Annotated in this window: 181 protein-coding genes, 1 rRNA gene, 2 pseudogenes, 1 CRISPR repeat array and 1 riboswitch (2 of these 186 cut by a window edge); of the genes and pseudogenes, 32 read left to right on the top strand and 152 right to left on the bottom strand. The window is 37.2% G+C overall.

Annotated elements, in window-relative coordinates; translation table 11 throughout:
• From IGI65_RS04015 to pth, 14 genes are all read right to left on the bottom strand, one after another.
• Positions 1-1,381, bottom strand: a 16S ribosomal RNA gene (locus tag IGI65_RS04015); it reaches 178 nt to the left of the window's first position.
• A 590-nt stretch (positions 1,382-1,971) separates the two neighbouring features.
• On the bottom strand, positions 1,972-3,471 hold the full coding sequence (gene lysS / locus IGI65_RS04010) for a lysine--tRNA ligase (protein WP_438773308.1): 1,500 nt from the start codon (positions 3,469-3,471) through the stop codon (positions 1,972-1,974).
• A gap of 162 nt (positions 3,472-3,633) precedes the next feature.
• Complete coding sequence (gene dusB / locus IGI65_RS04005; protein ID WP_438773307.1) at positions 3,634-4,647, bottom strand: tRNA dihydrouridine synthase DusB; 1,014 nt, start codon at positions 4,645-4,647, stop codon at positions 3,634-3,636.
• Complete coding sequence (hslO, locus tag IGI65_RS04000; RefSeq protein WP_438773306.1) at positions 4,647-5,528, bottom strand: Hsp33 family molecular chaperone HslO; 882 nt, start codon at positions 5,526-5,528, stop codon at positions 4,647-4,649. Before hslO ends, dusB begins: the two co-directional genes overlap by 1 nt.
• Before the next feature lie 226 nt (positions 5,529-5,754).
• A complete protein-coding gene (locus tag IGI65_RS03995) occupies positions 5,755-6,252 on the bottom strand; it encodes an LURP-one-related/scramblase family protein (protein ID WP_071865162.1) in 498 nt (165 codons plus the stop codon).
• Between the two features lie 110 nt (positions 6,253-6,362).
• Complete coding sequence (gene ftsH, locus IGI65_RS03990; protein ID WP_438773305.1) at positions 6,363-8,489, bottom strand: ATP-dependent zinc metalloprotease FtsH; 2,127 nt, start codon at positions 8,487-8,489, stop codon at positions 6,363-6,365.
• A gap of 155 nt (positions 8,490-8,644) precedes the next feature.
• A complete protein-coding gene (hpt, locus tag IGI65_RS03985; RefSeq protein WP_071865164.1) occupies positions 8,645-9,190 on the bottom strand; it encodes a hypoxanthine phosphoribosyltransferase in 546 nt (181 codons plus the stop codon).
• 34 nt (positions 9,191-9,224) lie between these two features.
• Positions 9,225-10,601 carry a tRNA lysidine(34) synthetase TilS gene (gene tilS, locus IGI65_RS03980; RefSeq protein ID WP_438773304.1) on the bottom strand — a complete coding sequence of 459 codons (1,377 nt, stop codon included), beginning with the start codon at positions 10,599-10,601 and terminating at the stop codon, positions 9,225-9,227.
• 180 nt (positions 10,602-10,781) lie between these two features.
• The gene (locus IGI65_RS03975; protein WP_071865166.1) at positions 10,782-11,231 is read right to left on the bottom strand and encodes a S1 domain-containing RNA-binding protein; all 450 of its coding nucleotides are present in this window, start codon (positions 11,229-11,231) and stop codon (positions 10,782-10,784) included.
• Between the two features lie 43 nt (positions 11,232-11,274).
• A complete protein-coding gene (locus IGI65_RS03970; protein ID WP_438773303.1) occupies positions 11,275-11,736 on the bottom strand; it encodes an FtsB family cell division protein in 462 nt (153 codons plus the stop codon).
• 78 nt (positions 11,737-11,814) lie between these two features.
• On the bottom strand, positions 11,815-12,078 hold the full coding sequence (locus tag IGI65_RS03965) for an RNA-binding S4 domain-containing protein (protein WP_095006029.1): 264 nt from the start codon (positions 12,076-12,078) through the stop codon (positions 11,815-11,817).
• A gap of 37 nt (positions 12,079-12,115) precedes the next feature.
• Positions 12,116-13,717 carry a putative polysaccharide biosynthesis protein gene (locus IGI65_RS03960; protein WP_438773301.1) on the bottom strand — a complete coding sequence of 534 codons (1,602 nt, stop codon included), beginning with the start codon at positions 13,715-13,717 and terminating at the stop codon, positions 12,116-12,118.
• Between the two features lie 112 nt (positions 13,718-13,829).
• Entirely contained in the window at positions 13,830-17,357 is a 3,528-nt protein-coding gene (mfd, locus tag IGI65_RS03955; protein ID WP_438773300.1) for a transcription-repair coupling factor, read from the bottom strand.
• A 246-nt stretch (positions 17,358-17,603) separates the two neighbouring features.
• A complete protein-coding gene (gene pth, locus IGI65_RS03950; RefSeq protein ID WP_438773299.1) occupies positions 17,604-18,176 on the bottom strand; it encodes an aminoacyl-tRNA hydrolase in 573 nt (190 codons plus the stop codon).
• 399 nt (positions 18,177-18,575) lie between these two features.
• Between pth and IGI65_RS03945 the strand changes: the two genes are divergently transcribed.
• The gene (locus IGI65_RS03945) at positions 18,576-19,565 is read left to right on the top strand and encodes an L-lactate dehydrogenase (protein WP_071865172.1); all 990 of its coding nucleotides are present in this window, start codon (positions 18,576-18,578) and stop codon (positions 19,563-19,565) included.
• A gap of 260 nt (positions 19,566-19,825) precedes the next feature.
• Positions 19,826-21,226 carry a L,D-transpeptidase family protein gene (locus IGI65_RS03940; RefSeq protein ID WP_412256814.1) on the top strand — a complete coding sequence of 467 codons (1,401 nt, stop codon included), beginning with the start codon at positions 19,826-19,828 and terminating at the stop codon, positions 21,224-21,226.
• Positions 21,227-21,349: 123 nt separating this feature from the next.
• On the opposite strand, the gene IGI65_RS03935 is transcribed toward IGI65_RS03940, so the two are convergent.
• From IGI65_RS03935 to IGI65_RS03925, 3 genes are all read right to left on the bottom strand, one after another.
• On the bottom strand, positions 21,350-22,033 hold the full coding sequence (locus IGI65_RS03935) for a YoaK family protein (RefSeq protein WP_438773298.1): 684 nt from the start codon (positions 22,031-22,033) through the stop codon (positions 21,350-21,352).
• Positions 22,034-22,035: 2 nt separating this feature from the next.
• Positions 22,036-22,761, bottom strand: coding sequence for a YebC/PmpR family DNA-binding transcriptional regulator (locus IGI65_RS03930; protein WP_071865175.1), 726 nt, complete (start codon positions 22,759-22,761; stop codon positions 22,036-22,038).
• 305 nt (positions 22,762-23,066) lie between these two features.
• Positions 23,067-23,570: a VanZ family protein gene (locus tag IGI65_RS03925; protein WP_438773297.1), complete on the bottom strand. Its 504-nt coding sequence runs from the start codon at positions 23,568-23,570 to the stop codon at positions 23,067-23,069.
• 196 nt (positions 23,571-23,766) lie between these two features.
• Between IGI65_RS03925 and IGI65_RS03920 the strand changes: the two genes are divergently transcribed.
• Positions 23,767-25,572, top strand: a complete 1,806-nt coding sequence (locus IGI65_RS03920) for a M3 family oligoendopeptidase (protein WP_438773296.1) — start codon at positions 23,767-23,769, stop codon at positions 25,570-25,572.
• Between the two features lie 93 nt (positions 25,573-25,665).
• Here IGI65_RS03920 and IGI65_RS03915 read toward each other — a convergent pair whose 3' ends face one another.
• The 12 genes from IGI65_RS03915 to IGI65_RS03860 all read right to left on the bottom strand — a co-directional run bounded on the left by IGI65_RS03915 (position 25,666) and on the right by IGI65_RS03860 (position 40,564).
• Positions 25,666-26,178: a QueT transporter family protein gene (locus tag IGI65_RS03915; RefSeq protein ID WP_071865178.1), complete on the bottom strand. Its 513-nt coding sequence runs from the start codon at positions 26,176-26,178 to the stop codon at positions 25,666-25,668.
• Between the two features lie 154 nt (positions 26,179-26,332).
• Positions 26,333-27,088 (bottom strand): 3-oxoacyl-ACP reductase, encoded by a 756-nt coding sequence (locus tag IGI65_RS03910; RefSeq protein WP_438773295.1) that lies wholly within the window; start codon positions 27,086-27,088, stop codon positions 26,333-26,335.
• Positions 27,085-27,306, bottom strand: a complete 222-nt coding sequence (locus IGI65_RS03905) for a DUF2829 domain-containing protein (RefSeq protein ID WP_071865180.1) — start codon at positions 27,304-27,306, stop codon at positions 27,085-27,087. The genes IGI65_RS03910 and IGI65_RS03905 overlap by 4 nt, the downstream gene beginning before the upstream one ends.
• Before the next feature lie 582 nt (positions 27,307-27,888).
• A complete protein-coding gene (locus IGI65_RS03900) occupies positions 27,889-29,286 on the bottom strand; it encodes a C40 family peptidase (RefSeq protein ID WP_438773294.1) in 1,398 nt (465 codons plus the stop codon).
• A gap of 360 nt (positions 29,287-29,646) precedes the next feature.
• Positions 29,647-30,156, bottom strand: coding sequence for a rod shape-determining protein MreD (gene mreD, locus IGI65_RS03895; protein ID WP_438773293.1), 510 nt, complete (start codon positions 30,154-30,156; stop codon positions 29,647-29,649).
• Complete coding sequence (gene mreC, locus IGI65_RS03890; protein ID WP_071865183.1) at positions 30,156-31,016, bottom strand: rod shape-determining protein MreC; 861 nt, start codon at positions 31,014-31,016, stop codon at positions 30,156-30,158. The genes mreD and mreC overlap by 1 nt, the downstream gene beginning before the upstream one ends.
• 282 nt (positions 31,017-31,298) lie before the next feature.
• On the bottom strand, positions 31,299-31,940 hold the full coding sequence (locus IGI65_RS03885; RefSeq protein WP_438773292.1) for a thiamine diphosphokinase: 642 nt from the start codon (positions 31,938-31,940) through the stop codon (positions 31,299-31,301).
• Positions 31,937-32,590: a ribulose-phosphate 3-epimerase gene (rpe, locus tag IGI65_RS03880; protein ID WP_071865185.1), complete on the bottom strand. Its 654-nt coding sequence runs from the start codon at positions 32,588-32,590 to the stop codon at positions 31,937-31,939. The genes IGI65_RS03885 and rpe overlap by 4 nt, the downstream gene beginning before the upstream one ends.
• Positions 32,591-32,624: 34 nt before the next feature.
• Positions 32,625-33,548, bottom strand: coding sequence for a ribosome small subunit-dependent GTPase A (gene rsgA / locus IGI65_RS03875; protein WP_412256797.1), 924 nt, complete (start codon positions 33,546-33,548; stop codon positions 32,625-32,627).
• A gap of 144 nt (positions 33,549-33,692) precedes the next feature.
• Entirely contained in the window at positions 33,693-34,856 is a 1,164-nt protein-coding gene (locus IGI65_RS03870) for a class C sortase (protein ID WP_438773291.1), read from the bottom strand.
• Positions 34,837-36,093, bottom strand: coding sequence for a class C sortase (locus IGI65_RS03865; protein ID WP_438773290.1), 1,257 nt, complete (start codon positions 36,091-36,093; stop codon positions 34,837-34,839). The genes IGI65_RS03870 and IGI65_RS03865 overlap by 20 nt, the downstream gene beginning before the upstream one ends.
• Before the next feature lie 58 nt (positions 36,094-36,151).
• Positions 36,152-40,564, bottom strand: coding sequence for a SpaA isopeptide-forming pilin-related protein (locus tag IGI65_RS03860; RefSeq protein WP_438773289.1), 4,413 nt, complete (start codon positions 40,562-40,564; stop codon positions 36,152-36,154).
• A gap of 590 nt (positions 40,565-41,154) precedes the next feature.
• Here IGI65_RS03860 and IGI65_RS03855 point away from each other — a divergent pair.
• On the top strand, positions 41,155-42,717 hold the full coding sequence (locus IGI65_RS03855; RefSeq protein ID WP_438773288.1) for a helix-turn-helix domain-containing protein: 1,563 nt from the start codon (positions 41,155-41,157) through the stop codon (positions 42,715-42,717).
• A gap of 55 nt (positions 42,718-42,772) precedes the next feature.
• On the opposite strand, the gene IGI65_RS03850 is transcribed toward IGI65_RS03855, so the two are convergent.
• The 15 genes from IGI65_RS03850 to IGI65_RS03780 form a co-directional block, all read right to left on the bottom strand.
• On the bottom strand, positions 42,773-43,993 hold the full coding sequence (locus tag IGI65_RS03850; RefSeq protein WP_438773287.1) for a pilin N-terminal domain-containing protein: 1,221 nt from the start codon (positions 43,991-43,993) through the stop codon (positions 42,773-42,775).
• A gap of 212 nt (positions 43,994-44,205) precedes the next feature.
• Positions 44,206-44,403, bottom strand: a complete 198-nt coding sequence (locus IGI65_RS03845) for a hypothetical protein (protein ID WP_438773286.1) — start codon at positions 44,401-44,403, stop codon at positions 44,206-44,208.
• A 38-nt stretch (positions 44,404-44,441) separates the two neighbouring features.
• The gene (gene pknB / locus IGI65_RS03840; protein ID WP_438773285.1) at positions 44,442-46,373 is read right to left on the bottom strand and encodes a Stk1 family PASTA domain-containing Ser/Thr kinase; all 1,932 of its coding nucleotides are present in this window, start codon (positions 46,371-46,373) and stop codon (positions 44,442-44,444) included.
• Positions 46,366-47,109: a Stp1/IreP family PP2C-type Ser/Thr phosphatase gene (locus IGI65_RS03835; protein WP_071865191.1), complete on the bottom strand. Its 744-nt coding sequence runs from the start codon at positions 47,107-47,109 to the stop codon at positions 46,366-46,368. Before IGI65_RS03835 ends, pknB begins: the two co-directional genes overlap by 8 nt.
• 9 nt (positions 47,110-47,118) lie before the next feature.
• Positions 47,119-48,483 carry a 16S rRNA (cytosine(967)-C(5))-methyltransferase RsmB gene (gene rsmB, locus IGI65_RS03830; protein WP_412256786.1) on the bottom strand — a complete coding sequence of 455 codons (1,365 nt, stop codon included), beginning with the start codon at positions 48,481-48,483 and terminating at the stop codon, positions 47,119-47,121.
• A complete protein-coding gene (gene fmt, locus IGI65_RS03825; RefSeq protein WP_438773284.1) occupies positions 48,476-49,420 on the bottom strand; it encodes a methionyl-tRNA formyltransferase in 945 nt (314 codons plus the stop codon). Before fmt ends, rsmB begins: the two co-directional genes overlap by 8 nt.
• Positions 49,413-49,904, bottom strand: a complete 492-nt coding sequence (gene def / locus IGI65_RS03820) for a peptide deformylase (protein ID WP_071865193.1) — start codon at positions 49,902-49,904, stop codon at positions 49,413-49,415. The genes fmt and def overlap by 8 nt, the downstream gene beginning before the upstream one ends.
• A gap of 72 nt (positions 49,905-49,976) precedes the next feature.
• Positions 49,977-52,382, bottom strand: a complete 2,406-nt coding sequence (gene priA, locus IGI65_RS03815; protein WP_438773283.1) for a primosomal protein N' — start codon at positions 52,380-52,382, stop codon at positions 49,977-49,979.
• 195 nt (positions 52,383-52,577) lie between these two features.
• Complete coding sequence (rpoZ, locus tag IGI65_RS03810; RefSeq protein ID WP_071865195.1) at positions 52,578-52,883, bottom strand: DNA-directed RNA polymerase subunit omega; 306 nt, start codon at positions 52,881-52,883, stop codon at positions 52,578-52,580.
• Positions 52,884-52,888: 5 nt separating this feature from the next.
• Positions 52,889-53,503: a guanylate kinase gene (gene gmk, locus IGI65_RS03805; protein WP_071865196.1), complete on the bottom strand. Its 615-nt coding sequence runs from the start codon at positions 53,501-53,503 to the stop codon at positions 52,889-52,891.
• Between the two features lie 139 nt (positions 53,504-53,642).
• Positions 53,643-53,924, bottom strand: a complete 282-nt coding sequence (locus IGI65_RS03800) for a hypothetical protein (protein WP_071865197.1) — start codon at positions 53,922-53,924, stop codon at positions 53,643-53,645.
• Positions 53,925-53,962: 38 nt separating this feature from the next.
• Positions 53,963-54,847, bottom strand: a complete 885-nt coding sequence (locus tag IGI65_RS03795) for a YicC/YloC family endoribonuclease (protein WP_438773282.1) — start codon at positions 54,845-54,847, stop codon at positions 53,963-53,965.
• 8 nt (positions 54,848-54,855) lie between these two features.
• Positions 54,856-55,077 (bottom strand): YdbC family protein, encoded by a 222-nt coding sequence (locus IGI65_RS03790; protein ID WP_412256778.1) that lies wholly within the window; start codon positions 55,075-55,077, stop codon positions 54,856-54,858.
• Positions 55,078-55,165: 88 nt separating this feature from the next.
• Entirely contained in the window at positions 55,166-56,839 is a 1,674-nt protein-coding gene (locus IGI65_RS03785; RefSeq protein ID WP_438773281.1) for a patatin-like phospholipase family protein, read from the bottom strand.
• Positions 56,840-57,010: 171 nt separating this feature from the next.
• A complete protein-coding gene (locus IGI65_RS03780; RefSeq protein ID WP_071865201.1) occupies positions 57,011-57,724 on the bottom strand; it encodes a class A sortase in 714 nt (237 codons plus the stop codon).
• Positions 57,725-58,060: 336 nt separating this feature from the next.
• Here IGI65_RS03780 and IGI65_RS03775 point away from each other — a divergent pair, with 336 nt between their 5' ends.
• Positions 58,061-58,840, top strand: coding sequence for a hypothetical protein (locus IGI65_RS03775; protein WP_438773280.1), 780 nt, complete (start codon positions 58,061-58,063; stop codon positions 58,838-58,840).
• A 149-nt stretch (positions 58,841-58,989) separates the two neighbouring features.
• Here IGI65_RS03775 and thiT read toward each other — a convergent pair whose 3' ends face one another.
• The 33 genes and pseudogenes from thiT to ispE form a co-directional block, all read right to left on the bottom strand.
• On the bottom strand, positions 58,990-59,592 hold the full coding sequence (thiT, locus tag IGI65_RS03770; RefSeq protein ID WP_095006057.1) for an energy-coupled thiamine transporter ThiT: 603 nt from the start codon (positions 59,590-59,592) through the stop codon (positions 58,990-58,992).
• Positions 59,593-59,682: 90 nt separating this feature from the next.
• Positions 59,683-59,782, bottom strand: a riboswitch (TPP riboswitch).
• 275 nt (positions 59,783-60,057) lie between these two features.
• Positions 60,058-60,521 (bottom strand): annotated as a pseudogene (locus IGI65_RS03765) (IS30 family transposase); the annotation flags it as partial.
• A gap of 266 nt (positions 60,522-60,787) precedes the next feature.
• Positions 60,788-61,108 (bottom strand): hypothetical protein, encoded by a 321-nt coding sequence (locus IGI65_RS03760; protein ID WP_438773279.1) that lies wholly within the window; start codon positions 61,106-61,108, stop codon positions 60,788-60,790.
• A gap of 78 nt (positions 61,109-61,186) precedes the next feature.
• The gene (locus IGI65_RS03755; protein ID WP_438773278.1) at positions 61,187-62,014 is read right to left on the bottom strand and encodes a hypothetical protein; all 828 of its coding nucleotides are present in this window, start codon (positions 62,012-62,014) and stop codon (positions 61,187-61,189) included.
• A gap of 514 nt (positions 62,015-62,528) precedes the next feature.
• Positions 62,529-63,506, bottom strand: a complete 978-nt coding sequence (locus IGI65_RS03750; RefSeq protein WP_438773277.1) for a ribose-phosphate diphosphokinase — start codon at positions 63,504-63,506, stop codon at positions 62,529-62,531.
• Positions 63,507-63,754: 248 nt separating this feature from the next.
• Positions 63,755-65,128 (bottom strand): bifunctional UDP-N-acetylglucosamine diphosphorylase/glucosamine-1-phosphate N-acetyltransferase GlmU, encoded by a 1,374-nt coding sequence (gene glmU / locus IGI65_RS03745; RefSeq protein ID WP_412256768.1) that lies wholly within the window; start codon positions 65,126-65,128, stop codon positions 63,755-63,757.
• Positions 65,129-65,544: 416 nt separating this feature from the next.
• Positions 65,545-66,549, bottom strand: coding sequence for an SIS domain-containing protein (locus IGI65_RS03740; protein ID WP_438773276.1), 1,005 nt, complete (start codon positions 66,547-66,549; stop codon positions 65,545-65,547).
• A 23-nt stretch (positions 66,550-66,572) separates the two neighbouring features.
• Positions 66,573-67,622 (bottom strand): SIS domain-containing protein, encoded by a 1,050-nt coding sequence (locus IGI65_RS03735; RefSeq protein WP_438773275.1) that lies wholly within the window; start codon positions 67,620-67,622, stop codon positions 66,573-66,575.
• Positions 67,623-67,634: 12 nt separating this feature from the next.
• Positions 67,635-68,456 (bottom strand): PTS system mannose/fructose/sorbose family transporter subunit IID, encoded by an 822-nt coding sequence (locus tag IGI65_RS03730; protein ID WP_016173090.1) that lies wholly within the window; start codon positions 68,454-68,456, stop codon positions 67,635-67,637.
• Complete coding sequence (locus IGI65_RS03725) at positions 68,440-69,231, bottom strand: PTS mannose/fructose/sorbose/N-acetylgalactosamine transporter subunit IIC (protein ID WP_071865210.1); 792 nt, start codon at positions 69,229-69,231, stop codon at positions 68,440-68,442. The genes IGI65_RS03730 and IGI65_RS03725 overlap by 17 nt, the downstream gene beginning before the upstream one ends.
• An 18-nt stretch (positions 69,232-69,249) precedes the next feature.
• Positions 69,250-69,720, bottom strand: a complete 471-nt coding sequence (locus tag IGI65_RS03720) for a PTS sugar transporter subunit IIB (RefSeq protein ID WP_071865211.1) — start codon at positions 69,718-69,720, stop codon at positions 69,250-69,252.
• A 16-nt stretch (positions 69,721-69,736) separates the two neighbouring features.
• The gene (locus IGI65_RS03715) at positions 69,737-70,156 is read right to left on the bottom strand and encodes a PTS sugar transporter subunit IIA (protein WP_071865212.1); all 420 of its coding nucleotides are present in this window, start codon (positions 70,154-70,156) and stop codon (positions 69,737-69,739) included.
• Between the two features lie 74 nt (positions 70,157-70,230).
• Positions 70,231-72,999 carry a sigma 54-interacting transcriptional regulator gene (locus IGI65_RS03710; RefSeq protein WP_438773274.1) on the bottom strand — a complete coding sequence of 923 codons (2,769 nt, stop codon included), beginning with the start codon at positions 72,997-72,999 and terminating at the stop codon, positions 70,231-70,233.
• Positions 73,000-73,146: 147 nt separating this feature from the next.
• Entirely contained in the window at positions 73,147-74,022 is an 876-nt protein-coding gene (locus tag IGI65_RS03705; protein ID WP_438773273.1) for an alpha/beta fold hydrolase, read from the bottom strand.
• A 391-nt stretch (positions 74,023-74,413) separates the two neighbouring features.
• The gene (purR, locus tag IGI65_RS03700) at positions 74,414-75,232 is read right to left on the bottom strand and encodes a pur operon repressor (RefSeq protein ID WP_016173096.1); all 819 of its coding nucleotides are present in this window, start codon (positions 75,230-75,232) and stop codon (positions 74,414-74,416) included.
• Positions 75,233-75,486: 254 nt separating this feature from the next.
• Positions 75,487-76,326 (bottom strand): metal ABC transporter permease, encoded by an 840-nt coding sequence (locus IGI65_RS03695; RefSeq protein WP_071865763.1) that lies wholly within the window; start codon positions 76,324-76,326, stop codon positions 75,487-75,489.
• A gap of 69 nt (positions 76,327-76,395) precedes the next feature.
• A complete protein-coding gene (locus tag IGI65_RS03690) occupies positions 76,396-77,076 on the bottom strand; it encodes a metal ABC transporter ATP-binding protein (protein ID WP_071865764.1) in 681 nt (226 codons plus the stop codon).
• A 50-nt stretch (positions 77,077-77,126) separates the two neighbouring features.
• Complete coding sequence (locus IGI65_RS03685) at positions 77,127-78,080, bottom strand: metal ABC transporter substrate-binding protein (protein WP_438773272.1); 954 nt, start codon at positions 78,078-78,080, stop codon at positions 77,127-77,129.
• A 327-nt stretch (positions 78,081-78,407) separates the two neighbouring features.
• The gene (locus tag IGI65_RS03680; protein WP_095006063.1) at positions 78,408-78,782 is read right to left on the bottom strand and encodes a rhodanese-like domain-containing protein; all 375 of its coding nucleotides are present in this window, start codon (positions 78,780-78,782) and stop codon (positions 78,408-78,410) included.
• The gene (locus tag IGI65_RS03675; protein WP_071865767.1) at positions 78,779-79,312 is read right to left on the bottom strand and encodes a MarR family winged helix-turn-helix transcriptional regulator; all 534 of its coding nucleotides are present in this window, start codon (positions 79,310-79,312) and stop codon (positions 78,779-78,781) included. The genes IGI65_RS03680 and IGI65_RS03675 overlap by 4 nt, the downstream gene beginning before the upstream one ends.
• A gap of 271 nt (positions 79,313-79,583) precedes the next feature.
• Positions 79,584-80,297 carry a DUF2087 domain-containing protein gene (locus IGI65_RS03670; protein WP_438773271.1) on the bottom strand — a complete coding sequence of 238 codons (714 nt, stop codon included), beginning with the start codon at positions 80,295-80,297 and terminating at the stop codon, positions 79,584-79,586.
• Between the two features lie 191 nt (positions 80,298-80,488).
• Positions 80,489-81,811, bottom strand: a complete 1,323-nt coding sequence (locus IGI65_RS03665) for a TPM domain-containing protein (protein WP_438773269.1) — start codon at positions 81,809-81,811, stop codon at positions 80,489-80,491.
• Between the two features lie 14 nt (positions 81,812-81,825).
• Entirely contained in the window at positions 81,826-82,398 is a 573-nt protein-coding gene (locus IGI65_RS03660) for a LemA family protein (RefSeq protein ID WP_438773268.1), read from the bottom strand.
• A 268-nt stretch (positions 82,399-82,666) separates the two neighbouring features.
• Positions 82,667-84,084: a CRISPR direct-repeat array (repeat unit 30 nt; unit sequence ATTTACATTCCACTATTTTTAGATTTGTAC).
• Between the two features lie 191 nt (positions 84,085-84,275).
• Entirely contained in the window at positions 84,276-84,557 is a 282-nt protein-coding gene (gene cas2, locus IGI65_RS03655; RefSeq protein WP_095006066.1) for a CRISPR-associated endonuclease Cas2, read from the bottom strand.
• Positions 84,558-84,561: 4 nt separating this feature from the next.
• Positions 84,562-85,551: a type I-B CRISPR-associated endonuclease Cas1b gene (cas1b, locus tag IGI65_RS03650; RefSeq protein ID WP_438773267.1), complete on the bottom strand. Its 990-nt coding sequence runs from the start codon at positions 85,549-85,551 to the stop codon at positions 84,562-84,564.
• Between the two features lie 11 nt (positions 85,552-85,562).
• Positions 85,563-86,051, bottom strand: coding sequence for a CRISPR-associated protein Cas4 (gene cas4 / locus IGI65_RS03645; RefSeq protein ID WP_071864451.1), 489 nt, complete (start codon positions 86,049-86,051; stop codon positions 85,563-85,565).
• Between the two features lie 10 nt (positions 86,052-86,061).
• On the bottom strand, positions 86,062-88,332 hold the full coding sequence (gene cas3 / locus IGI65_RS03640; RefSeq protein ID WP_438773266.1) for a CRISPR-associated helicase Cas3': 2,271 nt from the start codon (positions 88,330-88,332) through the stop codon (positions 86,062-86,064).
• Entirely contained in the window at positions 88,332-89,096 is a 765-nt protein-coding gene (gene cas5 / locus IGI65_RS03635) for a CRISPR-associated protein Cas5 (RefSeq protein ID WP_438773265.1), read from the bottom strand. The genes cas3 and cas5 overlap by 1 nt, the downstream gene beginning before the upstream one ends.
• The gene (cas7i, locus tag IGI65_RS03630; protein ID WP_095006070.1) at positions 89,083-89,970 is read right to left on the bottom strand and encodes a type I-B CRISPR-associated protein Cas7/Cst2/DevR; all 888 of its coding nucleotides are present in this window, start codon (positions 89,968-89,970) and stop codon (positions 89,083-89,085) included. The genes cas5 and cas7i overlap by 14 nt, the downstream gene beginning before the upstream one ends.
• Entirely contained in the window at positions 89,963-91,120 is a 1,158-nt protein-coding gene (gene cas8a1 / locus IGI65_RS03625; RefSeq protein WP_438773264.1) for a type I-B CRISPR-associated protein Cas8b1/Cst1, read from the bottom strand. Before cas8a1 ends, cas7i begins: the two co-directional genes overlap by 8 nt.
• 32 nt (positions 91,121-91,152) lie before the next feature.
• Positions 91,153-91,641, bottom strand: a complete 489-nt coding sequence (locus IGI65_RS03620; RefSeq protein ID WP_438773263.1) for a hypothetical protein — start codon at positions 91,639-91,641, stop codon at positions 91,153-91,155.
• Positions 91,634-92,395, bottom strand: a complete 762-nt coding sequence (cas6, locus tag IGI65_RS03615; RefSeq protein WP_438773262.1) for a CRISPR-associated endoribonuclease Cas6 — start codon at positions 92,393-92,395, stop codon at positions 91,634-91,636. Before cas6 ends, IGI65_RS03620 begins: the two co-directional genes overlap by 8 nt.
• A 245-nt stretch (positions 92,396-92,640) precedes the next feature.
• Positions 92,641-93,492, bottom strand: coding sequence for a 4-(cytidine 5'-diphospho)-2-C-methyl-D-erythritol kinase (ispE, locus tag IGI65_RS03610; protein WP_071864445.1), 852 nt, complete (start codon positions 93,490-93,492; stop codon positions 92,641-92,643).
• Positions 93,493-93,718: 226 nt separating this feature from the next.
• Here ispE and IGI65_RS03605 point away from each other — a divergent pair, with 226 nt between their 5' ends.
• The gene (locus IGI65_RS03605; protein ID WP_071864444.1) at positions 93,719-94,126 is read left to right on the top strand and encodes an Hsp20/alpha crystallin family protein; all 408 of its coding nucleotides are present in this window, start codon (positions 93,719-93,721) and stop codon (positions 94,124-94,126) included.
• A 140-nt stretch (positions 94,127-94,266) separates the two neighbouring features.
• The gene (locus IGI65_RS03600) at positions 94,267-95,601 is read left to right on the top strand and encodes a dihydrolipoyl dehydrogenase family protein (RefSeq protein ID WP_438773261.1); all 1,335 of its coding nucleotides are present in this window, start codon (positions 94,267-94,269) and stop codon (positions 95,599-95,601) included.
• A gap of 251 nt (positions 95,602-95,852) precedes the next feature.
• On the opposite strand, the gene IGI65_RS03595 is transcribed toward IGI65_RS03600, so the two are convergent.
• The 9 genes from IGI65_RS03595 to treP form a co-directional block, all read right to left on the bottom strand.
• Positions 95,853-96,380 carry a histidine phosphatase family protein gene (locus IGI65_RS03595; protein ID WP_438773260.1) on the bottom strand — a complete coding sequence of 176 codons (528 nt, stop codon included), beginning with the start codon at positions 96,378-96,380 and terminating at the stop codon, positions 95,853-95,855.
• On the bottom strand, positions 96,377-96,904 hold the full coding sequence (locus IGI65_RS03590) for a hypothetical protein (RefSeq protein ID WP_438773259.1): 528 nt from the start codon (positions 96,902-96,904) through the stop codon (positions 96,377-96,379). Before IGI65_RS03590 ends, IGI65_RS03595 begins: the two co-directional genes overlap by 4 nt.
• 59 nt (positions 96,905-96,963) lie before the next feature.
• Positions 96,964-98,109 (bottom strand): galactonate dehydratase, encoded by a 1,146-nt coding sequence (gene dgoD / locus IGI65_RS03585; RefSeq protein ID WP_438773258.1) that lies wholly within the window; start codon positions 98,107-98,109, stop codon positions 96,964-96,966.
• A 75-nt stretch (positions 98,110-98,184) separates the two neighbouring features.
• Positions 98,185-99,549 carry a PTS galactitol transporter subunit IIC gene (locus IGI65_RS03580; RefSeq protein ID WP_095006078.1) on the bottom strand — a complete coding sequence of 455 codons (1,365 nt, stop codon included), beginning with the start codon at positions 99,547-99,549 and terminating at the stop codon, positions 98,185-98,187.
• A 28-nt stretch (positions 99,550-99,577) separates the two neighbouring features.
• Positions 99,578-99,859, bottom strand: coding sequence for a PTS sugar transporter subunit IIB (locus IGI65_RS03575; protein ID WP_095006079.1), 282 nt, complete (start codon positions 99,857-99,859; stop codon positions 99,578-99,580).
• A gap of 25 nt (positions 99,860-99,884) precedes the next feature.
• On the bottom strand, positions 99,885-100,343 hold the full coding sequence (locus IGI65_RS03570; protein WP_095006080.1) for a PTS sugar transporter subunit IIA: 459 nt from the start codon (positions 100,341-100,343) through the stop codon (positions 99,885-99,887).
• A 33-nt stretch (positions 100,344-100,376) separates the two neighbouring features.
• Entirely contained in the window at positions 100,377-100,997 is a 621-nt protein-coding gene (locus tag IGI65_RS03565; protein WP_438773257.1) for a bifunctional 4-hydroxy-2-oxoglutarate aldolase/2-dehydro-3-deoxy-phosphogluconate aldolase, read from the bottom strand.
• A gap of 18 nt (positions 100,998-101,015) precedes the next feature.
• On the bottom strand, positions 101,016-103,055 hold the full coding sequence (locus IGI65_RS03560) for a PTS sugar transporter subunit IIA (protein WP_438773256.1): 2,040 nt from the start codon (positions 103,053-103,055) through the stop codon (positions 101,016-101,018).
• A gap of 247 nt (positions 103,056-103,302) precedes the next feature.
• A complete protein-coding gene (gene treP / locus IGI65_RS03555; protein ID WP_438773255.1) occupies positions 103,303-105,306 on the bottom strand; it encodes a PTS system trehalose-specific EIIBC component in 2,004 nt (667 codons plus the stop codon).
• Positions 105,307-105,613: 307 nt separating this feature from the next.
• Here treP and IGI65_RS03550 point away from each other — a divergent pair, with 307 nt between their 5' ends.
• From IGI65_RS03550 to treR, 3 genes are all read left to right on the top strand, one after another.
• Positions 105,614-108,244, top strand: a complete 2,631-nt coding sequence (locus IGI65_RS03550) for a glycoside hydrolase family 65 protein (RefSeq protein ID WP_438773254.1) — start codon at positions 105,614-105,616, stop codon at positions 108,242-108,244.
• Positions 108,245-108,319: 75 nt separating this feature from the next.
• Positions 108,320-108,970, top strand: coding sequence for a beta-phosphoglucomutase (pgmB, locus tag IGI65_RS03545; protein WP_438773253.1), 651 nt, complete (start codon positions 108,320-108,322; stop codon positions 108,968-108,970).
• Positions 108,971-109,090: 120 nt separating this feature from the next.
• The gene (gene treR, locus IGI65_RS03540) at positions 109,091-109,807 is read left to right on the top strand and encodes a trehalose operon repressor (protein ID WP_071864439.1); all 717 of its coding nucleotides are present in this window, start codon (positions 109,091-109,093) and stop codon (positions 109,805-109,807) included.
• A gap of 96 nt (positions 109,808-109,903) precedes the next feature.
• Here treR and mprF read toward each other — a convergent pair.
• A pseudogene (mprF, locus tag IGI65_RS03535) lies at positions 109,904-112,471 on the bottom strand (bifunctional lysylphosphatidylglycerol flippase/synthetase MprF).
• A gap of 279 nt (positions 112,472-112,750) precedes the next feature.
• On the opposite strand from mprF, the gene IGI65_RS03530 reads away from it, so the two are divergent.
• On the top strand, positions 112,751-114,025 hold the full coding sequence (locus tag IGI65_RS03530; RefSeq protein ID WP_438774408.1) for a CapA family protein: 1,275 nt from the start codon (positions 112,751-112,753) through the stop codon (positions 114,023-114,025).
• A gap of 150 nt (positions 114,026-114,175) precedes the next feature.
• Here the strand turns inward: IGI65_RS03530 and rny are convergent, their stop codons facing one another.
• The 3 genes from rny to IGI65_RS03515 form a co-directional block, all read right to left on the bottom strand.
• Complete coding sequence (gene rny / locus IGI65_RS03525) at positions 114,176-115,726, bottom strand: ribonuclease Y (protein WP_438774407.1); 1,551 nt, start codon at positions 115,724-115,726, stop codon at positions 114,176-114,178.
• Between the two features lie 504 nt (positions 115,727-116,230).
• A complete protein-coding gene (locus tag IGI65_RS03520; protein ID WP_438773252.1) occupies positions 116,231-118,900 on the bottom strand; it encodes an alpha-mannosidase in 2,670 nt (889 codons plus the stop codon).
• Positions 118,901-118,951: 51 nt separating this feature from the next.
• A complete protein-coding gene (locus tag IGI65_RS03515; protein WP_095006102.1) occupies positions 118,952-120,241 on the bottom strand; it encodes a glycoside hydrolase family 125 protein in 1,290 nt (429 codons plus the stop codon).
• A gap of 162 nt (positions 120,242-120,403) precedes the next feature.
• Between IGI65_RS03515 and IGI65_RS03510 the strand changes: the two genes are divergently transcribed.
• The gene (locus IGI65_RS03510; RefSeq protein WP_438773251.1) at positions 120,404-121,438 is read left to right on the top strand and encodes a GntR family transcriptional regulator; all 1,035 of its coding nucleotides are present in this window, start codon (positions 120,404-120,406) and stop codon (positions 121,436-121,438) included.
• Positions 121,435-123,579, top strand: a complete 2,145-nt coding sequence (locus tag IGI65_RS03505) for a GH92 family glycosyl hydrolase (protein ID WP_438773250.1) — start codon at positions 121,435-121,437, stop codon at positions 123,577-123,579. The genes IGI65_RS03510 and IGI65_RS03505 overlap by 4 nt, the downstream gene beginning before the upstream one ends.
• Positions 123,580-124,504: 925 nt before the next feature.
• On the opposite strand, the gene IGI65_RS03500 is transcribed toward IGI65_RS03505, so the two are convergent.
• The gene (locus IGI65_RS03500) at positions 124,505-124,912 is read right to left on the bottom strand and encodes a GNAT family N-acetyltransferase (protein WP_071864419.1); all 408 of its coding nucleotides are present in this window, start codon (positions 124,910-124,912) and stop codon (positions 124,505-124,507) included.
• Positions 124,913-125,188: 276 nt separating this feature from the next.
• On the opposite strand from IGI65_RS03500, the gene IGI65_RS03495 reads away from it, so the two are divergent.
• Positions 125,189-126,043, top strand: a complete 855-nt coding sequence (locus IGI65_RS03495) for a helix-turn-helix domain-containing protein (protein ID WP_438773248.1) — start codon at positions 125,189-125,191, stop codon at positions 126,041-126,043.
• 281 nt (positions 126,044-126,324) lie between these two features.
• Here the strand turns inward: IGI65_RS03495 and IGI65_RS03490 are convergent, their stop codons facing one another.
• The 8 genes from IGI65_RS03490 to IGI65_RS03455 all read right to left on the bottom strand — a co-directional run bounded on the left by IGI65_RS03490 (position 126,325) and on the right by IGI65_RS03455 (position 136,103).
• Positions 126,325-127,182, bottom strand: a complete 858-nt coding sequence (locus tag IGI65_RS03490) for an ROK family protein (RefSeq protein ID WP_071864417.1) — start codon at positions 127,180-127,182, stop codon at positions 126,325-126,327.
• A 95-nt stretch (positions 127,183-127,277) separates the two neighbouring features.
• Positions 127,278-128,675: a glycoside hydrolase family 1 protein gene (locus tag IGI65_RS03485; protein WP_438773247.1), complete on the bottom strand. Its 1,398-nt coding sequence runs from the start codon at positions 128,673-128,675 to the stop codon at positions 127,278-127,280.
• A gap of 39 nt (positions 128,676-128,714) precedes the next feature.
• On the bottom strand, positions 128,715-130,199 hold the full coding sequence (locus tag IGI65_RS03480) for a response regulator transcription factor (RefSeq protein ID WP_438773246.1): 1,485 nt from the start codon (positions 130,197-130,199) through the stop codon (positions 128,715-128,717).
• Positions 130,192-131,919 carry a histidine kinase gene (locus IGI65_RS03475; protein WP_438773245.1) on the bottom strand — a complete coding sequence of 576 codons (1,728 nt, stop codon included), beginning with the start codon at positions 131,917-131,919 and terminating at the stop codon, positions 130,192-130,194. Before IGI65_RS03475 ends, IGI65_RS03480 begins: the two co-directional genes overlap by 8 nt.
• Positions 131,912-132,526 carry a YesL family protein gene (locus IGI65_RS03470; protein WP_438773244.1) on the bottom strand — a complete coding sequence of 205 codons (615 nt, stop codon included), beginning with the start codon at positions 132,524-132,526 and terminating at the stop codon, positions 131,912-131,914. The genes IGI65_RS03475 and IGI65_RS03470 overlap by 8 nt, the downstream gene beginning before the upstream one ends.
• A gap of 204 nt (positions 132,527-132,730) precedes the next feature.
• Positions 132,731-134,200 (bottom strand): ABC transporter substrate-binding protein, encoded by a 1,470-nt coding sequence (locus tag IGI65_RS03465; RefSeq protein WP_071864412.1) that lies wholly within the window; start codon positions 134,198-134,200, stop codon positions 132,731-132,733.
• 18 nt (positions 134,201-134,218) lie between these two features.
• Positions 134,219-135,145, bottom strand: a complete 927-nt coding sequence (locus IGI65_RS03460; protein ID WP_071864411.1) for a carbohydrate ABC transporter permease — start codon at positions 135,143-135,145, stop codon at positions 134,219-134,221.
• A gap of 13 nt (positions 135,146-135,158) precedes the next feature.
• A complete protein-coding gene (locus tag IGI65_RS03455) occupies positions 135,159-136,103 on the bottom strand; it encodes an ABC transporter permease (RefSeq protein ID WP_071864410.1) in 945 nt (314 codons plus the stop codon).
• Between the two features lie 341 nt (positions 136,104-136,444).
• Between IGI65_RS03455 and IGI65_RS03450 the strand changes: the two genes are divergently transcribed.
• Complete coding sequence (locus tag IGI65_RS03450; RefSeq protein ID WP_438773243.1) at positions 136,445-138,031, top strand: C39 family peptidase; 1,587 nt, start codon at positions 136,445-136,447, stop codon at positions 138,029-138,031.
• A 147-nt stretch (positions 138,032-138,178) separates the two neighbouring features.
• Here IGI65_RS03450 and recA read toward each other — a convergent pair whose 3' ends face one another.
• From recA to yfmF, 7 genes are all read right to left on the bottom strand, one after another.
• Complete coding sequence (gene recA / locus IGI65_RS03445) at positions 138,179-139,216, bottom strand: recombinase RecA (RefSeq protein ID WP_071864408.1); 1,038 nt, start codon at positions 139,214-139,216, stop codon at positions 138,179-138,181.
• Between the two features lie 205 nt (positions 139,217-139,421).
• The gene (locus tag IGI65_RS03440; protein ID WP_438773242.1) at positions 139,422-140,663 is read right to left on the bottom strand and encodes a competence/damage-inducible protein A; all 1,242 of its coding nucleotides are present in this window, start codon (positions 140,661-140,663) and stop codon (positions 139,422-139,424) included.
• 135 nt (positions 140,664-140,798) lie between these two features.
• Positions 140,799-141,377 carry a CDP-diacylglycerol--glycerol-3-phosphate 3-phosphatidyltransferase gene (pgsA, locus tag IGI65_RS03435; protein ID WP_412256701.1) on the bottom strand — a complete coding sequence of 193 codons (579 nt, stop codon included), beginning with the start codon at positions 141,375-141,377 and terminating at the stop codon, positions 140,799-140,801.
• A 32-nt stretch (positions 141,378-141,409) separates the two neighbouring features.
• Positions 141,410-142,327 carry a helix-turn-helix domain-containing protein gene (locus IGI65_RS03430; RefSeq protein WP_071864405.1) on the bottom strand — a complete coding sequence of 306 codons (918 nt, stop codon included), beginning with the start codon at positions 142,325-142,327 and terminating at the stop codon, positions 141,410-141,412.
• A gap of 20 nt (positions 142,328-142,347) precedes the next feature.
• On the bottom strand, positions 142,348-143,073 hold the full coding sequence (gene ymfI, locus IGI65_RS03425; protein WP_071864404.1) for an elongation factor P 5-aminopentanone reductase: 726 nt from the start codon (positions 143,071-143,073) through the stop codon (positions 142,348-142,350).
• A gap of 2 nt (positions 143,074-143,075) precedes the next feature.
• On the bottom strand, positions 143,076-144,374 hold the full coding sequence (gene yfmH / locus IGI65_RS03420; RefSeq protein ID WP_412256842.1) for an EF-P 5-aminopentanol modification-associated protein YfmH: 1,299 nt from the start codon (positions 144,372-144,374) through the stop codon (positions 143,076-143,078).
• Positions 144,371-145,633 (bottom strand): EF-P 5-aminopentanol modification-associated protein YfmF, encoded by a 1,263-nt coding sequence (yfmF, locus tag IGI65_RS03415; RefSeq protein ID WP_438773241.1) that lies wholly within the window; start codon positions 145,631-145,633, stop codon positions 144,371-144,373. Before yfmF ends, yfmH begins: the two co-directional genes overlap by 4 nt.
• Before the next feature lie 334 nt (positions 145,634-145,967).
• Between yfmF and mscL the strand changes: the two genes are divergently transcribed.
• Entirely contained in the window at positions 145,968-146,417 is a 450-nt protein-coding gene (mscL, locus tag IGI65_RS03410) for a large conductance mechanosensitive channel protein MscL (RefSeq protein ID WP_438773240.1), read from the top strand.
• Positions 146,418-146,577: 160 nt separating this feature from the next.
• Here the strand turns inward: mscL and IGI65_RS03405 are convergent, their stop codons facing one another.
• From IGI65_RS03405 to IGI65_RS03345, 13 genes are all read right to left on the bottom strand, one after another.
• Positions 146,578-147,024: a GNAT family N-acetyltransferase gene (locus IGI65_RS03405; protein ID WP_438773239.1), complete on the bottom strand. Its 447-nt coding sequence runs from the start codon at positions 147,022-147,024 to the stop codon at positions 146,578-146,580.
• Positions 147,025-147,183: 159 nt separating this feature from the next.
• Positions 147,184-147,486, bottom strand: a complete 303-nt coding sequence (locus tag IGI65_RS03400; RefSeq protein WP_180708219.1) for a Veg family protein — start codon at positions 147,484-147,486, stop codon at positions 147,184-147,186.
• Between the two features lie 75 nt (positions 147,487-147,561).
• Positions 147,562-148,137, bottom strand: a complete 576-nt coding sequence (locus IGI65_RS03395; protein WP_438773238.1) for a sigma-70 family RNA polymerase sigma factor — start codon at positions 148,135-148,137, stop codon at positions 147,562-147,564.
• A gap of 97 nt (positions 148,138-148,234) precedes the next feature.
• Positions 148,235-148,762, bottom strand: coding sequence for an NYN domain-containing protein (locus tag IGI65_RS03390; protein WP_438773237.1), 528 nt, complete (start codon positions 148,760-148,762; stop codon positions 148,235-148,237).
• 1 nt (position 148,763) lies between these two features.
• Positions 148,764-149,669: a 23S rRNA (guanosine(2251)-2'-O)-methyltransferase RlmB gene (gene rlmB, locus IGI65_RS03385; RefSeq protein ID WP_438773236.1), complete on the bottom strand. Its 906-nt coding sequence runs from the start codon at positions 149,667-149,669 to the stop codon at positions 148,764-148,766.
• On the bottom strand, positions 149,659-150,057 hold the full coding sequence (locus IGI65_RS03380; protein ID WP_071864397.1) for a Mini-ribonuclease 3: 399 nt from the start codon (positions 150,055-150,057) through the stop codon (positions 149,659-149,661). The genes rlmB and IGI65_RS03380 overlap by 11 nt, the downstream gene beginning before the upstream one ends.
• On the bottom strand, positions 150,054-151,466 hold the full coding sequence (gene cysS / locus IGI65_RS03375) for a cysteine--tRNA ligase (protein ID WP_412256686.1): 1,413 nt from the start codon (positions 151,464-151,466) through the stop codon (positions 150,054-150,056). The genes IGI65_RS03380 and cysS overlap by 4 nt, the downstream gene beginning before the upstream one ends.
• Positions 151,463-151,993 carry a serine O-acetyltransferase EpsC gene (gene epsC / locus IGI65_RS03370; RefSeq protein ID WP_071864395.1) on the bottom strand — a complete coding sequence of 177 codons (531 nt, stop codon included), beginning with the start codon at positions 151,991-151,993 and terminating at the stop codon, positions 151,463-151,465. The genes cysS and epsC overlap by 4 nt, the downstream gene beginning before the upstream one ends.
• A 345-nt stretch (positions 151,994-152,338) precedes the next feature.
• Positions 152,339-153,796 (bottom strand): glutamate--tRNA ligase, encoded by a 1,458-nt coding sequence (gene gltX / locus IGI65_RS03365; RefSeq protein ID WP_095006118.1) that lies wholly within the window; start codon positions 153,794-153,796, stop codon positions 152,339-152,341.
• Entirely contained in the window at positions 153,793-154,293 is a 501-nt protein-coding gene (gene ispF, locus IGI65_RS03360; RefSeq protein WP_438773235.1) for a 2-C-methyl-D-erythritol 2,4-cyclodiphosphate synthase, read from the bottom strand. Before ispF ends, gltX begins: the two co-directional genes overlap by 4 nt.
• Entirely contained in the window at positions 154,286-155,524 is a 1,239-nt protein-coding gene (locus IGI65_RS03355) for a PIN/TRAM domain-containing protein (RefSeq protein ID WP_438773234.1), read from the bottom strand. The genes ispF and IGI65_RS03355 overlap by 8 nt, the downstream gene beginning before the upstream one ends.
• A 129-nt stretch (positions 155,525-155,653) precedes the next feature.
• Positions 155,654-157,024 carry a DNA repair protein RadA gene (gene radA / locus IGI65_RS03350; RefSeq protein WP_438773233.1) on the bottom strand — a complete coding sequence of 457 codons (1,371 nt, stop codon included), beginning with the start codon at positions 157,022-157,024 and terminating at the stop codon, positions 155,654-155,656.
• Between the two features lie 63 nt (positions 157,025-157,087).
• Positions 157,088-157,597, bottom strand: coding sequence for a dUTP diphosphatase (locus IGI65_RS03345; protein WP_071864390.1), 510 nt, complete (start codon positions 157,595-157,597; stop codon positions 157,088-157,090).
• A 545-nt stretch (positions 157,598-158,142) separates the two neighbouring features.
• Here IGI65_RS03345 and proB point away from each other — a divergent pair.
• Both proB and IGI65_RS03335 read left to right on the top strand, forming a co-directional pair.
• Entirely contained in the window at positions 158,143-158,949 is an 807-nt protein-coding gene (proB, locus tag IGI65_RS03340; protein WP_438773232.1) for a glutamate 5-kinase, read from the top strand.
• 253 nt (positions 158,950-159,202) lie between these two features.
• Positions 159,203-160,477: a glutamate-5-semialdehyde dehydrogenase gene (locus tag IGI65_RS03335; RefSeq protein ID WP_438773231.1), complete on the top strand. Its 1,275-nt coding sequence runs from the start codon at positions 159,203-159,205 to the stop codon at positions 160,475-160,477.
• Positions 160,478-160,806: 329 nt separating this feature from the next.
• Here the strand turns inward: IGI65_RS03335 and IGI65_RS03330 are convergent, their stop codons facing one another.
• Positions 160,807-161,097 (bottom strand): hypothetical protein, encoded by a 291-nt coding sequence (locus IGI65_RS03330; RefSeq protein WP_438773230.1) that lies wholly within the window; start codon positions 161,095-161,097, stop codon positions 160,807-160,809.
• Between the two features lie 256 nt (positions 161,098-161,353).
• Here IGI65_RS03330 and IGI65_RS03325 point away from each other — a divergent pair, with 256 nt between their 5' ends.
• Complete coding sequence (locus IGI65_RS03325; protein ID WP_438773229.1) at positions 161,354-161,659, top strand: hypothetical protein; 306 nt, start codon at positions 161,354-161,356, stop codon at positions 161,657-161,659.
• Between the two features lie 18 nt (positions 161,660-161,677).
• Here the strand turns inward: IGI65_RS03325 and IGI65_RS03320 are convergent, their stop codons facing one another.
• Positions 161,678-162,883, bottom strand: a complete 1,206-nt coding sequence (locus tag IGI65_RS03320) for an MFS transporter (protein ID WP_438773228.1) — start codon at positions 162,881-162,883, stop codon at positions 161,678-161,680.
• Positions 162,884-163,360: 477 nt separating this feature from the next.
• On the opposite strand from IGI65_RS03320, the gene IGI65_RS03315 reads away from it, so the two are divergent.
• Complete coding sequence (locus tag IGI65_RS03315) at positions 163,361-164,803, top strand: helix-turn-helix domain-containing protein (RefSeq protein WP_438773227.1); 1,443 nt, start codon at positions 163,361-163,363, stop codon at positions 164,801-164,803.
• Here IGI65_RS03315 and IGI65_RS03310 read toward each other — a convergent pair whose 3' ends face one another.
• Positions 164,804-167,347 (bottom strand): HAD-IC family P-type ATPase, encoded by a 2,544-nt coding sequence (locus tag IGI65_RS03310; protein WP_438773226.1) that lies wholly within the window; start codon positions 167,345-167,347, stop codon positions 164,804-164,806.
• 235 nt (positions 167,348-167,582) lie between these two features.
• Between IGI65_RS03310 and IGI65_RS03305 the strand changes: the two genes are divergently transcribed.
• Positions 167,583-167,738, top strand: coding sequence for a hypothetical protein (locus IGI65_RS03305; protein ID WP_016173167.1), 156 nt, complete (start codon positions 167,583-167,585; stop codon positions 167,736-167,738).
• A gap of 335 nt (positions 167,739-168,073) precedes the next feature.
• Here IGI65_RS03305 and IGI65_RS03300 read toward each other — a convergent pair whose 3' ends face one another.
• Complete coding sequence (locus IGI65_RS03300; protein WP_438773225.1) at positions 168,074-168,481, bottom strand: DUF4809 family protein; 408 nt, start codon at positions 168,479-168,481, stop codon at positions 168,074-168,076.
• 216 nt (positions 168,482-168,697) lie between these two features.
• Between IGI65_RS03300 and IGI65_RS03295 the strand changes: the two genes are divergently transcribed.
• Positions 168,698-169,660, top strand: a complete 963-nt coding sequence (locus IGI65_RS03295; protein WP_438774406.1) for a 2-hydroxyacid dehydrogenase family protein — start codon at positions 168,698-168,700, stop codon at positions 169,658-169,660.
• 134 nt (positions 169,661-169,794) lie between these two features.
• On the opposite strand, the gene IGI65_RS03290 is transcribed toward IGI65_RS03295, so the two are convergent.
• The 4 genes from IGI65_RS03290 to IGI65_RS03275 all read right to left on the bottom strand — a co-directional run bounded on the left by IGI65_RS03290 (position 169,795) and on the right by IGI65_RS03275 (position 174,268).
• A complete protein-coding gene (locus IGI65_RS03290) occupies positions 169,795-170,988 on the bottom strand; it encodes a MalY/PatB family protein (RefSeq protein WP_438773224.1) in 1,194 nt (397 codons plus the stop codon).
• Positions 170,985-172,586 carry a maltose/glucose-specific PTS transporter subunit IIBC gene (gene malX / locus IGI65_RS03285; RefSeq protein ID WP_438773223.1) on the bottom strand — a complete coding sequence of 534 codons (1,602 nt, stop codon included), beginning with the start codon at positions 172,584-172,586 and terminating at the stop codon, positions 170,985-170,987. The genes IGI65_RS03290 and malX overlap by 4 nt, the downstream gene beginning before the upstream one ends.
• Before the next feature lie 287 nt (positions 172,587-172,873).
• Positions 172,874-173,704, bottom strand: coding sequence for a PRD domain-containing protein (locus IGI65_RS03280; RefSeq protein WP_438773222.1), 831 nt, complete (start codon positions 173,702-173,704; stop codon positions 172,874-172,876).
• Positions 173,705-173,788: 84 nt separating this feature from the next.
• Positions 173,789-174,268: a PTS sugar transporter subunit IIA gene (locus IGI65_RS03275; protein WP_438773221.1), complete on the bottom strand. Its 480-nt coding sequence runs from the start codon at positions 174,266-174,268 to the stop codon at positions 173,789-173,791.
• A gap of 363 nt (positions 174,269-174,631) precedes the next feature.
• On the opposite strand from IGI65_RS03275, the gene IGI65_RS03270 reads away from it, so the two are divergent.
• Together IGI65_RS03270 and IGI65_RS03265 are read left to right on the top strand one after the other, a co-directional pair.
• The gene (locus IGI65_RS03270; RefSeq protein WP_438773220.1) at positions 174,632-175,657 is read left to right on the top strand and encodes a YibE/F family protein; all 1,026 of its coding nucleotides are present in this window, start codon (positions 174,632-174,634) and stop codon (positions 175,655-175,657) included.
• Positions 175,654-176,400 carry a YibE/F family protein gene (locus IGI65_RS03265; RefSeq protein WP_438773219.1) on the top strand — a complete coding sequence of 249 codons (747 nt, stop codon included), beginning with the start codon at positions 175,654-175,656 and terminating at the stop codon, positions 176,398-176,400. The genes IGI65_RS03270 and IGI65_RS03265 overlap by 4 nt, the downstream gene beginning before the upstream one ends.
• Before the next feature lie 216 nt (positions 176,401-176,616).
• Here the strand turns inward: IGI65_RS03265 and IGI65_RS03260 are convergent, their stop codons facing one another.
• The gene (locus tag IGI65_RS03260) at positions 176,617-177,045 is read right to left on the bottom strand and encodes a GNAT family N-acetyltransferase (RefSeq protein ID WP_438773218.1); all 429 of its coding nucleotides are present in this window, start codon (positions 177,043-177,045) and stop codon (positions 176,617-176,619) included.
• A gap of 301 nt (positions 177,046-177,346) precedes the next feature.
• Here IGI65_RS03260 and IGI65_RS03255 point away from each other — a divergent pair, with 301 nt between their 5' ends.
• On the top strand, positions 177,347-177,553 hold the full coding sequence (locus tag IGI65_RS03255) for a hypothetical protein (RefSeq protein WP_095006149.1): 207 nt from the start codon (positions 177,347-177,349) through the stop codon (positions 177,551-177,553).
• 89 nt (positions 177,554-177,642) lie between these two features.
• Here the strand turns inward: IGI65_RS03255 and IGI65_RS03250 are convergent, their stop codons facing one another.
• Entirely contained in the window at positions 177,643-178,464 is an 822-nt protein-coding gene (locus tag IGI65_RS03250) for a ZIP family metal transporter (protein WP_071864373.1), read from the bottom strand.
• Positions 178,465-178,542: 78 nt separating this feature from the next.
• The gene (locus IGI65_RS03245; protein WP_438773217.1) at positions 178,543-179,064 is read right to left on the bottom strand and encodes an HdeD family acid-resistance protein; all 522 of its coding nucleotides are present in this window, start codon (positions 179,062-179,064) and stop codon (positions 178,543-178,545) included.
• Positions 179,065-179,636: 572 nt separating this feature from the next.
• On the opposite strand from IGI65_RS03245, the gene IGI65_RS03240 reads away from it, so the two are divergent.
• Complete coding sequence (locus IGI65_RS03240; RefSeq protein ID WP_412256645.1) at positions 179,637-181,259, top strand: ABC-F family ATP-binding cassette domain-containing protein; 1,623 nt, start codon at positions 179,637-179,639, stop codon at positions 181,257-181,259.
• Between the two features lie 152 nt (positions 181,260-181,411).
• Here IGI65_RS03240 and IGI65_RS03235 read toward each other — a convergent pair whose 3' ends face one another.
• Entirely contained in the window at positions 181,412-182,929 is a 1,518-nt protein-coding gene (locus tag IGI65_RS03235; protein ID WP_438773216.1) for a metal ABC transporter solute-binding protein, Zn/Mn family, read from the bottom strand.
• Between the two features lie 301 nt (positions 182,930-183,230).
• Between IGI65_RS03235 and IGI65_RS03230 the strand changes: the two genes are divergently transcribed.
• Positions 183,231-183,527, top strand: coding sequence for a bacteriocin immunity protein (locus tag IGI65_RS03230; RefSeq protein ID WP_438773215.1), 297 nt, complete (start codon positions 183,231-183,233; stop codon positions 183,525-183,527).
• Between the two features lie 436 nt (positions 183,528-183,963).
• On the opposite strand, the gene ade is transcribed toward IGI65_RS03230, so the two are convergent.
• The 17 genes from ade to IGI65_RS03145 all read right to left on the bottom strand — a co-directional run bounded on the left by ade (position 183,964) and on the right by IGI65_RS03145 (position 204,598).
• Positions 183,964-185,700, bottom strand: coding sequence for an adenine deaminase (gene ade, locus IGI65_RS03225; protein ID WP_438773214.1), 1,737 nt, complete (start codon positions 185,698-185,700; stop codon positions 183,964-183,966).
• 85 nt (positions 185,701-185,785) lie between these two features.
• Positions 185,786-186,427: a DUF998 domain-containing protein gene (locus IGI65_RS03220; protein WP_438773213.1), complete on the bottom strand. Its 642-nt coding sequence runs from the start codon at positions 186,425-186,427 to the stop codon at positions 185,786-185,788.
• A 367-nt stretch (positions 186,428-186,794) separates the two neighbouring features.
• Complete coding sequence (locus IGI65_RS03215) at positions 186,795-187,511, bottom strand: MIP/aquaporin family protein (protein ID WP_071864361.1); 717 nt, start codon at positions 187,509-187,511, stop codon at positions 186,795-186,797.
• A complete protein-coding gene (gene glpO / locus IGI65_RS03210; protein WP_438773212.1) occupies positions 187,511-189,349 on the bottom strand; it encodes a type 1 glycerol-3-phosphate oxidase in 1,839 nt (612 codons plus the stop codon). The genes IGI65_RS03215 and glpO overlap by 1 nt, the downstream gene beginning before the upstream one ends.
• A gap of 18 nt (positions 189,350-189,367) precedes the next feature.
• Positions 189,368-190,867 (bottom strand): glycerol kinase GlpK, encoded by a 1,500-nt coding sequence (glpK, locus tag IGI65_RS03205; protein ID WP_095006164.1) that lies wholly within the window; start codon positions 190,865-190,867, stop codon positions 189,368-189,370.
• Between the two features lie 328 nt (positions 190,868-191,195).
• Entirely contained in the window at positions 191,196-192,659 is a 1,464-nt protein-coding gene (locus IGI65_RS03200) for a helix-turn-helix domain-containing protein (RefSeq protein WP_438773211.1), read from the bottom strand.
• Between the two features lie 4 nt (positions 192,660-192,663).
• Positions 192,664-193,950, bottom strand: coding sequence for an FAD-dependent oxidoreductase (locus tag IGI65_RS03195; protein WP_438773210.1), 1,287 nt, complete (start codon positions 193,948-193,950; stop codon positions 192,664-192,666).
• A gap of 102 nt (positions 193,951-194,052) precedes the next feature.
• The gene (locus IGI65_RS03190; RefSeq protein WP_438773209.1) at positions 194,053-194,931 is read right to left on the bottom strand and encodes a DegV family protein; all 879 of its coding nucleotides are present in this window, start codon (positions 194,929-194,931) and stop codon (positions 194,053-194,055) included.
• Positions 194,932-195,200: 269 nt separating this feature from the next.
• Positions 195,201-196,589 (bottom strand): dihydrolipoyl dehydrogenase family protein, encoded by a 1,389-nt coding sequence (locus tag IGI65_RS03185; protein ID WP_438773208.1) that lies wholly within the window; start codon positions 196,587-196,589, stop codon positions 195,201-195,203.
• Between the two features lie 19 nt (positions 196,590-196,608).
• Positions 196,609-197,550 carry an ABC transporter ATP-binding protein gene (locus IGI65_RS03180; protein WP_071864354.1) on the bottom strand — a complete coding sequence of 314 codons (942 nt, stop codon included), beginning with the start codon at positions 197,548-197,550 and terminating at the stop codon, positions 196,609-196,611.
• Positions 197,547-199,079, bottom strand: coding sequence for an ABC transporter permease/substrate-binding protein (locus IGI65_RS03175; RefSeq protein WP_438773207.1), 1,533 nt, complete (start codon positions 199,077-199,079; stop codon positions 197,547-197,549). The genes IGI65_RS03180 and IGI65_RS03175 overlap by 4 nt, the downstream gene beginning before the upstream one ends.
• Positions 199,080-199,304: 225 nt before the next feature.
• On the bottom strand, positions 199,305-200,834 hold the full coding sequence (locus tag IGI65_RS03170; RefSeq protein ID WP_438773206.1) for an FGGY family carbohydrate kinase: 1,530 nt from the start codon (positions 200,832-200,834) through the stop codon (positions 199,305-199,307).
• A complete protein-coding gene (locus IGI65_RS03165) occupies positions 200,827-202,227 on the bottom strand; it encodes a PTS galactitol transporter subunit IIC (protein WP_438773205.1) in 1,401 nt (466 codons plus the stop codon). Before IGI65_RS03165 ends, IGI65_RS03170 begins: the two co-directional genes overlap by 8 nt.
• Before the next feature lie 4 nt (positions 202,228-202,231).
• Positions 202,232-202,522, bottom strand: a complete 291-nt coding sequence (locus IGI65_RS03160) for a PTS sugar transporter subunit IIB (RefSeq protein WP_071864350.1) — start codon at positions 202,520-202,522, stop codon at positions 202,232-202,234.
• A 17-nt stretch (positions 202,523-202,539) separates the two neighbouring features.
• Positions 202,540-203,004, bottom strand: coding sequence for a PTS sugar transporter subunit IIA (locus tag IGI65_RS03155; RefSeq protein WP_071864349.1), 465 nt, complete (start codon positions 203,002-203,004; stop codon positions 202,540-202,542).
• The gene (locus IGI65_RS03150; RefSeq protein WP_438773204.1) at positions 203,001-203,849 is read right to left on the bottom strand and encodes a class II aldolase; all 849 of its coding nucleotides are present in this window, start codon (positions 203,847-203,849) and stop codon (positions 203,001-203,003) included. The genes IGI65_RS03155 and IGI65_RS03150 overlap by 4 nt, the downstream gene beginning before the upstream one ends.
• A complete protein-coding gene (locus IGI65_RS03145; protein WP_249024149.1) occupies positions 203,849-204,598 on the bottom strand; it encodes a GntR family transcriptional regulator in 750 nt (249 codons plus the stop codon). The genes IGI65_RS03150 and IGI65_RS03145 overlap by 1 nt, the downstream gene beginning before the upstream one ends.
• A gap of 393 nt (positions 204,599-204,991) precedes the next feature.
• On the opposite strand from IGI65_RS03145, the gene IGI65_RS03140 reads away from it, so the two are divergent.
• Positions 204,992-206,032 carry a DHH family phosphoesterase gene (locus IGI65_RS03140; protein WP_438773203.1) on the top strand — a complete coding sequence of 347 codons (1,041 nt, stop codon included), beginning with the start codon at positions 204,992-204,994 and terminating at the stop codon, positions 206,030-206,032.
• Between the two features lie 511 nt (positions 206,033-206,543).
• Here IGI65_RS03140 and IGI65_RS03135 read toward each other — a convergent pair.
• Positions 206,544-207,329 carry a sulfite exporter TauE/SafE family protein gene (locus tag IGI65_RS03135; protein WP_438773202.1) on the bottom strand — a complete coding sequence of 262 codons (786 nt, stop codon included), beginning with the start codon at positions 207,327-207,329 and terminating at the stop codon, positions 206,544-206,546.
• A 471-nt stretch (positions 207,330-207,800) separates the two neighbouring features.
• A complete protein-coding gene (locus tag IGI65_RS03130) occupies positions 207,801-211,289 on the bottom strand; it encodes a Spy0128 family protein (RefSeq protein ID WP_438773201.1) in 3,489 nt (1,162 codons plus the stop codon).
• A gap of 611 nt (positions 211,290-211,900) precedes the next feature.
• Here IGI65_RS03130 and IGI65_RS03125 point away from each other — a divergent pair.
• Together IGI65_RS03125 and IGI65_RS03120 are read left to right on the top strand one after the other, a co-directional pair.
• The gene (locus tag IGI65_RS03125; protein WP_438773200.1) at positions 211,901-212,635 is read left to right on the top strand and encodes a LytR/AlgR family response regulator transcription factor; all 735 of its coding nucleotides are present in this window, start codon (positions 211,901-211,903) and stop codon (positions 212,633-212,635) included.
• A gap of 526 nt (positions 212,636-213,161) precedes the next feature.
• The gene (locus tag IGI65_RS03120; protein ID WP_438773199.1) at positions 213,162-213,917 is read left to right on the top strand and encodes a sensor histidine kinase; all 756 of its coding nucleotides are present in this window, start codon (positions 213,162-213,164) and stop codon (positions 213,915-213,917) included.
• Between the two features lie 215 nt (positions 213,918-214,132).
• On the opposite strand, the gene IGI65_RS03115 is transcribed toward IGI65_RS03120, so the two are convergent.
• Together IGI65_RS03115 and IGI65_RS03110 are read right to left on the bottom strand one after the other, a co-directional pair.
• Complete coding sequence (locus IGI65_RS03115) at positions 214,133-215,425, bottom strand: adenylosuccinate synthase (protein ID WP_071865278.1); 1,293 nt, start codon at positions 215,423-215,425, stop codon at positions 214,133-214,135.
• Positions 215,426-215,472: 47 nt separating this feature from the next.
• Positions 215,473-215,958: a hypothetical protein gene (locus tag IGI65_RS03110; protein WP_438773198.1), complete on the bottom strand. Its 486-nt coding sequence runs from the start codon at positions 215,956-215,958 to the stop codon at positions 215,473-215,475.
• A gap of 383 nt (positions 215,959-216,341) precedes the next feature.
• Between IGI65_RS03110 and IGI65_RS03105 the strand changes: the two genes are divergently transcribed.
• Together IGI65_RS03105 and IGI65_RS03100 are read left to right on the top strand one after the other, a co-directional pair.
• A complete protein-coding gene (locus IGI65_RS03105; RefSeq protein ID WP_016173204.1) occupies positions 216,342-216,668 on the top strand; it encodes a PadR family transcriptional regulator in 327 nt (108 codons plus the stop codon).
• A 204-nt stretch (positions 216,669-216,872) separates the two neighbouring features.
• On the top strand, positions 216,873-217,008 hold the beginning of the coding sequence (locus tag IGI65_RS03100) for a permease prefix domain 1-containing protein (RefSeq protein ID WP_095006905.1). 983 nt of this gene lie beyond the right edge of the window; 136 of the gene's 1,119 nt are visible here — the first part of the coding sequence; its start codon is at positions 216,873-216,875; the stop codon falls past the right edge of the window.

Here is a 217,008-nt window from a genome sequence, read left to right as displayed (position 1 = left end):
GTGCTGATCCGCGATTACTAGCGATTCCGGCTTCATGTAGGCGAGTTGCAGCCTACAATCCGAACTGAGAGAAGCTTTAAGAGATTAGCTTAGCCTCGCGACTTCGCAACTCGTTGTACTTCCCATTGTAGCACGTGTGTAGCCCAGGTCATAAGGGGCATGATGATTTGACGTCATCCCCACCTTCCTCCGGTTTGTCACCGGCAGTCTCGCTAGAGTGCCCAACTAAATGATGGCAACTAACAATAAGGGTTGCGCTCGTTGCGGGACTTAACCCAACATCTCACGACACGAGCTGACGACAACCATGCACCACCTGTCACTTTGCCCCCGAAGGGGAAGCTCTATCTCTAGAGTGGTCAAAGGATGTCAAGACCTGGTAAGGTTCTTCGCGTTGCTTCGAATTAAACCACATGCTCCACCGCTTGTGCGGGCCCCCGTCAATTCCTTTGAGTTTCAACCTTGCGGTCGTACTCCCCAGGCGGAGTGCTTAATGCGTTTGCTGCAGCACTGAAGGGCGGAAACCCTCCAACACTTAGCACTCATCGTTTACGGCGTGGACTACCAGGGTATCTAATCCTGTTTGCTCCCCACGCTTTCGAGCCTCAGCGTCAGTTACAGACCAGAGAGCCGCCTTCGCCACTGGTGTTCCTCCATATATCTACGCATTTCACCGCTACACATGGAATTCCACTCTCCTCTTCTGCACTCAAGTCTCCCAGTTTCCAATGACCCTCCCCGGTTGAGCCGGGGGCTTTCACATCAGACTTAAGAAACCGCCTGCGCTCGCTTTACGCCCAATAAATCCGGACAACGCTTGCCACCTACGTATTACCGCGGCTGCTGGCACGTAGTTAGCCGTGGCTTTCTGGTTAGATACCGTCAAGGGATGAACTTTTTACTCTCATCCTTGTTCTTCTCTAACAACAGAGTTTTACGATCCGAAAACCTTCTTCACTCACGCGGCGTTGCTCGGTCAGACTTTCGTCCATTGCCGAAGATTCCCTACTGCTGCCTCCCGTAGGAGTCTGGGCCGTGTCTCAGTCCCAGTGTGGCCGATCACCCTCTCAGGTCGGCTATGCATCGTGGCCTTGGTGAGCCGTTACCTCACCAACTAGCTAATGCACCGCGGGTCCATCCTCAAGTGACGCAAAAGCGCCTTTCAAATAATAAACATGTGTTTACTATTGTTATGCGGTATTAGCACCTGTTTCCAAGTGTTATCCCCCGCTTGAGGGCAGGTTACCCACGTGTTACTCACCCGTTCGCCACTCCTCTTTTTCCGGTGGAGCAAGCTCCGGTGGAAAAAGAAGCGTTCGACTTGCATGTATTAGGCACGCCGCCAGCGTTCGTCCTGAGCCAGGATCAAACTCTCATAAAAAGTGTTTGAACAGTCATCAGACTGTTAAGCTCAATAAAATTAACTTTGCTAGCTATTGCTTGCATGTTGTTTGCTTCTATAATAGAAGCGCCCTACACATTGGTTCGTTTGCTTGCTTTGTTCAGTTTTCAAAGGTCTACATCGCTGCTTTTTTAAATGTTTCAGCAACTCTTATATCTTATCAGTTGACGTTTTATTTGTCAACTGTTTTTTTCAAAAAGTTTTAAAAACTTTTTGAAATGATATTTCATAAAAGTGCTGTTCACTAAGCAACTTCGTTAGTTTACCAGTCGTTTTGGCGCCTGTCAACAAGTTTTTTTGTTTTTTTCAAAACTTTTTTTCTTGTTGCGTTTAAATTTTTACGTCGCTAACGGACAAGTAATAATATACCAACTAAATCTTATCAGGTCAACGATTTTATTGATATTTTTTTACTTTTTTTCATATCCGATTAATGCATAGACGCACTAGCAAAATCATTCGGCAATAAAGCTTTTTCAGTTTTATTATCTTGCTATTTTTCCATTTCATAAGCAAAAAAATAGATGTAGAAAAACCAATATTTATCGGCTTTTCTACATCTAGACTTTTTAACGCATCGTTGGGAATAATAAAACGTCACGAATTGATTGCGCATCGGTTAAAAGCATCACCAAACGGTCAATACCGATACCTAAACCACCAGTTGGCGGCATACCGTATTCTAAAGCTTCTAAGAAGTCTTCGTCTACACCATGCGCCTCATCATCGCCAGCTTCTCGTTGTTTTTCTTGATCTTCAAAACGAGCTCGTTGATCGATTGGGTCGTTTAATTCAGTAAAGGCATTCGCAAATTCACGACCGACAATAAATAACTCAAAACGGTCAGTAAAACGTCCATCTTCTGGATTTTTCTTCGCTAGTGGGGATACTTCAACTGGATGACCATAAATGAACGTTGGTTGAATTAAAGTATCTTCGACAAATGTTTCAAAGAATTCATTAATAATATGGCCAACTTCCATTGCATCTGTAATCTCCACATTATGTTCTTTTGCTAAAGCACGGGCATCTTCTAGTGACATTTCTTGCCAGAAATCTACACCAGTTTGTTCCTTAATAGCATCTAGCATATGCATCCGTTTGAATTCAGTATCCAAATCAATAGTTTGACCATCATAGCTAATTTTGCCTGTACCTAAAACTTTTTGGGCAGCGTTACGAATGATGCCTTCTGTTAAATCCATAACATCGCGATAATCTGTATATGCCGTATAAACTTCAATCATCGTAAATTCTGGGTTATGGGTTGTATCGATCCCTTCATTACGGAAGACACGACCGATTTCATATACTTTCTCCATACCACCAACAATTAAACGTTTCAAGTGTAATTCTAAAGCAATTCGTAGATATAAATCCATATCTAATGCGTTATGGTGCGTAATAAATGGACGTGCAGCAGCACCACCAGCTTGATTGTGTAAAACAGGCGTTTCCACTTCTAAATAGCCTAAACCATCTAAATAGCGGCGAATTTCACTGATAATTTGGCTTCGTTTGGTAAAACGTTCAAAACTTTCGCGATTTGAAACTAAATCCAAATAACGTTGACGGTAACGTTGTTCAACATTGGTTAGACCATGATATTTGTCTGGTAAAGGACGCAATGCTTTTGATAACAAAATAAATTCACGCGCTTTAATAGAAACTTCACCAGTGTTAGTTTTCATGATTTGACCTACAACACCATAAAAGTCACCTAAATCAGCATGTTTAAATAATTCATAGGCCTCTTCACCGACTTCATCTTTACGTACATAAATTTGCACTTGGCCTTCGCGGTCTTGTAAATGGGCAAAACCAGCTTTACCTTTGCCTCGTTTAGTCATCATTCGACCTGCTACACTAGCAGATAAATTCATTTCGCTTAGTTCTTCTTTAGTCCGTTGATCAAACATTTCATGTAGTTCTGCGGAATTATGAGTGCGTTCGAAACGTTTTCCGAAAGGATCGATTCCATCGGCTTGCAGTGCTTCCATCTTCTGGCGACGCACCAGCATTTGATCGTTCAATTCTTCTTGGGTTTGTTGCTGTTGTTCCTCAGTCACGCGTTTTCCTCCTTGATTTTTAGTTGAAGTAGCTATTAATAAACATCGCTATGAAACTTCGATTCTGCTAGCTACTATAACTCTCTAGTCTATTCTTCCTTATAATGCCAATGAAACCAAAAAAAAGCAAGCCGAAAATCAGTTTCGGCTTGAAAAAAAGCTTTAATCCTGTGCGTTTGCCACCAGATTTTGCTCTTTTGTTTTTGCAATAAAATCGTCCAAAATTGTTACAATCGTTGCCTGGTCTTCAGCTTGGTTAATGGCGACTTTGGTTTTAGCCGCTCGTGAAATACCTTTTAAGTAATAGGCAGCATGTTGGCGAAACTCTCTAGCTGCCACCATTTCACCTTTTAAATCAACTAAACGTTGCAGATGAACTTTGGCTGTTTCAATTTTTTCAACCGGTGTGGGCTCATCGATTAATTCTCCAGTTGCTAAATAGCGTTCAGTTCGGTGAATCATCCAGGGATTACCTAAAGCCGCTCTACCAATCATCACACCGTCTGCACCGACTTCATCTAGCATTCGTTTTGCATCTTGCGGTGTTTTCACATCACCATTTCCCATAAATGGAATGCTGATATTTTTCTTCACTTCTTTTAAAATATCCCAGTTGGCTTTACCTTCGTACATTTGCACGCGCGTACGCCCATGCATCGCAATGGCAGCTGCCCCACCAGCTTCTGCCGCTTTAGCATTTTCCACTGCAAAAACGTGTTCATCATCCCAACCAATTCGCATCTTAACTGTAACAGGGATATCTACTGCACTTGTGACAGCAGATACCATTTCATGCACTTTATTAGGATCTAACAGCCACTTGGCTCCAGCTTCTGCTTTAATGACCTTATTTACTGGACAGCCCATATTAATATCAATAATATCTGCCGTGGTGTTTGCTGCGACAAATTGGGCAGCTTCAACTAACGAATCTTTATTGCCACCAAAAATTTGTACACTTAAAGGATGCTCGTTTTCATCAATATAAAGCATCTCCAATGTTTTCTTATTGCGAAAATGAATACCTTGATCACTAATCATCTCACAAACAACTAAACCAGCACCAAATTCTTTAACGGTAACCCGAAAAGCTGCATTGGTAATGCCTGCCATTGGCGCTACCACCACACGGTTAGGAATTTTGATATTTCCAATTTGCCACGTTTGATCTTGCATTATTTTGTTGCCTCCTGCATTAAAGCAGTTAAATCCGCTTCTGTATATTCGTATTTATTGCCACAAAAAGCACAGACTGCTTCTGCACCGTGATCTTCTTTAATCATCGCTTCAATTTCAGCTGGCCCTAACGCAATAATTGCTTCAGCAAACTTATCTTTTGAGCAATCACATTTAAATTGGACGGGTTTTTCTTCTAAAATCATTAAATCAGTATCCGGCAATAATGTATCCAAAATTTCTTCTGGCTTTTTACCAGCGTCTAATAAATCAGAAACTTTAGGCATATTGGCCAAATTCGTTTCAATTGCGGTCACAATTTCTTCGGTTGCCCCTGGCATCATTTGTAACATAAAGCCGCCAGCAGTTTTAATGCTATCATCAGTATCTACTAATACACTTAATCCCACCGCTGAAGGAATTTGTTCTGAAACTGCTAAATAATAAGTGAAATCCTCACCTAATTCACCAGAAACAATGGGGGTTTGTCCAGAAAATGGTTCTTTTAAACCTAAGTCTTTAATAACTGTGAACATTCCGTTTGTGCCGACTGCTCCGCGGACATCAATTTTACCTGCCCCATTTAAAGGTAAACTCAAATGTGGGTTTTTGATGTAACCTTTAACATCCCCATGACCATTACTATCAACAATAATCGCCCCGGCCGGACCGTCGCCTTCTACTTTGACGGTTAATTTATCATCACCTTTTAAAGTGGCCCCAAGCAACAAGCTCCCCACCAACGTTCGGCCTAATGCCGCAGAAGATGTATTCCAAGTATCGTGTCGTTTTTGCGCTTCTGTTACTGTTTGGGTAGCATCCACTGCGTAAGCCCGCACTAAACCACCATACGCTAATGCCTTAATTAAATAATCACTCATGATTTTGCTCCTTTTATCGTTTCATATTCGCAACAAGTTAAAGATAATCTCTCACTTAGATCAGCCAACAATGGCTAACATTGCATTCATTTTTGAATCATACAAGGAAGTTTCATTTTTTTCAACTTTCTGTGGTTGAATTAATAAAAAAGTATGAAAACTCAAATAAAAAAAGAGACCACAACAAATCTAATTTTGTCATAGTCCCTTTATTTATTTTAGCTTATTAAGTAGAAGCTGATGCGGCCGTAGCATCATCGTCTGCTTTCACGCAATCAATCGCTACTACTAGGGCAATGATCATTTTTTCATAACGCTCATCTTGAATCGTAACCTCATAAGTATCTCCAAAAGAAACCCAACGTTTATGAATCTCCGCAATTTGCAGGCCGTCTTTTACCACCTCAAAATCCATATCCCACCAGTTTCCTTGTACACTAATACCTTCTACTTCAATGTGATAGCGGGCTTTAAACAAGGTCAATTCTTTTTTGATGACAATATCAGAGTAACCGTCAATTGTAACGGTAAATTGGGGCAAAAGTGCTAATATTTTTTTAGTAATCTCACCAATAATTTGATCATTTCGATCATAAATCGTAAATTGCTTAGGAATCTTCAAAAAGCTGCCTTGAACGTGATAAATCATTTCTTGATTTGCATCGGTCACGTTAAATTTTTCGCCGATGCTAAAAACTTTTTGCTTAATATAAAGCTTACGCATAACAACATCTCCTTTTCAAAGTTTTTAGACTAAAGGGTTTTAATAGCCAAAATTAGGATGAAAAAAGACGCAATAGCCAAAAACTATCACGTCTTATTTTTTAATAAAGATTACGCATCTTTATCTGTTTCATCTTTTTCTTCTTTTAATTCATCCTGCACTTCTTTTGTTTCTTCTTCAGGATGAAGTTTTGTTTCTTTAGCCTCAGCATCAAAGTAATCTTTCGCTTCTTTGAAATCTTGTTTTTCTTCTGCTTGTTTTTGTGCATCTTTTTCTTCTAAAGCACGTTTTGCTTCTTCGAAAGTTTGCGCTTTTTCAGAAGGATATTCTTCTGTTTCAGTTCCTTCTGGCATTTTACCTTCTTCAAACAATGATTTAATCGCTTTAGCATCTAGTGTTTCATATTCTAATAATTTTTCAGCAATCAATTTATGTTGCGCCCGGTGTGCTTCAATAATTTCACGGGCTTTTTGATGTGCTTCGTTTAAAATTCGACGTACTTCTTGGTCGATTTCATAAGCCACTTGTTCAGAGTAGGCTTTGGTTTGACCATAGTCACGACCAACAAAGACTTGATGGTTTCCTTCATATTGAACAGGACCTAATTTATCACTCATACCATATTCAGTTACCATACTACGAGCAAGACCAGTTGCTTGTTCAAAGTCATTGGAAGCTCCGGTAGATTTCACGCCGAAGATGATTTCTTCTGCTGTTCGTCCCCCTAAAAGGCCAACAATTTGTTCAAACATATCGTCTTTTGTCATTAGCATTTGATCTTCTTTTGGTAAAGCGATCATGTAACCACCAGCGCGACCACGTGGGATAATCGTTACTTTATGAACGATACGCGCACGAGATAGCACTAAGCCTACAATTGTATGCCCAGCTTCATGGTAAGCCACCATTTCTCTTTCACGTTTGCTGATGACTTTGTCTTTTTTGGCAGGTCCAGCAATGACGCGGTCTTCTGCTTCATCGACATCGGAAGCATCAATTTTTTTCTTGTTACGACGAGCTGCCACTAAAGCTGCTTCATTTAATACATTTTCCAAATCAGCACCAGCAAAACCTGGTGTTTGTTGGGCCACAACTTTTAAGTCTACATCGTCAGCTAACGGTTTGTTCCGTGCGTGAACCCGTAAAATGGCTTCACGACCTTTGACGTCAGGACGACCAACTAAAATTTGACGGTCAAAACGACCTGGACGTAATAACGCTGGATCTAAGACATCAGAACGGTTAGTTGCAGCAATAACGATAACACCTTCATTGCCATCAAAACCATCCATTTCAACTAACAATTGGTTTAAGGTTTGTTCACGTTCATCGTGACCGCCCCCCATACCTGCGCCACGTTGACGACCGACAGCATCGATTTCATCAATAAAGATAATCGCAGGTGCATTTTTCTTGGCAGTTTCAAACAAGTCACGTACGCGTGATGCCCCAACACCGACGAACATTTCAACAAAGTCAGAACCAGAAATAGAATAAAACGGTACGCCCGCTTCACCAGCTACGGCTTTAGCAAGTAATGTTTTACCAGTTCCGGGAGGTCCTTCTAATAATACCCCTGCTGGAATTCTAGCGCCTAGTTCCACAAAACGGCGTGGATCTTTTAGAAATTCAACGACTTCAACTAATTCTTGTTTTTCTTCTTCGGCACCGGCTACGTCAGAAAAACGCACACGGTTAGCTTTTTTATCTGCTTCTTTGGCTTTTGATTTACCAAAGTTCATGACACGGCCGCCACCGCCGCCTTGTTGTCCCATCATCATATAAAAGAAGAAAATGATGATTACAAGAGGCAAGAAGGTCATTAATAATGAAATCCAAAGACCACTATTGGACTCTTCTTTGATTACTGTTTTCACGTCTTCTTGATCCGCTAAGGCAGTAACTTCTTTTAGTGTATTGTCGTTAGGTAAAATCGTTGTGGCAAAGTGTGTTGATTCACTACTTGTTTCGCCCCAAACTGTTAACCCACTGTTGTTTTCTACTTTTTGTTTGTCTTTGTATTCCCCGGTAATCTTATACACTCCATTAACCGGTTGTACACTAAACGACTTCACTTTACCGTCTGCTAGTTGTTGACGGAAAGTAGAGTACTCGATATCTGGCGACTGTTGGCTATTATTTCCAAATAAGAAATAAACCACCGTAATCATGGCCAAAAGCACGAGTACATAGTATAAGGTATTTTTTAACATACCATTATTACCTTTTTTGTTCATGCTTGCCCTCCTTAATTAATTGAAAGCTTTTTTACGATAAAACGTTATTTCAAAACAACGATTAACCAATAAAAAAAGGTCTTTCAAATACTTTTTGTGTGATTTTTATCAATCCTGACCATTTTATTGTATCACAAGTCATTTCAATTAGCGGATTAATTTGATTCATAAACGCTAGGTTTTAAAACGCCTACATAAGGCAAGTTGCGATACTGCTCCATGTAGTCTAAACCATAGCCGACGACAAATTCATTTGGCACGTCAAAGCCAACATAATCCGCTTCAATATCGACTACGCGGCCTTCTGGTTTGTCTAACAAGGTTACAATTTTAACTGAGTTGGCTTTGCGGTATTTAAACAAATCCACCAAGTAAGCTAAAGTACGACCGCTGTCGATAATATCTTCGACAATTAAAAGGTCACGCCCTTCAACATTTGTATCCAAGTCTTTTAAAATTTTGACTTCCCCAGAAGATACGGTTGCATTTCCATAACTTGAAACATCCATAAAATCTAATTCCAAATAGCAATCCATTTCACGACAAATATCTGCCATAAAATTAATTGAACCTTTTAAAACGCCAATCACAAGTGGATTTTTATCCTGATATTCCATAGCGAGTTGTTCCCCTAGCTCTTTGCAGCGGGCGTTGATTTCTTCTCGTGTTACAAGCACTTTTTCAATATCTTTTGCTAACATATCGGTCTCCTTATTTACTATCACCAAAGATAGATTATTGGTATTTATAAAGCAGTCTGTAGTGTATTTTATCAGTTTCTACAGCAATACTCAAATAAGAAAAAGCAATTGGCAATACTGCCAAAACGTGATTGTTCACATCGGTTATAACCCAGGTTTTCTCGCGGATATCATTTGGGACTTTTTTATCAATTAAAATCCGACTAACCTTTTTGCGTAAACTTTTAGTCAGTTGGATCCGATCCCCATCAACTCGTTTTCTGATAATCACCTTATTGGGGAAGTTTAATGCCAAAGGTTGACTGATTTCTGACCAAAGTTTGACTTTTTCGGGAAGATTGACTTTTTCTGTTATTGGCACAATGGCTAGCCACTCATTTTCCGATAAAAAACCACTCTCACCTACTTTAAAATGAAAAGTTTTAGCGCTATGATTGCTAATTTTTTTACCAATCGTCAGTTTTTCATACATTTTTACGACACGCCAGCCAGCCGCTATATCTAATTGCCACTGGGCTTTGTCTTCTCCTAGTAGTTTTACAATTTTTTGTAAATTGTCTTCACTAATGGATACATCATATTCCCGTTTGATTTTTTGAGCTAAATATTGCAACGTAAAATAGCGCTCTCTTTTTGGTAAGATCAAAAACTCTTTAACAGTAAAACTTATCGTCGCTTCTTGTTCGGTTAGATATTCAGAACACCACTTGCGCGCCTTTTCTTCAATTATCTCTTCAGCCCAAATTAACTGTTGTGAAAGTTGTTGGAAATGAGCTAAGATTTGATGATTTTCACTTTTCAACAAAGGCACCACTTGTTGGCGGAGTCGATTACGTTGGACATCTAAATAGTAGTTACTTTCATCTTCAAAATAAGGCAAGTTTTCTAAGCTAGCATAACTATAAATTTCTTCTTTACTAAAAGATAATAGTGGACGAATTAATTTTCCTCCAGCAAAAGCCTGACGCATTTTAATTCCCATTGCGTTTTTTAATTGACCATCACGAATCATCTTCATCAACATTGTCTCCAATTGATCATCCGCATGGTGGGCTGTCATCAGTGTATCAAAATAATAATCTTGCATCAGTTCTTCAAAAAAAGCATAGCGAAAAGTCCGGGCTGCCTCTTCAACGCCCGCATGGGGAACATCTTCCCATTTGCGTTCATAAAAAGTAATCGCATGTTCTTGGCAATACTGAGCCAAATCTTGCGCTTCTTTAGTTGAACTTGGCCTTAGTTGATGATCGATATGGGCCACCCCAATGAAAAAATCATATTTTATACGCATCTTTTCCATCAGCCGCAAAAGAACAAAAGAATCCGCCCCACCAGAAACCGCCAATAAAATTCTACTGCCTTGTTGCCAAAAGCTGTTCTTATTGCCTAGCTGTTCAAATTCTCTTTCCATCTTTGACTCCTTTATACTTACAAAATTCTCCCTTTAAATAAACCCCACTAAAAAGTGTCTATTTGCTAAATAAAGAAAGACTTTTCATTCTTGTCAAAAAGCAATTACAAAAAAATAAAACGATAAATAAAATAAGAAAAGCTGCACAGCCAGATTGGCGGTACAGCTTTTAACTAAAAATTAACTGCGACGGCCGCCACGACCACCACGTTTGCCTTCTGTGTTACGTCGTAGTGAAGATAGGCGATCATCACTATCTTTTAAAAACGAACTCATTAATGAATCGAAGTCTTCTTTTTTATTGGCGTTTGCACTTGGCCCTTTAGAAAATGGCTTCTTAGGAGCTGGACGACGATTTGGTTCTTTTTTGAATTCTTTTTTCTCTGTTTGTGGTTTATCTAAAGCTTTCCGAATGGATAAACCAATCTTGCCGTCATCCCCCACAGATGTTACCAACACCGTTACTTCATCACCGACTTTTAAGACATCATTAATATCTTTTACAAAGCCATCTGATACTTCACTGATATGCACCAAACCAGTTTTACGGTTGCCCAAATCAATAAAAGCACCAAAATTGGTAATCCCCGACACTTTTCCTTGCAGCTTAGCTCCTACTTCGATTGACATAAAAGAATTGTTCCTCCTAGTTTAAACCTGAAATTTATATTTACTACTCTTCAGCAGTAGATGACCCATTAGTACGATCGATGGCTTTTTCCACTTTGGCGTCGTCTTGCTCGTTTGTATTTTGATTTTGGCCGGCAATTGGATAAACTTTCTCACCATCTTTTGAGTAGTAAAAACGGCTACGGGCAAGTTTTGCTACGTAGTCTTCATCTTTTAATAATGCCACCTCTTTTTTTAGTTGTGAAACATTATCTGAGACGACTTTATTATCAGCTACAGCCTCTTGTTTAATTTCTTCTAACTTCACCAGTCGTTGATGATCTGAAAAAAGTTGAAAGCCTACAAAAATAAAAATTAAGCAAGTAATTGTTAAAAGCAACGTTAACCGACGACGTTTAAAAACCACTTGACGATGTTGTTCTTGATATTTAGCGATTTGTTTTTTGACATACTCGTTATCAAGCTGTTCAACATTTTTATCGCGGCCATTTATCACGTCTGTCACGTCCCTTCTCATACCTTAGCAAAATGGATAATCCAAAATTAATTATAGCAACTTAAACTAGGCTTGTCTAATGAATTTCTAGACATTTTCAATTCTTGTTTCGCTTATAATTTCATACATTTGTGCAGCATCTTCTTTTTTAGTTGATTCGTGTAATTCCAAAACTTTAATTTCTAAAGTTTTATTACCAAAACCAATTTTTAAAACATCGCCAACTTTTACCGTACTAGAAGATTTTGCTAACTTGCCATTTACTTGAATACGGCCCTTATCTGCAACTTCTTTAGCGACAGAACGCCGTTTAATGATCCGTGAAATTTTTAAAAATTTGTCTAAACGCATAACTTTTCCTCATCTTCTTTCCACAAAATTTTTTCGTTTATTTTTTTAATTGTAATAATTTTTTACCAAAAGGCAGTAAAAGCCACTCTCTTAAGGTGAAAAGATCAAATTTTATCGCAGCTTTTAGAAAAGCAAAACCGCCCACCACAACTGCCAGTAACGTGACAAAAAGCGCGCCAAAACGCGTATTAAAGCCACCTAAGAAAGCTACACCCAAGTAAAAGAGCATCACTGCCCCACTCATAACCAATAGACACTTACAAATAATTTTAATAAATGCCCGTTCTTTCCAAAATAGATTAATCTTTTGATTTTCTGCTTTAATTAAACGCCACAACGTCGCCACCAAGCCCAAAAGAGTACCTAAACTTGCGCCTAAAGTGCCCATTGAAGCTGTTAAAATAATGGTCGTGCCCAATTTGACGACTAAACCTAAAACAGCAGCTTTTAAAGCCGGACGGAAATGATTTTGACTTTGAGCGACAGCTTGATAGGCTTGAATTACGGCCATTAAAAAGACCGAAAAAACAAAAACTTGTAAGACGTCATTTCCCGCTTGATCTTTAAATAATGCATAGTTTAAAGAAGGCATCACCAGCGCTAACCCAAATGAGGCAGCCAGAGAAATACTTGTCGTTAGACGCAAATAGATTTTAGCTGAATTTTGAAAGAGGCGCTCGTTACGTGCTACTAAATATTTGGTTAATGCTGGTAAGAACGTTGAACTTAAGGCAGCCGCCACCACTAAGCCTAATTGTACCATGGGTTGCCCTCTATCATAAACACCCTTAGAAACTTGAGCTGCTTGTGTGTTAAGCCCAAACGTTTGTAACTCATTTGCAATCACAAAAGAGTCAATTAATTGAAATAAAATTAAAAAGCCCGTATAAATCGACAACAAGCCGCCTTCAATAACAAAACGGCGCAGTAATTTTTTGTCCACTTTACCAAAGTGAAAATCTTTTAATAGGTTCAAACTGACTCCACTGATTTTCTTTTGGTAATAAACTAACAGTATCACGGCACCCAATCCGCCTGCGACAGCGCCACTCATTGCGACAGTTCCCGTTTCATACACATCTAAAAACCCGGCTTGAAACAACAAGGCTGCAGCAATGATTACACCGACACGCACAAACTGTTCTGCCACTTGTGAAACGGCACTTGGTACCATTTGAAGTTGACCTTGGAAATTACCCCGATAAAAGGCTAAAAAAGGCATTAGTAAAAAAGTAAAGGAGACTACCCGAATTAAAGGTGCCAAAAGATTATTACCCATAAGAGCGGCAATAATCTCTGCGCCAAAAAAGGTCACACCCCATAAAATCACACCACAATAAAAGACAACCGGAATTAATTTTTGAATCGCTGTTTTCTGTAGCTTTATGCTGTTAATTTCCGCGATATATTTGGAGATAAACTGAGGTAAACCTGATAACGCTAACGTCATGGCTAAGCCGTAAATTGGATAGACTTGTTGGTATACATAAAAGCCTTGATCGCCCACTAAATTTTGTAACGGTACGCGATAAATCGCACTTAAAACTTTGGCGATAAAAGAAGCGACAGTTAGTACAAAAGCCCCTTGCATCATTTTTTGCATTTGATTTTTATTATCCTTTGTACTTTCTGTCTTCATCTTTTCACCTCTTTAGCTTGACGTTTTTTTATAGTGTGCCTGACTTTTTCTTAAAAAAACATAAAAATTCAATTTCTTTAGCGAAAATAAAGCAATTTTAAACTTTACTAATTTATTTTTCGACAATCGCTTGTTTATATTTTTCTTCTCGTAACGCTTTGATGAATTCTTGAATTTCGTGGAGCCAGATTGCCTGAGTCATTTTAGGACCAATCGTTAAGGTAATAGTCATTTTTTCTTGATTAACCGCCATAGCAGCTTTCATTTTAGTGGCAGACAATGCTTCAAATAATTGTTCTACAGTATAAGTTTTGGTTCCAACTTTACTCAATGTAACTTTTATTTGTTGGCCGATTTTACGAATACTGTCCAATAAAGCACGATCGCCATCCATTTTAATTTGCCCAATGGTCAATAAGTGGGCAACTTCATCGGGATATTCACCAAAACGATCCAGTAAATCATCTTGTAATTCATCCAGTTGTTCTTCATTTTCTAATTCACGAATACGTTTATACACTTCAATTTTTTGCCGTTCATCGGTGATGTAAGTTCCTGGCAAGTAGGCATCAATCCCTAAATCAATCTCCACTGATGTCTTCTCACTTTGAATATTTTTGCCTTGTTTGCGCGCTACTGCTTCTTCTAACATTTGCGAATACATGTCAAAACCAACCGCATCAATAAAGCCATGTTGTTGCGCCCCTAGTAGATTTCCTGCCCCGCGAATCGATAAATCTCGCATAGCAATCTTAAAACCTGAGCCAAGTTCGGTAAAATCTTTAATCGCTTGTAGTCGTTTTTCACTGACTTCATTTAAAATCTTTTGCGGTTCATACATAAAATAAGCATACGCTACGCGATTACTCCGACCCACACGTCCCCGCAATTGATATAAAGTCGATAACCCCATGTAATCCGCATTTTCGACAAACAGCGTATTTACATTAGGAATATCTACACCTGTTTCAATAATGGTGGTGGTGACTAAAATATCGTATTGTCCTTCAATAAAGTCTAACAAAGTGTTTTCCAATTGAATTTCAGTCATTTGCCCATGGGCATAACCAATTCGTGCTTCTGGAACGAGGACTTGTAATTCATCCACCTTTTTCTCAATCGTCTCCACCCGATTATACAAATAAAAAACTTGCCCATCCCGGGCTAATTCCCGCTGAATTGCTTCTCGAATAGCACCGGGATTTTTTTCCATCACATAAGTTTGAATTGGATAACGATTTTCCGGTGGGGTTTCAATGACAGATAAATCTCGTACTCCCAACATGGACATGTGTAACGTTCTAGGAATTGGGGTTGCCGTCAAGGTTAAAACGTCTACTTGTGAGCGCAATTGTTTTAAGCGCTCTTTATGTTTTACGCCAAAACGTTGCTCTTCATCAATCACTAATAAACCCAAATCAGAAAATTTCACGTCTTGTGATAATAAACGATGCGTTCCCACCACAATATCCACTTGTCCGGTGCGTATTTGTTCTAATGTTTCCGCTTGTTGTTTTTTAGTTCGAAAACGGCTAAGTAAGCCAATATTAACCGGAAATCCTTCAAATCTATCTAACATCGTTTCATAATGCTGTTGCGCCAAAATCGTAGTTGGCACTAAAAACGCAACTTGCTTACTTTCTTTAATTGACTTAAACGCGGCGCGTAACGCCACTTCTGTTTTGCCAAAACCAACATCTCCGACTAACAGGCGATCCATCGGCTTTGGTTTTTCCATATCCCGTTTGATTTCAGCCGCACTTCTTAGCTGATCATCTGTTTCAGTATAAGGAAAAGCATCTTCAAATTGTTTTTGATATGCGTCATCTGGCCCAAAAGCAAATCCCTTTTCTGACTCTCGTTTGGCATATAGTGCAATTAAATCATCCGCGATATCTTCAATTTTACCGGAAACTTTCCGTTTAGTTTTACTCCATTCACTGCCACCTAATTTATTAATTTTTGGCGTTTTTGATTCAGAAGCCACATATTTTTGAATTAGATTTAATTGCGTGACTGGGATAAATAATTTGTCATCATTTTGGTATAAAATCGTGATGTAATCTTGGTGAACGCCATCCACTTCTAGCGTTTCCATGCCAATGTATTTACCAATCCCGTGATTAGCGTGAACGACATAGTCCCCTGGTTTTAATTCGTTGTAACTTTTTAGACGTTCCGCGTTAGTAATAGTTTGGCGCCGAGCCCTTTTACGTTTTACTTTTTGAAAAATTTCTTTTTCTGTTACCACGACTAAGTGATCTTGCGGCATTTCAAATCCGCTTTGTAAGCTGCCAACGACAATTTGGCTGCGACCGGTAATCAATTTATCAGCTTTAGTGACTGGCGCATAAATCTCATGGTCACGAAAATTATGATCTAATTTTTTGGCCCGTTCATCATCTGCCACTAAAAAAAGGACGGTCTGTTGTTGTTTTTCCCACCGATCCAATTCGGCCTTTAACAAGCCCATCTGACTGAAAAATTGTTGCATCGGGCGATATTGAAAATTCCAAATTGCGCCAAAACGCAAATTGCCCATCCCCTTTTGAAATAAGGCAAAAAAGCTGGTGGTAAACAGTTCTTTTTGGAAAAATTGATGCACATCAATGCCGAATTTTTGTTCACTAAAAACCCGCAACTCGCTGATTTTTTGAACTTGCCACTCGCCTTCTTCTCGTTCGATCTCGCGATTAGTTTCCATAATACGCGGATAATCATCCACCATTAATAGCGTATCTTTATTAAAGTAATCCACAATCGTTGTTGGTGTGTCATAAATTAAATCGAGATAGAAATTGACATTTTCCCCCGGTTCGCCTTTTAGCCATTCATTTTGTAATTGACCAAAATACTCGCTTAAAAATTCTTGGTCTGTTTTTTCCTTGGTAACTGCCAAGCGTTTTTCTAAGACCGTTTGCAAATTTTTGGCACCATTTGCTAATTCTTCTGGGGTAAAAACCAACTCACTGGTCGGACTAATAGCAACTTTTTTGACATTTCCTAATGAACGTTGGGTCTCCACGTCAAAATAGCGCATGGAATCAATTTCAACATCAAATAGTTCCATCCGCACCGGATATTCTGCATTTAAAGGATAAATATCAACAATACTGCCACGAATACTAAACTCACCAGGTTTTGCAATCATACTTTCTCTTTGATAGCCCATTAAAACTAACTGCGCTGGCAGTTGGGCCAAATCCAGTTCGTCGCCGATTTGCCAATGTAGTTGGTAGTCTTTCCAAGTCTTAGGCGTAGGTAAATATTTACGTAATGCCGCAACTGGCATAACATAAATTCCCAGTTCATTTTGTGAAATCGCATTTAGCGTTTGGACGCGTTCTGCTTTGGCTTCTGGCGAGGCAAAGGCCATTTCTGCTGACAATACTTCATCAACTGGAAAAGCAAAGACCGCTTCTGTCAAATTACGTAAATCTTCGACTAACTGATTGGTATAATATAAATTCGGTGTTACAACTAAAATCGACTTTTGCAATTTTTTAAAAGTACTAACAAGCGCTAAAGTTTTAGCCGATCCAGAAAGACCTGTTAACAACTGGCGTTTGCTATTTTTTTCTAACTGTTCTTGCCATTGATCGATTTGGGCTACTTTATCAAACAAACCCAGCAAATCCATTTTTTTGCCTCCTTAAGCAGTTTTAACTAATCATCTTATAAGCAGGACCAGACAAATTAACTTTCATTTTTTTGATTGAAGTTATTGTCATCCTCAGCTAGATCAGTTTAAAACTCGTTTTTTTACTCCACATTAAAAGATCGCTTATCACAGCCACAAGACCCTATCCTTATTACTTCTGCACTACTCTATTTGGCTTTAGGTTACTTGGAACATCTTATCGCGAGGGAGCAAATCTTTTTAAACTTATTTAGCTGAATTAAATTTATTCATCGTGTTAATAAAATCATCGGTTTTTAAATAGTCTTCTAATGCAGCGACAGCTTGGTCAATACTTGTTTCAATTAAAGGTAAGTCAGTTTGTGAAAAAGGACTTAGTACATGATTAACAACTGTCATATTTTGTGACGGTCTACCAATGCCAATTTTAATTCTATCAAAAATTTGGCTTCCTTTTAAATGTGAAATAATGCTCTTAATACCATTATGACCTCCGGCTCCTCCTTTTTGGCGCAAGCGAATTTTTCCCACCGCTAAATCCAAATCATCATAAACTACAACTAATTCTGCTGGTAAGACCCCCAAATAAGTCATTAGTGGTCCTACTGCTCGACCAGAGTCATTCATAAAAGTTTGGGGTTTTAACAAAATAATTTTTTCGCCCCCAACAAAAAACTCCCCTTGTTCTGCTTCAAAACTATTCCGCTTAAACGTTACATTGTATTTTTCCGCCAAACGATCCACAGTCATAAAACCGACGTTGTGTTTTGTTTTTGCATATTTCCCCCCGGGATTTCCCAGGCCTACAATCATCTTCATTTTTATTCCTCACTTTACTTTTACGAGTAAAACACGCCAAAAGGCCAGGCGATAACTTATCCCCTAGTCTCACTTAGCGTTTAAATTGCAATAATCAAACTGCAAATCATTTCGTTAATACTACATTAATTAAAAAGTTTTTATTACTGTACTGTTTTAGTATTATAACACAAACCTAAAAATTCACTAAAAGATGCAAGCGCTCTTTAGCTTTTTTTAGAGATATTTCGTTTAAAACCCTTTGCTCAAATTAAAACAAACTTTTTATTTAATGTAAGTGCTCACAAAAAGAAACAGGCAAAAAAACTGTATTATATCGAGCTAAAATGGATGACAAACGCAAGATGAAATGATAGGATTGCTTGTGAAGGAAATAATCTGAGAAGGGATGAAACAAACATGACAGAAAAAAGTGCTTTATTGAAAGACCACCAAAAAGTTATCTTAGTAGGTGACGGTGCTGTTGGTTCTAGTTATGCTTTTGCACTTGTAACTCAAAATATCGCCCAAGAAGTTGGGATTGTCGATATTAACGTCAAAAAAACTGAAGGCGATGCATTGGATTTAACTGATGCCCTAGCTTGGACTTCTCCTAAGAAAATTTATTCAGCTACTTACGCAGACGCACACGATGCCGATTTAGTTGTAATTACTGCTGGTGCACCTCAAAAACCAGGTGAAACTCGCTTAGATTTAGTTCATAAAAACTTAAAAATTAACCGCGATGTTGTTACTCAAATCGTCGCTTCAGGCTTTAACGGTATCTTCTTAGTTGCCGCTAACCCGGTTGATATCTTAACTTACTCAACATGGAAATTCTCAGGTTTTCCAAAAGAACGCGTAATCGGTTCTGGTACTTCACTAGACTCTGCTCGTTTCCGTCAAAAAATTGCGGAATTGGTTCATGTTGACGCACGTAACGTTCACGCTTACATCTTAGGTGAACATGGTGACTCTGAATTTCCAGTTTGGTCTCATGCCAACGTTGCCGGCTTACAAATTTACGAATGGATCAAAAATAATCCAGATGTCGATGAGGAAGCAATGGTTAACTTATTCTTTAGTGTTCGTGATGCTGCTTATACTATTATCGATAAAAAAGGTGCAACCTTCTATGGTATCGCAACAGCCTTAGCTCGTATCACTCGCGCAATCTTAGATGACGAAAATGCCGTCTTCCCATTATCTGTTTACTTAGAAGGACAATATGGCTTAAACGACATTTATATCGGTGCTCCAGCTGTTATTAACGCCCAAGGGATTCAACAAGTAATTGAAATTCCATTAACTGATTCTGAACAAGATCGTATGAACGCTTCTGCTGCTCAATTGAAAAATATTGTCGATGAAGCTTTCAAAAAATTAGAAGAAGAAGATGCAGCTAAATAATTTCTAATAAAAATATATTTTATCTTTTGCCTGACGACAAAAATATCGTCAGGCTTTTTTTAGCTTAATTTCAACACTTCCTCACTTTTCATTTAAAGATCTTTATTTATTTCATTAAAGGTAGACTTAATAAAAAATATATTTCTAAATTTTTTATTGTCTTTTAAGCATAATCTTCGCTTTTTTCACAATCTATGCTATGATATTCTCGATATAAATTATACATTTATTATAAAATAAACGCTTTAAGGAGATATCTGATGACTAGAGCTTCTCGCCACAAAAAACATACTAAAGTGATTCTTGCTATTTTTTTAGCCTTGCTCGTTATTGCCGGCGGTGCTTATGCCGTGCGTAGCTTCCATTATAGCGATCACTTCTTACCCAATACTAAAATTAATGAAACAGATATTGCCAATCTGACTGTCAAACAGGCCAATGAAAAACTAAAAGGCGCTGCCGATGAACAGACTTTTGACATTCAAGACAATGGCCAAAATTGGCAATCCATCAAAAAAGTGGATCTCGGCTTAAAAACAGATTACACCAAAGATTTAGAAAAAATCAAAGAGGCCCAAAACCGTTGGAAATGGGGCGTAGCTTACGTTTTTGCCGATAGTGATGACAAATTAGATGGAATCGCAGTCGACCAGACACAACTAGATAGCGCCATAAAAACAATAGAGACCCAATTAAATGATTTAAATAAAAATCGGACAAAAACCAAAGATGCCACTTTAACAAAAGGCGCAGACGGCTTTACCATTACTCCGGAAGTAGAAGGTAATTCCATTAATGTTGCAGCGGTGGTAGCAGATATCAAAAAATCAGTCAGCAGCAATAAAGACAATCTTGAGTTGACCGATTACACCGAAAAACCAAAAGTTACCGCTAATGATACGAATTTACAAGATGAACTTAACGCACTAAATAAAGTGGCCCAAGTTCAAGCAAACTACTCCATTAACGGCACAGATTTTCAAATTCCGACTGAAACAATTATGGACTGGTTAGAATATAAAGACGGAAAAGTTACTTTAAATAAAGAAAAAGTTACCAATTATGTCACTGATCTTGGTAAGCAATACAATACAAGTAGTAATCCTACAACTTTCAAAAGTACGCGACGTGGTGATGTCACTGTGCCAGATGGTACTTTAAGTTGGACTATTCAAACCGATCAAGAAGTCGCTGCTTTAACTGAACAACTAATGAAAGGCGAAGACTTCACCCGTTCACCAATTGTTCAAGGTAGTGCAACAGCTGATAAACCACTTGTGGGCAATACGTATATCGAAGTCGATTTAGAAAATCAACATATGTGGTATTACAAAGACGGTGCAGTAGCACTAGAAACAGATATTGTTTCTGGTAAACCAAAATCACCTACCCCAGCTGGTGTTTTTTATGTTTGGGATAAAGCCCGCGATGAAACATTACGGGGTAAAAATGATGATGGCACCAAATATGCGAGCCCAGTTGATTACTGGATGCCAATTGATTGGACCGGTGTTGGGATTCACGATTCTGATTGGCAACCTGCCTATGGTGGCGACCTTTGGAAAACCCGTGGTTCCCACGGTTGTATCAACACACCACCTGATGTTATGGCAAAACTTTACAATATGGTGGAAACTGGGACACCTGTCCTTGTCTTCTAGTTATAAAAAAACCTCTTCTATTTTAAGAAGAGGTTTTTTAATTAAGAAAAACAAAATGACAACTTTACATTATAAGCGACAAACTAAGCCCACTTTAGAAACGGTTTCTAAAGTGGGCTTAGTTTATTCCTGATGATAAATCGTCAGACCCAATACACCAAATAATAATAGTGCAACGAGCCAGATAGCTTTGCCTGCAAAAAAAGTAGCAGAAAGGGTGCTTAAAATTGCTCCCAGACAAAAAGAAAAAATAATCGTAGCAGTATATTTGATTTTAAAACTGGCCGTCGGATCTTTTTTGAAAAGATATTGGTAAAGGTAATCCGCTATCGAACGCAAATTTCCTGTTGTCATGGTTGTGGCGTAAGGTAAACCTGCCAAACGACGATAAGTCGCAAATTGAATCGCCGCAAAAAATGACAACGCAGCGTTAATAAATAAATTATGAGCAGAGTCTGAAAAAACACCGACACAAAATATCCCCACAGCTTCAATTGCCACCGCAACATTTTGCCAAACGAGGCGCTTATGGGCAAAACGAAATTTCAAGATATTAGTAAAAAAGATCCCCAGTAAAAACATGGCAATGGGAAGGACATAACGTAAAATACGGCTAAAATTACCTTGTGCTAAATTTAGGCCTAGCAAAATTACATTTCCTGATTGCATACTTGCAAAAACTTCTCCGTGAAATAAATACGTATAGGCATCTAAAAAACCGCCTGCCATCGCCAACATTACCCCGACCGGTAAACTTTCATGAATCGCAATGCGATCGTCTAGAAGTTTAAATTTTGGCAACTGCATCTTTAATTTTCCAAACTGGTAAAGACTTCTGAAACATCGTCATCGTCTTCTAATTTCTCAACTAATTGTTCTAATTTGGCTTTTTGTTCATCGTTTAAAACAATCGTCGTCTGAGGTACCATGGTCAATTCAGCTTGCGCTAGAGTGAAACCGTCTTTTTCTAATTGATCGCGCACAGTTGTAAAATCTTCTGGTGCAGTATAAATTTCAAATACTTCTGGTGAGGAAATCAAATCTTCTGCCCCTGCTTCTAATACATCTTCAAACATCGTCTCTTCACTAACTGCTAAACCTTCACGTTCAATGGCAATGTAGCCTTTGCGATCAAATAAATAATTTACTGAACCCGTTTCACCTAAATTGCCACCATTGCGGGTAAAGGCAACCCGAACATTGGTCGCTGTACGATTTCTGTTATCCGTTAAAGCATGTACTAATATAGCTACACCACCAGGACCATATCCTTCATAAGTTACTTCGTCATAATTGGCTTCATCAGCAGAACTGGTCGCTTTTTTTATCGCCCGTTCGACGTTATCATTAGGCATATTAGCAGCTTTAGCCTTATCTACTGCTAAGCGCAAAGCAGGATTCAGCGCTACTTCACCACCACCGGCTTTTGCTGCCATATAAATTTCTCGTGATAATTTTTGGAAAATCTTGCCCCGTTTTGCATCTTGGGCATTTTTTCTACCTTGAATATTATTCCATTTACTATGTCCAGACATTCTTATTCCTCCTTATCCATCTTGACCTAACTTACTAGGCTCACCTCTTTATTGTAGTCTTTTCCTTTTAATTTTCAAATTCAAACCCACTGTAAGCAATAAACAAACTTTCCAAAGCAAAATTATGGCTCAAAATTTTACGAAACTTCAGCTTATTTCAAAATCAGTTGTTTCTTTAACACTGTTTGTAAAAAAGAAGAAGTTGCGACAGAAGCGATTAGCTTCAAGAAAGAAGCCGTTTCTGTCATACCTTTTATTCGTAAAAAAAGGTATGACAAGACTTTTTGCCACACCTTTTGTCTGATTTAACTTAAACGTTTTTTCGTCAATAATAGGTAACCTAAAATAATAAGTGCTGCTGTAAAAGCTCCAGTCATATCTAAGATGACATCTTGAAAAAGTGGCGTTCTATCTCCTGTCAACATTTGATGAAATTCATCTAAAGCCGCATACCCTGTCGCGCTTAAAACGCCAAAAAAACTCCCCCACCAAAAATTTTTCTGTTTATAATATAGCGCTAGCGTAAAACTGCCGCCCAAAATAAAATACGTAATAAAGTGCGCTCCTTTACGAATAAAAAATTCCACAAAAGAAAAGTAGCCTTTAGCGGCAATACTGACCTCACTACCGGCATAGTTAAAAGCAATATTGTGTAAACTTTTTTTCAATGGTTCATTTTTCAATAATTTTTCTAACAGCCCCACTTGCGATTGTTGCTGATAGGTCTGAGAAGAGCTGATAAATAAAACAGCCATGGTCGCTAAACCAATCAAAAGATATAAATACGGATTTTTAAAATTGCGCTTCATTTGACTTACCTCCAGTTCAATTTTTTATTTTACCATAGATTCTAAAGCATAAGCGCATTCTGCTTTACTCTCTTTATTTCCAATTTTAGAAGCATAAGGACGTTAAAATTGTAAAATTCAAAGCTCTCAGAAGGTTCTGAATACTTTTAGTGTGCTATACTAAAAAAGATAAAATGAATAGAAAGAAGTGTTGTCAATGTACGCATTAACCTGGGATTTAGACAGTATTTTCCCTGGCGGTAGCCAATCAAAAGAACTTACTGCGCGGATGGATCTTTTGGCAGAACAATTAAACGAGTACCAAACCAAAGTTAAAAACTTTGCTGTGAAAGATGATGCAGTGGCAGAAAACCTAACGAATCTCTTAAATTTACGAGAAAAAATCGCCAACGGTTTTTCACAATGTAGTTCGTTTTTAAACGCTTTGATGTCTGCTGATGTTACCGATGTGGATGCCAAAATCCGTTACAGCAAATTAACAACTTTGTCTCCAATTTTTCAATTAAGTGAAACCATTTTAGCTAAAAAATTCACCGAAATTGATGATGAAAACTGGGCATCACTTTTAGAAAAAGACACTTTAAAAACGGTCGCTTTTCGTTTAAGCGAAATTCGTCGCGACGGTAACGAATTATTATCAGAAGAAGCAGAAAACATTATTAACACCTTATCTTTAGACGGCTTAAATGCGTGGAGTCAACACTATGACACCTTAGTTGCTACTATTGAAATTCCATTTTCTGATGAAAATGGGAAATTGCAACAATTATCTGCCGGACAAGCATTCAATAAAATGATGGGAGATCCTAATCCTGAGGTGCGGGCAACATTATTTGCCACTTGGGAAAAGGTCTGGGGTGAAAAAGCCGAATTATTTGGCGATACTTTAAATCACTTAGATGGTTTCCGTTTATCTACCTATAAATTACACGGCGTAACTGATTATTTAAAACAACCTTTGGAATATAACCGCATGTCAAAAGCGACTTTAGATGCAATGTGGTCTACGATTCAAAAAAATAAACAACCAATCGTCGACTTTTTAACACGTAAAGCGCAATTATTCGGCAAAGAAAAAATGGAATGGCAAGATCAAGATGCACCAATTATTTTAGATGGTATGAAAGAACGTACTTTCACCTATGACGAAGCTGCGGCTTTCATCTTGGAAAATTTCCGCAAATTTAGTCCTAAAATGGCAGATTTTGCCCAAATGGCATTTGAAAAAAGTTGGATTGAAGCAGAAGATCGCCCTGGTAAACGTCCTGGTGGTTACTGTACTGAATTACCTGAAACACAAGAATCACGTATTTTCATGACATACAGTAACTCCATTAACGAAGTTGCTACTTTAGCCCACGAACTAGGTCATGCTTTTCATAGCAGTGTTTTATGGGACATTCCTCGTCTAAACCAAGATTACGCGATGAATGTTGCTGAAACTGCCAGCACTTTTGCAGAATTAATCGTGGCTGATGCTACATTAAAAGGTGCCACTTCAAAAGCAGAAAAAATCAATTTATTAGATGCTAAAATGCAAAACGCGATTGCAATGTTTATGAACATTCACGCTCGTTTTATTTTTGAAAATGATTTTTACACTGCTCGTCAACAAGGGCTAGTCGCACCAGAAAAAATTACCGAAATGATGACTGCTGCCCAAAAAGAAGCCTACGCCGACGGTCTAGCAACATATCACCCTCATTTTTGGGCTGCAAAATTGCACTTCTTTATTGATGATGTGCCATTTTATAATTTTCCTTATACTTTTGGTTATTTATTCAGCATGGGAATTTACGCTCAAGCAATGAAAAGCGATGGTAATTTTGAAGATCAATACATTGCATTATTGCGAGATACAGCAGCCATGACCACCGAAGAATTGGCGCAAAAACATTTAAACGTCGATTTAACCAAACCAGACTTTTGGCAAGCAGGAATTGATATGGTCTTACATGATATTGCTGACTTTATGGACTTAACTAAAGAATATGTAGAATAATGATGATTACTTTTCTTTTACACACGCCTTTTTGGGCGTGTGTTTTTTTCCATCAAAAAAGCAGACCTTCAATCAAGTCTGCTAAAATAGTAATTATTTCGTTAAATCGATTTTTTGACCTACTTGATACAGGATAATACCGCCAATTGCCATCGATAAGAATTCACCGACAGCAATATATCCCCAATTAAGCCAAAATGGCATTTGATATAAAATCGTCAGTTGACCTGCAACTGTAAACATGGAAAAAGCAAATAAAAGCGTCGTGATGGCTATTTTCACCCTCATGTCAGTAAAACGCGCAGATACTTTGCGACAAATAAGCAACACGAAAAACGTGCAGACACTCCCGACAACAACATCGATGATCCCGTTTGGCGAGGCAATATTGGCAATGGCGCATCCAATGGTCACCGACCATACATAGCGTTTATTGTATAAAGCCAAAAAGTTGAACATTTCAGCTACGCGTAACTGCACTTGTCCAAAACTAAAGGGAGCTAAAAAAACCGTAATGACCACATACAATGCTGCGACCATCGCCATTTTAGCAATTTCATCTGTTGTCCAGTGAACTGAACGTATTTTTTTAATTTGATTATCCATTTTTTCTCTCCTTTACAAGGTATAAGACCTTGGTAATAAGCTGCACCCAAAGGATTGAAGTGGTGCAGTGGGAAATCTTCCCTGACTCTAACTATAGCAAATACTCCCCGTAATGCAATACTAATTTTAGCAGGAGTTAACTGCCAATAAATTTTTATTTCAATAACCAACCGCCATCAATTGGTACGATATTCCCTTGTAAATAACGCGCTTTAGCACTAGCTAAAAATAAGGTCAAATCAGCAACTTCTTCGGGTTGGGCCCAGCGTTTTACGGGCGTTTCGTTGGCTACCCAAGTTGCCATTTTACCATCACCGGCAAAGTCTGCAGCATTCATCGGTGTTTGAATCGCCCCTGGCGCAATCCCGACAACGTGCACATTTTCAGCATAATCTAAGGCAAGTTGTTTTGTAAAACCTGCAATCGCATGTTTACTGCTGGTATAACTAATTCCGCCTCCACCTGCAATTAAACTTGCAATTGAACACATATTAATAACAGTCCCTTTAGTCTCAATTAAAGTTGGCAAAACAGCTTTGGTAATATAGTAAATACTGTTTAAGTTAGTTGCAAAAATTTCTTGCCATAATGCATCATCCGTTTCAAGTAAAGGTTTATAAGCATCCAATTTACCCGCAGTATTTAATAAAATATCAATTTTACCAAAATTATCTAAACATTTTTCTACGGCTTTTAAACAGTCAGCTTTTTGGGCGACATCTCCTACAAAACCAATAAAATGACTGCCAAACTTCGTGAATTGACTAGAAAAATCAGACTGGATATCTATACCAAACACCTGAGCGCCAGTCTGCAAAAATGCTTGTGCCTGCGCGCGACCAATACCAGAAGCTGCTCCTGTCACAAAAACCACTTGATCTACAAATTCACTTTGACTGTAGTCTGTCATTTTACAATTGCCCAATCATTAGCCAAAATATCACATACAGTCGGTGCAAAACTTGAAAAACCTTCGTCTGCTGTTTTAATCAAAAAATAAGGTGTCACAGGTGCTCCATCATAAGTCTGCTCTTCCACCAAAGTCACGTATAGCTCAAAACCACTCCAGCCTTTGCGAATAATTTTTTCACCTTTTTTTAAATGCGGTAAAATTTCTTCAAATGTCATAATCCATCTCTCCGTATCTTAATCTTTTGAACTTTTCCGTAAATGATAATACAGCAAAATACGCGGGTTTACTCCTTCAAGCAACCACTATAACGCTTAAAGCTATTTCATAAGCGAATAAATAATTGTCTTGCAATAGATCAAACCTACTGTAAAAGTTCGTGTCAAATTTTCCCTTTTTACTTTAGCACGCTTTATACCACTTTACTACTAGAAAAGCAAAACAAACGTGAGTAACTCTCAAGTAATAAGATGGAATTTTAATAAATTGCTTTCCAAATTTCTTCAAATTTCAGCTTATTACCGTAGAGAGTTCGTTTGTGTGCTAGATCACAGAAAAGCTAAAGGCCGTGGGTAAATCTTTGGAAAAATCTCAGAAATTTGATTTCTGGTGCTCTTTACCAGAAACTAATTTTTGAATTTTTCCCGAAGAGTTGCTGCCTGTGCTAGATCACAGAAAAGCAAAATGAACTCGCCCAGCTCTCAAGCAATAAGACGAAATCTTGTTAAATTGTTTCTCAAGCTAAAAACCGATAAAAAAACACGACCTTCAAAATGAAGATCGTGTCAAAATCTTATGGATTACATCCGTACTGCAAATTGTGGTGCGTAGTTAGAAACAGAGCTGATTGAAACTGATTGACCAGGTTGTGGTGCGTGAATATAACTGCCGCCACCCATAGCAAGCGCTACGTGATATGAACTACCTGGTGAACCCCAGAAGTATAAGTCACCAGCTTGCGCTTGGCTCACTGGAATAATAGTCCCTGCTTTTTCCTGTGGTACAGTCCAACCACCGATTTCACGTCCTGCTGCATGTTTGTATACGTACCAAACAAAACCTGAACAGTCAAAGCCAGATGGTGATTTTCCACCCCATACATAAGGAACACCAATAAATTGCTGTGCGTAACCTACAACACCGCCACCTGAAGGCGCTGGGATATTTGGTTTTGGAATTTCTGGTTTTGGTGTTTCAGAAGAAGAAGAACCGTTACCACTATTCCCGCTATTACCAGTAGATGAACCTGTATTGTTACTATTACCGGCATTTGATGAACCAGAATTACCATTATTGTTTGTGTTATTTGATGAGCTTGAACCTGAACCTGAGTTACCAGTCGCGCTACTTGAAGAACCTGTTGAACTTGAAGTTTGACCAGATTCATTGGCTACAGGCGCTTGAGTTGATGAACTTGAGTCCGTTGCAGTTTCAGAGACAGCATCTTGGGCTGCTTGTTCTTGTGCTTGTTGACGTGCAGCTTCCGCTTGTCTTTCTTGTTGGCGAATACGTGCTTGTTCTGCTTCTGCTTCTTGTTTTTCTTTTTCTAAACTAGCTTTTTGACCTTCAGCAGTATTTTGTTGTAAAGCAAGATCTGCTTTCATTGCATTTAAATCTGCTTGTTTTCCTTGAACTTCTGCTTTTTGGCTTTCAAGTTCAACTTGATTGGCTTGAATTTGCGCTAATTTTTTGTCGTTTTCAGCTTTTTTGTCTTCAACGGCTTTTTTATCCGCTTTTTGTTGTTTTACTAAATCGTTATTGGCTTTGACAATTGTTGTCATGGCTTGAACCCGGCCAATTGCATCTGTTAATGAATCTGATTCCACAACAGCATCGATAAAGTTTGTACTTTGTCCGTTCACTTGTACGTCACGGGCTTGTTTTTTGATTGCATCTTCGCGTTTTGCAATCCGTTCTTTTAATGTTGCAATTTCTTTTTGCAATTTTTGAGTTGCTTTATTTAATTTTACTTGATCTTTTACTAAGCTTTCAGCTTTTGTTGTAATGGCAGCAACTTCGCTTTCAAGTGCATCGATTTGCGCTTGAGCACTAGCTTGTTGACCTTTCAAGTCATTGATTACTTTATCTTGATTTTCAATTTTTTGATCGATAGTATCTGCCGCGGCTACGCTGGGAGCTGCAACTGCTGTAAGTGTTAATGAGCAAACTAATAATGCTGATAACAAACTCTTCTTCACTCTTCATTCCTCCGACTGGCTAACTTTGAATTTTTTCTAAACTATTCGGGAATTTTTTTAGACCTTTCCCGACGACATGAAAATTGTAACACAGCGATATGACATTCAGATAAATGAAATGTTACAAGTTTGTTTCAAATGGACTTTTTTGTATGACAAATTCGTTCGTAGAAAAAGGTAAAAGATCAGCTGGGCTTTCAAGCACTAAGCAAAATTTCAATTAATTATCTTTTCATTTCTTATGACTTAACTTAACTAGCATCGAAAGTTCATTCGTCTTGCTATAAACTAAGACCTCAATCCGCTCACTGTACTGCTTATAAAAAACAATTTATCAGTTACAAAAAAGCCTTCAAGAAACTATTTGATAACAAATAATTTCTTGAAGGGAAAAATAAAGATAATGAATAAAAGCATATTAATTAATAACGTTGGCCCTAAAAAACGACTGATAAAAAATGTATCACTCACATCAGCTAATTTAAAGAGCATTTGAATACCCAAGGTTACCAGTTCAAAAAAAGTCACAAAGATAATCATGCCAAAAAACATGGTAAAAACGTTGCGATATAACGTATCTGCCAAGGCGTACATCAGCCAAACACTCAATGGTAACGCGACTGTATAAATGCCTAAAACCCCAACATAATACATATCAAATAACAAACCTAAAACTATTGCCGTAATCACCATATAGCGTTTGGATAACACCATACAGCCACATAAGACTCCTAGTAAAAGCAAATGGGCATTGGCGATATAATAATTACGACTCCAATTTTCCAATAAGCGCGTAACCTGACCATCTAGTAACATTAGGATAAAAAACGTTGGCGCAGCGTAGTACTTTACTGTATCTTTTGTAAGCATTACTCGCTATCACCTGCCGCTCTTTTCACCACAGTAACAACAGACATATCATACATATCAGCATAAGGTTTCACATAAACTTGTTTATCTAAGCCATAATCATCAGATTTTGATTCAACCACGGTTCCTACTGGTAAATCTGCTGGTGAATTCCCCCCTAAACCTGAAGTTTGTACAACATCGCCTGCTTTTAATTTTTTCTCACCTGTCAATTGGTTCACGATTAAAGTGCCCGTTTTTTCATCGTAATTGCGCAATAGGCCGAAAGTTTCCCCTTCTTTACCCGAGATGCGCACTGGAAAATGATCGGAGTTTTGGTTGGCAGAAGTTAGCAATTCAACTTTAGCAGAAGTTAAATTAACTTCGATAACGCGACCAACTAAACCTTTTTGTGACAATACCGCCATATTGATTTTCAATCCATCTTTGGAGCCCTTATCAATGACTAACATATCTTGCCATGCATCCGGCGAGCGGGTAATCACATTGGCCGATACTTTTTCAAAGTCTGTTAATGTTTCGTTTAACTTTAGTTCTGCTTGTAATTTTTTAATTTCCCGTTCTTGATTTTTGGTCTTTTGGGCCAATTCATCATAAGAATCAATTTTATTTTTTAAGCGTTCATTTTCGCTATAAGTCACAAATAAATTTTGGACATTGCTAAACGTATTTTCAACAAATTTCACCGGTGCACTAATGACACGATCAACAATCGAAACACTGTCATTGGCAACAGATTGCGCTAAATTTGTTTTTTGATTATTTGCGCGTCTTGCCGCTGTAATGCTTATGACAGAGACTACGACAATGACTAAAATCAAGGTAATGATAATATTTTTATTTGGATTAAATTTCTTCACAAGTACACCCCTCAAGAAAAAAGCCGGCACGATTTTATCGTGCGACTGATAGTAATGATTTTACCACTAAAATCTTTTAAACAAAAGGCAGGGGGTGACTCTTAAGATATTTTTTGTAAAATCTTTTGCTTTTAGACAATTTATCGTTTTGGCTGTAATTTTTTGCAAATTTCAACTGATTGTCATAAAGCGCTAATTTGAAAAAGAAATTGCTACATCCGTCTTACTCTGTCCTAACTTACCCACATTTTCCCAACAAAAAAATCGGTTAAAAAAACCGATTTAATCGCGACTTTGGATGACTGCAACGACACCGCTAGTAAACTCTATTTCCGCTATATCCCCAACAAACTCATTACTAGCATAAGAAGTTGGTTGCAAGACATCTACTTGTTGTAAAGTATATTTACTTTTAGTTAAGGTCAACTGGGAAACTGGCGTTAAACAGCAATAAGCTAAATACTTCATCCCAGAAATCTTCTTTATTATATGTTTTCCTGCTGGTAAATAACTCAAATGATTTTGATAATCACAAAGGGTAATCTGTTGCATAAAAGGAGCAAAACGCGGTTCTACTCCTAGCCAGATATTTGCTAGTAAGTGGTCCAAGCGACCGCCAGTCGCTCCAATCAAAGTAATTTGCGCCTCAGGATATTGGGTAAAGATAGAATGCAGTGCCAGTTGCGTATCCGTATCATCTTTTTCTGCCGCTGCTGTCACTACCGTTTCGGCTTTTTGAAAGACGATTTTTTTTTCCTCAGACGTTAAAGAGTCAAAATCTCCTACTGCCAACGTGAGTTGTTTTTTTTGCTGCACTAAAAAGAGAGCGCCGCGGTCAATTCCGACGTAAAGATCAAAGGATTCTGACATAATCGCTTGAGGCCACAGCTTTTTTTTTCCTCCGGCTACGAGTAAAACTTTCATTGGGTTAAAGCTTCTTTCAAGGTCGCAATGCGATCTTCTGGATCAGGCGCATTGTAAATATAAGAGCCTGCTACAAAAACATCCGCACCAGCAGCTTGACAGATTTTTGCCGTCTCGGGCACGATACCGCCATCTACTTCAATCTCATAATGGTAGCCAAACTCTTCTTTTAGCGCTTTTAATTCTTTGACTTTTTCAACTGCTTCAGGGATAAATGCTTGACCACCAAAGCCAGGATTGACAGTCATTACTAAAACTAAATCTGCCATTTGTAAAACATGCTGAATCGCTGCAACTGGTGTGCCAGGATTAATAGTGACACCGGCTTTAACGTTGGCATTTTTAATCATCTGAAGCGCCCGATGAATATGCGGAGTAGCTTCGACGTGAACGTTAATAATATCCGCACCAGCTTTAGCAAAATCTGGAATATAATTTTCTGGCTTTTCAATCATCAAATGACAATCTAACGGTAATTTTGTTACCGGACGAATTGCCGCCACAACAGCCGGTCCAATGGTAATGTTGGGCACAAAATGACCGTCCATTACATCCACGTGAATATAATCAGCGCCTGCTTTTTCAACTAACTGAATATCACGGGCTAAATTGGCAAAGTCCGCGCTTAAAATTGATGGTGCAATTTTCATAAAAACTCCTCCTGACAATATAACTTCGCATTAATTATTTATTTTTCTTATATACCGGTCGTCTTTTTTCAATCTCTGAAAGAAATTGCAAATAGTTATCGTAACGTGTGGTAGCAATTTCGCCTTTTTCCACTCGACGTTTCACTTCACAGCCTGGTTCATTCACATGTTGGCATTCACGAAACTTACAAAAAGGTGCCGCTTGTACAAATTCTGGAAACATACGTGGTAACTCTTGGGGGGTAATCTCTTGAAATTCCAGTGAACTAAACCCTGGTGTATCAGCTACTAAACCTCCGCCTATTTCTAATAATTCTACATGTCGGGTGGTATGTTTCCCCCGCCCTAAATAATCAGAGATAGCAGCTGTGGCTAAGTTTAGATTCGGTTGGATTTTATTTAACAAAGTAGACTTCCCTGCACCAGATTGTCCCATAAATACGCTTAGTTTATCATGAAATAGTTTTTTTAATAGCGCGATATTAGCTGCTGGATCTGCTAGCGCTACTACTTCATAACCAATCGCTTGGTAAGTGGCGATAACTTTTTCTACTTGTGCTTTTTCTGTCACTAAATCTAACTTACTTAAATAAATGACAGGTTCAATATCTTTATATTCTAAATTCACTAAAAAACGATCCAACAAATTATAAGAAAATGCTGGTTCTACCATGCTGATCACGACAATGCCCAAATCAACATTGGCTACTGGCGGACGCACTAATTCATTTTTGCGAGGCAATAAATCTAAAATATATCCATCTGTTAAACTACTACTTTCAAATTCGACCCAATCTCCCACCAACGGCGTTAATTTCCGTTTACGAAAATTTCCCCGCCCGCGGGTTTGATAAAGAGTATCATCTGCAGTAGCGACATAATAAAAGCCACTTAAAGCTTTTCTGATTTGACCTTTCACCCATTGTCCTCCTAATAAATTAAGACTGTACTCTGTCATTTTACCATAAGTTTTCCCTTTGGCTTAATGGGAAAATCTTTTTAACTTGCCTTGTTTTTTCACTGCTAAACTTTAAAAGACCCACTAGACTGGATATTAGACAATTATCCCAGCTAGCAGGTCTTAATAGGTGTACTTTATTTTTTATTTGCGAATAATTGGCTGTGAACCAGTAATTACCCAATCTTTTTGCGATTTTTTAGGATAAAATTGCATCGCTTTTTGGCGCCAGCCTTTTACTCCCACTGATAATGATGCGTGAGGATTATCCCCCACTTCTTTTAACGTATACATCGCACCAGGTAAATCTTTAAATGTAACCGTACCATCTGCTGTTGACTGTGCTTTTAGCGTATCACCTTGTCGAATAACGGGTGCTTTACCTTTTTTATCAAATAAAATATATTCAACCTCATTTAAGGCTGTACCAGCTTGATTTTGTCTGACAAAACTCAAATCAAAACGACGTCGTTTTAAAATAAAAGCTTTAATCGCACGATAAAGTAAATAAAGGAGCACTAAAATTAAAAGCACCGTACTGGTAATGATTAAGATATTTTTTTGTTCCCGCGCTTTATTACCACTTGCTACGGCTTTTGCCAATTTCTCAGTATAAGGAACACGATGGCCGGTAACTAATAATCGATGCGAATTGATCATATAAGGCGTACAGGTGATTAATGTTGCCAAATCTTTTCCTGCTTCAATTTTTAAAGCGCTTGTTTCATTAGGTAGTACAACTTCAATTTGATTAACTTCATAAGCCATTTTTTTCCCATACACTGTTAGTACAAATTGATCACCTTTTTCTACTTTTTCTAAATCGGTAAATAAAACGCGATCTGGCAAACCACTGTGGGCTGAAATCACCGTGTGCGTATTTTTGCCACCAGTAGGAAAAGATGTTCCTTGTAATACAGATGCACCACGATTTAATAGGAAATGATTAGTAGTATCAAACAAGGGAATATCTACTTCAATTTTTGGAATTGCGATTTTCCCAATTAAATGCTTTTGATAATAAGCTTCATCTTTTTTATCACTTATTTCTTCTGCAAACGGATCATTTCCTGGGGCAAAGCCCCCTTGACTTAACGCTTCATTTTCTTGGCGCCGTTTTTCCAACTCATCTTGTCGTTGAGTTAAATCTTTATGCACTTGTTCTAGCCTTTTTTCATCTAAGAAGTCATTTAGTGCGTTAATATAAAAAGGATAAAGCGCAATTAGAGAACCTACCGCAAACATTAAGATGATCATCAGGCTACCAATAAGACGCTTAATACTCCCTTTAGGTGCTTTTTTCTTCATCAGGCCCTCCTTGCCAAACCATTTGGTAGTTACGCTCTTTATTTTTACCTACTTTTTCTAATAAATTTCTTTTGGTCTTTAATTTTAAACGTTCATCTTTTAACTGCGCAACTTTGGCTTTTAGATAAGGTTTAGAGCCTTCGTGCCAAACTACGTGGTAAATATTACCAGGGATTTGTTCAAATTTTACCCAACCATTTTCATCGCTAATCGCCACTTTTTTAAATTCACCTAGCGCGTCTTCTAACTTACGGCCGCGGTGATCTAAAAGTTGGAATTTTTTACCTGCAATTGCTTTTTTATCCTTTGTATCTACAACTTGAAAAACTAAATCATACGTTCGCTTGCGACTCCGGATCAAAACAGATTTACGCCATACCCAATAAAAGAACAAACCTAAAAATAAAACAATAATCACGATATATTCAATTAAGCGTCTTTTATGATATTCTTTTGCTTTTTGAATTTGGTTGGTCATCTCTTTTTCATAAGGAATGCGAGATCCTGTCACCAATAAGCGATGGGAGTTGACCATATAAGGCGTACAAGTCACTAGTGTCACCAAGTCTAAATCAGGCACAACCCGTAACTTATCCAGTTCATTAGGTAATACGGTATGAATGTTAGTAATCTTATAAGCTAATTTCTCGTCTAAAATTTCTAAATAAAATTTATCTCCTTTTTTTAATTTATCTACATCCGTAAAGAGCATTTTTTCGGGTAAGCCCGTATGGCCAGTAATAACCGAGTGGGTACTTTTGCCACCAATTGGAAAAGAACTTCCTTGTAAAATTGTTGCACCTTTATCTAATAACACGTCATTGGTAGTATCAAAAACTGGCAGACTAACGTTAATTTTAGGAATGTAAATAGCGCCAACTGTATGTTTAGCAAAATATTCTCGCCCAGGAGAAGTATTGTGCCCCACGTTTTCTTCAAAAGGATCTGCGACAATCCCCATTCCAGGAATGCTCGTCCCTTTTGCGGCCATCTCTTTATTTTCTGCTGTCTTTTTCTTTTTAAGCGCCTCGGCATCTTTTTTGTTTTTTTGTTGGAGCTCTTTTTGATAAGCTTCAATTCGCTGTTGATCAATATAATTGTTTAAAGAATCGACTACAAAAGGATAAGAGAAGACTGCTGCTCCGACTAAAAATAAAATTACCATCGCAAATTTCAAAATCAAATTGATTTTTTCATCTTTTGTCATTTTACCTTTAGCGGCTTTTTGTTTGCTCATTTTTTTCTCCCCTTTCCTTTTAAGCCTTTTTAATCAAACCTTGTCATGTTGTTCGAGGCTAATTCTTCTTATCTACTTTCTTCTTATCTACAATGCGAATAGGCGTAGTGCCACAAACATAATAAACATTTGTAATATTCCGAATCGCAAAAATAGTTGCAATTCCCACTGAGAACATCTGGCGATTTTTTTGATTTTGGGCTTTGGTGGCAGCAATCGGATGATTTAAAATTTCAATCATAATTTGATTATTTTGACTTTCTTCAGCCAACTTTACAAAAGAGCGTTCATCCCCATTCACAAAACCGCCTAAATAGTCTAAGTTTGTGTTGTCACCACCAATAGAAACACTACCCGTATTAAAAATTGCCAGTGTAACCTTACTAATCATTTCCTGATAATCTTTAGGAGCTTGCAGTTCCTGTAGCTGATATGTGCCAATTGGTAAATCTTTCACTTCAAAACGGGCAGCTTCAGGTGCCGTAATCCCTGGTAAGTTATAGTTAATTGTGCCATCTTGACTTGCAAAATGCACCCGCCCACCGGTTAATGTATTGCCTTCGTTATCTTTATAAATTATCGTCAAATCAAACGGTTTTACTTCATTATAAACAGTAATTGCGATTTCATCATTTGTACCTGTCACTAAAAAATCATCGGTGTGAATAGGCCTAATTCCCTCGTTATCAAATGGGACTTCAAAATTAATCGGCTCTTTATTTAAATGAAAGCCATCAATTCTTGTTGCCACCAAGCGATATTTCCCTGCCGCTAAGTCTTTGACATTGGCCAGGCCGTGCTCATTGGTTTTAATTGCAGAGGTTATCGTCTCCCAACCCCTGCCGTTGTTTTTTTCCAAACGAAATTGAGAATTTCTAATTGGTGTAGTCGGGCCTTTAACTAAATTAACAATGTTTAAAGTATAATTTTGTTTTTGACTTGCAGAATGATTATCTACTGCTATTTTTTGGGTAACTTCTAATGTTTTTTGTTCATTGGCACTTACCCGCGTCTTACTAGTAGCCGTAGCACTTTCTCCTTTTACTTTAGTTTTATAGCGAATATATAGCGGATAGTCGACCTTGCGATTGAAAACAACTTGAAACCCATTTTGATAATCTGGTTGCGCATTGAGTTTCACATCATATCGACGCCGATTATTTTTTAATTTTTCTCCCGGAAAATATTCTCCAGCCACAATCGTTGGATGAAAGACCTCAACACTCGTTAAATCAACAGTTTGATTTTCTGTTGCAGCACTTTCAATCACCAGCTGTTCTAAAGTACGTCCTTGAGGATTAACCAATAGGTCCCATGTCACTGTACTGTCTTTAAGATTATAAAATCCTTCTTTACAAAAAAGCTGACTGCGATCTAATACATACTCCGCTTCACTTTTTTGAAAAATCTGTCCATCATAGCGAAATGAAAAATCGGAAAGAAAGCTATAACTACCATTATTTTCTTGTTCTATTTCCCCACTGCGATCAAATGTGGAAGAAACCTCGATACCAATACCAAAACAGCCGATTGCCTCATCCAAAACAACCTCTACTTCTTTATATAACCCATTATTTTGGCTTGAGACTGATTTTTTGTTCAGATGATACTGTGATTTATCTAAGAGTGTTTTCTTTGTATTGGCGTAAATCCCTTTGGCTTTACTATTTTCATCTGGCTGCAATTGGTAGATGCGAATTTGTTTTAAATCTTTTTCAGTAAAGTAATGATAGTCCTTAGGAGATGACATCGAGGTTTTGGTCTGATCCAATTCAATTGTGAAACTTTGACCTTTTTTCAAGTTATACCGCCTGGTATTGCCGTAATATTGCCAGTCAATTTGATTGCGACTCTCATTGTAATCCGCCTGACTCGCTACATTTTGGACAAAATTGGCATCACCAATAGTATAAGCCCCGGTGTTGGAAACATTGTGCTGATCTTGGGTTAAAGTCGCGTTTAAGTAAAAATTATTTCGACTTGCAGACATCGCTTTAATGTCTGTAACGCCTCCGGTTGCTGTTTGTACATAAATAGTAATTTTTTTAATTCCCATTTTCGTTTTTTCAGGAATAGTAATACAGATACCAGGTTTTTTACCCTGCCAAGCTGCGTTGGTGGCGACAAGCCCTCGAATGTTATCAAAACGTAAACTATATTCATCGTCTTTTAAATAACGATTTTTCCCCGCAGCATTGGTAGCGACAATAACTATGCCTTTATTAGCAGCCATTTGTTCATTGTCAGTAGCGTTATACGTCTGGGGAACCTCCCCTTTATTAAAGTAAAAACTCTGTCCCTTATGATCTGGTGTGAGGGAAAAATCAATGGCACCTGCGGCATTGATCACTTGCGCGTCTATTTGCCACAGCATCGTATGTTCCCAACTGTTAAATTGAAGGGGATTTACGTCAATTTCCATTTGTTTTTCACACACTACACTACTAGTTAGTCCTTGATCACTTACGGCTTTTGCCAGCACTTTTTGTTTTGTTGTCTCAGAAGATTCATAACAAATATAATAGCGACCATCAGTCAACTTAGTCTTAGGACTATTTTTAACAAAGTCAAAGAATTCTATTGTAACTGTTTTGTCGTCAACTTTACTAACTGAATAAAGACGTTCATCTAATTTGCGCCCCTTAATGCCATTTTCATCAAAAATTTTAATCGAATCGCTATTTAATTTACCGCTATTTACAGTCAGTGTAATCGTCTCAACTCCTGGGGTGCCCGTTGTGGTGATCGTCTTATTATTTTGGGCGTTGCGGTAATAGGTTGCCCGCCAAGAAAAAAGGTCTTCTACCTGACTATCATTAACTAAATGTAAACGGTGTTCTGGAACCGTCAAACTTTTTTCACTGCTGGCGCTCCCAGCATTTTTTGAACTACCGGTTACGCGATTACTCACATTATGAACTGGATGCATCACTCTTGTGAGAGTTGTCGTCTGGATGACTAATTTTTCAGCCACAGTTTGTAAAAATTGGAGTTGTGAACGATTTTGTTTTTCTTCCTCATTTATCAACTCATACTGCGGTACCTCAACTTCTCGTCCTTTTTCATCATAAGCTGTAATTTGAAATAATGGCAGTTGCTTATCTTTTAAGCGCTTTTGTAATTTTTGATTCATAAAGAAAAAATCAAAGCCATCAGCACTACTAGTTTCATCCTCTTGATAAGGCGGGGTAATATCTTCACTTGTCAAAGACAAGTCGCTAATCTTAGCGTAGTGACCGTCAACCATTTTAGGGGTAATTGTCGTCTCCCAAATAATTGGAACGCCCCCTAATTCTTCATCATAGACAAAAGCTTGATTTAATGGCGTTGTTTCTTCAATTTTAAAACTTAACTGCGTCGTTTGAATCTGTTGATGTCTTTGATAGGAACCGTCTTTTGCTAATAATAAATTTTCACTACCACTATCATCTTCTAAATCAATAGTCATCTCTAAAACAAGAGGTAAAATTAAATTTCCAGTCGAAAAAGCGTTCTGATTTAACGTCACTTCCCAAGTATGTTCCGCTTCACCTGTTTTTGCCGGAATGATTTTATAATAGCCATAATTAATATCTTTATTTTCTAAACGGATTGGCTGAATTAAATTTGATTTTTCAGGCAGCTTAAACCGTTTATCAATCCCAAACTGAAAAGTGTAACTCAACTGCGTAGCTTTACCATTTTGAGCTGATTGATTTTCTGCTTTTCCAATCGCTTGTGCTACAGCTTTGTGGTCAGTAAATTTTTTCATATCAAGTGATTGTTCTAAACGCAACTGAGTACCTGCATCCACTACTACTTGTGATTTAGTCGCTTTATAATCTTGCCAATTTCCTTGCTCTAAAACTTTTAACTGGCTCGCACTAATGGGGGTTACAGCTGCATTTTTTTCTAGTAATGGCTCTAACGCCACAATGGCAATTTTTTCAACTGGCGCTGCCGTCATTTCTAACACTTTGCCGACACTATGGAAATTTATTTCTTGTAATTGTCCCGTCTCTGCTTGAACGTGATAACCTAATAAACGGATACCCAGTCGATACGTCGGTTCTGCTGTTCGAATTTGCGTACGGAAAACAAGTTGATACGTTGTTTTTTCAGTAACTTTATTGGCTTTCTTTTCCATTACGCCAATTTCTGCTGAACTATTAGTTGTTCGATTGAATTTACTTTCAGGAAATTTGGTATTGGTAGCAGCCACTAGATTGTCGTCAATATCTACGACTTCAATGCCCAGTTTTGTTGGATCTGTATTCACATTTTTAGTAAAGTCGATCTGCCAATAAATACTGTTTTCTTTTTGATTCACAATATAATTATATGAAATATCCACTTCTTCGGTGGCAATAAAACGTTTATCCTGGTAATGATAAATTTCATCTGCTTTGGCGTTTACTCCTGTTAAAAGCAACAGGTAAGGTACCAATAGCAATGTGATGGCAACGAGTGATAAAATTTTTTCCTTTTTCATTAGCCTGTTCCTTTCTGCCAAACAAACTCTTTTGTAAAAGCCATTTTCAAAAAGTACACTTCTTCACTAGTTTAATTTTATCAAAAACTTATCTTTTAATCAAAATATAATATTACAGATAAAAAAATGTCTTTCTCACTATAAAAACTACCAAAAACAGTAAAATAACAGTTTTTAAAATAATATTTTCCATTAGAATTCGTCAAAAAACATAATTTTCAAAATGCTTTATAGCGAAAAAATTATCAATTTATCGCTATATTTTTTAGTTTTAAAAGAAAAACAAACGATTAGATACTCTAATTTGCTTCAACTTCCTCATTATATTTTGTACCTTTATAAAAAATAACATTCATTTTTTATTATCCCACAGATTGTCTTTTAATTCTCTCAATTAACCAACGTACAGTTTCATCTTTTTCTAATTTAAAATTTTGTTTTTTTAGATAAATTTTCCGCCACCAAACTATAAATATTGATATATAAACATTTTATGTAAAAATGCAGATGAGTATAAATTAAGTTATACTGTTTTATTTTTAATAATTTCATGATAAAATATGGATGAGAAAAATTTGGGAGGTGAAATAATGTTATTAAGTCCGTTAATTTTGGAAGATTCTGCGCGTCAAAAAATTAGTGTAATGGAATTTTTTTCAGATAAAGAAGCGGGAACCTACTCAATCAACTATTTGTGTTCGGAATTGAATTTATCTTACACAACGCTCAGTACTTTGACCCAAGAAATACATAACAATTTATTAGATTTAGCTAAAAAACCTTTTTTAACCACCAATGGAAAAATTGCCTGGGAGCCTAAAGACTATCACCATAATGAATACATACAGTATCTTGTTCGCACCTCGATTCCTTATAATTTTATTTTGTATTCTTTGACTAAACCTGAAGTCACCTTTGAAGAATTTTGCGATGATTTTTATTTAAGTCAGTCTACCATTTTACGTAAATTGCGACCTTTAAAAAAATATCTGGATTCGTTTAAAATTCGGTTACTCGCTTCAAAGATGAAAATAACTGGTAACGAAGCGATGATTCGCATGTTTTACACGACTTACTTATGGGCTGGAAATTTAGGACGCGACATTCATCTTAGCCAATTTGATTTTAAAGAAGAGCGGGAAATCATGCGCACCTTACATTTTGATCAGGCCGACTTTATGCATCCGCGGGAAATATTCTTACGCTTGGCTGTTAACCGCTTACGCGCTGAACAAAACTATCCCTTAGAATTACCGCAATTTAAAACATTGCCTTTTAGCGAGTTTCTACCAGCGCTGACCACTTATTGTGAAAAGTTTATTCCAGACGCTACACAAGCCTATATACAGGGGCGTTTTATTTCTTATATGCTGTACTTCACACCTTTTTATATTAATGTCGATGATTTTCGGATTAAAGAGCTGAACAATTATTACGAGGAACTAAAAGAGCGTGGCAGCAGTTTAATTGATTTAATAGAAGAATATGAACTCTTCTTTTTCTCCGAACTCGTTCCCAAAACTCATCCAGATTATGAAGAGTCATTTCTTTTACATATCAATTTATTTGTCACCTTAACCAACTACGTTATTCACCAAGGGGATTCACCTTTGATTATGGATATTACCCGCCACGAACACGAGCATGAACACGAGGCCTATCAAGAACTATTAAAGCGCAATAATGAATTTTTCCGACGGATTTGTCGCCGGAAAAATTTCTCCTGGTTGACTCCTTGTTGTGACGATTTGGTGGAAGATATCACGTACAATATTTTACCAACCTTTAAAAACTGTTATGATCATCAAATGTTAAACGTGGGAATTTTAAACATTCCTGATTACTTCATCATGCAAACTGTCAAAGAAGTACTAAAACAATTTGGTTTTGTCCAACTCTTTTTTACTAATTTTGATGATGGCAATATCGACTTTTTCATTAGTACTTTTAAAGAATTACTGCCTGATAATTTGGAAAAACCTGCTTTTATCGTGGAATTGGTGGAAAATAGTAATTATGAAAAAGAACTTTTTGCTGCCTTATGGCAAGCTTATCGGCAAAAGGTAATCAGAACTTCTCGCAATCACGACAGCATTTTGGCACAGACTAATTTATTAGAGGTCGAAAATGAAAAATCTTTATCTGAAGATTAAACTTATAACTAAAAAGTGCCAGAAACTAGCCGACAAACTAGCTTCTGGCACTTTTTTATTGCAATTTTCGTTTTCTTTTTTTGATTTGTTTTATAACAAATAGACTAACGATAATTAAAAAAAGAAAAATAAGTCCAATTTCAAAATTTAACTCGCCCTCACGCGCCTTTTGGGGAAGTTGTTTGGTTACAGTCGCAAGATTACTTAAACTAATTTTTTTAACGCGATTACGGGCCCGCTGTAAATGAAAAATCTTTGGACTCGCTCTTTGTAAAACAATTTCAGGGACTTTTCCATCCCGCATTTCACAAATTCCTTCGCCATTCACAGTGGCGGGTAAAAAATTGCCCTCTTTATCGGTCCAAGATGGCGGTATCACCACTTCAATATCTTGAATATTTCCGTCATAATCAAATCCTGGTACTGTTTTTACTTCTTCAAAATAATATGTTCCCGGTGGCAAGTCACGATGATTAGTGGTGATAAGTCCCGCTTCATTGGAGCTAAAACGTTCCAAACGCGTATCGGTTTTTGCTTCAGTTGCAAAAGACCACGAGTACCAAGTGTCAGCCAACTCATTTTTTTCTAAATATAAACGTTCATTTTCAGCATTTAATTTATATAAGATATATTCTACCCCAGCCAGTGGCATCTCGCTTTTTCCATCCCGCATTTTTCCGTAATTGAAAAAATAAGGGTGGCGCGAATAGTTTACCGTTTCAAGAAACAACTCAACAGTCGTACTTTTATTTGTTTTAGGATCAAAAACTTTTGGGGCGGCACTTTGTTCTTCAACTCCGTTAATTTCAGAACCCGCTTTGGCCTTCACTTCTAAAATCAAATAGAGCGGTTTAGTTTGTTGACCTTCTTGGGAAAGCTGAATTTCAGCTACACCATCCATCTTTAATTTTTTATTGTAGGTGGTTTGTCCCTTAGCCACAACTTTATACTTTTTTGCAGCTTCAAAAACATCTCGGCGTGTCGCATCTTGCCAATCAGATAAGTCAATTTCTTTTACTTTCTCATCTTCATTAACGGGTTGATGTAAATCATACACCACAAAATTGGCACCATTTTGCGGCAATGTCTGGCTGATAAATGTCTTTTTTTCTTCAGGGATGGTTAAATCATATGGTATTTTAGTGGTTATATCGGGAAAAACGCGCTTATGCAAATACAACGTCACTTCTTCTGTCGCATAGGCAGGTTTCATAAAGCCTAGCAGAGCAAATAAAAGCGCAATTCCCAGTAAAAATAAATTTTCCCGACCTTTCATCTTTCCACCCCCTAAAATTAAAATATCCTCATTTAAAGTATAGCATATTTTCAGCTAACGTCTATTTCCATCTTTTCTTTTTTAAACGTTCAAAAAGAATTGATCAGACTATCTTTAAAATTAAGCTTCTTTCACTAAATTTTTCCATTATTTAGCCATATAAAAAAGCCAAAGAAAAATTCATTAGAATTTTCTTTGGCTTTTTTATTTTATTACGGAACCTCGATATCTCCAGCTTTATCAACTGCTAGGCTATTTTCGTTGCCGTCATCTCGTTGGAAATAAAAAGTAGCACTTTCGCCTTTTTTAACCGTCACATCAATTGCTTCTTTGTGGGTATCATTCGGTGCTAAGGTAAAGTTGGCAACTTCTTTTTTCGTACCATTTTCATCGGTTAAATAAACTTTCACTTGTTGGTTTTCAGAGTCCGAACCGGTGTAATTGGCCGTTAAATTAACTTTAAAAGTTTGTGGCTCATCGCGCTTTTATCTGGACCCTTTGAAAGAATAACTTTGACTGTATTACCGATTTTAACTGTTTGACCAGCCCCAGGTTCTGTGCGAATGACTTGATCTTTTGCCACACTATCAGAAAATTCTTCTGCGGCTTCATACTCCAAGCCGTAATCTTTTAATGTGTTTTTGGCATCAATGTCTGATTTTCCAGCTAAATCTGGCAAAGTAATTTTGTCAGTTCCTAGGCTAACCGTCAACGTAATTTGCGTTTTATCAGGAATTGCTTCTGCACCTTCTTTTGGTGTTTGGGCAATAATTTGATTTTCCGGCGTAGTGTCACTATATGTCTCTTCTTTTTTAATCTGGCTTTCTTTGATTCCTTTTTCCATTAAATCATTGACAGCCTCGTTATACGTATAGCCGCTATAATTCACCATATTAACCGGTTCGACACCACGACTAACCGTTAAGACGACTTTTTGTGATTCAGGGGAAACTTTTTCTCCTTCTGCTGGATCTTGGGAAATGATTTTTCCTTCTGCAACATCATCACTATATTCCTCTTTGCGACTGATGTTACTTTCTTGGAAACCAAGATTTTTTAACGCTCTTAAGGCATCGTCGTAAGTTTCATCTGTGACATCTTTCATTTCAATCTTTTCTTTGCCGATACTTTCATAAATCGTGATTTCACTGTTTTCTTTGACCACATTACCAATGGCAGGATCTGTTTTTACCACCCGATCGGCTTCAACAGTTTCACTCGGAATTTTTTCTACCTTGCCAGGTTTTAGTCCGACTTGTTGCAGCTTTTCTTTTGCTGCCGCTACTGTCATTTCACTGACATCTGGCACTGTAACTTCTCCTCTGCCACCGGAAAAGAAAGCATAAGCTAATCCACCACATAATAATAAAAATAGAAAAATTGGTAGTAGCCACCATTTTCTTTTTTTCTTTTTAGGTTTTTCCGGTTTTGTTTCTTCTACAGGAGCTACTTCTTCTTTTTCTTCGACTTTTGTAATCAGCTCTTCTGGAATTGGTGTTAACGCTTTGGTGGCGTCATCCATGACATGTGGTTGCCAACGCGGTTCATTTAATCGTTCCGGATCTAGCACCGTCGCTAGGTCTTCACGCATTTCATCTGCTGTTTTATAGCGGTCAGCTGGATTTTTGGCCGTCGCATGTAAAACAACATTTTCCAAAGACTGAGGTAAGTTATGATCGAAAGTGCGAATGGAAGGCATTTCTTCTTGGAAATGTTTCAAAGCAATTGTCACTGCCGACTCGCCATCAAATGGAACGCGTCCAGTCAACATTTCATATAAAATAATCCCAATCGCGTAAATATCCGATTGATTAGTCGCCATACTTCCTCTTGCTTGTTCTGGAGAAAGATAATGGACGGAACCTAACATGGTGTTAGTTTGTGTGATAGAAGTTTCCGTTAAGGCAATGGCAATCCCAAAGTCAGCGATTTTCACCACACCATCTTCATTAATCAAAATATTTTGCGGTTTTAAATCACGATGAATAATCCGGTGTTGGTGGGCTAATGCAATTGCGCTTAAAATTTGTTGCATAATTTCCACTACTGTCAAATACGGAATCGGATAATTTTTCTTAATGTATTGTTTTAAATCCATCCCTTTGACATATTCCATCACCAAATATTGCATGCCGTCTTCTTCGCCGACATCATAAACGGTAACAATGTTAGGATGAACAAGTTCTGTTGAAGCTAACGCTTCCCGTTGAAAACGGCGAATCGCATCTTGGTCGTTTTGAAAGTCAAAACGTAAAATTTTAATCGCTACTTCCCGATCCAAAATCAAATCTTGGGCTAAAAATACATTAGCCATGCCGCCACTACCAATGTTACCAATAATCAAGTAGCGTCCGCTTAATTTTTTACCAATTTCAATCATGGGCAGTGCCTCCAATTTCAATTAGTAAAACTGTAATATTGTCCGCACCACCGGCATCATTGGCACCAGAAATTAACTTTTGTACTTTTTCATCTAAAGAAATCGGCTCATCGATAATCCATTTAATGACATCATCAGTTAACATATTGGTTAAACCATCAGAAGCTAACAACAAATAATCACCGTCTTTATAAAAATGACTGGCAATATCAACTTCTACTAAGCCAGGCATCCCAACAGAACGCGTTAATACGTTGCGACGAGGATGGACCGCGGCCATCTCTTGGGTAATTTCACCTGAACGTACCAACTCATTTACTAATGAGTGATCTTCTGTTAACTGGGTGATTTCATGGTCTCGCACCAAATACATGCGACTATCTCCTACATGGGCTAACGCAAATTCTTCAGCAAAAACGGCAACACACACAATTGTCGTCCCCATACCTTGTAGTTCTGGTTTTTCTTGTCCCAATTCATAAACTGCATCATTAGCGGCTTGAATCGCTGTAACAAACCACGAACACGCTTTTTCTGGCGAATCAATTGCCGTTTCTTGCCATTTTGCTCCAATGCCTTCTACCGCCATTTTACTTGCAACGTCACCGGCTTGATGCCCGCCCATGCCATCGGCTAAAATTGCTAATGTAATAGCAGCTTGATTTTTAAAAACGGCGACATAGTCTTGATTGCTATTACGCTTTTTGCCTACATCCGTTTGAAAACTAATCTGCATTTTGCCACCTCATTTTTCCTTTTTCAGACAACTAATAAAAAAGCCGTCGGTCATAAAGTCCTGTGGATATAATGTCAACATCTCATCTACTAGTTTACTTGTGATTAATTCATTTGCAACCACTGGCACCAATTTAAAGTCTGGATGATCTTGTAAAAAGCTTTCTACCACATCTTGATTTTCTTCTTTTAAAATCGTACACGTACTGTAAATGAGTAAGCCACCAGGTTTTAATGTTTGTGCCACACTGTCGAGAATTTCTCTTTGAATCGTCGGCAAACGAGTAAAATCACTGGCTTGTTTTTGATACTTAATATCTGGTTTGCGCCGCATTAATCCTAAACCTGAACAAGGAGCATCCACTAAGATACGATCAAAAGAAGCCGGCGCAAATTCCTCATGCGCTTCTCTTGCATCTAATTGTTGCGTAGTGACTACATCTTCTACTCTTAGACGAGCAGCGTTTTCTTTAATAAGTTGGACTTTTTGTTGATGAATATCTAGTGCGGTGACTTTCCCACCGGCTGCTGCATCAAGAAAAGTCGCAATGTGGGTTGTTTTTCCACCAGGAGCTGCACAGGCATCTAACACTTTCATTCCTTTTTCAACTTGCAAGGCTGGTGCCACTAACATCGAACTTTCGTCTTGGACTGTTAATACACCATAACGGAAAAGCTGGCTACCAGCTAAAAAGCCTTTTTTTGCAACAATCCCAAAAGGTGAGACGATACTTTTTTCGGCTTCTATCCCATCTTCTGATAAAGTCGCAATCGCCTCTTCGCGGGTTACACTTTGCAAGTCCACCCGCGCTGAAACATGACTGACTTCAAAAAGAGACAAGCCAAGTTTTAGAGTTTGTTCGCTACCAATTTGTTGCACAAATTTTTCTGTCAACCAGACAGGCATACTAATTTCTGTTGCCAAACGTTCCAGCGGATCCGCAATTTCTGTAACCGCTGGGACACCTTTTCGTTGTACGTTGCGCAAAACGCCATTGACGAATTTGCCAATTCCGATATTTCCTCTAACTTTGGCGATTTCTGTCGCTTCATTTAAAATTGCATGAGCGGGTACTTTATCCAAATAAAGCAGTTGAAATAAAGAAAGGCGTAACAACAAGCGGACCCACGTATCAACTTTTTTTGCCCCTTTTAAAAATGGTGACAAATAATAATCAAGTAATAGCTGACGAGAAATCGTGCCGTACACCAGACCGGTTAAAAGGCGAGCATCTTTATCAGAAAGCTGACCTTTTAAAATAGCATCATTAATTAATAGATTGGAATACGCGCCGCCTTTTTCCACTCGTTCTAGCGCGTGTAATGCAACATAACGGACCGATTTTTTCATAGATTTGGGTATTTTATTACTCACCTAATTTTTCTCCTTGTACTACGTTTTGTCCTACCCCATTTAAAAAGGCTTGAATTTCTTGTTTGCCTTTTCCGGCAGGTTGTAATTCTTTAAGCGCTAAAACAGTCTGTTGACCACAAGCAACAAGTAACTCGTGTTTATCTTTTTTGATAATCGTTCCAGGTGTTGCATCTGTCGTTTCAGCTAGTGGGGTCACATCCCAAATTTTAAAACGGACACCACGATACGTTGTAAAAGCAATCGGCCACGGGCGCATGCCCCGCACTTGATTATCAATTTGAACAGCCGTTTTTTGCCAATCAATCGCTTCTTGTTCCCGAGTAATATTGGGTGAGAAAGTCACTTTGGCTTCATCTTGCGGTGTTTTTTCTAGCGCACCATTAATTAATGCTGGTAGAGTATCTAATAGCAACTCTTTTCCCAGTAAGCTCAATTTTTCAAACATGGTACCAACATCATCCGTTTTTGTAATTGGAATTTCTGCTTGGTTATATATAGCACCGGCGTCCATTTTTTTAATCATTTCCATAATCGTAACACCTGTTTTGTCCTCGCCATTCATAATGGCATAATGAACAGGAGCGCCACCGCGATATTTTGGTAATAATGAAGCGTGGACGTTAATGGCCCCAAGTCGCGGAATTTGTAGTAATTTTTCTGGTAAAAACTGACCAAACGCCGCTGTCACAATTAAATCTGGCGCAAGTTCCGCAATTTTTGCCATTTCAGGTGAGCCGCTAATTTTTTCTGGTTGTAAAACTAATAAATCATGTTTTAAAGCTGCAACTTTTACCGGTGGTGGTGTGATTACGCGTTTACGTCCGACTGGTCGATCTGGTTGGGTTACTACAGCTTGAACCTGATAGCCGGCTTCTAATAATCCTTCTAAAATCGGAACTGAAAAAGCAGGTGTTCCCATAAAAACTATTTTAGTCATCTTCATGCGCCTCCATATATGCTTCTAAGTCTTCTTCTTTAATGTAATCAATAACTTTATCGGTAAATAAGATGCCGTGTAAATGGTCGATTTCATGTTGAATCGCCCGTGAAAGATAGCCATCTGCTTCTACTTCCAACTCGTCACCTTCCCGATCATAAAACCGAACTGTAATCAAATCCGCTCTTTTGACGGTACCATAGACATGTGGGATACTCAAACACCCTTCAACATCAATTGTACTGCCTTTTTGGGCAATAATTTTGGGATTAATCATTTCAAAGCGTTCTGCTTCTTCTAATTCAACAATCGCCACTTGCAGATTTTTTCCTATTTGAGGGGCTGCGATACCGATGCCATCATGCACCACCATGGTTTCATGCATTTTGTCTAACATCATCACCAAATCATCGGTAATTTCTGAGACTGCTTTATTTTCTTGACGTAAGCGGCGGTCTGGGTCTAATAAAATTGGATAAGGCATATTTACTCCTAACTTTTCTTGTAGTGTTTGAAGCCAAAAAATTAACTTAAAACAAGCTACTGGCAATGGCAACTAAATAAAATTCAAAGGTTCATTATCAATGGACACATAAAGTCCTTTACGTTGATCAATTTGACTTTCGGTTAAAATTTGCGCTAGCAATGGTTTTAAAGCCGGTTCATGTTTATACTTAATAATAATTTGGTAATAATACCGATTTTTAATTCGCATGATTGCACTTGGTGTAGGCCCTAGCAGTAAAGCAGTCGGGCTTAATGTCGTTTGTAGCTGGCGTGCTAATTGAAAACTCTTTTGAGCTGCTTGTCTTTCTGTTTCATGACTTACTGTTAATTTAACGGTGAAATAATATGGCGGATAACCTGCCTCATGACGCATTTTCATCTCTTGGTGGTAAAAACGTTCATAGTCTTGGGACTTGGTTAAAGCAATCGCGTAATGTTCTGGATTAAACGTTTGAATAACTACTTCTCCTGTTTTTTGTCCGCGCCCAGCCCGTCCACTCACTTGCGTCAACAACTGAAAAGTACGCTCACTGGAACGAAAATCGGGTAAATTTAGCGCTGTATCAGCATTTAGGACCCCTACTAAGGTAATGTCAGGAAAATCCAGTCCTTTCGCAATCATTTGTGTCCCCAATAAAATATCCGCTTTCTTTTCTCCAAAAGCCGTTAGAATTTTTTCATGGGCCCCTTTTTTACGAGTCGTATCAACATCCATTCGTAAAATACGGGCCGTTGGTAATAATTCTTTTAATTCTGCCTCGACTTTTTGGGTACCTGTACCATAATAACTAATCTTTTTACTCCCGCATTCTGGACATTTTTGCGGAATCTTTTCTTCATGGCCACAATAATGACAACGCATCGTTTTGGTATCCATGTGTAAAGTCAATGAAATATCACAATTAGGACAATCCAATACATAACCACAATGACGACACATCATAAAAGAAGAGTAGCCCCGCCGATTTAATAGTAAGACGATTTGTTCGCCTTTTACTAAGCGGTCGCGCATTTTTTCTTGGAGGCTTTTAGAAAATGAAGTCATATTTCCTTGGCTATATTCATCTTTTAAATCAACAATTTCAACTGTTGGCAACTGCGCGTTGGGATTAGCACGTTGATTTAACGGCAAAAGCGTATAAACGTTTTTTTGCGCCCGCGCCCGTGACTCTAAAGAAGGCGTTGCACTACCTAAAACAATCGGGCAATGATGGTAACGACTACGCCAAATAGCTAAGTCCCGTGCGTGATAACGAGGGGCTTCTTCTTGTTTATAAGTCGCCTCGTGTTCTTCATCGACAATAATTAAACCGATATTTTCTAATGGGGCAAAAATCGCAGAGCGAGCACCTACCACAACTTGCGCTTCTCCTCTTTCGATTTTACGCCATTCATCATAACGTTCTCCTTTTGACAGACCGCTATGTAAAACCGCTACCGCATCACCTAAGCGACTTTTAAACCGTTCGACCATTTGCGGTGTTAGGGCAATTTCAGGCACTAACATCATCGCGGTTTTATTATCGGTTAAAACTTGCTGAATAGCTTGTAAATAGACTTCTGTTTTACCACTACCGGTAATTCCTTCTAATAAAAAGGTCTGGGCTTTTTGTTGTTGGTAAGCTGCTAGAATTTTAGCAACTGCTGCGGCTTGTTCTTCATTTAAGACAAAATTGGTGGTGGTTTCAAATTCATGTTCCGCAAAGGGATCGCGATAAGTTTCCGTTTCAAAAAGTTCGAGCCAGCCATCTTTTGCCCCTTGATTCAAGTGAGCGGTGGTAATGCCCAATTCAGTAAAATACTTTACCGGTAAGGCTTCTTTTTGTTGGACCAAAATTTCTAACAACTGCGCTTTGCGTAACGCTCCTTTGCGCAAAGTATCGCGGATTTGCGCTACTTTATCTTCAGTCATTAAAGAGTTGACCATCCGGATAGTTTTCACCCGATTTTTATTATGAACTTCATAACGAATATCGACTAACTTTTCTTGGCGTAACTTCATTAATTGGGGTAACACGCCATTTTTTTGCGCTTCATCATAATCAAGCTCACCATTTGCTGGAAAATAGTCTGCGGCTACGCTTTTTTCATCCATCAATAAAATCGTCTTTTTGTATTCTGCTTTCATCACACTTGGGAGCATTGTTTGCAGGCAGGTAATTTTAAAAGCATAGGTTGTTTCTTTCATATAGTCAGCTAAAGCGAGTAATTCTTCGTTTAAAACAGGGGCAATATCTAAAACGCGAATGAGTGATTTTAAACGTGGGTCTAGGGTGGTGGTTTCACTTAAACCGACTACAAACCCTTGGATATGTCGATTACCATTACCAAAAGGGACTTCAACACGCATCCCTTTTTTTACCAAAGATTGCAAGTTTTCCGGAATCAAGTAGGTAAATGGCTGATCGGTTTGCATTGTCGGCACATCGACAATAACTTCTGCTAGAGGATACATGTTTCCCCCTCCTTCTTCGCTATATTCTACTAAAAATAAGAAATTTTGTCTGTTAAACAAAGGAAATTTTAAAATTATCTATTTTGAACTAAAATGAAACTGACAAAAAATGTGGCACATTGTGATAAATCACAACATGCCACATCTTGACTATAACTGGTTCAAAATCTGATTTTGGCTAAAATCAGTTTTATTTTATAGGTTTTGTTCTTCTCTGATTCGCGCTTCTAGTTCTTGTTGTTCACGTTTTTGAACCGCTTTGTTTTCTTCTTGTTCCATTTTTAAACGTGCCCGTTTGATTTCAGGATGCGGATCATTAATTAATGTTTCAGCATCGATTTCTTCTAACGCACGACCGACATTTTTGACAGAATCAAATTGATCTAATGTTGGTTTAGCACCAGCATCTAATTCATGAGCCCGTTTAGCGGATAAGATAACTAAAGAATATTTTGAATTTACTCGGTCTAACAATGAGTCAATAGATGGGCGTAGCATCATTTTAACTACATCTCCTTTAACATTTTAATATATTTGCCGATCACACGATCGACTCTGAAGTGTTCACTTGCAATAATATCTTTGATGCGCTCCACGGCAAGAGGAACTTCATCATTCACTACCGCATAGTCATAAAGTGCCATCATCTCGATTTCTTCTCTGGCAACTTTCATTCGTTCTTCGATAATTTCAGCGGCATCTGTTCCGCGACCAACAATACGGGATTTTAGTTCTTGCAAATCCGGCGGTGTTAGGAAAATAAAAACGCCGTCAGGTACTTTTTCTTTTACTTGGCGGGCTCCTTGGACCTCAATTTCAAGAAAGACATCTTTGCCTTCATCTAATGTTTTATCCACATAAGAAAGTGGCGTACCATAGTAGTTGCCGACATATTCAGCATACTCCAACATCTGCCCAGCTTCGATTAGTTCTTCAAATTCTTCTCTGGTCCGAAAATAGTAATCGACCCCATCAACTTCTCCTTCGCGCATTGGACGGGTGGTCATCGAAATCGAATATTGAAAGTCATTATCATCACTTTCAAAAATCGCTTTACGCACAGTCCCTTTACCAACACCTGAAGGCCCTGATAATACAATTAATAAGCCTCGCTCTGACATACTGACGTCCTTTCACTTCTTGTTTGCTGGTCAACATTTTAACTTAAAATTTAACAGTGATTCTATTATAGATGCAAATGTCTAAAATTGCTACCTTTGAATGAAGAAAAAAAGATTGTCTTATAAACTTCAACTGTGGCTAAAAGCCCATATTAGATAATGTATTAACAATCGTTGTAAATTCATCTTTACGTTTTTGATTTGTATCGACTGGGTCTGCTACTTCTTCAACATCTGTTCTAGTGATAAATTTTCGTTCTAAAATGACATTTGTTTCATTGACCATTAGAAATAATTGATCGGCTGTAATTTTGACACAAGCATCTTCCCATGCGGCAAAAGGTGCCTTTTCAGAAGGAACCGCCCGTTTAATTACCGCCCGTCCTGATACTTCATGAAACGTAATATCGTAATATTTCATTTTACTCCATCCTTTCTAACAACCAAGTTTGTGCTACTTTATTCTACATTTTGCACTTGTTCACGAATTTTTTCAACGATTGTCTTCATTTGGACGACAAACTCCTTGATTTCAATCGCATTACTTTTAGAACCGATTGTATTTATTTCACGATTTATTTCCTGAATCAGAAAATCCAATTCCCGTCCCACCGCAGAATTTTTTTGTAAAATACTGGCAAATGTTTTTAAATGAATGAAAAGACGATCCAATTCCTCATTGATGTCACCCCGCTCAATCAAAAGCGCCATTTCAGTCAGGAGACGTTCTTGATCTACTTGCGTCCCAAGGTAGTCTTGCAATTTTTGTTCAAAACGTTCTTTAAAAGTTTGCTCAAAAGTCGTATTGAATTTTTTTAATTGTGTCAATTGTTCTAAAAGCGCCTGTTCATTTTCTGTTAAGACCGCTAAAATCCCACTACCTTCTTGACTTCTGCTTTTGTTTAAAGCTAACGTCGCTTCACTGACTGCCTTTGTCACAAGAGTTTCCAATTGACTAGTGTCACTTTTTTCTTGTTTTACTTCGACATAATCTGGCACAGTGACAATTTGTTCTAAAACATTCGCAACAGCAAGCTCTGTTTCACCATAGCGGGCTACAGCTTCTCTTTTTAATTCGGTAACTAGCTTGTCTACTAGCGGCCAGTGGATTACCACCTCTTTATTGGTATCAGCCAATTCATTAATGGTCACAAATACTTCAACGCGTCCTCTTTGGACCGTTTTTTTTATAGTTTGTCGAATCTTATTTTCCAACTCGTTAATTTGTTTTGGATTGCGAATTTGTAAATCCAAAAAACGATGATTCACACTTTTTATCTCGACTTCCACTTGATAATCACTATTTTCAGCGCTTGCCTTACCAAAACCGGTCATACTCTTCATCTGCTCACCTACTCCATCTCTTTTAAGGCTTTTTGTAATGCCGCAAATTCTTCGTTACTCAGTGTGATGCCTTTGCCCATTTTTTCATGATCTGGACCCCAATCTCTTAAGTCAAACTTAGGCGGACGACCATTCCAACTGACAATATTCAGTTCTTTGCGCCACCCTTTGTCATTTTCTGATAAAACAGCTATTTCTTCTAAAATTTCATATGAAAATTCTTGTGCCATGCTTTTACCTCCAATTAGTTGCTTTTAATCAGCTATTTTTCTAAATAATGCAATTGTCTTTTACTTAAATAAATACGCTATTTTGGCTTCACTTTGTTTCTGTTTGCCACAAAAATTTACTAAACTCAGCTGCGACAAGACTCACAGCAAAATTTTCCCATAAAATTTGTGGCACTGTAAAAGATAATTGACTAACTTGTAAAAAAGAAAAGAAAAGACGCGCATCAGACCACGCGAAAAGACGTTTTCGGTATAAGTTTAACCACTCTGCTACGGATAATGTAGCATTCAGCTCTTCTTTGTGTCCGCGACTAACTTCTTTTACTTGGGTAATAAACTCTTTTTTAGTAAAGATTTCTGTTGGCAAAATATCCGCCCAAACACCGCTTAATTCAACCAGCGCCAGCCCTGCAACTTCAAATGCCACTTCTTTACCATAAGTATGGCGCAGTTTGCGCCAAAAAGCCTGCGATTTAATTAATTGCCATAAAGGATGTTGCTGTTGTCGTAATTGCTGGCAAAATTTACGCCAATAAATATTAAAGTCTGCTGTTTCTTCTGGTATAAAAGTATACCAAAAACCTAGATAGCGGTTAAAATACTTCATTGTCTCCAAATATCCTAAGCGTAAATTGGTTTTCGAGCGCCCAGGATCAAAAACCAAAAAACTTCCCAATGTCCAAGGTGAGCTTAGAGGTAGCTGCACGACATTTTTGGGTAGACGATATTTTTTGGTCAATCCGGGACCTTTGACATCGACTACAATACATTCAGTAGCGCCCTTTTTTACCGCCACATCAACAGGGACATTGTTGCGATAACCACCATCAATATAGAGTTTCCCAGCAATTTCTGTCGCTTTCATTGCCGGATAAAAAGAAGCCGAGGCACTCAACCACGAAATGGCAGTTGCTAAATCCTCTTTTTGAAAATGATAGATTTCTTCACTAAAATCTGGTAGCCGCGTGCTGCACACGTATAATGACACTGGACTTTGCAACATTTTTTCACCATCAAATGTCTGCGTCATTATTTGTTGGAGTGGCTTAGTACTGGCCCCATTTTCTTTTAAAGCTGTCATCGTCAAAGAACGAATTTGACGTAACAATAAGCGCAAAGCGTGATTATCTGCCGCAGCAGCGGGAAATTGCAATACTTGATCGGTACTTAAATTTTCCCATAACTTACGTGCAGCCTTTTGATCATTTAATAAAATAAGGCCACCATTTAGGGCTCCGACAGAAGTGCCAGTGACGATTGAAAAGTTAATCTTCAATTCTTGCAAAGCTTGCCAAACGCCAATTTGATAAGCTCCCCTTGCACCACCGCCGCCCAATACGAGTGCGGTGTGATAGTGACACCTGCGACTAAAACTGTCTCCTGCCTTTTGAAAAGCATTGTTTAACAGCCAATCACAAAGTGCCGTTGTTTTATTTTGAGAGCTAAATTCAAAGCGCAAGCCTGAAAAGAAATGCTGGCGACAAAAATTATCCAGTAGTTGTAGCATTTGTTTTTGACGAATATTGAGATCGTAATATAAAAAATTTTCCAGTACAAAAAAATTATCTGCTGCTAGTTTCCCAGCTAGATAAAGCGTCGTCTCCTCTTCATTGATCTGCCAGACTTGTTGGCTAATAATTGCCTTTAACATCACCTTTTGAGCTTTGGTATTACTGTTAAAAAAGGGCAGCCACTGCTGACTATTTTGAAAAGTCAATTTTGTTCCGATAAAATGAGAAGGATAGATTTTTGTAATGCGCACTTTTTCACCTCGTATCAGTAGCCTATACTTTTTTATCAGCTTAATTCCAGTATAACAAAACTTCCTCTGTCTTCTCGTTTTAAAACTAGTATTATATGCTACTTTTCATAAAAAACAGACCATAAGTATTCTAGCCTTTCGTTGGCTGAAATGACTTATGGTCTGATAGCATTAATACGTTTTTGATTGCAATAAAAAGGCATCCCGCATTTCTTTTGTCGCCTCATTTACTGGTGTTACTTCTTTTAACTCTCCTTGCACAATCGTCCGCGTGATCCCTTCAATTTCGCCACACGTAATCAAGGTCACCAATTTTTTTCCTTTGATGACATCTAAATATTGGACCTCTGTTGGTTGTACTCTGACAATAATTTTCGTTTCATAAGTGTAAATATTTTTTAAGTCGGTTAAATAAATCAAATCCCCTTTTTTGACCCGCTCTAATGGCGTAAAGAGCAGATCTGGTTCATAAGCGCGATGTGAAGCTAAAGCGTAATTACCTTCTCCCATTTTTTGATTGGGTTCTAAAGTGCCTGCTCCCCACAATAATGCTTCATTGGCCAAACCTTTAAAAATAGGCAGATTAATCCCCACTTTAGGAACCGCAACACCACCGATTGTCGGCAAATCCCGATTAGTGAATTGCGCTTTAAAAACCGCTTGGCTGCTGGAGGGAACAACCGCATCAAAATCAAAAGAAGCCGGCTTTTTTTGATTTTTTTCAATTTCAGCTGCTGTTACTTCTGAAACAGCATACTTTTCACTATTTTTCTCAATTAAAAAATTTTTGATCTGATTGTTAAACGTTAAGCCGAGTCCGACGAGTAGTAATAATAACAACATTATGTTAATGAGCCAGTTTTTAAAACGCGACTTTTTTTTCATGTTATTTTCTCCTTGATTTCAAAAATTTTCTTATCCATTTTCCAGTGCAACTTTTATCTTTTTATTTCATTATCAAAATTTTTTTAAAAAAAATCGTTTTCTATAGTCATTTTAGCATATTTTAGCATTGTTTTATACTTTCCCACACGTTTCAATAAACCCACCATAAAAAATAGCCGATTTAGCTTCTTTTATGCCGAAAATTATTACAATTGGTTTGAGATAATTGCAAAAATGTGTTCTTGTTGTAACATAATTTTAAAAGAAAAGATACAAGCATTTTCGCAGCGTTTATTGTAAAATAACTTAAAGTGGGATAAAGGAGGATTGGGAAAAATGCCGGAAATGGTCTATGTACATATTGATACAACAAGCAATGCGATTTTAGCCCGGGGAATTAGCCCGGCGGATTTTGTTCATGGCATTGTTCATTATCCAAGTAACTTACTGCTTTTAGACCCTTCCTCAAATTATGGCGAATTTGAAGCTCATACCGGTATGAAAATTATTCGAGGAAATGAAAAAGTCGATCGTTTTTTTGATGAAGTTCGCAAAGATCGAATTAACGAAGATTTAAAATGGATTGATTTTAGTGACGCTGCGATGTTAAAAGAATTGACCCCTTTAGAAATCTCAGAGTTATTGTATTTCGGTCATATGAAAACGCATTTACACTCGCCATTTTTTTATAAGTTACAAAATAATTTTGTCTTTTTTGATTTACAAGATGGCCTAACCCGAGTGTATTATCGTTACCTCGATGAGTTTTATCGCATTTTAGCAGATAAAATCACACAATCTGCTTTAGGTAAATTGAATGATCGTCGTAGCTTTTTTAGAAAAACCACACCTGTTGAAAAATTGGACTTAGCCCTTTTAAAAGAGATGAAGGCTCTTTTTCAAGAAGGAATTATTTTTTGTCTGAAAAATAGCGAAATAGTAAATAAAGAATTTCATCTGCCCATTTATTTAGTAGAAGAAAGTGGCTTACGCCAAAGCGTAACTTTAGGCTATGATAAACCAGAAATGCTCGTTGCCACGCTTATCTACAATAAAGCAGAGCGACGCTGGCATGTAGAATATGAAGATAACGATTTATTATTTATGCCAAATTAAAAGAGCTGTGACAAAAATTTGTCACAGCTCTTTTTCCAAAAATAAACGATTGTGCTAGAAATATATTCTGGCACAACCGTTTTTTCTATTCACAAGTAGACTATTGCCTAATTACTTAAACCAAACACACAACATCTGTTTAATTTTTACTATTTTGATTTTACAGGTGAGCTAAAATGGCTGCGTTTTGGGATAAATAATTGTGGTGCTACTTTAACTAAAATCCCTAATACCACCGCTACATAAATCGCGTTAGCTAAAGCTGAAGCACCGTTAAAGACAAAAGAGTAAAGGTAAGGATTCATTCCTTCTGGTGCATAAGCTCCCCAAACGAACACACCCGCCCAAAAGTGCCAAAACCAGCGAGCTAAAGCGGCAACAACGCCACCTAAAGCAATATAATAAACCGTCATATTGCTATGGGTATGAATAGCGTGTTGAATTTTTTTAGCAAATAATCCCCCAAAACCACCAAAAGCAAAAGCAAAAGGATATTCAAAAATAATTTGTGGCACTGAAACAAAATTTTTCATAGCAGTTCCCACTACGATACTTAATAAGCCCCAAACAAAACCTGCTGTTAATCCTGGAATAAAGCCCCGGCGATAGGAATATAAAACCAGTGGTACCATTCCCAAAGATAAATCAAATGCTGAGTTTGCCGTTTGAATCGGAATAAACGATAGTGCCATCGCCGCAGCAGCTATCACTGTACCTTCCACCCAAACTTGTAATTCCATTTTTTTTGCCATAAAAAAATCCTCCTTTAGAACCGTCACGAAAAAAGCAGACAGCAGGCAAAACGCCGCCGACTTTTATAACAGGACAAAGGAGAAGTATCACTTCAGACTTGTCACAATTCCTACGCTCGAATGATCGATACAGGTACGAAGGGTTTAGTAGTCTACAATCTCAGCCAAAACGGCTCCCCTTTGTGAACGAGTTCTATTTTATTTTTTTAACGGCCTTAGCATAACATATTTTTTATTATTTGTGGAATTTTTAAGATTGAATTTTTCCTTTTTAAGTGAGATTTCTGCTTAATCCACTAACTTTTTAACGAGAATGGCGAATGTTAGGATTAAGCGCAACATATGATTGTTTTAGTATAACGACCGTTCGTGATTTGATCTATTATATCATGTTTCAATTTCTACATATATAGTATTGTTCGTTTTATTCTTTTTTATAACAATGCAAAATCGCTTTGTTGGTTTCTAGAAAGCTTTCGAATACTCCAAATTAAATTTGTGCTGCGGTGATTTCCACTTGAAAAGTTTTCGTGGCCGTAAATTCATACTTTGAACAGCTTGATTGATTTTATTTTGAGAGATATTTTTGAAATTAGATGGCTTTGGAAAATATTCTCTGAGTAATCCATTATGATTTTCGTTAGATCCACGTTCATGAGGTGCACACGGATTAGCATAATAGATTTTGCAGTCAAAAGTGTCTTCAATGAGCCCGATTTCAAACTGATTGACAAACTCGCTGCCACGGTCGCATGTGATTGATTTCACACCGTTTGGATACATTTCTACTAGACGCTTAATTGCTGCCATCATTGATCTACCTGTCTTATTCGGTATCTTAATGGCTACATAATGCCTTGTTTTACGCTCTATGAACGTTGCCAGACACGCTGCGATACCTTGTGCTTAGACACTACAGTATCGGCTTCCCTCAGATACGCTTCTATTTGCCCACGCTCTTCAGCTGATAAATGGTTATACGACATTCCAGGGACTCCTATCTAAAAAAACAAAACCAACAAACAACGTTTCTAGTAAATCACAAGGATTGCTACCGAAAAATCCCTTAATGACAAGACATTCGTAGGTAGACCAATCTCATTTCACAATTTAGGTGCTTGAAATCCTTGCTGCGACAATCACTTAAAATAATCCTCACTTATGTCAACTCAGTCTTAAAACAACAAAATTTCAATCAGTAGCCTGTTCGAATCCATTCTTTTAATGCCTTTATCAAAGTAAATCCGCTAACAATTAGTACAATTCCAATTCCACACCAAAACAACAGTTGGTTTTCACTAAAAGTGATCCACCACCACATAAATAAACAAAATACGGCTGAGAAATACATTAAACGACTAGTTTTTCTTCCCAATGAAATTGCTTTTTCTTTTGATAAATCTCCAAAGGTATTTCCTGAAAGTAATCTTAGCCATTTACCACGACTAAACTGAACGCCGAAAACGATAAACAGAATGGTTAACAAAAAAATCAAAATAGTAATAACTAGATTCATTTATCAAATACCCTTTCTAATAATTTGGTACTCTTATTATAACAAAACATCCAACAGAGAATTGCTGAGTGTTGCACTTTATTCTGCTATTCGGGAATAATATTCCCCACTACTTGGAACAACGACAATTTCTTTTTCTTGCCCATTTACTGGTTTATCCACAGTAAAAACGAAGACTTTTTCATTATTCACAGTTTCTGTACGCCCTGTTAATTCCGCTGCTAATAAATTGTAAGATTTTTCCACAGCTGCTTGAGCAGTTGCAAGGGTTGTGACGGGTACTGTGAATAACTTGGTACTCGCTAAACCATAAGGCGTCATCCGTTGCCCAAATTTACTGGCATCTTGTAACACGGCTGCTGTTTTTTTGGCATCATATTGTACCGTCGCGGATACAAAAGGTACTTGTGCCGCCTTTAGATCTACCTCCCATACACCTTTTTTAACTTGGCGCATCGTCAAAAAGGCCCGTTCATATGTCGTCCAGTTGCGCCCACTTAATTTCACCGTTTGTAAATCGAGCTGTTCAAACTTACCATTCCCAATAATTCCAGTACCTTCTGCATCTGCTAATAACACATTATTTTGTGTTGGCGCAGTGGGATTGAGGGCGTCTTTTATTTGCAGTAAATTAAAGTTCATTTGAAAATCAACTTCTTTATTATCCGCTGTTTTCGCTTTACCGGAAAAAACTCTGTGACTTAAATTATCCGCTGAAAACTTAAGAGGATTTTCAGATGTCACCGTAGTAGTCTCTGTTTTAGCTTGCTCACTAGTCCCATTTTTTTCTTTTGCCTGCTCTTTTGCAATACTAGTAATGGTTTCTTTTGCTTCATCAACTTTCTGACAACCTGTCATACCGATTACTAAAAACAATAAACCAAGTAATTTTATGTATTTATTCATAACAATCCTTTATCCTTTTTAATTTCATTTTAACATATCTCGAAAAGCATAATGAACATGATCAGCTCTCAAGCAGTAAGACTAAATCGGAATAAATTGTTTCTTTAATTTCTTACGATTTTGGCTTATTGCCGTAGAGGGCTTGTTTATTTTGCTAGACACCTCGAAAAGCAAAATGAACGGGGATAACTCTCAAGTGATAAGATGGAATTTTAATAAATTGCTCCCCAAATTTCTTCAAATTTCAGCTTATTGCCGTAGAGAGCTTGTTTATTTTGCTAGACACCTCGAAAAGCATAATGAACGGGGGTAACGCTCAAGCAGTCTTTACAAGAAGTTGTGACGAAAGCGAGCAGCTTCTTTAGAAACAGAAGGTGTGACAAGACTTTTGTCACGCCAGCTCTTTGGGCTACCTTTAAAATATACATCCGCCTGATAAAAAACTCCTACCTAGCTGGAACAATTTGTAAAAGCTAACTTTTTCAAATTACACCATTTCGGTAGGAGTTTTATTTTATTTTGTTGGTTGTTTTGTTTCAAACAATGGACTTACTGGTTTATTTTCATGAATGCGTTTGATGGCTTCTCCCATTAAAGGTCCAACGGAGATTTCATCAATTTTTGCAATGCGACGATCTGCCGGCAAGTTAATTGAATCAGTTACGACACAACGTTCAATCGCTGAATCTTGAATCCGTTGCATTGCTGGGCCAGATAAAACTGGATGTGTACAAGAAGCGTAAACACTTTTCGCACCGGCTTCTTTTAATGCATTTGCAGCTAACGTAATTGTACCCGCTGTATCAATCATGTCATCAATTAAAACGCAAATTTTACCTTCGACATGTCCAATAATGTTCATAACTTCAGCTACATTGGCTTTCGGACGGCGTTTGTCGATAATAGCGATTGGCGCTTTTAAAAATTCCGCTAATTTACGGGCACGAGTTACACCACCGTGGTCAGGGGAAACGACAACGACATCGTCGCCTGAAATTCCTTTTTCTAAGAAATAATTAGCAATTAATGGTGCTCCCATCAAATGATCCACTGGAATATCAAAGAATCCTTGAATTTGAGCCGCATGTAAATCAAGGGTTAAGACGCGGTGTGCACCGGCTTTTTGAATCATATTTGCAACTAATTTTGCAGTAATTGGTTCTCTTGAGCGTGCCTTTCTATCTTGACGCGCATAACCATAATAAGGCATTACCACGTTAATGGTTTTCGCACTAGCACGTTTTAAAGCATCAATCATAATTAATAATTCCATCAAGTTATCATTAACAGGACTTGATGTGGACTGAATGACATAAACGTGTGCACCCCGAATACTTTCTTCAATGTTGACTTGAATTTCGCCATCACTAAATTGGTTTACTGAGCATTTTCCTAATTCGACACCAACCGCCTGCGCGATTTTTTCCGCCAAAGGACGATTTGAATTCAAGGCAAAAATCTTCAATCTTGGATCGAAATAATGATTTGACATGAGAACCTCCGCTTTCTTCTGCAATTAAAACTACTTTGTCTGGTCTTCCTAGTAAATAGTAGACATTTTTGCTTAATAAATCAAGTAGGAAAGTGTTTTCAAAGTGAATTCTATGAGAAAACGACTTAGGAAAATCCAATTTCTTAAGTTAAAAATAAGGCACGATAAAAAATAACCGAACTATACCACTTTTCAATTAAGGATACAGTTCGGTTATTTTCTTTGAAATTTTCAACTAAAATTGAAATTTATTTATGATACGGAAGTTTTTTAGCATAATCTTCTTTGTTGACTTGACGCGCACGGGCAATTCCCATTGCATCTTTTGGTACATCTTGATTAATAGTAGAACCTGCTGCGATAAAAGCACCTTCACCGACATTTACTGGTGCGACTAAATTAGAAGCCGATCCGATAAAGGCATTGTCGCCGACATTGGTGTGGTGTTTGTTTTTACCATCATAATTGACAAACACTACTCCACAACCGACATTAATTTCTTTACCTAAAGTTGCATCCCCTACATACGTCAGGTGACCAACTTTAGTTCCTTCACCCACTTGAGCATTTTTGACTTCTACAAAATTACCGATGTGAGCAGTAGCTTTAATCTCAGCTTTTGGACGTAGATGGGCAAATGGACCAATATCAACATTATCGTGTACCAAACTTTCTTCAATGCAAGATGATTTTACAATAACGTGATCTCCAATCGTACTATCAACAATTTCAGAGCCTGAAGTAATGACACATTCGCTGCCAATAACCGTTTTTCCTTTTAAATAGACGCCCGGTTCGATTACGGTTTCTGCGCCGATTTCAACGCCAGCATCAATATAAGTTGCTTCAGGATTAATAAAGCTTACTCCGTTAACCATATGTTGATGATTGATGCGATTACGCATAATTCGATTCGCCTCAGCTAAAGCAACGCGATCATTTACACCTAGAGATTCATCGAAATCTTCAGTTTGATAAGCGGCAACAATTTTGCCTTCTGATTTTAAAATTTCAATAATATCAGTTAAATAATATTCCCCTTGTGCATTATCTGTATTTAATTTTCCTAATGCGTCAAAAAGCAATTCATTATCAAAACAATATGTGCCGGTATTAATTTCTTTTACCCGTGCTTCTTCTAAAGAGGCATCTTTTTGTTCAACAATTTTTTCCACAATTCCCACATGGTCGCGGATAATGCGACCGTAGCCGGTTGGATTCGGAGCTTGTGCTGTTAAAATCGTAGCACTAGCGTTTTTACCTTGATGGTATTCAAATAAATTATTCAATGTTTCCGCTGTTAAAAGAGGTGTATCCCCACTAATAACGAGGGTCGTTCCCTTTTTGCCTTCTAAAAATTGGGCTGCTTGCATGACGGCATGGCCTGTACCAAGCTGTTCTGCTTGTAATGCATATTCGCTCCGATCACCTAATTGATCTTTTACCATCTCTGCGCCATGACCGACAATTGTAATGATTTCTTGTGGATGGGTTTCTTCCACCCGATTCATAATATGTTCTACCATCGGTTTTCCACAGACTGGGTGTAAAACTTTATATAGTTTTGATTTCATACGTGTGCCTTTACCGGCCGCTAAAATAATTCCGTAACGCGCTGTCATGTATTTCCCTCATTTCAAGTTTTTCGCTTCCGTTTTAGTTTATCCCAATCACCAGCTCATTTCAAGTAAACCAAGGAAAACCCATGTAGACCAATTTCTACAACGCCTTATTTTCCCTGTCTTTAACAGCAGACTTATTTTTTATTAAAAGAAAAATCTTAAATTTTGCCCAAAATAACTTTTTAACGCCTTTACTCTTTTCCCCATTTTCCACAAAAATTTTCGCAAAGAAAACTCCCGCAAAAAAGTTATCCACTGTGGAAAAGTTGCAAAAATGCCTTCAACCAATAGTATTAAGACAGAATTAGCCAAAATTGTTCTGCAAATCTCCTCTAATTTCGACTTGTCTAAACTCAGATAATCCCTGCTAGCTAAAAAAGCCCTGCTCGCCACAAGACGAGTAGGACTTAAAAATTTTAATAGTCAAATTGACGATAGTAGCGACGAATTTCTAGTGGATGACAATTTAATTTTTCCACATGTGCATCAATTCGTTGTGTTACACAATGCATCAACAAGAATGATAATACGCGTCCACGGTATTTTTCACTAATTCCTTCAACCGCGTAGTCTTTTGAATCAATAAATGTATAGTTGCCGCAAATACGTGGTAATAAGTTTTTCACCCGTTCTGCTAATGGACGTTGTTCGTCTTCCCCTAAGAAAAGTGTCACGGGTGTCGTTTCGTCGACAATTTCTAAAGTACCGTGTAAGAATTCTGCTGCGTGAATTGATTTTGAACGCAACCAGCTTTGTTCTTCCCAATAACACATCGCATAAGAGTACACAGCACCCCATTGATTGCCGGCACCAATAAAGTAATGCATTGCGTCATGACGGTGTTTTTCCGCAAATGCTAAACCAAATGCATCGGCTTGTTTTTCTGCTTCCACTAAGCCCTTAGCTAAATGGGCATCTAGTTCTTGATAATAATCTTCGTAATCGTCAAATTCACTATTATTTTTCATCAAGCGATCTGCTACCATAAAGAATTTGATTTGTTCTGTTCCTGGGGCTGGATAAGTGATGACATGATCACATTTTTCTGCTAATGGGCTGTGTTTTGTGTCAATAAAACCGATTAAAGTTGCCCCTACTGTTTTAATTTCATCCACCGCTTTAACTACTTCTTGTGTTGTGCCAGTCACAGAAGATAAAATGACAATTGAATCTTTGGTTAAGCGTTTGTTGCCAGTTGTATAGTATTCTGCTGCATGTTGCACATAAGCAGGCAAATTACTTTTACCATTGATATAAGTTACAGCTTGCATTGCAGACGCATAAGTTCCGCCAATTCCTAAATAATAAATATTGTCAAAACCTTTTTCCCATACGCTGTCGATAATTTTTTCTACTTCTGGGCGTAAGTCTAATGCACCTTGAATGTCATCAATTTGTTTTTGTTCGTTGAATTTTAACATTTTTCCACCTCTATTATTTACTTTTACACTTTACTTTTTAGTACTTGATCAAAATCATCAAAAATCCGTTGGCTTAAATCAATCCCTTTAGCTGTCGCAATCTTATAAGCTAAAATTTGAAATGGAATGACTAGGATTAAAGCTGTTACCAATTCATCACAATCTATAGCCAGACCTAACTCTGTTTCATCTTTTGCCTTAGCAGTCGTAACCGTCAGACTTTGACCTACATAAGCACGCATATAATTTTTTAGTGCTTGTGAGCGCGCTTCGTTGCTACTGTTTGTTTCAATAAAGAATAAAGTGTGCTCACTATTAGCTTCTAAATAAGGACCATGCATGTAGGCTTCTAATTCAAAACCTTGCGAAGGTTTGCGGACCGTTTCAGTAAATTTTGTTTCAAATTCCTTTGCAGTTCCCCAGTTTGGACCATAGCCAATGGCGATAAAGCGAGTTCCGAGTTTAAAAACTGCTTCGTAAACTGTAAAGAAATTGTTCGTTTTTTCAATCGTCTCAGGAATGGCTGTAATCACTTTTTTAAGCTGGTCTTGGTAATAATCCAACTGCGTTTGCGTTAGAGTTTGTTTATTGTGACCAATCGTTAACCCTAGTAAAAATAGTTGAAGTACAGTGGCGACGTACCCTTTTGTCACAAAACCAACTTTTTCAATTCCCATTTCAAGATCGATTACTTCATCTACCACCGTTGCAATCGGGCTAGTAACATCACTAGTTAAAGCTAATGTAAAGAGTCCTTCTTTTTTTAATTTTGCTACAGCGTCAATTGTAGATGCACTCTTGCCACTTTGAGAAACTGCTAAAACAGCATCCACGCTATTTGAAATGCGACCATAGTGGTTGAAGTTATATGGTTCTTCAATCGTAATTGCGATATCGGCAAATTTTTCTAAAGTAACTTTAGCTGCTAAGCAGGCGTTGTAAGAAGAACCTGTAGCCAAAATTAACAGATTGTCGATTTTTTCAAAACCTAAAACTTTTTTTAAAGAAAAATTCGCTAAAATATTTTGCAATGTCGCTTCTTCTTCGTTGATGTAATCCAACATTGTTTCCATCCATTACACCTCCTAGAAAATGCCTACTAATGAACCTAAGATTCCTACCACAGCTAAGCCTAAAAGAATCGTTAATGGCTTCACTTCTTTTTTCAATAGATAGAATACTGCGCCAAAAACACCTAAGCACAAAATTTTCGGTACAATATCATCAAAAATACTTTGGACGGTGACGGCATTTTCACCTGAACCGATTTTCATTGGCAAATTAATATCGATCATCGTTGCAGTCATGCCGCCAACTACCATCAATCCAATAATGGAAGCCCCTAAAGTTAAACTTTCCATCATTCCATTTTCTTGAATTTTCTTTAGAAAGCCCGTCCCTAATTTATAACCCCAGCTAGTTGCCAAATAGCGGAATAAAATATGCGGAATATTGAAAATCAACAAGAATAAAATCGGACCTAAAATATTTCCTTGTAATGCTAGAGAAGTTCCTACACCTGTGGCAATCAGACGTAATGTGCCCCAGAAAAATGAATCCCCAATCCCAGCTAAAGGTCCCATTAATGATGTTTTAATACTGTCAATTGCTGAAGTATCAAAATCAGGATCATTGACATTTTCTTCTTCCATTGCCGCATTAATCCCCAAAATTAACGTCACAATATGTGGGGTCGTATTGAAAAACTCTAAATGACGTTTCAGCGCATCGGCCATTTGCTCTTTAGTTTGATATAATTTTTTTAAAATCGGAATCATCGCGTAAGCATACGCCATATTCATCTGACGTTCATAGTTCCATGAAAACTCCATTTGAAACGAGCGCCAAAATACTTTGCTTAAATCTTTTTTAGTGATTTTTAAATCGGTATTAGAAGTCTTCGTCATCATCAACTACCTCCCCTGTAGTGGCTTGAACTTGTGGACCTTGGTTGCTACGCACATTCATCAAATTGACTACGACAACTGCAACAATCGCACCAAAAATGGCAATACCTGTCACAGGAATTTCTAAATAAGCTGCTAATGCAAAACCTAAGAAGAAGTAGGGTGCCACTTTTTTATTAATTAATAAACGAGCTAACATTGCAAAACCTAGGGCTGGAATTAAACCAGTTGCAACGGATAAACCATGTTGGACAAATTCTGGAATCATCGCCAGTAAATTCCCAATTGTTTTACTTCCTACCATAAAGGAAATCATCACGATTAATCCAAGCATTAAAGATAAACCAAAACCTGCGCATAAATGCATTCGCTCAACGCCTTTATAATTTCCTTCAGCAGCATAATCATCGGCTTTGTGGTTCATAATTGGAATTAAAAGTCCCAAGTAAATATTTTTCAAAATCAAAGTTAATGTTGCAATCGGTAAACCAAGTAATAATGCAGTTTCTGTCCCTGCTCCTGCGGTAATTGCAAAAGCCGTTCCTAAGATACCACCGGTCACAACATCAGGTGGAATAGAAGCCCCCACTGAAAATGAACCAATAAATGCTAATTCAAGAGTCGCCCCCATAATAATGCCGGTCTTTACATCCCCTAAAACGATGCCGGTAAATAATCCAGTCACAATTGGTCGGGACAAAAGTGAAGTCCCTAATGCATATTCTGATTGTGCAATAAAAGCGACAATGCCTAATAAAATTGCTTGGACAATCATGTTTTCACTACCTTTCTTTTACAAAACTTCTGTAACGTTCACCTTTTTGTCATTTGGTACTTGGCGAATTTCGACTTCTACACCTTGGGCGACTAATTTTTTCAAAAGCTCTTCTTCTTCAGGCAATACGTTGACTGCTTTGCCAATACTGCGGGTTCCTTCTTTGACCTTAGTTCCCCCTAAATTAATTTTTTTAATCTCAGGATAAGCTTCGGCTAATTTGTAAGCATCGCCAATTGATTCAACTACAATGAATAGCTTGTATTTATCGGTCACACCGCTTTGTAAAGCGGCAATAGAATCAGCAATATTTTTAATTACCAATTTCACGCCTTGTGGCTTAGCTAATTTAATCGTTGTTTTACGAACCTCATTATTTGGCACATCATCATTAGCAATTAAAATACAATCTGCTCCTAAACTTTGGGTCCAAGAAAAAGCAACTTGGCCGTGTAATAAGCGGTGGTCAACGCGAGTTAAAATAATCATCTTTCTTCTCTCCTCTTTAAAAATCTTCTTCTACTACTGTCGTTTGATACGTTAAATTACAAAACTGAATAGCTTCTTTTGAGCTGTCTAAAACACTCGTAATCGTTGTTTTTAATTCCGGTACAACGGTAAACTGCGTTGCAAATTCAATTAGAAATGGTAAATTCATCCCGGCTACTAAGTAAAAATGCTCGCGATTAATGTAGCGTAAGAATTCGTTATTCACACTACCACCAAACAAGTCTGTCACGACGACGACTTCTGCACCTTCATTTTGCTGCATTAGTTCATCGACAGCTTTTGTCAAATCGAAGTCTTCTGTTATGTAACAATCTAAAGTCGTTATATTGTCATTCTTGCCACAGATTAATTCCAACGAGCTTAAAATACCCGAAGCAAATTTTCCGTGGGAAGCTAAAATCATTTTTCTTTCCATTTCCTTCACCTCATTTCCTACACTAAAATAAAAGCAAGTTGCGTGCCAACTTTAGTGGCAACAACTTGCTTTTATTAAAAATCTTCATCAATTGGCGTATTGTCAACCTTTTGATAAACAATGTCATAAATGTAAGCAATTTCTGAATCAGGGATTTTGACACTGTAATCGTTTTCTATGACACTAAATGCATTCTTAATGGCAACCAAGGCTGGTTTTTGACACTGGTATAATGTTTCATAACCAGCATAGGTATCAATCGGAATATTGCGAATGAGGCGCTCAATTAAACAACTGACATGAACATACAGCGCTAATTTTTTAGCATTACTAATAACGACCCCACTATTGGCTTCTAGTTCCCGCATAAAAATTTCGATTTCTCCCATTACTTTTTCGGTATCTAAAATCGTCACAGAATCAATGACTTTTTCTAAAGAGAAATTACGAATGACGTTTGTATTAAACGTTGCATTTTCTAGCGGGGTTAAACAAGTACTTAACCATTCGGATAATAGCTGATTTTCATCACCAGAAATTAATTCTTCTAAAGATAGATAAGGAATATCTGCAATCTCTGGGTCAGAAGTTCCGATAATACCTAAAACATCATACATCGAAAAAATCGTCTCATTTTTCTTTTGTTCTTTTAACACATCGTACTCATAAGGAAAAATTTTCAGTTCTACAGAAGCCGGCAGACTTTTTTCTAACAATTGACTAATATGGGTAGCCGTGCCAATTCCAGTTAAACAAGTAGTAATTAAGGCTTTCATTTTATTTTCTGCTGGATAGATGATTTCCCAATCCAGTGGTGTCTGTTGGGCCGCAGTTTCAATCATTTCTGCTAATGGCGCGGCCTTTTGTAAGTTTTCCCCGACGGAAATTGCCAAAGGCGTTGTGACATTATTCATAATGACAACAGGGGCGGTAATTTGTTTAGGGAAAAATTGATAAATTTCTTTTAATGAACCCATATCCACTAAAATGACTAAACCATTGGAAACATCATGATTCTCACTGTAATCCAAAATTTCTTCGGCAATTTGTTGGGGAGTGACATCTAGTGGCATATCAAAAGAAGCAAAGATATCTTTTGCTAAAAATCGATTGGCAACGTTGGCGATACTACTGGCCGTGGCATAACCATGGGCCACAATAATACCTCTAGGGATACCCAATTCTTTTTGCCAATCTGCCCGATTTAAATAAATTGTCAGCAAAATACAGTCCATCTCTGAAATCTCCAAATCCAATTTTGGTTGGCACAATTCCAAAAGCCGTTTGACGTATTGGTAGCTGGCTGCGTATTTGGTTGCTACTTGTTGTTCTAACTCTTTAATTAACCCTAAAATTGCCACATCTTCTGGGTACCACTTGCCTGCCCCTCGTTGGAACAAATAGTAACTAATCGCGTACACCGCATTGCCGTTAAATTTGATTTGATAGGCACTTTCCATTTGTTTAAAAGTATCTCTAATATATTGGGTTAAATAAATCAGCATCTCTTGTTTTTGCTGGCGATCAGTTTCAAAAAGTAAAAAATCAAATAGTGTTTCAACTTCTTGTTTTAATTGCTCTTCACAAGCTGTCAATTGCTGCTGTTTAGAAAACTCGGTGATAATCCGGTCAAAAGTTGCAATCACCCGTTGTTGTTGGGGATGATTTTTTTCTAAAAGTTGGGTAATCGTAGTATTTTCCGTGATTACTGTATCTTTTTGAATAACAGTTTGAAGATTTTCTGTTGCCGGTAATAGTAATTTTTCCGGTAATTGATAAATTGTCACTTTAATTTCTGCGGCTTGCTTTTGTTCGGCAAAAGCTTTTGCTACGGTGACCTTGACCGTATTCTTTAACTCCCCAATATTGCCTTTAAAGCTACTACTGGTAAGCAAAGTTAAGACTTGACCGCTGACTTTTAGTGGTCGTTTGATTTTTCTTACTTCACTTAATAAAAATGAATAAACCAATTCCAAGCGCTCATTGCGACTGCGGGCATTAATTGGTGGCAGTGTCACTTGAATGGGAATGCGCCGCATAAAAGTCGTTAAAAAACTACTTTCCAAATCTTCTGTCGTGGCAAAAAACAAGCGCGTTTTCACTTTAACCGGCTGATTTGTAGCTCCCATGGGATAAATGATACCTTGATCCAGATAAGTAAAGAGCTTTTCTTGTCCTTCTGCATTCAAACGATGTACCTCATCTAAAAATAAAATCCCCCCATCTGCCGCTTCAAAAGCACCAATTTTATCACTGTCAGCACCAGTGTAAGCTCCTTTTACATGACCAAATAAATTACTCGTTAAAAGTTCTGGATTATTAGCATATTGAGCGCAATTTAGCGTAATTAGCGGTGCATCTTCTTTAATTAATTCATTTTCTAAACAATATTTATGAATTAGACGAACTAAAAAACTTTTACCTGTGCCGCTTTCACCGGTAATTAAAGTCGGTAAACCATTGTCAGGGTAATAAAGTGCGGTTTTGATCTGTTCAACAGCCCGACTTAAACTTTTATCATGACCGATTAAAAGCGAAAATAAATCTTTTTGTTGTTCAAAGAGCGGTTGCTCTTTTAAAATTTCTTCACTACTTTGGTAAAAATTATTCCGCAACAAGAAAAATTCTTTTTCAAAAGCTTCTTTATGAAAATAATAAACCGGTCGCGAATTAATTTTCACTAAAATTCCCGCTTCATTTAATTGATTTAAATAGTGGCTAATCGTATTACGTTTTACCGCAAAAATTTCGGCTAGTTTTTGGGCAGTAAAAACTTCACTTAAATGGTGAAGATCAATAAAAGCCGTCTGATTTTCTAAATATGTTACCAATTCTTCTTTCATTATTATCCCCACTTATTTTCTTTACTGTTGTTTTAAACGTTTTCAGTTTTAGCCACAATGTACCACAAAAAAAGACAGAAACTTAACTAGTTTCCGCCTTTTTTTAGTGAATATTAATAAAACGATATATAATGTTATGCAACTTCTCTATTCATTAAAAAATTGCAATAGTACGTCATAGACATCTTCTTTTTGATACTCGTTTAATACTTCATGTTTCATCCCTGGCATCTCGACACTCTTAACATTGTGATAACCTATTTTATTTAGCGTAGCGATGGTATCGGCTAACCCTTTTTTACCACCTGTAATTTTTACATCTTCTGCACCCACCACACTTAGAATCGGCAATTGCGTATTTTGACATTGAAAAGCAGGGTAGTTTTTTAGCTGATAGTCCCCTTCCCAAATCGTCAGTAGGCTACGCACCGGATAAATCGGCACCATTTTTTCATCTTGTTGGCACTGTAAATTATTCACCGGATTATTACTTAGCCAATCATGCTCTACCCCCATATTGCCAGAAAGCCAGTTTAATAATTTATTTTGTTTATCTTTTTCATTAAAGCGTAAAAATAGCTTACCCGCCACAATCCCTAAAGGAACAACGGGAACGTAATTTGCGGTCCCCGTTAATGCCACTTTAGCAATACGCGCATCATTTTTTTGTAAATAATTACGCGCAATGATCGAACCAAAAGAATGACCAAACAAATAGAGCGGTAAGTTAGGATATTTGGTTTGAATAAAGTCACTAATAATTTCTTGATCTTTAATTAACACAGGAAAACTTGCCATAATACCAAAAGGATCTGCCTTAGAAGTTGATTCACCATGACCGCGATTGTCGGATAAAATCACGACAAAATGATGCGCTGCCAAAAATTTAGCAAAAGGCAAATAACGTTCCTTATACTCCAACGCACCATGAATAATTTGAATAATCGCTTTTGGCTTTGCTGCTGTCAAAACAATTAAATCCAGCTTCGTTCCGTTATCGGTATTAATTTTATAGTACTCCATTTAAAAGCCAACTTTCTGTAGGTTAGTTATTTAAACTATACAAATAAAGTCTACTTTTGCCAAGCTGATAATATGAAAAGCTAAATGAACTCGCCCAGCTCTCAAGTAATAAGACGAAATCGGAATAAATTGTCTCTTTAATTTCTTACGATTTTGGCTTATTACCGTAGAGAGTTCGTTCATTTTGCTAGACACCGAGAAAAGCTAAACAAACGTGGGTAACTCTCAAGTAATAAGACGAAATCTTGATAAATTGCTCCTAAAATTCCTTCAAATTTTAGCTTATTAGCGTAGAGCGCTAATTCTTAAAGTTTAAGGATAACGGGCAATTAATACGTGCTATAAAAAATAAAAAGAGGTTATGACAAGTATTTTGTCACAACCCCTTAGCTTAGGCAGTAAAATAATTCCCTGGTACAACTGAAATCGTTTTGGTTTTCGTATCAACATCTTCGACATAAAGTAAAGATGTGTAGTCTTTAATCGCTTTAATGCCTTTAAATTTCGTTTCTGCAAATACAGTGACGCCGACGAGTTCACATTCAAATTCTTCAATCAAACTCTTCATTCCGTTCACCGTTCCGCCGCCTTTCATGAAATCATCCACCACTAACACACGAGAGCCTCGTTTTAAGCTCCGTTTTGATAATTCCATTTTTTCAATTCGTTCTGACGAGCCGGAAACATAATTCACGCTGACTGTTGAGCCTTCTGTAATTTTAGAATCCCGTCGCACAATGACAAATGGCACGTTTAAATAAGAAGAAACTGCCTGGGCAATCGGTACTCCTTTAGTTGCTACTGTCATTACAGCATCAATTTTTTGCCCCAAATATTTCGAAGCAATAATGCGTCCTACTTGGCGTAATAATTCTGGTTCGCCCAGTAAATCAGATAAATATACATAGCCTCCTGGCAATAAACGATCTTGTTCAGACAAACGTTCTGCCAAATCGGTAATATATTTTTTAGCATCTTCATAAGGAATTTCTGGGACAAATAAAACACCGCCAGCAGCGCCTGGAATAGTATCTAAAATTCCAGTTCCCCGCTCTTTAAATGTTTTTTTAACGATAGCTAGATCTTCACTAATAGAAGATTTAGCTGATTCGTAACGTTTCGCAAAAAAAGTTAAAGGAATCAACTCGTGGGGATGTTCCAATAAATAATGCGTCATATCGATTAATCGTTCACTACGACGTACTTTCACACTGTTCACTCTCCTGATAAATTTCTCGCCTTATTATAAGGGCTTATTCTAAAAAAAGCGAGCATTAACTGAAAAAAAGACAAAATAGTTCGTGAAACGTGAACGCTTTCTTGTCAAAATTCTAAAATAGTGCGGTTAATTTCCAACAATTCAAAATAATTTTAGCTAGTGAAGGAAACAAGTTTTTTTAAGCAAAAAAAAATCAGAAAATCATAATGACTTTCTGATTCTTCTTATAAAATCAAATCAATTTACTAGTGTGAAACTTTTTTATTTTTGGAACGTTGCAGCGCTACAACGAGTCTTTTTACTATGTTTACCACTAAAAATAGACCGATAAAAACTAATGTAATCGTAGCTCCTGGTGGGGTATCTAAATAAAAAGAACTCGTTAAACCACTTAGCATACCAAATAACCCCACAAAAGTTGCAATCCAGATTACCACGTCAAAACTTTTGCCTAAACGCATGGAAATCGCCGCTGGTAAAACCATAATTGCCGAAATCAGTAATGCTCCTGCAATTGGAATCATCACTGCAATGGCAACCCCAGTTAAAACATTAAAAGCCATCGACATTAAATGAACTGGCAAACCATCCACATGAGCCGTATCCTCATCAAAAGTTAACACGTACATCGGACGTTTGAATAAAGCAAACAACACTCTAACGATTACAAATAAAACGCCTAAGAAAATCACTTGACCTGAAGTAATCGTGACAATAGAACCAAAGAGATACGACTGAATACTAGTAGCGGAGTTGCCACCAGATAAATTCATTAAAACTAAAGCTAACGCGAGTCCCCCAGCCATTAAAATGGCAATGGAAATTTCTGAATACGTGCGATACATCGACCGTAAATATTCTAATAAAATCGCCGCTACGACTACGACTAACATCGTCGTTAGATTGGGATTTAAATTTAAGAAAAAACCTAACGCCACACCAGCTAATGAAACATGAGAAAGTGTATCTGCCATTAAGGACTGCCGGCGGATCACTAGAAAAACGCCCAGCATGGGAGCAATACCGGCAATAAAAATTGCCGCTAAAATCGCCCTTTGCATAAATTCATAATTTAGTAAGCTCAAAATAAAATCTCCTTTTTACAGCTACGCCAACTATTTTTAAACATATTTTTGCCACTAAAAGTTACCTTACTAGCGATCAATATGGAAACAACGCCACGGCGAATCTTCTTTGCGCACTAAACGAATTTGACGATCCGCATATTGTTTAATATCTTCGTGATCATGGGTAATCATTAAAATCGCCTTATCGTGTTGATGGGCACTATGACGTAGCAAACGATAAAATTCATTGCGCGACTGTTCGTCCATACCAGTTGTCGGTTCATCTAAAATAAATAAATCCGGATCTGTCGCAAAAATACGAGCCAAGCTGATCCGCTGTTTTTGTCCACCCGACAGCTCCCCGATTTTTTTATGTCGCATTTCCCACATACCAACAGCCTCTAGAGCTTTTTGCACATGTTCATGATCTTTTTTGGTCAGACGCTTAAACCAACGCCCCCGCGGATAACGGCCCGAACGCACCAATTCTTCCACTGTACTAGGAAAACCGGCATTAAAAGAAGCAACTTGCTGGGGAATGTAACCAATGCTAATTTTTTCTCCCTTAGCATTTTCTTTTGCCAGCATAACTTCTCCTTTACTCGGTTTCAAAAGTCCTAAAGTGGCTTTAATTAAAGTAGATTTGGCTGCTCCGTTTTCACCAGTTAAAATGACAAACTCGCCATCGTTGACTTGGTAGGAAATATCTTCTAAAACTGGTTCATCATCATAATAAAAAGTTAAATCTTTAACATCAATATAGCGCAAAGCCTGCGCCTCCTCTTTTTGAAATTCGCTTTTAAAAGTTTACCATACTCCTAGTGAATACTTTCTTTTAAAGCTTTCAAATTTTGTTGCATCACGGAAATGTAAGTTTCTCCGTCATCCATTTGCTTTTGCGTTAAACTTTCCAACGGATTTAAAACAGACATCTTCACGCCTGTTTCTTTGGCTAATGTTTCAGCTACTTTTGAATTTGCATTTTCTTCAAAGTAGATAACTTTTGTCCCGTGTTCTTCTACAAAATGTTTTAATTCTGCTAGTCGGCTCGCAGATGGCTCTTGATCTGGGGAAATGCCTGAAATTGATTCTTGCGTCAACCCGTACTGGTGCGCCAAATAACCAAAAGCTGCATGTTGAACTACAAATGTTTTATTTTTTGCCGTTGAAAAAGCAGCTTGATATTCTTGATCTAAAGCTGTTAGTTTTTTTATATATGCCGCCGCATTTTTTTCAAATTGCGCTTTTTTAGCAGGGTACTTTTCACTCAGTTCTGCTTTTATTTCGTTGACCTCTTTAATCGCCATCACAGGATCTGTCCAAACGTGAGGATCTTTGTCATGGCTGTGATCGTGATCTTCATGGTCTTCATCTTCTTCATCATGACCATCTGAAGTTGCTGTAAGTAAATCAATCCCATCTGAGGCTTCAATTAGCGTAGTCTTTTTCTCATCAATATTTTCTTCAATTTGATCTACCCATGTTTCCATCTCTTCACTATTGTAGACAAAAACATCTGCATCAGAAATTTTGGCAATATCTTTGGCACTTGGTTCATAATCATGGGGTTCGGTCCCCGCTGAAATAAGCAGGCTAACATTTCCTTCGTCGCCGATAACTTCTTTGGTAAATTCATACATCGGATAAAAAGTCGCGATAGCCTCAATTTTTCCATTATCTGTTTTTGCTTGATTATCTGAATTGCCATTGGCACAAGCGCTTAAAAAAGCCACACTTAGTAACATACCTAGGCCGATTAAATATTTCTTCATGATAGTCCTCCTCAATTAAATCGTAAAATTACGATTTGTCACGAGAATTAATTTAACAGACAAAAAATAACCCGTCAAGATAAAACGTATATGTTACGATTTAAAGTCATAATCCTGGTCTAAACCGTAACAAAGGAGTTTTTGTTCATATGAACATTGAAAAATATTTAGCTTTTTAATGATTAAATAATTTTTATTCCTATTTATATAGAAAAGAAAAGATAAAAAAAACTGTCTACCTCAATTGGTAAACAGTTCGTTAAAAATTTTTCTTATTTATTCCGTTAACTAATCAATTCAGACTCCTAGTCTTAACCATAACATTCATTAAGCAATGGGTTCAATTGGCAAGTTCATACCTTTCCAACCTTCTAGTGCCCCAGCCAACTCATAAGCTTCAAAACCATTTGAAAGTAAAGTTAACAAAGCAGTCTTACCCAGAATTGTCCCACCTGTCCAATCATAAACAACATATGTTTTAGTTTTATCTAACTCTTCAAGATGTTGTGCCAAATCTTTGGCAGGTAATGGGATTGCACCTTTAATTTGGTCTTTTTTCACTGCTGCAGGTGCATTTCTCACATCCAAAACTACATAAGGTGAATCTTCTTGGCCTAGCGTATCTAAAATGGCAAAGTGATTAATATATAGGCTTAAGTAAGTTTCTAATAATTGAATTTTTTCATTCGTATTGGTGGTCATAATAAAGACTCCATTTCTTGGTTTAGTTTTTTGGTACCTTTTTCTATTTTAGTTAATAAATAAAAGAGCTGATCTAGTTCAGTGGCAGAAAAATCAGAGAAAATCAGCGCAACTGACTTAAAATTGGCTGGTAGAAAATTTGTCACAACTTTTTCACCTTGGGGCAGCAATTGAATGTTTACCATACGCTTGTCTTTTTTATCAATTTTCTTTTTCACCCAACCATCTTGTTCCATCTTATTCAACAGTTTTGTAACCGTCGCGCGGGCTGCACCTAATTTTTCGGCAATTTCAGAAGGAGCTAATTGTTGTTTATGCGCCTGTTTTAAAAACATTAAAATAATGAATTTAGATTCTGATAATCCATAATGCGCTAAAACTTGATCGTATCCTCGCTGCATTTCACGATAGGCCCATTGAAAATGAATAAAGGATTCTGCCACTTCTGGAGTAGTTAAATTGGGATATGCTTGGAGCGTCTGTTCAAAACGTTTAGCATCCGGACGATCATGAAAGGTAAATTGCGTCATTTTTTCACTTCTTTCAAATTTAATTAGCCAGCTAACTAAAATGTAGTTTATACTTGTTTTCACTTTTTGACAAGTAAAAAAGCTCATAAAAAAGAAGGTGTAACAGAAGCGACCAGCTTCAAGAAATAAGACGGAATTCCCGAAGTAACTGCTTTGAAGGCGCCCCAAAAGTTAGACCAGAAAATCTAACTTAGGAGGCGCACTTAACTTCTGTTACCCGTTGAATCGGAAATAGGAGGTGTAACAAGACTTTTGTCACACCTCTTACTCATTAATTAACCCGCCAATAGCTACTGCCGTCTTTTGTACGCGCCATAAAATCATATTCTATTAAGTAGCGCCTTACTGTCACAAAATCCGCAACATATTGTTGTAAAATTTCATTTAAAGCTGTTTCATGATAGTTTTTATTAAACTCAAAATGACTCACAATATCTGCCAGTAAAATAAGTTTACGCTTTTCTTTAGCGGGAAGTGTTTTAATATATCCTTTTTCATCGCGATACGTTGCCAAAACCTTCTGTTGCTCTTCTGGGGTAATATTGTAACGATCATCTAGCATTTTAGCATTGCGATGAGGTAAGAGCATATCTGGTTGCGCCAATAGTGTCATAATGCTAAGAAAAACTTGTGCTTGTCGCTGTTTTTCTTTTAACTTAAAACGATGATTTCTAACAGTAGAAGTTGTTACCCCAAGACGCTGGGCAATAAATTTATCTTCAATATTTTGCGCAAATAGCGTCAATATCTCCTGCTGCGTTTCACTCAAACCCGTTTCTTCTTTGGGCAATTGCAACAAAGCGGCTAAGGGACCTTGATGCTTTTCAGCAACGTGTACTTGCATAAATTTTTCTGCTTGTAAAAATTTTTCTTCATAAGGATAAACACAACCACTTTCTGCAACCGTCTCGCAATAAAGACAATGATATTTTTCCCCTTGTTGATAAAAACCCCGACTATAGTCTGCTACACTTAAATTATCCACAAACACCCCTCCTTAAAATATTATTAATCTATATATAAACTAACATATTTTATTTTCGTTTGCAAATAAACAAACATTTTTTGAATTATAACCAATGCCGGCAGACAGTTTTCTTTAATCAAACAAAAAACGGAAAACTTTTCTTGCAGCTAGTTTTAACCAACTGTCAAAAAGTTTTCCGCCTATTTTATTTACCAACCACCAGAAGCACCGCCACCGCCGGAAGAACCGCCGCCAAAAGAGCCCCAGGAACCGCCACCGCTGCCACCAGAAGAATTATGATTGGAGGCATTGTAACTAGAGGCCAGATAACTATGCGTCAATACTTGGCCATAATTGCCATACAATGTGTCTCCGATTAAAACGCGACCTAAACCTAATTTTTTGGCATTCGGCTGTTTCAATAAACGTCCTTGAATGACTGCTCGTTTCACGCTGCTGGCCGTTGCTGCTACGAACAGACCACTTAACATCACACAATACAATTCTGTCTGTTTTAATGTTTGTTGCGCACTTTTTTCATCCGTAAACATTTGCGGTAATTGTTGGCTAGTTGTTTGGTAGTCTTGATAAATTCCTTTTAAATAACGAATTCCTCGACTTAAACTAATCAGCAATACCACCGCCACTAAAATCATCACCACAAAGAAAATACGTAAGCCCCAATAAAATAAATTCAAATTATTTTTTTGAGACTCTACTTGTGCAATTTGCGAATCAACTAAAGCCGTTTTCGTATTCATTAAATCAAATACTTCTCCGACCACTTGACTGATCCCTTTGCTATAGTTTTTATCTTTAAATAAATCGACTACATCATCATTATTAATGATATCATCTGCGGTCGCATCAGGAATCAACCCTTCTAAACCATAGCCGACTTCTAGTCGAAACTTACGATCATCTAGTGCAACCAAATATAAAACACCATTATTTTGCGTTTTATCGCCAATTCCTAATTGATTAAAAATTTTATTGGCATAAGTTTCAATATCTTCTCCACCCGGCAACTCTTTAACTGTCACAACCTCTAGCTGGGCACCTTCTGTACTAGCAGCAAGTTGTTTATTCAAATTGTAAATTTTCTTTTTAGTCGCCGCATCGATAATTTTGGCATTATCAGAGACAAAAATGTTATTTTTATTAATTGTAATTGTCGCATTTGTCTCTTTGATGTTTACTTGATAATTGTTTGCTTGACTCGGGTAATCGCCAAGTTTAGCCATATTTTCCTTTAAAACCGTATCAAAAGATTTTTGTGGAGGTTGAATTTTACCCGCTAAAATATCTTCTCTTTGGGTATTTAACGTTTGTAATTGTGCGTTATACTCCGCTTTTTTGGCCGTAAAATTGTGATTATCTACAATCGATCCCACTAATCCGACACCAAAAAGTAAAATGATCATGAAAAAGATGAATCGCATAATGCGATTACGTTTTTTTACACCTTGGTAAAATTCTCGAATTCTTTGATCGATCTTAACCGTTGAATTGGTCGGGCTTTTTGTATTCATCTGCCCCACCACCTTTACTCAAAACTAACATCTGGCACTTTTTCCGCACCAGCGTCAGCTTTAAAGTTTGCTTTCTTTTCAAAGCCTAACATTTTGGCTACGATATTTTTAGGAAAACGAACCAAGTTTTGATTGTAGCTTTGAACTTCCGTAATATAATTTCTCCGCTCCACTGAAATACGATTTTCAGTACCTTCCAATTGTGTCATTAACGTTTTAACATTTTCATTGGAAGCTAACTGTGGATAGCTTTCTTTAATCACACTAACCATGGTGCCGACACTTTGATCAATTTTATCGTTAGCTGCCACTTTTTCTGACGGTGTGGAGGCTTGATTGTATTCTTTTCGCGCTTCCGTAATTGCTGTAAAAATTTCCGTTTCATGTTGCATACTACCCTTAACGCTATTTACCAAATTCGGGATTAAATCTGCCCGACGTTGCATGACGTTTTCCACTTGCGACCACTTTGCATCAACACTATTTTCTGCTGTTGCCAAACTATTGTAAGTTGCAATGAAATAACCTACAATTCCGACCACAATAATACCAATGATCCCAATCACTGTTAGCGTACTTTTCTTCATTTCATTTCCTCTTTTCTACCACCCAATAGTGCGGTTCCCCTCCGCTAGTGGCTTTAGCTTATTGTACCACTAAGGCTTAGTGCTGCCTCATACTTAGGACTGATTTTTCTTTGTTGGCACAAGATTTAGAAAAAGAAAAAAATTTCAGTTGCTTTAATTAATCAGGAGAAAGATTATTAATAATAATTAAATAAGCTTATCTGAAGGAACTCCACTAATTTTAGATTTGTACATTTTCTGGGTTTGAAATCTTACGAAAGACGTTATCATTTACATTCTACTATTTTTAGATTTGTACAAAAGTCTGAAGAGTTCATACTCTGACGATGATATGCATTTACATTCCACTATTTTTAGATTTGTAATTATTTAAAAAAAGTTGAAGTAAAAAAGTATGTTGGATTTACATTCCACTATTTTTAGGTTTGTACTCCAATGCACAACTAATGATTCACCGTGCTAGCACAATTTACATTCCACTATTTTTAGATTTGTACGCAGTCACCTTGCGCACAACCGCATTTTCAGTCGCTATTTACATTCCACTATTTTTAGATTTGTACCGGAACAACTGCAAAAGAAGCAGCGGAAACATTTTCATTTACATTCCACTATTTTTAGATTTGTACTAGTTCACTGGGTAATCTGTACGGCAATGGAATCGATTTACATTCCACTATTTTTAGATTTGTACCCCTCAACTTCATTTCCGCTTTGGCTGTTTGTATGATTTACATTCCACTATTTTTAGATTTGTACCCGCTGAATATCAACAATATCTGAATTCTCAAACATGATTTACATTCCACTATTTTTAGATTTGTACGCGAGAGCCTCCAATATTATCATCTGATTCCTGCCAATTTACATTCCACTATTTTTAGATTTGTACGTAACATTGATTGGACGGGTAACCTTACCTACGCAATTTACATTCCACTATTTTTAGATTTGTACATAGCCACACGGTTGAGGGTGTGAACGTGTTATTATTATTTACATTCCACTATTTTTAGATTTGTACACCATACGTAAATGTTTCAGATTTAAAAATTCCTAGATTTACATTCCACTATTTTTAGATTTGTACCAGAACGCCTAGTATCAGCAGAAGCCACGTCTAATAAATTTACATTCCACTATTTTTAGATTTGTACAAGAAAATGTAACGACACGTGTTAGAGTGTACTCCAATTTACATTCCACTATTTTTAGATTTGTACAGATTTAGAAAACCAACCGGTCAGCTTGCAACAAATATTTACATTCCACTATTTTTAGATTTGTACCATCTCGTAAATCTTCTTGAATCTTTTCAACGTTAAAATTTACATTCCACTATTTTTAGATTTGTACGCTTCTGTTTCAGCCGGAATGGAAGGCGTTTCAGATATTTACATTCCACTATTTTTAGATTTGTACTGTAGCAATCAACCCGACACCAAAAAATTTAAAAGTATTTACATTCCACTATTTTTAGATTTGTACAAAAGAAAAAGAAAAATTGTTAATTCATGGGAGCGTATTTACATTCCACTATTTTTAGATTTGTACCGTGTCTGCTGTATCTGGAGCTTGTGAGGCAATGTCATTTACATTCCACTATTTTTAGATTTGTACGTGCCATTGTTAATCACCCTCTACGTCTTGCGTGATATTTACATTCCACTATTTTTAGATTTGTACTCCGCAAGCCCAACTGAAGTTATACAAAGGGTAGTAAAGTGGTTATCTGTCTACCCAAGAAAATTTATTAATTTTCTTTTCAAAAATAACAAGAAATAATATTAAGAATCCTCTTTTGAATTGGATTCTCTGCCTGTTGTCATAACTACAGGATTTATCGGTTATTACCCATTGACAGATTGATTAGAAGTTCAAAAAAAATTAGAGAGAATATCTGAATTATCTATACCAATATACTCTTTTGTTAACCATCGTTTATTAGAGTTTTTAAATATTAGAACAGAATCCAGATCATCTCGTATATATTCTTTTAATTCTTGTTCTAATTTTTTTAGTTTTGCAGGTGTGATTTCTCCTTCAAAAACGGATTTTTGAATATGGGTTAAATACTTTTTACAAATTTTAAAGACTTTATTTAAAACCCGCGCACCGTTCATCTCTAATGAAATATCATATACTAAGATTATATACATAGATTCACCACCAAATTCTAAAAGGTTCATATTCCTTATCGTGCATAAGATGTTTAATTAACTTATAACATTCCAAACGCATTAGCCTGCGATAAGAAACATTTCTTTTGAGCTCTCGATGCCTAATTGTCTTATTTAATCGCTCATCAAACTGACGTAACACTTTTTGCTGGGCATTTTGCTTCAAGTAATTTCCCATTGATCCTTTTTCAAAATCTTTTTCACTGATGATCTTTTTATTAATTAAAGAAAAAATCAAACGGTCTACAATTAACGGCTTAAAAATTTCAGAAATATCTAAAGCTAGTGAGAACCTTCTCTCTGAATTACTGTGGAGATAACTAATAGTCGGATTTAACTGACTCACGTAAATTTCAGATAAACAAGCACTATAGGTCAACATATTGAGATAAGAAAGTAAAGAATTCACCATATTATCAGGTGGTCTTCGCACTCTGGCTTTGAATTCAATTTGATTGTTCAATATTGTTTCCCAAGCACTATAGTAAATCTGATGAATGTTTCCTTCTATTCCCATTAACTCATCGATTTCAGTTGTACGATATATCCTTTTTCTCACCGCTTCGATACTTGATATTTGTTCACCTACTTCTTTTCCTCTTCTCCTATAATACTGCAGATTACGCAAATTGTTTGCTGTCGCACCCTCAACAAATTTTTGCGCTAAAGTAATTCGTTTCTCTGCTTCTACAGAATGAGTAACCTGCTCTACAAGTAATTTTCCTGATACATTTTTTTCTCTAGGATAAAAAGTTCCAGTGTAGTAGCCATAATAGTTAAAGAAGTGAACTGGAATTTTCATTTCAGATAAATAACTCAAACACTTTGTATTTGTCGTTACTTCCCCAAATAAATATAGGTCCCTAGTCATTTCAATCTTTAAATCTTTTTTGCGACCATCTGCCGTTTCCATGCGAACGACATTATCCTTTCGACTTAATGTGCCGCTTGAATATAGGTAATAACTTTCCAATATCTCACCTCCTAAATAAAACAATATTCGTAATAGGCGCATTTTGAACAAATTTTCTTTTTTACAATTTCTGGTGGCTGTGATTGGACGATTATTTCCTGAATATGTTGTAAAATTTTTTCTAATTCCATTATGTCATCTTGTTCTAAAGTTACTTCAATTCTTTCTTTTAATTTTGGATAATCTAAATATCCTTTTTTAACGGGAATGTCCTTTTTTTGCAGATAGTACAAATAATACCGTAATTGCCAAATAGCAGCAGGCTCAATAGCTCGTGACTTTTTGACTTCATGTAAAATTTCCCACTTCTCTAAAAAATCAATATTAATAGTTCCATCTAACATTACTTGCTTACGTTTTCCTTTATAACTGCTTGTATCAAGTAATTTACCTAATTGAACGTTTTCGTTTTCTTCCTCGTATTGCAAGCCTTGTGAAAACAACCATAATTTCCGCGGACATACAAAATAATAATTAATCATATTGCCAGTAATTTTCATCGTCATTCCCCTAAAAAAATCGATCTTCCTCTACACCGTGCAATGTTTCAAATCCATAATCTTTTGCGTATTTTCCATCGACGATATAAAAGCCCTCATATTTACCAATTTCTTTGAATTGAACTTGATTTTGTTGTGCGCACTTAATAAATAACCATTCAGCAATAGAGATTTTATAATCATCTAATTTTGAGCGGTAAATACGGCGAATAATGCTAGGATTTTCCTTAAACTGTTGTGAAATTTCTTTTGAAGTTAGGGTTAAAACTCTCACGCACTCATTAATTTCTGTCGTAAAATCGTCATAAATTTTTCGTGGAATAATCGCTCGAGATTGGATATTTCGAAAAAGTCGTTTGACTTCTTTTTCACTTTTGTCATCATTTTCAGTTACACTCAGCCACGCTAACATCGTTTTGATTTGATGGTAATAACTCGTCTCTTTTAATGCCTCTGTAGTATAAGTTGCCGCAATTAAGCTCATCTTTTCATGTTCGTTTAAAATGCCGTCTTCTCTACTGCGCAAAGCTTTTTTGGATAGTGAAAAGATTTCGTCATGAACAATGGAATGTTCACTTTTACTAATACCGCTGGTGAAATTATCTCCTCCATCAAAAACATATACGTTTGGTTTGTTACGATTTACCAGTGAACGTTTTCGATAGCAACGTCCCATCCGCTGAAAAAGGCCATTCAATTCTGATAACTCTGTGATTAATAAATCAAAATCGATATCCAGTGAAGCCTCCACGACTTGTGTCGCAATCCAAATTCCTGCTTGATTTGATTGCGCAAATTTCATAATATCCTGTTCTTTTTGTTGCCGATCTTTACGAATAAATTGGCTGTGAATTAATTGAATTTCTATCTTTGGTAAAAGTGCGCTTAATTCTTGATACACTTCCTTAGCTTTTCGGACTGTATTGCAAATAACTAAAAGCTTGCCCTTTTGATACAGTTTTGCAATCATTTCTGCTGATAGATTATCTTTTATCAGCTGCAAGTAGTGGCGTTCTAATAAATCTTCATCCAGAAATGGCTGCTCTCTCATTTCCCACTTTAGTCCTTGTGATTGAAATAAATCCAATAAATATGCCGGTAAAGTGGCCGTCATCACTAAAAACTTACCGCCAAAATCTTGAATTTCTTTTAATCCTTTTAATAAATAAGCCAATAAATCTGGGGAATACATTTGAATTTCATCAATCACTACTTTTGAATAAGCAAAAGTTGCTAACTTTTTCTCAAATCCTGCATAGTGATAAACAAAATCAAAGGTCTGATCCAAAGTTGTAACCGTTAACGGTAATGACCAGCTGCGTGTTTCGTTTAAGTAATTCGCTAACTGATCTAATTCAACTACCTCATTCTCACTATCTGCTGCTAATAAAACAGCTAAACTATCAGAATGGAGAATCCCGACTTGTTGTTGATAGTTTGCTTTATCTGCAATACCATCACGAATTCGTGTATAAATAGCATTGATTGCTGCGCGTAAAGGTAAGGTGAAAAATCCTTTGTTATCACCAAGCCATAGTAGCCCCGCTTCTGTTTTACCTAATCCAGTCTGGCCAATCACAATCAAATTATCATTTTGATGTTGTTCAACATACTTTTGCATCTCGTTCCAATCAGCTGTGACGGTGGGAGATTTTTGCTTCCAGCCATTTAACACCCGACTCATATTATGACTTAAAAAGTTAGCTGGATACTCAACCGGATAATCCCCACTAGCTGCATAATCAATACGATTAAGTAAGCCCTTAAGCATGACATATAATTTAAAATAATCATCTTTACTACTAGGTCGATGTAAAAATCGATAAAAGCGCGCATCAGGGCGTGCAATTTCATTGGGAAAAGGTAAACCTAACTCAGAAAAAGGAAAATGTTTTGCTGGAACCTGCAACTTTGCTATCTCATTATCATATTGGTCTTTAGTAAGCTGAGAAAAGTCACGTTCATGATGCAATGCAATGGCATACGTCATGGCTTTTACGTCAGCAACACCATAAACTTTTTTTAATTCCTTTACCGGTAACAAAGCAATGCTTAGTAATGCATGGGGAATCTCCCCTTCTTTTTTCATCGTACCTTCCCTGATTTTTTGCTGAAATAATTCATTGATTTTTCCTAAATCATGATATTTACAAATAAGACGAAGGAGACTCCAATTTACTGGAATCTCCGGATAATACTTTTTTAAAAGGTCGTAGTTTTTCAACAAATTTTCTGTATGTTGAATAATTGTTTCTCCAGCAGATTTTGCTAAATATTCCATTATTCTTCCTCCAGATTCAAAAACACAATATCGCCTTCTTCGTCAATTGGTACAATCTCTTCTTTAAAAATAATAAAGTCACCAGAATATAAAACTTCTTCTCTTTCAATCCAGTTTCTTTTGTATTTTGGTTTCTTTTCTGTTCCCAGATTATATAGTTCATATACTTTAGGCAGAATAAAGCGCGTTCCTGAAAGATCTGTTCCTTCACCTTCGATTGATAATTTTTCGTCGGTCAACCAATTAATGGGGATATATGCATGCCATTGATCTTTAAAATCTCTTTCATTTGATAATTCTTGTTTTTGAATTTCAACAATCTTCACTTCTTCAAAATTTGCTAAATCTTCTCTACGGCCCAAAGAGGGAAATTCTGCAGGATATTTGAGAAACTGATAAATCTCTTTCACTTTACTCTGGTCTTTAGGAATAATGTGTAGGATTAGATTTACATCCACCAACAATTCGGTATAACCAATTCCTCTACTCACGCCAAATTCATTAACTTTTAGTTGATGACGGCCTTTTTCAAATTTCATTCCATTCTTAAATTCGTATCGCGTATATAAATCATTGGTTTTAGAAAAGTAATCCCCCTGAACACTGATATCCATTGGTTCGTATTGTTGATAACCACACAAATTGTGGACCATTCCAATTACTGTCGATAACGGTGGTAAAGGATACGTTTCCCGCAGCTGGAAACTAGTTGGGCGGCGATAATTGACCATGTCTTGATGGATAATTAATTTAATTCCCTTCATAATAATCCGCTACTTTCTGTTTCAATTCTTCAAAAACTTGCGGGATTTTTTTACCATCTAAAACTTGATTGATTTCAGCAGTATTCTCAAAGGCATCTTTTACTACACCGACTAATGTTTCATTTCGAATTTCATCCGTTAAAACACCTTCAATTTTGTCTACATCAATTTTATTTTGTTTAACATCAACCACATTTTCAAATAAAGGATTTTTGCGTTCATAAACGCCCCCAACCACAAATAAAGGTTGCAAGTTTTCTCTGCGACCACGAATATCCCGATACAAATATTGAATAGTATCCAATAATTTTTGCACGCGCCGACTCCGTTCTTCATTAGGTAGCGTAATTTCGCCATTATGGTCAATGCCAATTTCATCTAAATCTGCTGTGATGGTATAGCGATAAAATGAACGATGAATTTCAGATTGAGCGATAGAGTTCATCGCTTTTTCATTACCATTTTCTCGCAAGCGCTTTGCAAGGCCCATGTTAGTTAAAAAATCAGTATCCCCTTTATAAGTCTCTAATGAAATGGCATTTGATAAACGGACTTTAGCTGATCGAGTTAAGGCGTTATCTCCTTTGACTGTTTTCATATATCCAAACAAATCCACTTCCGGATATTTATCAATTGTGGCATGTTGGTCAAATTGGATTACTTGTTTGGCCCCACTACCTTCAGCACTTAAAGAGGCTAATGGCTCTCCTAATTGTTCAACAATATTATAACGAAGCGCCTGCCGGGAAATATAAGTGTACTGCTCACCTTTACCTCGTGTTATTTTTTTCAAAGAGGCGACATTTCCTAAAGACTCACCATAATTGGCACTTTCCGCTAAAAAAATCATTGTTAGTGTTAATCCTTTACTCATTTTCATTTCCTCCTTCTGCATTGTGCGCTTCACCAATCATCCCCGTAACAAAACAATAACCAATCGTTTTGTAATGTTCATCATCAGAAAAAACTTCCGTAAAGTAATGCGGGACTTGCTTATTTAGATACATATAACTATTGAGCAAGATATCCATAAAAGCATTTCTATCATTGACTTTTAACGCATTCAACAACCGTAATCCAACAGAATCACCTTTACGTTTATTTGCGTATTCTTTTTTGAAAAAATAACCATCTCGTCGTATTCTTTCTAAGTCTTGTGGTTCTAGTGGTGTCATTTGAATCAACTCCTTCAAAAAGTTTTGATTAATTTCAATCATTTTCATGATTTGATTACTACTTGTATACACTTGCCCACCGGTGGCTTTTACGCGTAAAATCTGATGAATTAAACGAAATAGATTAGTATTATTCATTAAAGAATCTACTACCTCTGGATATAAATAATGTGACTCACTATTTAACGTAAAGCCGGCATTAAACAGTTGCGGTAATTTTTCTTTGGACATATTGATTGTTCGTAAAATATGTTTGGGCAATAAATTAAAGTAATAGCGCTCATTTTCATAACGAATTACTTGAATATCTTGAATTTCTTTGCGACTTTGGCGATTCATTTGATCTTGCAAGGTTCGAATTAGTGCCGCATAAGTGTTTTTGGATCGAACATCTGTCTTATTCAGCTCCAAAACATTTAGACGAATCCCTTTATTAACATCTATTAAAGATTGGAGGGTATGATTGTCGTTCACAAATAATCCTTGATTATATACATACGTAAAACCTGCAGGAATACAGGTATACATTAACCGACATATTGGACACATATAAAGATCATTGTTAAAATCCCATGCGTTACTCTGCTTGCGATTTGCGTCATAGCCGGCTTGATTTATGAAGCTGTACGATATGTCTCCTTTTTTTATTGGCCGATGACAATTTGAACAAGTCAATTTATCTTTTTTATGCTCTTCATTTAAGTAGTTCATCATGGAAGAAACAAAATATTGATGATATTTCTCAAAAAAATCCCCTTTACTTTCTTGGCGATTTAAAAAAGAGACATCGCTATAACCTTTATTAATGACGGAATAAATTTGAATTTTAGCAGGTAAATAACGTTGCACATCTGCTCTTTTAAAATAGACGTAAACCTTATCTAATTGTTCATATAACTTTTTAACCCTTTCAACAACTTGTTCTCTATTTTGCTCAAGTTCATTTTTTTCAACTTATCTAGCTTGATACTTTTTAGCAGTCCCTCAATATCAACAGAAGATTCAATTAGGGGATAAACTGCTTTATAACTGTTACTCGTGCCATATCGCTTCAAGTCGGTTAAATATTTTTGTAAGCGATCATAATCTTTTCTTGTAAAATGGCTAAAGTTATCTTGTTGTTGTCGTGTCATTTCAGCTTCATAAGCGAGTATTTTTGTAAAAGAGGATAATTTTTCATATTGTTTCGCAAAATAGTTGAAGTATACTTCTTCAAAATTTACAAACTCTGATAAGGGAACCTCAATACTCTGATTTTTAATCGTCACATGGTCTTCCCCTAAAATATTTACTAAGCCACAGATTGCTGCATTCTCCAGCCAAGAATTTAAGCGAAATTCGATGATGTCATTTTCAGCTAATTCACTCATTTTTTTCACCACCTTGTTGTACTTGATTCAAAAATCCGAAGTATAAGCCTGTCTTACTTCCCAGACCTATGTCGCGGATGATATTCAACAAATATGGTTCTCCCACCAATTTAATCTGACCAATCCCCCCTTGATAATATTTTTCATAGGCTTTTGTTACTGTCTTTTTCATCCTTACAGGCTCGATTGTTAAATTGTCGATATCAAAATTGACACTACGCCCTAATTCTGGTTCGAGACGGTTTTTTAAATTTTGTTTTAAAACAGCAGCATATCTTTCATCTTTAAAATCCAAAAACCAATCTTTTCGCGTTTCTCGGTTGTGATCTCGTGCTAAAATTGGTGAAACAGCTTGAAAAATCACTTCATTTTCTCTAATTGGTACCTGATAAATGGGTGCAATGGATTTTACTTGAATTTTCAACCCTTCACAAAAAGACAGCGCTTTCAATTCTTTCAAATAAATAAAGCCATTGTAGACAGCCACGGCTAAATCAGCTTGAGAAGTAGAAAATAAATAAGTTACATTAGGCGATTTTAATAAAATTCGCTCTTTTTCAAAAACTGCAGCTTTAAAAAAAACAGCTTGTGAAAATAATTTTTGTTGATTGGTTTCATATAACTCGTGATAAACTTCCGGGGCTGTTTGCTCAAGACCACGTTTCAATAACGAAAGAAAATAACTATGATACTTGATGGGCATAGTTGAATCTTCCAAAAGCGAAACAAATTCCAAATTAATCTTAAAACGCATCGTTTTCACCTCATTTGTTCTATTTGATTATGATGTTATTCATAATGAACTCGTTAAAATAATGATACCTCAAAATCTTTTATTTCCAAAAGAAAAACATTAACTAGTTATTTATAATTCAACTTCACACTCATTAGACAGTAAAACTTTTTATAAAACAATCAGATATTGAGTAAGTTTTTTACCACTATCTATGATAAAAAAAGTTTCAGTGAGATACTCTCACTGAAACTTTCACTCTGTTATTATCGTAATGTTCGTACCAAGTAAACCTCGTCACAAAAACCCTTTAACGCATTATAAATTCGTTGGGCGCGGGAATGTTTTTGACATAATGCAAAGCAAGTTGGACCACTGCCACTCATTAAAGCAACGTCTGCACCATATTTCATCATGCGATCTTTGATTTGTTGAATAACTGGATGGCGCTCAATTGTAATATCTTCCAAACTATTGCCCATATTGGCAATCATCTGTTGGTAATCGCCTGCAGCAATTGCAGTACGCAAGGCAGCGATATTCGGATGATGGATCTTCGTAACATCCACTTTCGGAAAAACTGTGCGAGTTGAAACGCTAATGCGCGGTTTTACCAACACCACCCAACATGGCGGCATGGGTTTAATCGGAGCCACAATCTCACCTTTGCCTCCAACAAAAGAGGTGGTGCCATAAAGACAATAAGGAACATCCGTGCCAATTTTAACCCCAATTTCAACTAACGTATCATTACTTAATCCAAGATTCCAGAGTCGGTTCATTCCTCTAAGGGCCGCTGCTGTATCACTACTGCCACCACCTAGACCTGCTGCAACCGGTATTTGTTTTTGTATCGCAATTTTAACACCTTTTTGAATATTACAGCGTTCTTTTAATAATTGAGCTGCTTGATAAACATTGTTACGTCTATCTACCGGTAAAAAGGCTTTATTGGTTTCAACGATGATACGATCTTCTGGCAGCTCTTCTATTGTCAAACGGTCTGCTAAATCAACACTAGCCATGACCATCTCCAATTCATGATAGCCATCTGGGCGTTTGTATAAAACGTCTAGCCCTAGGTTGATTTTTGCAGGTGCTTTTTCAATGATCTCCATCTTTCCACCTACCTTTCTCTTTTTGGCAATTTCCGCTAAAAATGCCACAATCGTTGTGTATTCTATCATAGCAGAAGATAATTGTATAGTTTAGGAAAAAACCTCTAAAACCGTTACTTTAGCGATATTTTTCTTTTTTCAAAGTATTTCTAAGACTATTCAAAATATTTGAAGAAAAATGAAGTTGGACCTACAATAGAAGTAGAAAAAGAAAGGTGTGATAAAAATGGCAGATTTATTCCCACGTAGTTTTTCTGATGGTGAAGAAATGATTGGACGTTTGATGAATAACTTCTGGCAAGATCGTTCCTTAGCCACTGATATTAAAGAATTTGACAGCTACTATGAAGTGAAAGCTGATCTTCCTGGCATTAGTAAAGAAGATATTAAAGTGACCTATGCAAATGATACTTTGACCATTCGTGCCAAACACACCGCCAATAATGAAGAAAAAGATGATGACGGTCACTATTTACGTCGCGAACGGACAAGTAGTACTTATGAACGTAGCTTTGCTATGAAAGATATTGATGAAGAAAATATTAAAGCGGCGTTTGATAACGGCGTGTTAACTTTAGAGTTACCAAAGAAAGTTGTCAAAGAAATTCATGGAAAAGATATTCCAATTGAATAAACTGACGGCTTTACTAAATGCTTACTGACGCTAAATGGCCGTAGTGAGTGTTCGATATAAGTGATATTTAATGGTAATAATGGCTGTGACAAGTCTGTTGTCACGGTCTTTTTTTAAATAAAAAATAAAGGAGTGACACGATGGATTTTGATGTTTTATTTTTAGGTAGTGGTCAAGGTGCTTGGAATGGTGCAATTCCAATGGCAAAAGCAGGTCTAAAAGTTGGTGTAGTGGAAGAAGGTCTTTTTGGTGGTGTCTGTACAAATCGTGGTTGTAATGCCAAGATTACGCTTGATCGCCCAGTGGAAATTTTACGCCAAGTGGAAGAGCTAAAAGGACGCGGTTTTGATAGTCTTCCCACTTTGAATTGGCATGATTTAATGGCACACAAACATGAAGTTATCGATAGCTTAGCCCAAGGCAATAAGGACAAATTAGAAAATGCCGGCGTTCAAACAATTATCGGCCATGGTTCATTTATCGATAGTCATACAATCGCTGTAGCAGACAAAAGGTATACTGCTGAAAAAATTGTTATCGTTAGTGGTCGCCTTCCCCATCGTTTGGATATTGTCGGTAGTGAATTATTTCATGATAGCACTGACTTTTTAGTAACAGAAGAGATGCCAGAGAAAATAACTTTTATTGGCGGAGGGTATGTCGCCATGGAATTTGCCACAATTGCGAATGCTTTTGGAAGTGATGTAACTGTTATTTTACGAGGAGAGAGCATTCTTAAAGATTTCCATCAACCTTATGTCCAAGAAGTTGTTGCCGACTTGAAACGTCGCGGAGTAAAATTTCAAAAAAATATTACTTTAGAATCAGCGGAAAAAACTGAAAAAGGAATTGTTTTACATGGAAAAGAAGGCTATCAACATACTACTGACTATGTTTTAGATGCTACTGGTCGACTACCACAAACCCAAAACATGAATTTTGAGGGTATCGGGTTAGATTTTGATCCAATCAAAGGAATTTTTGTCAACGAATTCTTAGAAACCAATGTCTCAGGTGTTTATGCTACCGGGGATGTATTAAATAAGACACAGCCTAAAATCACCCCAGTTGCTGCGTATGAATCCCAATATTTAGCCCGCTTATTTACGGGGAAAACAAAAGAGCCAATTACTTACCCACCAATTGCTCAAAACGTCTTCACTTCCCCACGGATTGCAACAGTTGGGGTTACGCCAGCAGAAGCAAAAAAAGCGCCGGAAAAATATAGCATTACTGCCGTTGATTACGCTCAAAAAGATTGGTTTCATCAAGTTGGAAATGATGCCATTAATAAAATCACCTTTATTCACGATCAAGAAGGATACTTAGTCGGGGTAACAAATGTTGGTAACGATGCTGTCGAAACCATTAATGGTCTGTTAGATGTGATTAACGCCAAAATTAAGGCTCCAGACCAAGAAGAGCTCATTTATATCTTCCCAAGCATCGCCCATTCTTATATGAAATATATCTAAACGAAAAAGCAAAACAAACGCGGGTAGCTTGCTAGCGATAAACTGGCATTATATTAGATTGTCTTTCCAATTTCTTGAGATTTTAGCTTATTGCCGGCGAGAACTCGTTGGTGATGCTAAACAACCAGAAAAGCTGGATATCACGGCTAGTTCTTGGGAAAAATTCCAAAAAATAATCATTTAACTGAAAAACTAGTAACTCTGCTCGTTTTTTCCAACAGAGTTACTAGTTTGCTTTTTATTCTACTTTATCATATATTATAGCGTTTAATTTCTGTGTTAACTAAATTAAACGCTAGAAATTCTTGCATGTTTTTCCCAGAAAAATAGTTGTCCACTACACGGCTAACTGCATTGTGGCATACGAGAAGAACATGTTCGCTTCGATTTTCTAATTCTGACAAGAGTGGATAAACTCTGCTAGCAACATCTAAAATAGATTCTCCATTTGGAAAAGGAAGAGAAAACTCTAATCTAGCTTTTTGAAAGTCTGGTGTCGAAATCGCTTGTCCATCATAAATCCCAAAATTCATCTCAATTAGGCGCTCATCTGTTATTAAAGGTAATTGCAACTTATCATTAACAATACGCGCAGTTTCTTGCGCACGCTGTAACGGCGAAGCGATTATTTTATCAACTTTAATTTCTTCTGCAATTATTTTTTTTGCTAGATTTTGCGCTTGTCTACGTCCCTCTGGCGTTAATGGAACATCTGCTCGTCCGCAAATTCGTTTTTCTATATTCCATTGTGTCTGCCCATGACGTGTAAGATAGATCATACTTTAGTACTTCCCAACTTTTTCTGACTTGACTTTTGTTGCTTTTGAGATTTTGGCATAACCTTTTCTCCTGGCATTTCTCCAATTACAATTTTGTTCTCTAAACCATTTTGTTTAAAGAAGTGTTCAATTGATTTTATATCTTGTCGAAATAGTGTAGAGAAATGAGTATTTTTTCCTTTATAAAAAGTAATAAAAGTTTCTCCTAGACGACTATCTTCTAATTGGATTGCTTCAAATTGTTTGTAGTCACCTATTAGGACACCAAATTTTATTAACCGCGTTGGTGTTAACCCTTCTTTTAGTACCCCAACCGAAGCAATTAAGATAGCAAAAATACTCAACTTTATTTGGTCCGCCAATTGCTGTGGCCAAAAGATAATTAAAATGCTGACGGCTAGCGTTAGTGTCAAGCCAATTTTGATAGTATTACGTTTTGCCAAAATGACAATTTCTTTTTGATCTTTAATTTGAATAACAAGAAGCAACGCTAAAAAAATCCCGATAACAATAGCCTCAGTCATTTTAATCAACCACCTTTCATATTAGCCTCAAATAACAAAAATTTTTTTAACTTTCATTACTACCATTCAGCTATAGTACCATCATAATTTTTCCATTGTGGATTAGTCCAAACTAACCCTTCTTGAGCGATTTCTTTAATTTTATCTTCATCCATAATTAAACCTAAACCTGGTTTGTCAGGCAAATCAACAAATCCATCTTGATATTGAAAAATTTCTTTATTTTTGACAAAGTCTAATAAATCAAAACCTTTATTATAGTGAATCCCTAAGCTTTGCTCTTGAATGAAAACATTAGGTGTACATGCATCAACTTGTAGTGTTCCAGCTAATGCTATCGGCCCGTATGGTGCATGCGGTGCAACAGCCATGTCATAAGCTTCGGCCATTGCAGCAATTTTTCTAGTTTCTAAAATCCCTCCACACAAAGCGACATCTGGTTGAATAATATCAATTGCACCTTGTTTAAAAATATTCTTAAATTGCCAACGTGTGTACAAACGTTCTCCAGTTGCTAAGGGTACTGACACCGAATTGGCTACTTCTTTAAAATGTTCTTCATTTTCTGGTAACACGACTTCTTCTAGGAACATTGGATGATATGGTTCCAACGCTTTAGCTAAGACTTTAGCCATAGGTTTGTGAACCCGACCATGAAAATCAACACCTATTGCCATTTTGTCTCCAAATCGTTCTCGTATAGATGCCACACGTTCCACTACTTCATCGACTTTTTCATAAGAATCAATATAGTGAAGTTCTTCTGTAGCATTCATTTTGACTGCTGTAAAACCGCGATCAAAACGGTCTTGTGCTTGTTCCACTACTTCACTAGGACGATCGCCACCAATCCATGAATATACTTTTATTTTGTCTCGAGCAGCGCCACCTAACAGCTCATACACAGGAACATTAAATGCCTTTCCTTTGATATCCCATAATGCCATTTCCAATCCCGAAACAATAGTGCCGTTGATTGGGCCGCCACGGAAAAACGAGCGGTGCATTTCTTGGAATAAGCGTTCAATCTCAAAAGGATTACGACCAATTAAGCGTTTTCCAATTTCATAGGCTCCAGCTACAACTGTTTCTGTTTTTGTTCCTGAAATCATTTCACCCCAACCATCAATTCCCTCATCAGTGGAAATTTTCACAAAAATCCAGCGAGGTTTTACTTTATAGACAGTAATATTTGATATTTTCACAGTATCTTCGCTCCTTACTTAACTCATTAAAATCCAACAATTTTAGGATCATACATTTTTTATTTTTAAAGCTTATTATTCTGTCACAGGTTCTTCATTTTCTTTATTAATTTGTTTTACTTTATCAAAGTAATACCATGCTCCAGCAAATGCGATAAGTAAAATTGGAATACCAATAATCGGTTGGTAAGAAAACGCTAAGAATACTAAATAACTTTGAATCATTGATGTTGCTGCAAATGATGAAATCAGCATTGAACTTGATCCGAGGTCAATTCCTACTTGTTTAGCAATTGCTGTTAAAATTGGAGATGTCGCAGTTCCACACCATAATAATGATGCTGTTACGACTAATCCGATTACAATATTTTTTAATAAATTACCGCGCGTTAAAGCAACAACCATGGCTACACGAAAAGGTACTACGGCTAAATCTGCAAATGGTAATACACGATTTCCAGGTAATACTAAAGCCATTGCAATGGTTAACGGGATAATAATCAATGCTGTCGTAATAACATCTGGATTCCCTACCACTACTGCAGCATCTAAACCAATAAATAAACGACGTCCTTTGAATTTTTCTTGTGACCATTTTTGTGCTGCATCAGAAATGGGCATCAATCCTTCCATAAATAGCGCTGTCATTTTTGGAATCAAAACTAAAACTGCTGACATGCTGACACCTAATTGCAATACTGCTTTAATATCATAACCAGCCAAAAATCCAATAACTAAACCAATAACTAGTCCCATAATCATAGAATCACCGAAAAATCCAAGGTACTTTTGAGCATCTTTAATCGTAAATTTAGATTTACGAAAGAAAGGAATTTTATCTAATAACCAATTTAACGGCCATGCGATTACAAGAGAAGATAACGCCGATACCGTTGGTAATGACACTCCTGGTATACCAAAGAAGTCCTCAACTAACGGTTGTGACCAATCAGACATTTTAAAAGTAATAACTGCCATTACAACTGAGGCTCCTACTCCAAGAAGTACATTTTTTGTTACAAAATACACCATAACCCCTACAATTGCCATGTGGTGATAGTTCCAAATATCTACGTCCAAAGTTTGAGTTTTCTTCAAAATTAACAAAACAATATTAACAATTAAAATAGCAAAAATCAGGATAGCAATAATAGGTGATGCCCAGGTAACAGCAGCAATAGATCCCCAGCCAACATCTAGTGCATCAAGTTTTACGCCAGTTCGTTCTACCATTGCTTTGGCTGCGGGTCCGACATTTGTAGTCATAAAATCTAAAATCAACTTAATCCCAGCAAAGCCAATTGCTAAAGTTAATCCAGATTTAAATGCTCGAGTAATTTTTAAGCCAAAAATCAAACCAATGATTGTAATGATTACAGGTAACATCACAGTAGGACCAGCATCAATGAAAAAGTTAAATACATCCATAATAATGTTCATCTTAATCTTCTACCTCCGATTTCGTTGATTAATCTTGCAATTTGGATAAAATTTCTTCCATTGTTTTGTCAGCACCAATCCCTGTTAAAATAGGCATACCTTTCACCACAGGAACATCTCCAGTTTGACCATCAAATTGACCTGTTGTTACTAACAAATCATAGCCTTGAACTTTTCCTGGTACTTCCATTAATTTTGTTTGTGTCGTCTCTACTTGTACACCATGATCGGTTAAATAATTTTTTACCTTTGAAGCGACTACTGTTGATGTTGCAATTCCATTCCCACAAGCTACTAAAATTCTTTTCATGTTAAATTCCTCCAATTTTGTATATTTACTGAATTGCCATTTCTACTAGTTTTAATAATTCTTGATCATTATGTGCATTAATCATCTTTTTTCTCAAAGGCTCATTTTGAATAAGACCAACTATCTTTTGTAACATTTCAACTTGCCCATGCGGTTCACCAATTGCCATCATAATAATAATTTGGACAGGTAACGTAACCGCATTTTCTTCCATATTATGAAATCCAACTGATTTTTTTAATGTTGCAATAGCTAATGTTGTTTTGTTTACTAATTCATAATTTGCATGTGGAATTGCTACTGCAGGTTGCGTTGATGGCAAGCCGGTCGGATATTCTCTTTCGCGCTCCTTAATTGCTGTAATATACTGTTCTTTGACATAACCCTTTTCAAATAACTGTTTTGCTAAATAGTCCAACGCTTCATCAGAATTTTTTACGTCAAGATCACGAAAGACTAATTCTTCATGAAGATACAATTCCATCTATTTTCCTCCTCAAAAATTTTTAAAACCATATTATTTTACGATTTCCAATAACGACTGCAATGATTTTGCCAAGTTGGAAACATTTAATGTTTTAATATCTTCTTCATTAAACATGCCCGAACCAAGGCCTAAATAAGTGGCCTGATTATCAAAAAAATCTTTTGCATTATCAGCACTCACTCCGCCAACCCCCATTAGTGGTAGTTTTCCTAATGGTGCTTGAATATCTTTAAAAAAGCGCGGTGACACGACAGCTGCAGGAAATATTTTGACAATGTCTGCACCATTTTTAAACATTTGATCAACCTCAGAAGGTGTCATCGCTGCTGGAATTGCTAAAATATTCTTTTCATTGGCAAACGCTAACATTTCTTTAGTAAAAACATGCGGCCCTAGTAAAAATTTTGCGCCTGCTTCATAAGCTGCTTTTGCATCTGTTAATGTTCGAACAGTTCCAGCTCCAATATTTATTTTGTCTCCAAACTCTTCTGTTAATTTTTTTATATTCACCAGTGCATTTTCTGTATTCAATGTCATTTCTACAGCATAATCTTTTTCAAAGCCCTCCATTGCCTTTAAAATTGCTTCTGATTGATTAAATGAATAACCTCTCATGATAATAGTTAATTTTGGATATTCTTCTAATCTCATTTTTCGCTCCTCCTATTTTTACGTATATTGCCGAATTAATTGATAACTCGTTATTTCATCAGACTCCTTTAGATTTTGAATTAATTCATCATTTTCACTAATAGCAGCAATTTGATTAATTGCTCGTAGATGTCGGGTTAAATCGTAAAAAGAAAGGGGCATAATAAGTGAAACTTGATGTCCACCTGGAAAATCGATTGGTTGTTGACTAATTAATAAACTGACCCCATCTCTTAATACACCATGTTCTGTTGTTGTATGAGGTATACAAGTTTGTCTTCCCAGATAACCCGCATAATCCAAATCACTTATTTGACGAATACAATCTTCATAAAAAGTTTCATCAATAATACGGCTCTCCAATAATGGTTGACATGCAATCTTTACAGCTTTTTGCCATGTCACTTTCTCATTTATGTGCTGAATGAAATTAGGCTTTAAGTAATACGTTAAAGCTGGCAATACTTTATGATTTTCTAAAGAAGTATTATTACTGGCTTGCAAAAGAAAATACTGTAAATCTTCTTTTAAATTACGAAGATTGTTTACCTTGGCATGCTGTTGAATAATTGTAACTAATTCATCCACGGTTTGATCCATTTGATCAATTCCCAATTCACCTAACACACGATAACGCAAACTAATTTGTTCTTTATATGACATTATCGGATCAACGATAAATTGTACCAAGTTCGTTTTTAATGGCGTGGTTGTAAAAACTAAATCATAATCTTCTTCAAAATGATAAAAGTCTCGTACTGAAAAAGATGCGAGAAAATGTACTTCAGGAAATAGTTGCTTTAAACTTTCCCGCATTAGTTTTGATACCATTACACCATTCGTACAAACAACTACCGCTCTTGGTTTTTGCTTTTGCTGTTGATCATGACTCGTGAGTTGAAAACCAAAATAATAAGACAATAAATTTAACTCGTCTTCAGGAAAAGCTTTTCCTAACCACTTTTCAATGGGGATAATCAACTCTTTCATCAGCTCTACGAGAATACCGTGATTGCTATCTTGGATTAAATTTTCTAGCGAATAAACTCCTAAACTCAAATTATAACGAATGCGAAAACACGCAGGCCGTAAATGGTTTAAAATCCTTCGTTCAAAATTTTCTCTATCTTCTACTAAAATTAATGTTTGATTTTGAAATACATCCACCATCTGATGGATAAGATGCCGTAGTTGTAAATCGGAATCAAAATCTTGTGTTGTCTTTTTTTCAAAAATATTAGAGGTTAAAAACAGCAATGTCAGCCATTCCAAATATTTTGGGCTTAACTGCCATTTTGTCTCACTTACTAAAATCTGCAGCAACTTGTATTCAGGGGTTTGACTCACTCGTTCTTGTAGAAAATCCGTATTACTTTTTTCCCGTAAGCCACGACTAATCAAAAAGCGGGTAGCTGATTGTAAGTAGTCTACAGATTCATCTGAATAACTCAAATGCAGCATTTGTTCCATCCCATGAATAAGATGAATAACTTCTTCTTCACTAATATTTGATGCAAGCAAATCACGCACCTTATTTTCTTGAAAAATAGGATGTTGGTGAACCATATCAGACATCAATTGCAAAAGCCGATGTTCAGAACCTTTCAAGCTGTAACCGTTAACGCGGTCATAGATTAAATCCAACTCATATTTAGAAGCCAGCCATTCCGCTTTTTTTACATCTTCAACAAGGGTACTTTTACTAACATCTAACAAATCCATAAAGTGATCCAATCCCACATAACCTGTATCTGTTATTAGAAGCATTAAGATTAAAGCTGCCCGATCACTATCAGACAAACCGTCGGCAATATTATAAAAACTCTGCTTACTTTCTTCTGTCGTTAGCATTTGAATTACTGCTAATGGAATTTCAAAATTTCCACTATGACTTCGTTGAATCTGTGGAATATTTTTTAATTTCAATTCACTATTAAAGGAATTAATAGCATAATTAATTTGACGCTTCGTTAAATTTAACTTTGTTGTCAAATCATTCATTTTTAACTCAGGATTACGAATCAATAAAGAAAGAATTTTCCGGATACGTTCATTCATTTGTCTTACCTCCTGACACTTTTTATTATATAGTCTTAAAAAACATTTTGTTCCCGCTTTCATATTGGAATTTGTCACACTATAATCAATCTAATGTCACACCCCAGATGATTATTTCAATGCACAGACAAAAAATAGGTAGAAGAATTATTCTTCTACCTTAACAGATTCTATTTTCATTTAAATCCAAATTATAATAAAACAAGCCCAACACCGTAACAGTGCGGGCTTGTTTTTTACTAAAATTTTATTCTACTACCTCAACTTCACCTATTTTAGTTTGTTGGGCGATTTCACCGGTTTTATTTAAAGTGAAACCGGCTATTTTTTCAGTGTTGGTGAAAGCAACCACGACATCTGTCTTTTTGCCTGCATCTAACACTTCGTTTAAATCCATCAGTGATAAGAGGGTTTCTGGCGTAACGGAATCGCCAACTTTAACTTTTACATCAAATGGTGCGCCGTTTAATTCCACTGTGTCTAGACCCATGTGCACCAAGACTTCTGCACCAGCTGGCGTTGTAATGCCAATCGCATGTTTGGTTTCAAAAACACTCACGATTTTACCAGTTACCGGAGCATAAATTTCTTGGGCTTTTGGTTTAACCGCAAAGCCATCTCCCATCATTTTTTGTGAAAAAACAGGGTCAGATACTTGCCCAATTGCGATAACTTCACCTTCAACAGGTGCATAAATTTCTTCTTTTACTACCACACCTGGCGCATTGTCTGAAACACTTGCACCTTGTGTAGCATGTGTTACGCTAACAGCAGGACCAGCAGCAGTTGCCATTGCTAAGCCACTTTCATCTAATTGTGGTTCTAATTTATTTAAAACTTTCACTTTACGGAAAACATACGTCATAACAAATGTAATTACGATAGTGACGATCATGGAAATAAATACCATTGGATAATTTTCAATTTTAAATGATAAAAATCCAGGTAATCCGCCAACGCCAATACCTAACGCACGAGTATTGGTGATTGTAATTAACATACCGCCAATAGCTGAGCCGACCATAGCCGCAACAAATGGATAAACATATTTCAAATTAATCCCAAACATGGCAGGTTCTGTAACTCCAAGATATGCAGAAATTGTTGCTGGTACAGAAATTTGTTCTTCTTTTTTATTACCACGGTGTTGGAAGTAAATCGCTAATACAGCCGTACCTTGTGCGATATTTGAAAGCATGATCATTGGCCATAAGTTAGTAGAGCCAAAGTCAGCTACTAATTGTGAATCAATCGCTAAAGTCGTGTGATGTAGCCCGGTAATAACTAATGGTGCATACAAACCACCAAATACTAAACTGAATAACCAGCTAAATGATGAAGACAAGCCCGCATTTACCACATAAGAAATACCAGAACCAATTTTCCAACCAATTGGGCCTAAAATCATGTGAGCTGCTAAAATAGTTGGTAATAATGAAAACAACGGTACAAAGATCATTGAAACAGCTTCTGGAATATGTTTTCTAAAGAAGCGTTCTAAATAAACTAACATAAAGCCAGCTAACATTGCTGGAATCACTTGTGCTTGGTAACCAATTTTTTCAATAGTGAAAAAGCCAAAATCCCATGTCCAGTTTTGGGCAATATCTGCGGCACTGGTACCATTTACAGCATAAGCATTTAATAATTGCGGTGAAACCAAAGTAATCCCTAAAATAATCCCTAAAATTTGAGTGGTGCCCATTTTACGCGTAATAGACCAAGTAATCCCTACAGGTAAGAAGTGGAAAATTGCTTCACAAGGCAACCATAAGAAGCCGTTCACACCATTCCAAAAAACGGAAGATTCCGTAATCGTTTGACCACCTAACATATCAAGTGGTACACCTTCTAAAAAGTTACGAAGACCTAACATCAAACCACCGACGATAATCGCTGGTAATAACGGGGTAAAGATTTCTGCTAAAACACCGATTAAACGTTGGGCCAGATTTTGATTTTGTTTAGCGACAGCTTTACTTGCTTCTTTTGAAACACCTGAAATACCCGATACTGCCGAAAAGTCATTATAAAAATCAGGCACTTCATTGCCAATAATCACTTGAAATTGACCGGCATTGGTAAATGTTCCTTTGACACTAGGTAAATCTTCAATGGCAGATACATTTGCTTTACTGTCATCATTTAAAACAAAGCGCATCCGTGTAACACAGTGGGTAACTGCGGCGATATTTTCTTTACCGCCTAAATCTTTCAACAATTGTTCAGCATCTTGTTGGAATTTCCCCATTGTTAAAACCCCTTTCATTTTTTGCAACTTGTATATATAAGTTCATCAACTGTCTATATCATACCTTGGCCACGATTTTTTTGCAAGCGTTTTATTAATAAGAAATAGCATTTTCTCATTTTCAAAAAAATAACTACCTTATTTAAATCGCACCATTATCGCACGTATAAAAACGCTAAATTTTTTTATTTTAATAACCTCCATAATTATCATTATATTTTAAAATTACTTTCCACACTTGAAATCGTTATCAACATATCTTATAATTATATTGCATGTATAGACAAGTTAAAGAGAGGAGCATTTTATGAAACTGGCAAAGATAAATACACAAACTGCTGATTGGCAGTTAGAATTACCCACAGAGAATTTAACCTTTACAGGCGCTCCGGTAGAAAAAGCACAACAATTGTTAGACACTTTAGCAAATACTGCGATTGCAGGAGGCATTCTGACTGGAGAGGAGGTTTTACTCGCGCAACGTGAAGGGATTTTTGAATTAAGCCAATGGCTAACTGAAAAACTCAACCTACCCTTTGTGTCCGCCACTGAAGACTTCAAAACCGCCGCAGAAAATTTAAAATGGCAAGTTACCTATCACGGTTATCGCCCTGGCAAAGACGAGTATTCCGTTGAATCTCTTTTAACTGTGGGCAATGGATTCATGGGTTTAAGAGGAACCATGCCCGAGATGGAAATCAGCGATGATCACTATCCAGCTACTTATTTGGCTAGTCTTTATAATACTGCTGCATCTGTTATTTCTGACCAGACAATTTACAACGAGGATTTTGTCAATGCACCTAATTTGCAAAAAATTTATTTAATTGTCGATGATGAAAAAATTGCTTTTGAAAAAGAGCAAATAAAAAAATTGACCCGCACACTTCACTTAAAAACGGGCTTATTTCACGCAAAAGCGATCGTTACCACCAAAACAGGAAAAGAAATTGCTATTACCGTTAAAAAGATTGCTAATATGCAACAGACTGAACAATATAGTCTGCAATATGCTTTTATGCCTTTGAACTTTTCGGGTACTATTACGCTTGTTTCAGAAGCAGATGGAGATGTTTACAACTATAATGTGGCTCGCTATCGTAGTTTGACAAAAAATCATTTGGATATTGTCAATTTAGAAGCTAAGGCAACAAAAGCACTCTTAGTCGCGAAGACTAAAGCTTCTCAAATTACAGTCACGCAATATTCTGAACTTTTTAGTCAAAATATTGATTTAACGCAATTAGAAACTACGCTAGCAGAAAAAGTTGTGCGACAAAAATTAACCATTTCGGCTAAAGAAAATACTTGGTATACCTTAGACAAAACCGTCAGTGTTGCCCAAAGACGCAAAGAAGAAGCGCCTCTTCACATCGATTTAGATCAGGTGTCTTTACCAGCGTTTGAAAAAAGTGCAGCAGAATCTGCTGCTGCTTGGCAAATTTTGTGGGACAAAGCTGCGATTACCGTTACCGGAGATTTAATGAGTCAAAAGTTATTAAATCTTCATACCTACCACCTTTTATCTTCTGCTTCGCCAAATGGCAATAAGGGGCTGGATGCTTCTATTACCGCTCGTGGCTTACATGGAGAAGCTTACCGTGGCCATATTTTTTGGGATGAATTATTTATTTTACCTTTTTACATTATTCATTTTCCTAAAACAGCGCGGGAGATTTTATTGTACCGTTATCGTCGGTTACCAGCGGCTAAGATCGATGCCAAAAAAGCCGGCTATAAAGGGGCAATGTTCCCTTGGCAATCAGGCTTAGATGGTACCGAGCAATCACAAGAGCTGCATTTAAATCCGATTAGCGGCAAATGGAAAGAAGATCACAGTCGTCTACAACGCCATGTTTCTTTAGCGATTGCTTATAATATTTGGCAGTATTTTAACAATGCACAAGATGAAGATTTCATGAAACAATATGGGTTAGAACTATTGTTAGAAATCGCGCATTTTTGGGAAAGTGCTGCTCAGTGGGATGAAACATTGCAACGTTACACGATTGATCATGTGATGGGGCCAGATGAATTTCACGAAAGCTACCCTAATGCCAAAAAAGGCGGTTTGAAAAATAACGCCTATACGAACATGATGGTTGTGTGGTTATTTGAAGAAATTGAACGTCTGCAAGAACTTTTACCAACCGATTTTCTAGCTGCGGTGGAAAAAACTGGCTTAACTACAAAGACACTGGAAAAAATGGCTACAATCAAAAATAAATTAGCTTTAGAAATCAACGATGAAGGCATTATCGCGCAATTTGCCGGTTATTTTGACTTAAAAGATTTGGATTGGGACTATTACAAAGAAAAATACGGCAATGTTTACCGGATGGATCGCATTTTGAACGCTGAAGGACGTTCTGCTGATGAATATCAAGTTGCCAAACAAGCCGATAGTTTAATGATTTTCTACAACTTTCCCCAACAGAAAGTCAACGAAATCTTACAAGACTTAAACTATAATCTGCCAAAAGACTATGTAACAAAAAACTTGGCTTACTATCTTGCCCGTACGTCTCACGGTTCGACTTTATCTCGAGTCGTCCATGCTCAACTAGCTGCCATGGTAGACGATCAAGATTTGGCTTGGCAATTATATCAAGAAGCACTTTACTCAGATTATCGCGATATTCAAGGGGGAACAACTGCAGAAGGCATCCACGCTGGGGTCATGGCAGCCACACTTTACATTCCATTGACCACTTTTGCCGGTTTGGATATTCGCCAAGAAGTCTTAAACTTAACCCCAAATTTACCAAAAGCTTGGACGTCTCTAGCCTATAAACTAAAAATTCGGGGAGTTCACTTTGATATTGCTCTAACCCACAACGATATTACAATCACAGCTGATGAAACGATTACGATTCAAGTTTGTGGTAAACCTGTTACACTAAAAGCAGGCAGTAAAACAATTGTGCCTTATAAGTAAGGTACGCTAGATAAAATGAAGAAAAGCGAGTATTTGCTCAGCTTTTAGATAAAAAAGGAAATGAGGAAAAAGTTTATGAAAAAAGGTTTTATCTTTGATTTAGATGGTGTTATCACCGATACTGCGAAGTATCATTTTATCGCTTGGCGCAATTTAGGCGCGAAGATTGGCGTCGATGTTGATTTAAAATTCAACGAACAATTAAAAGGCATCAGTCGCATGGATTCCCTTGATCGAATTTTGGCTCATGGTGGTAAAGAAAACGACTTTACGCTAGAAGAAAAAGAAGCATTAGCCGCGCAAAAAAATGATGAGTATGTAACATTATTACAATCCCTAACCCCTGCTGATTTATTACCCGGTGTGAAAGAATTTTTAGACCAAGCAAATACAAAAGGCGTTCCTTGCGCGATTGCCTCAGCTTCAAAGAATGCTCCTTTTATCTTAGAAAAATTAGGCGTTAAAGATCAATTTGCTGGTATCGTCGACCCCGAAACGTTACACAAAGGTAAGCCAGATCCTGAAATCTTTATTAAAGCCGCGAAACTTTTAAATATTAAACCAGAGGAAGCAGTTGGTTTTGAAGATGCCCAAGCTGGAATTGATGGCATTAAAGCTTGCCACATGTTTGCAGTCGGTGTTTTATCTGGTGAACCATTACATGGCGCAGATGTAACTTGCCATGAATTAACCGAACTGAACATGGATGAATTGTTACAAAAGTAGCCATAAAAACACCACTATTTGTACGCTTTACAATGATATACGTTAAAATAGCGGAATTTCACCAAAGAAAGTTGCTTTTTAGCAAAATGATTTCTACAATGAGGACTGGGAGGGGACGTAATGAATAAATTTCGGGAGATTTTTTTAGACTTGGAACAAAAGATTCTAAATGGCGAGTATCCCCCACAATCATTGTTACCAAGTGAAAATCAACTGATAAAGGTATACAATGTCTCACGGGAAACCGTCCGCAAAGCGTTGAATTTATTAAAAGACGCAGGTTACATTCAAAAAAAACAAGGCAAAGGTTCTATCGTCTTAGATATTAATCGATTTGATTTTCCTATTTCTGGTCTAACCAGTTTTAAAGAATTACAAGAAGCACAACATATCCCTAATGAAACCAAAGTAGTAGAACTAAAAAAAGTCGCAGTCTCGCCCAGCCTCAGTCAAAAAACCGACTGGCCGGTAGCAAGTGAAGCTTGGAAATTGGTTCGTCAGCGTAAAATTGATGGTGAAGTGGCTATTTTAGACCGTGACTATCTGGCTTTAAACATTATTCCTGAACTACCTATAAAAAAAGCAGAAGATTCGCTTTATGGCTATTTGGAAAACGATTTGGGTTTAGGTATTGCTTACGCCCAAAAAGAAATTACCGTAGAGCCCGTTGATAAAGAAATCAGAGAATTAATGGAATTGTCCTTAGAAGACCAACACGCTGTTTTTGTCCGGAGTTTAGTCTTTTTGGAAGATACCCGTTGTTTTGAATACACGGAATCTATTCACAAATTAGACAAATTTCGTTTCTTAGAATTTGCCCGTCGACGTAAGGCCTAAATTTAAAAAGCGTAACAACTCACCAGACTGCTTCAAAAAGCTTTAGATAAACGCTAGAGCTTTTTGAAGGCCTTACTGTCAGTTGTTATGCTTTTTTTATTCTTCTAAAATGACTTCTTCTACTAGGGTTGGCCCTTTATTTTTTCCACGGCCAATTAGACGGAGCAGTTGGGCTGCAGCCAGATAAAAGCTACTTCCTTTCAAATAAGCAAAATAACACCCTTCCCACTGTGTCACATATTTTTGTTTTCCACTGAAGTTATCTTGGAAATTATAAATTGCATTGCCATAATTATAAATAATATTCATCATTCTCTCTTCTAAAAAGGCAAATGGACCTTCGCCAACTTGAGCTAGTGGTACCATGCCCAAATCAACTTTTTTTTATCCTTCTGCTTCCCAGCTAGCTAGCATCCCCAAAACCAAAAAGTTCGCCAACTCTTTAGGTGCTTGCGGTAAAATACGCAATAAATCATACGAAACCCACTCGCTAGAAATCGCCTGTTGGGTAATAAAGCCTACAATTTGTTTTTCATGATTAAAGGCGACTGCCACCGGACTTTTTTGTAAATAGTCTGCGTCAAAACGGCCGTTACCAAAATATTTTTCACCTTCGCCGTTTAGCCAAGCTGTTGAGACCGTAGCTAATTGTGGTAGCAGTTCTGCCGGTACTGTTTCGTATTTTTTAAAAGTATAGCCTTGAATACTTAATTTGCGATAAACTTCTTGTTGCAAATAATCCGATTTGCCTAAATACGCTGTCCCTGTTTCGCCAATTTTAGCAAATTGGAACCCGAGGTCATGAAGTTTTACCACAAATTTTTCACTAATTTTGTAAAAAGCCAGTTGATAACCTTGTTTATCCGCTGCGACCATGAAGTCTTGGGTCGCTTTTTGCCAAAGAGTTTTATCTCCAATCGGATCACCTAAAATAAAACAACGATTACTTTTTATTTGATAACCAAAAACTACCCGATCTTGCCCATTCACTTGATAATAATAATAGCGGTAACCGGAAAGTTCCAACCGTTGACTAGACTTCGTACCGCTGTAACGTTTGAGGATATTTTCAAAACGAGTCTCATCAAACGCTTCTCCTAAAGTTGTAGTACTTCGGCTCAAATACTGCTGTAAAGATAACAATGTCAATACACCGACAGCTAAACCAATCATCCCTGAAATCCAAACATCATCAGAAGGGAATAAGACAAATTGACCACCCATTAGATTGGTATTCCACCACTGTCCACTATGAAACCCTGCCACTGCATAAGCAATCAGTAACGTCCCAAATAATGCAACATCAAAAATAACCGCACCCCAAGAATAGACGAATTTTTCCCGATAGAACTCTTTGCGGGCTAACCAAACAGCCAGTAAGATTAAACAATAAACAATCATCAACTGTATAGAACGGGTGCGAGTAATCGTATTAACAATCCCAAAAATCAAGACGACTAAAGTAGGCAAATACGCTTTTTTCACTTTGCTATATAAGCCTCTGGCAAGGCCTAGTAAGACAAAGCCAATTAATAAATTCAACGTCTGATCTAAAAAATTAAAAGAAAACGGCAGTAAAAATTCGAAAATCTTACTCAGGTTGGATAAATTGGTGACTGTTGAAAGTAACACCATCATAATACCTGCAAAATAAACTGCCACCACCACAATAATATGGGCAATACGCTGCAATACCAGGCGTGGTAAATTATTAAAAAAGCGATTGAGTTTTACTCCTGTTTGGGAAACAAATAAGATTAAACCACTAAAAAAAGGCAGTAAATAATAAAAGAGCCGGTAATACAACAACCAGACTACCGTTTGATTTTGAGATAAACCTAACTGTCCTAGACCCAAAATCATTAACACATCAAACGTCCCCATCCCACCAGGAACCATCGTCAGCATCCCAATTAAAGTCGCAATCAAAAACATCGGATAGACTTCAGTTAAAGCTACATCTAATTGCATCAAATACCCGATACCTAAAAAAACAGCCAGCGCCCCTGCCCATTGACAAAATGAAGTCAGTGCCAGTTGTATCACACGCAAGGGAAAAAGATCATGAAACAATTTTTTACGTCGCAAATACGTCAACGTAAAGAGTGCCGGTGCGTATAAACTCCCCCCCACCAGCCAAATCCAATAATTACGAAAATGACTAGTATGATGAAGTAAAAAAATATCCACCAGTAACCACAACGACCAAATCGATAAGCCACTAAACATGAAAAAGGCGACCTTTGAAACAGTGGCTAAAACTTTTTTGCGATCAAAACCTTTACCATAAAAATTACTCCGCAAACTCGCCCCGACAATGCCACCAAAGCCAGCTAGATTATTAATCGTATTGGTCGTCCAAGCGGCAATAAACCAACTCCCTCGCGGCATTTTTTTTCGCCCAGCTTCTTCTAAGACGTTAATTGTTACCCAGTCATAGCCAAGCATCGGTAAAACCCCGACAAAGCCTAATAAAGCCATTAAAACCAAGGTAGTATTGGCTTGTTTTGCCATCGTTTGTCCCACCTGCGCCCAACTCATACCGTGGGCAATATTTGCGACTTGATTGGCGACAAATATTAAAATAGAGCCAAAGAAAATTAAACGTAATAAAAGACTATGGTTTTTTAACCAGCTCATCAACTGCTTTAGTTTCTCTTTCATAAAGTTTCTCCTATCTTTACTACCAAGCCAGCCTGTTCACTGCTTTTAGTATGTACTAAACGAGTGATTTTATTTCACGCGTTTTTCAATTGTTGATTTTAACTTATTTCTTTAGTTTTATGGTAGCCTAAATAACGTTTTTTTACCAACTATGTTACGGGAAAGTGAAAGTTGATATTTTTTCTTTATTCTGCTTTCCCCTATATTCGACTATCTTTTCTTACGCTAAGAAAGTAAAATGAGAGTAGCGTAATCTACATTTATTTTCAGGAGGTCATGATGAGAAAAGAACAGCTACAAAAAAGAAAAGCCCAACAAGCCGCGCAAACACGTCAATTTATTATCATTATGAGTTTACTTTTTGCAGCTCTTGTTGCTAGTCTACTGTTAAGTGTTTTTGTAATTCAACCCACACCAAAAAATCAAGCACAGCAGACAAACACTGTACATAAAACAAAAAACGATAAAGAAGTTAAAACGAAAGCTAAAAAGACAAAGTACGCCACCATTACAGCAAGTGGCGATATGCTCTATCACGATATTGTGTATCGCAGTGCCGAAGATGGGCAAGGTTACGACTTTAAAAATGATTACGCACAAATTTCACCTTTATTAAAAAAAGCCGACTTGTCTTTAGGGGATTTTGAAGGCACAATCAACCCTGAGCGTGAATTATCTGGCTATCCAATGTTCAACGCCCCCACCGCTGCGGCTGACGCTATTAAAGAAGCTGGTTTTGACGTCATTGATTTAGCTCATAACCATATTTTAGACACTGGTTTAGAAGGGCTTCATTCCACCGTTGCCGCTTTTCAAAATATCGAACTAGACACAATCGGTGTGAAGACCGACACCACCGAAGATATTTTAGTCAAAGAAGTAAATGGGATAAAAATTGCTTTATTGGCTTACGCTTATGGATTTAATGGCATGGAAGCGACAATTACCGAAACAGAATATGAGAATCATTTGAAAGACTTAAATATGGAAAAAGTCGCCAAAGATTTGAAAAAAGCCGAAAAAATTGCCGATATCACGATCGTCATGCCACAAGATGGCGTGGAATATGCCTTAGAGCCAAACGAAGAACAACAAACAAAATACCGCCAAATGATTGATTTGGGCGCAGATATTATCTTTGGAGGGCATCCCCACGTGGCAGAACCCACCGAAACAATCAAAAAAGATGGCGAAAATAAATTTATCATTTATTCCATGGGTAATTTACTCTCAAATCAGCGCTATGAATCCGTAGAGAATTACTGGACAGAGCGGGGCGTCATTATGGAAGTGGCCATAAAAAAAGCAAATGATAAAACTACAATTGAAAAAGTCATCGCCCACCCCACTTGGGTAGATAGAGAACCGATTGCCGGTCGCAGTTACCAAGATGCTATCTACGGCACTGTCCAATCTCAAGATTACCAAGTATTCTTAGCCGAAAACTATCTCCCCGGTGGTAAATACGCCAAATCCGTCCCTGAAACAAAACGCAAACGGATTGAAACTGCGTATCATGAAATGAATGACTTGTTAAAGATTGATTGGAAGTAGGATCTTTAAACTTTCTTTCCCGTCTAAAAGTAATTGTAGGCTAAAACCAACTGTCTTTTTAAACATATTTTTAAATATAACTTTTTTAATCACAAATAAAAAACGCCTCACTGACTTAAGAGTCAACGAGACGTTTTTTTATTTAAAAAATTATTTTGCGTAATCTGTCGCACGTGTTTCACGAATAACAGTTACTTTAATGTGACCTGGATAATCCAATTCATCTTCAATTTTCTTACGGATATCGCGGACTAAGCGCACCGCTTCTAAATCAGAGATTTCTTCTGGTTTAACCATCACACGTACTTCACGACCCGCTTGGACTGCGAAGCTTGATTCAACACCTGGGAAGCTATTGGAGATGTTTTCCAAGTTTTCTAGGCGTTTAATGTAATTTTCTAATGATTCACTGCGAGCACCTGGACGGGCAGCAGATAAAGCATCAGCAGCGGCTACTAAGACAGAGATTACAGAAGTTGCTTCTGTGTCGCCATGGTGTGAAGCGATGGCGTTAATTACAACAGGGTTTTCTTTGTACTTAGCGGCAAGTTCTGCCCCGATTTCCACATGAGAGCCTTCAATTTCATGGTCTAGCGCTTTCCCGATATCGTGAAGCAATCCTGCCCGTTTGGCAAGCTGGACATCTTCACCAAGTTCAGCAGCTAAGATACCTGATAATTTAGCAACTTCAATGGAGTGGTTCAAAACATTTTGACCATAACTGGTACGGAAATGTAAGCGTCCTAAAATCTTAATTAGATCTGGATGCAAGGTGTGCGCGCCCACTTCAAAGGCTGCTTCTTCCCCGTATTCACGGATACGTTCATCCATTTCTTTACGAGATTTTTCCACCATTTCTTCAATCCGGGCTGGATGAATCCGACCATCTTGGATTAGTTTTTCCAATGTCATGCGGGCAATTTCCCGTCTAATTGGATCAAATCCTGACAATACCACTGCTTCTGGTGTGTCATCGATAATCAAATCAATCCCAGTTAACGTCTCTAGCGTACGAATGTTTCGGCCTTCACGACCAATGATTCGTCCTTTCATTTCATCGTTTGGCAATGAAACAACAGAGACCGTCATCTCAGAAACTTGATCTGCAGCACAACGTTGGATGGCAAGGGATAATAAGTTTTTGGCTTTACGATCCGCTTCTTCCTTCGCTCTTTGCTCAGACTCTTTTACCATTAAGGTCAATTCATGGTTCAACTCTTCTTCGGTTGATTTCATGATGATCTCTTTGGCTTCATCACGGGACAAAGCAGAGATTTTTTCTAACTCTTGCTGTTGTCCTTCGATTAATTTTTCGACTTCATTTTCTCGCTCGTCAATTAATTGCTGTTTCGCACTAAGTTTGGTTTCTTTTTCTTCCAGTGAGTTTTCGCGTTTTTCAATTGAGTCGTCTTTGCGATCAAGCAGCTGCTCTCTTTGGAGCAAGCGATTTTCTTGGGTTTTTAATTCAAGTTTGCTTTCCTTCAACTCACTTTCAATTTCTGCACGATACTTCTGATTTTCTTCCTTAGCTTCTAACAAGGCTTCTTTTTTTAGAGTTTCCGCTTCTTTTTGCGCACTAGCTAAAATCCCTTGAGCAGAATTTTGAGCCCCTGCGATCTCTTTTTCGTGACGAGATTTCGCAACGGACAGCCCTAATAAAACACCGACAATTAAACCGATGATAGCGAGGAGAATATACATTAAAGTCAATAGATCCACCTCCGTACTATCCTTATTCAATTATTGTTCGTAGTTTTTTGATAAACTTTAATCTGAAATTATCAATATGCCTACATGCATATGTGTTTTAGACACAACTTTATTCTAATGTTTGTAGTAAGGGCTGTCAACTTATAAAAGCGAAAAGCCTTTCTTATAAAGGTGCGTTATTTTTGTCTTAAAATTACAGAAAAATTTACCGGGATTTAAGCAATTTAGTTCGTTTTTTTATTTATGACAAAATTTGTTTTCTTTTTGCCAGTAGACCGCTATTTTTTGCGGCGAAAAATGATTTTTCTTTCACCTGCGGTTCATTGCTACTAATAAGTATCCTCCCTTTTAGCCATTAAAATAAAATTTTCATAACTGCGCTATCTTTTTTAAATAAAAACTCCGCACTTTCACTACTAGTAAGAGCGCTGGAAGTAATGCTCCAACAAAAGTAGCGACAAAGCGCAGAGTTTTAATTAGACAGATGTTTTAATTTTAAAATTCAACAGTGCGAATTTCATACGGCTGTAATCGGTTGCTGTATTCTTTTAGTGGTTCTTCTAATAGATTTAGCGTTTGATTTGGTGATTGCTCACCTTTTTTAAGCATCAATTCTTCTTCATCGTTACTTAAGTTATAGCCTCTTAAAATTAGCGCATCATCATTTTTACGACGTTTTAAAGCTGTCGGTTCAAATTTATCACCAGCAATTTCTACAAATGTCTGACTGGTTGCAAGTTTCCCGCTGTGGACACTCGTTTGTTTGACACTTAACGGCACTTGCGCACTGTGAGCGCGTTTATAACTAGCAAAGCGCGTCTCTGGTGCACCATGAAGTTCAATGCCATAATTAAAAGTATGTTCACCTAGACATTGCGCTTCTGGCGTTGGGAAATAGCCCCAATCGCCCAGTTCTCCCACACAACGTAACAAGGTTAAAGCGATAGTATCGTCAACGATTTCATATTCATTTAAGCCATAATTGGAAACTGTTAGTCCAAATTCTTCATCATGCAAATTGACAAAAGCATGTTGGTGTTGCGGATTCGTTGGATTTTCCCAATGTTTTGAAACCTGATTTGGACGGACAACTGTTTCATAAATACTGTCAGCTTCATGAGTTGACACAGCTAGTGTGGTTGGGAATAACGCCCGTAAACGATGATCTTTGGCTTGGTTATTCACTGTTGTTGCAAATTCCACCATTTTACTGTTTTTATTTAATGTGATTTCGGTCACGATTTTATAACTGATTGTCTCATTACTACGCCCTGATTTACGGAAACGGAAGTCGACTACTTTCTTTTGTTCTAAGTCTAATGAGTCTTCAGCAGATTTAGGAATTTCCATTTCATGCGTTAGTTGAACTTTTGCCACTAGTGCGTTATCTTCTATAACTTCCACTTGGTGTGGGAAAAAGGTCGATAAAATGGCGTGATCGCCTTCAGGTTGTTTAAAGATATATTCATTGGCAATATCACCGACATCTTCAAAGACTAACAAATCACTTAGCGTTTTACCGGTTTGTTTATTGGTTAAAGTTAGGCTACCGTCTGCTTGAATTTCGACTTTTACAAAGTCATTTTCTAACACGCGGCCGTATTTTGCCACTAATGATGTCGTTTCTTTTTCTTCTTTGCCAACGACTAAGGCAAAGCTATCCCAAGAAAAACCTTTCATTGCTGCTACATCAAGTGTTACTGTGACATATTTTTCCATATAAGGAATGCGGAAACGATCTTTTGGTAGATCGTAATCAAAACGAATTTGCTCTTCACTAATCACAGCTGGCACAATTTCACCTGCTTGATTGATAACATGATACGTTTGTGGCGTTTCTTGGGCTAATTTATCATAACCTTTTGAAGGATATAATTCTGCAAAAGTTACCCGTTTTACTTCAATATCGACTGTTGCAACACCACTTTTTGTTGTTCCAGCAGTATTGAAAACTACAAATGGGAAGCTTTCTTCAGGGAATTTTGAAGTATTAATGGCATTTGTTAACGTCGCAGTAGCTTCATCTGCCAAATATTTTCCAACTTCATTAGCTTTTTCAAAGCGTGGCATCATTTCCCGATGCACTTCATCGACTGAACAGCCACAAATACTGTCATGAGGATGATTTTGCATCAAAGTTTTCCATGCGTAATCCAATTCATCAAAAGGATAGTTGCCAGAAACTTCATACGCCATAGCCGCTAAAGGTTCTGTTATATTTTCCAATTGTCGACTAACGCGCGTATTCCACTGTTTTAAATAAACCCGCGCAGAAGCTGTGTTGGCTAATGTAAACCAGCCATCTGTCTCTTGTGAGGTCAATTCCCCTTTTACAGTACCAAGATCTGCTGGTAGATCGCTTTGCACCGCTGCTAAGTAATCAGTGAAATTAGAATGAATAAATTCATAATCTGGGTACAATTCGTTGGCTAATTTTATCGCTTTAGCAACATCTTTTTGAACAGGCTGATGATCAACCCCGTTCATCATTAATAAGTGATTGGTAGCGGCAAATTTTTCTGCATCCGCTAATTTCTGATCCCAAAAAGCGCGGGCCGCTTGTTCTTCAGCCGGAATTTCATTGCCATTTGAATACCAGTTAGCAAACAACAAGCCAAAAATATCCGTCCCGTCTGGCCCAACCCAATTCATCTCAGAATATTGTGAAGTATAGTTGTCATCTGAAAGCACCTGATTGTCAAAGCCAATTGGTTTAACCCCACGACCAAAAGCCGCCGCTTCTAAATTGGCTTGTTTCATCATTTGTGGCGTTTGCCCCATATTGCCAAAAGTATCTGGGAAATAACCTAGCATAACTGGTGTGCCCCATCTTTTACTATCTTCCATACCAATTAACATATTACGCACGTTAGATTCCGAACTGGTTAAAAAGTCATCTTGCAAAATATAAAATGGTCCAATGCGTAATTTTCCGGCATCAATGGCTTTTTGAACTGCTTCTCTTTTTTCAGGTCGCACTTGTAAATAGTCATCTAAGATAATGGTTTGGCCATCTAAATGAAAACTATTAAAATCTGGATCTGTTTCAAACAATTCTAATAAATCGTCCATTAAAGTCACCAAACGCATATGGTGTTGCTCATAGGCCATGTACCACTCACGGTCCCAGTGACTATGGGAAATGATATATACTTTTTTCTTCATTACATCCGTCTCCTAAAAGTTGGCGGCCAGCATGTTAGCCGCCTGATCTGCTTATTTTTTCACTTGAATATCAAAATAATCCATTACTAATTCACAAAACATCATATTCGCCCAAGAGAACCATTCTCTGGTGTATTGGGTTGGATCATCCACATTAAATCCTTCATGCATTAAATGCGTACCTGCATCGGTTGCGACTAATTGATTTAAAATGCGCTCTTTTTCAGCTTTATCCGTTGTAGTCATGCCTTCCATTGCCATCGCAATTGGCCAAACATAATTTTCTGGTGTATGAGAAGAACCAATCCCTTTAGCAAATTTGCCTTCATAAAAATAAGGATTTTCTTTACTTAATAATGTTTTACGTGTTGCCAAATATTGTGGGTCTTCCATCGTGCCGTAACCCAAATAAGGAGCTGAAATTAAGTTGGGAACATTACTGTCATCTTGAATTGTTCCATTACCTTTGCCGTCAACTTCGTAAGCAAAAATAGTTTCTCCGGCTTTATTTGTGATTCGTCCGTGTTCTTTAATGCCAGCTTCAATTTCAACTTTTAATTTATGCGCCCAAGCAACAATCTCTTCGTCTGTTAAAACCGTGCTGAAAATTTCTTCTAAATAACCCAAGATAACAACAGCAAACATATTGGAAGGAACTAAATAGCCGTACTGGCAAGCATCATCACTTGGTCGAAAACCTGACCATGTCATCCCAGTTGGAACCACTTCAGCACCTTTACCGTCATTAATCAAGGTATCTTCTTTACGATCGGTATCGCGGACAAAAGTATAAGGAGAGTTATTATGATCTTGTTCTGTCGTAAAGACTGTTAAGATTTTTTCTACCCCGGAAACAAAATCTTCATTAAATTGGTCGGTTCTGCCAGTATTTTTATAAAGCAAGTACGCTAGTTGTACTGGATAACATAAGGAATCGATTTCATATTTTCGTTCCCAAATCCAGTCATTCATTTTAGTATGATCGCTTTGGTGACCGGCTCCATTTGCTTCTTCATTAAACGCATTCGCATAAGGATCGATATTAATATAATAAAATTGTTTTTTAACTAAACCAGAAATCATCGCTGCTAAATCTTCATCCTCATTAGCAACAACTAGATAAGGCCGAACTTGAGCGGTAGAATCTCGTAACCACATCGCTGGAATATCACCAGTTAATAAAAAAGTAGTGCCATCATCATGACGTTTGACAGTTGTTAGTAACGTGTTGGCAAAGGCTGCATTAAAATTTTCTGCCCAATCGGCATGTTCTTTGCCACATTTGGCGGTAATTTCATCCATAAATTGTTGAATTGATCTTGGTATATCTTTATAAGTCATACTTGCTTGCTCCTTTGATAAATGATATATCTTTATTGATGAACCGATTATATAGCACTTCCGTCGATATGTCTACGCTTTCAAAAAAGTTTTTTTATTTATTTACAGCAGAAAAATATGTGCTAAACTACTATATATGATATACCAATTAAGGAGAAAAAGATGGAACCTTTATATTTAAAAATTTTACGGGACTTAGAAGATAAAATTGCTAGCGGACAGCTTGCCGCAGGGGACCAATTACCGACAGAAAAAGAACTCGCAGAACAATATCATGTTAGTCGGATTACTTCAAAGCGCGCGTTAAATGAACTTGAACAACAAGGGCTCATTAAGCGCACTAGAGGAAAAGGAAGTTTTGTCACCAGTACAAACACAGAAAACACAAACACCAATCGCGTTTTACTTTTGCTCCCTTTTACAGATGACATTGCAATTGGCAATTTATCCGGCAGTATTTTGCCCGTTATGCAAGACGCTCACTACGAATTGATGATTGCAACTTATGATTTCTTAAATACCCACACCACCCAAGATATTAAAAATGAATTTGATGGCTTGATTTATTACACCGAAGACGAAAATCAACATTTGGATGTGCTATTTGAATTATCTTTTGCTGATTTTCCGATCGTCCTTTTGGATAAAGAAGTCACCGATTTAAAGTTACCGTCATTTTTAGCCGATAACTTAGCCGGTGGAAAAGAAGCCTGTGATTACCTTGTGAAAGCCGGACACAAAAAAATCGCTTATCTATTTGGCAATCACCACCATCCCCAGTCAACACGGCAACGTTACTTAGGTTATATCCAAAGTTTAATGGAAAATGACATTACTTTTCACACGTCGTTTGAAGAAGATACTACTGAAAAAGAACGTCTAGTAGATTATGTGAAACACAATCAAATTACTGCTTTTGTTTGTGAAAATGATATTACTGCCATTGAAGCAATGCGAACATTACGACAAGCAGGCTTTTTGATTCCAGCAGATATTTCGTTAGTGGGATTTGATAATATCCAAGCGGCAGCTTTCGTTGATCCCCCGTTGACGACAATTTCACAAGACTTTAAAGCCATCGGTGAGAGCGCCGGTAAAGCTTTATTAAGTTGGATCAAAACCAAACAAAAACCAAATAGCCAAAAAATTCCGGTCACACTTTTTGTCCGGGAATCAACAAAGGAGATTACAGCATGATTGAAACAATTGATACACGTCACGGTACTGCAAATCAACACAGCTTTTCAAACGGGAACTGCCTGCCTTATACTGGCGTTCCTTTTGGCATGAATTATTTTGCCCCCCAGACGACAGATGCCAAAGGTAGTTGGTGGTTTCACCCTGAAGACCGCACTTTCCAAGGTTACCGCATTACCCATCAGCCAAGTCCGTGGATGGGGGATTTTTCCCATGTTCTTTTCACCCCTATCAGTGGCGAACTAGCAGATGTTTCTTTATTTCACGCCCAAAGTTCTTATCGACCAGAAGAAGCGCTTTTTCGGCCTTTTGAACTTTCTATTCGCCAATTACGCTATAACATTACTTCGACTGTTGTTCCTAGTATGTATGGTGGCATTTTAGCTATTAATTATGAAAAAACGCAAAATGGGCTAATGCTTACTTTACCGGGCGCAAAAGAAATTACACAACTAAATGACCATGAATTGCAAGTTAGTGTGGTCAATTTCTCCGGTGCTGAAGATGATGATTTCACTTTTTATCTCTCTATCCACTTTGAAAAATCCATTCAAAGTCTAAAAAAAGTCGCTGGTGAAAACACCTTTGTTGTCCTTGATTTTGGCAACGAAAAAACGCAAACGCTTCATTTGGGGACTTCATTTATCAGTTTTGAACAAGCAACACGCAATCGTCTGCGAGAACAAGAACTTTCCTTAGCAGATTTTCGCACGGCTAGTCAGTCTGAATGGGAAAATTACTTTGAGCGGGTGCAAGTTGAACATACAAATCCCGCTCACACCAAAACGTTTTACCATAATCTGTATCGAATTTTCTTATTTCCACAAACCTTTTATGAGTTAGACGAAAACGAGGAAAAAATTCATTACGATACTTTCAATAAGACTGTCAAACCGGGCGTTTTATACACCAATAACGGTTTTTGGGATACGTATAAAACCGTCTATCCGTTTTATTCTCTTGTGGCCAAAGAAAAATACGAAGAAATGCTGGAAGGATTTTTAACCAGCTATGAAGAAACCGGCTTTTTACCAAAATGGTTATCACCAGATGAACGGGGGCTTATGCCTGGTACTTTAATTGATGCTGTAATTGCCGATGCAGCGGTTAAAGACATTCGTCCTGATTTGATGCCCCGCCTCTTAGAAGCGATGAAAAAAGGCGCGACAATCCAAAGCGACAAACAAAACTACGGACGACAAGGAACATTGGATTATTTAAAATATGGTTATGTGCCAAGTGATTATCATGAATCAGTTAACCACACACTGGATTATGCCTACAGTGATTTTTGTATCAGTCAAGTAGCACAAACACTAGCCGACGAAGAAACGGCAAAACATTATGCCAAACAAGCGCTAAACTATCAAAATATTTTTGATACCCGAACAGGCTTTATGCGGGCAAAAGACAAAGAAGGGAATTTCCGTGAAGAATTTTCACCGATTTCTTGGGGTAAGGATTACGCAGAAGGCAGTACTTGGCAAAGTAGTTTTGCAGTCTATCAAGATTTCCAAGGTCTAATCAATCAAATGGGTGGAAATAAAGCCTTTACTGAAAAATTGATTGAATTATGTAATCAATCTCCTGATTTTGAAGTGACTGGTTATGGCTTTGAAATTCATGAGATGAGCGAAATGGCCGCTATTGAGTTTGGCCAGTTAGCAATTTCCAACCAGCCAAGTTTTCACTACCCATATCTTTTTAGTTACGTTGGCAAACCTGAAATGGCCCAACCGTTAATTAAAAGTTTACTGACAGAATGTTTTAGCGCTGCTACTGACGGTTATCCCGGCGACGAAGACAACGGAAGCATGGCCGGTTGGTATATCTTTAACTCACTTGGTTTTTATCCTGTCAGTCCTGGTACTGGCGAATATGTGATTGGCATGCCTTTAGTCAAAAAATCCACGCTAAAATTATCAAGTGGCAAAACATTAACGATTAACGCCACACCAAATCACCCCCAACAACTATTTTTACAAGCAACAAAATTCAATGGGGATGTAGCAGAAAAACTTTTCTTCACCCATGAAGAATTAATCAACGGAGGCACCATTGACTTTACCTTAGGGATCGTGCCAAATCCAAAAGAACATACTGCCGCAGATTTACCATTTTCATTAAGCACTAAAAAATAGTATCAAAAAAGCAAAGCAGGTTAAATGAAGAGGTTGTGACAAAAGCGACCAGTTTCAAGAAATAAGACGGAATTTCCGAAAATTGTTTTTCAAATTTGGGGGAATTTCGTCTTATTTCCGAAGAAGCTGCTTCTGTCATACCGTTTATTCAGAAATAGAGGTTGTGACAAGACTTTTGTCACAACCTCTTCAAAATATTAGCGCCCTTTGCTTTTTCGTTATCCGAAAAGCTAAACAACTGCCCTTAACTCTTTAACGCTAAACAACGATTTTAGCAAATTGACTTTATTTCAGCTGAAAAGCAGCTAATTTTTTCCCAACAAAAAAATCGCAAAAAGCCGTTTTTAAAAGATGTCTTAGTAACTAAGTTCTTTCAAAATTGACGGCTATTTGCGACCTGTAACAGCAGTAGCTGACATAAGATTAAAGTTGCCTGTTTTTTTTAATATGAACATCTGCAATTAGTAGATGTTGCGAACTCTTTTTGTAAAAGAAAAAGACAATGCGTAAAACGCTATGGACAAAACAGTGAACTGCTTTCTCACCTTATGTATAAAATCTGTAAATTTTGACTTTTACTTTAATCTGCCAGCTTAAAGGAGACTCTAAAATAAAAGTCCGTTTATTTTTATTTTCAGTAAAAAAATGAATCAGCTTTTCTGTGCATTTCCCCAAATGCATGACTGATTTTACCAAACCCTACTTTTTCATTTTCAATTAAAATACTTCGACTTCCCAAGGTGAATCAGGATACATCACATTTCCTCCTCTTTGTTCAAACCAAAATATTACAACTTTTTTCTTACTGCTTTAGTATAATCACTTTTTTTATATAGTCTTAATTTTGTACAAAAATGCGTCACAGATTATTTTATCGCGATTATATCCTTTAACCTTACCTTAGGTTAACTGCGCTGTTAAACAACTAAAATTCTTTATAAAATGCAACCGCACTGCCTTTGTCACAAGAAGAAAATCCAAATTTTTCATAAAAATGTCTAACATCTGGGGCATCTTCTGTTAGCAAAGTTTTCTGTCTCACTGTTTTATATTTTTGTAACATTTGGTTCATTAATTGCGTACCTATTTGCTTATTTTGATAATCAGGATGTACTAAAATATCTTGAATATAGATAATCGTATAATTATCACCTACAACGCGAATTAAACCGACTAGCTTTTCATTGTCCCATGCCGTAATAACTGCTAATGAATTGTTGACAGCTTGATCTAACACCTCTAAATTATTAGTATATGCAATCCAGCCCACACTCGAATATAATTGTTTCAAATCCTCTTTTTCTACTCTGTCATTTTCTTTGTATTGGATCATCTGCTTAACCTCCTACTTATTTTTATAACTAAAAGTATATTCTAAAACGGATTATTCATTTTATATCTTCAAAAAAATTATACCACGTAAAAATTTAAGTAATTCCCTTGGTATAATCTATTTTAAATTTCACGAAAGAAGGCTATGACAAAAAATTGCCATAGCCAACTATTCCTAAATTTTGTAGACTATTTAATTTTTGTTAATACTTATAGCCTAAACATTTTTTTAAAGCTATACTAACTTCGTACAAAAATGCGTCATAGGAGATTAACCATGAAACAGGCACAACTTATAAAAAAATTACGCTTAGAACGCGGCTTTACGCAAAAACAACTTTGTGAAGGTATCAGCTCTCGTACCACTCTTTCTTCTTTTGAAAATCGTGGAACTGAGCTTTCAAGTGGTATTTTATTGCAATACTTAGACCGCATGAACTTAAGAGTCGAAGAATATCAACTGCTTCTAGAAGATCAGGAGATTTCTCCTAAACGTCGTCTTGCAGACCAATTTGTCAAAGAATATTATGCCGGCCATATTTCTAAAGAGCTAAAAGCAGAGATTTGGCAAAATTATTTAGCTCATCACGATTTTTACTATTATATTTTATGGTTTGAAACAGAGACGATTTTAGCCTATAAAAATGATCACTTCGATGCGCAAAAATATACCAAAGAAATTAATAAAATTTGTGACTATCTTTTTAAAGTGGAAGTCTGGCAGCACTTTGAAATGACCACTTTTATGAATTTGATGTTCGCTTTTTCAGACGAGATGATTTTAGCCTTGTTGGAAAGTTCCAAAGAAACCTTAGCTGAAAATGCCGCGAATCCTTACTACACTTCGCTACTAACTACCTTTTTTATCAACGGCGTTATTCTAGGATTCCAACGCTGTAATGATCAAATTTTAAACCAATTTTTAACCGGCTTAACCACTGTGGCAAAGAAACCAAAATACATGTATGCCAAAATGATGGCTTTATATTTTGACAAATTATTACAAGCTAGAGCAGCAGCCGACCCCACCACTGTTGATTTTAACGAATTTTATAACGCACTAGCACTTTTTAATATGACGGACAAAATCAAAGAATTACAAGATTTTTATACTGAAATTATAGAGAAATAACTAAAAAACAGAAAAATCTTAGCCATTCTCAAACAATAAGCTAAAATCTTGATAATCGCTTTTTCCATGTCCGTTTATTGTCGTAAAGAGTAATTACGCTGGATTACAAAAATTTTGGCCTGTCAGCTCTCTTCTTATAAAACTCCTATAATTCTTTTATTATGAAAAAAACAACTCAGCTAGTACTTATCTTCTTGTCATCACCTTTTCAAAAGTTAGATTTTTAATCTCACTTTTTTAGGGGGCATCACGAGAATCATATTCCTAACTGAGCTGTTTTATTATCCTCTTAAAACTTCAAAATTTGCCGCTGCACCAATTAAATTAGCATCATTTTTAAATTTACAAGCGACAACTTCTGGCATAATACTTTCCACGCCTTCTGCTTTTAACAAGTCATACAGACGGGTTTTAATATTTTCAATCACATCTACGCGCACCGAAATGCCACCACCGATAATCATCATTTCTGGGTCAATGGAAACTTGGACATCATATAACGAATGGGCTAGCGCATCGTACATTTCAGCCAAATATTTTTGTGCAGATTCATCCCCTTGATCGGCTAGTTCAAATAACATGCGACCATCTACTTTTCGGCCGGTATCTGCGGTAAATTTTCTGGCAGTATTGACCGCTGTTCCAATCGGGCTTAAAATACTTTTGCCAAAAGGCTTCATCAAACCAAATTCGCCACCAAATAGATGACTGCCTTGATAAATTTTACGGTTAATAAAAATTGAACCGCCAATACCAGTGCCAATCACGACAAAAACTGCATTTTGCGCTTTTGTCCCTGCTCCTAATTCTATTTCACTGATACCCGCACAGTTGGCATCATTTTCAATCGTGACCGGTACATTAAACTCAGCTTCTAATTGATCAAAAATGGGCCGATTGTGTAAATATTCCACCGCGCTAATCCCATCGATGCGGCGCTCTTTAACATTTACCGCCCCTGGGGAACTGATCGCCACACCATCAATTGTACCAATCGTTGCAATCACCTGTTTCATTTCAGCTACCATTTCTGCAAAAGTCGCCGGTGTAGTAAAACTGCCCGTATCGTGTAGCGTTTTATCTTTCCATGTTCCATATTTTACGGCTGAACCGCCAATATCAAAAACTGCAAGTACCATCTATTTTCCTCCTTCATTTATGTCACCAATTTTTAAACAGCTTAAAAATAACAGTCAAAAACCTATCTATCAGCTTTCTGCTTTGTTTTCACCAATTAATCAACGTTAATATTGGCGTCATAGCCGTTATTTTTACTTACTTCTTTAAACCACAAACCACTTTTTTTCAGCGTTCGTTTGTAATGATCATTTAAATCTACCCGATAAAAACCGTAGCGATTGCGATACCCATTAAGCCATGACCAACAGTCGATAAATGTCCACGTATGATAGCCAAAACAATTACTTCCTTCAGTGATTCCTTGATGAAGATAATTTAAATGTTCCACCATAAATTCAATCCGATAATCATCTTGAATCATGCCGTTTTCATCCATAAACCGTTCTTCATCAGCTACTCCCATCCCATTTTCTGAGACAAACCACGGAAGGTTCTTGTATTCATTTTTCATCATCATCGCCACATCATATAAGGCTTCTGGATAAATTTCCCAACCACGATAAGGATTAATTCGTTTTTCTGGCCAATCGTAAGGCGCATACAAGTCTTCTGGCATGACAGCCGGAACATGAGGATTTTTTGGCGCCTGTACCCGCCGTGGATGATAATAATTCAAACCGATAAAATCAACTGTGTTTTGTAAAAGTTCTTTATCTTCTGCTTGTGTTTGAGGCGTTAATTCATTTTCTGCTAATAAATCAATCAAAGCTTGCGGAATTGTACCGTGCACAGCAGGATCTAAGAAACTCTTAGTATTCAATAAATCAGAAGCAAGTCCTGCTTTTTTATCTGCTTTTTCATCACTGCGAGTATAAGTGGGGGTAATATTTAAAATAATTCCGATCTTGCCTGTTGGTAGCACTTGGCGAAATTCTCTTACGGCTGCCGCATGCGCCAAAAGGGTGTGATAGCCCACTTGTATCGCTTTTTTAAAATCGACAATCGCAGGGTAATGGTAGCCGTATAAATACCCCATTTCAACGTGCACAATCGGTTCATTAAATGTCGTCCAGTCAGTCACCAAATCGCCAAAAGTTTCAAAAGCGGTTTTGGCGTAAAAAGCAAAAGCATCCACGGCTTCTCGAGCTTCCCAGCCACCTTTATCCATTAACCACATCGGCATATCAAAATGAAACAAGTTGATAATTGGTGTGATCCCGTTTGCCTTTATTTGATTAAAATAATCCCGATAAAAAGCGACTGCTTCTTTGTTGATTGTTTTACCATCTGGCAATAGACGCGCCCAAGAAATAGAAGTACGATAGGAATTTAAACCGATTTCTTGCATTCGCTTACAATCTTCTTGATACATTTCATATAAATTTGACGTATTGTTTGGCCCTTCATTTGCGTTGAATTTTTCTGGCGCTGTTTCATACCAGTAATCCCACGTTGTCTTTGTCTTGCCGTTTTCTAAACTGTGTCCTTCTGTTTGAGGAGCAGAAGTTGCCGCTCCCCACAAAAATCCTTTTGGAAATTGCTTTTTAGTCATGATGTTGCCTCCTACTTCTTGCTTCTAGCAAAAAATTTGTTAACTTTTTAAATCAGCATAATCCCCATGATAAGCATCACGAAATTCTTTGGGGGTAATACCATTTAATTTTTTGAACATTTTTGAAAAATAATTTGTATTGTTGTAGCCAATTTCATCGGCGATTTCATTAATATTTAAGTTACTATGAAGCAGCAACTGCTGGGCCCGTTTAATGCGAATTTGATTTAAATATTGGGAAAAACTATTGTGCATTTCCTTTTTAAACACTTGTCCGAGGTAAACGGCATTTAGATGAAGCCTATCTGCAACTAGCTTTAAGGTTAAATCTTGACGATAATCTTTTTGCACGATTTCGATTACTTTTTGCGTCATTTCAGAAAATTGTTTTTCAACTGGTTGGCGTTTGGCCATTTGCAAGACATCTTCTAAGAGTTCTTTTAACTGATAGACTGTGTGACTTTGGCGAATTTTTTCAATTGTTTCTTCGTAAATGTCTTTTGTAGCAGTTGGATATTGGCGCGAAATATCAGTAAAAAGTAAAAAGGCAATATAACGCGCATTTTCCGGTTGCAATTGTCGGATAACCGCATCTTCAAAAATGGCATCTAGCTCTTGTTGAATCGTTTTTTGATCACCAATCATTAATGATTTATTGAAAGCCAAAAAGGAAAATTCACTCTCTCCGATTTCTTCAGCCAAATCAGCGGCAGAAGTTGGCAATAAGTCCGGATAAAAATCATTTAATTCTTCGATCTGTAATACTTTTTCATAACTTTCGTATAAATTTTCCCATTCTTGAATAGTTTCGCCAACGAAAATTTTCAAATTTTTAGGATATTGGCGTTTTAAATAGGCTAAAAATTGTAAAACTTTTTCACCAGCACCATCAAAAATTAAAATTATTTGTTGGTGTTGTTGCGGCCCTCCTGAAATAATCAGAGGCTGTCCAATTTTTTTGGCTTCTTTTCCAATCGCCAGTAAAATGTCTGAATCGCTTAAAATTTTAATGACCGTAAATGGCCCCAAAGGATTGGTATCAAAATGCGCCATTAAAGCAAAAAAGTCCGTTTCATTTAATTCGTCGTTTAGCCAGCGACTTAAACTATTTTCCAGTACTAATTGCTCTTTTTCTTGTTGCTGAATGGTTTTATCAAGCTCCACTTTAATTTTTTCGACAATCTCTAAGAGTTCTTCTTGGTCGACAGGTTTAACCAAATAGTCTTTCACACCAAGGCGAATTCCTTCTTTGACGTATTCAAATTCTTGATAACCGGATAAAAAAATCGCCGCAAACTTATCGCCCCGTTTATAGGCGGTATCAATCATCTCGATTCCAGACATTTCTGGCATGGTAATATCGCTAATAACCAAATCCACCGGTGCTACTTTTAAATAGGCCAGCGCTTCTGCTGCGGTGCGGGCTGTTTTAACGATTTCAAATCCAAGTTCTTCCCACGGTAAAATCTGTTTTAAACCTTCTAAAATCATATATTCATCATCAACGAGCATTACTTTATACAAAATGATGGCCTCCTTTGATTTTAATCGTCAGAGTGGTGCCTTTACCCATCTCAGATGCTACTGTCATACTAAATGCCATTCCAAAAGTATTTTGTAAGCGGGTATAGACATTATGCATCCCAATTGAGCTTTGTGATTCAAGCTCAGGTTGTTTCAGCTTATGTTGAACCTCCAAAAGCCGTTTAGGCGTCATTCCTTTGCCGTTATCAATGACGTAAATAACAATATCATCATCCACAAAATGCGCTTTAACACTAATCGCATTATCGTTTCTCGTATAGTCAATGCCATGGACAAAATAATTTTCAATCAACGGTTGAATCGTAAATTTGGGAATAATCAGACCTTCTAAAGCGGGCTCAATTGTAAAGTTATAGGCGACACGATCAGGATAACGCATTTGATACAAGTAGACATATTTTTCACAAAAAGAAAGTTCTTTTTTTAGCGTCGTAGTTTTTTCTTGAGTGGTGTTGTTGCGCAAAAGCGCGGAAAAAGCGTAGACCACATCTGCTAATTCTTTTTGTTGTTTGCTTAAAGCATACATCCGAATATATTCTAACGTGTTATATAGAAAATGAGGATTAATTTGCGATTGTAGCGCCTGCATGTGGGCATCGCGTTGTTTAATCTCCAAGTCATAATTATCGCGAATATATTGATCTAGACTGGCGATCATAAAATTAATCGCCTCAGATAGATCATATAATTCATCTTGAACTTTGGAAACGTCAATGCGTTCTTTTAAATTTCCTTCTGCGACACTGTGCGTAATACCAACAATCGTTTCAATTTGTTGGAAATAGCGTTTAAAGGTTCGTTTTAACGTTGTAAGTAAAATGGCAGCTAGTCCAGACCCAACTAAAATTGCAATCGCAAAAGTACGCAGATTTTTTTGCCACAACACTTTTTTACTAGCGAGTAAAACATAGGAAAGATCGCGACTAGTTTTTCTTTGTAAAACGTAATATTTTTTGTTAATACTTGAGGGGATGGGTTGTTTATTTTCAATAGCATTCACTAATTTTTGGTAGTCTTTTTGACTCAACTGATTATGGGTCGTAAACATCGGATTATTGGCATTATCAAAAATATAAGCATCCATGCCATCTGCTACCATGGAATCTTCCAACATGCCCAACACTGCCGCCCGAGAAAAGACAGCAGAAATTTCGCCCACCATTTTAGATCCATATTGATCGACAATCGGACGAGTAATAACAAAACCGCTTTTAGTTGGCATTTTGCCTTGTAACTTGCGGCCATTATGATTGTTTTTATCGGCCATTAAATAACTAGATGAACCATCAAGAGTCACATAAAGTTGCTCCAAATCGTTAAAAGCGTTAAAAAAACCGTTAATTGTCTCAGAGATACGGGTGTCCCGCTGGTAGGCTAGCCAAGAATCTTGCGTATACTCAAAATAATCCGCAGCAGACAAATTCAAGTACTGTCTGACATTTTCAATGGCGGTATTGGAACCTGCCAACTCCATATAAATAAAACTCATCGTGTCATTATTATCTTCTACTGAATTCACCACACGATTTTCCAACCCCACTAAATCACTGTTTAATTTACGGTAATTGCTATCTGCTGTATAAACGCATAAAGCAGCCACCGTCAGCAGGATAACTCCCACCAACAGAAGGCTGTAAATTTGCATCAAGCGATTCATTAAATATTTGCCCTTATCAAAACGAGCTAAAAATTTAGCCATGTTGCGCCAACTTTCGTGCGACCATAAAGCGATTGTCTTTTGTTGCAAAGCCACTCCAAACTGCAATCAGTGCAAAAGTAGCAAACAACAACAGCCCTTTAAAGAACCAAGTCAACACCAAAATCGAAATTAAACCAAATAACACTTTCAAAAAGGCACTAAAGTTTAAAAAGACACTGATAAAAGCCAATTTGAATAAATTAAAATGCGTAATCTCATATTTTGTTTCATACTGGATCACATATAAATAAAAAACTGTTAATAATAACAAAACAAAGACTAAGACAAAATCAATGACTAACCATAGTAAGCCTTGAATTTGGGCAGATAAATATAAATTATAGCCCAGAAAAAAACTAATCCCAGCAAAAAGTAAAAAGTGAACATTGCTTCGTTTAAAGTTTTTACGCCATTGGCTCATAAAGCCTTTAAAAGTTACTTGCTGATAATCAATACCATGTTCCATCAATAAATCAGTCATCGTTTGAAAAGCAGGCCCCGCCCCAAAAAGGACACCGCCCATTAAGGTAAATAAAACAAAATATAAATTTAATTTGATAATCATCCAGACTACGTAAAAAAGACGTTGAATACCGCTACTTACCATTTTAAAAACTCCTTTATCTTCATTTACCAAATTTTTATTTCGTTATAAATATAACTATTTTGATAATCACAGCTGAAATAACAATCCTGTTATCACCTCAGCTTTAACCACCAAATTTTACCATACTTTTCTGATTAGAAAAGTCAGCGATAGCAAATAATCGCAACCGCTGACAATTTCTAAACAATAATACTTTTAAATTAATTATTTGTTATCTTTCACAAATTGATCCAATTGTTTTTGCATATCTTTTTGCGCATCGTCCCAACCTGCTTTTTTCAATTCAGCAACCATTTCTGGAATAGTTTTTTCAGGGTCGATTGAACCAGTATTTAAGTTTGCTTTATAGCGGTTCATGACGTTCATGATGCTAGATAATTGGGTTTTGAAATTATCTGTTTTAACGTTGAAACCTAAGATTGGTGAAGTTTTAGCATTTTCAATACTTTCATCACGTTCTTTGATTTGTTCGTCTGTAATTGTATCTTGCGTGTATAAAATCATGTTGTTACCAGTGTTCCAAGCGGCCATGTGTTCGTTTGGTTTGTAGCCGTCTAGTAATTTCAACTTGTCATCGCCAACTTTTTCCCAAGCTTTGCCTTCAACACCGTAAACTAAACCGTTTAATAATTCAGGATCAGTGTTTAACAAGTTTAAGAATTCAACTGCTTTTTCTTTGTTTTTAGAAGTATTAGAAACAACAAAGTTTGCCATTTGCGCTTGACTTGTCGTTTTCAATTGTTGTGTTAACGGACGTGAAGTTAAATCTTGTTGTGCAGCATTACGTAAAATTGTATCGCCGTAATCCATTGGTCCTTGGGTTTCTTCCCGCATAAACCAAGTGTTACCTTCTAATGGGAAGCCAGTTGTGTTAGTAGCTGCATCAGTTGGAATTAAACCTTCTTTGTACCATTCATGCAATGTTTTCAAGTTGTCTTGGAATTCTTTGTCTTCATATTGGTTAATAATTTTTGGTGCACCTTCAGCATCTAGACGAACCGCAAATGGATAGTCTTTTCCTAATGGGAAGTCCATGTTTGAAGAAGCGTTAAAACTTTGACCAATTGCAAAAGCAGCAATATTTGGTTCTTTTTCATGGAATTGTTTCAATACTTCAGTGGCTGATTGATAAGATCCGTCTACTTTTGAAATATCCAAGTTATATTTTTTCACATATTGATCGTTAAAAGTTAAAACTTGTTGTGCCCACGCATTGCCATAAACTGGAATTGCGTATAATTTGCCGTCTACTTCATTACCTTTTTTGTACATTTCAGGTAATTGATCCATATAATCTTTGGCATATTTTTGTGATAATTCGGTTAAGTCAGCAAAAGCGCCTTTTTGGGCATTGGCAACATATTGATAAGCAAACGCAATATCATAACTTTCACCAGAGTTAATGATGGTTGGCATTTTCTTATCCCAATCGCCCCACCCAATATATTGTAAGTCGACGGTTACACCAATTTTTTCTTTAATGCGTTTGTTGGCAATCTTCATTAATTCATCGTAATTTTCTGGTTTGTCCCCGACTTGATACATTAATAATGTTTTTGAGTCGCTACTTGATCCTGAGTCTGATGAAGCATCTTTTTGGCTACCACAAGCAGCTAACCCTGCTGTCATCAATGCCAATGCACTGACACCTAGCACTTTTTTCCACGTTTTCATTATTTCTCCTCCACTCTCTTATTCTTTCACTCCGCCGATTGTCAATCCGCCGACAAAATATTTTTGGAAAAACGGATATGTCAATGCGATCGGTAATGTTGAAACCACAACGATTGCCATGCGGGCAGATTCTGAAGGTAACGCTGCAAGTCCACCTTGGATTTGCGCCCCCATGCCTGCATTTTTGGCTAGAAAATCCAAATTACTTTGAATTTTCATCAATAAATATTGCAAAGGTACCAAGTTGTCATTTTGAATGTAAAGTAATGCGTTAAACCAGTCATTCCAATAACCTAAAGCAGCAAATAAACTAATCGTCGCAATCCCTGGTACTGCTAAAGGTAAGACAATTTTTGTAAAAATTCGTAATTCTGTTGCCCCATCAATCCGAGCCGATTCAATAATACTATCTGGCACTGTTTTAATAAAGAAAGTACGCATCACTAAAATATTAAAAGGTCCCAATGCCATCGGTAAAATCAATGCCCAAATTGTATCTTTTAAATAAAGCATGTTGCTGACAATTAAGTACGTTGCTACCATCCCTGGTGTGAAAAGCATCGTCACTAAAGCAAAAACGGTAAAGAACCGACGGAAAGGAAAATTCGACCGCGAAATCACATACGCATAAAGTGATGTCATGGTAGCATTTACCACTGTCCCTAAAACCGTTACAAAAATCGTTACGCCAAAAGCACGGAAGATTTTTGAACTCATTTGGCCAGCAAAAATGTAAGAATACGCTGCGGTTGAAAATTCTTTGGGCCAAAAACGATAGCCTAATTCTGCTAGTGAATGTTCTTCTGTCAGTGAGATCATCACAACAAAGAAAAACGGTAACACACATGAAATTGCAAATAACGCAATCAAGATATTAAAGATAATATTAACTGTGGGACTAAAGGAACGAATTTCCACTTTTGAAACTTTTTCTTTTTTACCCATGTGTCGCTCCTCCTTAGAATAATGCTGAATCTGGTTCGATTCGACGAACCACAAAGTTTGTGCCTAATAATAAGATTGCCCCGACCACTGATTGATACAAACTAGCGGCTGAAGACATCCCAATGTCCCCTGTAGCGGTTAAGCCGTTATAGATGTAAGTATCTAAAACTGACGTTACTTGGTATAACGCACCATTATTTCGTGGCAAGTTATAAAACATCCCAAAGTCTGCTCTAAAAATACCGCCGATGTTTAAAATCAACAAGACCATCATCATTGGGACAATTTGTGGAATGGTAACATTTTTAATTTGTTGCCATTTAGAAGCCCCATCCACCATTGCAGCTTCATAATATGTTGGATCAATCCCCATCACAGAAGCATAGTAGATGATACTGTTATAACCTAAGCTCTTCCAGACATTCATGACAACAAAAATTAGCGGCCACCAAGTTGGATCTGTATACCAGTTCACTGGGTTTTTACCATGGTTGGTTAACCACAAATTGAAAATCCCTTTATCTGGGCTTAAGAAGGCGTATAAGAAGTAACCGATTACAACCCAAGATAAAAAGTAAGGTAAAAGAGACATCGTATGATACACTTTCACCAATTTTTTGTTCCGTAATTCACTCATAATAATTGCAAAAGCAATCGCGAAAAATAAGTTAAAAGCTAAGAAAACTACGTTGTAAGCAATCGTATTACGGGTAATCAGCCAAGCGTCTTTTGAAGCAAATAAGAATTTGAAATTCTCAAAGCCAACCCACTTACTCGTTACCAAACTGTCAATAAAGCCATTTGGTGAAATGTGGAAATCTTTAAACGCCACCACATTGGCAAAGACTGGTATATAAAAGAAAAAGATAAACCAAACAAAACCCGGCAACGCCATTAAAATCAAAGCCTTATAGCGCCACACATTTTGCCAAAAGCCCACTTTTTTTCTTTTCTTCATCTTTAGACCTCCTTATGTTTTTCTGCATAGAAGACAACGCTTGTCACCTTCCTGACGTAGTAATAATACCGCTTTCAATTATAAGAAGTAAGGAACAAACTTTAGATAAGATGCAACAAATTTTAGAAAAGATATATCTTTTTTATAGGAAAAGCAAAAGGCAGCGGGTAGCTCTCAAGCAACAAGACGAACTCGAAATAAAATGACTACTAATTAAATTGTCGTCTCAATAAAGATATATCTTCTATATAAACATGTGGATGATTTTTATTTTCCGTATGTTTAAAGCAGGTGTATAATAACAACCGTTTGAAAACACGGTAAAGGTTGGAGTTAAGAAAATGAAAAATAAGAAGATGTTTTTAAGTGGTTTGTTATTATTAATCGCCTTAAGCCTGGTTCCTATGTCAACTCAAGCAAAGACAATAGAGTCCACCAGCAGTACTGATTCTTTTACACAATCTAGTAGTCCCGATAGTAATAGTAGTTTTGAAAGTAGCTCCGTTGGAAGTAGTAGCTCTACTCCACTAGCTACAATTTCTACTGCAGAACAAATTACAGCAAATTCTACCGGTAAAGAAAAAGTCAGTCCACTAATTAAAACAACAACAGTAGTAAAAAATGAACCGCAAAAAAATAGTACTACCAAATCCGTTGTTAAAAAGATAGTAGCAAGTAGTCCCGTCAAGGCAAAAGGAGCAAATTTTTACATTCAAATTACCAATAAGAACTACACCATTTGGTCAAATTTTTCTTGGCATAAACGCGCGGTTAGCGCCAGTTATATCAATACATTATTGCATGTAAAAGTTGTTTATCTTCACCAAAATGGAGCTACCTACTACTCTTTATATAATAATCAAGATAAATGGGTTGGCTATTTGAATGCTGATGCAACCAAAAAAGTTCCCATCCAAGGTTTATGGCATGCCACCACAAAATATGTCACCGTCACGAAGCCGACTTGGACAATATGGAATAACTTTAACGGTCAATCTAAATATAAAGCCGCTACACTTAATAATCGCGTTGTAAAAGTAAGTGGCTACTACAAACATTTTAACGGTGCGACTTATTACTCACTTTATGATAATAACAATAAGTGGCTAGGCTATTTCAATTCAAGTGGCGTGAAAGAAGTGGCCCCACAAGGTTATTACCACAGTTTAAATAAATACGTTAAAATCACTAAAAATTGGACAGTCTGGCGCAACTTTAGTTGGCAATTCAAAAGTTCGGCCAATAGCATCGCTAAGCAAACAATTCTCGCTAAAGGTTATTATCACCACTTTAACGGAGCAACATATTATTCTTTATACAATTCAAAGGGAATGTGGTTAGGCTATATTAATAGTAGCGCAACTGTAATTACAGTTGCTCCTAAGCCTGATAAAGTAGTTTTATTGGGTGTCCCTTTTATCAACCAAGGTAATACTATGTTATGTGAAGGTGCCTCACTGCTAGAAGCACTACATTATAAAGGAATTGCGACAAAACAAAATTTAATGACTTTTGTCAAATCGATGCCAGTTTCGCCTAACAATAATCCCAATAATGGCTTTTCTGGCGAATGGCGACATAACGTTAATGGTACGTATCAAGGTATGAATCCTGCACCAGTAGTTAAATGGGGGAATAAAAATGGGGGTAAGTTAGTAAATCTGACTGGCGCTACCGTTCAAACGTTGAAAAATGAAGTAGCAAACCAAAATCCAGTTATCGTATGGGTTACTTATGCTTTTGAGCCAGCTGAACATAAACACCTTTTTTGGGGTGATGCGATTTGGAATCGCCATGTTGTTACTATGGATGGTTATAAAAATGGTTTTTATCATGTCGTTGATCCCGTCTTCGGACCAAGTTGGATTACGGCAAAAAACTTTGAGACAGCATATAACGTTTCCCATTTCGCTGTTAGTGTTCGTTAATACAGGTATTTCTCCCCAAACCATTTTCTTTCAATAAATTCTACTAAAAAGATGTCATAAACGTATGCAGTAACAAAAAATACGTTTTTGCAAAAAAAAATAAAAACAAAAAAGGTTGCGATAAAAATTTATCACAACCTTTTTTAATTAATCTAAAGGTAACTCTTCTTGAGCTTTTTCTGGAACTTCACTACCATCGCCAATCCCGTAAGCTTCCCGCACACGAGTGGAGATTTCTGCTTTCATTTCAGGATGTTCTTTCATATAGTTTTTGGCGTTATCACGGCCTTGGCCGATACGATCGCCTTGATAAGAATACCAAGCACCGCTTTTATCAACGATATCTTGTTCAACGGCCATATCCAAAAGCTCGCCTTCTTGTGAGATACCTTGACCATACATTAAGTCAACTTCAGCTACCTTAAAAGGTGGCGCAACTTTATTTTTAACGACTTTGATTTTCGTTCTATTCCCAATAATATCGGTACCTGATTTTAATTGTTCAGCCCGACGAACTTCAAGACGGATCGTTGCGTAGAATTTCAACGCGCGTCCACCAGGAGTTGTTTCAGGATTACCAAACATGATACCGACTTTTTCACGAATTTGGTTAATAAAGACTGCGATTGTTTTGGTTTTATTAATTGAGCCAGAAAGTTTACGCAACGCTTGTGACATCAAACGTGCTTGTAACCCGACGTGGGCGTCCCCCATCTCACCATCAATTTCTGCCCGTGGTACTAAAGCGGCAACGGAATCGACGACGACAATATCAATTGCACCACTGGAAACCAAAGCATCCGCGATTTCTAATCCTTGTTCACCGGTATCTGGTTGTGATAGTAATAATTCATCAATATTAACGCCTAATTTTTGCGCATATAATGGATCTAAAGCATGTTCAGCATCAATAAAAGCTGCTGTCCCGCCATTTTTTTGCACTTCTGCAATGGCGTGTAAAGCAACGGTTGTTTTACCAGAACTTTCAGGGCCGTAGATTTCAACAATCCGTCCCCGTGGATAGCCACCCACACCTAAAGCAACATCTAATGCAAGTGAGCCACTTGGAATCGTAGAAACTTGTTGATCTGCCTTTTCTCCTAATTTCATTACGGCACCTTTACCGTAGTTTTTTTCAATCTTTTTTAATGCAGCATCTAAGGCTGCTTTGCGATCATCTGCCAAATAAATTCCCTCCATTATCTTTCATCTAGAAAAAAGCTTCAGCTGGTGAAGCGACACAATCTAAAAAATAAAAACACAGCAACTACTAAGAGAATTATCTCTTAACTACTGTTTAATAATAGCCTTTCTATCTAAAAAAAGCAAGAAAAAGCGAACGTATTTTCGCATATTAAAGGATATTAATCTTTTGTTCGTATTTGTCTTTTTATTGGGCTAAAACAGCGCGACGCAATAAATCTAATCCTGCCATTACAGCACTGTGACGTACATAACTTCGATCTCGCGTGAAGTGATACAAATGGGCAACAACGCCTTTTTCACTAGCTAAACCAATCCAAACCGTCCCGGCTGGTTGCCCTTCTAATTCATTAGGACCGGCGACACCAGTAAAACTTAAAGCGTAGTCTGCTCCTACAATCGCTCTGGCATTTTGCGCCATGGCTTTGGCACAGGCTTCACTAACCACACCATTTTCTGCGAGTAAAGCAGGATCAATTTGCAATAATTTTTCTTTTTGTTCTTTGGCATACGTTACAAAACCACCACTAAAAATTTCGGAGGCACCACTGACATTTGCCAACGTCCCTTGAAAGAGACCGGCAGTTAAACTTTCAGCTGCGGTGACACTGCAACCTTTTTCTTGCAACAATTTCACGACAACTGCTTCCAGAGAATTTTCCTCGCCGTAGCCGTAAAAATATTCTCCCACCTCCTCTTTAATTTTAGCTTCTGTTTCATCTAATAATTTTTGTCCACTCTTTTCATCATCTGTTTTAACCGTTAAGCGCAACGTCACTTCGTTGGGCTTGGCATAAGGGGCGATGGTGGGGTTCGTTTGCTTTTGGATGAGCGTAGCTAATTGCGTGACGAGTTTTGATTCGCCAATGCCGTAAAAGCGCAAGACCCGAGAAATTAATTGCTCTTGTTGTGGAAATTTTTCTTGTAGTAGTGCTTTGCCATGATGCAAAAACATCGGGCGCAATTCAGATGGTGGACCAGGTAAAAGTAAAAAAGCAGTAGTTGGACTTTGATAAAAAATACCAACTGCAAGCCCGGTTTCATTTGGTAAAGCGATTCCGTCTTCAAAAACCAATACTTGCCTTAAATTATTTTCTGTCATTTCTCTTTTGGCACGGGTGAAAAAAGCCTCTAATTCTTTACGTCCATTTGAATCTTCAACTAAGCGTTGACCTACGTGATAGGCGACGACGTCTTTTGTTAAATCATCTGTTGTAGGTCCCAAACCACCGCATAAAACAACAAGATCACTGCGGCGATCTGCGATTTTTAATAAGCTTTCTAACCGTGCAGGATTATCTCCCACCACGCTATGATAATAGACTTCAATGCCTAAATCTGCTAATTCTTCAGAAAGAAAAGTGGCATTTGTATTGACAACTTGACCGAGTAAAATTTCTGTTCCGACAGCAATAATTTCAGCTTTCATTTTAATTACTCACTTTCATATACGCAGTTACGTAAAAAAACAACGAGGTGCTGCAAAATTAAATTCATTTCACAGCACCTCATTTTAATAGGGGAGCAATTCAATAAACTTTCCCCGCACATTATTTTAGATTATTTACATAGAACCTTTAAAGACAGCCGTATTTTTAGCAAAATAATCCACACCTGAATAAATCGTAAAGATTAAGCAAGCATAAAGTAAAATCTGATCGACTGGAACTCCGATTAAATTAAACGGAATATTATTTAAAAATAGGAAAATAATCGCGAGCATTTGCGTCGCTGTTTTAACCTTCCCTGGCCAAGCGGCAGCCATTACTTCGCCACCTTCAACTAATAATAAACGCAGTCCCGTTACCGCTAATTCCCGACAGACGATAATGGCTACAACCCAGCCGGGAGCTTTGTTTAAATCTACTAGTAAAATAAATGCGGTCATCACCAACATTTTATCTGCTAAAGGATCAGCAAATTTGCCGAAATTTGTCACTAAACCTTGGGCACGGGCAATGTGTCCGTCTAACCAGTCTGTGAAACTTGCACCAGCAAAAATGATTGCAGCGACTAAGTGGGTTACAGGTAACACAGTAGTCCCTACAGTTAGCGTACCAAAATCTAGCGGTAAAACTAAAATCAAGATAAATAGTGGAATCATACAGATTCTAATCACCGTCAACTTATTGGGTAAATTCAATTGAATAATCTCCTTTTCTACTTTAAAACTGCCTAATCTGCTTTTTGATATGCAATGTTTAATGTCACATTTTTTCGTAAGGAAGGAATATTAGGATCCGTATAGTTTAAATCTTTGCTATTGGCTTTAATTGTCAAATTGCCACTTGCTCCTAAAACAATCGTAGCATTTGTAGCACCTTCAGGTAAAGTTGTTGACTGCGTTTCACCTGCTTGTAAGGTATATTGATAAACATAGCCGTTATTCACTAACACCCCAATCCAACAAGGACCATTGGCACTGCCAATAAAGTCTAATTTAATGGGCGCTTTTGCATCGGTCAAACTAAAAACAGCATCACTTTGCGTATTGCTATCTAATTTAACGGCCATTTCTTTTTCTTTTGTTGACTCAGTGGTTGATTCTTCAGTCGTACTTTCTGTCTGTTTTTTAGACTCAGAGGTCGATTCAGAAGCTTTAGTCGAACTTTGCGTTGCCAGTTGTTCAACCGTGACCGAAGAATTCGCTGCAATTAGCGCATCTTGGTTGTTACGATCTTGCCACGTCATATAAAATACGATTACTACAATCACAAGAGCTACTAAACCAAAGAAAATAACCGGTAGCAATCGCATAATGGGACTACCCGTTTCTTCTTCGACATGTAGTGATTTCCTTGAGCCTTGGACAGTTTCTGGTTGCGGTCTTTTAGGCGGTGGCGGTGTTAAAGATTCTTTCCCCGCTAAAACAGCCACTAATTTTTCCCCATCTTCTCCTACTGCTTGGGCATATTGCCGGACAAAAGCGCGCACATAAAAAGAACCCGGTAGCGCCTCAAAGTCACCACTTTCAATTGCTTCTAAATAGCGTTTTTGTATTTTAGTTATTTGTTGCAATTCATCTAATGAAATATTTTTATTTAAACGGGCTTGCCGTAATCTTGCGCCGATAGTTGTTGCTTCATTTGCCACTTACACATTCTCTCCAGTCTTTATTGCAGCCAGCCTCCTGTTACAGGAATCGTCGCACCAGTAATATACTGAGCGTCTGATTGAAACAAAAAAGCTACGACTGCCGCGATTTCCTTGGCGTATGCTAGTCTTCCTAGCGGGATTTCTTCTGTTAATTGTTTTAATTCAGCAGGTGACCAAGCTGCGTTCATTTTCGTCGCTACTGCTCCTGGGGCAACGCAATTGACGGTACAGCCGTTAGCGGCGACCTCTTTTGCATAGGCGTTAACAAAACTTTGTTGTGCCCCTTTAACCGCACTGTAAACAGTCTCTAAGCTACTGCCGGCTAAACCATAAACCGAACCGACAAAAACAATTCTTGGTCGGCTAGAACGCCGCAATTTTTCTTCTAAGCCCTGCAAAATAAGCAGTGGCGTTTCCAAGTGAATTTGCCATAACTGACGCATATCTTGTTGCGTATGTTCACAAAGCAAACCATATTTGGTAAAACCGGCGGCAAAAACAATGCCATCCACTTGAAATAAATTCGCCAAAAATGACGGAATAGCGGGGGTTTCTAGCATATCTAAGCATACCATAAAAAAATCTTGCTGGGGATAGGTTTCCTTTAAGTCGCTAACAAATTTTAATACTTTTTCTTCATGGCGATAATAGTGACAATATAATGACCAACCATCTTTAGCTAAGGCACGGCAAATAGCTTCGCCAATATCACCACTAGCTCCCATAATAAGCGCGCTTTTCATGCTTAATCCTCCTTAGGATACATGAAAAATTCACTCAGCGCCTCTTCTTTTATTAAACGCTGACCACAAGTATAAATATCTTCTAAAGTGATCGATTGAATAATCTCTGGCAAATCAAAAAGCGTTAAGTCACCAAACAAATTTTGATTGAATTGATTGGCGATATACTCTAAAGAATTCAAAGACTGGAAGAATTTGCCTAGCATACGTTTTTTCAATAAGTTTAAATTAGCTTCATTAATTTCTGGATCTTTACCGTAGTTTAATAAAATGGCGGTTACAGCTTTTGTCAGCTCTTTTGGATTATCACTATCGCCACCAAAATCAGCAAAACAAAAAGTCCGATCTAAATTAAATTCATAACCAAAAGTATCATCAATCACACCGGCATCATATAAATTCAAATAATTTTTAGAGGTGGTGCCTAAAAGGAGTTGCCACAATAAACTAGCAGCGGTTTTAAAACGCAACAGCTCACGATTATCCTGTGGTAAATCTGCCGTCAACATCTTTAAGCCCAAAATTCCTTTTGCCCGTGTCACCGGCATTTCTAAGCGATCAGACTTTTTAATGTCTGTCAGTGTTTCAGCCGGAAATTCCCGTTTGATTGGTTGGGGAATTGGAAAATCTTTGGCAGCTTGATTGGCTTTAATTAAGGCCATGATGCTTTCAGGCTCAATATTTCCCACTACAAACAATTTCATATTGCTAGGATGATAAAAAGTGTGATAGCACGTATACAAATCTTCTGCTGTAATTTCATCAATACTCTCCACCGTGCCAGCAATATCAATGTGAAGTGGGTGTTTGGGATATAAATTGTTAATGATGCCAAAAAATTGACGCCAATTAGGATCGTCTTGATACATTTGAATTTCTTGGGCGATAATCCCTTTTTCTTTATTGACACTTGCTTCAGTAAAATAAGGTTCTTGGACAAAATCCAGTAAAGTTGTCAGATTTAATTCAATATTATCTGTCGCCGAAAAAAGATAACTGGTTTTAGTAAAACTGGTAAAGGCATTGGCAGAAGCCCCTTGTTTGCCAAAATCTTGGAAAACGTCACCTGTTTCTTTTTCAAATAATTTATGTTCTAAAAAATGGGCAATGCCATCAGGGACAGTAATAAATTCTTCTTGACCAAGGGGAATAAAACGGTTGTCAATTGAGCCATAATCGGTGGTAAAAAGGCCATAAGTTTTGTGATAGCCCGGTTTTGGTAATAAATAAACAGTTAAACCATTCGGAAGCACTTCGCTATATAAGGTTTCGTTAATTTTTTCATATACTTTTTTCATTATGACTCACTCCTTTCCAAACAATAAATTGCTTTTAGTTTGACTGATAACGCGATCTTCTTTACCGCTTCAATACTTACTTCATCAATACCAGCAATAAAGGCTTCTTCAGACATCTTAGTATGCGGTAACCACAAATCCAAATAAGCATTTTCCATTAAAGCTTGCGGGTTATCAAGAGAAAGTAGATATTGGTTTTTTAACATCGCTTTTGTTTGCGCCAACTCTTCTTGTGTAACTTCTCCTTGGCGTAGGCTTTCCAACTGTTCATTAATCAAATGCAAAACCGCTTCTCTTTTTTCTTGATCAATTCCCGTCTGAACTTTTAACAAACCGCGAAAAGAATCAAAAGAAGAAGAAGCGTAATAAGCCAAACTTTCTTTTTCTCTGACGTTCATAAATAATTTAGAGTGGGGAAATCCACCAAATAAACCATTAAAAACCATTAAAGCAAAACGGCTGGGATCACCGTAATACGTATCGATTTGATAAGCTAAATTCAATTTAGCTTGAATGACTTGGTCGTATTCAACGTGTTCGTTAATAATATTGCTGTGACTTTGCGTAAAGAAAATTTCCGGTTTGACCCGCTCACTATTTAAAAAAGGCATTTTGGCAAAAATTTCTTGCACGTTTTTTGGTTCCACATCGCCAATCACAAAAATATCAATGTAATCTTCATTTAGCATCTTTTGGTGGACTGCCACTAAATCTGTTGCGGTTAAGTCTTTTGCAGTCGCTACGGTGCCAAAGCTTGGAACTTTTTGATCGGCATCATTTTGGAAAAACAATTCTTGGAGGCGTAAAGAAGCATAAGTTTGCTTATCTTCTTTCATACTCTTTAAATAAGCCAGTAAATTTTCTTTTTCAGTAGCAAATGTTTTTTCATCAAAAGCGCCATCTTTTACATTGGGGGCAAATAAAATCTCTTGTAAAAAAGCCACCGCTTCGTTTAAAAGATTCTCTTTACCAACATAACTGCCATTAACAAGTGACATCCCCACATTCACTTGGTGCAAATTGCCTTTTTTGGCTACACTGACACCAAAACTCGCACCATAAAGTTCGGCTAATCGCGTACTCAATTCATTTTGAGTGGGGTAGTTTAAACTGTTGGTTTCTAATAAGCTAGTCAACAAAGTACGGGCTGCTGCCGTTTTTTCACTATGACGGGCTGAAAAACGGATTAAAATCCGGGTTGTCTTATACTTTTTCGTTGGTATCACTTCAAGATTGATACCTTTGCCTAATTCAACTGACATATAGATACTCCTTATCAAATAATTTTTAGCTGTCAATTACAGAAAACTGCAATTCTTATTGTTGCTTTTTTTGATTAAAAAAATAATACTTCCCGCAAAATGGGAGAAAGTAAAATTAACTAGCTGTAACAAGACATCACTCTAATTATAGCATAGCCCTTAGCTAAACATTGATTTTACGCCTATTTGTCCTTTTGTTTCATATTATTTCAAATATTTAAAAATCTTCGTTATACTAATTTTAGTAATCCGCATTTTCATGCAGATTTTTCGGACTAAGTGAAAATTTTATGGCATTACTTTTGATTACCATAAAAAGAAAGGGGTAAAACAGATGATTAAAGAATTCAAAGAGTTTTTAATGCGGGGGAATGTCTTAGACCTAGCCGTTGGGGTTGTAATCGGGGGTGCTTTTACAAGCATTGTCAATCAAGTCGTTGAAGGTTTAATTACACCACTGATTGGACTAATTGTTTCTTTGTTTACCAAAAAAGGCGACTTGGACTCAGCTATGAATGTTTTAGACGTGCGCATTAACGGTGTCAAATTCGAATTTGGTAGTGTTGTGAGTGCTATTATTACCTTTATTATTACTGGTTTTGTCTTATTTATCATTGTAAAATTTGCCAACCGTGCTAAAGAACTGCGTCATAAAGAAGAAGTCGAAGAAGAACCAGAAATTACTGCTGAAGACTATTTAAAAGATATTCGCGATTTACTAGAAGCCCAAGGCGGCCCTGCAACTAAAAAGGCGCGCGAAGACCTAAATAACTCTGAATACTAATAAAATACACAAGTAAAAAACCTTGGCCAAAAGGCATGATTCATGCGCTGTGGTCAAGGTTTTTGTTAGGATTAAAATTTATCGGACAATTTATTAATGCTAATTTACCATTTATAAGTTGCCCGCATGAGTAACTCTTTACTTTTCTTATTTGCTTTTATCAAAGTGAAATTTCTGCAAGCTCCATATCAATATGGGGAATATCATCTTCTAAATACACTTCTGAAATCGCCTGAAAGCCAAATTCACCATAAAAATCTTGTAAATAAGCTTGGGCGCCGATAACAACTTTTTGATTTGGAAATTTTTCGGCAATGACTGCCAACGTTTTGGCTACGACTTTTTTACCTAAGCCGGTTTTGCGAAATGCTTTTGTGACCAACACGCGACCAAAATGTACTGTCTCATTTTCACTGTAAATCCGCGTATAAGCAGCAATTTCACCATTTTCACTTAGAAAATACGTATGCAAAGCTACTTCGTCTGTTTCATCAATCTCTTGATAGGGGCAGTTTTGTTCCACTACAAAAACAGCTACCCGCTCTTTTGCAATTTGATAAAATTCTTTAGTTGTTAGTTCGTTGAAATTTTTTACAATATATTCCATTTGGCCACCTCTTTCTTATTACCGCTTACTTTAGTTGCTGCGTTTGAAACACTTTTGTAAATTGCAGTCGCTCACTTTTTTGCTTACTTTGAAGGCTCTAAAAAAGCCCGCTGACAGAATATAAAAAATACGAAAGCTCAATTGAGCCTTCGTAATTTTTTATATTGTTTCTCCTAAAAATTCGATTTCGACAGTTCGTGTCAAAACATCTGAGTAACTGTAGGAAACGCGTTCAAAGGAATTTTCTTCTGGATCTAAATCAACGACGAAAACAGAAGGGTACGTTTCAGTTAGAATCCCTTTGCGTTCGGTTTGACGTTTACGACCAGTTTGAGCTACCAGCATGATTTCACTGCCGATACGACATTCTAAATCTTTTTTGATAGAAGCTAAAGTTGTTGGCATCGCATTCACCTCATCTACCATTATATCACATTTTTCTGAAAATTTCAAGTTTATCATAAATTTTTTGTCGTTTCAATAGCGAATTTTCCGTTATTTTTTTACTTTTTAAAAGGTGCTATTTTCAAAAAAATTTCAACTAATAATTTTCACATATTTGCGTAATTTTCGCCGCGCACGTTCCAATGCACAAGAAATTTTTTGACAACTAACGGCAGTTTTATAGGCGTAATAGTCTAGGTGTTCTCCTCTTAAATAAGCTTTTAATACATCCGCTTCCAATCCTGATAATAAACGAAAAGTCTCCCATAACTCCTCTTCTAAAAGGAGTTGTTCTTCTGCCAAAACGATACTTTGGTTATAGGCAACTAAAAAATCCGGACCTTCTTGCGCAATTTTTTCCTCCAGTGAGATTGCTTCTACCATTCCTTTTCTTTTATACGCTCCTTGTTTTCGCAATTCACTTTTTATTTTATTTTCAAAATTGGTTTTAAAAAAGGTGCCAAAAGACACTCCGCGGCTCCTATCATAATAATAGAGGGAATAAAAGAAACTAATGCGACCTTCTTGCAGCCAGTCATCATAATCAAAGTCGCGCAAATAATAGCGCCCCATCACCTTATAAATCACGGGCCGATACTCATAAAAAAGGCGGTCAAAAACTTCCATCTGGGCCAAAACTGCTTGGGGGTTAAAATCTGTTGAAATCATTTTAATGCCTCCTCCCAAAGTCTCTTGCTTTTTGACTGTACCACGAAAAAAAGCCCAACCAGTTTCATCTGGTGGGCTAATTCGCAACACAATTTTTTTAACTCTTTTTACTTAGTTCCTGTAGTTTTTGCTGTAAATCAGAAAGTTGTGCTTCATTCCAAGGAGAGTTGCGGCGAAAATTCGTAAACTTTAAATCCTCTTGATGTTCTGAAATTAATTTATTAGTTTTTTGCACCGCCTTATACAACTCGCGAGCAGAAGTTCTTAAGGCTCCTTGCGAGAAGACTACCCACTGTTCTGCTAAATCACTGGTTGCTACAGTCACCTGCGTTAAGGCATTATTCAACTCACCGGCGACACGTTCGATGTAACTGTCTGCGGTTTCTCCTTCTTCGGTGAAAATAACTTGCAGTTGATATTTGGTATAACGCTGTGTAATTCCTGGTACAAACTGGGCATCAAAAACGACGATAATCTCCAAACCTTCGTATTTGGCATAATTTGACAGCAAACTAAGCAATGTTTCTCTGGCGTCTTCTAGTTTTTCAGCTTTTTTTAACGACACAAGTTCTGGCCAAGCGCCAATCATATTATAGCCATCGACAATCAATAGTTGTTTTTTCACACTATTCACCTGCCCGTTGGCTGAAAGCCTGATAAATCAAAAGGCCACTCGCAACACTGGCATTTAAACTTTGGACGTGCCCTACCATTGGAATAGTTAAAAGTTCATCGACGGCTTTCATTAAGCCAGCACTCATTCCTTTACCTTCATTGCCAATAATCAAACCAATTTTCCCTTTGGCGTTCCACTGGCGGTAATCTGTGCCTTCCATTGCAGTACCAAAAATCCAAAAGCCTGCTTCTTTTAATTGTTGAACAGCTTGGCTTAAATTTGTGACCCGTGCAATTGGCATATATTCGACGGCACCAGTAGAAGTTTTAACGACAATCGGTGTAATCCCAACTGCACGATGTTTTGGTATAATCACGCCATCTACGCCAGCCGCATCCGCTGTCCGTAAAATAGAGCCAAAATTATGGGGATCTTCTAAGTTATCTAAAATTAAATAAAAAGGATTTTCTTTTTTGGTACTTTCTAGTAGTTCAGTAAGAGACAAATATTCATAAGGTGTGATTGCTAAAACCATGCCTTGATGAACCCCACTGTCACTCATCGTATCTAGCTTGCTTTTTGGTACCCATTTGACTGGGACAGCTTGTTCTGTGGCTAAAGTTTTCAATCCTTCGATTTTATCGCCTCTGGCATCTTCTGCTAAAAATAATTTATTTCCTCGACCTGCTTTTAACGCTTCAACTACGGCATGATGACCAAAAACAAAATTCTCATTTACTTCTGTTACGGCCCCGTTTTCTACGTTATCATTTTTTACATTGGCTTTAAAATCAGCGTGTTTTTTATGACGCGGATTACCTTTTTCAGCGAAGTTTTTGCCACGGCGATTTTTATCATTTGCACCATAATTTGTCCGCTGCTTTTTAGTCGCTTTGTCTGCTCGTTTATTTGCCATTTGTTTCACCTACTTTCTTGATACACCAGTCTATTAGTTCTTCTAAGCGTTCTTGTCGTTTGGTGAGGTGCAGATAGCCCATTAAAGCCTCAAAGCCTGTCGCAATGCGATACGTGGTAATATCAGCATTTTTCGCACTCGTGTGACTTTTACTATTACGTCCGCGGCGATAAAACAGCTCTTCGTCTTCTGATAAAATTTCTGCCGTCAACATTTCATTCATTAAGAAAGCTTGGGCTTTTGCCGAAACATAGTGGGTCGCCTGTTTGTGTAATTGATTGGGCCTAGTTTGACCAGTAGCAACCAAATAATCGCGAATATAAACTTCATAAATCGCATCGCCCACATACGCTAGTGCTAAACCATTTAATTGTGTGTAATCTCTCATGCTTCTCTTCTCCAACGGGTACCTTGGGCAGTATCTTCCAAGATAATCCCTTGTTCTTTTAATTGATCGCGAATTTCATCACTACGGGCAAAATCTTTATTTTGGCGAGCTTCTATTCTTTCACTGATTAATTTTTCAATATCTTCGTCTAATAACTCATTACTAATAAAATAAATCCCAAAAACAGCTAGCCAAGCGTGTAATTTTTCAGTAGCTGCATCTAAAACAGCTTTTGATACTTCACTTTGTTCAGTATAAGTATTCAGCCATTTTGCCAGTTCATAAAGCACCGTTACACCATTTGCGGCATTAAAATCATCGTCCATTTCTGTAACGAAACGATTTTCCAGTTCCGCTAATTCTGCCAATTTGACCGTATCAGTTGGTAAAGTTGCTTGAGCAGTTGTTAAACGGAAGTTCGCATTTTCACTGGCTGTTTTTAAGCGTTGCAAGTTATTGGCAGCGTCTTTTAAAGTCGCTTCACTGTAACGAATCGGGCGCCTGTATTGGGTGGTCGCCATAAAAAAGCGCAATACTTGTGGATCAACTTTTTGAATTAAATCATGCACGGTCACAAAATTCCCCAATGACTTACTCATTTTTTCATCATCTTCACCGATTGTCACATAACCATTATGCATCCAATAATTGGCGAAGGTGTGGCCTGTTTTGGCTTCACTTTGAGCAATCTCATTTTCATGGTGAGGAAATTCCAAATCTTGACCACCGCCGTGAATATCAATGGTGTCTCCTAAATGTTTGGTCGCCATTACCGAGCACTCAATATGCCAGCCCGGACGGCCCAATCCCCACGGAGAATCCCAAGCGATTTCTTCTGGTTTGGCGCTTTTCCATAAAGCAAAATCCAAGGGGTCTTCTTTAACGTCTTGTTCTGCACCTGTTCTTTGACTAGCGCCAACTTCTAATTCATCAATCGACTGATCACTTAATTTACCGTAATTTTCAAACTTACGAGTCCGATAATAAACATCGCCATTTGCTTCATAAGCAAACCCTTTTGCCACTAAAACCGAAATAAAGTCGATAATATCTGGAATATGGTCCATTACTCGTGGATGTAACGTTGCGGGTTCGACATTTAAAGCATTAGTATCTTCTTCAAAAGCGTGAATAAAACGCTCAGCTACTTCTGGTGCGGTTACTCCCAACTCTTTGGCGGCACGAATGATTTTGTCATCGACATCGGTAAAATTGGAAACGTAATTGACCGTAAAACCGCGGTATTCAAAATAGCGCCGAATCGTATCAAAGGCAATCGTACTTCTCGCATTGCCGATGTGAATGTAATTGTAGACTGTCGGACCACAAACATACATCCGCACTTTGCCTGCTTCAATTGGTTTAAACTCTTCTTTTTGTCGTGTCATGGTGTTATATATCTTAATCATACTTCAACCTTCTTTCCTGCAATTCGCACAACTTTCGCTGGAATTCCTACTGCCGTTGCATCATCTGGAATATCTTTTAAAACAACTGCCCCTGCCCCAATTTTGGCATTTTTACCCACCGTCACCGGGCCTAAAATTTGAGCGTTCGCTGAAATCATCGCTCCTTGTTTGATCGTAGGGTGCCGTTTACCGGCTTGTTTTCCGGTACCACCTAGTGTGACCCCATGAAATAAAACGACGTCATCGCCGACTTCTGCCGTTTCGCCAATCACAACACCCATGCCGTGATCGATGAACACACCGTCGCCGATTTTGGCGCCAGGATGAATCTCAATGCCCGTTAAAAAGCGTTGAAATTGGGAACTGATTCGTGCCCATAAAAACAGCTTGTGATTGTATAAAAAATGTTCAAAGCGATGCCAAAACAAAGCATGAATACCCGGATAAGTCAAAATAATTTCCAATGTGTGGCGGGCCGCCGGATCATTTTCCTTGGCCGCTTGAATCGCACGTCTCCCCCATCCCATCGTGTCACATCCTTTTTTATATTAAGATATTTTAGTAGCTATTAATAAAAAAGCGCCCTTTAAATAAGTTTCCTTATTTAAAAGACGCTTTGGGCGTGGTTCCACTTTCATTTGACCCAATTATAAAATTGGGTCCTCAAGAGTGGGTAACGTCCACAAAACGGCATAAAGCTAGCTCCTAGGTGCATTTCCTGCTTCATCTCAGCTACTTTCCACCAGCTTAGTAACCTCTCTTTAGAAAATCCCGCAGTACTTCGTCTAATCAACGCCTATTTATTTAATTAAACCTCATGCTTTTACCAAATTCCAATCGTTTACTGATTAAAACTTCCTGTAAACCGTGTCTTATAAAACTTGTTCTAGGTGAGCTAAAGCTTTTTCTTTGCCTAAAAGTTCAACAGTATCTGGTAATTCTGGGCCATGAGTTTGGCCTGAAACAGCGACGCGAATTGGCATAAATAAGTTCTTGCCTTTCACGCCTGTTTCTTTTTGTACTTCTTTAATCGCAGCTTTTACGCTTGGGGCATCCACTGTATCCATTGCTTCAAGTTTTGCTTTAAAAGCAGACAAGACTTGCGGCACTGTTTCGCCAGCTAAAACTTCTTTTGCTGCATCGTCTAAAACAGGATGTTCAGTAAAGAAGAGTTCAGATAATTCCACGATTTGAGCAGCATAACTCATTTGTGGTTGATACAAGGCCACGATTTTTTTCACGCGTTCTAGTTCTTCAGCAGATAAATCTGTGGAGATGCGACCTGCTTTTTGCAAATATGGTAAGCACATTTCTACTAAAACGTCTAAGTCCATCGCTTTAATGTAGTGGTTGTTTACCCATTCTAATTTTTTGGCGTCAAAAGCCGCAGGTGATTTACTTAAACGGTTCGGATCAAACATCTTAATTAATTCATCTTGGCTAAAGATTTCATCTTCTCCCACTGGTGACCAACCAAGTAAAGCAATAAAGTTAAACATTGCTTCTGGCAAGTAACCTAATTCGCGATATTGTTCGATAAATTGTAGGATTGATTCATCCCGTTTGCTTAGTTTTTTACCTGTTTCAGAGTTAATGATTAAGGTCATGTGACCAAATTCTGGCGCTTTCCAACCAAAAGCGTCATAAATCATTAATTGTTTTGGTGTATTGGCGATATGGTCATCCCCGCGCAAAACGTGGGTGATTTTCATCATATGATCGTCGACTGCTACGGCGAAGTTGTAAGTTGGCATGCCGTCGCGTTTTTGAATAACAAAGTCGCCACCAACATTATCCGATTCAAAAGAGATTTCCCCTTTGACCATGTCGTGAAATTTGAATTCTGTGTTTTTTGGTACACGGAAACGAATCACAGGTGTTAAACCTTGCGCTTCTTTTTGCGCTTGTTCTTCTGGTGTTAAATGGGCACATTTACCAGAATAATGAGGCATTTCACCACGGGCACGTTGCGCTTCTCGTTCTGCTTCTAATTCTTCTGGCGTGCAGTAACATTTATAAGCACGGTTAGAAGCTAGCAGTTGATCGATTAATGGTTGGTAAATTTCAGCTCTTTCTGATTGACGATAAGGGCCGTATTCACCAGGATTTGCAGGAGATTCATCCCAGTCCATCCCTAACCATTTCAAATTATCTAACTGACTTTTTTCTCCGTCTTCAATATTGCGTTTGGTATCCGTATCTTCAATGCGGATAATGAAATCTCCGCCGTTGTGGCGGGCAAATAAATAGTTAAATAGCGCAGTTCTGGCATTACCAATGTGTAAATGTCCAGTTGGGCTTGGTGCGTAACGCACGCGAATTTTCGTCATCTAATCGCTTCCTTCGAATTATTTTCAAGTAGGGTAACAGCCATTGCCGCAATTGCTTCATTGCGACCAACAGGCCCTAATTGTTCCATTGTTGTGGCTTTAATACTAAGCTGATTTTCTTCTAACTGACAAATTTCACAAAGCACTCGCCGCATTTTGGAAATAGAGTCCGCAAGTTTGGGCTGTTCAGCTAGAATTGTACAATCAATATTGTGAATAGTAAAGCCAAGCGACCACGCTTTTTGTAAAACTATCGCCAATAAGTGAGTCGAATCGGCATTTTGTACCGTTGCAGCAGTAGCTTTAAACATCTGACCAATGTCGCCTAAACCTGCAGCACCTAAAATGGCATCGATAATTGCATGGGTTAAGCAATCCCCATCGGTTACACCTGCAAGTCCCAGGTTGTCAGGATGAAAAACAGTAACGCCGCCTAAAATGAGTGGCCTGTTTAAAACTAAAGGATGTAAGTCATAACCTTGACCAACTCTAAGCATTTTTACGGCCTTTATTCCGATTTTTCTGATTCCCATTTTGCTGGTTTTGTTTCTGATTGCTATTATTTTGCGTATGGTCACTACTTTCTGCTTGCTCTAAATCAGTTGCTGTAGTTTCTGGTTTCACATCATCAATACCCCGCCCTGAATGTGCTGGCTTGGCAAAAATCATACGTCCAGCTGCTGTTTGAAGTGCGCTAGTCACTACGACTTTAATGCGTTCATTCATATAATGTTGGCCGTCTTCAACTACGACCATCGTACCGTCATCTAAATAAGCAACCCCTTGTTGGCGTTCTGTTCCGGCTTTTACTAATAAGACATCCATAGTTTCCCCTGGGATCACTACTGGTTTTACAGCATTTGCTAGAGCATTAATATTTAAAACTGGCACATTTTGAAACTCCGCTACTTTGTTTAAGTTGTAGTCATTGGTGACGACAACGCCATCTAAAAGTTTGGCTAACTTCAATAATTTGCTGTCGACTTCTTGAATATCTTCAAAATCACCGTCATACATTTCTACTGAGATATCTTCTTCTTTTTGTAACGCGTTTAAAATATCAAGGCCGCGCCGTCCTCGTACCCGTTTTAGACTATCCCCAGAATCGGCAATATATTGCAATTCATACAAAACAAAATTCGGAATTAAAATCGTACCTTCTAAAAAGCCAGTTTTAGCAATGTCATAAACGCGCCCGTCAATAATGACACTTGTATCTAAAATTTTATAACGGTGAAAAGTATCCCCTGCTTTACGCTCTAAAATCTGTTGTTGGGTTTCGTCATTTTTTTTCGATTTGGGAGTAAAGATCTTTTTCCACTCGTCAATCCGCGTCACCCCAACTTGGAAACCAAAATACCCCAATAAAATCATCACGAAAAAGGGCATAAAGCTAGTCACAAATGGAATGTTCAAATTATATAAGGGAATGGAGATAATCATCCCAATCATTAACCCAATAATGGTACCAATTGCCCCAAAGAGCAGATAGGTTAAACTAATTTCACTCAATTTTTTCTCAATATAAGACAATCCAGCTGAAATATACCGTTCCAATACCAACGCGAATAAAAAGAAAATAATTGCGCCAATCAAAATGTTGGTAAAGGGGTTATTTAGCCACTGGTTGCCAGTTAAGCCAATCGTATCCCACGCCATGGGTAAAAATGAAGCCCCCAAGCTAGCGCCAGCTACGACCATTAAAACAATAATGATCCGTCGTTGCATAACAAAACTCCTCCGATTTTTTGCTGCTAAATAGAAAAGGGAACTGGGAAAATAGTGCTAATTTTTTTAGCTTCTGTTATCTTTTCTATTTAGCGCGATAAGACTACCTGTTAAAACTAATTTAGCCATTTAGCCAAAAACTTTTTTTAATGTTTCCGCCAGTGTCGCCACGCCAATGACTTGAATACCTTTTGGCGCTTGCCAACCATTCAAATTATTTTTTGGTAGATACACTTTAGTAAAACCTAATTTTTGTACTTCTTTGACCCGCTGCTCAATATTGGAAACGCGGCGGATTTCACCGGTCAAACCAATTTCACCAATAAAACACTCAGTTGGACTAGTTCCTTTTTCTTTGTAACTAGACGCAATGGCAACTGCGACTGCCAAATCAATCGCCGGCTCGTTTAATTTCACGCCACCAGCCGCTTTTAAATACGCATCCTGATTTTGCAACAATAACCCAGCGCGTTTTTCCAACACGGCCATAATCAAAGAAACGCGATTAAAATCAAGGCCGGTTGTGGTCCGCTTGGCATTGCCAAACATCGTTGGTGTAACAAGCGCTTGAATTTCGACTAAAATTGGGCGACTGCCTTCCATCGCTACGACAATGGCTGAACCCGTAGCACCAGCTAAACGCTCTTCTAAGAAAACTTGCGACGGATTGGCCACTTCATGAAGGCCATCTTCGTGCATTTCAAAAATACCAATTTCGTTAGTGGAACCAAAACGATTTTTTACCGCCCGTAAAATCCGGAAAGTATGATGCTTTTCTCCTTCAAAATACAAAACCGTATCCACCATATGCTCTAACATCCGCGGTCCAGCAATGGAACCTTCTTTGGTCACATGACCGACAATAAAAATCGCAATTCCATTGGACTTGGCAATTTTTAACAATTCCGCGGTAGTTTCTCTAACTTGGGAAACACTGCCTGCCACACTGGTCACATCAGGCTGCGTCATGGTTTGAATAGAGTCGATGATGACGTAATCTGGTGCCAGATTTTCAATTGCCCGCGAAATTTCGTGCATATCGGTTTCCGCGTACAAATAAAATTCGGTTTTAATCGAACCTAGGCGCTCGGCCCGCATTTTAATTTGTTCGGCACTTTCTTCACCGGAAACATACAAGACTTTACCGCCTGATTCTGCCAGTTGTTGGGACACTTGTAAAAGCAAAGTCGATTTCCCAATCCCTGGATCACCACCAATTAAAACCATTGAACCCGGAACCACCCCACCACCTAAAACGCGATTTAATTCCGCTAATTTCGTTTTAACGCGGGGTTCTTTTTTGGGGATGACATCGGCGATTTTTGTGGGCTTGGTTTTTTCACCAGTTAAACTCGTCCGGACGCGGCGATCAGTGGTATCTTGAATGACCACTTCCACCATTGAATTCCAGCTGCCACAGTTGGGACATTTACCGAGATATTTTGGTGAAATATAGCCACAATGTTGACATTCAAATTGGACTTTGGGCTTTTTTGCCACAACTATCCCTTCCTTTATTTTAGCACACCTACCGCTAATAAAAGCTGTACAAAACGTGTACTTTTATTTATTTGAAGAACCAAAACCACCCGTGCGTAAAGCACTTGTTTCATCTTGATCCGCTTTTAAAAAAGGTAAGAAAATCCCTTGACCGATTCTTTCGCCTTTTTTAATCGTTACATCGGTTAAACCAAAGTTAGTAAATTGGAACATAATATGCCCTTCGTTATCAGAATTATCATAATAATCACTATCGATAACCCCGACGCCATTCGTTAAAACTAAAAAACGTTTTAAAGGATTGCTGGAGCGATTAGCTAATTGTAAAAATTCATCGTCGCCCATATAAGCTTTGATTCCAGTCGGGACCAAAACCGGTTTTAAAAACTTGCTATCACCTTTTGCTTTTAATGCTTTTAAACCTGTCAGTAGTCCTTCTTGCCAAATACTTGGAATGACTACATCTGCTGCCGCTTCAAAATCATAACCAGCTGCGTGATTTGTTGCTCGTTTTGGTAATTGTATTTCTTTATCTAAAAATTGGGAAACAACTTCAAACCCTCGTGTGCGCAAATAAATACCTCCTCAAACAATTCAAAAAGAAAATTGTGATTTCAATAAACTTTCAAAAAATTTCGCAGCTTTTTTCAGCAGAAAAAAACTGTAAAATAAGCGTAAGTTTACATATTTTATATAACGCTATTTTAGCATAAGTACCGGTCATTTTTATGGATTCAAACCAATAATACGAAAAATTTCGTAAAATCCATACAATCTTCAAAAATCGGTACCAAATCTTATTTTTTTCTTACTTTTTAGTTCCGTGAACTTTTCTTTGTACTATTTTAGCGCGACGTTTCATTTCATTATTTGTGATGACAAAAAAACAACAGCGCCAATTAAGGAACGTCTTTTTACTAAACTGCAGGTGAAAATTTTAAGAAAACCAAGTACAATGGATGCAACTGACCGGCAATTGTGACAATGTGTGTCAAAATGTGACTTACTACTGTCAAAAAAACCGGATTTAAAAGAGCAACCGTGGCAGCGACAAAAATTAACAAAGAATTTTTTAGTTGAGTTTTTCTGTCGCTGATCCGTTTAAAAGGAGTATCAAGATGGAACGTGAATTTTTAACCACAGCGCAACGCATCGTCATTAAAATTGGCACCAGCTCCCTAATTTATCCTAACGGCAATATCAATTTAGCTGGAATTGATCAACTGGCGTTTGTTTTAAGCGATTTAAAAAACCAAGGCAAAGAAGTCGTCTTAGTTTCTTCTGGTGCGATTGGTGTGGGGATGAATAAATTACACCTAGACAGTCGTCCCACGACTATCCCTGCCCAACAAGCCGTAGCCGCAGTCGGCCAAGCAGAGTTGATGAATATTTATAATCAGCGCTTTTTAACTTACAGCCAACAAACAGCCCAAGTCCTATTAACCCGTGATATTGTCGAATTTCCCGAAAGTCGGAAAAATGTCGTCAATACATTAGAACAACTGTTGCAAATGGGAATTATCCCTATTATTAACGAAAATGATACTGTTGCAATTGATGAATTAGATCATCAAACCAAATTTGGCGACAACGATCAACTTTCAGCCATCGTAACCCAGTTAGTAAAAGGGGATGTTTTGGTGATGTTATCCGATATTGACGGTTTTTATTCCGGTAATCCAGCGAAAAATAAAAATGCGATTTTATTTCATACGATTCATGAAATTACCCCACAAATTTGGGATTATGCTGGCGATAAAGGTTCAAAATTCGGCACCGGTGGCATGATTAGTAAGTTAAACGCCGCCAAACGTATTTTACTAGCCGACAGCGCAATGGTTTTAGCCAACGGTCAAAAGCCACAAGTCATTTTTGATATTTTAGCCGGCAAACAAATTGGCACCCTTTTTTGTCGCGAGGATTAAGCTAATCCTTTTTACTTCGTTATTAAAATTTGGCAAATTATTAAAACTTAGCCAAAATTTAACAAGAAGTAAATATTCTCGCATTTTAAAAAAAACCTCCTATAATGAAGAAGCAATTAAAGCAAAAAAGCCAACTACTTTTACGTATTAGCATACACAATAGAAGATTTACCAAATTACCCACTAATTAAAACGGCTTTACCATACTTTTTAAGCCTTTGTTTCACAACTAAGAAACAAAAAAACACGTAATATGCACTACAAGATGAGGAGGAAGAGCATGTTTGATTTAACTGTTTTAGGCCAACAAGCCAAGCAAAGTGCCCGCCAACTAGCACTTATGTCAACAAAACGCAAAAACGAATTACTAGCCCTAATGGCCCAAGCGATTTTGGACAATGAAACAACTATCTTAGCAGCGAACCAAAAAGATTTGGCCCACGCAAAAGACAATGGTGTTACAACTGTCATGCAAGATCGCCTACGATTAACCCCTGAACGAATTGCAGAAATGGCAGCCGGTATGCGCCAAGTGATTCAATTACCAGATCCAATCGGCGAAGTCGAAAAAATGTGGAAAAATAGTGACGGTTTAATGATTGGCCGCCAAAAAGTACCATTGGGTGTCATTGGTATTATTTATGAATCTCGGCCAAATGTTACAACTGATGCGGCTAGCTTGTGTTTTAAAACGGGTAACGCGGTAATTTTACGAGGGGGTAAAGAAGCCTTTTACTCCAACCAAATACTGGTCACCATTTTACAAAAAGCACTAAAAGATGCTGGTGTTGACGAAAACGCGATTCAATTTGTGGCCGATACGAGTCATGAAGTTGCTAATCAAATGATGCGGCTAACCGCCTACTTAGATGTTTTAATCCCTCGCGGTGGCGCTGGTTTAATTCGTCGCGTGAAAGAAACAGCGACCGTTCCAGTGATTGAAACCGGCACTGGCAACAATCACATTTATGTCGATAAAGATGCGCAATTGGAGATGGCCATTAACATTACCGATAATGCCAAAACCCAACGTCCTTCTGTTTGTAATGCAGCCGAAACTTTATTAATTCATCAAGATGTTGCCGCCGAATTTTTACCAAAAATCGCCGCAAAATTAGCTGAGCATAATGTTGAGCTTCATGCTGATGAACGAGCTATGCAGTATCTGCCAAATGCGATTGCGGCCACAGAATCAGATTGGTCAACCGAATATTTGGACTATATTATGGCTGTCAAAGTAGTAGATTCCATCACTGAAGCCATCGATCATATCAATCGGTACAATACTAAACACTCTGAAGCGATTATTACCGACAACTATTTTGCGAGCCAAAAATTTTTAAACGAAGTGGATGCCGCTGCTGTTTATGTTAATGCCTCCACCCGCTTTACTGACGGCTTTGTCTTTGGTTTTGGCGCAGAAATTGGAATTTCCACCCAAAAACTACACGCCCGCGGACCAATGGGCCTAGAAGAATTGACTTCAACGAAATATATCATCTACGGTGACGGTCAAATTCGCCAATAACAATCACGACGAAGCTAATAAAAAGTACGCTAAAAAAGCACAGCAATCCGACCTTTTCTAAGAGGCGTTTTGCTGTGCTTTTGGTTATTTCTTTATATTTTTTGTAAAAGTTGGCGAATCGCTGCTATTTTTTTGTCGTCTAAATTTTTTAGCCGAACACAGCTTTTACCCATATTACTCTTTTTAAACACACCTTCGTATTGAGGCAGTAAAGGTTGACCGTCTTCTTGGGGAAAAAATACAAATTCACCGTCTTGTCGTATTGTTTTAAAGAAACTTTTCACCTGAAAAGTTGCGTAACGACCAAACTTTCAATTTTAATGGTGCATTTAATTTTTTCGCCGGCGCCAAATAGCCAATAATGCTAAAATACTACCTAAACCGAATGCTATTAGATTCCCTCTTTTTTTGCTAAAAGTTTGCTGGGTTGCTTTTTGAGGTTTATTTTCTGTCCAGTTGATTGCTGGTGTCACGAGACTTTTTGTCGGGGAATTTTTTTTATATGTAATGGTGGTGTAAGCTAAAGCTTGTGGCGTAGTCTCTACTAGTTGGCAAAATAGCGCCACTAAACTGCTGGCTAAGATGACTAGCACTATTCCGTGTATAAAATACTTTTTCATCTTGCCACCCCTTTTCCTTAATTGATTATAACAAAACAATTAGCGTTTTTCTAATTAAACAGCAGCAGAATTATTTTCATTTTTTTTATTTTTTAAAACAAGATTGATTTAACTGAGTTTAATTGTAAAATTCCACTAAATTACCTTTTAATCATATTTTAAAATAAAAGAGATGAAAATGGCTTTTCTTCGTAAAATAAAGAAACTCAAGGTAAAATTGTTTCATGTGAAACATCTTTTAAGAAAGGAAATAAAAATGACCTATTCGACTAGTGAAGGCTTATTCGTTATTTTAATCACCCTCGTTGGGATGGGAACTCTTTTAGCCCTAACAAGAAAAACTCCCTGGCACAAAATGGATATTTTTTTGCTTATCTTAACTGGAATTTTTTATCTACTCGATACAGTTTGGTGGTGGTTTGATCTTCATTTTTATTGGAGTGATATTTACTTTACATTTGGTAAACACCGTGAACAACTAACCATCTTTTTCATCCTAGCAGGTATTAGCTTTGGGATACTGATGGTATTGCGACTAAAAAGAAAAACCCGCCAGCACTAACACTGACGGGTTTATTTTTTATTGTTGTGGCAAAACTTCTTTTTGTTCGTACATTTTCTTTAATCCCGGTAAAGTTAACATCACGGCTAAACTAACTAAATAAATTACCGATAAGAAAATGATAACGGTCATTAAGGAATAGTGATCCATTAAAAAGCCAATTACGACTGAAGAAAAACCACCAATCGCCCGCCCCACATTCATAATAAAATTATTGGCGGTAGCGCGAATGCTTGTGGGATAAAGGCTACTAATAATCGCACCATAACCCCCATACATGCCGTTAATGAAATAGCCTACGATTACTGCTGCTCCTAGTAATGTCCATTTATCATGAGCTAAAACAATTAAGAAGACAGATGCTGCCGAACAGATTAGAAAAACACCATAAGCTAACCTTGGACCTAATTTATCCATCACCGTTCCAAAGGTCATCATCCCCAAACACATACCTAAAATAGTACTAATCATCCATAAAGACGAACCCGAAACCGATAAATGTAATTGTTTTTGCATAATAGAAGGCAACCAGTTCATTAAGCCAAAGTAGCCCGCAATTTGTACAGTCACCATTAAACTTAGACCAATTGTTTGCCAAGCTGTCTGTTTGTCAGCAAAAAGTAATGAGAATTTTCCGGCTTGTTTATCATTGTGATTTTGGGTAAAAGATGCGGGTTCTTTTAAGCCGCGCCGAATATCTAAAACTAATAAAACGGGAATCACACCGATAACATATAGCATTTTCCAACCAAGTAATGGAATAATGAAAGAAGCTAAAACAGCAGCTAAAATGGCGCCGACTTGCGCACCGATTGCCGCAGTCGAAGTGGCGCGGCCGAGGTGTTTTTTAGAAAATGTTTCAGAGATTAAAGACATACATGCCCCATATTCCCCACCGGCGCCAATTCCGGCAATAAAGCGGAAAAGATAAACCAGATAAATATTAGAAGCAAAAAACATTAGTAACGAAGCAATCGAGAAGATGATCACCGTTTGGGAAAAAACTTTTACCCGCCCGTATTTATCAGCTAAAATTCCAAAAATAATTCCGCCGACTAACATACCGAGGTTGGTAATGGTCGAAATAAAACCGGCTTGCGTTCCTGTAATACCAAAAGTTGTAATAATGGTCGACAAGGAAAAAGATAAGAACATAATATCCATGTTCTCAAGAGCAATCCCTGCTGAGGTAGAAACTAGCACTTTGCGCTGATATTTTGACATAAAGAACACCTTTCTTGATCCCACGGACATTTTTCACCACTTTCAGCATAAAAAGCCAATTTTGGGCAAAAAAAATTTGGGACACAGTTTGTGCCAGCAAACTTTTCTTCTTACACCACGAAGGGCTAAAAAATATTTCGTAGGATTTTTAAAAGATTTTACCCTGATTAAAATGAAATTCAAGGTACTTCTAACATTTTCATGTTAGGTTTTATTTTCTCACGTAAACTAGTTTACGCATTTAGGAGAGAAAACTTTCAGAAAATTATCTCAGATAACACATAGCAAAAATCTCATGAAACTTTTTTTCTTCTAATCAAAAAAATAGCCTTCATTTTTTCATTTGTGACAAATTGAGCATTTTTTCTGACTAACTTTTTTGCTTTAGTTCCTTTTGCTTTACTAATCGATTCACCTGCTTCGTCTTGACGAGAACTTTTTTTCTCCGTATGCTAAAAAACAAAGGGGGAGCTTATAATGTATGCGCTATTAAAGAGAATTATCACAGAAAAAGATCTACATCGGCAAATTCGTTTATTAGAACAACTGTTACATCAGCCGCAAATTACCGCCAAAGAACTAGCAAATCAGCTACAAACGACAGAACGAACGGTTTTTTCCGATTTGCAAATCATTAAAGAACAGTTGCCAAAAGACTGGCAAATCAAAACCGACAGTAGCGGAATTGCCTTACAAAGAACAAAAGAAGCATTAACCAACGATCTATGGGATGTTTTTTTGCCCTATTCTCTTAGCGTGCAATTAATAAAAGCATTGTTATTTCAACCAAATTTAGCGATTAAACCTTTTTTAAACGCCACTGGTGTTTCTTTTGAAACACTAAAGCGTCATACTAAAAAGATAAATACCCAATTACAAGATTATCATTTACAAATTAAATTAACTGCCACTAACGCCAAATTTGAAGGCTTAGAAAGTAATATTCGTATTTTTTATCATCGGCTTTTAGTTCCTTTTACCCATAATAATTACTTTTTTAGCGATTATGCCGTACACGAAGTCCATTACTTTCAATTTTTACAGCAAGTAAAAAAAGCTCAAATTCAAGCAGAAACCGAAGAAATTTTTGGTGTTTGTTGGTTTTTCATTAATACCATCCGCAATAAAACCCGCTGTTTGCTGCCAGAATTTTCATTTAAAGAAGATGCTTTGTTTCAATTATACACCCCTTATTTAAAGGCGCTTTATCAAAAAGAAGGCGTTTATTTAGAAGGAAACGAATTATTTTTTGCTTTTTTCTGTTTTTTAGAAAGCTGGAATTACAATAATCAATTTGGCTTACACTTACAGCAGGTACTTACTTATAATTATCATGATTTAACAGCCCGCACCAAACAGTTTGTCTTGCAATGGAGCCAAGATTTTCAACTACCTACTTTAAGCGCTACAAATTTGGCTGAAAATTTAATGCTTTTACTTTTAAAATATAATGAATCTCCTGATTTAGCAGATAAATTTGAAGCTGACTATCAACAATCGCCACCCCAAAAGGCTACATTTGCCACACTGCAAGCAGATAATTTGCGACTATTGCAACAAGATTTAACTGAAGCTAAGGAAAACAAGCCGGTTTATTTGCTGCATTTGATTGCGTTATTGCAACAACAAGCCTTTTTTTCACTGCAAGCAAAAACACGAACCGTTTACTTTTTATTTCAAAGCGAACCTGCCTGGAAAGCTTTCGTCGAACAAGAATTAAACGACTACTTAGGCAAGAGAATTGCATTAAAAACCATTGAAGTTACTGATTTGCCCCACTTAAAAGCCAGTGCCAAAGATTTAATCGTTTCAAATTTTCCTTTGGATCAAAGTGACTTGCCTATTTTTTATATTTCTACTTTTCCAACTAAAAATGAGCTCCGCCAGTTGGCCGAGCTCACTTATGAAACTTATTTGTAATTAGTTAACTTTTTGGACAGCCGCTCTTTTAGAAAAGCGACGCGTTAACCACTTTTCTGTTTCTACGATTGCAAACAAGATACCAACATGACCTAAGACCAGTAGTTGTTGCATCATATTTAAGCTTGTAGTACCGATCAGATTTTGAGCAATCGGTGTAAAGACGACAATGGTCTGCAATAAAAGTAATAGCGCTAAGGAAATAAACAACGCTTTATTTTGAAACATCGCTTTATTTAACGCTGGCTTTAGTAATTCCCGACAATTTAACATGTAAACAGCTTGGGCCATCACGATTGTTTGTAGTAAAATTGTCTGCTGTAATGCCGCACCTTCAAATTGTAACGCAATAAAGTAAGCCGGCAAGACCGTAATTAACGAGACATAGACAATTCGAAACAAGCTGTAACCTGACAATATGCCTTCATTGACTGGTCGCGGTGGCCGCGTCATCGTATCTTGACTGGCTTTTTCAAACCCTAAAGCGTAAGAAAGCGTAATAGTTGTCACCATGTTCACCCATAAAATTTGAACTGGCGTTAGTGGCAAGGGACGATTTAATAATAACGCAATGACTACAATCAAGCCTTGAGCTAAAGCCGATGGTAAGAAAAAGTTGATAGTTTTCTTTAAGTTATCAAAAATCCGACGTCCTTCTTTAACTGCTTTAGCAATCGTGTGGAAATTATCATCGGCTAAAACCATATCTGCGGCCTGCTTAGTTACTTCACTACCTTTAATTCCCATCGCAATACCGATATCAGCTTTCTTTAACGCGGGTGCATCGTTTACGCCATCACCAGTCATGCCGACTACTTCGCCATTATTTTGAAGGGCGGTAACAATTCGTAATTTGTGCTCTGGCGTAGTACGGGCAAAAATATCTACTTTTTTAACCGCTTGCGCTAATTCTTCATCAGTTAATAGGTCAATTTCTATTCCTTCTAAAACTTGGGCAGTGTGCTTTAACCCAATTTGACTACCAATCGCTTGGGCTGTATCTTTGTGATCGCCGGTAATCATTTTAACCGTGATACCAGCAGCTTGGCTTTCTTTTATCGCTTGAATCGCACTTTCTTTGGGTGGATCAATAATGCCCACTAGTCCAACAAATTCTAAATCTGTTAACATTTCTGCGTTAAGGATTGTATCAGCGGCTACATTTTTAACAGCAAAGGCTAAGACCCGCTGTCCTTTTTTAGCAAAACTTGAAGCACGTTGTTGCCAAGACTTCATTTCAGCAGCACTTAATTTGGCTTTTGCTAGTAACACTTCTGGTGCGCCTTTAATAAAAATACAATTACCAGTAGCTTCCTTATGCATCGTTGCCATATATTTGGTACTGGAACTAAAAGGAATTTTACCAATTTGTTTTTTTAATGGTAGTTTTTCTTCGGCTACGTAATGTAAGAGTGCCAATTCAGTCGGATTGCCTTTTAATTTTTTAACATCTTCATCGTCTTGTAGTTTCAAATCCTGACAGTTATTCATAATTTCCATTAATAACGCTTTGTTGTCAGTAGCGGTGTTCACAACTGTCATTTCATTTTTCGTTAACGTACCGGTTTTATCAGAGCAAATAACCGTCATCGAGCCCAATGTTTCCACAGAAGGCATACTTTTAATGATGGCATTTTCTGTCGCCATCTCTTTGACTCCAAGGGATAAAATCATCGTTAAAACCGCTGGTAAACCTTCTGGAATCATGGCCACAATTAACGCAATCATAGCCGAGAAAAGTAAGTTTAATTCCATACCATACCGTAATGTGGTAAAGAAAATTAAGAAGAGAATTAAAACGAGAATACCACGAAAAATTTGCTTATTTAACTGGTGCATCTTGCGTACAAGTGGGGTAGTAGTTTCCGTTACTGTTTGTAGCGCCTGATTGATTTTCCCAATTTCAGTGTCGCTCCCAGTTGCAACGACAACCCCTGTAGCAGAACCCGCTTGCACTAGTGTACCGGAAAACGCCATATTTTTTTGATCGCCGGCCATTGCTTCTTGCAAAATTTCCGTCGTATTTTTTTCAACGGCCTCAGCTTCACCAGTTAAAATTGCCTCTTCGACTACTAAATCGTGAACTTCCACTAGACGCACATCTGCTGCCACAACGTCTCCGGCTTTTAAATACAAAATGTCCCCCGAAACAATGGAGGTTGTAGGCACAGTTTCTTTTTGCCCATTCGTTAAAATCACTGCTTCTTGACTCATCATCTGCTTTAAGCCATCCAGTGATTCCTCGGCTTTTCGTTCTTGCCAGTAACTAACCAAGCCATTAACCACCACCACAAGTAAGATAATGCCCCCTTCTACCAAGTCACCGGTCATAAATTTTAAAATAGCGGCAAATAGTAAAACGAGCATTAATAAATCGGTAAAATGTTTTAAAAATTTGCGCCAAGGTTTTACCTGTTGTTTTTCGGCAATTTTATTTTCACCATTTTCCATTAAACGTTCTTGTCGTTGTGTTTTATTTAAACCATCTGTTTGGCTTGCTAATTTTTGTAAAACTTGCGTTGTCTTTAACTGATACCATTTCATAAGCATGTCCTCCTAATTTGTTGATACCCTTATTATAGGGAGAATCAGTTTATAAAACGGTCGATAATTTCAGTGAAGTCTGAAAAAAATGGGGAATGGGTAAGGACACGGCCCAAATATACTTACAAAGAAGCGTTTTGTTTGAAAATTTTCTGAAATGGCTGTATGATAACAGTGGAATTTCGTTATCAACTTAGTTGCCTTTCGTCAGCAAAACAAAGAAAGGAGAATGAATATGACATTCTATAACACAAAAACAAACGTACCTTATCGGGTAACGTTGGACACCAAGTTGAACTTGTTTATCGTTTTTGACCAACGCAACAGTAATCACTTTGCTACCGGTGTAACGATTGAACAAGCGGTTCAAGAATTACAAAAATCTGCGTAAGGAGTAAACTCCCATGGAAGATTCCAGTTATTCTTAAAAAGCATCTGCGAAAATAGTCAGCAGGTGCTTTTTTGTTGCCTACTTTTTTACTTTAGCGCCACGAAAAAAGCAGACTGAACTCATTAAATAAATCGAAAAACACATAATTTTCTTACATACTAAAAAAACACGCCTGCGCTTTGAAGTGTGAAGTGCCCCCTTAAAAGTTAGATTTGTTGGTCTACCTTTTGAAGGTCGCTTCACTTTAGAGCACTAGCATGTTTTTTCATTCTAGGACTTCACTTACAAATAAATAATGACAAGCGATAGACTTCATTTCATTAATTGAATGCTTTTCATTTTTCCAAAGGTTTTACTTCGAAATCGGTATTTGAAAGTGCAAAAAAATCTTTAGCAATTTCATTGACACGGGAAAATAACGCTGTTAAATCACAGTCTTTTTTCACAAAAGTTTGGGTCGTGCCAGCTTTTTCAAAAGTAATTTGACGCAGGGTTTCTTTGACAGTAATCTTTGTCGCTTCTTTTTGATAAATTAAAATATCATCAAAACCATCTTCTTCATAAGATTGGCGCCACTGATTTTTTTGCGCCAACGCCATAATTAAAGAAGAAATATCTAACTCCTCAAGTGATGTTGTCGTGCCGTCTTCAAACGTTAAATCATACGTCGCCATCGTAAAAGGTTGGCAGGCATTACAGCCACCTTCTGTATAAAACTCTTCACTGGTGATAACTGCTTTCATTTTGATTGCTCCTTTTGTGTTAAATTTTACCCTAAGCCTAACTAATCGATAATTTTATTTCATTATACCTTCCTTTAACTAACTTTCCCACAAAAAATGACATCGGTTTCTTTTTGCAGACGAAAACTTTGCTACAACTACTGTGAGAATAATTCAAAGTTTTCGACTTATTTCACTAAGAACTTTACAATTAAAGAAAGAAGAGGAGGGAACATGATGGCACAAATTTATATCTCAGCTAAAATTCCTGAAAAGGGCATCCAACTGTTACAAGAAAATAATGTTTCATTTGAAATGTTCACCGGTGAAGGACTAATCGATCAAGCAACGTTACAACAAAAAGTAAAAGACAGCACCGTTTTAATTACACCACTTTCCACCACGGTCGATGCCGCAATTATTGATGCCGCGCCTAAATTGAAATTAATTGCCAACTTTGGCGCCGGATTTAATAACATTGCCACAGACTACGCGAAAGAAAAAGGGATTTATGTTACCAACACGCCCTTTGTTTCAACCGATGCCACCGCAGAACTTACGGCCGGTCTAATCATTTCATTAAGTCGCCGCATTGTAGCGGGAGATCACTTAATGCGCACGACTGGTTTTTCCGGTTGGGCACCTCTTTTCTTTTTAGGTCATGAATTAAAAGATAAAACATTAGGCATTATCGGCATGGGACAAATCGGTCAAGGAGTAGCCAAGCGTTTGAAAGCTTTTGGCATGAAAATTATTTACAGTCAACGCCACCAACTACCAAAAGAAGTAGAAGAAACTTTAGGGGCTACTTATCTCTCACAAGCAGAAGTTTTAGCTCAAGCAGATGTGATTAGTTTGCATACACCTTTAACCAATGGCACATATCATTTAATTGACCAAGCAGCCTTTGCGCAAATGAAACCTGGCGCATTTTTAATCAATGCTTCTAGAGGACCAATTGTCTCAGAAGCAGATTTAATTACAGCCTTACAAACAGAAAAAATCGCCGGTGCCGCTTTAGATGTTTATGAATTTGAGCCCAAAGTCAGTGATACTTTAAAACAAATGTCACAAGTAATCTTAACGCCTCATATTGGTAATGCTACTGTTGAAGCCCGCGATGCGATGGCTATGATTGTGGCCCAAAACGCCCTAGCCGTTTTACAAAATAAAGAACCTGATTATATCGTGAATTCCTAATCTTTTTAAATAGGCAGATGATTTAAAAAAATAGTATAAAAGCTGTGACAAAAAAGCGCCTAAAAGAATTCGCCTTTTGCTTGAATTCTTTTAGACCACTTTAAATGCGTCACAGCTTTTTTGTTTTTTTTTGATTAATTTTTCACCATAAATGCTTTAATCCGGTTTAGTGCTTCAACTAAAATTGGCTTAGGAGTACCAATATTTAAGCGGACAAAGTTTTCGCCGTCACTGGCGTAATTGGTGCCCGGTTCAATAATGACACCGCCAATTTTTGCCAAAGGTTCGACAATGTCTAACGCGGTTTTTCCTGTTTTTGAAATATCAATCCACGGCAGATAAGACGCTGACATCTCCATTAATTGCCAGTCAGGCAGATTGTTTTCGATGAATTCTTTAGTATAGCGATAGTTTTCCCGAATGTAGTCTGTCATAGCATCCAGCCAGTCTTCACACTCATTATAGGCAGTAATAATGCCGACTACGCCAAATAAATTCGGTGAAGTAATTGAATTCATTTCCAAACGGTGACAAAATGTGCGCCGCAATTGTTCATTTGGGATAATCGAATAAGAGGTCTTTAGTCCACCTAGATTAAAGCCTTTATTCGGTGAAGTCAGCACAATCAAATTATCATAATAACTTTCAGGCAGTTGTAAAGCGGAAACAAATTTACCACTTAAGATAATTTCTGAATGGACTTCATCACAGACAAAGATTGTTCCGTATTGCTGACACAACTGCGCCACCTTTTTTATTTCTGCTAGTTCCCACATGCGACCAGACGGATTGTGAGGTGAGCAAAACAGAAAAATTTTCGGCCGTCTTGTGCGTAATTGTTCTTCTAATAAGTCAAAATCAATTTCATATCGGCCTGCAACAAGTTTAAGTGTGTTTGCGACAACATTAATGCCATTATGCACAGCAGCATAACGAAAAGGATCATAAACTGGCGTATTCATAATGACACAATCATTAGGTTGACAAAATGCCTGATACAAGTAATGAATCGTTGAAACCGTACCATAAGATAAGGTAATCCAATCTTTTTCTACCTGATTATTGTGACGCCGTTTATGCCAATTCATCACTGCTTCGTAAAATTCATCATAAGCATACGTATAACCGTAAGCCCCATTTTGCGCAATTTTCATAAAGGCTTCATTAATCGCAGGTGCAGCCTTAAAATCCATATCGGCAATCCACATCGGAATGCAGTCTTTTGGGGTACCAGGATATTTACTTTGAATAATTTTTTGATCCCACTTTCTCGCATGATCAATTCTTCGGTCGGCCATTTGATCGAATTGATAATCTACTTTCATCATGCCAAACTCACCATCATTTCCTCAATGCCGTTTTTCACAGTTTGTACTTGTGCTCCGATAACTACCTGAACATTGTGGTCATCTAGTTCCACAATCGCCAATGCCCCCGCTTTTTTCAAAGTTGCTTTATCCATTAAACTTTTATCTTTTAACTGCAAACGCAAACGCGTCACACAATTGTCTAAACTTGTTACATTGCTTTTACCACCTAGCGCTTCTAAAATAACACCTGGATCGTATATGCCATTGCCTTTAGTAAATGTTTTTGGTTTCGCAGTAACGCCGTCAGCTAAAGCTACTTCGTCATCTTCTCGTCCTGGTGTTTCCAAATTGTGTTTTAAAATATACCAGCGGAACACAAAGAAGTAAATGGCAAACCAGACAATCCCCACTGGAATTAATAAATACCATTTCGTTTCATTGCCTTGCATGATACCAAAAATCAACCAGTCCAAAATCCCGCCATCGGTATTACCGATATTGACTCCGATCAAACTCATCACCATTAACGCTGCGCCAGACATTACAGAGTGGAACAAGTATAAACTTGGCGCTAAAAATAAGAACAAGAATTCAGTCGGTTCTGAAATTCCAGTTACAACAGCTACCAAGACAGCAGAAATCAAAATTCCTTTGATGCCAGGACGATTTTTCTTATACGCTGTTAAATAAATGGCTAAACAAATCGCTGGTAAACCAAACATGAAAGTTGGCATAAATCCTTGTGATAAAAACGCAGTTGCTTGATGTGAAATTGGTGCACCGGCATTTAATTCAGCATAAAAAATATTTAAAGCGCCCGAAATTGGTTTGCCGTCTACTACCTGTGTACCGCCAGCTTCAGTAAAACGAACCAAAGCCAGTAAAATATGGTGCATCCCAAACGGTTTCAATAATAAAACCCCTAATCCATATAAAAATGGACCAAAAATTCCCGCACCTTGAATCCCATTGCCTAACGCTTCAATCCCAGATTGTAATACCGGCCAAGTAAAAGGAACGATTAAACCAACTAACCCTAAAACCAACACGCTAATAATTGGAATAAAACGAATTCCGCCAAAGAATGAAAAAGCATCAGGTAAGCGAATATCTTGGAATTTTTCTTGCAAAGCATAAACGATTAAACCGACGATAATTCCGCCCAAAACACCCATTTCAATACTTTGGATCCCTAGTACCATATTTTGACCAGCGATTTTCATATTATCAGCATCGGCTAATTCTCCCCGATAATTGAGCAAGAAATTAATCGATAAATTCATTGCCACATAGCCGGCAAAAGCGGCGATGGCCCCCACACCTTTGTTTCTTTTACACATGCCAAATGGAATTGCCATGGCAAACATGACTGGTAAATAGGTAAAACCAAAGCCCCCAACTGTGTTCATAAAACTAAAAATAAACTGAATAATATCATTACCTAAAAAGGGCAACTTTTCAATCATCGCCGCAGAAGTTACGGAACTACCTAATCCAACTAAAATCCCCATAAAAGCCAAAGTTGAAACAGGAAACATAAAGGTCTTCCCTAATTCTTGTAAAAAGCTCAAAACTTTTGTTCGTAGTGATCGTGATACTGTCGCTGCGTTACTCATTTTCATTCCTCCTAATTGATGTGGTCTTGCAAAAGCTTTTTAAAACCCAAAAGTAAAAATCTTTTGCAATGGTCTTTTTTACTTTCTAAAAACTGCGAATAAAAATTGTGACGAAATTTTAGGTTTAAAAGGTCACCTGTTAACTTGGCATGCTACAAGTTATAAGAAAACGCTTTTAAAAATTAAAATATAAAAAAGACCTAGTCAGAAGGTAGCCTAAAGACCGCAGTCGTCACTGCGCTTTAGAAACCCTTCTGACTAGATCTTGCCTACCGAATAGTAACACTCTAGTTTTGAAGAATACGATTAATATGAATGGTCAAAAAGACCTTTTCTTCTTTTGGTACTTGGTGACCAAAAAATGTTTCCAAGTATTGCGAAATTTTTTGCGCCCCTAAGTAAGCATGAGGAAAATCTTGAATTACTTGGTCAAAATAACCAAAATCATCCACTTGAACTTGTTGTTTCATCCCAAATTCCCGCAAAAGAAAGTATTTCAAATGCGTCACCAAACGATGATAATTAATACTATCTTGCTTGAAATCCCGCTGATAGACATCGTTTAAAAGGGCGATTAAATCACTAATAATTTTGTTAAAATCCTGTTCAGAATGACTTTCGCCTCGCCAGCGGGCATTAATGATGTGTAAGGCGATAAAGCCAGCTTCATCTGCTTGCAAATCGACTTGTGCCCTTTCATTTAAAAGAGACACTGCCCATTCCCCTAAACGATATTCCGCAGGATAAAACATTTGAACTTCATGAAGTATCGCATTGGGCAAATACACCCCTGTTTTGGCACGTTCAATGGCAAAGCTGATATGATCGGCTAAAGAAAGATAAATCAAATCATTTAGCGGATACGTCAAGTTTTGCTTAAAATGCTCAATAATCTCAAAAGCCAATGTCGACTCTTCATAACTAATTTTTTCAAAAAGTTTTTGAAATTTCTCATCGATTTGATTCGTATTGGCTACAAATTTACGCTCAACTTGATTGGGGTCAATTTTATCCCCTGTTTTTTTGCCAAAAGAAAGACCATTGCCAATCACGATTGCTTCATGATCGTTTTCCATAACGATTGCCGCACTATTATTTAGCACTTTAATAACTTTCATGATGGACCCTTTCTTTACTGCATGCTCAATTTAACAGATTTTGTAAACGGTGTCAATATGATTTTTATAACTATATTGGTATCTTTAGTTTGTAACCACCGCACCTAAATCCGCGCCATGTTGCAAGCTCCCTGTTATTTTTAAGTCAATTGATTTGATGGCATCCATATTGGTGAAGACAACCATCACATCGTTTTCTTTTTCTTTTGCCGCTAAAAAGGGTAAATCAATTGTCGCAATTTTTGTTGTTGGAGTTACGTTATCTCCTTCTTTGACGAAAATTTCAAAAGGAGCACCATCTAATTCGACCGTATCAATCCCAATGTGAATTAAAACATCCACCCCGTTTTTTGAAGTTAGACCGATGGCGTGTTTTGTCGGAAAAACACTTGAAACTGTACCGTTTATTGGAGCATATAAGGTGCCATCACTAGGTGTGATAGCAAAGCCATCCCCCATCATTTTTTCTGAAAAAACAGGATCACTTACTGCTTCTAACCCTTTTAAAGTACCGTCAATTGGAGTGTAGATTGTTTCACTCTTTTTCTTTTTATTAAAGAACATCACATTTCCTACTTTCTTTAAAAAGTTTGACCTCAGTATAGTATGCGTTTTCAGATTATGCAAGATAAAAATGGTACTTGTTTTTTTATTTCGTTCACATCATCACATTTTTTCAGTTTCTAAAAATAAAATAACAAATAAAAATCGAGCGGCAATTTTTTACAAGCAGGTTTTTCCGTGAAGGTAAAGATCTGATCGGAATTTTTTACTCATTGGTAACCTCGCAAGATTTTCATTTTGATTTAGCTAGCAATTATGGATAAAAGAAATCCTCACTCTTCAAATGATAATTGCCACATTTGTCACCTCTTTAAGCAAGGTGTATATTTTTACTATTAGCTTAAAAGAACGGAGCAAATTTTAGTGAAGAAAAAAATCATTACCTTATTTTTATTAATCCTAATTTCTGTGCTGGCTGGTTTTTTAGTGCAACGTTATAGCGGTGTTTTTTACCAGTCACCAGTTTTAGCCGTAAAAAAAGTACAAAAACAAGATGATCAGATTAAAATTTCAGGCCAGCTGGTCAATCACCAAAAAGAGGCGGTCACGCTTAAAACCGATGCCCATAGTGTCGCGGCACTAACAATTTCTTTTAAAGTTGGTCAACAACTTTTACTAAATTCTAACAAAGAAGAAATCATCGCCGAAAAACAAGATGGTGTTGTGGTGGCAATTATTTTTGTCTTTTTGAGTCTAGTCTTACTCTTAGGTGGAAAAAGTGGTGTGTTGGCACTTTGGGGGTTGGCGTTAAACTTAGGCGTACTTTTTTTCCTCCTGCGCTTAGATACACTATTTTCTGGACTACCAACGCTTGGCTTAATGTTTCTTTATGGTGCCAGCTCGATTATCATCACTTTTTTAGCCAATTACGGTATTAAAGCTTTTCGGATTGATTTAATTTTAACAACTGGCGGTATTGTATTAGGAGGATTTTTAATTTGTCTAACGGCATTAAAATTATTTGAAAACAATGGGATTCGCTTTGAAGAAATGCAATTTCTAACCCGACCTTATTTGGGGGTTTTTTACGGCAGTTTACTTGTCGGAGGTATTGGGGCGGCTGTTGATATGGTGGTAACTTTAGTATCTTCTTTAAAAGAACTTGTCTATCAACAACCCACTATCTCCCAAAAAGAATTGTTGCGCTCTGGTCGTCGTATTGCCCAAGATGTTACGTCTTCTATGATGAACGTGTTACTATTTGCCTATTTAAGTGGCGCTATTCCAATGCTGATTTTTTATTTAAAAAACGGCTGGCCATTTGTTTCCACTCTTCAATTACATTTGTCATTGGAGTTACTGCGCGCGTTTTGTGGCGCCTTTACCATTTTACTTTCGATTCCCGCTAGTCTTTTGTGCGTTATTTTAGAAAGGAGGAGAAAAGCGTGAACGTCTTGATTTTCCTTTTTTTCATCCTTTGTCTTTTAAGTTTTATTATCTTGGGCAAACCCGCCTTTTATTTAATTACTGGCATTTTTATGACGTTGACACTTTTTTTAGCCGCCATTTATTTAATCAGTCGTAATTTTGCTGTGGTGCCAGTTTTTCTAATCGTCTTACTCGCCCTTACAAGCATTATTTTATTTTATACCAATGGCTATAATAAAAAGACTAAACTCGCCTTTTTTTGTGCGATAATAACATTTCTTTTGATGTTGCTTTTTATCCCATTTTTAACCAAAATGATTGCTATTTCGGGTTTTACACCAGAAGAAATTGATGAACTGGCCTCACTTGATTTTTCAGTTGCAGTACCTTTTCAGGCGCTGACGACAATTTTAATTATTATGAGTATGTCAGGAGCTGTGATTGATGCGAGTATGGCGGTTGCTAGTGCGCTTTATGAACTGCGTTACCAAGGACAAGTTTTAAAGATGAAAGATCTTTTTTCCTCCAGTATGAAAGTCGTCCAAGAGATTTTAGGCTCAAGTATTCACACGCTCTTTTTTGCCTTTGTAGCCAATAATTTAGCGCTCATTTTTTGGTTTAGTGATTTACACTATTCTTTTGAAACATTAATCAATGCCAAAGCTTTTGTGGCCGAAATCGTAGTGAGCTTTCTAGCTGGCATTATGACAGTTGCGACCCTCCCGTTTACCGCTTATATAGGGTCAAAATATTTCACTCGCTAAATAATTCTATTGTGATCTTTAGTTGCTATAAAATAACATTTATCAACATAAAAATAGGTTGTGACAGAAGACTTGTCACAACCTATTATTTTTGAATAACCGGTCTGATAGAAGCAGCTTCTTCGGGAATAAGACGGAATTTCTAAAAAATTTGACAAACAATTTTCGAAAATTCCGGCTTATTTCTTGAAGCTGGACGCTTTTGTCACAACCTATTCACAAGTTTTTTTCTAAAGATTGACACGCAACGCCATCTTCATAATAGATATCTGAGCAAATAGTGTAGCCTAATTTTTGATAAAAACCGACCGCCGTTTGCTCCGCGTGAACTAAAGAGCGAACATAGCCATTTGCTACGCCATAATCTTCAATGGTGGTCATAATTTTAGCCCCTAAATTTTGTTTGCGGTACTCTTTTAACGTGGCGATTCGCGTGGGACGAATCGTTTTTTCATCTTCAATAAAAATCCGTCCTGTCGCTACTGGCAAATCACCATCATAAATCACAGCATAATACCTGTCAGTAGTATCTAAGTCATCAAATTCTTCTGCTAGAGGAATCCCTCTTTCCAAAACAAAAACTTCCATCCGAATATAGCAACTAGCCGCCCGTTGGAAATTTTCATTACCCAGCTTTAATTCCATTAAACCCCTTCTTTCCAGTCGTTTCCAGCCTTTTCTTATCAATTTATCTCGTTACGTAGTTATTAAATTAAGCATAGCAAAAAAGACGACAATCACAAAATAAGAACTTCATTTGTCGTAATTTTTTTAAAAATCTACCTCAAAGACCAGCAAAATATCGGACTTGGGGCTGATTAAAACAGACGTTATTCTTGCTATGCTAGTTTCATAGCAAAAGCAACTACTTTTAAAACAGGATACAAGTAGTTTGACTGTCATTTTGACAGCAATTATTGGCTTTTAAATAAATGGAGGAGTTATTATGGAAAATAATTCAATGTTAATGCGTATCTTGATGTTTATTGGGTTTCTTTTTGTCGCCGGGATCGTTTTAAATATTGTCTTAGGAATTGCGGGTTCATTGCTTGCGTTAGCCTTTCGCTTTGGAATTCCCTTATTAATTGCAATTGCACTTGTCCGTTGGTTAACTGGCGCTTCTGCAAAACATAACCAAAGACGCTACTATTAATTCTCTAGCCAAAAAATACCAGACGCAACTGATAGTGTTAGTTTTTACTAAATCTATCAGCGGGCGTCTGGCTTTTTTTTACTGCTATTTTAACCTAATGCCACGTCTAAAATCATCATAATCATAAAGCCCAACATCGTTCCAAAAACAGCAAAATGACGATGGCTTGAACTTTCTTGCTGTGCTTCTGGAATTAATTCTTCTACCACGACATAAATCATTGCCCCAGCAGCAAAAGCAAGAGCATAAGGCAAAATTGCTGTCATGCGTGAAACTAAAATGGCCCCAATCACCCCAGCAATCGGTTCAACAATTCCGGAGGCTTGGCCGTAAATAAACGCTTTTGTCCGACTTAACCCTTCTTGACGTAATGGAATCGAAACAGCCGCACCTTCTGGGAAATTTTGAATCCCAATTCCTAACGCGACTGAAATTGCCGCCAAGACCGCCGCCGTTGGGTTGTCTGCACTAGCTGCCGCACCAAATGCCACCCCTACAGCAAGTCCTTCTGGAATATTGTGTAACGTAATCGAAAACACTAATAAAATCGTCCGTTTCAAATGCGTTGGCAGTCCTTCTTGTTCATGATCTGGACCAAAGTGCATGTGGGGAATCGTTTTATCGGCTAGATATAAAAATAATCCTCCTACCCCAAACCCAATCGCCACGACAAGCCAAGGAAATTGCGAACCATTTTCTTCTGCACGGGCAATAGCCGGATCTAGTAAAGACCAAAAACTAGCTGCAATCATGACCCCTGAGGCAAAACCAAGCATCAAATTTAAAACATCTTTTTTGATTTCTTTAAAGAAAAACACTAATGCCGCACCGAGGGCTGTCATAAAATACGTAAAAGCCGTGCCTGTTAACGCCTGCTGCCACGGTTGCAACTGTAAAATCCAATCCAGCACAAAAAAACCTCCTGCTCTTTTTATTTAACTGTAGCATAAAAAGAACAAGAGGGCGACTATTTACTTAGGTGTGCCTAATTATTTGCGAAAAGCATAGACGATCTGGGTAATCCCCCACATCATGAAATAAAAACCGACTAAGAAACTTAGTGTTAATGCCGAAGAAATCGGATTAAATAACAGAATAAATCCAACGATGATTCCCAAAATATCAATAATTAATGAGAACCAGAAATAGCCATTGCTGTGTTGGCGAGCCAAATCCAAATTAAATAAACCAAAAATGGAGTCGACGATAAACCAAATCGCAAAGACAAAAGGCAATGCCAAAACACTCGCATTCATATTCCAAAGTAAGAAGATACCAATAATAATATCTAAGATCCCAACTACTAATGGCATTTTGGCTTTATAACCTGTCAAATCTTTAAAACGATTGCGCAAGAAAATTTCAAAGATCCCTTTTAAAATTGCAAATACACCAAAGACAATCACAATTGCGACTAAATCCCCAACTGGATCTTGAAAAGACATCAGGGCAACAATCACAAATAAAATTCCTAAAATCAGTGAACCCCAATCAAATCCGCGTTTTTCCATAATCAACCACCTTCTTATAATTTTTCAAAAATTTCATGCAATTTTTCATTGAGATAAGTTATCTCTTGCATTTATTTTCTTCTATTACCAATGGTACGCTTATGGTAAATTTTGGTCAAAAGTTACGCTTTTTTTGCTGGTGTTTGCCAATAATGAAGCATCTTAGTTTATTACTATAAATTTTTATCAGATAGAAACCTGACTAAAAAATACCACTTTCCCCGTAAAATCCTAATAAATCTTTTTATTTACTAGGAAATGTCCGGATAAGGTTGCAACTTCTTACACAGGCCGATATAATGCTATAAGATTGCATATATTTTAGGTATATATAGTAGGAAAAAAATTGAAATAACCGCGACCCTATCTTTATTTTGGCGAGTACGGCCCGCTGAAGTTGGAAGTTATGTGGCCGCATCTTTTTTTGCTCGTTAAATTTTAGTGGGCAATGATGCTGATTTTTATTTAGTCCCTGCTTTTGCAAAAATTTTAGCGCACCTTATTTTCACAAAACTGATCTTTTAGATACAACGTGAAGGTGCCAAGAGGTAAATTAAGGAGGATTATTTTTTATGATTACAGTAAGTGACGTAAGTTTGCATTTTTCAGACCGCAAACTTTTTGATGATGTGAATATTAAGTTTACACCGGGAAATTGCTATGGCTTAATTGGGGCCAATGGTGCTGGTAAATCAACTTTTTTAAAGGTGTTATCTGGGGAATTGCAACCTTCTACTGGTAATGTTTCTTTAGGCCCTGACGAACGGATGGCGGTATTAAAACAAAATCACTTTGATTTTGAAGAATATACGGTCATTGAAACAGTTATTATGGGACATAAACGTTTATACGACGTGATGAAAGAAAAAGATGCGATTTATATGAAAGAAGATTTCAGTGATGAAGATGGTATTAAAGCAGCTGAATTGGAAGGTGAATTTGCCGAATTAAACGGCTGGGAAGCAGAACCCGAAGCTGCTGTTTTACTACAAGGATTGAATATTCCTGAGGATTTGCATCATTTGCAAATGAAAGAATTAACGGCTGGTCAAAAGGTGAAAGTCTTGCTAGCTCAAGCTTTATTTGGAAAACCGGATGTTCTTTTACTAGACGAACCAACCAATGGTTTAGATATTCAATCGATTAACTGGTTAGAGGAATTTTTGATTAACTTTGAAAATACTGTGATTGTCGTTTCCCATGACCGCCACTTTTTAAACAAAGTCTGCACCCACATGGCTGATTTGGACTTTGGCAAAATCCAACTTTATGTAGGGAATTACGATTTCTGGTTGGAATCAAGCCAATTAGCAACAAAATTACAATCGCAACAAAACGCGAAAAAAGAAGAACAAATCAAAGAGTTACAAGACTTTATTGCTCGTTTTTCAGCGAACGCTTCAAAATCTAAACAAGCGACTTCAAGAAAGAAAATGTTGGAAAAAATCACATTAGATGATATTAAACCATCTAGCCGCCGCTATCCTTTTGTTGGTTTTAAACCGGAACGCGAAATTGGTAATGACTTATTACAAGTAGATAATGTCAGTGTGACGATTGATGGTAAGAAAATTTTAGATAATATCAGCTTTACGTTAAATAAAGATGATAAAGTGGCTTTTGTTGCCAATAATGATATTGTTACCACAACTTTATTTAAAGTTATCATGGGTGAAATCACACCGGATACGGGTTCTGTCCGTTGGGGTGTTACAACGAGCCAATCTTATTTACCAAAAGATAGTAGTAGTGAATTCGCTAGTGACTTAACGATTTTGGACTGGTTGCGTCAATATGCTTCAAAAGAAGAAGATGACAATACTTTCTTGCGTAGTTTCTTAGGTCGAATGTTATTTTCTGGTGACGAAGTATTAAAACCGGTCAATGTTTTATCCGGTGGTGAAAAAGTTCGTTGCATGCTTTCAAAATTAATGCTTTCAAAATCCAATGTTTTGGTTTTAGATGATCCCACAAACCACTTGGACTTAGAATCCATTACCGCTTTAAATGATGGCTTAATGGCCTTCACTGGTTCATTATTATTTGCTTCTCATGACCACCAATTTATTCAAACCTTAGCAAATCGGATCATTGCGATTTCAGATAAAGGGGTCGTGGATCGGGCAGAAACAACTTACGATGAATTTTTAGAAAATCCCGATGTCAAAAACCGGATGGCGGAAATTTTCGGTTAATTTTGAGTTATCAGACACCGGTAAGTTTATCCAATCGTAAAAAAGAAGCTATGACAAAAATTGTCATAGCTTCTTTTAACGTCTAAATACTATTCTTCAATACATTATGCGCTTTATTTCTTTGTGCCACAACTTTTGTTACAGCTACTTTTTTAATGGGCCATCATCTCTTGGGCAATAGTATGACCTGATAATTTAGTTGGATAATAAGTCGGCCAGTTGTGCATTTCCTTTAATAAAGCATCCTGACTTTCGTCTCCAAAATAAATATGAAAATGCGCGGTTTTAGTCGGTGCAATATTGTGATCGCTAAATTGCACATATTGGAAACGGCCAGCATCTCCTTTTGCTTCAAATAAAAAGCGCACGCCACGATTACCTTTGTCATAGGTTAAAATCTGATAACCTTTTGCGACATATTCATATTTATGATGTTCGCCGTTGACGACAAAGTCCATCGTATTGGCGGTAATATTAATTTTTTCAACATCTGTTTTGTAACCTGTCGTATAGTATTCTTTGTATTGGGCTGCTGACATATCTTGATTTAGCTTGGCTTTGTAATCAAAGACTTGATCCAACGCACCTTTTGTTAGTAGTGGATAGACAGATTGCCATTCACCAGCAAAGTCACTTAATTTTCGCTCTTTAACTGCCTTATCAGCAAAATAACCGTTCGCTACTGTTTTTTCTTCTTTTGTAGCTGCTTCTGGTTGGACTTCTTTTCCAGCTACATTTGTTGTTTTTTCCAAAGCCTGCAAGTTTTCCTTCATGACAGAAAGATAACTTTCACCATTGGCAATTTGTTCTTTGGTCAAACTTTCTAATGGATTTAAAACAGCCATTTGAACTTTTGCTTCATTTGCTAGTGTTTTAGCAATTTTGTCATTAGCATTTTTTTCAAAATAAATATATTGGATACCGTTATCTTTCACGTATTCCTTCAATTCACCTAAGCGACTGGCTGAAGGTTCCTGTTCTGGGGAAAGACCGGAAATTGCCACTTGCTTTAACCCATAATCTAGCGCTAAATAGCCAAAGGCAGCATGCTGGGTCACAAAACTTTTTTGTTTGGCGTTTTTTAAACTATCACTATAAGTTTGATCCAATTTTTTTAATGCCGTTAAATACTTAGCCGCATTACTTTCAAACACGTCTGCTTTTTTGGGATAAAGCTTTTGTAACTGTTCTTTAATAGATGTCACTTCCTGAATAGCCCGATAAGGTGAAACCCAAGTATGCGGATCTAATTCATGATGATGGCCTTCTTCACCATGATCGTGATCATGTTCTTCTTCGCCCCCAGGTAAAAGAATCATATTTTTCGTGCCTTCTATCACATTTGGTTTATCTTTTGCAAAGCCCTTTTTAGCCTTTGGTACCCACGTTTCCATATTTTCATTGTGATAAACAAAAACGTCTGCATCATGAACAGCCGCCATATCTTTTGCCGATGGCTCATAATCATGGGGTTCAGAACCGGCGGGAATCATCAACTTAACATTGGCCTCATCCCCCACAATATTTTTGGTAAAATCATACATTGGATAAAAAGTGGTGACAATTTCTAACTTATCTGTTTTATTTTCAGTCGAATGCGCCTTAGCACTACAAGCACTCAACAAACCTAAAGCCACTAGACTCACTAAACCAATCCCAAATTTTTTCATTAATCTTATCCCTTCTTCTTAAAACAAATTACATCCTAATATAAATTTCAAAACGAACAAAACGAAATTATTACGATTTACTCCAACAACAATAGCAACTCTTTTTCTTTCTGTCAATATAAAAATAACATGAAATTTTATTCAAATGATTATCCGCTCATTTAAAGCATTGATAATAAACTTGTATTACTGTTTCCCATTTTTAAAATAACAATTATAAAGCCGATAAAAACATTTGAACAACAAATGTCATTGAAAATAAAAGTCGCAATGCTTATGCTAGAAAAAAGGAAGTGAGAAGATGAAAGAAATAAAATGGTATAGTGGTGGTAGCGAACGGGCTGAGATTGCCTTAAGTGAGATTACAACAATTCTAGGTTTAATTCCTGCTGACACCAGCACAAATGAACTACGGCAATTACTTTTTGATTATGCCCAAGAAATTAACGAAGGTGTAACCGCCGTCCCTTATATTTTAAGCCGCATGAGTGTTTCAGTTTCCAATTGTCTGACAAAAAATAAAATTACAATCTCTTCTGAGGCCTCTGCGCATTTAAAAAAATTATTTACTCTTGGGGAAATCCGATATGGGTATTGAGAAGTTTTTTTAACTTGTTAAATTCGCTGGGCTGGTAAAGAAAAGTGAAACGAATAAGATCAATTACCATCCAAGAACCAAATTATCACCAATTGAAGTACACAACAAAAAACGTCTTTCTTCAGCAAGTTCCCGTGATTTCTATGGTTACCGACTGAAAAAAGACGTTTTTATTTTTTTGTTTAAAGGAAACATGAATAAGTAGTATGGGAACTTCAAAAACTACAAGTAACCGTAAGAACTAAGGATTACCTTAAGCCAAGGTTTGAGCGTGAATAATAAGACGATGGACACACAACTCGCTTTAAAAAAGCTGAAGACTTAAATAGCTTTTTACTTTTTGATTTCGCATTTTATTGCCTGCCTTTTTTGCGATATTGCTAATTTTACATTCAGTGTAAATCTTTTCTTCAGCGTAATTAAACCCCGCAAATAATTAGTCTGCAACTGAAACTGGCACAATTTCAAACTTGGTGACATCAACTAAACCAAGATCGGTAATTTTTAAATTCGGAATGACCGCTAAAGACATAAAACTTAAAGTCATAATTGGATCAACTTTGGCTGAGATGCCTAATTTTTCGTGAGCTAAGTGGTTTAGTTCTTCTTCTTGTTGGGCCACTTCTTCACCGGTTAGTTCACTCATTAAACCGGCAATCGGGAGCGCCATACTGCCTAAAATTTGGCCTTCATCCACTAAAACGACGCCACCTTCTTGGTCCTTTAATGCTTTTAGCGCCACTGCCATATCCTCATCATTTGTTCCAGCCACAATTAAATTGTGGGAATCATGAGCAATGGAAATGCCAATTGCACCTTTTTTCAAACCGTAATTTTTCAAAAGACCGACAAAAACATTTCCTGTATTTTGATGACGTTCTACGACGGCAATTTTGACCACATCTTTTTCTGGTTCATAAATAAATTCATCATTTTCATCTCTTTTGATGGTGACGATGGCTTCATTTGTCAATGCTTCTTGGGGAATGACTTCAATGGCACGCGCTTTGTCACTCGTCAATTTTAGTTTTAATTGGGCTTTAGCAAAAGTCTCAATATGGACACTGGATTGTACTTTGGTTGTTGCCACTCGTTTTACTTCAGGCAAATAAACGTTCTTCTTAGCAACTAATTGTCCCGCAATATAAGTAGCTTCAATTTCTGGTGCCGCTAAATCAGAGAAGACTACTAAATCCCCTCGTAATCCTGGGGCAATCGCGCCACGATCGGTTAACTGGCAACATTGGGCCGCATTAATCGTCGCCATTTGAATCGCACGAATTGGGGCGATTCCTTCTTCAATACAAATGCGAATACTATTATCCAAATGTCCCTTAGTCAAAATATCTTTTGCTTGTAAATCATCCGCTACTAATACACAACGTTGATAGTTATTGTCTGTAACACCTTTTAAAAGGGTTCGCAGATTTTGCGTAACAGTACCTTCTCGCAGTAAAACATACATACCACGGGCAATCCGCGCTTTTAATTCTGCTACAGTCGAACATTCATGGTCATTTTTTATGCCGGCTGCTACATAAGCATTGAGCGCTTTGCCAGCAACCATTGGCGCATGACCATCAATTTGTAGTCCGTATTGTTTTGCTAGTAATAGTTTATCTAAGACAGCGTCATCGGCTGCAATCACACCAGGAAAGTTCATAAATTCAGCCAGTCCTGCTACTTGGTGCTTTTCAAATGCTGGCAACATGTCCTCTGCAGCCACGACAGCACCGGAATTTTCCATATTTGTAGCCGGTACACAAGAAGGCATCGTGTAACGAATATCTAACGCTGTTTCTTTTGCCGCTTCTGTCATATAATCTAAGCCGGTCAGCCCCAACACATTTACAATCTCATGGGGGTCAGCAAGTACTGTTGTGGTGCCATGAGGAACTAAAAGTCGACCAAATTCTTCTGGCGTCACATAGGCCGATTCGACATGAATGTGCGCATCAATAAAACCTGGTGCAACAAATTTTCCTTTTAAATCAACGCTCTTTTGACCTTCATATTCTCCTACACCTGCAATTAAACCATCCACTAAAGCAATATCGCCACGAATAATTTCAGCTTGGTAAACATCGATGACTTGCGCATTTTTTAAAACAAGATCAGCTGGTCTTCTGCCAGCAGCGGTCTCAATTAGTCGTTTCAGCACCTCTTTATGCATAAACTCGCTCCTTTAAGTTTTCTAGCATTCCTCTACTGCAAAATCTTGTGTTAAATTGTAACACGTATCAATAAGATTGTGGCATCTATTTTTTCTTTTTTTGCTGCATGCTAAATGCTAAGACTATTAAAGGTAAATATAAAAAAGCTAAGGAAATCCGCTGTACCACGCCTTTATAAGTAAAAGATAAAAGTTGCGCCAAACCATTTGCACCAGAAGTTAAAAGTGCGCCATAAAAAATGAACCAACATATTCGGGCAATCTTTGGTTTTGCTTTGGCAAAAATACGCGCCATCAGCCACGGTGCTACAAGCATCCCCAAGATCCCAGCCCCAGAACCTAAGCCATGAATAATCGTGTCTAAAGTGAGACCGCTAGTGGTATGATTAATGGAAAAAACACCAGTAAAAATACAATCGCCAATCGCAAAAGCTGTAATACTAAAAAGCAATAAATTAATTTCTCTGCGCTTATCTTGGAAAATTTCATCTGCATTAAAAAAATAATATTGTACCGGTGGTAAAGCAATTAATAATAAACTTCCCGTCATAATAGAGCCGTGTTCAAAATAGGTTTTAACCGGACTTGTCACACTACCTAAATCACTAACAACCTGTTTTGTCTGGCTAAAACCCTCCCACATCGTCCCTAATAAATAAGGCATACCACCATCACAGAGGACAAATAAAAGTAAAAGCAGCCAGCCATATTTTCGATAAATTTTCAAAAAAACCCCTCCTAGTAAAAAAAGCTAAATGAACTCGCCCAGCTCTCAAGCAATAAGACGAAATCGGAATAAATTGTCTCTTTAATTTCTTACGATTTTGGCTTATTGCCGCAGAGAGCTCGTTCATTTTGCTAGATTAAAAAGTGATCCGAACGTGTTTAACTCTTTAGCATTAAGGCGGAATTATACGAAGTTGCTCCTCAAATTTCTTATAATTTCGACTTAATGTCGCCAAGAGTTCGTTCGTGAAGCGAAACATGTAAAAAGTAAAACAAACAGACCTCACTCTTATGAAATCATATAATTCTTTTATTCACAAAAAAAACATTCCTACTTTCATCAAGTAGGAATGTTTCTTACTATTAAACTAAACCATTAATTGAAAGACACCCCAAGCGATAATCCCACCAAGAAATGGACCGACAACTGGAACCCAAGCATATTGCCAATCAGAAGTACCCTTATTAGCGATTGGTAAGATCGCATGAGCTAAACGAGGCCCTAAATCACGAGCTGGGTTAATTGCATACCCTGTTGGACCACCTAAAGATAACCCAAGAGCAACGATTAAACCTGCGACTGCAAAAATATTTGTTCCAGCAGCAAATTCCGTTTGCGTGAAAGCAAGTAAACCTAAGACTAAGACAAAAGTACCAATCATTTCTGTTAGTAAATTGGCTGGATATTTGCGAATTGCAGGTCCTGTGGCAAATGTACCTAAAATTGCAGCTTGGTCTTTGGTCGCTTGCCAATGTGGTAAATAAGCCAACCAAACTAAAGCAGCCCCGACAAAAGCACCGGCCATTTGCGCTACAATAAATGGTACAACTAAACTATAAGCAAGTGAACCATTCAAAGCCATTGCTAAACTAACCGCTGGATTCAAATGTGCTGGTCCCATAAATCCCGAGATATAAGCCCCCATCATAACGGCCATTCCCCAACCCATCGCAATTACAATCCATCCGGAAGCTTGCGCTTTACTTTTATTTAAGTTGACCGCTGCACAGACCCCGTCACCAAGTAAGACTAAAATCATTGTCCCGATAAATTCACCCATAATTTGTGTCATTTCACCGCTCATTAATTTTTCCCTCCTGTTTTTAGTGCAACTAAATCAGATTCATTAATTGCATCGTCTAGTTGGGCTGCCATTTCTTCTTTTTTGGCTTCGTCCCAGTTAAAGTAACGAGCCATTGCTAAAAGAACTGGTTGCCGTAGTGCATCGAGGCTATCACGTTCAAATAAGATATGGTTGGTGCGGCGCAGTAAATAATCAACTGGCGTTAAAACCATTTCTTCTTCTAAGCCATAACGCAAGCGCGCTGATTCTGCTAATGTCATTCCTGGATACGCTGTCATTTCTTTGGCATATTGGAAGATTTTACTTGCATTCGTGCCATAAAAATCTGCGATATAAGTTGCTTCTGCTTCTGTCAGGCCAGCAGCTACCCCAATTTTGGCATATTCTGCGACAGTTTCTTCTAATTTGGTTGGATCAAAGTCACCACCGGAAACAGAATAGTTTTTAGAATCTATTTCTTTAAAGATTAAATCATAATTTTCTTTTAGTAACTTGCGAATCATCGTCATCGCACCAGCGGCCATTTTACGATAATCCGTAATTTTCCCACCAGATAATGTAATCATGCCATCTTGCTCTTGTTCTAAAGAACTGCCTCGAGAAACTGCTGACGGTGAAAGGCGTTTTTCAGCGCGACTACTTTCAAGATTATTCAAGACATCTTCGACTTCATCGCGAGTTGCTTGACCGTTTTTATAGGCAGTCACGACATCAACGGCTTGGTGGAAGCTTTTCGTAGAAATGTTGCCATTATCACCACCGTTATAATCTGAACCGGCATTGCCGATTAATAGTGGTCGCAATCCTGCCCAACTGCTTTCAATATCGTCAATGGTAATTTTTGCTTCTGGATAACGATGATTAATGACCGTTAGTAAATAGTCCACATCTTCTTTGGTTACCTTAGGATCAACGTAATCACCTTTGTAGTCGGTATCAGTTGTCCCAAAATACGTTTTACTTTCCCGCGGAATGGCAAAAACCATGCGACCGTCATTTAAAGCTGTATCAAAATAAGTTGGTTGCGGTACTGGTAATTTTTTTGCGTCTACGACTAAATGTACCCCTTTGGTTGGCCGCATTTTGGGAACAACCGGCTTAGTAAAGTTCATGTTCCGTACTTTATCCACCCATGGTCCACTGGTATTAATTACTAATTTAGCCTTAATTTCAATTGTTTCATCCGTTAAAAGATCTCGCGCTTTAACGCCGACAATTTGATCGTCTTTATAAATAAATCCGACAGCTTTCATTTTGCTGACCATGTGGCCACCGTCTGCGGCGGCTTGTTTGATATTTTCAATCACAAGTCGGGCGTCGTTATTGCGAAAATCTAAATAAACACCGGCACCTTGAAGCCCTTCCTTTTTAATAAACGGTTCACGTTTTAATACTTCTTCTGGTGTTAACGTGTAATTTTCATATTTCGTACCTTTGACATGGGCTAATTGGTCGTAAATATCCATTGCAACTTTAACTGAAAACATACTAAAAGTCGTTGGACCTTCATCGTTATAAATTGGTAGCAACATCGGATCTGGTTTAGGGATATGAGGCGCAATATTTTGGACGACAGCTCGCTCTGTCACTGTATCTGCCACTACTTCGACATCAAAGTTTTTCAAGTAGCGAATACCACCGTGAACTAATTTAGTGGAACGAGAAGACGTTCCTTCTGCAAAGTCTTGCATTTCAATTAAGCCAGTTTTCATGCCCGCTGCGGCAGCTTGAATCGCTACCCCAGCACCGGTGATCCCACCGCCAATAATTAATAAATCCATTTCTTCATTTTTAAGTGCTGCAATACTTTTTGTGCGTGTTGTTTTAGAAAATGCCATCTTTTTCACTCCTAGCTCTTATTCAAATGCTTGGGTCGCTTTTACAGCTTTTTTCCAACCATCATATAATTTTTGGCGTCGTTGTGGATCCATCTCTGCTTCAAAGATCTTGCCAGCTTCGTAAAACTCGCGAATTTCATCCATATCTTTCCAGTACCCCACGGCTAAACCAGCTAAAAAGGCTGCACCTAAAGCGGTAGTTTCGAGATTTGCCGCCCGTTGAATTGGTACGTTTAAAATATCAGACTGAAATTGCATTAAGTATTCATTATTAGCTGCACCACCATCAACTTTTAAAACGGGAATGCTAATACCAGTGTCTTCTTGCATCGTATCGATAATATCCCGCACTTGGTAAGCAATCGATTGTAATGTTGCTTTAATAATATCTTCTTTTGTGGTACCTCTAGTTAAACCAAACATTGCCCCTCTTGCTTTTTGATCCCAATAAGGAGCTCCTAGTCCGACAAAAGCTGGCACGATATAGACTTCATCTTGGCTAGTAGAGCGTTTGGCAGCATCTTCTGAATCACTGGCTTTTTCTAACATCTTTAAGCCATCCCGTAGCCATTGAATGGAAGAGCCGGCGACAAAAATACTTCCTTCTAAGGCATAATAAACTTTACCGTTAATGCCATAACCGATTGTGGTTAATAAATTATTTTTTGACAGTTGTGGTTTTTCACCTGTATTCATGACGATAAATGAACCTGTGCCGTAAGTATTTTTTACCATCCCCGCTTCAAAGGCCATTTGTCCAAATAGGGCTGCTTGTTGATCCCCTGCCATACCGGCAATTGGCGCTTCACTGCCAAAGAAATGATAGCCTTGGGTATAACCATAAATTTCTGAATTGGAAGTTACTTTTGGTAAAAGTGCTTTAGGAATATTTAGTAGCGCTAAAATTTCTTCATCCCAAGCCAGTTCATGAATGTTATAAAGCATAGTGCGACTAGCATTAGAATAATCTGTAACGTGAGCGCCACCATCGGTTAGTTTCCAAACTAGCCAACTATCAATCGTTCCAAAAAGTAATTCTCCTTTTTCCGCCCGTTCTTGAGCACCTTCAACGTGATCTAAAATCCAGCGAATTTTCGTCGCTGAAAAGTAAGCATCTACGACCAAACCTGTTTTTTGATGAATCATCTCTTCGTAGCCATCTGCTTTTAATTGATCGGCGATGTCGGCTGATTGCCGTGATTGCCATACGACCGCGTGATAAATCGGCCGGCCAGTATCTTTTTCCCAAATAATTGTCGTTTCCCGTTGATTGGTAATTCCAATTCCGGCTACTTGGGTAGGTTTAATACCAGAATCAATAAATGCACCGGCAATTACGGATTGAACTGAATTCCAAATTTCATTGGCGTCGTGTTCGACCCATCCTTCTTGCGGGAAATACTGAGTGAATTCTTTTTGTGAACTAGCGATTTGATGGCCAAACTTATCATAAATAATTGCCCGTGAACTCGTCGTTCCTTGATCAATCGCCATAATATATTGTTTTTTTTCCGCCATGCTATTGTTCCTCCTCGCACGATTTGCAATCGCTTTCTTTATGTTTTTATCCTACCTTGCTTTTTTCCGCGAAAACCGTCAATTATTTAAACGTTTTCATAAAATGATGGCAGTTTTGACAATAAATCGCGTAAGCGCAAGTGTTTTTACTGTTAAAAAATTTTTTTAAAGAAGTTATGACAAAAGCGTCCAGCTTCAAGAAATAAAACGGAATTTCAGAAAATTGTTTTTCAAATTTTGGGAAATTCTGTCCTATTTCAAAAGAAACTGCTTCTGCCACACCGTTAATTTCGAAATAGGAGGTGTGACAAGACTTTTGCCACACCATCTAATTTTTTTCCTTTTTTAATTGCTCAATTAATTTTTTTAGTTGCATCAAATCATAACTCGATGCAAATTCTGACAAACAGTATTGCATTTTAGTCGTATAGCCACTTACTTTGCGGGTACTAATAATTAAATCGTAATCCGTTTTGTAACTGGCATGTTCCACTCGAATTCCAGCAATCGGCCGTAATTCTGAAAACAAATCATAATAGTAAGAAATCCGATAAGCCGGTAAATCTTCAAAATCAATTCCGACTACGACTTCTTTGGCGATATAAAAATCAATCATAGCCAAAATACTCGCATAAATAGTCAATAAAGCTTCGGTAACTAAAGTATCTTCGGCTTTTTTAGCGGGTAAAAAACTTAACACGTTTTTTTGTAAAACAGCCAATATTTGACTCCGTTCAACCCCTAGTTTTTCTTTTTGCAACCGCAATAAGCGTTCTGGCTCATAGCGGGGTAAATACCCTTGAAAAAAATAAAGGCGATTATTGATTTGAGATAGCTGATAGCCCACTGCTTTTTCCTGCTGAATGGACAGGCGACGCGGTCGATAGTGAATCAAAATCATTTCTCTAATATACATATCCAAAAGAGCAGGCGGTAACTTCTTACTTCGTTGTAATTCATAATGATAAAAAGTTTCCTCATCTAAAATTTGAAAAGAGACCAAAAAGCTGTAAAACAACACCGGTTCATATTGATTGCGTTCAAAAGAACTGCGACTGTTATATAAATGAATTAGCGGCTCAATTTGTTCAAAAAGAGCATCATTTTTAAAAAGGTGATAATTTTCTTTGACTTTAGTCTGCTGTTTTTTCTTCGCTGACATGCGTTTTAACGTAATTCCTAACCAACAGGCAACCTCACTTTTGGCCTGAGGGGAAAGGGTCAGTTTGAGTGTTCGTTCTAACGCCCGCAAAAACAGCTGATTTTGATCTGATTCAATCAAATAATGGGGTCGCATCGAAATAGGAAAATACAGATAAAGCTGAAAATAAAAATAACGAATTTGTGATTCTTCTCCTTGGAGGCGCCCGTTTTTGATTCGCAGCTGAAATTCAGCCAGCACTTCATTTAATTCCCGAAATTTACGAAAAATAGAAGATTCGCTGGTAGCAAATTCTTGAGAAATTTGGGGGATCGTAAATTCCCGCTGTTCTAACATATAGGCTAATAATTGAAATTTCAAACTATCTTTCACTAATAAAGCCGTAATCTCTTCTAAGGTAGTCGTATTGTTCATGGTTAAATAGACCATAGCCCCGTTACGTGTCAAATTAAAACCGGTTGTTGCCCCAAGATCTGTAACATCTTGCAAGTATTGTTCCAAACTGATTTTTGATATACCAATATTTTTTGCCAGCTGGTTCGTCGCTAAGGCGCCTTCAGATAAAATAAGCGCTTTTAAAATTGCTACTTGCAATTGTTGATTTTTCTCCAATAGTTGCTCAATTCGCATCGCCTCACTCCTCTATCTGTGTAAATATAGCTAAAGGATAGCGAAAAGCCGGTTGGTAAAATCTTTCATTTAACTGAAATTCCTCAAGGGTTTGTTGTTGCCTAATCGCTGTTGCCAATTGATCCAATAAAGCAAAATCCGCTACTTGTGCCACCAACTGTGCCCCTAATAAAATTTTAGTATCCCGATCCCAAATCACTTTTAAGTGGATTTTTTCGGTTGTAATCGTCGATTTTCGTACGTAAAAATGCTGGCTTTCAATTTCATTTTGATACAAAAGCGCTTCTTTTTCTAAAAGCCCCACACTGCCGACAAAATAACCAAACCAATGATTGCCACTCACCCGCACTGTCCCAGGATCCTTTTGCATTTTGCCAGTAATATTTTGACTGGCGATTTTAGCCGTCCGAATCGCGTTATTAACTAGTGATAAATACAGTGACTCTCCTGTTAGCCGGAATTTTACTTTAATGGCATCCCCAATCGCATAAATGTTGGGATTACTCGTTTGCAGATAATCATTTACCTGTAATGTACCATCCTCATGACACGCCAGTGGTTGCCACATTTGATTATTTGGTCTCGTACTGTTAGCTAGTAAAACCAAATCGACGTCTAAATCGGTTTCATTAAAATAAAGACGGACTTGCTCTTCTTTGGTTTCTTCCATTGCGTCAATAAACGTTTCTTTATGAAGCGTGACAGCAGAATTTTTGATTGCATCTTCTAGTGGCTGAATCATTTCTAAATCAAAATAGTGGTTCATTACATGCGGTTCACTTTCAAATAAATGAACGTGCGGGCTAACATCTACAATCGCAGCTGCCAGCTCAATCCCCACTGGTCCACCACCAATTATCGCCACAGTTGTCGCCGTTTTTAATTGCGTTAAAATTTCCGTTACATCTTGCGGGGTTTTACAAGTTTTAATTTTAGTCGTTTTTTTTGGCGCTTGTTGGAAAGACTGCTGGGAACCAGTCGCAATAATCAAACGATCAAAAGTTAACTTATCTCCTGTCGACAGGCCAATTTGATCATCTGCCAAAAGACCCGTACACGCCACTTTTGTATACACTTGAATGCCTTTATTTTCCAATTTCTGTTGTGTCACCCAACGCAAGTCATCCACTGAAGCGGCCCTATTTTGTAAAATCAGTGTCAGACTGGCTGGTACAAAGCCTAATTCTGCCTGTTTTTCAATCACAATAACTTCTGCATTCGGATCTGCCTGTTTAATATCTAAAGCTGCTTGCACACCAGCAAAAGATCCCCCTACAATTACTACACGCATGGATCTTCCTCTTTTCTTTTAATGTAAATCACTGCTTTTAATTTTATCAGATCATTTATTTACAAAAAAACTCTAGTCTGGTTTTTCAGACTAAAGTTTAAATTAAAATACTTCTTCGTTCCGATTTTTACCAAAAGTGAAGATCGCCACACACCCTAACCCAGTATGGGCAGAAATAGTTGGGCCTAATGGCAAACATGCCACATCTTCAATGTCAACTTCGGCGGTAATGGCCGCTAAAACTGTTTCTGCTGCCGCCACATCACCAGAATAAGCAATATAAACAATTTGTTCTTGCCGTGAAGTCAGATGCGCCAATGTTTCATCAACGATCTTTTGCAGCGACTTATTGCGCCCCCGCACTTTATCAACATTTTGTAATTTACCATTTTTATCGACATGAATAATCGGTTTGACTTTTAATAAACCACCTAAAGCCGCTTCTGATTTTGAAATACGGCCACCACGTTCCAAATGTTTTAAATCATCGACTGTTACCCATGATTGCAATAACATTTTTTGTTCTTCAACCCAAGCGATTACTTCTGTGAAACTCTTGCCGGCAGCTTGTTGTTTTTTTGCCCCTAAAACTAATAGGCCTTGACCAAGACTAGCCGCTAAAGTATCCACCACTGCAACTTCTGCTTGGGGATAATCTTCTTTTAGGACTGCTACTGCCTGTAAAGCACTGTTATAAGAACCACTCAATCCTGAAGAAAAAGATAAATAAATAACAGGAATCCCTTTTTGTGCATAGGGTTCAAAAAACTCCAAATAACGCCCCACATTAATTTGAGAAGTCGTGGGCATTTGTTTATCTTTTAACGCTTCATAAAAGAAATCAACGTCAAATGTTTTCCCTAAATCATCCTTGTACTCCTGACCGTTAATCTCCACCAACATCGGTATAAATGCGATGCCTGCTTCATCTAGAAATTGAAATGGGATGTCACAACAAGAATCCGTTACGATTTGAAACATGGCTTAACCCCCTAAATTTTCTCTGTCAAATTTTACAAAATCGTTGAAACAGAGAAGTTTTCACTTTTCAGCCTATCTACTTTGTTATTTTACCATATAGCGATCTCACTTTGAAAATTTTCGAAAAAACCAGGAGATAAAATAACGATTTTTAAAATTAAAGAAAAAAGCGGCGTAAATGTGTTCCTCTTTTGCAAAATTCCGCTTCTTCCCTTAATGCTAAAAAAGCGCGCCCAAACTTACAGTACGGACACGCTTTAATTTACTTTCTAATAGTAATACTGCAAATCGCTTCCGACAGAAGGATACGCCATAATGATACTTTGTAACTGCTCTTTTTTGATTCCTAAATTAATAATCAACGTCATCAAGTTAATCCATTCGTCCGCTTTTTGATTTAAAGTGGCAGCACCGACAATCTCACCACTGTCTTTGTTATAAATAATTTTTGCAAAAGCCACCGGATCGTTGGTACGAAAATAGTTATACCATTTACTCATATCAAACCACTCGACTTTGTAGTTAGCGGGATCTTTTTCAGCTGTACTACTACTTACGCCAACTTGAGCTAGTGTTGGTAAGGTGAAAACAGAAGTCGGTACCTCAGGATAGTTGATTTTTTCAGCTGTTTCCTCTAATAATAGTTGCTTCAAATAACGGCCTTCAAAACTGGCCACCGGCGTCATTTTTGGTTGTTTTTTTGCCACACAGTCCCCCATGGCATAAATATTTTTTTGACTCGTTTGTAAGTGGTCGTCCACTGTAATCCCCCGTCCGCTAGCTTCAATACCAAGTTCTTCTAGACCCAAGTTTTCAACATTGGCAATCCGGCCAGTAGCACAAACAACACTATTGGTTTCATAGCTTTTTTTATCAGTAGTGACAAGAAGCTCTCCGTCATCTTTTTTTACACTTTGAATATTTTCATTAAAAATAAACGTAATACCACTTTTTTCCAGTTCTTTAACCAAATGTTGCGCTAAATCTTGATCAAAGCCCCGCAATGGCGTGTCATTATGATGTAAAATAGTCACTTCAGCGCCACAAGCATTGGCAATTGCCGCCAATTCAAAGCTGATGTAACCTGCACCAAGAAAAATCATTTTAGCTGGTAATTTTTCCAGTGCTAAAAAGTCCGTACTGGTTAAAAAATGCTCTTTGCCAGGAATATCTAACAGGCGGGCTCGCTGTCCTGTGGCTAACACAATTTGCTCAGCCGTAAAACACTGCTTTTTTTCTACCATGGACTGAGTATCATTATCCAAGACATTTTCCTGCTGAACAGTAACAGCAACTTCATTTGCAGAAATTAGCTGACCATGGCCGTGGAAATGTTTGATACCACTGGCGTCAAAACCGGCAATTTGTTCTTTTGAAACAGGATCAGTATATGTTTTTTTATAAGCCATTAAATCTGACCAGATTACCGACGGCAGACTGTTTTTGGCAAACCCTTTGCCGATTAGTTGAGCAACTTGACTGCGAGCTTGTTCAGCGGCAAATAAAATTTTCTTTGGATCACAGCCGGCATTAGGACAAGTACCGCCAAACAAATTTTCTTCCACAACGGCGACAGTTTTACCCGCTGCTTTTAAATCATACGCCAGTGACAAACAGGCTGGTCCGGCCCCTATAATTGCTACATCAAAATGTTCCATTTTATTCCCTCCATTGTCTTTATGATTGATTATCGGCTAAAAAACTTAATAAATTTGATGCGGTTAAAATTTTATTCGTAGCTATGCGAAAGTTATTTTTTGCTAGTAGTGGCAAACTTTCCCCCACGGTCATACGTAAATCCATTGGCGGATAATCAGAAGATGTATCTTCCGTATAAAAACCGGCTGCTAAAACTTCTGTTAAGCTAACTTGTAGCGGCTGCCACGTAATGTCCGCCCCTTTAAAGAACTCTGCCACAAAATCATTTTCAGGATGTGCGGCAATTTCTGCTGGCGTATCACATTGAATGAGACGTCCTTCTTTCATTACCGCAATGCGATCGCCTAATTTCATCGCTTCTTTCATATCGTGGGTAACAAAAACAATCGTATTTTTCAAATCCTGATGTAAACTTAATACTAGATTTTGTAACTGCTCTTTTGAAATGGGGTCAAGGGCGCTAAAAGGCTCATCCATTAAAATGACATCCGGTTTTGCCGCCAGTGCCCGCAATATTCCAACCCGCTGTTGCTCACCACCTGATAACTCACTAGGCATACGATTGGCATAAACTTCTGGCTCTAATTCCACCGCTTTTAATAATTCAAAAGCCCGCTGTTTGCGTTTTTCTTTGCTCCACCCTAACATTTCTGGAATAATTTCAATATTCTCCAAGACAGTCATATTCGGAAAAAGTGCAATTTGTTGTAAGACATAGCCAATTTGCCAGCGCAATTTTTGCGTATCGTAATCTTTAATTTTTTTATCTTTAAAATAGATGTCACCACTCGTGGGAACATGTAAAGCATTTATCATTTTCAAAGAAGTGGTTTTACCACTGCCAGAAGAGCCGACGAGGACAAAAATTTCACCTGTTTTGATGCTAAAAGAGACATCTTCTAGGGCTGTACTTGCGCCAAACTTTTTACCAACATGATCAAAAACGACTAAATCACTCATTTGTCCTCACCTCCTAAAAGCCCTTTTTGCTGTAGATATTCACGGGCAACTGCGGCCGGTTTTTTACCTTCGACGTTCACGGCATAGTTCATTGTCACCATTTCAGTTTCAGTGATTTGACCTTGCAACTGATTTAAACTTTTCACAATTTGCGGATGTTTGTTAGCAAAATCTTGTCGCATTAAAGGCGCCCCTTGATAAGGCGGAAACAGGTGTTGATCGTCTGCTAAGGTCATTAAATCATATTGCTTGATTTCACTGTCGGTAGAATAGGCATCAATCACATTGACATCCCCATTATTAATCGCGGTATAGCGTAAGGCCGGTTCCATTTGACTGACTTTCAAATTCAAGCCATATACTTTTTTCAACCCCTTATTGCCATCACTACGATCGTTAAATTCTAAAGTAAAACCGGCGTGCACTTGATTTTCAATTTTTTTCAAGTCACTGATTGTCTTTAAGTCATGTTCTTTGGCAAATGTTTTTTTCACCGCCAAGGCATACGTATTTTGATATTCCATTGGCGGTAAAAAGGCTAACTGTTCTTGCTTTGCCAGCAAATCTTTCGCTAACGTATACGTTTTTGCCGCTGAATGTTGCCCTTCATCTGCTTTAGGCACTTTAACCAATGATTCCAAAACGGTCCCCGTAAATTCAGGATAAATATCAATTTGGTCATTTTTCAAGGCGCTAAATAGAAATGTTGTTTTACCAAAATTCGGTTTTAATTCCACCTTTACATCACTGTCGTTTTCAATCAATTCTTTGTACATATTGATTAAAATTTCTGGCTCTGCGCCTAATTTTCCGGCAATCGTCACCGTTTCCGGTTGGAAAAAAGAAGATTGCGCTAAGCCAATACCGCCAATCATCAGAAAAAGAGTCGCTAAACTTGCTAAAATAACCCGCGGCCGCACTTTTTGTAATAACCGAATCGCCGTACTAAAAATAATGGCCAATAAGGCTGAGCTGACTGCGCCAATTACAATTAAACTAGTATCATTGCGGTCAATTCCCAATAAGATAAATGTTCCTAACCCACCAGCACCAATTAATGCTGCCAATGTAGCCGTACCAATAATTAAAACTAAAGCCGTGCGAATTCCTGAAATAATCACCGGAAGTGCAAGCGGCAACTCCACTTTGCGCAATTTGCGAAAACGGCTCATACCAAAAGCATCCGCCGCCTCTTCTAGGGATGGATCAATCTCACTTAACCCGATATAGGTACTTTGAAAAATCGGCAACAAAGCGTAAATAACCAATGCAATAATAGCCGGTACAGTCCCGATCCCTACTAAAGGAATCAACAATCCTAAAAGTGCCAACGAAGGTATTGTTTGTAACACACCGGTAATTTGTAACATAATTTCTGCTAATTTTTTATACTTAACCAACCAAATAGCTAATGGTATCGCAATTAACATCGCAAATAGTAACGCTATTAACGAAATACTAATATGTTCAATTAATGCTGAAAACAACTCACTTTTTCGTTCGATAAATGTTTGGTATAACGCGTCCATTAATTCCCACCTTTCTGCTACTAAAAATTGCCACAACAATTTTTAACCAACAGTATTTTTCCTATTATCATTGTAGCTTAGGGGGATAAATAACTCGAAAGATACGCATGAAGGGCAGAAAAAAAGCCCGCCTTTTAACCATCCTCTCATAAGCTAGATTTTTAGTCTAACTTTTAAGAGGTGGTAGAAAGTTCAGGCAGTTTTTGCAGTAGAAAGCTCTTTAATTTAAGAAACTTCCTCAACAAAACAATCATTATCTAATTTCTGATTTTTCGATTTTAGTTTATATAAATAATTATTTTCTAATATATCTTTTTTATAGTCATACAAATCTTGATATTTTAAAAATTGAGTATTAAAGTCTCTAACATTCTGTTCGATTGGCTTAATAATTTTATAATCACAAAAACGATTGAAGTCTGCATATGCTGCTTTTAATGCACCAAAGGAAACAGCCTCTTCTACCTCAACCGCTTCAATATTTAAGTTCAGCGCATCGGCCTTCATCTGCAGCCAAAGTGGATTTTTTATGACAGGTCCAATTGCCAATATACAATCTATGACTTGCATATTAAAGCAACTTGCGGTCAATTTCATCTCCATACAAAGGCCCAAAAGAACACCAAAAAGAATGTCTCTTCGCTCTGTAGTTTGTTTCATTCCGTAAAAGATTGCCTGTGAAGCCCCAAATTTATAAGGAGCTCCAGAACCGTTTAAATGCGGAACAAAAAGTAATTCTTCTGATAATTTTCTTTTTCCTAAAAGGTATTCTTCATTTAGAATTTCACAATCCTTTAAAAAATCTTCTTGGCTTAAATTAAACAGTTTTTTATACCAATCAAAAGCATTACCACCAGTTGGCATTGAAGAAAATAAAGTGTAATAAGACGAGTTTGTAAATATTCCCATTGAAAGTGAATTGGAAAAGTTCTTGTTAAAACCTACCAAGTGAGAATTTATTGTCAACAGACCTTCTGTAGTACCTGTCGAATTGAGCATTTTATTTTCAGACAAATTCATACTCAAGGCCCCCACCATATGATCATGCCCTGCAATTCTAACAGTTATATTTTGATTTTGTTTAAATAAGTCTCCTAGGCTTGCGGTTATATAACCGACAATTTCTCCCGATGATTGAATATCCGGAAATGTTACTTTTCCCGTAAGGTTAAAGATATCTAAAATTTCTTCTGACCATATTTTGTTTTTCAAATCTAATGCCATTGTTCGACTTGCCATTGAAAATTCAGTTTTAACAGTTCCAGTTAATTTATAAGCAAGTAAATCTGGTAAATTTAACCAAGTATAAGGATAGTTCGTTAATTCATAGTGATCAAACAACCAGCTAATTTTAGGAATACTATAATTTGAATGAGCAGGTAAACCAGTAATACTATAAATTTTTTCTTTCTGGTTTTCATTCAACATAGCCACATACTTTTCAGCTCGTTTATCAAACCAAGCTATCATAGGTGTGACGATTTTCCCAGTTTTATCAATTAACACACCTGCTTCTCCAACGCTAGAAATGTTAATTGAATCAATATCTTGATTGAAAGTCAGAAAATAATCTTCTAAAATCATTATAATTCTTTTATAAATTGTATCAAAATCAAATAAAATACCATAATCGTCGTGCACTTTAGGTGTTTTGAAAATTTCGCGACAAATCAATTCTCCAGTCTCTCTTTTAAAAAGAGAGACTTTGGAATTGGTTGTGCCGATATCAATTGTGATAGCTTTTTTTCTATTCATGTTTTAACACACCTTCTGTAGGAGTATCCTCAGGAATTAAGTGCGTTTGCTTATAAGTTACTTTATAAATCCAGAAAATTACAATAGCAATAATAGGTATTAAAGTAATCGCAATAATATTTCCATTAAAAATCTGTAGCAACCAATAACGCAATGGATTGCCACCATCCAAGAAACTTGATACTAACCCAGAAGATCCCTCTGGAAAACTAAAGTTAACATCTTTTGCCATACCAGTAATAAATGGTGCCACAGAAGACGCAATATAAAGATCACCAATCATAATTGGAATAGCAATCAATACTGCCCGAAATACATTTCCTTTACAAGCCAATACCACCATAGATGCCATTACAGCAAGATTTGCCAAATCTCCTAGTGGCAACACAGTATTACCAGGTAGAATAAACGCTAAAATAACGGCAATTGGTGTTAGCAATAGTGCAGTAGAAATGATAGCCGGATTCCCCACAGCAACCGCAATATCTAACCCAATGTATAAGTCGTCACGGTCAGGATAACGTTGGTTTAAGAATTTTTTGATTGCTTCTGATAAAGGTAACAACCCTTCCATTAAAATACGTACCATACGTGGCAAGATAAACATTACCGCACCAATACTGATACCCATGTTCAAGATACCTTTTAAATCGTACCCAGCAACAATACCTAGTAATAATCCTAAAATAGTTCCTACCATCATTGGCTCGCCGAAAATACCAAATCGCTTTTGAATACTTGCAGGATTGATATTAATCTTGTTAATTCCTGGAATTTTATCAATAATTTTATTTCCTAAAAGACCAATTGGAAAAAACGTAATAGAGGAAACAGTTGGTAATGAGATACCCTCTAAACCAAAATATTCTTCTCCCATTGGAGCAGCCCAATCAGCAACTTTAAAAACAATTATTGCAATCACTGCAGACGCTAACATTCCCAACCAGAAGCTACCTGTGCTATAATACACCAAGGTACCTGCTAGTGCGAAGTGCCAGTAATTCCACATATCAACATCAACTGTTCGGGTTTGATTGATAGCTAACATGATAATGTTGATTAACATTGTCATTGGAATTACAAACGGTGCAATCGGTGATCCCCAAGTAATAGCTGATAATGGCGGCCAACCTAAGTCAACTACTGGGAGATTAATACCTGTTTGTTCTACCATTGCTTGTGCTGCAGGTCCTACATTATTTGTAAGTATATCGAAAATAGCATAAATACCTACAAAACCAATCCCCACTACAAGTGAAGAACGCAATGCTTTTGCTGGTTTAATTTTGAAAAATAGTGCTAACACGAATAAAATTAGTGGCAACATAACTGTTGGTCCTAAACCTAATACAAATTGTACAGCATCTAAAAGTGTTTTTGAGATATTCTCCATTGACTTACTCCCCTTCTGTTAGTTTGTCATAAATACTATTTAGTACCTTCTCTTCTCCAACACCCGTAATTAGAGATAGACCATTAATAACAGGAGTTGCCAATTCGTATGGAATTTTAGTTGTAGATACAATTAAATCTGCGTCTTCTGAATTTGATTGAACAGATGCTACATTTGTTTGGGAATAGTTGACATCATTCACACCTTTATCTTTTAAAAACTCCATTACTTTTTCCGTCACTGCTGTTGAAGTCGCAATACCAGTTGCACAAACAAATAATAAATTCTTCGCCATTATTTTATCCTCCTAATTTATAAACCGATTTCATTTTTAGCTATTTGATAAATTTCTTCAGTGGTACCAGTTTTAATTCTGTATAATAAGTCTTCATCTGGTAATACTTTCATTAATTTTTGTAAAATATTAAGCTGCTTATTCGATTGTCCAAGCGCTAGTAAAAATATAATGGATGTATCAATTTTACTATCATCCATTCCACCCATTACTTCCATTTGAATTGGATTTTTTAAAGTTGCTATTGTGACCTTATTATGATTAACATATTTAGCATCTGTATGCGGTATTGCAACTCCAAAAGGTTCAGTCGGCAACCCAGTAGGAAAATGTTGTTCCCGCAAAACAACTTGCTCTGCAAATTCTTCTGTCACATCATTACTCTTGTATAATGGTTGTGCGATATTTTGAATTAATTCATCAAATGAACCGACATCTAAATTAACAAAGATATTTTCCATATCTGTTAATTCACTATTCATACTCTTGCCACCACGCTATTCATATTTAGTATTTTTTGGTATACCGTTTCACACACTGCTTTTTCTGCTTCTTCTAATACACGAATCAAATTAGCTTCGTTATTGTTCTGATTATACGATATACCTACTGAGCGGATGTAACTCTGACGTAAATCACTTGCAATATTTACTTTCGCTACATTATGCTCAACCATTCGTTGAATATGTTCATCAGGAATACCTGAGCCGCCGTGAATGACTAAAGGAACAGGTGAAAGTTCACAAATCTCTTCTAACAATTCAAAATCAATATTTGGTTCATCTTCCAAACCATGAACATTGCCAACAGATACCGCTAACATGTCACAACCCGTACGTTCGACAAATTCTTTTACTTGTAATGGATCTGTTTTTGCATCAGATTCACTTACATGATCATCTTCTTTACCTAAGATTGCACCTAACTCTGCTTCAACAGGAATACCATAGGCTTTAGCAAAATCAACTGCCTTTTTCGTAAATGCGATATTTTCCTCAAAATCAAAAGCAGCGCCATCAATCATTACCGAGGTGAATCCTGCACGAATTGCCTTTTTGACATCTTCAAATTTTTTACCATGATCCAAATGTAGCGCTATAGGAGTATCCATATTTTCTGCATAACGAGCTACCATATCCACCAAATAATCATAACCAGCTAAAGTGATATTAGTAGGCGCAACTTGTATAAAAGTTGGAATACCACTTTTTTCTACTGCTTCCAAAATTCCTACTGTCGTTTCTAAATTCGTTGTATTAAATGCACCAGCAATCACTTTTCTTTCTTTGATAATGTCCAATAAGACATGTCCGTTTACTAATGGCATTACATTTCCTCCCGTTGGAGAATCGTTCCAAGGTAGTATTTATTTGCTTTCAGCCATACATTACCGAACTCGATTGGGATTCCTTTTTCTAAATAAACAAGCTGCTCAAGATGTAAAACCGGTGAATCTTCAGGAACTTCTAAAATTTGAGCGCGATTTTCCCCGACCACACGAGCTGCATATCGACTTTCAGAATATTGAATCCTTTTACCACTAGTTTCTTCAATCGCTTTAAAGAGGCTTTCTTTATTAAAGTCATGCGTTTCTAAACCTGGGCATAGCTTAGAATTCAAACGGTTTTCAATTAGCATAACTTTTTCGCCTTCTACAAATCGAATCCGTTCAATGAACAAATACTCTTCTCCTTCTTGAAGTCTTAACCTTGTCGCGATCTCTTTATTTGCTTTTCGAAATTCAATAGTAAGGACTTTTGTTTCGTAAGTTAACTTTTGAGATTCTAGCGATTCTGCAAATGACAGTAAACCACTTCCGAGTGGATAGCTAATACTTCCATCGGTTACATAAGTCCCTTTACCTTGAATTTGCTGTAAAAGACCTTCTTCTACAATTAAGTTCACCGCTTTTTTAACAGTCCCACGACTAACATCCAAATCCTTCATAATCTGATTTTCTGACGGTATTTTTTCTCCCCTTCCCCATTCTTCAGAATAAATGTTATTTCTCAGAAAATCTGCGACTTGAAGGTAAATGGGTTTAGACGAATCTCTATTGATAACCAAACAAACCACCTCCACTATTTTTGTACACGACTATGGACAACTATAGACAACCATGTACAAGTTGATTGTAACCGCTATTATGAAAGTTGTAAACCTATCTTTTTCATTAAAATTTAATTACATTTTATTAACCTAAGCAAAATTATAGATTAGTATAAAAAATGATAGACATTCTTTTATGTGAATTCTTTCTTGCTATCAAAACCAGACGCAATGGTGTAGTATTACGTTGATACCTAGGAAAAATTAGTAGCAGATTTCACCTTGGTCAAAAACAAAAGGCGACTATAAATTAGGTAGTACAGTAACTACAGCGTTTTTTGTGACTGTGACGATCTTTTCAGCCAATTTTGTCTATTCAAGAATTTCTCCGCTACTAGCAATTAGAAAGTAGGCAACAAAATGGAAAACAAAAAAACTTTAATCAAACAATTTTCTCACACTGACTTAGATGGTGTGGGCTCGGCTTTATTATTACAAGCACTTTTGCAAGAGCAAAAAGGCTACGTAGCCGAAAATTACCTTCCTGTAGGCTACTCTGAACCAGGAGCTGACGGCACCATTGATAAACACATTTTAAATTTCATCCAAACCAATGAAGAAGCTGTGACAGAACTTTATATTACAGATATTTGTCCTTCTGATGAGGTGATTTCACAACTTTCAGCCTATTGTAAAGATAATGAAATCACATGGCACATCTTTGACCACCATGTCACATCCGTTCATGTCAACGAAATTTATCCTCACAACGCCTCCATTATCGTGAGCGATGAAGCGACAGAACTAAAACATTCCGCCACCAGCGTTTTATTTAAAATCTTAGTAGGAAAAATGCCGACAGAATTATTTGAAGATGAAAAATGGCAACGTTTGGCCAATGTCGCCGATATTATCCGTTGTTATGATTGCTGGGATTGGCAATTAAATCCCAATGCAGCGTACAAAGAATCTGCCGCTGAATTTAACAATCTTTTCTATTTTTATAGTTGGGATAAACGCATTGAACTTATGGGAAGTGTTATGTCAGCCGGTCTGCCATTACTAAAGGACTATGCTGAAATCATCGCTGCCTTAAAAGAAAAAGAAGAAGATTATGTACGTCGCAAAACTTTAAAAGCGCAATTTGGTATTCTTGATGGCAAAACTTTTGCCTATTCTTTTGGAGAACAATATACCTCTGTTTTAGGCAATGCCTTAGCACGCTTAGAACATCCTGAAACCAAAAAAGAAGTCGATTTTAGTTTTGTTTTAAATGGTAAAGGCGTTTCATTACGTACCAATAACGACGATATCGATCTTTCCGTTCTAGCTGCACGTTATTTTAACGGTGGGGGCCACAAACGCGCTTCAGGCGGTGCCTTTGCTGAAATTCAATACTTCATTTCCGATAGTGAAAATCCCGAACAAGCACCTACTCTCTTTTTAGATTTAAAACGGTAAATAAGAAAAGCTAAATGAACGTGCTCAACTCTTTAGCATTAAGGCGGAATTATATTAAATTGTTCCTCAAATTTCTTATAATTTCGACTTAATGTCGCTAAGAGTTCGTTCGTGAAGCTGGATTATAAGAAAAGCAAAAGGAACTCGTTTAGCTCTCAAGTAATAAGACGAAATCGGAATAAATTGTCTCTTTAATTTCTTACGATTTTGGCTTATTACCGTAGAGAGTTAGTTCATTTTGCTAGACACCGAAAAAAACTCGTTTTCTATCCCTTTAGTTACAATTAATAACACAAAAAAGCTCTCTAGAATCAATCCTAAAAACGATTCTAAAGAGCAATACATAGGCTTTATTCCATAAACATTTATTCTTAAACACATTCTAACAATCTCACTTAGCACAAAAATTTGAATAAATACTATTATCATCACTTACGACAAGTGCACTATTTTTTAGTCAAATAACTGACAATTTCTGCTTTGCACCTGTATCTTTTCTATCACTATTAATTTATTTTGCCAATATTTGCCAACCATTATAAAAATTAATTAATAACACGAGAACAATTACAGCTTGAAATACCAAAGTCACTTTTTTGGACGCAAGCAAATGATTGAACTGACTACCCAAAAGCCCGCCTAAAATAGCCGCCGGAACGACAAAAAACAACATCGTTAAATCATAGCGTCCAAAGCCCGTGCCAAATGCAATGGTGACAATTTTAGCCAATTGCGAGAAAAAGATAGTCGCTATCGAATAAATTGTCGCTTCTTTGATCGGAAACGAAAACAGTAACATCAATAACGACACATTAATGGGTCCGCCACCGATACCAAGTAAGCTAGCCAAAAAGCCCAAGACCAGCCCTGATAAAAAATAACTAATCAAAGAGTCAAAATGATAGTTTTTCCAATCAAAGCGAGAATATAAAAGGGCAAATATGAGGGTTACAATAGTCAATGTGATTTGAATTAGTTGCACCAAGCTTTCATCGGCTAAAAATAAAAGCAGTCCTTCAAAAACTACATTTCCACCAACACCCCCTAAAATTGAGCCGGCTGAAATAAAAGCCACCAAGCGCCAATTAAGTGAAATACCATTTTTTACTTGGCGCCAAGTCGAAACCAAAGACATCGTAAAAACTGCTACTGTGGAGTAAAAGGAGATGGCCGCCACAGAATCTTTTGCCAGCAAATCCAAAACAGGTTTGATGATTACGCCTCCACCCATACCCGAAATTGCCCCAATTGTATTTGCCAATACAATGACTAAAAAATAAATAATGCCAATTAACATAAAAAGTCCTTTCCTTAAAGCAAAATAGAAGCCTAACAAAAAGTAAAACGGATACATTTTACAGTTATCAAAAATTTTCATTCCTACTTAATTAAAAGTGTACAAAAGAAAGAAAATTTTGACTACAGTAAAACTCCTTTTATTACTTCTTATTTTTATTTGGCTAAAAACGGCATGAACTTCCCTTTTATAAAACTGGCATCAGCTCTTTATTGTAAAGAGGTTACAAATAGAGCAGTTAGCTTCAAGCAGTATGACAAAACTTTAAAAAAATTGTTGTTCACCTTTTGACGAAATTTCAGCTACTTTAAAAAGACGTTGCTTCTTTAACACCGTTTATATGTAAAAAAGGAGATGCAATAAAATTTTGTCGCATCTCCTAAGGTAATTTTTACATTTACGCCAAATAATTTTCTAATTACTGGCAATTTTTGAAATAATTAACTTTCAAAATTTTATCTTCTCGCTAAGTTACTGCTGTTTTTTAGTAAAGCGATAAAGAAAAATACTAATAACACCAAATAAGATCCACCCTCCTGTTACGATCCACCAAGAAGACTGACTACTTCCAGTTCTTGGATATTTTTTCGTTTGTGGGTTTTCCTTATTTATTACTTTCCTTGGTGTGTAAGTATTTCTAAATATTGGTTGTTTCTCATACAAAGAAGTTGCCGTCAATTTTCCATTATTATCTGTCACGTTTACCTGAGCGTTGTACTTGGTATTATCATACGTAATTGTGGCATCGCTACCTTTTACTTCGGTAATGGTGTAATCATACGTGCCCGCTTTTTCATAAGACAACGCATCAAAATAGATATTCCCATCACTGTCATTTGTTTTTGTTTGAAGCAGTTTGCCTTCGCTATCACGCAACTCAAACGTGAATTCCCCATTGTTCAAAGCTCTTCCATTTAATTTCTTCTGAGCTGTTAAAACGACACTACCAGTTTTTGGCGTATACGTATTTTCAAATGTTGTATCTCCTTCATACGTAGTTTTGGCCACTAATTGTCCAGATTCATCACTCACCGTTACTTTGGCTTTTATAACTTTTTTATCATACGTAATTGTAGCGTCGGTACCTTTTACTTCGGTAATGGTGTAATCATACGTGCCCGCTTTTTCATAAGATAGTGCATCAAAGTAGACGTTCCCATTACTGTCATTTGTTTTTGTTTGAAGCAGTTTGCCTTCGCTATCACGTAACTCAAACGTAAATTCTCCATTGTTCAAAGCTCTTCCATTTAGTTTCTTCTGAGCTGTTAAAACGACACTACCAGATTTTGGCGTATACGTATTTTCAAATGTTGTATCTCCTTCATACGTAGTTTTGGCTACTAATTGTCCGGATTCATCACTCACCGCTACTTTGGCTTTTACGATTTTTTTATCATACGTAATTGTAGCGTCGGTACCTTTTACTTCAGTAATGGTGTAATCATACGTGCCCGCTTTTTCATAAGACAACGCATCAAAGTAGACGTTCCCATTACTGTCATTTGTTTTTGTTTGAAGTAGTTTGCCTTCGCTATCGCGCAACTCAAACGTGAATTCCCCATTTTTTAACGTCCGGCCATTTAATTTCTTCTGAGCTGTTAAAACGATACTACCAGATTTTGGCGTATACGTATTTTCAAATGTTGTATCTCCTTCATACGCAGTTTTGGCCACTAATTGTCCGGATTCATCACTCACTGTTACTTTGGCTTTTATAACTTTTTTATCATACGTAATTGTGGCATCGCTACCTTTTACTTCGGTAATGGTGTAATCATACGTACCCGCTTTTTCATAAGATAGTGCATCAAAGTAGATATTTCCATTACTGTCATTTGTTTTTGTTTGAAGCAGTTTGCCTTCGCTATCGCGTAACTCAAACGTAAATTCCCCATTGTTCAAAGCTCTTCCATTTAGTTTCTTCTGAGCTGTTAAAACAACACTACCAGATTTTGGCGTATACGTATTTTCAAATGTTGTATTTCCTTCATACGCAGTTTTGGCCACTAATTGTCCGGATTCATCACTCACTGTTACTTTGGCTTTTATAACTTTTTTATCATACGTAATTGTGGCATCGCTACCTTTTACTTCGGTAATGGTGTAATCATACGTACCCGCTTTTTCATAAGATAGTGCATCAAAATAGATATTTCCATCACTGTCATTTGTTTTTGTTTGAAGTAGTTTGCCTTCGCTATCGCGCAACTCAAATTGAAACTCATTGGCTAAAAGATTTCGCCCTGTAAGCCGCTTATCTACGGTAAAACTTGCAGTAGCAATCTTCTTTTGATTCTCCCCGATATATTTCAAGCCTGCACTTTCATCGCCTGTAACCGAAAATTCAAATCCTTTATAATCTAAGCCATCAACATTGTAATCTTTAACTGGTACGGATTGGCCTTGTTCATTTTGGATTGTTAAGGATTTTTGATCATGCGTAGACGATTTCAGCTCTAAAATGACAAAATTTCCAATGCCAATTTGTTCAAACTCTACTATTCCCTCACTATTTGTCTGTTTATTATCAAGAAGAGTGAGCTGATCTCCTGATTTTTTATATAAGCCAAAAGAAACTCCTGGAATTGCTTCTTGCGTTTGTGCATCTCGTTTTTCAAGGCGAACATTGCCTTTTTCTACTGCACCAACAGTACCATTAAAATCTTTATACTCAACAATCGACTCATTACTGTTGACAGAGCTATTACTATATTCGATTCGAGCCGTATTCACAATATCTTGTGAAGCAGTACCTTCTGGAACATTTGTAGAAAATTTGATAATAGGACTCATTACAGGCACGTAATCATTGGCCGCTACACCTAAATCAGAAAAGTAACGATCATAAGCTGTTCTAGTAGTCTCTTTAACAATCTCGGGTACATTTAAACCATCAACTGCTGCATACAAATCACTTTTGGTAAAATTCGCTCGCAATGTACCTGGCAAATCGCCTGCATTAAAATAAAGATAGTCACCGTCATCAGGCGCATTAGCCTCAGCTGTATGCTTATCTTTTGGAAAAATACCATAGCAAGGAGCGGGCGTATTTTTTACTTTTTCTTTAAATTCAGATTCCGTTTCACCGTTTTGATATTCTAGCTTTTTGAAATTCTGCGCGCCTAAAAATTCTCCCGAAATAGCATAAGGAGTACCAGGTTGTAGTTGACCTTGATATTCCACAACTAATGGAAAAGCAACCCAAGGAGATAAGCTACGCACAGTCTGTCCTTTTTGTAGTTCATCAATAAACAACACATTCTTTTTTGTCGCAGCTTGGATATCTGTTATTTTTCCTGTTAAAAAATCAAAAAAGTCACTACGATTGACCCCAATTTCCCAATTAACACGGTTCACATCGTTATTATTTTGCCAACCCCACTTTTCCATATTCCCAGAAGGACGGATGATACCGATTTGATTTCCTCCACCACCTTCTGTAACAGGAATTTCGATTGGACTACTACCGTCAGCTATTTCAATAACAACAGTATCATTTGAAGTAATTCCGCCACCTGCAAAAAATTTTCCATTTTTCAAAGATGCTTTCGATTCAATTTCTTCATTGAATGTGCATTTTATCAAATATTGCCCCTCTGCTTCTTTGATAACTCCCCAACGCCCAATTTCAGTATTCGAACCTTCAAGTTTTAAAGAATAACTGTTTTCCATAGTGGTCTGTATGTCTACCCCACTGATTTTCACTGGTATATAAATGAAATCACCAGCCTTTATTCCCGTAGTATCTGAAATGTTCCAATACACTTCAAGTTGAAATTTATCTCCTTTTTTTACCTCTGTTGCTGATTCATATTCTTTGTCATTAATGAGGATCTTTTTTGAAGTAACGTTAAGCTTTTCACATACGTCTTGCCCTGCCGCTAAAGCATTCATTGGAAATAAAAACTGAATGAGCAATACACCAATCATGAAAAGACTCATACATCTTTTTTTTGCCATAATTCTATCCCCTTTTTCATTTCTAAAATAGTGCATTTTTAATCTCTGATTTTCATAATTGTGTGAAAGTATTAATTGTTCTTATATGAATTAGTCAGACATTCATCTACTCCTACTTGATATCAAATTCTCGCCAAAGAAAAACTCCCATTTCCAATGTCAATCAGCTTTTTTGCCCTCTCCCACTTTAAATTCTCCTCCTTATCTTTTATCGTTGCGTAGTAGATACTGCTACTTTTTACTTTCACTCTGATTGTTTGTTCATGTAAGGCAAAAAGTATCATTTTCCTGATTGAATCGTAACAAAAAAGTGAAATTGAAAAATTAATTTGAAATCGCTTTCAAATAGTTTTGAGGAGCAATTTTAACTACTCTTAAAACATCACGTTTAATTCAACTTTTTTCTGTCCTACAAAAATCACTTCTAATGAATCACGTGAATAATAACGGATATTATTTCAGCTAAAACATTAAAAATTCTGATATACCTTTCATTATTCTTCAAATAGAATTAAAATATATTTGATATTTGATAATAAAATAAGATTATAACTATTAAAAAACCTGAATCATACTGACTCAGGTTCTACTAATTCATTGAGGTGATAATAATGCGCGTTTTCATTATTGATGATCATTTCATCATCCGTCAAAAAGTTGCAAATATTATAACGGCATATTCTTCCTCTGATTTTGAAATTATCGATGTAAAAAATGAAATCCGTTTTTATAAAGAGCTCGACTGCCTCACAATTTTATCTGATGATTTATTCATTATAGATATTAATTTAAATACTTTTTTTACTGGTATTGATTTGGCTGAAAAAATTCGTCAGCGTAATGAATCATGTCCCATCGTGTTTTTAACTATTTATGAAGATAAAGCCGTTACTGTTATTAACCGACAAATTAATGCAGCAGGCTATATCTTAAAAGACCAACCACAACAAGAGATTGAGCAAAAACTCTACTTGTTACTGGACAATCTTTGTAATGATAGTAGTGCTATGAAAGAGACAAAGCTAGCTTTCAGCTGTGGCAGTCACACGTTATTTGTTCCTACTGCACAGATTATGTTCATTTCTATTCTTCCTGGCACTCGCAGTACCTTGCTTGTTCAAACTACAGAGGAACAAGTACTAATTAAAGAACGCTTAAAAGTAATCAAAGCCAAGGTAGTTGGCACCTCTATGATTTGTGATTTAAAATCATTTATTATTAACCCAGATTATGTGAAAAGCGTTTTTACGACAGAAGGATTGATACAATTCACGGATTGGAGCACTTTAGATGTGGGAAAAATTGGCGCCAAGAAAATATTGAAACACTTGAAAGAAGGTGTTTGAGATTAGCATTGCTGAAACCGTCTCACTTTTTTCATTGAATTACATCATCATTTTGTGGTCCATTTTATATGGAAATTTACTTTCAAAAAGAAATACTGTCTTCTTAACGTTATTTCTTTTTATAACTTTCGTGATAGGCATGTTATTTCAAGATAATTTTATCTTTATTAACATCTTACTTTTTTTTATAATCCAATTTTTTATGACAGCAGCCTTCATAAAAGACTTTTCTCTCAGTGCCATTTTTTCTATTTTAGCATTTGGGCTGGTTGCCACAACCTGGTTTGTGACAAATTTTGTTCCGCAATATTTTGACTTATTATATTTTCTTGCAAATGAACAGCGTATTAGTTTACTTATCATCACCCAAGCCATTTTACTATTAATCATTACAAATCTTTTGCGTAATATTAGTGATAAACACCACTTTTGGCAGATGCTCAATTATCAGAGTACGGTCAATTTTAAAAAAGGGATTTTTTTATTTGCGATCTTTTTTTGCTTAGTTATTTTAGAGTATCATCTTATGTTGAAAGGGGCATTTTTCCCTAATCTTTTCATGATTGTCGTTCTTTTCTTAGTCATATTTTTATTATTTTATGCTCTAACAATGAAAAATATCAGCTATCAAAGAAAAGTTGCTGTTGAAAATCTCGAATTAACCTTACAAGAAGAGCAAACTTATTATGAAAAAGCGCGGGAATATCGTCACGACTTCCGTTCCATCCTCGTTTCGTTACAGGCTTACCTTGATACTGACAATCTTTGTGGTGCTAAACAATTTTTAACAGATGTTTTACAAGATAGCGCACAGTATTTTGATAACTATCATTTTTTGCAATTAACAACGGTCAGTAATCCTGCAGTCAAAGGACTATTATTAGACTTTATCGCACGTTGTAAGGAAAAAAATATTCCCGTGACACTTGAAATTAATGATGCCGGCCAAGCTATTCCCATTCCATTGATTGATTTTTTAAGATGCCTTTCAATTGTCATGAACAATGCTTTAGAGAGTACCCAGTCTTTGTCTAAACCAGGCAAGATTCAACTTTCTTATTATACTGATACAAAAGATATTCGCTTTTTAGTAAAAAATAGTGTTACCAAAAAGCCTGATATTACTCAAATATTAAAAAAAGGCAGCACTTCAAAAGTTAATCATGAAGGATTAGGACTGCCATTTATTCAAAAAATGAGTAAAAAATATTCTTGTTTTGATTTTTTCATTTCTAGTACTGATTCAGAGTTTTCTGTTTTGTTGCATTTTATGTTGCACTAAGCTACAAAATTAAATTCGTTTTACTCAAATAAGCTAAAAAAGGTTATGGTAGAGCAGTTAGTTTCAAGTAATAAGATGTAATTTTAAGAAAATTACTGTTCAAGTTTTGACGAAATTCCGTCTTATTTAAAAAGAAGTTGCTTCTTTAACACCGTTTATCCGCAAAAAAGGAGATGCGACAAAAATTTGTCGCATCTCCTTTCTTTTAGCTTAAATTAAATTTGAGCCCAAACACTTTCTAAAATATTGGTTTGGTTGCGGTCTGGCCCGACAGAGAATGTTGAAATGCGGACGCCGACTAGTTCTGAAATGCGACGCACATAATTACGCGCATTTTCTGGTAATTCACTTAAGTCTTTACAATTTGTAATATCTTCAGACCAGCCCGGTAACTCTTCATAGACCGGTTTGCAACGGTTCAATTCTTTTAAGCTGGCTGGGTAATGGTAAATTAATTCGCCATCTAATTCGTAAGCAGTACAAATTTTAACTGTTTCAAGTCCACTCAATACGTCAATAGAGTTTAAGGATAAATTGGTGATCCCTGAAACGCGTTTGCTGTGACGCATCACCACAGAGTCAAACCAACCAACACGTCTTGGACGTCCTGTTGTCGTACCGTATTCACGACCGATTTTGCGAATTTGTTCGCCTGTTTCATCAAATAACTCAGTTGGGAATGGGCCATCGCCGACACGAGAAGTGTAAGCTTTACATACGCCGACTACTTTATTAATTTTAGATGGGCCAACCCCTGAACCGATGGTAACGCCACCGGCAACTGGATTAGATGAGGTTACAAAAGGATAAGTTCCTTGGTCGATATCTAACATAACCCCTTGCGCACCTTCAAATAATACGCGTTTGCCCGCATCTAAAGCGTCATTTAAAATAACAGAAGTATCCGTTACATATTTTTTAATTTCTTGACCATATTGGTAATATTCTTCAAAAATATCATCAAAATTCATGGCGTCGCTGTCAAACATTTTCGTAAATTGACGGTTTTTGTCTTCTAAATTAATCCGTAAACGTTCTGCAAAAATTTCTTTATCCAGTAAGTCGGCAATACGAATCCCCACTCGGGCTGCTTTGTCCATATAAGCTGGGCCAATACCTTTAATCGTGGTACCGATTTTATTATCGCCTTTTGCATCTTCTTGTAATTGGTCTAATTTAATATGATAAGGCAAAATCACATGGGCACGATCAGAAATACGCAAGTTATCCGTTGCTACTCCATGTTCTTTTAAATAAGCTAGTTCTTGCACCAATGATTTCGGGTTCACGACGACGCCGTTTCCGATGACACTGATTTTTTCCCGATAAAAAATACCTGAGGGAATTAAATGTAATTTATAAGTCACACCATCAAATTTAATAGTATGTCCTGCATTATCGCCACCTTGATAACGGGCAATAACTTCTGCATTTTCACTTAAAAAGTCAGTGATCTTTCCTTTTCCTTCGTCGCCCCATTGTGTTCCCACAACTACTACTGATGACATACGAACACCTCATTTTCTTTTATTCAATCCTGAACTATTGTATCAGGTTAACTGGAATTATTCAACTTATTCTCGAATAATGATTTTAATTTTTTCTTCAAATTAACCAAAACACGAACATTAAAAAGAGCCTTCGCCATTTCTAGTATTTTACTTCCAAATTCACTTCTCACCTTTTTAATTTGCTTTATGCGACACAAAAGCATTAAACCCAGCTGACGAACTTTTGCTAAATAGTGCCTTTTTAATAGCAGCCACTGATGCAAGCTAAAAAAATGCTTCAAATCAATAAAAAAGCGTAATTGCCACAAACTCCATTCTTCCTTTTGATAAATCTGCGTTAATTCTGCTTGAAAACAAGCACTTGGAAATTCAGCTGCCGAGCTTAAGCGTACTCTTAATTGAAAACATTTCAATAGTTGTAAATAAATCGTTTCATCAAAACGTTGATCTTGATAATAGTTTTTCATGCGTTTGGTTAGTGTTTTAGCCGTTAAGCCAAAAACTTGTTTTGCATTAAATGGGATATACATCACTTTTTGCTCCTTTTTTTATTGACCTGTATTTCCTCGTTTAGTGTGGTATTGTTACGCTTTTTTTGCGTAATAAATATTACGCAAAAAAGCGCACCGATGATTTTAACCATCTTTCACAAAACGCTGACCTGATTTTTTTATCCTCACCTTAACAACGAAAAAAGCAGCAGTTGTGTCAAAAAACGCCACAAAAGAGGGCAACTTTTTAATGTCAAAATAAAATTAGCCAAAATTATTCCGCCAATTTATTCAAATTTCTTTCGTAAAAAATCAGCCTTGCGACTGATTTTTACTAAAATACTACTTTTTACTTCATCTGTCGTAGTAAACATGCTATTATTATTACGACAGATGAAGTAATTTTAAAAGGTGGTGACACAATGATTTCAAGCGATGGCATTCGCGGTTATAATGACGCGATTATTTTAACAATTTTGGCTGAAGGAGATTCTTATGGCTATGCGATTTCAAAAGAAATTAAAGCCCGCACCGATGAAATTTATGTCATCAAAGAAACGACACTCTATTCCGCTTTTACCCGCTTGGAAAAACAAGGTCTCATTACCGCTTATCCCGGGGAAGTGACCCATGGCAAAAAGCGCACGTATTACGCGATTACCGCTGCCGGAAAAACGGCTTTAGCAGAAAAAATTGCCGAATGGAGTCAGACAAAAAAAGTAGTCGATCGCTTTTTAATTGGTTCATAACACAAGCACTGCCTAATTTTTAACACGTCTGAAAATATATTGTCACAAAACGACTTCAATTTGAGCTGGAAAATAAAAGGTCACCTGACTTCACATCAGATAAACTCCTTAAAATACAGCTATAACTTGAAATATGCACTTTGTTGTTAGCCTGACAAAAATTTTTCAATCCAACTAACAACAATCAAACAAGGAGGAATAAAAATGAAAATTATCGTGGAATATTTAGATAGTTTGTTTTTAAATGTCCCCGTCACGCCGGAAACAAAAAAGGCAAAAGAAGATTTACTGGCATTGATGGAAGATCATTATAACGAATTAATTGCTGAAGGAAAAAATG

The organism is Enterococcus sp. DIV0755b (assembly GCF_051713765.1).
In the GTDB taxonomy this organism is placed as follows: Bacteria; Bacillota; Bacilli; order Lactobacillales; family Enterococcaceae; genus Enterococcus_C; species Enterococcus_C canintestini.
The sequence above is the reverse complement of the archived record's forward strand: the minus strand, read 5'-3'. Positions and strand labels throughout refer to the sequence as shown.

Coding starts and splice junctions, on each gene's coding strand:
- IGI65_RS03295 (WP_438774406.1), top strand. CDS start 168,698: ATGGCACAAATTTATATCTCAGCTAAAATTCCTGAAAAGGGCATCCAA.
- yfmF (WP_438773241.1), bottom strand. CDS start 145,633: ATGTCAGTTGAATTAGGCAAAGGTATCAATCTTGAAGTGATACCAACG.
- cysS (WP_412256686.1), bottom strand. CDS start 151,466: ATGATTAAGATATATAACACCATGACACGACAAAAAGAAGAGTTTAAA.
- IGI65_RS03935 (WP_438773298.1), bottom strand. CDS start 22,033: ATGCAGTTGCCAAAATTTAAACTTCTAGACGATCGCATTGCGATTCAT.
- IGI65_RS03310 (WP_438773226.1), bottom strand. CDS start 167,347: ATGAAATGGTATCAGTTAAAGACAACGCAAGTTTTACAAAAATTAGCA.
- IGI65_RS03300 (WP_438773225.1), bottom strand. CDS start 168,481: ATGAAAGCAGTTATCACCAGTGAAGAGTTTTATACAGAAGGTGGCTGT.
- IGI65_RS03215 (WP_071864361.1), bottom strand. CDS start 187,511: ATGAGCGGTGAAATGACACAAATTATGGGTGAATTTATCGGGACAATG.
- pth (WP_438773299.1), bottom strand. CDS start 18,176: ATGAAGATGATTGTAGGCCTGGGAAATCCCGGGGGGAAATATGCAAAA.
- dusB (WP_438773307.1), bottom strand. CDS start 4,647: ATGCAAGATCAAACGTGGCAAATTGGAAATATCAAAATTCCTAACCGT.
- IGI65_RS03595 (WP_438773260.1), bottom strand. CDS start 96,380: ATGATCTATCTTACACGTCATGGGCAGACACAATGGAATATAGAAAAA.
- IGI65_RS03260 (WP_438773218.1), bottom strand. CDS start 177,045: ATGGAATTAAAGCTGGGTAATGAAAATTTCCAACGGGCGGCTAGTTGC.
- IGI65_RS03255 (WP_095006149.1), top strand. CDS start 177,347: ATGGAAAATAATTCAATGTTAATGCGTATCTTGATGTTTATTGGGTTT.
- rpe (WP_071865185.1), bottom strand. CDS start 32,590: ATGAAAATTGCACCATCAATTTTAAGCGCGGACTTTGCCAATTTAGCC.
- ymfI (WP_071864404.1), bottom strand. CDS start 143,073: ATGAAAAGCGCGCTTATTATGGGAGCTAGTGGTGATATTGGCGAAGCT.
- IGI65_RS03105 (WP_016173204.1), top strand. CDS start 216,342: ATGATTTCAAGCGATGGCATTCGCGGTTATAATGACGCGATTATTTTA.
- IGI65_RS03170 (WP_438773206.1), bottom strand. CDS start 200,834: ATGAATAGAAAAAAAGCTATCACAATTGATATCGGCACAACCAATTCC.
- rsgA (WP_412256797.1), bottom strand. CDS start 33,548: ATGACAGAGTACAGTCTTAATTTATTAGGAGGACAATGGGTGAAAGGT.
- IGI65_RS03945 (WP_071865172.1), top strand. CDS start 18,576: ATGACAGAAAAAAGTGCTTTATTGAAAGACCACCAAAAAGTTATCTTA.
- IGI65_RS03710 (WP_438773274.1), bottom strand. CDS start 72,999: ATGAAAGAAGAATTGGTAACATATTTAGAAAATCAGACGGCTTTTATT.
- cas6 (WP_438773262.1), bottom strand. CDS start 92,395: ATGCGTTTTAAGATTAATTTGGAATTTGTTTCGCTTTTGGAAGATTCA.
- IGI65_RS03165 (WP_438773205.1), bottom strand. CDS start 202,227: ATGGAGAATATCTCAAAAACACTTTTAGATGCTGTACAATTTGTATTA.
- IGI65_RS03500 (WP_071864419.1), bottom strand. CDS start 124,912: ATGATCCAATACAAAGAAAATGACAGAGTAGAAAAAGAGGATTTGAAA.
- glpK (WP_095006164.1), bottom strand. CDS start 190,867: ATGGCGGAAAAAAAACAATATATTATGGCGATTGATCAAGGAACGACG.
- mfd (WP_438773300.1), bottom strand. CDS start 17,357: ATGGATTTGCTGGGTTTGTTTGATAAAGTAGCCCAAATCGATCAATGG.
- IGI65_RS03565 (WP_438773257.1), bottom strand. CDS start 100,997: ATGAGATTAGAAGAATATCCAAAATTAACTATTATCATGAGAGGTTAT.
- IGI65_RS03680 (WP_095006063.1), bottom strand. CDS start 78,782: ATGACCACCAATACGAATGAAAAAATTCAATTATTAGAAACTTACTTA.
- hpt (WP_071865164.1), bottom strand. CDS start 9,190: ATGTTAGCAAAAGATATTGAAAAAGTGCTTGTAACACGAGAAGAAATC.
- IGI65_RS03505 (WP_438773250.1), top strand. CDS start 121,435: ATGATTGAAACAATTGATACACGTCACGGTACTGCAAATCAACACAGC.
- treP (WP_438773255.1), bottom strand. CDS start 105,306: ATGGGGAAATTCCAACAAGATGCTGAACAATTGTTGAAAGATTTAGGC.
- IGI65_RS03175 (WP_438773207.1), bottom strand. CDS start 199,079: ATGGACGCGTTATACCAAACATTTATCGAACGAAAAAGTGAGTTGTTT.
- IGI65_RS03560 (WP_438773256.1), bottom strand. CDS start 103,055: ATGAATGAACGTATCCGGAAAATTCTTTCTTTATTGATTCGTAATCCT.
- IGI65_RS03905 (WP_071865180.1), bottom strand. CDS start 27,306: ATGACATTTGAAGAAATTTTACCGCATTTAAAAAAAGGTGAAAAAATT.
- cas2 (WP_095006066.1), bottom strand. CDS start 84,557: ATGTATATAATCTTAGTATATGATATTTCATTAGAGATGAACGGTGCG.
- rpoZ (WP_071865195.1), bottom strand. CDS start 52,883: ATGATGCTACGCCCATCTATTGACTCATTGTTAGACCGAGTAAATTCA.
- IGI65_RS03195 (WP_438773210.1), bottom strand. CDS start 193,950: ATGCGTGTAGTAATTGTAGGGGGATCTTTTGCTGGTGTGCAAGCAGCT.
- IGI65_RS03550 (WP_438773254.1), top strand. CDS start 105,614: ATGAAACTGGCAAAGATAAATACACAAACTGCTGATTGGCAGTTAGAA.
- IGI65_RS03450 (WP_438773243.1), top strand. CDS start 136,445: ATGAAAAATAAGAAGATGTTTTTAAGTGGTTTGTTATTATTAATCGCC.
- IGI65_RS03975 (WP_071865166.1), bottom strand. CDS start 11,231: ATGTCAATCGAAGTAGGAGCTAAGCTGCAAGGAAAAGTGTCGGGGATT.
- IGI65_RS03245 (WP_438773217.1), bottom strand. CDS start 179,064: ATGGAAAAACGCGGATTTGATTGGGGTTCACTGATTTTAGGAATTTTA.
- fmt (WP_438773284.1), bottom strand. CDS start 49,420: ATGACTAAAATAGTTTTTATGGGAACACCTGCTTTTTCAGTTCCGATT.
- IGI65_RS03725 (WP_071865210.1), bottom strand. CDS start 69,231: ATGATTGTCCAAGCAATTTTATTAGGCATTGTCGCTTTTATTGCACAA.
- IGI65_RS03490 (WP_071864417.1), bottom strand. CDS start 127,182: ATGGTACTTGCAGTTTTTGATATTGGCGGTTCAGCCGTAAAATATGGA.
- IGI65_RS03965 (WP_095006029.1), bottom strand. CDS start 12,078: ATGCGTTTAGACAAATTTTTAAAAATTTCACGGATCATTAAACGGCGT.
- IGI65_RS03460 (WP_071864411.1), bottom strand. CDS start 135,145: ATGGGTAAAAAAGAAAAAGTTTCAAAAGTGGAAATTCGTTCCTTTAGT.
- IGI65_RS03155 (WP_071864349.1), bottom strand. CDS start 203,004: ATGAATAGTGAATTAACAGATATGGAAAATATCTTTGTTAATTTAGAT.
- IGI65_RS03685 (WP_438773272.1), bottom strand. CDS start 78,080: ATGAAGAAATATTTAATCGGCCTAGGTATGTTACTAAGTGTGGCTTTT.
- hslO (WP_438773306.1), bottom strand. CDS start 5,528: ATGAGTGATTATTTAATTAAGGCATTAGCGTATGGTGGTTTAGTGCGG.
- epsC (WP_071864395.1), bottom strand. CDS start 151,993: ATGGGATGGGGGAGACGTGCGATTCAAGCGGCCAAGGAAAATGATCCG.
- IGI65_RS03580 (WP_095006078.1), bottom strand. CDS start 99,549: ATGAACATTATTATGGATGTATTTAACTTTTTCATTGATGCTGGTCCT.
- IGI65_RS03995 (WP_071865162.1), bottom strand. CDS start 6,252: ATGCGTAAGCTTTATATTAAGCAAAAAGTTTTTAGCATCGGCGAAAAA.
- IGI65_RS03520 (WP_438773252.1), bottom strand. CDS start 118,900: ATGAAGAAAAAAGTATATATCATTTCCCATAGTCACTGGGACCGTGAG.
- IGI65_RS03485 (WP_438773247.1), bottom strand. CDS start 128,675: ATGACTAAAAAGCAATTTCCAAAAGGATTTTTGTGGGGAGCGGCAACT.
- mreD (WP_438773293.1), bottom strand. CDS start 30,156: ATGCTTACAAAAGATACAGTAAAGTACTACGCTGCGCCAACGTTTTTT.
- IGI65_RS03315 (WP_438773227.1), top strand. CDS start 163,361: ATGTATGCGCTATTAAAGAGAATTATCACAGAAAAAGATCTACATCGG.
- IGI65_RS03235 (WP_438773216.1), bottom strand. CDS start 182,929: ATGAAAAAATTTGGGATTGGTTTAGTGAGTCTAGTGGCTTTAGGTTTG.
- IGI65_RS03705 (WP_438773273.1), bottom strand. CDS start 74,022: ATGGAGTACTATAAAATTAATACCGATAACGGAACGAAGCTGGATTTA.
- IGI65_RS03440 (WP_438773242.1), bottom strand. CDS start 140,663: ATGAAAGCTGAAATTATTGCTGTCGGAACAGAAATTTTACTCGGTCAA.
- cas5 (WP_438773265.1), bottom strand. CDS start 89,096: ATGAAGGGAATTAAATTAATTATCCATCAAGACATGGTCAATTATCGC.
- IGI65_RS03465 (WP_071864412.1), bottom strand. CDS start 134,200: ATGAAAACGTGGAAAAAAGTGCTAGGTGTCAGTGCATTGGCATTGATG.
- IGI65_RS03230 (WP_438773215.1), top strand. CDS start 183,231: ATGAAAGAAATAAAATGGTATAGTGGTGGTAGCGAACGGGCTGAGATT.
- IGI65_RS03605 (WP_071864444.1), top strand. CDS start 93,719: ATGGCAGATTTATTCCCACGTAGTTTTTCTGATGGTGAAGAAATGATT.
- IGI65_RS03495 (WP_438773248.1), top strand. CDS start 125,189: ATGAAACAGGCACAACTTATAAAAAAATTACGCTTAGAACGCGGCTTT.
- IGI65_RS03395 (WP_438773238.1), bottom strand. CDS start 148,137: ATGATTTCAACAGATTTTAACCCCCAAGCAGTTTTGGCCCAGATGGAA.
- IGI65_RS03275 (WP_438773221.1), bottom strand. CDS start 174,268: ATGTTCTTTAATAAAAAGAAAAAGAGTGAAACAATCTACACTCCAATT.
- ftsH (WP_438773305.1), bottom strand. CDS start 8,489: ATGAACAAAAAAGGTAATAATGGTATGTTAAAAAATACCTTATACTAT.
- def (WP_071865193.1), bottom strand. CDS start 49,904: ATGCCTTATCCAATTTTATTAGACCCAGACCGCCGCTTACGTCAAGAA.
- pknB (WP_438773285.1), bottom strand. CDS start 46,373: ATGATTGAAATTGGTAAAAAATTAAGCGGACGCTACTTGATTATTGGT.
- IGI65_RS03795 (WP_438773282.1), bottom strand. CDS start 54,847: ATGAAGAGTATGACCGGTTTTGGTAAGGCAAGCGCTGAAAATAGTGAT.
- IGI65_RS03185 (WP_438773208.1), bottom strand. CDS start 196,589: ATGGAACATTTTGATGTAGCAATTATAGGGGCCGGACCAGCCTGTTTG.
- IGI65_RS03335 (WP_438773231.1), top strand. CDS start 159,203: ATGCACTACAAGATGAGGAGGAAGAGCATGTTTGATTTAACTGTTTTA.
- IGI65_RS03720 (WP_071865211.1), bottom strand. CDS start 69,720: ATGATTATTTTAACTCGCGTTGACCACCGCTTATTACACGGCCAAGTT.
- IGI65_RS03790 (WP_412256778.1), bottom strand. CDS start 55,077: ATGGCACAAGAATTTTCATATGAAATTTTAGAAGAAATAGCTGTTTTA.
- IGI65_RS03675 (WP_071865767.1), bottom strand. CDS start 79,312: ATGACGCAATTTACCTTTCATGATCGTCCGGATGCTAAACGTTTTGAA.
- IGI65_RS03400 (WP_180708219.1), bottom strand. CDS start 147,486: ATGATAAACTTGAAATTTTCAGAAAAATGTGATATAATGGTAGATGAG.
- IGI65_RS03530 (WP_438774408.1), top strand. CDS start 112,751: ATGAGAAAAGAACAGCTACAAAAAAGAAAAGCCCAACAAGCCGCGCAA.
- IGI65_RS03620 (WP_438773263.1), bottom strand. CDS start 91,641: ATGAGTGAATTAGCTGAAAATGACATCATCGAATTTCGCTTAAATTCT.
- IGI65_RS03125 (WP_438773200.1), top strand. CDS start 211,901: ATGCGCGTTTTCATTATTGATGATCATTTCATCATCCGTCAAAAAGTT.
- IGI65_RS03120 (WP_438773199.1), top strand. CDS start 213,162: ATGTTGAAAGGGGCATTTTTCCCTAATCTTTTCATGATTGTCGTTCTT.
- IGI65_RS03855 (WP_438773288.1), top strand. CDS start 41,155: ATGTTATTAAGTCCGTTAATTTTGGAAGATTCTGCGCGTCAAAAAATT.
- IGI65_RS03665 (WP_438773269.1), bottom strand. CDS start 81,811: ATGAATACAAAAAGCCCGACCAATTCAACGGTTAAGATCGATCAAAGA.
- IGI65_RS03380 (WP_071864397.1), bottom strand. CDS start 150,057: ATGAGAGATTACACACAATTAAATGGTTTAGCACTAGCGTATGTGGGC.
- IGI65_RS03115 (WP_071865278.1), bottom strand. CDS start 215,425: ATGTCATCAGTAGTAGTTGTGGGAACACAATGGGGCGACGAAGGAAAA.
- IGI65_RS03865 (WP_438773290.1), bottom strand. CDS start 36,093: ATGAGCAAACAAAAAGCCGCTAAAGGTAAAATGACAAAAGATGAAAAA.
- proB (WP_438773232.1), top strand. CDS start 158,143: ATGGAACGTGAATTTTTAACCACAGCGCAACGCATCGTCATTAAAATT.
- IGI65_RS03735 (WP_438773275.1), bottom strand. CDS start 67,622: ATGGAAACAATGTTGGATTACATCAACGAAGAAGAAGCGACATTGCAA.
- priA (WP_438773283.1), bottom strand. CDS start 52,382: ATGTATCCTCTAGCAGAAGTTATTGTCGATGTGCCGACAATGCAAACC.
- cas4 (WP_071864451.1), bottom strand. CDS start 86,051: ATGAAAATTACTGGCAATATGATTAATTATTATTTTGTATGTCCGCGG.
- IGI65_RS03470 (WP_438773244.1), bottom strand. CDS start 132,526: ATGGTAAGTAGCGGTATTCAACGTCTTTTTTACGTAGTCTGGATGATT.
- cas3 (WP_438773266.1), bottom strand. CDS start 88,332: ATGGAATATTTAGCAAAATCTGCTGGAGAAACAATTATTCAACATACA.
- IGI65_RS03240 (WP_412256645.1), top strand. CDS start 179,637: ATGATTACAGTAAGTGACGTAAGTTTGCATTTTTCAGACCGCAAACTT.
- ispE (WP_071864445.1), bottom strand. CDS start 93,492: ATGGAGATCATTGAAAAAGCACCTGCAAAAATCAACCTAGGGCTAGAC.
- malX (WP_438773223.1), bottom strand. CDS start 172,586: ATGAGTAACGCAGCGACAGTATCACGATCACTACGAACAAAAGTTTTG.
- tilS (WP_438773304.1), bottom strand. CDS start 10,601: ATGGAAAGAGAATTTGAACAGCTAGGCAATAAGAACAGCTTTTGGCAA.
- ade (WP_438773214.1), bottom strand. CDS start 185,700: ATGCATAAAGAGGTGCTGAAACGACTAATTGAGACCGCTGCTGGCAGA.
- ispF (WP_438773235.1), bottom strand. CDS start 154,293: ATGCTTAGAGTTGGTCAAGGTTATGACTTACATCCTTTAGTTTTAAAC.
- IGI65_RS03325 (WP_438773229.1), top strand. CDS start 161,354: ATGACCTATTCGACTAGTGAAGGCTTATTCGTTATTTTAATCACCCTC.
- IGI65_RS03660 (WP_438773268.1), bottom strand. CDS start 82,398: ATGAAGAAAAGTACGCTAACAGTGATTGGGATCATTGGTATTATTGTG.
- IGI65_RS03885 (WP_438773292.1), bottom strand. CDS start 31,940: ATGAAAGTTTTACTCGTAGCCGGAGGAAAAAAAAAGCTGTGGCCTCAA.
- IGI65_RS03930 (WP_071865175.1), bottom strand. CDS start 22,761: ATGTCTGGACATAGTAAATGGAATAATATTCAAGGTAGAAAAAATGCC.
- IGI65_RS03925 (WP_438773297.1), bottom strand. CDS start 23,570: ATGAAGCGCAATTTTAAAAATCCGTATTTATATCTTTTGATTGGTTTA.
- IGI65_RS03330 (WP_438773230.1), bottom strand. CDS start 161,097: ATGAAAAAGTATTTTATACACGGAATAGTGCTAGTCATCTTAGCCAGC.
- IGI65_RS03575 (WP_095006079.1), bottom strand. CDS start 99,859: ATGAAAAGAATTTTAGTAGCTTGTGGGAATGGAATTGCAACATCAACA.
- IGI65_RS03405 (WP_438773239.1), bottom strand. CDS start 147,024: ATGGAATATATTGTAAAAAATTTCAACGAACTAACAACTAAAGAATTT.
- gltX (WP_095006118.1), bottom strand. CDS start 153,796: ATGACGAAAATTCGCGTGCGTTACGCACCAAGCCCAACTGGACATTTA.
- cas7i (WP_095006070.1), bottom strand. CDS start 89,970: ATGAGTAAAGGATTAACACTAACAATGATTTTTTTAGCGGAAAGTGCC.
- IGI65_RS03755 (WP_438773278.1), bottom strand. CDS start 62,014: ATGAATAAATACATAAAATTACTTGGTTTATTGTTTTTAGTAATCGGT.
- IGI65_RS03130 (WP_438773201.1), bottom strand. CDS start 211,289: ATGGCAAAAAAAAGATGTATGAGTCTTTTCATGATTGGTGTATTGCTC.
- thiT (WP_095006057.1), bottom strand. CDS start 59,592: ATGGCAAAAAAAATGGAATTACAAGTTTGGGTGGAAGGTACAGTGATA.
- IGI65_RS03775 (WP_438773280.1), top strand. CDS start 58,061: ATGCCGGAAATGGTCTATGTACATATTGATACAACAAGCAATGCGATT.
- rlmB (WP_438773236.1), bottom strand. CDS start 149,669: ATGGCAAATAAACGAGCAGACAAAGCGACTAAAAAGCAGCGGACAAAT.
- IGI65_RS03135 (WP_438773202.1), bottom strand. CDS start 207,329: ATGTTAATTGGCATTATTTATTTTTTAGTCATTGTATTGGCAAATACA.
- IGI65_RS03915 (WP_071865178.1), bottom strand. CDS start 26,178: ATGGATAATCAAATTAAAAAAATACGTTCAGTTCACTGGACAACAGAT.
- IGI65_RS03800 (WP_071865197.1), bottom strand. CDS start 53,924: ATGAAATATTACGATATTACGTTTCATGAAGTATCAGGACGGGCGGTA.
- IGI65_RS03940 (WP_412256814.1), top strand. CDS start 19,826: ATGACTAGAGCTTCTCGCCACAAAAAACATACTAAAGTGATTCTTGCT.
- IGI65_RS03570 (WP_095006080.1), bottom strand. CDS start 100,343: ATGGAATTGTATCTTCATGAAGAATTAGTCTTTCGTGATCTTGACGTA.
- pgmB (WP_438773253.1), top strand. CDS start 108,320: ATGAAAAAAGGTTTTATCTTTGATTTAGATGGTGTTATCACCGATACT.
- IGI65_RS03280 (WP_438773222.1), bottom strand. CDS start 173,704: ATGAAAGTTATTAAAGTGCTAAATAATAGTGCGGCAATCGTTATGGAA.
- IGI65_RS03920 (WP_438773296.1), top strand. CDS start 23,767: ATGTACGCATTAACCTGGGATTTAGACAGTATTTTCCCTGGCGGTAGC.
- IGI65_RS03835 (WP_071865191.1), bottom strand. CDS start 47,109: ATGCAGATTAGTTTTCAAACGGATGTAGGCAAAAAGCGTAATAGCAAT.
- IGI65_RS03760 (WP_438773279.1), bottom strand. CDS start 61,108: ATGAATCTAGTTATTACTATTTTGATTTTTTTGTTAACCATTCTGTTT.
- IGI65_RS03320 (WP_438773228.1), bottom strand. CDS start 162,883: ATGTCAAAATATCAGCGCAAAGTGCTAGTTTCTACCTCAGCAGGGATT.
- IGI65_RS03730 (WP_016173090.1), bottom strand. CDS start 68,456: ATGACGAAGACTTCTAATACCGATTTAAAAATCACTAAAAAAGATTTA.
- IGI65_RS03355 (WP_438773234.1), bottom strand. CDS start 155,524: ATGCAACGACGGATCATTATTGTTTTAATGGTCGTAGCTGGCGCTAGC.
- IGI65_RS03290 (WP_438773224.1), bottom strand. CDS start 170,988: ATGATGAAAGTAGATTATCAATTCGATCAAATGGCCGACCGAAGAATT.
- rny (WP_438774407.1), bottom strand. CDS start 115,726: ATGTATATTCTCCTCGCTATCATCGGTTTAATTGTCGGTGTTTTATTA.
- IGI65_RS03140 (WP_438773203.1), top strand. CDS start 204,992: ATGGAAAACAAAAAAACTTTAATCAAACAATTTTCTCACACTGACTTA.
- IGI65_RS03305 (WP_016173167.1), top strand. CDS start 167,583: ATGACATTCTATAACACAAAAACAAACGTACCTTATCGGGTAACGTTG.
- IGI65_RS03960 (WP_438773301.1), bottom strand. CDS start 13,717: ATGAAGACAGAAAGTACAAAGGATAATAAAAATCAAATGCAAAAAATG.
- IGI65_RS03515 (WP_095006102.1), bottom strand. CDS start 120,241: ATGACTTATAAAGATATACCAAGATCAATTCAACAATTTATGGATGAA.
- treR (WP_071864439.1), top strand. CDS start 109,091: ATGAATAAATTTCGGGAGATTTTTTTAGACTTGGAACAAAAGATTCTA.
- glmU (WP_412256768.1), bottom strand. CDS start 65,128: ATGACAGCGCGTTACGGAATTATTTTAGCGGCCGGTAAAGGCACACGT.
- IGI65_RS03455 (WP_071864410.1), bottom strand. CDS start 136,103: ATGAAGAAAAGAAAAAAAGTGGGCTTTTGGCAAAATGTGTGGCGCTAT.
- IGI65_RS03910 (WP_438773295.1), bottom strand. CDS start 27,088: ATGACAGACTACAGTCAAAGTGAATTTGTAGATCAAGTGGTTTTTGTG.
- IGI65_RS03190 (WP_438773209.1), bottom strand. CDS start 194,931: ATGTTTCAAATCGTAACGGATTCTTGTTGTGACATCCCATTTCAATTT.
- IGI65_RS03740 (WP_438773276.1), bottom strand. CDS start 66,549: ATGTTAAAATTCAACGAACAAAAACAAATTGATGACATTCAAGGTGCA.
- IGI65_RS03860 (WP_438773289.1), bottom strand. CDS start 40,564: ATGAAAAAGGAAAAAATTTTATCACTCGTTGCCATCACATTGCTATTG.
- IGI65_RS03750 (WP_438773277.1), bottom strand. CDS start 63,506: ATGTCAAATCATTATTTCGATCCAAGATTGAAGATTTTTGCCTTGAAT.
- IGI65_RS03180 (WP_071864354.1), bottom strand. CDS start 197,550: ATGAGTGATTTAGTCGTTTTTGATCATGTTGGTAAAAAGTTTGGCGCA.
- IGI65_RS03110 (WP_438773198.1), bottom strand. CDS start 215,958: ATGTATATCCCATTTAATGCAAAACAAGTTTTTGGCTTAACGGCTAAA.
- IGI65_RS03160 (WP_071864350.1), bottom strand. CDS start 202,522: ATGGCGAAGAATTTATTATTTGTTTGTGCAACTGGTATTGCGACTTCA.
- IGI65_RS03510 (WP_438773251.1), top strand. CDS start 120,404: ATGGAACCTTTATATTTAAAAATTTTACGGGACTTAGAAGATAAAATT.
- IGI65_RS03715 (WP_071865212.1), bottom strand. CDS start 70,156: ATGGAAAGAAAAATGATTTTAGCTTCCCACGGAAAATTTGCTTCGGGT.
- mscL (WP_438773240.1), top strand. CDS start 145,968: ATGATTAAAGAATTCAAAGAGTTTTTAATGCGGGGGAATGTCTTAGAC.
- IGI65_RS03850 (WP_438773287.1), bottom strand. CDS start 43,993: ATGAAAGGTCGGGAAAATTTATTTTTACTGGGAATTGCGCTTTTATTT.
- IGI65_RS03870 (WP_438773291.1), bottom strand. CDS start 34,856: ATGAAGAAAAAAGCACCTAAAGGGAGTATTAAGCGTCTTATTGGTAGC.
- IGI65_RS03590 (WP_438773259.1), bottom strand. CDS start 96,904: ATGACTGAGGCTATTGTTATCGGGATTTTTTTAGCGTTGCTTCTTGTT.
- IGI65_RS03600 (WP_438773261.1), top strand. CDS start 94,267: ATGGATTTTGATGTTTTATTTTTAGGTAGTGGTCAAGGTGCTTGGAAT.
- gmk (WP_071865196.1), bottom strand. CDS start 53,503: ATGTCAGAGCGAGGCTTATTAATTGTATTATCAGGGCCTTCAGGTGTT.
- IGI65_RS03780 (WP_071865201.1), bottom strand. CDS start 57,724: ATGAAAAAAAAGTCGCGTTTTAAAAACTGGCTCATTAACATAATGTTG.
- glpO (WP_438773212.1), bottom strand. CDS start 189,349: ATGGCATTTTCTAAAACAACACGCACAAAAAGTATTGCAGCACTTAAA.
- IGI65_RS03200 (WP_438773211.1), bottom strand. CDS start 192,659: ATGCGAATTGAGCAACTATTGGAGAAAAATCAACAATTGCAAGTAGCA.
- IGI65_RS03475 (WP_438773245.1), bottom strand. CDS start 131,919: ATGGCTAAATTTTTAGCTCGTTTTGATAAGGGCAAATATTTAATGAAT.
- IGI65_RS03150 (WP_438773204.1), bottom strand. CDS start 203,849: ATGCCATTAGTAAACGGACATGTCTTATTGGACATTATCAAAGAAAGA.